The organism is Streptomyces sp. PKA51 (assembly GCF_057552455.1).
The window spans coordinates 396140-597678 of sequence record NZ_BAAJPZ010000002.1 but is presented as its reverse complement, the minus strand read 5'-3'; the positions used below and the strand labels follow the sequence as shown (position 1 = coordinate 597678).

At 73.7% G+C, this 201539-nt stretch carries 179 protein-coding genes, 1 tRNA gene and 2 pseudogenes (1 of these 182 cut by a window edge); 113 read left to right on the top strand and 69 right to left on the bottom strand.

Going from position 1 to position 201539, the window contains the following annotated elements; translation table 11 throughout:
- The 5 genes and pseudogenes from AC27L3_RS05055 to AC27L3_RS05035 all read right to left on the bottom strand — a co-directional run.
- Positions 1-600: pseudogene (locus AC27L3_RS05055) on the bottom strand (hypothetical protein); the annotation flags it as partial.
- A gap of 142 nt (positions 601-742) precedes the next feature.
- A complete protein-coding gene (locus AC27L3_RS05050; protein WP_487232789.1) occupies positions 743-1831 on the bottom strand; it encodes a hypothetical protein in 1089 nt (362 codons plus the stop codon).
- A gap of 14 nt (positions 1832-1845) precedes the next feature.
- Entirely contained in the window at positions 1846-2490 is a 645-nt protein-coding gene (locus tag AC27L3_RS05045; RefSeq protein WP_487232788.1) for an RICIN domain-containing protein, read from the bottom strand.
- Between the two features lie 32 nt (positions 2491-2522).
- Positions 2523-3074 carry an RICIN domain-containing protein gene (locus AC27L3_RS05040; RefSeq protein ID WP_487232787.1) on the bottom strand — a complete coding sequence of 184 codons (552 nt, stop codon included), beginning with the start codon at positions 3072-3074 and terminating at the stop codon, positions 2523-2525.
- Between the two features lie 53 nt (positions 3075-3127).
- Positions 3128-4708: an AbfB domain-containing protein gene (locus AC27L3_RS05035; RefSeq protein ID WP_487232786.1), complete on the bottom strand. Its 1581-nt coding sequence runs from the start codon at positions 4706-4708 to the stop codon at positions 3128-3130.
- Positions 4709-4997: 289 nt separating this feature from the next.
- On the opposite strand from AC27L3_RS05035, the gene AC27L3_RS05030 reads away from it, so the two are divergent.
- The 7 genes from AC27L3_RS05030 (at position 4998) to AC27L3_RS05000 (ending at position 11188) form a co-directional block, all read left to right on the top strand.
- Complete coding sequence (locus tag AC27L3_RS05030; RefSeq protein WP_487232785.1) at positions 4998-5822, top strand: SDR family NAD(P)-dependent oxidoreductase; 825 nt, start codon at positions 4998-5000, stop codon at positions 5820-5822.
- 157 nt (positions 5823-5979) lie between these two features.
- Positions 5980-6462, top strand: a complete 483-nt coding sequence (locus AC27L3_RS05025) for a hypothetical protein (protein WP_487232784.1) — start codon at positions 5980-5982, stop codon at positions 6460-6462.
- 70 nt (positions 6463-6532) lie between these two features.
- Positions 6533-7054: a hypothetical protein gene (locus AC27L3_RS05020; protein WP_487232783.1), complete on the top strand. Its 522-nt coding sequence runs from the start codon at positions 6533-6535 to the stop codon at positions 7052-7054.
- Positions 7051-8247 carry an MAB_1171c family putative transporter gene (locus AC27L3_RS05015; RefSeq protein WP_487232782.1) on the top strand — a complete coding sequence of 399 codons (1197 nt, stop codon included), beginning with the start codon at positions 7051-7053 and terminating at the stop codon, positions 8245-8247. Before AC27L3_RS05020 ends, AC27L3_RS05015 begins: the two co-directional genes overlap by 4 nt.
- Before the next feature lie 166 nt (positions 8248-8413).
- Positions 8414-9436 carry a helix-turn-helix transcriptional regulator gene (locus AC27L3_RS05010; RefSeq protein ID WP_487232781.1) on the top strand — a complete coding sequence of 341 codons (1023 nt, stop codon included), beginning with the start codon at positions 8414-8416 and terminating at the stop codon, positions 9434-9436.
- 52 nt (positions 9437-9488) lie between these two features.
- Positions 9489-10085, top strand: coding sequence for a cupin domain-containing protein (locus AC27L3_RS05005; RefSeq protein ID WP_487232780.1), 597 nt, complete (start codon positions 9489-9491; stop codon positions 10083-10085).
- A gap of 155 nt (positions 10086-10240) precedes the next feature.
- Positions 10241-11188 (top strand): DMT family transporter, encoded by a 948-nt coding sequence (locus AC27L3_RS05000; protein ID WP_487232779.1) that lies wholly within the window; start codon positions 10241-10243, stop codon positions 11186-11188.
- Between the two features lie 51 nt (positions 11189-11239).
- On the opposite strand, the gene AC27L3_RS04995 is transcribed toward AC27L3_RS05000, so the two are convergent.
- From AC27L3_RS04995 to AC27L3_RS04975, 5 genes are all read right to left on the bottom strand, one after another.
- Entirely contained in the window at positions 11240-11380 is a 141-nt protein-coding gene (locus tag AC27L3_RS04995; RefSeq protein WP_487232778.1) for a (2Fe-2S)-binding protein, read from the bottom strand.
- A 1-nt stretch (position 11381) separates the two neighbouring features.
- Positions 11382-13136 (bottom strand): AMP-binding protein, encoded by a 1755-nt coding sequence (locus AC27L3_RS04990; protein WP_487232814.1) that lies wholly within the window; start codon positions 13134-13136, stop codon positions 11382-11384.
- A gap of 42 nt (positions 13137-13178) precedes the next feature.
- Positions 13179-15176 (bottom strand): FAD/NAD(P)-binding protein, encoded by a 1998-nt coding sequence (locus tag AC27L3_RS04985; RefSeq protein WP_487232777.1) that lies wholly within the window; start codon positions 15174-15176, stop codon positions 13179-13181.
- A 105-nt stretch (positions 15177-15281) separates the two neighbouring features.
- Positions 15282-16565: a methylaspartate mutase gene (locus tag AC27L3_RS04980; RefSeq protein WP_487232776.1), complete on the bottom strand. Its 1284-nt coding sequence runs from the start codon at positions 16563-16565 to the stop codon at positions 15282-15284.
- Positions 16562-17056: a cobalamin-dependent protein gene (locus tag AC27L3_RS04975; protein ID WP_487232775.1), complete on the bottom strand. Its 495-nt coding sequence runs from the start codon at positions 17054-17056 to the stop codon at positions 16562-16564. The genes AC27L3_RS04980 and AC27L3_RS04975 overlap by 4 nt, the downstream gene beginning before the upstream one ends.
- Positions 17057-17312: 256 nt before the next feature.
- On the opposite strand from AC27L3_RS04975, the gene AC27L3_RS04970 reads away from it, so the two are divergent.
- The 13 genes from AC27L3_RS04970 to AC27L3_RS04910 all read left to right on the top strand — a co-directional run bounded on the left by AC27L3_RS04970 (position 17313) and on the right by AC27L3_RS04910 (position 32229).
- Complete coding sequence (locus tag AC27L3_RS04970; protein WP_487232774.1) at positions 17313-18449, top strand: hypothetical protein; 1137 nt, start codon at positions 17313-17315, stop codon at positions 18447-18449.
- A gap of 138 nt (positions 18450-18587) precedes the next feature.
- On the top strand, positions 18588-19619 hold the full coding sequence (locus tag AC27L3_RS04965) for a pyridoxal-phosphate dependent enzyme (protein ID WP_487232773.1): 1032 nt from the start codon (positions 18588-18590) through the stop codon (positions 19617-19619).
- Entirely contained in the window at positions 19616-20857 is a 1242-nt protein-coding gene (locus AC27L3_RS04960) for an ATP-grasp domain-containing protein (protein ID WP_487232772.1), read from the top strand. Before AC27L3_RS04965 ends, AC27L3_RS04960 begins: the two co-directional genes overlap by 4 nt.
- Positions 20850-22100 (top strand): ATP-grasp domain-containing protein, encoded by a 1251-nt coding sequence (locus tag AC27L3_RS04955; protein WP_487232771.1) that lies wholly within the window; start codon positions 20850-20852, stop codon positions 22098-22100. Before AC27L3_RS04960 ends, AC27L3_RS04955 begins: the two co-directional genes overlap by 8 nt.
- The gene (locus AC27L3_RS04950) at positions 22078-23313 is read left to right on the top strand and encodes an MFS transporter (protein ID WP_487232770.1); all 1236 of its coding nucleotides are present in this window, start codon (positions 22078-22080) and stop codon (positions 23311-23313) included. The genes AC27L3_RS04955 and AC27L3_RS04950 overlap by 23 nt, the downstream gene beginning before the upstream one ends.
- On the top strand, positions 23310-24725 hold the full coding sequence (locus tag AC27L3_RS04945; RefSeq protein ID WP_487232769.1) for a diaminobutyrate--2-oxoglutarate transaminase family protein: 1416 nt from the start codon (positions 23310-23312) through the stop codon (positions 24723-24725). The genes AC27L3_RS04950 and AC27L3_RS04945 overlap by 4 nt, the downstream gene beginning before the upstream one ends.
- Positions 24726-24734: 9 nt before the next feature.
- The gene (locus tag AC27L3_RS04940) at positions 24735-25961 is read left to right on the top strand and encodes an MFS transporter (protein WP_487232768.1); all 1227 of its coding nucleotides are present in this window, start codon (positions 24735-24737) and stop codon (positions 25959-25961) included.
- 62 nt (positions 25962-26023) lie between these two features.
- Positions 26024-26719 (top strand): HAD family hydrolase, encoded by a 696-nt coding sequence (locus AC27L3_RS04935; protein WP_487232767.1) that lies wholly within the window; start codon positions 26024-26026, stop codon positions 26717-26719.
- Between the two features lie 58 nt (positions 26720-26777).
- Positions 26778-27821 (top strand): aspartate-semialdehyde dehydrogenase, encoded by a 1044-nt coding sequence (locus AC27L3_RS04930; protein ID WP_487232766.1) that lies wholly within the window; start codon positions 26778-26780, stop codon positions 27819-27821.
- Positions 27818-28945, top strand: coding sequence for an amino acid kinase family protein (locus AC27L3_RS04925; RefSeq protein WP_487232765.1), 1128 nt, complete (start codon positions 27818-27820; stop codon positions 28943-28945). The genes AC27L3_RS04930 and AC27L3_RS04925 overlap by 4 nt, the downstream gene beginning before the upstream one ends.
- Positions 28942-29961 (top strand): TauD/TfdA family dioxygenase, encoded by a 1020-nt coding sequence (locus tag AC27L3_RS04920; RefSeq protein WP_487232764.1) that lies wholly within the window; start codon positions 28942-28944, stop codon positions 29959-29961. Before AC27L3_RS04925 ends, AC27L3_RS04920 begins: the two co-directional genes overlap by 4 nt.
- Positions 29962-30019: 58 nt before the next feature.
- The gene (locus tag AC27L3_RS04915) at positions 30020-31201 is read left to right on the top strand and encodes an ATP-grasp domain-containing protein (RefSeq protein WP_487232763.1); all 1182 of its coding nucleotides are present in this window, start codon (positions 30020-30022) and stop codon (positions 31199-31201) included.
- Positions 31198-32229, top strand: a complete 1032-nt coding sequence (locus tag AC27L3_RS04910; RefSeq protein ID WP_487232762.1) for an ATP-grasp domain-containing protein — start codon at positions 31198-31200, stop codon at positions 32227-32229. The genes AC27L3_RS04915 and AC27L3_RS04910 overlap by 4 nt, the downstream gene beginning before the upstream one ends.
- Positions 32230-32268: 39 nt before the next feature.
- On the opposite strand, the gene lysA is transcribed toward AC27L3_RS04910, so the two are convergent.
- Both lysA and AC27L3_RS04900 read right to left on the bottom strand, forming a co-directional pair.
- Positions 32269-33624, bottom strand: a complete 1356-nt coding sequence (gene lysA / locus AC27L3_RS04905; RefSeq protein ID WP_487232761.1) for a diaminopimelate decarboxylase — start codon at positions 33622-33624, stop codon at positions 32269-32271.
- A 291-nt stretch (positions 33625-33915) separates the two neighbouring features.
- Positions 33916-34320, bottom strand: coding sequence for an SAV_915 family protein (locus tag AC27L3_RS04900; protein ID WP_487232760.1), 405 nt, complete (start codon positions 34318-34320; stop codon positions 33916-33918).
- A 265-nt stretch (positions 34321-34585) separates the two neighbouring features.
- On the opposite strand from AC27L3_RS04900, the gene AC27L3_RS04895 reads away from it, so the two are divergent.
- The 3 genes from AC27L3_RS04895 to AC27L3_RS04885 all read left to right on the top strand — a co-directional run bounded on the left by AC27L3_RS04895 (position 34586) and on the right by AC27L3_RS04885 (position 39738).
- A complete protein-coding gene (locus AC27L3_RS04895; protein WP_487232813.1) occupies positions 34586-36283 on the top strand; it encodes an AMP-binding protein in 1698 nt (565 codons plus the stop codon).
- Complete coding sequence (locus tag AC27L3_RS04890; protein WP_487232759.1) at positions 36280-37926, top strand: AMP-binding protein; 1647 nt, start codon at positions 36280-36282, stop codon at positions 37924-37926. Before AC27L3_RS04895 ends, AC27L3_RS04890 begins: the two co-directional genes overlap by 4 nt.
- Positions 37927-38322: 396 nt before the next feature.
- The gene (locus AC27L3_RS04885) at positions 38323-39738 is read left to right on the top strand and encodes an SGNH/GDSL hydrolase family protein (RefSeq protein WP_487232758.1); all 1416 of its coding nucleotides are present in this window, start codon (positions 38323-38325) and stop codon (positions 39736-39738) included.
- Between the two features lie 102 nt (positions 39739-39840).
- Here AC27L3_RS04885 and AC27L3_RS04880 read toward each other — a convergent pair whose 3' ends face one another.
- From AC27L3_RS04880 to AC27L3_RS04855, 6 genes are all read right to left on the bottom strand, one after another.
- A complete protein-coding gene (locus AC27L3_RS04880) occupies positions 39841-40710 on the bottom strand; it encodes a hypothetical protein (protein ID WP_487232757.1) in 870 nt (289 codons plus the stop codon).
- A 10-nt stretch (positions 40711-40720) separates the two neighbouring features.
- The gene (locus AC27L3_RS04875) at positions 40721-41284 is read right to left on the bottom strand and encodes a papain-like cysteine protease family protein (RefSeq protein WP_487232756.1); all 564 of its coding nucleotides are present in this window, start codon (positions 41282-41284) and stop codon (positions 40721-40723) included.
- A 963-nt stretch (positions 41285-42247) separates the two neighbouring features.
- Positions 42248-43015 carry a hypothetical protein gene (locus AC27L3_RS04870; protein ID WP_487232755.1) on the bottom strand — a complete coding sequence of 256 codons (768 nt, stop codon included), beginning with the start codon at positions 43013-43015 and terminating at the stop codon, positions 42248-42250.
- A 182-nt stretch (positions 43016-43197) separates the two neighbouring features.
- Positions 43198-44925 carry a glyoxylate carboligase gene (gene gcl / locus AC27L3_RS04865; RefSeq protein WP_487232754.1) on the bottom strand — a complete coding sequence of 576 codons (1728 nt, stop codon included), beginning with the start codon at positions 44923-44925 and terminating at the stop codon, positions 43198-43200.
- Complete coding sequence (locus tag AC27L3_RS04860) at positions 44922-45830, bottom strand: 2-hydroxy-3-oxopropionate reductase (RefSeq protein WP_487232753.1); 909 nt, start codon at positions 45828-45830, stop codon at positions 44922-44924. The genes gcl and AC27L3_RS04860 overlap by 4 nt, the downstream gene beginning before the upstream one ends.
- A 173-nt stretch (positions 45831-46003) precedes the next feature.
- The gene (locus AC27L3_RS04855; protein WP_487232752.1) at positions 46004-46801 is read right to left on the bottom strand and encodes a TIM barrel protein; all 798 of its coding nucleotides are present in this window, start codon (positions 46799-46801) and stop codon (positions 46004-46006) included.
- 103 nt (positions 46802-46904) lie between these two features.
- Here AC27L3_RS04855 and AC27L3_RS04850 point away from each other — a divergent pair, with 103 nt between their 5' ends.
- From AC27L3_RS04850 to AC27L3_RS04820, 7 genes are all read left to right on the top strand, one after another.
- The gene (locus AC27L3_RS04850) at positions 46905-47165 is read left to right on the top strand and encodes a hypothetical protein (RefSeq protein WP_487232751.1); all 261 of its coding nucleotides are present in this window, start codon (positions 46905-46907) and stop codon (positions 47163-47165) included.
- Positions 47166-47221: 56 nt separating this feature from the next.
- Entirely contained in the window at positions 47222-47524 is a 303-nt protein-coding gene (locus tag AC27L3_RS04845; protein ID WP_487232812.1) for a helix-turn-helix domain-containing protein, read from the top strand.
- Positions 47525-47624: 100 nt separating this feature from the next.
- The gene (uraD, locus tag AC27L3_RS04840; protein WP_487232750.1) at positions 47625-48158 is read left to right on the top strand and encodes a 2-oxo-4-hydroxy-4-carboxy-5-ureidoimidazoline decarboxylase; all 534 of its coding nucleotides are present in this window, start codon (positions 47625-47627) and stop codon (positions 48156-48158) included.
- Positions 48155-48493, top strand: a complete 339-nt coding sequence (gene uraH, locus AC27L3_RS04835; RefSeq protein WP_487232749.1) for a hydroxyisourate hydrolase — start codon at positions 48155-48157, stop codon at positions 48491-48493. Before uraD ends, uraH begins: the two co-directional genes overlap by 4 nt.
- A gap of 4 nt (positions 48494-48497) precedes the next feature.
- A complete protein-coding gene (gene pucL / locus AC27L3_RS04830) occupies positions 48498-49400 on the top strand; it encodes a factor-independent urate hydroxylase (protein WP_487232748.1) in 903 nt (300 codons plus the stop codon).
- 37 nt (positions 49401-49437) lie between these two features.
- Positions 49438-50832 carry an 8-oxoguanine deaminase gene (locus AC27L3_RS04825; RefSeq protein WP_487232747.1) on the top strand — a complete coding sequence of 465 codons (1395 nt, stop codon included), beginning with the start codon at positions 49438-49440 and terminating at the stop codon, positions 50830-50832.
- Positions 50833-50997: 165 nt separating this feature from the next.
- Entirely contained in the window at positions 50998-52524 is a 1527-nt protein-coding gene (locus AC27L3_RS04820) for a YfcC family protein (protein WP_487232746.1), read from the top strand.
- Positions 52525-52539: 15 nt separating this feature from the next.
- Here AC27L3_RS04820 and aceB read toward each other — a convergent pair whose 3' ends face one another.
- Together aceB and AC27L3_RS04810 are read right to left on the bottom strand one after the other, a co-directional pair.
- Entirely contained in the window at positions 52540-54135 is a 1596-nt protein-coding gene (aceB, locus tag AC27L3_RS04815) for a malate synthase A (RefSeq protein WP_487232745.1), read from the bottom strand.
- Positions 54136-54237: 102 nt separating this feature from the next.
- Positions 54238-54888, bottom strand: a complete 651-nt coding sequence (locus tag AC27L3_RS04810; protein WP_487232744.1) for a nucleotidyltransferase family protein — start codon at positions 54886-54888, stop codon at positions 54238-54240.
- 161 nt (positions 54889-55049) lie between these two features.
- Here AC27L3_RS04810 and AC27L3_RS04805 point away from each other — a divergent pair, with 161 nt between their 5' ends.
- Positions 55050-55445, top strand: coding sequence for a DUF5955 family protein (locus AC27L3_RS04805; RefSeq protein WP_487232743.1), 396 nt, complete (start codon positions 55050-55052; stop codon positions 55443-55445).
- Between the two features lie 35 nt (positions 55446-55480).
- Here the strand turns inward: AC27L3_RS04805 and AC27L3_RS04800 are convergent, their stop codons facing one another.
- Positions 55481-56263, bottom strand: a complete 783-nt coding sequence (locus AC27L3_RS04800) for an IclR family transcriptional regulator (RefSeq protein ID WP_487232742.1) — start codon at positions 56261-56263, stop codon at positions 55481-55483.
- A gap of 157 nt (positions 56264-56420) precedes the next feature.
- Between AC27L3_RS04800 and allB the strand changes: the two genes are divergently transcribed.
- Positions 56421-57788 (top strand): allantoinase AllB, encoded by a 1368-nt coding sequence (allB, locus tag AC27L3_RS04795; RefSeq protein WP_487232741.1) that lies wholly within the window; start codon positions 56421-56423, stop codon positions 57786-57788.
- Positions 57785-58879: an allantoicase gene (gene alc / locus AC27L3_RS04790; RefSeq protein ID WP_487232740.1), complete on the top strand. Its 1095-nt coding sequence runs from the start codon at positions 57785-57787 to the stop codon at positions 58877-58879. Before allB ends, alc begins: the two co-directional genes overlap by 4 nt.
- A gap of 204 nt (positions 58880-59083) precedes the next feature.
- Here the strand turns inward: alc and AC27L3_RS04785 are convergent, their stop codons facing one another.
- The 4 genes from AC27L3_RS04785 to AC27L3_RS04770 all read right to left on the bottom strand — a co-directional run bounded on the left by AC27L3_RS04785 (position 59084) and on the right by AC27L3_RS04770 (position 60850).
- On the bottom strand, positions 59084-59314 hold the full coding sequence (locus AC27L3_RS04785; RefSeq protein ID WP_487232739.1) for a hypothetical protein: 231 nt from the start codon (positions 59312-59314) through the stop codon (positions 59084-59086).
- A gap of 83 nt (positions 59315-59397) precedes the next feature.
- Positions 59398-60066: a TenA family protein gene (locus tag AC27L3_RS04780; protein WP_487232738.1), complete on the bottom strand. Its 669-nt coding sequence runs from the start codon at positions 60064-60066 to the stop codon at positions 59398-59400.
- A gap of 20 nt (positions 60067-60086) precedes the next feature.
- Positions 60087-60212 (bottom strand): DUF6126 family protein, encoded by a 126-nt coding sequence (locus tag AC27L3_RS04775; protein WP_344437179.1) that lies wholly within the window; start codon positions 60210-60212, stop codon positions 60087-60089.
- On the bottom strand, positions 60209-60850 hold the full coding sequence (locus AC27L3_RS04770; RefSeq protein WP_487232737.1) for a helix-turn-helix domain-containing protein: 642 nt from the start codon (positions 60848-60850) through the stop codon (positions 60209-60211). Before AC27L3_RS04770 ends, AC27L3_RS04775 begins: the two co-directional genes overlap by 4 nt.
- 143 nt (positions 60851-60993) lie before the next feature.
- Between AC27L3_RS04770 and AC27L3_RS04765 the strand changes: the two genes are divergently transcribed.
- The 14 genes and pseudogenes from AC27L3_RS04765 (at position 60994) to AC27L3_RS04700 (ending at position 73348) form a co-directional block, all read left to right on the top strand.
- Positions 60994-61401 carry a guanyl-specific ribonuclease gene (locus AC27L3_RS04765; RefSeq protein ID WP_487232736.1) on the top strand — a complete coding sequence of 136 codons (408 nt, stop codon included), beginning with the start codon at positions 60994-60996 and terminating at the stop codon, positions 61399-61401.
- An 89-nt stretch (positions 61402-61490) separates the two neighbouring features.
- Positions 61491-62045 carry a TetR/AcrR family transcriptional regulator gene (locus AC27L3_RS04760; protein ID WP_487232735.1) on the top strand — a complete coding sequence of 185 codons (555 nt, stop codon included), beginning with the start codon at positions 61491-61493 and terminating at the stop codon, positions 62043-62045.
- Positions 62046-62109: 64 nt separating this feature from the next.
- Positions 62110-62691, top strand: coding sequence for a DUF4865 family protein (locus AC27L3_RS04755; RefSeq protein WP_487232734.1), 582 nt, complete (start codon positions 62110-62112; stop codon positions 62689-62691).
- A gap of 82 nt (positions 62692-62773) precedes the next feature.
- Positions 62774-63988, top strand: coding sequence for a cytochrome P450 family protein (locus AC27L3_RS04750; RefSeq protein WP_487232733.1), 1215 nt, complete (start codon positions 62774-62776; stop codon positions 63986-63988).
- A gap of 284 nt (positions 63989-64272) precedes the next feature.
- Positions 64273-65022 (top strand): GntR family transcriptional regulator, encoded by a 750-nt coding sequence (locus tag AC27L3_RS04745; protein ID WP_487232732.1) that lies wholly within the window; start codon positions 64273-64275, stop codon positions 65020-65022.
- A gap of 233 nt (positions 65023-65255) precedes the next feature.
- On the top strand, positions 65256-66266 hold the full coding sequence (locus AC27L3_RS04740; RefSeq protein WP_487232731.1) for a sugar ABC transporter substrate-binding protein: 1011 nt from the start codon (positions 65256-65258) through the stop codon (positions 66264-66266).
- Positions 66263-67303, top strand: coding sequence for an ABC transporter permease (locus tag AC27L3_RS04735; RefSeq protein WP_487232730.1), 1041 nt, complete (start codon positions 66263-66265; stop codon positions 67301-67303). The genes AC27L3_RS04740 and AC27L3_RS04735 overlap by 4 nt, the downstream gene beginning before the upstream one ends.
- Positions 67300-68094: pseudogene (locus tag AC27L3_RS04730) on the top strand (ATP-binding cassette domain-containing protein); the annotation flags it as partial. The gene AC27L3_RS04735 and the pseudogene AC27L3_RS04730, both read left to right, overlap by 4 nt.
- Positions 68095-68351: 257 nt before the next feature.
- Positions 68352-69473 (top strand): ROK family glucokinase, encoded by a 1122-nt coding sequence (locus AC27L3_RS04725; RefSeq protein WP_487232729.1) that lies wholly within the window; start codon positions 68352-68354, stop codon positions 69471-69473.
- A 5-nt stretch (positions 69474-69478) separates the two neighbouring features.
- Complete coding sequence (locus AC27L3_RS04720) at positions 69479-70015, top strand: hypothetical protein (protein WP_487232728.1); 537 nt, start codon at positions 69479-69481, stop codon at positions 70013-70015.
- 83 nt (positions 70016-70098) lie between these two features.
- Positions 70099-71361, top strand: a complete 1263-nt coding sequence (locus AC27L3_RS04715) for an alpha/beta fold hydrolase (protein ID WP_487232727.1) — start codon at positions 70099-70101, stop codon at positions 71359-71361.
- Positions 71358-71849 carry a carboxymuconolactone decarboxylase family protein gene (locus AC27L3_RS04710; RefSeq protein WP_487232726.1) on the top strand — a complete coding sequence of 164 codons (492 nt, stop codon included), beginning with the start codon at positions 71358-71360 and terminating at the stop codon, positions 71847-71849. The genes AC27L3_RS04715 and AC27L3_RS04710 overlap by 4 nt, the downstream gene beginning before the upstream one ends.
- A gap of 19 nt (positions 71850-71868) precedes the next feature.
- Entirely contained in the window at positions 71869-72513 is a 645-nt protein-coding gene (locus tag AC27L3_RS04705) for an MBL fold metallo-hydrolase (protein ID WP_487232811.1), read from the top strand.
- A 55-nt stretch (positions 72514-72568) separates the two neighbouring features.
- Positions 72569-73348: an exodeoxyribonuclease III gene (locus AC27L3_RS04700; RefSeq protein WP_487232725.1), complete on the top strand. Its 780-nt coding sequence runs from the start codon at positions 72569-72571 to the stop codon at positions 73346-73348.
- Between the two features lie 25 nt (positions 73349-73373).
- Here AC27L3_RS04700 and AC27L3_RS04695 read toward each other — a convergent pair whose 3' ends face one another.
- A complete protein-coding gene (locus AC27L3_RS04695; protein WP_487232724.1) occupies positions 73374-75200 on the bottom strand; it encodes an SGNH/GDSL hydrolase family protein in 1827 nt (608 codons plus the stop codon).
- A gap of 150 nt (positions 75201-75350) precedes the next feature.
- Here AC27L3_RS04695 and AC27L3_RS04690 point away from each other — a divergent pair, with 150 nt between their 5' ends.
- The gene (locus AC27L3_RS04690) at positions 75351-75791 is read left to right on the top strand and encodes a DUF6278 family protein (RefSeq protein ID WP_487232723.1); all 441 of its coding nucleotides are present in this window, start codon (positions 75351-75353) and stop codon (positions 75789-75791) included.
- Between the two features lie 52 nt (positions 75792-75843).
- Here the strand turns inward: AC27L3_RS04690 and AC27L3_RS04685 are convergent, their stop codons facing one another.
- On the bottom strand, positions 75844-76599 hold the full coding sequence (locus AC27L3_RS04685) for a GntR family transcriptional regulator (RefSeq protein ID WP_487232722.1): 756 nt from the start codon (positions 76597-76599) through the stop codon (positions 75844-75846).
- 208 nt (positions 76600-76807) lie between these two features.
- On the opposite strand from AC27L3_RS04685, the gene AC27L3_RS04680 reads away from it, so the two are divergent.
- The 5 genes from AC27L3_RS04680 (at position 76808) to AC27L3_RS04660 (ending at position 81814) form a co-directional block, all read left to right on the top strand.
- Positions 76808-77551, top strand: a complete 744-nt coding sequence (locus AC27L3_RS04680) for an amino acid ABC transporter ATP-binding protein (protein ID WP_487232721.1) — start codon at positions 76808-76810, stop codon at positions 77549-77551.
- Between the two features lie 17 nt (positions 77552-77568).
- Positions 77569-78498 (top strand): glutamate ABC transporter substrate-binding protein, encoded by a 930-nt coding sequence (locus AC27L3_RS04675; protein WP_487232720.1) that lies wholly within the window; start codon positions 77569-77571, stop codon positions 78496-78498.
- Positions 78499-78509: 11 nt separating this feature from the next.
- Positions 78510-79154 carry an amino acid ABC transporter permease gene (locus tag AC27L3_RS04670; RefSeq protein WP_487232719.1) on the top strand — a complete coding sequence of 215 codons (645 nt, stop codon included), beginning with the start codon at positions 78510-78512 and terminating at the stop codon, positions 79152-79154.
- Positions 79151-80017 carry an amino acid ABC transporter permease gene (locus AC27L3_RS04665; RefSeq protein ID WP_487232718.1) on the top strand — a complete coding sequence of 289 codons (867 nt, stop codon included), beginning with the start codon at positions 79151-79153 and terminating at the stop codon, positions 80015-80017. Before AC27L3_RS04670 ends, AC27L3_RS04665 begins: the two co-directional genes overlap by 4 nt.
- Positions 80018-80236: 219 nt before the next feature.
- Positions 80237-81814, top strand: coding sequence for a hypothetical protein (locus tag AC27L3_RS04660; protein WP_487232717.1), 1578 nt, complete (start codon positions 80237-80239; stop codon positions 81812-81814).
- 24 nt (positions 81815-81838) lie between these two features.
- Here AC27L3_RS04660 and AC27L3_RS04655 read toward each other — a convergent pair whose 3' ends face one another.
- Together AC27L3_RS04655 and AC27L3_RS04650 are read right to left on the bottom strand one after the other, a co-directional pair.
- Positions 81839-83029, bottom strand: coding sequence for a globin domain-containing protein (locus AC27L3_RS04655; RefSeq protein ID WP_487232716.1), 1191 nt, complete (start codon positions 83027-83029; stop codon positions 81839-81841).
- 94 nt (positions 83030-83123) lie between these two features.
- Positions 83124-83579, bottom strand: a complete 456-nt coding sequence (locus tag AC27L3_RS04650) for an RrF2 family transcriptional regulator (RefSeq protein WP_487232715.1) — start codon at positions 83577-83579, stop codon at positions 83124-83126.
- A gap of 232 nt (positions 83580-83811) precedes the next feature.
- Between AC27L3_RS04650 and AC27L3_RS04645 the strand changes: the two genes are divergently transcribed.
- From AC27L3_RS04645 to AC27L3_RS04615, 7 genes are all read left to right on the top strand, one after another.
- The gene (locus AC27L3_RS04645; protein ID WP_487232714.1) at positions 83812-84669 is read left to right on the top strand and encodes an SGNH/GDSL hydrolase family protein; all 858 of its coding nucleotides are present in this window, start codon (positions 83812-83814) and stop codon (positions 84667-84669) included.
- A 90-nt stretch (positions 84670-84759) separates the two neighbouring features.
- Entirely contained in the window at positions 84760-86613 is a 1854-nt protein-coding gene (ggt, locus tag AC27L3_RS04640) for a gamma-glutamyltransferase (RefSeq protein WP_487232713.1), read from the top strand.
- 196 nt (positions 86614-86809) lie between these two features.
- Positions 86810-87919: a ligand-gated ion channel gene (locus tag AC27L3_RS04635; RefSeq protein WP_487232712.1), complete on the top strand. Its 1110-nt coding sequence runs from the start codon at positions 86810-86812 to the stop codon at positions 87917-87919.
- Between the two features lie 139 nt (positions 87920-88058).
- Positions 88059-88901 carry a nitrilase-related carbon-nitrogen hydrolase gene (locus AC27L3_RS04630; RefSeq protein ID WP_487232711.1) on the top strand — a complete coding sequence of 281 codons (843 nt, stop codon included), beginning with the start codon at positions 88059-88061 and terminating at the stop codon, positions 88899-88901.
- A gap of 41 nt (positions 88902-88942) precedes the next feature.
- On the top strand, positions 88943-90217 hold the full coding sequence (locus tag AC27L3_RS04625) for an aspartate aminotransferase family protein (RefSeq protein ID WP_487232810.1): 1275 nt from the start codon (positions 88943-88945) through the stop codon (positions 90215-90217).
- Positions 90214-91614 (top strand): dihydropyrimidinase, encoded by a 1401-nt coding sequence (hydA, locus tag AC27L3_RS04620; RefSeq protein WP_487232710.1) that lies wholly within the window; start codon positions 90214-90216, stop codon positions 91612-91614. The genes AC27L3_RS04625 and hydA overlap by 4 nt, the downstream gene beginning before the upstream one ends.
- Positions 91615-91628: 14 nt before the next feature.
- Positions 91629-92627 carry a TIGR03842 family LLM class F420-dependent oxidoreductase gene (locus AC27L3_RS04615; RefSeq protein WP_487232709.1) on the top strand — a complete coding sequence of 333 codons (999 nt, stop codon included), beginning with the start codon at positions 91629-91631 and terminating at the stop codon, positions 92625-92627.
- 6 nt (positions 92628-92633) lie between these two features.
- On the opposite strand, the gene lplAB is transcribed toward AC27L3_RS04615, so the two are convergent.
- The gene (gene lplAB / locus AC27L3_RS04610; protein WP_487232708.1) at positions 92634-93689 is read right to left on the bottom strand and encodes a lipoate-protein ligase LplAB; all 1056 of its coding nucleotides are present in this window, start codon (positions 93687-93689) and stop codon (positions 92634-92636) included.
- A gap of 261 nt (positions 93690-93950) precedes the next feature.
- Positions 93951-94325, bottom strand: a complete 375-nt coding sequence (locus AC27L3_RS04605; protein ID WP_487232707.1) for a hypothetical protein — start codon at positions 94323-94325, stop codon at positions 93951-93953.
- 113 nt (positions 94326-94438) lie between these two features.
- On the opposite strand from AC27L3_RS04605, the gene AC27L3_RS04600 reads away from it, so the two are divergent.
- From AC27L3_RS04600 to AC27L3_RS04590, 3 genes are all read left to right on the top strand, one after another.
- Positions 94439-96289 (top strand): gamma-glutamyltransferase family protein, encoded by a 1851-nt coding sequence (locus tag AC27L3_RS04600; RefSeq protein WP_487232706.1) that lies wholly within the window; start codon positions 94439-94441, stop codon positions 96287-96289.
- A 104-nt stretch (positions 96290-96393) separates the two neighbouring features.
- Positions 96394-97221, top strand: coding sequence for an inositol monophosphatase family protein (locus tag AC27L3_RS04595; RefSeq protein ID WP_487232705.1), 828 nt, complete (start codon positions 96394-96396; stop codon positions 97219-97221).
- Positions 97222-97266: 45 nt separating this feature from the next.
- Positions 97267-98685 carry a phytoene desaturase family protein gene (locus AC27L3_RS04590; RefSeq protein WP_487232704.1) on the top strand — a complete coding sequence of 473 codons (1419 nt, stop codon included), beginning with the start codon at positions 97267-97269 and terminating at the stop codon, positions 98683-98685.
- A gap of 7 nt (positions 98686-98692) precedes the next feature.
- Here AC27L3_RS04590 and AC27L3_RS04585 read toward each other — a convergent pair whose 3' ends face one another.
- Both AC27L3_RS04585 and AC27L3_RS04580 read right to left on the bottom strand, forming a co-directional pair.
- Positions 98693-99424, bottom strand: a complete 732-nt coding sequence (locus AC27L3_RS04585; protein ID WP_487232703.1) for an SIR2 family NAD-dependent protein deacylase — start codon at positions 99422-99424, stop codon at positions 98693-98695.
- Between the two features lie 64 nt (positions 99425-99488).
- Entirely contained in the window at positions 99489-101177 is a 1689-nt protein-coding gene (locus AC27L3_RS04580) for a BCCT family transporter (RefSeq protein ID WP_487232702.1), read from the bottom strand.
- Between the two features lie 166 nt (positions 101178-101343).
- Here AC27L3_RS04580 and AC27L3_RS04575 point away from each other — a divergent pair, with 166 nt between their 5' ends.
- The gene (locus AC27L3_RS04575; RefSeq protein ID WP_487232701.1) at positions 101344-101730 is read left to right on the top strand and encodes a hypothetical protein; all 387 of its coding nucleotides are present in this window, start codon (positions 101344-101346) and stop codon (positions 101728-101730) included.
- A gap of 221 nt (positions 101731-101951) precedes the next feature.
- Positions 101952-102320 (top strand): nuclear transport factor 2 family protein, encoded by a 369-nt coding sequence (locus AC27L3_RS04570; protein WP_487232700.1) that lies wholly within the window; start codon positions 101952-101954, stop codon positions 102318-102320.
- On the opposite strand, the gene AC27L3_RS04565 is transcribed toward AC27L3_RS04570, so the two are convergent.
- A complete protein-coding gene (locus tag AC27L3_RS04565; protein ID WP_487232699.1) occupies positions 102253-103125 on the bottom strand; it encodes a helix-turn-helix domain-containing protein in 873 nt (290 codons plus the stop codon). The two genes, AC27L3_RS04570 and AC27L3_RS04565, sit on opposite strands and share 68 nt — an antisense overlap.
- Before the next feature lie 32 nt (positions 103126-103157).
- Positions 103158-103514 (bottom strand): SH3 domain-containing protein, encoded by a 357-nt coding sequence (locus tag AC27L3_RS04560; RefSeq protein WP_344439720.1) that lies wholly within the window; start codon positions 103512-103514, stop codon positions 103158-103160.
- A 44-nt stretch (positions 103515-103558) separates the two neighbouring features.
- Here AC27L3_RS04560 and uppS point away from each other — a divergent pair, with 44 nt between their 5' ends.
- The 4 genes from uppS to AC27L3_RS04540 are packed head-to-tail and all read left to right on the top strand — an operon-like array spanning position 103559 to position 107817.
- Positions 103559-104578: a polyprenyl diphosphate synthase gene (gene uppS, locus AC27L3_RS04555; protein WP_487232698.1), complete on the top strand. Its 1020-nt coding sequence runs from the start codon at positions 103559-103561 to the stop codon at positions 104576-104578.
- An 11-nt stretch (positions 104579-104589) separates the two neighbouring features.
- Positions 104590-105627, top strand: coding sequence for a terpene synthase family protein (locus AC27L3_RS04550; protein ID WP_487232697.1), 1038 nt, complete (start codon positions 104590-104592; stop codon positions 105625-105627).
- 34 nt (positions 105628-105661) lie between these two features.
- Positions 105662-106657 (top strand): Rieske 2Fe-2S domain-containing protein, encoded by a 996-nt coding sequence (locus tag AC27L3_RS04545; RefSeq protein ID WP_487232696.1) that lies wholly within the window; start codon positions 105662-105664, stop codon positions 106655-106657.
- A 41-nt stretch (positions 106658-106698) separates the two neighbouring features.
- Complete coding sequence (locus AC27L3_RS04540; protein WP_487232695.1) at positions 106699-107817, top strand: glycerate kinase; 1119 nt, start codon at positions 106699-106701, stop codon at positions 107815-107817.
- A 79-nt stretch (positions 107818-107896) separates the two neighbouring features.
- Here the strand turns inward: AC27L3_RS04540 and pssA are convergent, their stop codons facing one another.
- The 9 genes from pssA to AC27L3_RS04495 all read right to left on the bottom strand — a co-directional run bounded on the left by pssA (position 107897) and on the right by AC27L3_RS04495 (position 118905).
- Complete coding sequence (gene pssA, locus AC27L3_RS04535) at positions 107897-108754, bottom strand: CDP-diacylglycerol--serine O-phosphatidyltransferase (RefSeq protein ID WP_487232694.1); 858 nt, start codon at positions 108752-108754, stop codon at positions 107897-107899.
- Positions 108741-109397 carry a phosphatidylserine decarboxylase gene (locus AC27L3_RS04530; protein WP_487232693.1) on the bottom strand — a complete coding sequence of 219 codons (657 nt, stop codon included), beginning with the start codon at positions 109395-109397 and terminating at the stop codon, positions 108741-108743. The genes pssA and AC27L3_RS04530 overlap by 14 nt, the downstream gene beginning before the upstream one ends.
- A gap of 180 nt (positions 109398-109577) precedes the next feature.
- Positions 109578-110783: an acyl-CoA dehydrogenase family protein gene (locus tag AC27L3_RS04525; protein ID WP_365966457.1), complete on the bottom strand. Its 1206-nt coding sequence runs from the start codon at positions 110781-110783 to the stop codon at positions 109578-109580.
- A gap of 1 nt (position 110784) precedes the next feature.
- Positions 110785-111354, bottom strand: coding sequence for a MaoC family dehydratase (locus AC27L3_RS04520; RefSeq protein ID WP_487232809.1), 570 nt, complete (start codon positions 111352-111354; stop codon positions 110785-110787).
- Positions 111355-111359: 5 nt separating this feature from the next.
- Entirely contained in the window at positions 111360-112334 is a 975-nt protein-coding gene (locus tag AC27L3_RS04515; RefSeq protein ID WP_487232808.1) for an HpcH/HpaI aldolase/citrate lyase family protein, read from the bottom strand.
- A 47-nt stretch (positions 112335-112381) separates the two neighbouring features.
- Positions 112382-114394, bottom strand: coding sequence for a protein meaA (locus AC27L3_RS04510; RefSeq protein WP_487232692.1), 2013 nt, complete (start codon positions 114392-114394; stop codon positions 112382-112384).
- 11 nt (positions 114395-114405) lie between these two features.
- Positions 114406-115743 (bottom strand): crotonyl-CoA carboxylase/reductase, encoded by a 1338-nt coding sequence (gene ccrA / locus AC27L3_RS04505; protein ID WP_487232691.1) that lies wholly within the window; start codon positions 115741-115743, stop codon positions 114406-114408.
- A 369-nt stretch (positions 115744-116112) separates the two neighbouring features.
- Positions 116113-116970 carry a TetR family transcriptional regulator gene (locus AC27L3_RS04500; protein WP_487232690.1) on the bottom strand — a complete coding sequence of 286 codons (858 nt, stop codon included), beginning with the start codon at positions 116968-116970 and terminating at the stop codon, positions 116113-116115.
- A 123-nt stretch (positions 116971-117093) separates the two neighbouring features.
- Complete coding sequence (locus AC27L3_RS04495; RefSeq protein WP_487232689.1) at positions 117094-118905, bottom strand: 3-hydroxyacyl-CoA dehydrogenase family protein; 1812 nt, start codon at positions 118903-118905, stop codon at positions 117094-117096.
- A 338-nt stretch (positions 118906-119243) separates the two neighbouring features.
- Here AC27L3_RS04495 and AC27L3_RS04490 point away from each other — a divergent pair, with 338 nt between their 5' ends.
- The 10 genes from AC27L3_RS04490 to AC27L3_RS04445 all read left to right on the top strand — a co-directional run bounded on the left by AC27L3_RS04490 (position 119244) and on the right by AC27L3_RS04445 (position 132996).
- Positions 119244-119855 carry a HEAT repeat domain-containing protein gene (locus AC27L3_RS04490; protein WP_487232688.1) on the top strand — a complete coding sequence of 204 codons (612 nt, stop codon included), beginning with the start codon at positions 119244-119246 and terminating at the stop codon, positions 119853-119855.
- Positions 119856-119930: 75 nt separating this feature from the next.
- Entirely contained in the window at positions 119931-120389 is a 459-nt protein-coding gene (locus AC27L3_RS04485; RefSeq protein WP_487232687.1) for an SRPBCC family protein, read from the top strand.
- A gap of 251 nt (positions 120390-120640) precedes the next feature.
- The gene (locus AC27L3_RS04480; protein ID WP_487232686.1) at positions 120641-123028 is read left to right on the top strand and encodes an MFS transporter; all 2388 of its coding nucleotides are present in this window, start codon (positions 120641-120643) and stop codon (positions 123026-123028) included.
- Between the two features lie 345 nt (positions 123029-123373).
- Positions 123374-125734, top strand: a complete 2361-nt coding sequence (locus tag AC27L3_RS04475) for a SpoIIE family protein phosphatase (RefSeq protein ID WP_487232685.1) — start codon at positions 123374-123376, stop codon at positions 125732-125734.
- Positions 125731-126450, top strand: a complete 720-nt coding sequence (locus AC27L3_RS04470; protein ID WP_487232684.1) for a methyltransferase domain-containing protein — start codon at positions 125731-125733, stop codon at positions 126448-126450. Before AC27L3_RS04475 ends, AC27L3_RS04470 begins: the two co-directional genes overlap by 4 nt.
- Positions 126451-126503: 53 nt before the next feature.
- Entirely contained in the window at positions 126504-127337 is an 834-nt protein-coding gene (locus tag AC27L3_RS04465; protein WP_487232683.1) for a M55 family metallopeptidase, read from the top strand.
- The gene (locus tag AC27L3_RS04460; RefSeq protein ID WP_487232682.1) at positions 127330-128811 is read left to right on the top strand and encodes a M20/M25/M40 family metallo-hydrolase; all 1482 of its coding nucleotides are present in this window, start codon (positions 127330-127332) and stop codon (positions 128809-128811) included. Before AC27L3_RS04465 ends, AC27L3_RS04460 begins: the two co-directional genes overlap by 8 nt.
- A 58-nt stretch (positions 128812-128869) precedes the next feature.
- Positions 128870-130867, top strand: a complete 1998-nt coding sequence (locus AC27L3_RS04455; RefSeq protein WP_487232681.1) for a S9 family peptidase — start codon at positions 128870-128872, stop codon at positions 130865-130867.
- 29 nt (positions 130868-130896) lie between these two features.
- On the top strand, positions 130897-131430 hold the full coding sequence (locus AC27L3_RS04450; protein WP_487232680.1) for a GNAT family N-acetyltransferase: 534 nt from the start codon (positions 130897-130899) through the stop codon (positions 131428-131430).
- A 291-nt stretch (positions 131431-131721) separates the two neighbouring features.
- Complete coding sequence (locus AC27L3_RS04445; protein ID WP_487232679.1) at positions 131722-132996, top strand: RCC1 domain-containing protein; 1275 nt, start codon at positions 131722-131724, stop codon at positions 132994-132996.
- Between the two features lie 18 nt (positions 132997-133014).
- Here the strand turns inward: AC27L3_RS04445 and AC27L3_RS04440 are convergent, their stop codons facing one another.
- On the bottom strand, positions 133015-134031 hold the full coding sequence (locus AC27L3_RS04440; RefSeq protein WP_487232678.1) for an MBL fold metallo-hydrolase: 1017 nt from the start codon (positions 134029-134031) through the stop codon (positions 133015-133017).
- 87 nt (positions 134032-134118) lie between these two features.
- Positions 134119-135327 carry an aminotransferase class I/II-fold pyridoxal phosphate-dependent enzyme gene (locus AC27L3_RS04435; protein ID WP_487232677.1) on the bottom strand — a complete coding sequence of 403 codons (1209 nt, stop codon included), beginning with the start codon at positions 135325-135327 and terminating at the stop codon, positions 134119-134121.
- Between the two features lie 232 nt (positions 135328-135559).
- On the opposite strand from AC27L3_RS04435, the gene AC27L3_RS04430 reads away from it, so the two are divergent.
- Positions 135560-136372, top strand: a complete 813-nt coding sequence (locus AC27L3_RS04430; RefSeq protein ID WP_487232676.1) for a class I SAM-dependent methyltransferase — start codon at positions 135560-135562, stop codon at positions 136370-136372.
- Positions 136373-136405: 33 nt separating this feature from the next.
- A complete protein-coding gene (locus AC27L3_RS04425) occupies positions 136406-136756 on the top strand; it encodes a VOC family protein (protein ID WP_365966477.1) in 351 nt (116 codons plus the stop codon).
- A 43-nt stretch (positions 136757-136799) separates the two neighbouring features.
- Here the strand turns inward: AC27L3_RS04425 and AC27L3_RS04420 are convergent, their stop codons facing one another.
- From AC27L3_RS04420 to AC27L3_RS04410, 3 genes are read right to left on the bottom strand one after another with little or no spacing between them, the layout of a single operon-like run.
- Complete coding sequence (locus tag AC27L3_RS04420; RefSeq protein ID WP_487232675.1) at positions 136800-138695, bottom strand: DUF5107 domain-containing protein; 1896 nt, start codon at positions 138693-138695, stop codon at positions 136800-136802.
- A 25-nt stretch (positions 138696-138720) separates the two neighbouring features.
- Positions 138721-140139, bottom strand: coding sequence for a CoA transferase (locus tag AC27L3_RS04415; RefSeq protein ID WP_487232674.1), 1419 nt, complete (start codon positions 140137-140139; stop codon positions 138721-138723).
- A complete protein-coding gene (locus AC27L3_RS04410) occupies positions 140136-141533 on the bottom strand; it encodes a hypothetical protein (protein WP_487232673.1) in 1398 nt (465 codons plus the stop codon). Before AC27L3_RS04410 ends, AC27L3_RS04415 begins: the two co-directional genes overlap by 4 nt.
- Before the next feature lie 171 nt (positions 141534-141704).
- On the opposite strand from AC27L3_RS04410, the gene AC27L3_RS04405 reads away from it, so the two are divergent.
- The 3 genes from AC27L3_RS04405 (at position 141705) to AC27L3_RS04395 (ending at position 144450) form a co-directional block, all read left to right on the top strand.
- Complete coding sequence (locus AC27L3_RS04405; RefSeq protein ID WP_487232672.1) at positions 141705-142550, top strand: HAD-IIA family hydrolase; 846 nt, start codon at positions 141705-141707, stop codon at positions 142548-142550.
- A 49-nt stretch (positions 142551-142599) separates the two neighbouring features.
- Entirely contained in the window at positions 142600-142839 is a 240-nt protein-coding gene (locus AC27L3_RS04400; RefSeq protein WP_487232671.1) for a hypothetical protein, read from the top strand.
- Between the two features lie 192 nt (positions 142840-143031).
- A complete protein-coding gene (locus tag AC27L3_RS04395) occupies positions 143032-144450 on the top strand; it encodes an amino acid permease (protein ID WP_487232670.1) in 1419 nt (472 codons plus the stop codon).
- Here AC27L3_RS04395 and AC27L3_RS04390 read toward each other — a convergent pair.
- Both AC27L3_RS04390 and AC27L3_RS04385 read right to left on the bottom strand, forming a co-directional pair.
- A complete protein-coding gene (locus AC27L3_RS04390) occupies positions 144440-145201 on the bottom strand; it encodes an SDR family NAD(P)-dependent oxidoreductase (RefSeq protein ID WP_487232669.1) in 762 nt (253 codons plus the stop codon). The genes AC27L3_RS04395 and AC27L3_RS04390 overlap by 11 nt on opposite strands.
- A 79-nt stretch (positions 145202-145280) precedes the next feature.
- Positions 145281-145862 carry a TetR/AcrR family transcriptional regulator gene (locus AC27L3_RS04385; RefSeq protein ID WP_487232668.1) on the bottom strand — a complete coding sequence of 194 codons (582 nt, stop codon included), beginning with the start codon at positions 145860-145862 and terminating at the stop codon, positions 145281-145283.
- A 163-nt stretch (positions 145863-146025) separates the two neighbouring features.
- On the opposite strand from AC27L3_RS04385, the gene AC27L3_RS04380 reads away from it, so the two are divergent.
- Positions 146026-148359, top strand: coding sequence for a collagenase (locus AC27L3_RS04380; protein ID WP_487232667.1), 2334 nt, complete (start codon positions 146026-146028; stop codon positions 148357-148359).
- 88 nt (positions 148360-148447) lie between these two features.
- Here AC27L3_RS04380 and AC27L3_RS04375 read toward each other — a convergent pair whose 3' ends face one another.
- The gene (locus AC27L3_RS04375; protein ID WP_487232666.1) at positions 148448-150226 is read right to left on the bottom strand and encodes a hydroxysqualene dehydroxylase; all 1779 of its coding nucleotides are present in this window, start codon (positions 150224-150226) and stop codon (positions 148448-148450) included.
- A gap of 184 nt (positions 150227-150410) precedes the next feature.
- Between AC27L3_RS04375 and AC27L3_RS04370 the strand changes: the two genes are divergently transcribed.
- A complete protein-coding gene (locus AC27L3_RS04370; protein ID WP_487232665.1) occupies positions 150411-150716 on the top strand; it encodes a 4a-hydroxytetrahydrobiopterin dehydratase in 306 nt (101 codons plus the stop codon).
- Between the two features lie 88 nt (positions 150717-150804).
- On the opposite strand, the gene AC27L3_RS04365 is transcribed toward AC27L3_RS04370, so the two are convergent.
- The 3 genes from AC27L3_RS04365 to AC27L3_RS04355 all read right to left on the bottom strand — a co-directional run bounded on the left by AC27L3_RS04365 (position 150805) and on the right by AC27L3_RS04355 (position 154606).
- Positions 150805-151647 carry an aldo/keto reductase gene (locus AC27L3_RS04365; RefSeq protein WP_487232664.1) on the bottom strand — a complete coding sequence of 281 codons (843 nt, stop codon included), beginning with the start codon at positions 151645-151647 and terminating at the stop codon, positions 150805-150807.
- Positions 151648-151741: 94 nt separating this feature from the next.
- Positions 151742-153565, bottom strand: a complete 1824-nt coding sequence (locus tag AC27L3_RS04360) for an AMP-dependent synthetase/ligase (protein ID WP_487232663.1) — start codon at positions 153563-153565, stop codon at positions 151742-151744.
- A 168-nt stretch (positions 153566-153733) separates the two neighbouring features.
- Positions 153734-154606 carry a LysR family transcriptional regulator gene (locus AC27L3_RS04355; RefSeq protein ID WP_487232662.1) on the bottom strand — a complete coding sequence of 291 codons (873 nt, stop codon included), beginning with the start codon at positions 154604-154606 and terminating at the stop codon, positions 153734-153736.
- A gap of 314 nt (positions 154607-154920) precedes the next feature.
- On the opposite strand from AC27L3_RS04355, the gene AC27L3_RS04350 reads away from it, so the two are divergent.
- On the top strand, positions 154921-156024 hold the full coding sequence (locus AC27L3_RS04350) for a bile acid:sodium symporter family protein (protein WP_487232661.1): 1104 nt from the start codon (positions 154921-154923) through the stop codon (positions 156022-156024).
- Between the two features lie 25 nt (positions 156025-156049).
- Here AC27L3_RS04350 and AC27L3_RS04345 read toward each other — a convergent pair whose 3' ends face one another.
- Positions 156050-156982 (bottom strand): quinone oxidoreductase family protein, encoded by a 933-nt coding sequence (locus tag AC27L3_RS04345; RefSeq protein WP_487232660.1) that lies wholly within the window; start codon positions 156980-156982, stop codon positions 156050-156052.
- A gap of 124 nt (positions 156983-157106) precedes the next feature.
- Here AC27L3_RS04345 and AC27L3_RS04340 point away from each other — a divergent pair, with 124 nt between their 5' ends.
- Both AC27L3_RS04340 and AC27L3_RS04335 read left to right on the top strand, forming a co-directional pair.
- Positions 157107-157595 (top strand): MarR family winged helix-turn-helix transcriptional regulator, encoded by a 489-nt coding sequence (locus AC27L3_RS04340; protein WP_487232659.1) that lies wholly within the window; start codon positions 157107-157109, stop codon positions 157593-157595.
- Between the two features lie 274 nt (positions 157596-157869).
- Positions 157870-160290, top strand: coding sequence for a GTPase-associated protein 1-related protein (locus AC27L3_RS04335; protein ID WP_487232658.1), 2421 nt, complete (start codon positions 157870-157872; stop codon positions 160288-160290).
- Between the two features lie 148 nt (positions 160291-160438).
- Here the strand turns inward: AC27L3_RS04335 and fdhD are convergent, their stop codons facing one another.
- Complete coding sequence (gene fdhD / locus AC27L3_RS04330; protein ID WP_487232657.1) at positions 160439-161290, bottom strand: formate dehydrogenase accessory sulfurtransferase FdhD; 852 nt, start codon at positions 161288-161290, stop codon at positions 160439-160441.
- A gap of 205 nt (positions 161291-161495) precedes the next feature.
- Here fdhD and AC27L3_RS04325 point away from each other — a divergent pair.
- Positions 161496-161583: transfer RNA gene (locus tag AC27L3_RS04325), tRNA-Leu, on the top strand.
- Between the two features lie 46 nt (positions 161584-161629).
- On the opposite strand, the gene AC27L3_RS04320 is transcribed toward AC27L3_RS04325, so the two are convergent.
- Entirely contained in the window at positions 161630-161896 is a 267-nt protein-coding gene (locus AC27L3_RS04320) for a GlsB/YeaQ/YmgE family stress response membrane protein (RefSeq protein ID WP_487232656.1), read from the bottom strand.
- Positions 161897-162051: 155 nt separating this feature from the next.
- On the opposite strand from AC27L3_RS04320, the gene gvpO reads away from it, so the two are divergent.
- From gvpO to AC27L3_RS04265, 11 genes are all read left to right on the top strand, one after another.
- Positions 162052-162354: a gas vesicle protein GvpO gene (gene gvpO / locus AC27L3_RS04315; RefSeq protein ID WP_487232655.1), complete on the top strand. Its 303-nt coding sequence runs from the start codon at positions 162052-162054 to the stop codon at positions 162352-162354.
- A 42-nt stretch (positions 162355-162396) separates the two neighbouring features.
- Positions 162397-162852: a gas vesicle structural protein GvpA gene (locus AC27L3_RS04310; protein WP_487232807.1), complete on the top strand. Its 456-nt coding sequence runs from the start codon at positions 162397-162399 to the stop codon at positions 162850-162852.
- Positions 162853-162855: 3 nt separating this feature from the next.
- Positions 162856-163569, top strand: a complete 714-nt coding sequence (locus AC27L3_RS04305; protein ID WP_487232654.1) for a GvpL/GvpF family gas vesicle protein — start codon at positions 162856-162858, stop codon at positions 163567-163569.
- A 22-nt stretch (positions 163570-163591) separates the two neighbouring features.
- On the top strand, positions 163592-163840 hold the full coding sequence (locus AC27L3_RS04300; protein WP_487232653.1) for a gas vesicle protein GvpG: 249 nt from the start codon (positions 163592-163594) through the stop codon (positions 163838-163840).
- Positions 163841-163890: 50 nt separating this feature from the next.
- Positions 163891-164451, top strand: coding sequence for an ABC transporter substrate-binding protein (locus AC27L3_RS04295; protein ID WP_487232652.1), 561 nt, complete (start codon positions 163891-163893; stop codon positions 164449-164451).
- Positions 164444-165571 (top strand): SRPBCC family protein, encoded by a 1128-nt coding sequence (locus AC27L3_RS04290; protein ID WP_487232651.1) that lies wholly within the window; start codon positions 164444-164446, stop codon positions 165569-165571. The genes AC27L3_RS04295 and AC27L3_RS04290 overlap by 8 nt, the downstream gene beginning before the upstream one ends.
- 40 nt (positions 165572-165611) lie before the next feature.
- Positions 165612-166070, top strand: coding sequence for a gas vesicle protein (locus AC27L3_RS04285; protein ID WP_487232650.1), 459 nt, complete (start codon positions 165612-165614; stop codon positions 166068-166070).
- Between the two features lie 20 nt (positions 166071-166090).
- Positions 166091-166894, top strand: a complete 804-nt coding sequence (locus tag AC27L3_RS04280; RefSeq protein WP_487232649.1) for a GvpL/GvpF family gas vesicle protein — start codon at positions 166091-166093, stop codon at positions 166892-166894.
- Positions 166891-167145, top strand: a complete 255-nt coding sequence (locus AC27L3_RS04275; RefSeq protein ID WP_487232648.1) for a gas vesicle protein — start codon at positions 166891-166893, stop codon at positions 167143-167145. The genes AC27L3_RS04280 and AC27L3_RS04275 overlap by 4 nt, the downstream gene beginning before the upstream one ends.
- Complete coding sequence (locus AC27L3_RS04270) at positions 167132-167533, top strand: gas vesicle protein K (protein ID WP_487232647.1); 402 nt, start codon at positions 167132-167134, stop codon at positions 167531-167533. The genes AC27L3_RS04275 and AC27L3_RS04270 overlap by 14 nt, the downstream gene beginning before the upstream one ends.
- 146 nt (positions 167534-167679) lie before the next feature.
- Positions 167680-169263, top strand: coding sequence for an FAD-dependent monooxygenase (locus AC27L3_RS04265; RefSeq protein ID WP_487232646.1), 1584 nt, complete (start codon positions 167680-167682; stop codon positions 169261-169263).
- Between the two features lie 3 nt (positions 169264-169266).
- On the opposite strand, the gene AC27L3_RS04260 is transcribed toward AC27L3_RS04265, so the two are convergent.
- From AC27L3_RS04260 to AC27L3_RS04250, 3 genes are read right to left on the bottom strand one after another with little or no spacing between them, the layout of a single operon-like run.
- A complete protein-coding gene (locus AC27L3_RS04260) occupies positions 169267-170487 on the bottom strand; it encodes a cytochrome P450 (RefSeq protein WP_487232645.1) in 1221 nt (406 codons plus the stop codon).
- Positions 170484-173762, bottom strand: coding sequence for a ferritin-like domain-containing protein (locus AC27L3_RS04255; protein WP_487232644.1), 3279 nt, complete (start codon positions 173760-173762; stop codon positions 170484-170486). Before AC27L3_RS04255 ends, AC27L3_RS04260 begins: the two co-directional genes overlap by 4 nt.
- Positions 173762-175318 (bottom strand): flavin monoamine oxidase family protein, encoded by a 1557-nt coding sequence (locus AC27L3_RS04250; RefSeq protein ID WP_487232643.1) that lies wholly within the window; start codon positions 175316-175318, stop codon positions 173762-173764. Before AC27L3_RS04250 ends, AC27L3_RS04255 begins: the two co-directional genes overlap by 1 nt.
- 435 nt (positions 175319-175753) lie before the next feature.
- Between AC27L3_RS04250 and AC27L3_RS04245 the strand changes: the two genes are divergently transcribed.
- Both AC27L3_RS04245 and AC27L3_RS04240 read left to right on the top strand, forming a co-directional pair.
- The gene (locus AC27L3_RS04245) at positions 175754-176707 is read left to right on the top strand and encodes a DMT family transporter (RefSeq protein ID WP_487232642.1); all 954 of its coding nucleotides are present in this window, start codon (positions 175754-175756) and stop codon (positions 176705-176707) included.
- 81 nt (positions 176708-176788) lie between these two features.
- On the top strand, positions 176789-177289 hold the full coding sequence (locus tag AC27L3_RS04240) for an inorganic diphosphatase (protein ID WP_365966502.1): 501 nt from the start codon (positions 176789-176791) through the stop codon (positions 177287-177289).
- Between the two features lie 44 nt (positions 177290-177333).
- On the opposite strand, the gene AC27L3_RS04235 is transcribed toward AC27L3_RS04240, so the two are convergent.
- The 3 genes from AC27L3_RS04235 to AC27L3_RS04225 form a co-directional block, all read right to left on the bottom strand.
- Complete coding sequence (locus AC27L3_RS04235; RefSeq protein WP_487232641.1) at positions 177334-178758, bottom strand: M1 family metallopeptidase; 1425 nt, start codon at positions 178756-178758, stop codon at positions 177334-177336.
- Positions 178755-182807 (bottom strand): Pls/PosA family non-ribosomal peptide synthetase, encoded by a 4053-nt coding sequence (locus AC27L3_RS04230; protein WP_487232640.1) that lies wholly within the window; start codon positions 182805-182807, stop codon positions 178755-178757. The genes AC27L3_RS04235 and AC27L3_RS04230 overlap by 4 nt, the downstream gene beginning before the upstream one ends.
- Before the next feature lie 299 nt (positions 182808-183106).
- Positions 183107-184744 carry an ABC-F family ATP-binding cassette domain-containing protein gene (locus AC27L3_RS04225; protein WP_487232639.1) on the bottom strand — a complete coding sequence of 546 codons (1638 nt, stop codon included), beginning with the start codon at positions 184742-184744 and terminating at the stop codon, positions 183107-183109.
- Positions 184745-185039: 295 nt separating this feature from the next.
- Between AC27L3_RS04225 and AC27L3_RS04220 the strand changes: the two genes are divergently transcribed.
- The 7 genes from AC27L3_RS04220 (at position 185040) to AC27L3_RS04190 (ending at position 193429) form a co-directional block, all read left to right on the top strand.
- The gene (locus tag AC27L3_RS04220; RefSeq protein WP_487232638.1) at positions 185040-186011 is read left to right on the top strand and encodes an FAD-dependent oxidoreductase; all 972 of its coding nucleotides are present in this window, start codon (positions 185040-185042) and stop codon (positions 186009-186011) included.
- A 70-nt stretch (positions 186012-186081) separates the two neighbouring features.
- Positions 186082-187017 carry a dihydrodipicolinate synthase family protein gene (locus tag AC27L3_RS04215; protein WP_487232637.1) on the top strand — a complete coding sequence of 312 codons (936 nt, stop codon included), beginning with the start codon at positions 186082-186084 and terminating at the stop codon, positions 187015-187017.
- A gap of 108 nt (positions 187018-187125) precedes the next feature.
- On the top strand, positions 187126-187506 hold the full coding sequence (locus tag AC27L3_RS04210; protein ID WP_487232636.1) for an MmcQ/YjbR family DNA-binding protein: 381 nt from the start codon (positions 187126-187128) through the stop codon (positions 187504-187506).
- 94 nt (positions 187507-187600) lie between these two features.
- On the top strand, positions 187601-188761 hold the full coding sequence (locus tag AC27L3_RS04205; RefSeq protein WP_487232635.1) for a CaiB/BaiF CoA transferase family protein: 1161 nt from the start codon (positions 187601-187603) through the stop codon (positions 188759-188761).
- Positions 188751-189893: an acyl-CoA dehydrogenase family protein gene (locus AC27L3_RS04200; RefSeq protein WP_487232634.1), complete on the top strand. Its 1143-nt coding sequence runs from the start codon at positions 188751-188753 to the stop codon at positions 189891-189893. Before AC27L3_RS04205 ends, AC27L3_RS04200 begins: the two co-directional genes overlap by 11 nt.
- A gap of 85 nt (positions 189894-189978) precedes the next feature.
- The gene (locus AC27L3_RS04195; protein ID WP_487232633.1) at positions 189979-191193 is read left to right on the top strand and encodes an acetyl-CoA C-acetyltransferase; all 1215 of its coding nucleotides are present in this window, start codon (positions 189979-189981) and stop codon (positions 191191-191193) included.
- Positions 191194-191257: 64 nt separating this feature from the next.
- Complete coding sequence (locus AC27L3_RS04190) at positions 191258-193429, top strand: 3-hydroxyacyl-CoA dehydrogenase NAD-binding domain-containing protein (protein WP_487232632.1); 2172 nt, start codon at positions 191258-191260, stop codon at positions 193427-193429.
- Between the two features lie 33 nt (positions 193430-193462).
- On the opposite strand, the gene AC27L3_RS04185 is transcribed toward AC27L3_RS04190, so the two are convergent.
- A complete protein-coding gene (locus tag AC27L3_RS04185) occupies positions 193463-194215 on the bottom strand; it encodes a MerR family transcriptional regulator (RefSeq protein ID WP_487232631.1) in 753 nt (250 codons plus the stop codon).
- Positions 194216-194351: 136 nt separating this feature from the next.
- Positions 194352-195875 (bottom strand): M1 family metallopeptidase, encoded by a 1524-nt coding sequence (locus AC27L3_RS04180; RefSeq protein ID WP_487232630.1) that lies wholly within the window; start codon positions 195873-195875, stop codon positions 194352-194354.
- Between the two features lie 186 nt (positions 195876-196061).
- Between AC27L3_RS04180 and AC27L3_RS04175 the strand changes: the two genes are divergently transcribed.
- Positions 196062-198047, top strand: coding sequence for a Xaa-Pro dipeptidyl-peptidase (locus AC27L3_RS04175; protein WP_487232629.1), 1986 nt, complete (start codon positions 196062-196064; stop codon positions 198045-198047).
- Positions 198048-198089: 42 nt separating this feature from the next.
- On the opposite strand, the gene nfi is transcribed toward AC27L3_RS04175, so the two are convergent.
- Positions 198090-198800 carry a deoxyribonuclease V gene (gene nfi / locus AC27L3_RS04170; protein WP_487232628.1) on the bottom strand — a complete coding sequence of 237 codons (711 nt, stop codon included), beginning with the start codon at positions 198798-198800 and terminating at the stop codon, positions 198090-198092.
- Between the two features lie 72 nt (positions 198801-198872).
- On the opposite strand from nfi, the gene AC27L3_RS04165 reads away from it, so the two are divergent.
- Complete coding sequence (locus AC27L3_RS04165; RefSeq protein ID WP_487232627.1) at positions 198873-199172, top strand: YciI family protein; 300 nt, start codon at positions 198873-198875, stop codon at positions 199170-199172.
- 13 nt (positions 199173-199185) lie between these two features.
- Here the strand turns inward: AC27L3_RS04165 and AC27L3_RS04160 are convergent, their stop codons facing one another.
- Positions 199186-200307 carry a WD40/YVTN/BNR-like repeat-containing protein gene (locus tag AC27L3_RS04160; protein WP_487232626.1) on the bottom strand — a complete coding sequence of 374 codons (1122 nt, stop codon included), beginning with the start codon at positions 200305-200307 and terminating at the stop codon, positions 199186-199188.
- A gap of 420 nt (positions 200308-200727) precedes the next feature.
- Here AC27L3_RS04160 and ssgD point away from each other — a divergent pair, with 420 nt between their 5' ends.
- The gene (gene ssgD / locus AC27L3_RS04155; protein WP_487232625.1) at positions 200728-201141 is read left to right on the top strand and encodes a spore wall synthesis regulator SsgD; all 414 of its coding nucleotides are present in this window, start codon (positions 200728-200730) and stop codon (positions 201139-201141) included.
- A 58-nt stretch (positions 201142-201199) separates the two neighbouring features.
- Here the strand turns inward: ssgD and AC27L3_RS04150 are convergent, their stop codons facing one another.
- Positions 201200-201539, bottom strand: the end of a protein-coding gene (locus tag AC27L3_RS04150; RefSeq protein WP_487232624.1) for a Tex family protein. It continues 2042 nt past the right edge of the window; the window shows 340 of its 2382 coding nt (coding positions 2043-2382); the start codon falls outside the window, past its right edge; its stop codon occupies positions 201200-201202.

The window sequence follows — 201539 nt, the reverse complement described above, 5'->3', positions numbered from 1 at the left end:
GGAGTTGGCGAGCATCTCGACGCGCTTGCGCAGCTCTGCTGCGCGGTCCTTGGCGTTCTGCTCGTTCTTCTTGTCCTGCGCGCGGGCGATGTCCGCGCCGTAGGCCAGGAAGTCGGCCCGGGCCTTGGCGTCGGACTTCAGCACGCGCTCGACCTCGGCGTTGAACACCGGGCCGCCGGTGCCGCGCATCGCCTCGATCTTCTTGCGGTTCTCGACATCGACGCCGTCGCGCTTGTCCTTGGCGCGCTGGCGGGCCTCGGCCTCGCCGTGCTCCAGGAACGCCTTGATCGCACCCGGGTCGGAGCTTTCCAGCGCCGCCTTGGCGGCCGCGCGGACTTCCTCCTCCTCGTCGAACTCCGCGAAGTCCTCCACCAGCTGCCGGTCGCGGTCCGCACTGAGCTTGTCCAGCTCGGACTTGGGCGCGGCGGCCGGCGTACCGCCCGGCTTCGGCAGGGCGGCGGCCAGTTTGTCCAGTGCCGCCAGCGACTTGGCGTACGTGGCCTGTTCGGCGCGGGCGTTCGTGGCGGCGGTGGCCTGGCCGGTCGCACCGCCCAGGATCGCCAGCGCGAGCGCCGCGGACACCGTCCGCGACGCCGTCACGGCCCAACGGCCGCGTGGTCTTCCGGCCCCCGGCCGGAATCTACCCATCACGGGATGAATCCCCCTTGATTGACGAAAAATAAAAACAGAGGTGCCCGGCCGGCGGGTCGGGCCGGCCGGGCACCGAGCGCGATCGGGCCGGTCAGCCCTTCACGCGGTTCTCCGCCTCCTGTGCGAGGTCGGCCATGTCCTGCCAGAAACCGGCGGCCTTGGCCGCCTCGGCCTGCTCCAGCGACCAGGAGCTCTGGTGGGCCTCGGCCGGTTTGCCCATGTTCTTCCACAGGGCGTCCGCGGATTCCTGGGCCGCGGCGGCGATGGCGCGCCAGTTCTCCGCCTGCGCGGCGGCGGCCGCCTGCTCGGCCAGCCAGGCCGCGCGCGCGGCACCGGCGTGATCGGCCACCGCCTTCCACGCCGCCTCGGCCTCCGCCCGCGCCTTCGCCGCGTCCGCCGCGCCCTTGACGGCCTCCTCGGCGGCCGCCGCCTTCGCCATCAACTGCGACAGCACGGCATGGCGGAGCACGTCCGCGTCGGCCACCCGCGACCGGTACGCCTCAAGGTCCAGCGTCCCGCCCGTGGCCCAGCCGTAGCCGAAGAACTCGGCCACGTCCGCATCCGTGGCACCGGGCCGCAGCGCCCACTGCGCCGCCACCCGCACCTGCTCGCCCGGATCGTGCTCGGCCACCGACCCGACGAACGCCCGGTCCTTGGCACCGACCTCGGCCCGGTGGGCGGCATCCGCCGCGCGGGCGGCCCGGTCGCGCTGCTGCGCCTCGGCGTACCCGCTCTTGACGAACGCCGCCTGGTCGGCGGACGTGCCCTTCAGCGCACGCTCGGCCGCCGCCCGCACCTCGGGGGAGAACTCCTTGGTGTGCGTGGCCACCACCCGCTCGCAGAACGCCCGGTTGCGCGCCCGGACCTCGCGCGCCCGCTGCTTGGCGGCGTCGAAACCGCCGCCGGGGGCCAGCCACTGCGCGATGGCCGCGTCCCCGCCGGAGTTGCGCAGCGCGTTCCACGCCGAGACGCGCACCTCCGCGGCCGGGTGGTACTTCGCGTAGTACAGGACGCGGGCCCGTGCGTCCTCCGCCGCCGCGGTCCTCATCTGCGCGGGCCCGTCGACGGCCGGCTGACCGGCGGCAACGGTGGCGGACACCGACGGTCCGGCCCACGCCGGAGCCACCCCGGCCACGGCGCCGCCGCTCGCCAGCAGCACGACCGTCACGGCCTGTGCCACGCGCCGGCGACGGTTCACTGCGGGCCTCTGACGTTGGCCGGCGTGATCTTCCAGAGCTGGGCCGGGGTCTGGTTGCAGCTCCACGACTGCGCCATGGCGCCGTCGGCCTTGCTCGCTTCGGGGATGTCCAGGCAGCGGTCCTCGGCGTGGGTGGGCCGCAGCTGGAAGAGCTTCTTGACCGGGTCGACGAGGACGACCTGCCAGCGCATCTGCTTGGCGCCGTCGATGCACTTCCACTGCTGGGCGTCGGCGCCCAGCTGGGTGCCGCTGTTCTCGATCTCCAGGCACTTGCCGCTGGCCGCGGAGCGCAGCTGGTAGGAGGAGCCGGCGGTGGGGACCATGCGCCAGTCCTGGGGCCTGCCCTCCGTGCACGCGGCCTGGGTGGCCTTGACGCCGTCCGCCGTCTTGCCGTCCTCGATGGTCAGGCACTTGCCGCTGTGGGCGGCCTGCAGGCGCACGACCGTCTCCGGCATGGCCGCGCGGTTCTTGGCCTCCTGGGCGCCGGCGGCGGCCGCCTGGGTGGCGTTGTACGCGGCCTCGGCCGCCTTCTTGGCGGCGTCCGAGGGGTCGTCGGTGTCCGCGTGGGCGCTCAGGGCGCCGCCGCTCAGGACGACGATGCTCGCGCCGAGGGCCAGCGCGGCCCGGGTGATCCGTGCCATGGTGTGTCTCGTTTCCTCTCGACTCTTTGAGCTCAGCCCTTGACCGGCTGGATGCGCCACTGCTGGGCGGTGGTGCCGTTGCAGTTCCACTGCTGGGTGACGGCACCGTCGTCCTTGCTGGCGCTCTTGACGTCCAGGCAGCGCGCGTCGGCGTGGTCCGGGTGCAGTTCGTACAGGTCCTTGGTCACGTCGGCCAGGACGAGACGCCAGCGCTGGTGCGGGGCGTTCACGCACCACCACTGCTGGGCCTTGGCGCCGGTGTTGACGCTGCCGTTCTCGACCTCCAGGCACTTGCCGCTGTGCTTGGCGCGCAGCTCGAAGGTGGCGGAGGGGCCGGGCACCAGCTCGAAGAGCTGGTTGTCCAGGCCGTCGGCGCACTTGGCCTGCACGGCGTCGGCGCCGTTGCGCAGGCTGCCGCCCGCGATGGTCAGGCACTTGCCGCTGTGGGCGGCCTGCAGCTGCACGACCGAGGGGCCGCTCGCGGCGGTGGCGGGGGCCTCGTCGGCGTGGGCGGCGCTCACGCCGCCGGCGAGGGCGGCCACGCTCGCGCCGATGGCCAGCGCGACCCGGGTGATCCGAGACATGGGTGTTCCGTTCTTCTCAGGAGATCTCATGGGGGGTTGCGGAGCCGGAGGGATCAGGGCGCGAGGGGAGCGGAGATCTTCCAGGTGGCTTCCTGGGCGAAGTCCTTCTCGGCGTCGTAGCGGTTCTTGCCGCCCTTGCCGGAGGCCGCGTACAGGTCGCCCCAGGAGCTGCGCAGGAAGCGGCCCTTCTGGGAGGCCGACTCGAAGGACGTGCCGGCGCCGGCCAGGCCCTTGCGGGGGCACCAGGTGGCGTCCTTGCGGAAGGCGGCGCCGGTGTCGTCGGCCATCAGGCGCACGCGCAGGTCCTTCTGCGCCAGGTAGTAGCCGGGCTTGCGGACGGACTCGAAGGAGTAGCAGCCGGGCTGGGCGTTGAGGGAGGGCACCACGACCCAGGTGGCGTCCTCGCGGTCGGCCTGCCTGCCCTTGGGGTCGACCGGGGCCAGGAAGACCTCGCCGCCGTCGGGGGAGGACTGGCGGACGTGGAAGCCGGCGGGCTTGCCGCTCGCGGGGGTCAGCGACTGGCGCTTGGCGCGGTACTGGACCTCGTCCTTGAGGAAGGCCGCCACGGCCTCGTCGGTGCCGGCCAGCGCCTTCTTGGCCTGGGCCACCAGCCACGGGTTCATGCCGGTCTTCTCCGCGGCGGCCTGGATCGCCAGGGCGCGGCGCCGGTCGACCTCGGCGATCTTCTTGCGGCGGGCCTCGTCGTCGCGCTTGTAGGCCTGCTCGGCGCCGGTGTGGATGAACTCCTTCCAGGCGGCCGGGTCCGGGCTCAGGACGGCCTTCTGGGCCGCGGCGTACAGCTCGCTGCCCTGGGCGTCGGCCGGCACGCTGCGCAGCAGCTCGCGGATGAAGTTGTCGTCGCTCAGGCTCAGGACGGCGTCGGAGGGCGTCAGGCCGAAGAGCGCCGCGGCGTTCCTGCGGGCGGCCAGCTCCGCACGGCGCTGCGCCTCCTCGCGGTTCTTCTGCTCCAGCTCCTTGAGCTCGTTGGCCACGTCGCGCTGGTGGGCCTCGCGGGCGCCGTTGGCGATGAACGCCTGCCAGGCGGCGGCGTCGCCGGCCAGGGCGGCCGCGGCGGCGGCGCGCACCTCGGGGCCGGCGGCCTCGTGCTTCATGACGGCGCGGACGAAGTTGTCGTCGCTGAGCGCCAGCAGGTCCGGGGTGCTCGGTATGCCCACGGCTATCAGCGCCTGGGACTTGGCGAGGCGGGCGGCGCGGTCGGCGTCGGCCCGGTCCTTCTCCCGCTGCTTGTCGACGGCGTACGCCTCGTGGATGCCGGTGGTGATGAACCGCACCTGGTCCTCGGTGCTGCCGAGCATGGCCTCCTCGGCGGCCAGGCGCACGGCCTCCAGGGTCTCGCCGGCGTCGCGGGCCTTCTGCCACAGGGCGTGGATGAAGTCCTCGTCGCTGAGCAGCAGTACGTCCGGGGTGGGGTCGAGGCGGACGACAGCGGCCGCGTCGACGCGCTGCGTGTCCGTGGTCCCGATGCCGGCGGCGCTGCTGACCGCGTCGGCGGGCGCGGCCAGGGCGGCCTGCGGTGCGGCCACCGCGGTGACGGCGGCGAGGGCGGTGGTGGTCACGAGGCCGTGCGTGAGGATCCGCCGCAGGCGGGCGGACGTGGTGTGTCTGAAGTCCATGCTGGTTCGACTGACCCTTTTCATCGCGATAAGCCCCCCGTAAGTAAAGGGCTGGTGAAGGCGAAGTCTTGAAGAGTCACCGGATGGTAGTCAAACCGGAAGTGATGGATATGATCAGCATAGCTATGACTTGCAACAACCGTGCCGACTCCGTGCGTTGCAGGAACAATGGCCTCTGTGCGCCCATTGCCGGAATTGCTCATTCCGCTTTTTGCCGGGCCGCCGGTAAAGGCCACGGGTAAGGTGCTCAGCGCACCGTGCGCCGTCCGCCTGGGAAGGGATGAACACCATGGCCGAGCAGAAGACTTACCTCGTCACCGGCGGAGGCACCGGCATCGGCGCGGCCACCGCGCGCGCCCTGAGGGCGGCCGGCCACGACGTGGTCGTCAGCGGGCGGCGACCGGAGCCGCTGGAGCGCCTCGCGAAGGAGACGGGCGCGCTGGCCCACCCGGCCGACACCGGCGACCCCGCGGACGTCACCGCCCTGGTGGAGGCGGCGGTGGAGGCGTACGGGCGGCTCGACGGGCTCGTCCTGAACGCCGGCACCGGGCGGCCCGGGAAGGTGGGGGAGCTGCCCGTCGAGGACTGGGAGGCGGTGCTGCGCACCAACCTCACCGGCCCGTTCCTGCTCCTGCGCGCCGCGCTCCCGCACCTCGTGGCCACCCGCGGCGCGGTCGTCGCCGTCGCCTCCGTCGCCGCCCTGCGCAACGGCATCGGCAACCCCGCCTACGCCACGTCCAAGGCGGGCCTGCTGCAGCTGTGCCGCTCGGTCGCCGTCGACTACGGCCCCCAGGGGCTGCGGGCCAACGTGGTGTGCCCCAGCTGGGTGCGCACCGACATGGCCGACGGGCGCATGAGGCGTTTTGCCGACGACGCGGACCTCGGCGCGGGCGAGGACGGCGTCGAGGCCGCCTACGCCCAGGCCACCCGGCTGATCCCCACCGGCCGCCCCGGCGAGCCCGGCGAGGTGGCCGAGGCCGTCGCATGGCTGCTCTCGCCCGCCGCCTCGTTCGTCAACGGCGCGGTGCTCACCGTGGACGGCGGCGTCACGGCCGTCGACCCCGGCACGGTCGGCTTCGGCTTCCACATCGCACCGCGTACGTCCTCGCACTGACCGGGGCGGCCATGGCGCCGTGGCGCGTGTTCGCGCACGGTGTTCAAGTGCGGCTTGTCAACGTTGGCGGTTGGCTGTACTGCTAGAGGCGCCGTCCTCGTCCACGCCAGCGGAGGGCGCGCGGCGCCAGTCCGATGAACGAGGAGCGCAGAGGAACATGACGAGAGGCCAGTCCCGTCGCCCGGGGGCCGCCACCGAACGGAAGATCGACGAGCGGCTCACCGCCCTCATCGCCACCGTCTACCCGGACGAGCGCAAGCGGCCCGGGTACGCCAAACTCGCCGAGGAAATACGGGAGACGACCGGGCGGCCCATTTCTGGTACGTACCTGTGGGAGCTGGCCACGGGCAAGAAGTCGAATGTGACGCTCGATCACCTCGACGCGCTCGCCGAGTTCTTCGGGGTGCCCACCGAGTATTTCCTGAATGACGGCGTGGCGGATAGGGTCAACTCCCAGCTGGCGTTGGCCTCGGCCCTCGGAGACGCCCAGGTGCGCAACCTGGCGCTGCGCGCGCAGGGGCTCTCGCCGGCCAGCCTGGACGCCCTGCTGGCGATGGTGGACGACGTCCGGCGGATGCAGGACCTGCCGCGGATCGGCGACGAGGGGCGCGAGGCCCCGCGGACCGCCGCGCAGGACTGAACCGCCCATCCGCCGGCGCGGGTGCCCACGGGCGCTCCAGCGGACGTGACACAGCACGGGGGAACAGTCGATGCCGGCCAGGTATGTCAAACTTCGCCGCCGGTGCGAGGCGATGCTGGACGAGCTGGACCCGCCCCGCCCGTTCTCGCTGGACGAGCTCCGCCGCGCCCTGGTGCGCCGGCGCGGGCGCCCCTTGCACTTACACCCGCTGCCGTTGCAGGCGGCGGCGTCGGGAGCCTGCGGCCTGTGGCTGGCCACCGATACCGACGACCACATCTTCTACGAGCAGCGCACCACGCGCGCGCACCAGGAGCACATCGTGCTCCACGAGATCGGGCACATGCTCTTCGACCACCGGTCCCTGCGCTCGGACGGCTTCGGGGGCTTGACCGCCCTGCTGCCGGATCTCAGCCCGCACCTGATCCGGCGCCTCCTCGGTCGCACCGACTACACCACGCGCGAGGAGCAGGAGGCGGAGATGTTCGCGAGCGTGCTGCGGACCTGGCAGGGCCGCCACGATGCGCCGAAGCCGGGCGGGGCCGGGTCGCCGGCCGGGCCGGAGGCGGCGCTGGGAGTCGGAACGGTCCTGTGATCGCCGAGCTGACCGCCCTCGGCCGCCGGCTCGAGATCGCGGCGGCCGTCGTCCTGTGGATCGCCGTGGTGCTGCGCGCCCCCTCGTCGATCCGTCGGCCCCGGCAGCGCGGTTTGTGGCTGGCGGTGGCCACCGCGGCCACGGCCATGACGCTCAGCCTCGTGCCGGGGCCCGTGCTGCGCCGCGCCTTCGGTTCCGCCGAGGTCCTGGGGCTGGCCACCAACCTCTTCGGGGTCGTCTCCGCCGGCGCCGTCCTGGACTTTGTCATGGTCGCGACCGGCAGGGGGCGAAGACGCCGGTGCGCCCTGTACCTGGCCACCGCCGGGGTGATCGCCGTGCTGGTCGTGCTCGACCGGACCGGCGGCGCGCACGGGCTGCACGCCATCCACCGCGTGGGCCTGTGCCACCCGCGGCCGGCGTACTGGCTGCTGCTGATCGGCACCCACCTGACGGCGGACGCGGCCTGCACGTGGGTGTGCTGCCACTACGCCCGCCGCAGCGCCAGCCGCCCGGCCCGCCGCGGCCTGTGGCTCTTCGGCCTGGGCACCGCCTTCTCCGGGCTGTACTGGTCGGGCCAGTTGCTGCGGGTGACCCTGCCGGTGCCGGGCATCGGCATGCTGCTGCCGTACTGCATGGTCCTGCACGGACTGCTGCGGGCGGGGGCGGTCCTGGTGCCGGTGGTCACCTCGGTGACCGGAGCCTGGGAAAACGTTGTCACGGTCTGGCGGCTTTGGCCGCTGTGGCGCGATGTGACCGATCTCGCGCCCCATGTCGTCCTCGTCCGGCGGCGCTCACGGCTGAGCGAACTCCTGCGCCCCCAGGGGTCCTTCTCGCTGTTGCAGTACCGCAAGGTGATCGAGATCCGCGACGCCCTGCTCGTCCTGAGCTCCCACAGCAGGCCCGAGGTGCCCGGCCTGGCGCAGGAGTACCTGCATACGGTGCGCGCGCTCGACGATCGCGGCGCCGCCCTCCTCGCCTGCCTGGTGCGCCAGGCGCGCCGTGCCGTCCTGGACGGGCTGCCGCCGGGGCAGGAGCCGTCCGCCGTCGGCGACTTCCGCACCGCCGACCTGTGCGAGGAGACCTCCTTCCTGGTCGAGGTGGCAACGGCGTACACCTCTCCCGCGGTGCGCGGCTTCGACGCCTGGCTCGGGCGCCGGGGTGATGCGCTCGCCGCGCCCCGTCCGCCCGGATAAACGGATGCCCGCAGGCCGGGCGTCCGCCAGGATGGACAGTCGCCCCCATGGAAGGATGCATTCATCCGCCATCGTTGACGGATGCATCAACTGCGTGCGATATTAAGGACGATTGGCCAGTATAAGTGACGACTGGCTTCTCGCCCAGCCGCACAAAGGGGGATTGATGCAGGCGGATCTCAAGAACCGGCACGCCGACCCGTTAAGGGAGACGGAAGACATCGAGGAGCTCTACGAACTGGCCATACGCCGGCAGTTTTTGTGCCTGAGCCGCGCGGCCGAGGAACTGGACTGGCCGGAGGCCCGGGTGGCCCGGGCGGTGCGGGTGCTGGTGGAGGGGCAGTTGCTGCGGCCCCTGGCGAGCGGGCGCAGCGTCTTCGTCCCCGTCGCCCCGCGCACGGCCGCCTCCCGCCGGCTGGCCCCGCTGCACTCGCAGATCGCGCGCATGGAACGGGAGTCGGAGGAGATCCGCGCGGAACTGGCCGTCTTCCAGGAACTGCACGAACAGGTGCTGCGCGAGGCCCGGGTGGCGGAGCCGTTCCAGATGGTGGCCGGCGAGGACGCCATCGCGGCGGAGATCGCGGCGGCCGCCGAGGAGTGCCGCTCCGAGGCCCTCATCGCCCGGCCCGGGGGCGGCCGCAGCGCCGCCGACGTCCTGCAGATCGCCTGGGAGCCGCCCGAGGCCGAGCTCGCCCGCCGGGTGCGCACCCGGGCGCTGTACCAGCACGCCACCCGCTTCGACACGCCCACCAGGAAGCACGTCGAGCGCATCGCGGCGGCCGGGGGAGAGGTGCGCACCCTCGGCGACTCCTTCGAGCACCTGCTGATCTTCGACCGTGACGTGGCCGTCATCCCGGCCGACGGCGACCGCGGCACCGCCCTCGTCGTCCGCCAGCCCGCCGTCGTCGGCTATCTGGCGGGCGTCTTCGAGCGGGCCTGGCTGGCCGCCCGGCCCTTCGAGAGCCACAATCGCGCGGCGGACGTGAGCGAACTCATCTCCGGTGTGCGGATGTCCATCATCCAGCTCCTGGCCGAGGGCGAGACCGACGAGGCGATCGCCCGCCGCATCGGCGTCAGCGTGCGCACCTGCCGCAGCCACGTCGCCAAGATCTACGAGGAGCTGGGCGCGCGCAGCCGCTGCCAGCTGGGTGTGCTCATCGCCCAGTCCGGCCTCCTCGGGCCGGGGTGAGCCCGGGTGCGGGCCGGTCGGCCGGTGGGCGGCAGCCTCTAGGATGCCGGGTATGACTGACCCGTCCCCCGCCACGCCCGCCGCCCTCCCGCGGGACCCGGAACTGGGCTTCCCGCCTCCCGGTGAGGTGCTGCACCGACTGCGCACGCACAAGGGGATGTCGCTGCGGCAAGTGGCCGCGGAGTGCGGGCTGTCGGTGTCCTTCCTCGCGGCGCTGGAGCGGGGCGAGACCGACATCGCCCTGGAGCGCCTGGGCCGGCTGGCCAAGGTCTTCGACCACGACGTCGGCTCCTTCCTCGGCTTCTCCCGGGGCCGGGCCACCCCCTCGCTGTTCCCCCGGGAGAAGCAGGAGGTGCTCCACCGTGCGCCGGGTGTGCTCTACCGGGTCCTGCGCTCGCCGGAGCTCGGCTACCAGGTCGTCACCGGCGACTTCGAGCCCCGCAGCGGCCTGACGGAGGACCTCCAGCACGAGGGCTCCGACCTGGTGACGGTAACCCGCGGCGTCATCGTCGCGCGGTACAACGGCGTGGACCACGTGCTGCGCGCCGGGGACTGCGCCCAGTGGTCGGCCGGCCATCCGCACAGCTTCCGCAACGACACCGACGAGCCGGCCCAGTTGGTCTGCATCCTCTTCTCCAGCCTCTACTGAGCGGCCCGCTGCCGCAGCCCTTCCCGCTTCCTGTTTTCTTCCCAACAGCCCCACGGACCACGGTCCGTGGGGCTGTTCGGCTTTCGGGACGACATTGAGGTTGAGCGATATTCTGCTCTACAGTGCTTTTTATCGAACAGGAGGGAGTGTCAGCGGTGTCCATCCCGAACCCGCCCGTGCACAGTTCCGAGCGCCCCACGGCCCCCGCGGCGGCCGTCCCGGCCCCGGCCGCGTCCGGCGGGCGTGCCGCCGACCTCACCGCCCGCGCGGCCCTGGTGGTGGTGTGGAGTTCGGGCTTCATCTCGGGCAAGCTCGGGCTGCGGCACGCGGCGCCCTACACCTTCGCGGCGTTACGTTTCGCCATCGCCGGCCTGGTGCTCCTGGCCATCGCGCTCGCCCGGCGCGACCGACTGCCGCGCGGGCGGCGGCTGCTGCACCTGTGCGTGGCGGGCGCCCTCGTCCAGGCGGTGCAGTTCTCCAGCATCTACGTGGGCATGGACCTCGGCGTGCCCTCCGGCCTCGCGGCCCTGATCATCGCGCTGTACCCGCTGACCGCCTCGTTGCTGGCCGTGCCGGTGCTGGGCGAGCGCGTGACGGCCGGCCAGTACCTCGGGCTCGTCCTCGGCCTGGGCGGGGTGGCCCTCGCCGTCGCCGAGGGCATCCACGTGAGCGGCGGCTACCTGCTGGGCCTGGGCTTCCTCGTCCTGGGCCTGCTGGGCATCTCCGTCGGCACCGTCTACCAGAAGCGCTTCTGCGGCCGGATGGAACCGGTGAGCGGCAACGCCGTGCAGCTGCTGGCCGCCTCGCTGGTCGCGCTCGTCCCGGCGCTCGCGTACGAGGGCTGGGACGTGGACTTCACCGCCGGCTACGCGCCCGTGCTGCTGTGGAGCGCGCTGATCAACTCCATCGTCGGCGTCGGCCTGCTCTACCACCTGCTGCAGCGGCACGGCACGAGCCAGGTCAGCAGCCTGTTCTACCTCGTGCCGATGAGCACCGCCGTCCTGGGCGCCCTCGTGCTCGGGCAGCACCTCGGCCCGCTCACCCTCGGCGGGCTCGTCCTGGCCACCGCCGGCACGCTGCTGGCCAACCGTGTCCGCCGCTGAACGGCGCGGGGGCCGGGCCACCGGCCCGGCCCCCGCCCCGCGCGGCACGGCTCAGCAGGCCGGGCGGCGCTCGAAGTGGTCGGCGATCAGATCCTCGATGTCGTCGGCGCAGTCACCGCAGCCGGTGTTGGCCTCCGTGGCCTCGCGCACCGACGGCAGGTCGTGGGCGCCGCCCTCGATGGCCTCGATCACCTCACGCTCCGTCACCCGCAGACACGTGCACAGCAGCGGGCTCGGCTCCTCGGTGTACCTCTCCATCGCTCTCCTCCTCCCAGGTGCCGGGCAGCCGGTGGACCATGCCGGGCACCTCGGCCCGTTCCCGCAGCTCGGCGCGGCGGATCTTGCCCGAGGGCGTCAGCGGCAGCCGGTCGGTGAACTCCAGCAGCCGCACCCACTTCTCGCGGGGCAGCTCCTCGACGACCCGGCGGAAGACGGCCTCGGCGCAGGCCGCGTCCGCGGCGTGGCCGCGGGCGGGCACCACGTACGCCTTCGGCTCCCACAGACCCACCGGGTGCGGGACGGCCACCACCGCGGCGTCGGCGACCAGCGGGCTGCGCAGCAGGGCGCGTTCGAGCTCCAGTGGCGAGATGCGGTGGTCGAAGGACTTGAACATGTCGTCGGTGCGGCTGAGGTAGCCGAAGCTGCCGTCCTCGTGCCGCACCACCAGGTCGCCCGTGTGGTAGACGCCGCCCTCGAAGGCGCGGGCCGTGCGCTGCGCATCGCCCGCGTAGCCCGTCATCATGCCGGCGGGGCGCGGGTCCAGGCGCACGCACAGCTCACCCGGGGTGCCGTCGGGCACCTCGCGTCCGCTCTCCTTGTCGATCAGCACCAGGTCGTAACCGGGCAGCGCCCAGCCCATCCGGCCCGGCGTGATCCTGCGCCCCGGGGGATTGCCGATCTGGGCGGTGGTCTCGGTCTGGCCGAAGCCGTCGCGCACCGGCATGCCCCAGGCGTCGTGGACGGCGTGGAAGAGGGCCGGCTCCAGCGACTCGCCGACGGCCGACGCCTCCCGCAGATGCGCCGGCCGCTCGCCCAGGCCCTGCTGGACCATGCCGCGCCAGACGGTCGGCGGGGCGCACAGCGTGGTGATCTCATGGGTGCGCAGCGCGTCGAGGACCGTGGCCGGCCCGGGCCGCGGGTCGGCGAGGACGACGATCGTGGCCTCGGCGTTCCACGGCACGAAGAACGAGCTCCAGGCGTGCTTGGCCCAGCCGGGCGCGGAGACGTTCAGGTGCAGGTCGCCCGGGCGCACACCGTTCCAGTACATGCCCGACAGGTGGCCGACCGGGTAGCTGAGGTGGGTGTGCTCGACCATCTTCGGCCGCGAGGTGGTGCCCGAGGTGAAGTAGCGGAACAGCGGGTCGCCGGAGAGGGTGACGCCCTCCGGCGTGAACTCCTCGGGTGCGGTGTACGAGGCGGCGAACGGCAGCCAGCCGGGCCGGTCGTCGCCCACCGCGATGCGCGTGCAGTCGCCGGCGATGCCCGCGAAGCGCTCCACCAGGGAGGAGGCGGCCACCACGTGCCGGATGCCGGCCCGCTCCACCCGGTCGGCCAGGTCGGCCGGCGTGGTCGTGGTGTACGTGGGGACGACGACGGCCCCCAGCTTGATGGCCGCGAGCATCACCTCCCACAGCTCGACGCGGTTGTCCAGCAGGAGCAGCAGCGGGTCGGCGCGGCGCACGCCCAGCGCCTGCAGCCAGCACGCCACCTGGTCCGAGCGGCGCGCCATGGCGTCGAAGGAGTGGTCGGTGACGCCGGCGGGACCCAGGACCCGCAGGGCGGGGCGGTCGTTGCCGCGGGCGATCACGTCGAACCAGTCCAGCGCCCAGTTGAAGCGCTCCGGCCGGGGCCAGCGGAAGAGCCGCCGGGCCGTATCGAGGTCGTCGCGGTGGTCGAGCAGGACGTCGCGTGCCTGCCGGAAGGCGCGCGTGGCCTCGCTTTCGTGCAGTGTCATTGCCGGTGGTGCCTTTCGTGGTGGGAAGGGTGGGGGCTAGCCGTGCGCACGGGACTCGGGCCCGGCGAGGGCGGCCTGCGCGGCGACGAGCGACTGGTGGCTGCGGGGGACGTCCCCGGCGGCGAGCGGGGCCAGCACGTCGCGGGCGACGGTGTCGGCCACCTTCATGAAGTCGGTGGCCACCCCCGGGCGGCCGTTGCCGATCTGGGTGAACCAGCGCACGTGCTCGGTCGGGATGCCCAGGGCGTACAGGCCGGGGTGCACGCGCCCCTCGGCGTCGCGGACCCGGAAGGAGCCCTCGACGACGTCGATGCCCCCGGTGGCGAACCGCGTGCCGGACGGCTCGTCGGTGTTCACGAACTCGCGGACGACGCCCTCGGCGAGCAGCTGGCGCGTCAGCGGCGAGGTGTCACGAGGCAGGGACGGGGTGGGGATGCGGGCGTCGATCAGCACCTCGGCCGTCCGCTCCGAGCCCGCCACCTGCGGCGATCCGACGACGAAGCGGCCGGCGGCGGCGTCGGTGGTGAATTGGGTGCCGGGCCCGGCGACCTCCACGACGCCCGCCTCCATCAGCGCCATCAGCTGCTCGGTGCGGATCATGGGCGGCCCGGCGGAGAGCAGGGCGTTGACGGGCACGTAGTCGCGCAGGAACGCATCGCGGTGCGAGTGCGGCAGCAGTCCGCCGTAGTCGATGGCCCAGCGGACGATCCCGCGCAGGTCCCGCAGGGCGTCCAGGGCGGCCTTCAGCGGACCGTCCACGGTGCCCAGCGCCGCCTCCGCCACGTCGCGCCGCAGCACACCGAAGAGGCGCTCGCGCCACTGCAGCGGGCTCTCGAACGACTCGCCCTCGAAGGGGCGGGCCAGGGCCCACAGGTCCAGCGGGGGAACGTCGTCGAGGCCGGCCTCCTTGAGCAGGACGGAGGTGTCCTCGTCCGCGTGCAGCATCCGCGCGTGCGCGCGGGCGAACTCCTGCGCCGCCTCCTCGCCGGAGCGCATCCGCACGTACGTCGTGCGGTAGACGTGCTCCACCTCCTTCAGCAGCAGCGGCAGCAGGTCCTCGGCGAAGTCCAGCAGCGCGCTGCCCGTCGCCTCGCGCCGCCGGGCCCGGGCGGCCGCGACGGCCTCCTTCGTCAGGAACAACGCCGGGTGCACATGGCCGGGATCCTTCTGGCTGCGGCCGCGCGCCGGGATGGGCAGGCCGCTGCGGGAGCCGGCGACGATGCGGGGTTCCCGCCCGCCGGGCACGTACCGCAGCCGGCCGTCCTCCCCGCGCGTGAAGGCGCCGCCGCGCCCGACGGTCAGCGAGAGCACGACGTCGTAGAAGGACAGCCCCAGCCCGCGCACTGCCACGGTGGCCCCGGCGGGAACGGCGGAGGCGAGGTCCATGTCGGCGGCCGAGTCGCCGGCGATGTAGGCGAGGCCCGGGTGCTCGGCGGCGAAGGCGTGCATGGTCCGGTCGAAGTCGTCGGGCTCGTTGCGGGGGTGCCCGGTGGCGAGCACGACCTTGTGCGCCGTGAGGGTGCGGGAGTCCTCCAGGGTCACCCGGTACGCGCCCGGCGCTGCCGGACGCACGGCGGTGACCCGGCCCTGCACGGAGAACAGGCGCACGTGCGCGGGGAGTTCCTCGGCGATGGTGCGGTGGACGAAGCGCAGGTAGCGCCCGTAGTCGAGGCGGGAGGCGAAGTCGTCCGGGTCGGGGGCCGGGCGCTCGGCGGCATCCGGCGCGTACGTGCCGAGCCACTGGCCGAGCGAGGGCCCGGCGCCGGGACGCGGACGGCCGCCGTCGGGCTCGCCGGAGAACATGGTGACCTGCCCGATGACGGTGTTCATCGTGTACCAGGGGTCCTGGTCGGTGCGCCACACCCGGCCGGCCCCGACCTCCACGGCGTCGACGGCGTAGATGTGGACCGGATGCGGTGCGGTGCCGGCGTCGCGCAGCAGGACGGCGAGGCGCTCCAGGACGGAGACGCCCCGCGGCCCGGTGCCGACGACGACGACGGTGTAGGGGACGGGCGGCTGTGCGTGGCTGTTCACTGCGACTCTCCTAGTGCCCGGTGGGGTGCGGTGCGCGCCGCACGGGGCGGAAGGGGTGGGGGAACGAGAGGCTGGGGGAACGGGGGCGAGGGCGCGGCGCGGGCGTCAGACCCGGGCGAGGGCGGCGTGGTCGAAGGCCGACTGCACGTGCGAGAGCATCCCGAGGAGGTCGTCCGCCCGCAGCCGCGAGGTGCCCGGCGGCGCCTGGGCGCGGATCGGCATGGACCCCACCGAGAACCAGCGCAGCCGGCCGTCGCCGTCGATCCAGCTGCGCGAGCGCTGGGCGTTGTCGGCGTGCAGGCAGTACGGCACGTCCAGATAGCCGCGGGCGAACGCGGCGACCAGCGCCCGCCCCACGTCCGCATCCAGCTCCAGGACGGCCTCCACCAGGGCCCGGGCCTCCTCGTACACCCCGTCGTCGGCCACGGCGGCGGGCCGCGGGCCGTACGCGGCCGCCGCCCGGGCCGCCTCCGTCAGCGCCAGGACGTTGTCCTCGACGGTGGGGATGCGGTGGGCCTCCGCCGGGGTCTTGACGATCAGGCGGTCCACCCCGGTGTGCGCGGCCAGGGCGGCACTGTGCCGCAGCAGGGCCAGCGCACCGGCCTCGGTGCGGGGGAAGACGCCCATGTACGTGTACAGGACCAGGTGCCAGCGCGAGCGCGTGAGCATCTCCCCGGCCAGCCGGCGCAGCGCGGCGATCGCCGCCGCGTCCTGGCCGAAGTGGGTCTGCTGGGCGTAGCTGAGGGAGATGTCGCGCAGCCCGTGCTGTTCGAAGAACAGCCCTTCGAGCACGGTCATCGCCACCAGCAGGCCCGGTGGGCACAGCTGGCCCAGCAGGCAGCCGCCGAAGCTCTCCAGGTGGGCGGTGGGCGAGCGGGCCGCGAGCATCTCGCAGCACCGCGCCCACGCCCGCACCGAATGCGCCAGCGGCGTACGGCTGTAGGGCAGGCAGTACGAGACGGGGCCGCCCTCGGTGGCGTCGAGCCCGGCGTCGAGCAGCGCGGCGAAGATGTCCAGCGGCAGCGACGAGCCGTGCCGGACCTGCAGCGCGAAGTGCCGCCCGCCGCCCAGGCCCGCGGTCATCTCCCGCGTGGCCGCGGCGCCGTGGGCGACGAGCGGATAGCCGTTGAGGCTCTCCCCGCCGGCCAGGGCCCGGCGCGCGGAGGCGTGGTCGCCGACCCTGGTGTAGCTGTCCAGGGTGATCGTGCCGACGGTGCGCACCGGCACGTCCCGCACGGCCTCCAGCCCGCGCCGCATGGCCGGCCGGGTGGTGAAGCCCATGCGCGGCTGGACCACCAGCTCGCCCGCCGCCCGGGCCGCCGCGACCGCCGCCCCGAAGGACGGCACGGCCGGCACGAAGCCGCCGGACGCCGCGGGGGCCGCGCTCACGCCACGCCCGCCAGGGCCGGCACCGCCGGCAGCAGCAGGGCACCGTGCGGGTCGAGGTACGCGCGGAAGTCCTCGATGGCGTCGTCGCCCTCGAAGACGGCGGTGAAGCCGGCCGCCAGCAGCTCGGGCCCGTACCGGCCGGCGCCCGCGCCCTCGGTGCCGAGCTTGCCGCCGATGACGACGGGCAGCGCCGCGAGGTCCGGCTCGCGCCGCAACCGGCCGATCAGGCGCCGCCCGTCGAGGAAGCCGTGGCCGTTGACGCTGCTGATGACCACCAGGTCCGGGCGCAGCCGGCGGCACTCGCCCAGCAGGAGGTCATCCGGCACGCAGGCGCCGGCGTTGTGCACGTCGTGGCCCATCTCCTCCAGCAGCAGCTGGAGATAGACCAGATTCCAGGTGTGGGAATCGGAGGAAACGCTGGAGACGAGGACTCGCAGCCCCTGGCGGGGCACGGTGAATTCCCGGTCGGATATGACCGCAGGAGAGGACATGGAGGTTGACTCCCGTGGAAGGAAGGGGGGTCGGCGACGCCGTGCGCGCACGGCCTTGTGGCCGTGGGGCGTTCATGCGGACGCCGCCCGTGAAGATCCCGTGGTCCGGCATCGTGAGAATAAGCCCCGGCCCCCGCGGCTCCGCTCCTTCAGCAAGCTGCAATGCAGCTTCATGACCGTGATCCGCACTGGATACGGCAACTTCGGGCGGCCCAGAATCATGCCGACCCCCCGACCGAACAGGGAGCTTTGGGCGATGAGTTCGACAGAAGCAGCAACCGGCATGAAGCCGTTCGAGGCGGACGAGAACGGCATGCGTCCGGTGGAGGTCCACTGCCACGGCTTCGGCGACGTGGACTTCTCCGACTTCACCCGCGTGGACCTGGCCCGCCTCGACAAGTGGTGTGCCGGGGAGGGCGTGCTCGCGCTGCCCACCATGTACCTGCACCGCGACCGGCTCGCGGAGTTCGAGCAGTTCATGCGCCGCTATGCGCAGATGCGGGCCGACGGCCTGCTGCCGCACGTACCCGGCGTGGCCCTGGAGGGCCCGCTGCTCTCCCACCGCGGCGGCACCCCGACCTCCACCGTGTGGGCACCCAGCCGCCAGGAGTGGGAGCGCCTGGCCGCCCTCGGCGACCACGGCCTGGTCTACACCGTGGTCTCTCCCGACGCCTACTCCCCGGAGTCCGTCCTGCAGGACGACCCCAACCTGCGCACCAGCGACTTCTCCTGGATCGTGCCGACCCTGCTGGCCCACGGCGTGCGCCCGGCCCTCGGCCACTTCACCCGCGACAACCCGCAGCGCAGCGCGGACACCGTGGACGCCATCGTGGAGACCGCCTACCAGTCGGAGTGGAACGGCACCGGTGTGCGCGTGACCACCGACCACCTCTTCAACGACATGCCGCTGAACATCCGGCACGCCTTCCGCACCGAGCGGGCCCGCCGCGAGCGCGACCGCATCATCGAGTCGTACGACGTGCCCAACTGGACGCTGGACAACATCAGCGAGATCGCCGGCCCCGTGCCCGGCGCCATCATCAAGCAGGCCGTCAACTGCCGCATCGCCGCCTGCATCAACTTCGACGGCGAGCACGTGGACCTGGCCCTGGCCACCCGCGCCGTCCAGCTCATGGGCCCGCGCAACGCCATGATCATGACCGACCGGTGCGACTCCGCCCGCCTCGGCGGCCGGCCGCTGCACCACACCGGCGACAACGGCCTGTGGTACGAGGAGAACGGCGTCGTGGCGGCCGGCTCCCAGCCGCTCGCCCGGCACATCGCCAACGCCAAGGCCAACGGCCTGTCCGACCAGGACATCCAGTACCTCATCACCCGCACCGCGCACCGCACCTTCGGCATCGCCGCGGACGCGATGGTGGCGGCGGCCTGACGACCGCCCTTCCCCCCGACGGCGCGGCCGGCGTACCCCCGGCGCCGGCCGCGTCCCCCCGCACGCCGGGAAACCGGTGGTACGGCCTCGGCGCAAAACCCCCGGGAAATCCCCGGAAACCCCCTGGAGGATGGGGCCTTGTTCGATCACATCGCGGACGCGATGAAGCAGCCGGATGTGGTCCGGCTGGACCGTGACACTTATGTCCTGCGCTTCGAGATGATGAAGCTGTATTCCGCTCTCGAAGCCGTCCGCCATCTTCTGGCGACCGGAGTCGTCAAACCGGGCGATACGCTCATGGACAGTTCGAGCGGCACCTACGGCTATTCCCTGGCACTGGCCTGCCACAAATACGGAATGAAATGCCGGATCGTCTGCTCGACGAAGGTCGACGACAATGTCCGGCGGCAGTTCGAGATGCTGGGCGCCGAGGTCGATCAGGTCCGGGTGCCGCCCGGTCCGCTGGTCGACAAGATGGACCAGGGCGCCCGGCTGGCCCGGGTGGCCGAGATCCTCGAGACCGAACCCGGCGTCCACTGGATGCGGCAGTACCACGACTCCGTGCACTACCTGGGCTACCGCGAGTGCGCCCAGTTCCTGAACAAGGAGTTCGGCGGCGAGCCCTTCACCCTGGTCGCCGGCGTGGGCACCGGCGCCGCCTCCGGCGGCCTGACCACCGCCCTGCGGGAACTCAACGGCGACGTCCGGCTGGTGGGCGTCGAACCCTTCGAGAGCGTCACCTTCGGCAGCGACCCCGTCGAGGACCCCGTCGCCAGCATCTCCGGCATCGGCAGCCCCATCGTCATGGGCAACGTGCGCCACGAACTGTTCGACCGGGTGCACTGGGTGGGCTTCGACGCCGCCGTGAGCGCCACCGTCGAACTCTTCAGCCGGCACGGCGTCTACGCCGGGCTCTCCTCGGGCTGCAACTTCCTCGCCGCCCGCTGGGAGGCGGCCCGGGAGACCGGGCGCCCCTGCGTCTTCCTCGCCGCCGACACCGGGCACCGCTACGCCGAGAACGTCTACGCCCGCCCCGGGGCGCTCGACCACGGCGTCCTCGACCTGGCCCCCCGGTGCATCGACTCCCTCGACCAGCTGGCCCTGCCCTGGTCGGTCATGGACTGGGACCGCCGGCCCTTCCACCACCACCTCAAGGAGCACGCCCAGTGAACACGCCCTCGGGACGGAACATCATCGCCCTGGAGTGGCTGCAGTTCGGCCTCGGGCGCCTCGTGGCCGCGGCCGCCGAGGAGGGCCTGACCGTCCACCTGCTGACCTGCGACCGGCCGGAGTACCTGCACGAGCTGTCCCTCGTGCGCAGCCCCCACCTGGTCGTCCACGACGTCAATACCCACGACGTGGGCGAGGTCGTCGCGGCCGTCCGCCGCATCGGCGACGTGGCGGGCCTGGTCAGCACCACCGACACCTGGAGCCTGGTCGCCCTCGCCGTGCGCGAGGAGCTCGGCCTGGCAGGCCAGGACCCCGCCGGCGTGCGCCTGGTGCGCGACAAGGCCCGGCTGCGCCGCCGGCTGTACGAGCACGGGCTCTCCCGCGCCGACGCCTCCCCCCTGGCCCCGGACGACGACGCCCGCGCGGTCGCCGCCCGCGTCGGCCTGCCCCTGGTCCTCAAGGACAGCGCCGGCACCGGCAGCAAGCACGTGTGGCTGGCCCGCACCTTCGAGGAGCTGACGTCCGCGCTGGAGCAGATGAGGCGCTCCTCGCTGCGCGGCCGGCCGACCGCCGAGCCGTACTTCCTCGGGCCGCTGTACAGCATCGAGACCCTCACCTGGGAGGGCCGCACCCGGGTGCTGGGCGTCAGCAGCCGCATCCTGTCCGCGCCCCCCGTGGTGCGCGAGGAGGCCCTCGCCTTCCCCGTCGCCCTGCCGCCCGCCCTCGCCGAGGACGCCGCGGCATGGATCGAGCAGGTCCTCAAGGCCGTCGGCTACACCGAGGGCTTCGCCCACACCGAGTTCATCCTGACCGACGACGGCTTCGAGGTCGTCGAGATCAACCCCCGTCTCGGCGGGGGCCTGCTCGGCGAGCAGATGTGCCGCACCCTCGGCGCCAACATCTACGGGGCCTTCGTCGACCTCGCCCTGCGCCGGCGCCCCGCCCTGCTGGACGCCCCGCTCACCCCGCGCCACGGAACCGCCCACGCCCGCGTGTACGCCCCCTGCACGGGCCTGTTCACCGCCTGCGAGGGCGAGGAGCTGCTCGACGGCCACCCGGGCGACCCCGCCCTGTACCCCGCCCTGCCGCCCGGCACGGTCGTACAGGCCACCTCCCACCAGGACGGCTGCGTCGCCGTGGTCTTCGCCCACGGCGCCACCTCCGAACTGGCCCTGCAGAACGTCCTGTCGGCCGCGGCCGAGATCACCGTCCGGATGGAGGGGGAGTGCCGTGACTGACCGCGCCCCGCACCTGCTCGTCCTCAGCGGCTGGGCCGGAGTCGTCGAGACCGCCCTGTCACTGGGCTTCGACGTCAGCTTCATCGGCAACACCGCCGACTTCTCCGCGCGCGACATGGAGGTCCTCGACCGCTGCCGGTTCGTCGCCCCCATCCCCGCCGAACAGGTCGTCGCCTGCCTGAGCGCCGCCCGCCGCTTCGATGCAGACCACCGGCTGGACGCCACCGTCTCCTTCGGCGAGTTCGGCCTGGAGAGCTGCGCCGTGATCGCCCACGCCCTCGGCATCCCCGGCCTGCCGCTCGAATCCGTGGCCGTCACCCGCTACAAGGACCGGATGCGCGAGATCCTCGCCGACCACCCCGAGCTCGCCCTCGGCTGGGCCCGGGTCGCCGGCGCCGGGGACCTGGAGAAGTTCCACGCCCGCCACGGCCTGCCGCTGATCGTCAAGCCCGTCGCCGGGTCCGGCAGCGTCGGGGTGCGCCAGGTCACCACCCCCGACGAGCTGAGCGCCCTGCTGGAGGACTCCGCCTTCTGGCTCAAGGGCCCCTACATCGCCGAGGAGTTCATCGAGGGCGACGAGCTCTTCAGCGTGGAGACCGTCACCCTCGGCGGACGGCACGCGGTCGCGGGCGTGTCGCTGTGCCGCCTGGCGGCGCACCCCAACCCCGCGATCACCGAGGTCTGCGTACCGCCGCCCGCCCCCCACGACCGGCACGTACCGGCCCTCGCCCGCACGGTGGTGTCCTTCCTCGACGTCATCGGGCACACCTGGGGCCTGACGCACACCGAGCTCAAGATCGCCCGCGACGGCCGACCGGTGATCATCGAGTCCCAGACCCGCATGGGCGGCTACCGCCTGTTCAAGATGGTCGAGCACGCCGGCGGCGTCGACGAGATCGCCACCGCCCTGCGCAGCCTGCTGCCGGGCGGCCGGGACGTCACCTCCCCCCACCTGCCGCCCACCCACGCGATCGGCATGGTCGTCTCGCTGATCCCGCCCGCCAAGCGCATCCGCCGCACCGCCGACCCCGAACTCCTGCGCGCCATCGACGGCGTGGACGACTTCGAGATCGACATCCGGCCCGGCGAGGTGCCGCTGCCCGTCGCCGCCAACACCAAGCGGCCCGGCCTGATCTGGCTGCACGTGCCCGACGAGGCCGCCGCGGAGGCGACCAAGCAGGAGATCTCCCGCACCTACTGGGTCGAGTTCGAGGACGGAGATGTCTGGCACCCGTCGTTCTGAGCTGTGGGCGCAGCTGACGGGCCTGCCCGTCACCCTGCGCTTCCTGCTCGCCACCTCGTTCTTCATGCCGCTCGCCAGCTTCATGGTGCTGCCCTTCCTGGCGATCCTGCTGCACGAGCGCATGGGCATGGCCATGGGCACCGTCGGCCTGCTGCTGGGCGTGACCTCCTTCCTGCAGTTCGCCGGGGCGCTCGGCGGCGGCCTCGTCGCCGAGCGCATCGGACTGAAGACCACCATGGTCACCGGGCTCGCCGTCCGCACCAGCGGGTTCGCCCTGTTCGCGGTCGGCCTGTCGGTGCCGCGGCTCGCCGTCGTCGCCGTCCTGCTCACCGCCGTGGGCGACGCGCTGTACTCGCCGGCGAACAAGGCGTTCGTCGTGGGCGAGGTGCCCGAGGAGCACCGGCCCGTCCTGCTGTCGCTGAACAACTCGGCACTGAGCACGGGCATGGCGCTGGGCACCCTGATCTCCGGAGTGCTCATCGCCACCTGGCCGTTGCTGGTGTTCACGGTGGTCACGGCGATGTTCGCCACGCTGACGCTGCTGCACGCGGTGCTGCTGCCGCGCGCGTCGGCCGCCCGGCCCACCGCGGGCGGCTCACGCGCCGACTGGGCACGGGCCTTCCTCACCCCGCCCGCCCTGGTGGCCTTCGTGACCGCCTACGTCTTCTGGTTCTTCCAGAACTACCTCGGCGTCTTCGTCACCGCCGGGCACCCGGCCTTCGTCTACAGCCTGGCCCTCGTCGTCAACAGCGCCCTGGTCATCCTCGGCCAGCCGCCGGCGGCCCGCTGGATCGGCCGGGTGCGCTACCCGGTGGCCGTCGCCGTCGCCTTCCCCGCGTTCACGCTCGGCCTGCTGGCCTTCGCGCAACCGGGAGTGCCCTTCGTCATCGCCGGCACCGTGCTGATGAGCATCGGCGAGGGCGTGATCTTCCTGAAGAACGAGCTGGAGGCCCTGGCGGCCGTCCCCGGCCGGCCGGTGCTCGCCGTCGGCAGCCAGCGCCTGGCGCTCGGCCTCGGCTCCTTCACCAGCGGCATCGCCGGCGGCCAGCTGTACGCCGCCGCCCAGTCCGGCGGCGCCGCCGAGGACTTCTGGCTCTACGCCGCCGTGCAGGGCCTGCTCGCCGCGGGCCTCGTCGTCCTCCTCACCGCCCGGCCCGCCCGCCGGGACCGCACCCCCGTCCCCGCCCACTCGTCCGAGGGAAGTGGATCGTGACCCAGACCGCCGACGTCCCCGTGCCCGCAGCCCCGCTCCACAAGGAACCCTTCGTCAGCGGGGAACTGCCCGGCCCCCGCAGCGCGCAGCTGCTCGAACGGCAGAGCCGGCGCGAGTCCAACGCCCGCAGCTACCCCCGCCGGCTGCCGATCGCGATCCGGCGGGCGAGCGGCAGCTTCGTCGAGGACCTCGACGGCAACGTCTTCCTCGACTTCCTCAGCGGCGCGGGCGTGCTCTCGCTCGGCCACAACCCGCCCGAGCCCCTGGCCGCGGCCCATCGCCAGCTGGACGAGCTGGTCCACGGCCTGGACTTCCCCACCCCGGTCAAGGACGAGTTCACCGACCTGACCCTCGGGATGCTGCCCGACGCCATGCGCGACCGCACAAAGATCCACTTCTGCGGGCCGACGGGCGCCAACGCCGTCGAGGCCGCGCTGAAGCTGTGCCGCACGGCCACCGGCCGGGAGGAGATCATCGCCTTCCAGGGCGGCTTCCACGGCAGCACCCTGGCCACCCTGTCCCTGACCGGGCTCGTCGAGCAGAAGGCACCGGTGCGCGGCCGCATGCCCGGCGTGCACTTCTTCCCCTACCCCCACTGCCACGACTGCCCCCTGGGACTCGAGCGCGACACGTGCGCCGTCAACTGCGCCACCTACCTGGAGCGGGCACTGACCGACCCCAACGGCGGCATCCCGCTGCCGGCGGCCGTCATCCTCGAACTCGTCCAGGGCGAGGGCGGCGTCATCCCCGCCGACCCGGTCTTCGTCCGCCGCCTGCGCGAGCTCACCCGCGCCCTGGACATCCCGCTCGTCGTCGACGAGGTGCAGACCGGATGCGGCCGCACCGGCACCTGGTTCGCCTTCGAGCAGTACGGCATCGAGCCCGACGTCGTCGTCGCCTCCAAGGCCCTCAGCGGCCTGGGCCTGCCCGCCGCGGTCATCCTCTACGACGAGCGGCTCGACACCTGGGCCCCCGGCGCGCACACCGGCACCTTCCGCGGCAACCAGGTCGCCTTCGCCGCCGGCGTCGCCGCCATCAAGACCGTGCGGCGCGACGGCGTCCTGGCCAACGTCCGCGACCGCGCCGAACAGCTCACCCGGCACCTGGAGGACCTGCGCGGCCTGACCGACCGCGTCGCCGACGTCCGCGGCCTCGGCCTGATGCTCGGCGTCGAGCTCGCCGACCCGGTCACCGGCCGGCCCGCCTCCGCCCTGGCCGGACGCGTCCAGCGCGAGGCCCTGCAGCGCGGACTGATCGTCGAACTCGGCGGTCGCGACGACGGGGTGGTGCGCATGCTGCCGCCCCTGAACTGCACGGCCGAAGAGGTCGAGACCGCCGGCCGCATCCTGCGCGAGGCCCTCGCGGCCGCCCTGGCCGCCCCGCTCGCCCACGCCGCCCCCACCAGCCACTGAAGGCCCCTCATGGACCAGCTCATGGACACCGGCCGGCCCGCGCCGGCCGCCGCCGACCTGCCCGTGACCCGGCTGCGCTGGGCGATCAGCCTCTTCTTCGCCCTCGACGGCTTCGTCTTCGCCGGCTGGGTCGTGCGCATCCCCGCCATCAAGCAGCAGACCGACGCCTCCGCCGGGGCGCTCGGACTGGCCCTGCTCGGCGTGTCGGTGGGCTCGGTGACCACGATGCTGTTCACCGGACGGCTGTGCCGCCGCTACGGCAACCACCCCGTCACGGTGGTCACCGCGGCCCTGCTGTCGCTGTCGGTCGCCCTGCCCCCGCTCGCCGGCTCCGCGCTCGCCCTCGGGCTGGTGCTGCTGGTCTTCGGCGCCGCGTACGGTGGGCTCAACGTCGCCTTCAACGCGGCCGCCGTCGACCTGGCCGAGGCCGTCCGGCGCCCGATCCTGCCCTCCTTCCACGCCGCCTTCAGCGCGGGCGGCCTGGCCGGCGCCGGCCTCGGCGGGCTGCTCGCCCCCCACCTCGGCCCCCGGCCGCACCTGTTGCTGCTGACGCTGATCGGCCTGCTCGTCACCGCCCTCGCCGGCCGCGTCCTGCTGCGCTCGCCCGCACCGCCCCCCGGCGGCGCCGCGGCCCGCGCCGCGCAGGGCGGGCAGGGCGGCGCGGGGACACCGGCGGGCCGGATGCGGCTGTTCCTCACCGTCTACGGCCTGATCACCCTGTGCACGGCCTACGGTGAAGGCGCCCTCGCCGACTGGGGCTCGCTCCACCTCGCCGAGGACCTGCACACCGGGCCCGGCGTCGCGGCGGCCGGCTACGCCTTCTTCGCCCTGCTGATGACCTTCGCCCGGGCCACGGGCACCCGGCTCCTCGAACGCCTCGGCGGCACCCCCGTCCTGGTCGCCGGCGGCCTGCTGGCCGCGGTGGGCATGCTCACCGCGGCCCTGGCCCCCCAGCCGTGGCTGGTGTTCGCCGGCTACGGGCTCACCGGACTCGGCCTCGCCAACGTCTTCCCCGTCGCCGTCGGCAGCGCCGGCGCCCTCGGCGGCTCCCACGGCGTCGCGGTGGCCTCCACCCTCGGCTACACCGGCATCCTCCTCGGCCCGCCCTCGATCGGCTTCCTCACCGAGGCGTTCGGCCTGCCCCGGGCCATGACGACCATCGCCGCCCTCGCCGCCCTCGCCGCGCTGCTCGGCCACCTGCTGGAACGCGCCCGGCGCCACCGCGCACCGGCCTGAGGGACGGCCCCCGCCCACCGCGCACCCGCGCCGCACCACCTGCCACGACCGAAGGAGGCCCCATGGCCGTCAAAGGATGCATGTTCGACTTCTCCAGCACGCTCTTCCACCTGGAGGACGCCGAGACCTGGCTCGGCGCGGTCGCCGCGGACTTCGGGCTCGGCATCGGCGAGGACGACGTGCGCAGGTGGGCGGCGCGGCTGCGGGAGTTCGGCGCCGTGCCCGGTGGCCCGGCCCCCACCGCCGCCGGCCCCGAACTGATGCGGCTGTGGGAGGAACGGGACCTCGACGTCGTCCGGCACCGGGCCGCGTACACCGGTCTGCTGCGCGCGGCCGGCCTGCCCTGGCCCGAGCTCGTCGAGCCCCTCTACGAGCGCCACATGACCCCGCCCGCCTGGCAGCCCTACCCCGACACCCTGGAGGTGCTGCGCACGCTGCACGAGCGCGGCGTGCCCGTCGCCGTGGTCAGCAACATCGGCTACGACCTGCGGCCGATCCTGCGCCACCACGGGATGGAGCAGTACGTCGACGCCTTCGTGCTCTCCTTCGAGCACGAGATCCAAAAGCCCGACCCGCGGCTGTTCCGCATCGCCTGCGACCTCCTCGGCCTGGCCGCGCCCGACGTCGCCATGGTCGGCGACGACCGCGTCGCCGACGCCGGGGCCGCCGCCCTCGGCTCGCCCGTCCACTTCGTGGACCCCCTGCCCGTCGCCGAGCGGCCCGGCGCCCTGCGCGCGGTGCTCGCCCAGCTGCTGTGAACGGCGCCGGGCCGCCGGCCCGGCCGAATTTCGGAACGGACGGAAAGACACCACCGCCATGCCCCTGACCACCGACGCCCCAGCCCCCCGCATCGCCCTGGTCGGCGCCACCGGCGCCGTCGGCACCACGCTCATCCGCCTCATCGAGGAGCGCGGCTTCGCCTACCGTGACGTACGCCTGGTCGCCTCACCGCGCTCGGCCGGCCGCGAACTGAGTGTCGACGGCCGCCCCTACCGCGTGGAGGCCCTGGACACCTTCGACTTCTCCACCGTCGACCTCGCCTTCTTCTCCGCCGGCAGCTCCGTCAGCCGCGCGTGGGTGCCCGGCGCCGTCGCCCAGGGCGCGCTCGTCGTCGACAACACCAACGCCTTCCGGATGGATCCGGCCACCCCGCTGGTCGTCCCGCAGGTCAACGCCCACGAGCTCGACCGGCGCCCGGACAGCGGCATCGTCGCCAACCCCAACTGCTCCACCATCCCGCTCGTGCGGCTCCTGCGGCCGGTCGCCGACCGGTGGGGCATCCGGCAGGTCGTGGTGAGCACCTACCAGGCCGCCTCCGGGCGCGGCCACTCCGGCATCGCCGAGCTGCAGGAGGCCAGCCGCGTCACGCTCGCGGACCCCGCCGCCCCGGCACCGGCCGAGGAGTTCACCCCCACCCTCGCCTTCAACGTGATCCCCTTCATCGACGAGCTGCTGGAGAGCGGGTTCACGCTGGAGGAGCAGAAGATGCTCCAGGAATCCCGCAAGATCCTCGGCCTGCCCCACCTGGACGTGACCACCACCTGCGTGCGCGTCCCCGTCGTCAACGGCCACTCCGAGGCCGCCTGGGTGGAGTGCAACGACGTCGTCGACCGCGACGAGCTCGTCCGCCTGCTGGCCGCCGAGCCCGAGGTCACCGTCCACGACGCGACCACGCCCGGCGCCTTCCCCACGCCGCGCACCGCCGGCGAGCCCGACCACGTCCACGTCGGCCGCGTCCGCGTCGCCCCGCACAACCCGCGCGGCTTCTGGATGTGGGTCGTGGCGGACAACCTGCGCATCGGCGCCGCCCTGAACGCCATCCAGATCGCCGAGGCCCTCACCGAGCGGGGCGTGCTGTGAGCGCCGCGGACCCCTCCCGCACGCCCGCCGTGCTGAAGTTCGGCGGCTCCAGCTTCCCCCGCCCCGCCGCCTACGGCGAGCTGGCGAAGGAACTGGCCGCCCGCGTCGAGGCCGAGGGCCGGCCGCTGGCCGTCGTGGTCAGCGCCATGCCGGGCGAGACGGAACTGCTGCGCGCACGGCTGCACGAGGCCGACCCCCGGCCCACCGGCGACCGCGTCGCCGGTCTGCTCACCCTCGCCGACACCGTCAGCGCCCACCTGCTGGCCGCCGCCCTGAACGCGGCCGGCCGCTCCGCCACCGTCCTGGCCGGGCACGAGAACGGGTTCACCACCGATGAGACGTTCATGTGGGCCCGACTGCAGCACATCGACCCGCAACCGCTGCGGCGGGCCGCCGCGGCGCACGACGTGGTCGTCGTCCCCGGCGGGCAGGCCGCCGACGGGCGCGGCCGGCCCACGTGGCTGGGCAAGAACAGCTCCGACCTGTCCGCGGTCGCCGTGGCCGTCGCGCTGGGCGCCACCCACTGCGAGATCCACTCCGACGTCGAGGGCATCCACACCAGCGACCCGAACCAGGTCACCGGCACCCGCCTGCTGCAGCACGTCTCCTACCGGGACGCCGCCGAGATGTCCCGGCACGGCGCCAAGGTCCTGCACCGGCGGGCCGTGCGCCTGGCCGAACAGCACGGCGTCACCATCGTCTGCCGCCACAACACGCCACCCTTCGCACGCGGCACCGTCATCGGTGCGGGAGGGGCCGGGGCCGACGCCGTCGTCCTCAACCTGCGCTCCCTCGTCCTGGCCTACCCCGACGCGACGGCCGCGGACCGGGCGTTCGACGCCTTCCGCGCCGACGGCGTCGACGCCCTCCGGCTCGCGGACGGCCCCCGGGTCGCCGTCATCGGCGGCTACGTGGACCAGGAGGAGGCCCAGCGCCGCCACGGCCTGACCCCCGGGCGCGTCGCCGGCATCCCCGTCACGCAGATCCGCGGCGGCCGGGCCACCGTCCACGTCGCCGCGGACGAGGACGCGGCCGCGGCGCTCGCGCGCCGGCTCCACGCCGAACTCCCCCCGCCCACCACCGATTCCCCGGACCTCCCCCTCCCCGCAGGAGCACGCCCATGACCGTCCACGTCCCCGCGGCCGCCGCGGAAGCCACCCTCATCGAGATCGCCCTGCCCGACGACGTGCGCGACGGCCTGGGCGCGGCCCTGGCCGCCGAGGGCGAGCCGACCGCGGACATCGACCGGGCCATGACCCGCTACCTGCAGGTCTTCGCCCAGCTGCCCACCGCCGTCCTCCAGAGCATCCTCGACTTCGGCCGGCACTGCGACACCCCGGGCGTCGGCTACCTGCGCAACCTGCCCGTCGACGCGCACCTGCCCGCCACCCCGGCGGACGGCCGCCCCAGCCGCGAGAAGACCACCTTCGTCGCCGAGGGCGTGCTGCTGGGTCTGAGCGGCCTGCTCGGCGAGCCCGTCGGCTTCGCCACCGAGAAGGACGGACAACTGGTGCACGACGTCGTGCCGGTCCCGGGCGGCGCCATGACGCAGACCAACCAGGGCTCCTCCGTCTTCCTCAACTTCCACAACGACATCGTCCACGACGACGGCGGCCGCTACGACCTGGCCAGCCCCGACTTCCTCGTGCTCAGCTGCCTGCGGGCCGACCACGAGGGGGTGGCCGGCACGTACTACGCCGACGCCCGCGACATCTGCCGCGCCGTCGACGCGCAGACCCTGGAGATCCTGCGCAGCCCGCTGTTCCGCATGAACGCCCCCGGCAGCTACGTCCGTGACGTCGCCGGCGGCGTCGACGTGCTCTCCGACCCCGTCCCGATGATCAGCGGCCCGGACGCCTTCCCCGAGGTGTCCGCCGCGGCCAACGGCGTCCACCCGATGACGCCGGAGGCCCATGCGGCGCTCGACCGCCTGCAGGCGGCCTGCCGCCAGGTCGCCCACGAGGTCTTCCTGCGGCCCGGCCAGGCGCTGCTGATCAACAACCGCAAGGGCCTGCACGCCCGTTCGCGGTTCACCGCCCGCTACGACGGCCGGGACCGCTGGCTGCAGCGCACCTACGTGCGCCGCAACCAGTGGGACATCCGCCACCGGGCCGTTCCCGGCAGCCGCCGGCTCCACTGAGCCGCGCCCGCACCCCCCGACGAAGCCCCTCGCACGCCACAGGAAGAGGCCGACTCCCATGACCAACGTCGCCGTGATCAACTACGGCCCCCGGCTCGACTACCCCGCCATGTTCCCCGACGCGAAGGACCGGCTCCACGTCTTCAGCCACCACGAGCTGAAGAACACCGAGGGCCTGGCCCACTACGAGTACGTCGAGAACTGCGAGGCCGTGCCGTACCCGGAGCTGATGATCCGCCGCCTGGCGCGCGAGAAGCCCTTCACGCACATCATCACGGACAACGAGTACGACCTGGAGCGGGTGGCCCGCATGCGCGAGGACCTCGGCATCCCCGGCCAGTCGTCCGCCAGCGCGCTGTCCTTCCGCGACAAGTCGGTCATGAAGCGCGTCGCCGGGCGCACGGTGCCCACCGCCCGCTTCGCCCGGCTGGAGGTCTTCACCGACCTCACCGACTTCATCGACGTGACCGGCTACCCGGTGGTCGTCAAGCCCGTCAAGCAGGGCGGCTCGCGCGACATCTGCGTCCTGCGCGGCGACGACGACCTCGTCGCCTTCAGCCGCCGCCCCTGGCGCGAGGACCTCATGGCCGAGGAGTTCGTCGAGGGGCCGATGTACCACGTGGACGCCGTCCTCGGCCCCGGCTACCGCTTCGTGGCCTCCTCCCGCTACCTGCGCAGCTGCCTCGGCGTCTTCTCCGGCGAGAACAACGGCTCCGTGCAGCTGCGGCCGGACGATCCGTTCGCCAAGCGCCTGGAGGAGTACCTCGACCGGGTCCTGGAGGCGTTCGAGGTGCCCGAGGCCAGCGCCTACCACCTGGAGGTCTTCCACACCCCCGGGGACGAACTGGTCTTCTGCGAGATCGCCGCGCGCGTCGGCGGCGACCGCATCCCCGTCCTGACCCGCGCCACCTACGGCGTGGACCTGCACACCGCCGCCCTGCGCCTGTCGAGCGGCCTGCCCGCCGACCCCCCGACCACGGCCGCGCCCGCCGAGGTGCACGGCTCGGTGTCGATCCTCCCGCAGGGCCGCCCGGTGCGCCTGCCCGGCCGGCCGCCGTTCGACTGGGTGCACCACTACGAGGTCAACGAACAGATCGCGCCCGACGCGGTCACCCTCCACAGCGCCTCGTACCTGTGCTTCGTCACCGTCCGCGGCCGCGACGCCGCCGAGGTGGAGGAGCGGCTCCTGCAGGCCGAGACCTGGCTGATGGAGCACCTGGAAGACCTGCCGAGCGCATGACCACGAGAAAGGCGACCCCCATGGCCTACCGGATCCTCGTCCTGGTGTCCGAGGCGTACAAGTTCAAGCTGGACAACCACTCGATCATCCCCAGTGCCCTGTACCGCGAGGGCCACGACGTCCACATCGGTGACATCGACACCCTCTGCCTGCACGACGGCGTCGTCGTCTGCGACCGCATGCGCGTCTCGCAGGAGTTCGTCGCCGGCGGAGCATTCCCGCAACTGAGCGAGTCCTACGCCTCCGCCGAGGACTTCGACCTCGTATGGGTGCTGGCGGGCACCCACCCCGAGGCCCTCACCGACTACTTCCAGCTGCTGTGGCTGCTCAACCAGCGCGTGCCCTTCGTCAACGACGCCACCGCCCTCTTCTACCTCAACTCGAAGATCAACCTCGGTGCTCTGGTGCCCCGGGAGAACCTGCCGGAGTCGTATGTCTCCAACGACTACGACTTCCTCAACGAGCTCGTCGAGGCCGACCCCGACCGCTCCTGGGTCACCAAGCCCACCAACGGCGGCTGCGGGCAGAACGTCTACGTCGTCAACGAGCGCGACCGCAACCGCTCGGCCATGCTGGCGTCCGCCACCGGCAACGTCACCTCCCGCTACATCAGCTACGGCCGCGACATCATCGGCATGGCCAAGCGGTACACCGCCATCCAGGAGTACATCCCCAACGTCCGCGAGAACGAGAAGCGGGTGATCCTCGCGGGCGACACCCCGGTCACCGGCTTCCTGCGCTTCCACCGGGAGAACGACAACCGCGCCAACGCCACCGTCGGCGCCCGCTTCGAGCGGCTGACCCTCACCGAGGAGGAGGACGCCTTCCTGCGCCGTCTCGGCAAGCGGATGATGGACCACGGCATCTTCTACGTCGGCATCGACCTGGCCTACCCCTATGTGATCGAGGTCAACATGGAGAACCCCGGCGGCCTGAACTACCACCGGCGCGCCACCGGCGAGGACCTGTCCTCCGAGGCCGTCAACGCCGTCCTGGCCTCCCTGCGGGCGGCGGGCAAGATCTCCTGACCGGCACCGGGCCGGCCGCCTTTCCGGCCGGCCCGGCCCTCACTCCCCGACGTCGCGGCTGCGCAGGTCGGCCGCGGTCTCGCGGCGGACGAGCAGCCGGGCACGGCCGTCCGCGACCGCGACGACCGGCGGCCGGCCGACGAGGTTGTACGCCGAGGCCATCGACACCTGGTACGCGCCGGACGCCGGCACCGCGAGCACGTCGCCGGGGCGTACGTCCCGCGGCAGCTGCACGTCCTCGGCCAGCACGTCGCCGGCCTCGCAGTGCCGGCCGACCACGGTCACCGGGCGCGTGGGCTGTGCCGAGGCGCGGCCCACCAGCCGTACGGTGTAGCGCACTCCGTACAGCGCCGGGCGCGGGTTGTCGCTCATGCCGCCGTCGACGGCGACGAAGGTGTGCGCGCCGGTGTGCTTGACGGCGACGACGCGGTACAGCGCCACCCCGGCGGGCCCGGCGATCCAGCGCCCGGGCTCCACCGTCAGCCGGGGCACCGGCAGATCGGCGTGGGCGCAGCGCAGCGCCAGCTCGGCGGTGACGCGGGCGGCGTAGGCGGCCGGGTCCAGGGCGCTGTCGCCCTCGCGGTAGGCGATGCCGAAGCCGCCGCCGAGATCGAGCTCGGGGAAGGTGACGCCGTGGTGGTCGCGGATGCGGGCGAGGAGGTCGACCAGGCGCCGCACGGCGCCGGCATAGGGGTCGACCGAGGTGATCTGGGAGCCGAGATGGCAGTGCAGTCCGGCCAGTTCCAGCCGCGGTTGGCCCAGGATCCGCCCCACCGCCTCCTCCGCCTCGCCGCCCGCGACCGGCAGCCCGAACTTCTGCCCCTCCACCCCCGTGCGGACCGCCGCGTGCGCGCCCGCGGCAATGCCGGGCACCACCCGCAGCAGCACGCGCTGGCGCGCCCCGGCCGGGACCAGCGCGGCCAGCCGGGCCACCTCGCCGGCGCTGTCGAGGACGATGCGCCCCACGCCCAGCCGCAGCGCGGCGCGCAGGTCGGCCCGGCTCTTGGCGTTGCCGTGCAGGACGATCCGCTCGGCGGGGAAGCCGGTGTGGGCGGCGAGGTCCAGCTCGCCGGCCGAGCACACGTCGAGCGAGAGGCCCTCCTCCTCGACCCAGCGGATCATGGCGCGGGACAGGAACGCCTTGCCGGCGTACGCGATGTCCGCGTCCGGCAGCGCCGCCCGCCAGGCCCGGGCCCTGGCCCGCACCTCCGCCTCGTCGATCACGTAGACCGGGGTGCCGAAGCGGTCGGCGAGCTCGGCCAGGCCGACGCCGCCGACGGCCGGATCGCCGGGGGAGGGGACGGTGGTGGAGGCGGGCCACACCGGCGCGGGCACCCCGGGCAGGGGCGGCAACGACGGCAGGGCGGCGGGCGACAGAGGCAGGGACAGGGTCACGTCAAGGACTCCAGGGGCAGGAAGAACGAACGGCGAGCACCCGCGGCACGGGGGGCCTTCGGCCCGTAGGGGCGCGGGGGCTTCGGGGCATGTCCGGCGGCCCTTCGGCACGTGGCCACCACGGCGCCCCAAAGGGGCGCGGGGAACTGCGCGATCGGCCCGCGGCGGCCCGCAGCTGACACACCGCCCCGAGGCCCGGGCGATCCGCGGGCGCGTCGTGGCTGGTCGCGCAGTTCCCCGCGCCCCTACGGGGCGCCGTGGTGGCGCGCCGCACGATCCGCCGGGCACGGCCTACGCGGGCAGCGCCGGCAGGGAGGGCGCGGTGTCCTCCGGCGGCAGCGGCCGCACCGGGGGAGCGCTCAGTTGCGGGTCCACCGAGACCTCACGGACGCCCAGCGGCGCGGCCAGCGCCCGGACGGCCGGCAGGGACAGGCGCACGGTGGCCACGCCGGGACCCAGACAGTCCGACAGCCGTCGCCTGCTGCTGAAGGCGACGGCTGTCCGGGTGCCGAGCGGAGTGCGGAAGACGCGGAGGGCGAAGCCCCAGGGGCAGGGCCTGACGGGCACGTACAGGGGCTTCGCCGGGCCGGGATGGCAGGGTTCCCCGTCCTCGCCGGCGCGGCCGGCGGGGCTCTGCGGGGTGGGGGTGCCGGCGGCCGCGGCGACGGCGGCGGCCTCGGCCGGGGTACGGCTCACATGCATGACGTTCCTCGGGAGAACAGTCGGAAGGTCGGTCGGTTCGTCGGTCACGGTATGCCCGTTCCCGGCGGGGTCGTACGCCGCTTTGACAGCACATTGACCCTGCCCGGCCGTCCCTTGACGCGTTGCTGACACCGCCCGCGTTCCCCGCCCGGGAAGGAAACCACTCCCCCCGGGTCTGGTCCGCGGGCGATCACCGGCGCACGATGCTGGAGTGCGGGCCCGACAGGGTGCCCGGCGACAGGGAGGACATGTGACGGCAATGAACGCGACCGGCGCCCCCGGCCCGGCGGATGCACCGGACCGGGCCGGGTTCCGGGCGGCGCGGGACTTCCTGCTCGCCCACCGCGAGGAGTGGGCGGCGGCCTACGAGGGCTTCGCCTGGCCCCGGCCCGCGCACTTCAACTGGGCCCTGGACTGGTTCGATGCGATCGCCCGCGGCAACGACCGCACGGCGCTGTGGATCGTGGAGGAGGACGGCGGCGAGGAGCGCATCTCCTTCGACGCGCTGCGCCGCCGCTCCGACCGCGTCGCCGGCCGGCTGCGCGCCCACGGCGTACGGGCCGGCGACCGCGTCGTGGTGATGCTCGGCAACCAGGCCGAGCTGTGGGAGACGGCGCTGGCGGCGATGAAGCTGCGTGCCGTCGTCATCCCCGCCACCCCGCTGCTGGGCCCGGCCGACCTGGCTGACCGCATCGGGCGCGGCGGCGCCCGGCACGTGATCGTCCGCGCGCAGGACACCGCCAAGTTCGCCGGCCTGGCCGGTGACTTCACCCGTATCGCCGTCGGGGGAGCGCCCGAGGGCTGGATCTCCTACGAGGAGCCGGCCGGGGACGAGGAGGGCTTCACCCCCGACGGGCCCACCCGGGCCGACGACCCCCTGCTGCTGTATTTCACCTCCGGCACCACGGCCAGCCCCAAGCTCGTCGAGCACACCCACACCTCGTACCCCATCGGCCACTTGGCCACCATGTACTGGATCGGGCTGCGCCCCGGCGACGTCCACCTCAACATCTCCTCGCCCGGCTGGGCCAAGCACGCCTGGTCCAGCCTCTTCGCGCCCTGGAACGCCGAGGCCACCGTCTTCGTCCACAACTACACCCGCTTCGACGCCGCCCGCCTCATGGCGGAGATGGACCGCTGCGGCGTGACGAGCTTCTGCGCCCCGCCCACCGTGTGGCGCATGCTCATCCAGGCGGACCTGAGCGCCCTGCGCACCCCGCCGCGCGAGGCCGTGGCCGCGGGGGAGCCGCTCAACCCCGAGGTCGTCGAGGCCGTCCGGCGCGGCTGGGGGCTGACCGTCCGCGACGGTTTCGGGCAGACCGAGACGTGCGTGCAGATCGCCAACCCGCCCGGGCAGCGGCTCAAGCCCGGTTCCATGGGCCGCCCGAGCCCCGGCTACCGGGTCGTCCTGCTGGATCCGCACACCGGGCGGCCGGCCGACGAGGGGGAGATCGCCCTCGACCTGAGCGAGCGGCCGGTGGGCCTGATGACCGGCTACGCCGGCGACCCGGAGCGCACCGCCGAGGTCATGGCGGACGGCTACTACCGCACGGGCGACATCGGCGCCCGGGACGACGACGGCTACATCGTTTTTGTCGGGCGCCGGGACGACGTCTTCAAGTCCAGCGACTACAAGATCAGCCCCTTCGAGCTGGAGAGCGCCCTGCTGGAGCACGAGGCCGTGGCCGAGGCCGCCGTCGTGCCCGCCCCCGACCCGCTGCGGCTGTCGGTGCCCAAGGCGTACGTCGTCCTGGCCGAGGGCTGGGAGCCGGGGCCGGAGGCGGCCAAGGTCCTCTTCGCCCACTCGCGGGCCGTGCTCGCGCCGTACAAGCGCGTGCGCCGCCTGGAGTTCGCCGACCTGCCCAAGACCGTCTCCGGCAAGATCCGCCGCATCGAGCTGCGCGAGCGCACCGCACGCGGCGAGGGAACCGAGTACCGCGAGGAGGACCACCGGTGAGCAGCACCGTGCCCGCGCACACGGCGGGCCCCACCGACAGCCCGCTCCTGGAGGAGACCATCGGGGCGAACCTCGCCCGCGCCGTCGCCCGCTTCGGCGACCGGGACGCGCTCGTCGACGTCCGCGGCGGGCGCCGCTGGACGTACGCCGAGTTCGGCCGGGCCGTGGAGGAGGTCGCCCTCGGGCTGCTCGCCAAGGGGGTGGCCAAGGGCGAGCGGGTCGGCATCTGGGCCGTCAACTGCCCCGAATGGGTGCTGATCCAGTACGCCACCGCCCGCATCGGCGCCGTCATGGTCAACGTCAACCCGGCCTACCGCGTGCACGAGCTGGGGTATGTGCTGCGGCAGGCGGGCGTCAGTGTGCTCGTCGCCTCGACCGCGTACAAGACGAGCGACTACCGGCACATGGCCGCGCAGGTGCGCGGCGACTGCCCTGCCCTGCGCGACGTCGTCTTCATCGGCGATCCCGGGTGGGACGAGCTGATGGACCTCGGCCGCGGCACCGACCCCGCTCTGCTCGCCGCCCGCGAGGCCGAGTTGAGCTGCCACGACGCGGTCAACATCCAGTACACCTCGGGCACCACCGGCTTCCCCAAGGGCGCCACCCTCTCGCACCGCAACATCCTCAACAACGGCTACCTGGTGGGGGAGGGCCTCGGCTACGGAGAGGAGGACCGCATTGCTCTACCCGTGCCCTTCTACCACTGCTTCGGCATGGTCATGGGCAATCTCGCGGCCACCTCGCACGGCGCCTGCATCGTCATCCCGGCACCCGTCTTCGACCCCACCGCCACCCTGCACGCGGTCGAACGCGAGCGCTGCACCTCGCTGTACGGGGTGCCGACGATGTTCATCGCCGAGCTGGGCCTGCCGGACTTCGCCACCTACGACCTGTCCTCCCTGCGCACGGGCATCATGGCCGGCTCGCCCTGCCCGTCGGAGGTGATGAAGCGGGTGGTCGCCGAGATGCACATGGCCGAGGTCGCCATCTGCTACGGCATGACGGAGACCTCCCCGGTCTCCACCCAGACCCGGCGCGACGACGACCTCGAACGCCGCACCGGCACGGTGGGGCTCGTCCTGCCGCACACCGAGGTGAAGATCGTCGACCCGGGGACGGGCGCCACGGTGGGCCGGGGCGAGCCGGGCGAGCTGTGCACCCGCGGCCACGGGGTGATGCTCGGCTACTGGAACGACCCCGATCGCACGGCCGAGGTCGTCGACGCCGAGCGCTGGATGCACACCGGCGACCTCGCCGAGATGGACGAGGACGGCTATGTGCGCATCGTGGGCCGCATCAAGGACATGATCATCAGGGGTGGGGAGAACGTCTACCCGCGCGAGATCGAGGAGTTCCTGCACACCCACCCGAAGATCGCCGACGTGCAGGTCGTCGGGGTCCCCGACGCGAAGTACGGCGAGGAGATCATGGCCTGCGTCGTCCTGCGGGACCCGGCCGACCCCCTCACCCGCGAGGAGCTCGCCGCCTACTGCGACGGCCGGCTCGCGCACTACAAGGTGCCGGGCCACCTGAGGGTGATGGACGCCTTCCCCATGACCGTCAGCGGCAAGGTGCGCAAGGTCGAGCTGCGGGAACAGGGCGCGGCCCTGCTGGCCGGGCCGAGCCCGGGCGCGGGCGGCTAGGACGTTTCCTTCGGTCATCCGATCGTTGGCGTGAGCGCGTGCATGCCGACGACCGCCAGGGCCAGGGCGGCGTTGGTGTCAGTGCCCACGACAGTCCCCCTCCTCATCGTGCGACGCCCGCACCGCGCATCTCCTCCCACCCGGCCGTGGACCCGGTGCCGTCCTTCGGCCCCGGGCCCAGGGCCGCCGCAGTCGCACAAGGTGGCGAGTGGAGCAGTTCTCGATCCGTGCCAGGTGGCCCGACCGACGCCACTGGTTGAAAGCCGCGACCGCGGGACCGCACCACCGCCGGCGGCGATGCGAGGCAGCTGGAGGTGGGAGACGGTCGCGAGTGCCGGGAAGGAGTGCTGGACACACTCGACCAGAGCCGGGTGCGGCTACCGAGAGGATGTGCCGATGGGTTTCTCGCTGCGAAAGGCACCGATGGTGCTCGGCTGCGCACTGGTCCTGATGGTGGTGGCCACGGCAGCCGTGTGGCTGAGCATCCGCATCACCCCCTTGCAGTCGGTGTCTGTGGCCGGACAGACCGTCCAGGTGGGCGCCGCACCGCCGGACGGTGACCTGTCCGGGCCGGGCGAGCTCGAGCTGTTCGGGCAGAAGCTGGCCACAAGGCCACATTTCGACGGGCCCATCCGGCCGCGCCTGAAGCTCACCCACATCACTGTCGACGCCGAAGTGACCAAGCTCCTGCGGTCCGGACAGGGACAGGCCGAGCTGTCCCGCGCGGGCGGGAAACTGGTGTCGGGCTGGTGGCGCTACGCCCTGTGGGAGACCGCCGTGTCCGCAGGCGTCGTATTGGTCGTCATCGCCGCGGCGACGGGCCTCCGGCGCACGCCACCCCACCGTACGGCCGTGCTGCTGGGCAGCGGCCTGGTCATGGTGATCGCGCTGAACGGCATCGGCTTCTCCTTGCTCGCCGCCGGCACGCCCCGCGTCCTGCACGAGGTGCGGACGCTGGAAGACCTCGTCGGCAGGGCACCGCTCACCCCCGTCCAGCCGGCCTCCGGGCCGGCACTGTCCGGTGTGCGGGCGGTGGTCCTGGGCGACTCGACGGCGGCCGGTTCCGGCAACAGGCCGCTCCAGGACGGCGACGCCCTGGACCGGGCCTGCGACCGCAGCCGTGATGCGTTCGCCAGGAAGCTGGCCGATGTGAACGACTGGGACGTCCTCAACCTGGCCTGCTCCGGCGCCACCGTACGAGACGGCGTCCTCGGCCCGCAGAAGCTCACCGAGCAGACGGCCCAGCCCCAGCTCGCGGTCGCCCAGCGGGCCGCCCACGCCTCGGTGGTCGCCCTCAGCATCGGTGCCAACGACGTGCGCTGGCAGGACCTGGTCCGGCTGTGCGCCGCGGCCCCGGCCTGTGACGACCGGGCGACCAACGCCTACTTCCGCGACCGGCTCGCCCACTTCGCACTCGACTACCAGGAACTGCTGAGGCAGCTCGCCGCCCTGCCGCAGCGCCCCAGGGTCCTGGTCAACGAGTACTACGAACCCTTCGGTCGTACGGTCGACTGCCTGACGAAGGAAGGTCTGACCACGCAGAAGGCACAGGTCCTGCGGTCCCGGCTGGCCGAGCTCAACGCCGTACTGCGGCAGGGGGCCCTCGCTTCCGGGTTCACCGCGGTTCGAGCGGACTTCAGTGGCCACGAGCTGTGCAGCAGGGATCCTTTCGTCCAGGGGCCGACGGACCGGGCGCCGCTCCACCCCACCGCGGCCGGCGAGCTGGCCATCGCTCTGGCGGACCAGCAGGCCCTGAGCCGCCCCCGGGCGGCGGCGCCCGCCTCCCCGGGCACGCCGGACGCGCAGCAGTGACCAGTGCGAGGGAACGGGTTCGCCCCGGGCCCGGCGAGTGGCCGGGGCCCGGGGCGAGGGGGGAGGGGGGAGGGGGGAGGGGGCCTTACTGCGCCGGTACGGTCACTGGGACCCGGCGCGCCTGCGGCGCATGACGAGGGTGCCGCCGGCGAGGGCGAGCGCGGCGCCCGAACCGCCGACGATCAGTGGAGTCGTCGACGCCTGCCGCCCGGGCGGGTGCCCCGGACCGTAACCGCTGGAGAAGCCCTTGGTGTCGTACTCCGAGCCGGGCTGCTTGTCGGCGTAGCGCGTCTTGACCAGGTTCTGGTAGTCGGCGAGCGACACCGACGTCTGGCCGCCGAGGCCCTGCCGGGCCTGGTCGTTGAGCGGCTCGACGGTCGTGAGCTTGAGCTGGTACCAGCCGCGGATCTGCGGCTCGGTGAACACCAGCGTGCCCACGGTGGCCTTGCTCGCCTGGACGGCGTCGTCGTCGCCGTCGCGCACCGCGGCCAGGTGCCAGCCGCCGCCCGGGGTGGGCGCGAGCAACACCGTGGCGTTGCGCCCGTTGACGGGGGCGTTCAACGCGGACACGAGGTGGGTGAGCTTGACGGCCTCGGTGGCGACCGGCCGTGCCGTGCCGGCGACGAAGGCCGGCGTGATCTCGTTCAGCGCCACCGGGTCCTTGATGGTGAACGCCGGCAGGCCCTCGCAGGGATCGGCCTTCTCGGGGATCGGGTTCACCGTCGCGGTTCCGCCGCCCGCGGGCAGCGGGGCGCTGAGGAACCGGCAGACGCTGTTGCGCACCGCAGTCGACTTCACCGCGTCGAGGGCGGCCTGGTAGTCGGGGATGTCCGCCGGGAGCGGGTCCTTGGCCTGGGCCGGACCGACGGCGCACAGCAGCGCGGACGCGCCGAGTGCGAGGACGATGGACAGACGGGAGAGCCGGGAGACGGCCCGCTCGCTGGACGCTCTTGTGCCCCTGATGTAGCGCATGTCGCCTGCCTTAGCGGGAGATGCCGATGCGGGAGTGGGTCCACTTGAACGAGCTGTTGCTGACGTAGTCGTTGTAGTTCCACCACGTGTACGTGGCGGTGTCCGGCCACGGGTCACCGACGGCGATGGTGTTGTTCGACGTGTCGAAGCCGTAGACGACGTTCATGTGGCCGCCGCCGGACGTCCAGCCGATGCGGGCAGCGACCGGGCGGGCCGCCTTGACGTCGGTGTAGACCTGGTTGAACGTGGCCGCGCTGGCCAGGCCCGAGCCGGGGTGGGTCATGCCGAGGCTGCTCCAGCCCCGGGCCATGTCGTCGAGCGTCGCCGGCTGGTTGTTGCAGCCGTAGTACGGCTGTGCCCTGGTGCAGAAGTCCGTCTGCGTGGAGCCGTAGCCCTGGAACTTGGCGATCGTCAGCCCGGAGGCGACCCAGCACCACTGGGTCTTCTCCTGCTTCAGCATGCTGATGTTGTCGTAGCCCGCTTCGGCGTGTGCCGTGCCTCCCGCGGCCGCCAGCAACCCCGACACCGCCAGCGTCACCGCCGATGCCGTGGTCGCGAACCTGATTCTGCCCATATGCCTGCCTTCCCGTGTGATGGGTGCGACGAGTACGGGACTGATCCGGCCTCCCGGCAGGCGCCGGGTTCTCCCTTCCGGAGGGAGCCCGGTGCCCGCCAGGGCCAGCGACATGAGAGCACGCATGTGCCCGCGACATACGAGGAGTGAATAGGAACCTAGCTCAAGTGGGTGATTCGCCCGATAAGCATCCTGCGTGGGCTTTTTCGCGAAACGGAACCCGGTGACGCGGCCCCGCAAACGCCCCCGATCCGCGGGCCGGGAGGTGTCGGGAGCGCGGTTGCGTCCGGTCGGCCCTGGTGAATGCCATGATGAAATCACCGGATCCCGGGCGCGGCACCGGAGCCGAAAGTGATGGGAGCGAACACGCGGGTCTCGAAAGGGAAGAGAAGGCCCCCGGGAAAAGCGTGCGCCTCTCGAACAGCCGACACACCGCGCAACGCATCCGGACACGGGGGTACCTTCAAGGGCACCGGGTCACCAGCCGCCACAGCCGCTCGGGAACCGCCGATGGTGGCTCGGTCAGCGGCGCGCCGGTCCGGCGGATCGGCAGCGCCCGTAGGGCGCGGGGAACTGCGCGGCTGGCCACGACACGCCCGCAGACGGGGTGCCACCGCGAGGTCCGGGAGAAGCCCGGCGCCCCCTGCGGGGCGCCGGCGCACGTGGGCCGGGGGCGGTGGGGCGGCCCTTCGCGGGCCTTTCCCACCACCCCCGGTTCCCCCGTCGAACTCTTCCTCGTTCCCCCCGTTGTCCCCCGTTCCCTCCTGCGTTTCCCCCGTTGTTCCCCCGTGCTCCCCCGTTGGACGGGCCCGCGGTCCCCCGTGGCTCGCGGGCCCTGTGTTCAGTCTCCGCCTCGATCCGCTCAACTGGCCATGGGAGGAGGGCAGTTCAGAGCAAGAATTGAGGTTTCACGCAGCGTGCGGGACCCGGTGGTGCCCACGGTGCGCCATGGGGATGCGCGCCTCAGGGGCGGCCCGTGCGCAGCAGGTCGTCCGCCCAGTCGTTCAGGGCCTGCGGAGCACCGGTGAGGTCCATCACGAACAGCGGAAGGTGCAGGTCGTCCGCCCGGCACCGGGCGTCCCGGGCGTAGCCGGCGAGCGAGAAGCAGATGCCGGTCACGTCCTCCATGAGGCTGCGCAGCCACAGGCACTCCACGTCACGCAGCGTGGTGGGCAGGGTCGTGGGGTCGATCCGGGCGATCACCCGCGAGCCGCGGAGGTTCACTCCGGAGGCGGTGGGGGCCGCGCGGACGCCGGGTCGGCGCACGTCCGTGTAGCCGAGCCAGCGCAGGTAGCGCTCGGCCGACATGACCGCGTCGCGCTCGGTGCGGATGGGCACCGGGCGGAACGGCCCGGCGGCCCGCGGTCGCTGCCGCTCCCGGCCGGCCGCGGACCGGGGCGCGCGCTGCTCGGCGGCTCCGCGCTCCGTCGCGTCCGCCTGCGCCGCGCCCGGCTCGGTGGCGTCCCCGCGGGGCGGTACGACGGGCAGGCGGACCACGGTGCCGCAGGCGCAGCCCAGTTCCGGCCGGGGCCACTGGCCCTGCCGGTCGCACGCGGGGCAGCGCACCGCGACCCAGGAGTCGCGCCAGCTGCGGTGGGCCAGTAATTCCGGCGTCGCGTCGGCCGGCACGGGCAGGGTCAGCGGTGCTCCACAGGCGCAGGGGAAGGTCGGTGGGGTGAAGGAGTGCTCCCGGTGGCACGTGGGGCAGTGCACCGGCACGCTCTTGGCCATCTTCGGCTCCAGCGAAGGGTCCTAGGGGAAGTGGGGATCCCCATCGTCCACGATGCGGGGGCGGCCGGGGAGCGAATCGGCAAGGCAGGGCGGCTCATGTGCTCCGGACGGCGGCGCCGGGCGCGACCGGTCTTGTGTCGTGCGCCGCCGCCCGGAGGTTTACGGGGCCGCAGGGGCTCATGTCACGGAAGTGGTTCGAACTCCCGCACGGAATCGATGTTCGGGCCGTGCGGGGTGTTCGCCTCCCGGTCGATCATGATTTCGACGAGGACGGGCCGCGAGGTCGCCACTGCCTCCTTGCGGGCCCACTCGACGGCCGGCCGGATCTCCTCGGGCGTCTCCACCCGGCGGCCGGCGCAGCCGTACGCGGCCATCAGCGCCACGTTGTCGGTGCCCCGCTCGTCGTAGTGCACGTCGACCTGATAGTTCATGCCGTAACCGACGGACGCCTGCCGGATCAGCCCCAGGTACTCGTTGTTGAGCATGATCAGGACGAACGGGATGTCGTACTGGGCCGCCACCGCCAGCTCCTCCACCGTGTACTGGAAGCCGTAGTCGCCGACGATCCCCACCACCTCCGTCGCGCCCCGCCCCATGCCGCGCAGCGCCGTCTTCACCCCGATGGCCGCCGGCACCTCCCAGCCCAGCGGGCCGGCCTGCCCGCACACCTGGTAGTGCCGTGGGCGGTGGGCCCTTTGATGCTGGCCGCCCCAGATCTGGTACAGGCCGATGGCGGTCACGAAGTAGGTGTCCTCGCCGAACGCCTCGTTGATCTCCTTGTAGACGCGCGGCGCCTTCACGGGCACGCCGGTGAAGTCCTCCCGGCGGGTCAGGGTTCCCTTGAGATGCCGGCACCGCTCCCGCCACGCCCCCCAGCGTGCCGGCGCCCGTACGCCCCGGCGCCCGACCGCCTCCAGCAGCGCGGCGAGGAAGAGCCGGGCGTCCGAGACGATGCCGAGGTCCGGCTCGACCACCCGGCCCAGCTGGCCGGGGTCGACGTCCACGTGCACGAACGCGCGCCGTCCGCGGTAGACCGCGAGGTCGTCACCGGTGTGCCGGTCGCCGAAACGGGCCCCCACCGCCAGCACGAAGTCCGACTCCAGGAAGGAGGCGTTGGCATAGCGCTGCGACGTCTGGATGCCGGTGGTGCCCATGTTCAACTCGTGGTCGTCCTCGATGACGCCCTTGCCCATCAACGTCACCTGAAGCGGCACCCGCAGACGCTCCACCAGCGCCCGCAACTCCGCCGCCGCCTCGGCCAGCACCACCCCGCCGCCCGCCAGCACCAGCGGCCGCTCGGCCGCCAGCAGCATCTCCAGCGCCGCCTCGACCCTCGGCGGGTGCGGGGCCGCCGTCCGCAGGGGCAGCGGGGCGTCCAGCCCCGCGTCGTAGCGGATCTCCCGCCGCGCCACGTCCAGCGGAATGTCGACCAGGACGGGCCCGGGGCGCCCCTCCCGCGCGATACGGAACGCCTCCCGGAAGGCCCACGGGATCTGCGCCGCCTCCTTGACCTGCACGGCCCACTTGGTCACCGGCCGCACCACCGCCGTGATGTCCACCGCCTGGAACGCCTCCTGGTGCAGCTTGCCGGAGACCGCCTGGCCGGTGACGCACACCATCGGAACGGAGTCCGCGAAGGCCGTGTACAGCCCGGTCACCAGGTTGGTGGCACCGGGCCCGGACGTCGCCAGCGCGACCCCGACCCGGCCGTTCGTACGCGCCCAGCCGTCGGCCATGTGGGCGGCCCCCGCCTCGTGACGCACGATCAGATGCGCGATCCGCCCGTCCACCTCCAGGGCCTTGTACAGCGGCAGGATCCCCGCCCCCGGGCAGCCGAAGACGACGTCGACACCCTCGTCGCGCAGGATGTGCACGGCGGCCGCCATCGCCGGGACGATCGGCACGCTCATGCCGCCTCCCCCTTCGGCGTGAGGCCGGAGAGCCGCTCCACGCCCCGCAACAGGGCGGAATGGTCGAGCCCCCCGTCGCCCTGCGCCCGCGCCGCCGCCACCAGCGCCGCCACCAGACCCCCCAGCGGCAGCGCCGCACCCACCTCGCGGGCGGCCGCCAGGACGATGCCCATGTCCTTGTGATGCAGGTCGATCCGGAACCCCGGCGGATAGGTGCGCGAGAGGAAGTTCTCCCGCTTGCGGGACAGAACGGCGGAGGCGGCCAGGCCGCCGCCCAGCACGTCCAGGGCCGCGGCGAGGTCCACCCCCGACTTCTCCAGCAGCACCACGGCCTCCGCACACGCCTGCAAGGTGGCGGCCACGACGAGCTGATTGGCGGCCTTGACGGTCTGACCGGTGCCGTGGGGGCCGCAGTGGGTGACCGTCGTGCCGAGGGTGCGCAGCAGCGGCAGGGCCGCGGCGAAGTCCCCCGCCTCGCCGCCGGCCATCACCGACAGCGTCCCCTCGACGGCCCCCGCCTCCCCGCCCGACACGGGCGCGTCCAGGACGCGTACGCCGCGTGGGCCGGCGGCGCGGGCGAGGGCCACGGCGGTGCCGGGGGAGACGGTCGACATGTCGATGAGCAGCGTGTCGCCGCGGGTGTGCTCCAGGACGCCGCCGTCCCCGAGGACGACGGCCCGCACCTCGGCGTCGGCGGGCAGCATCGTGACCACCACCTCCGCCCCGGCGACGGCCTCCGCCACGGAGGCGGCGGGAACGCCGCCGCGGGCGGCGAGACGGTCGAGCTTGTGCGGTTCGAGGGTGTGGCCGGTGACGCGGTAACCGGCGGCGAGCAGATTCTCGGCCATGGGGGAGCCCATGACGCCGAGTCCTATCCAGGCGACGGAGGGCAGTGCGGGGGCCATGCGGTGTCCTTTCGGCGGGTTGGGGGCCCGTCAGGGGCGCGGGGCAGTGCCGATCTGCGGCTGCTGCCGCGTGGGCGCGACGGGCCACCGACGGCCCGCATCTGCGGGGTGCGTCGTGGCTTGTCGCGCAGTTCCCCGCGCCCCTACGGGGCGCCGTGGTACGGCCAGGGCGGTCAACGCAGCCACGTGAAGCGGTGCGGCGGAGCCGCCCGGTACTCCAGGCCGATCCACCCGCCGTACCCCGCCTTCGCCAGCCGCGCGAAGATGTCGGGGAAGTCCAGCGAGCCGGTCCCCGGCGCCCCGCGCCCCGGCGCGTCCGCGATCTGGACGTGGCCGGCGCGCGCCCCGTGGCGGGCGATGGCCTCGGCGAGGTCCTCGCCCTCCACCGCCAGGTGGTACAGGTCGAGGAGCAGGCGCGCGTTGTCCAGGCCGGTCGCGGCGTTCACGGTGTCGGCGAGCCGGGCGGCCCGCGCCGAGGACGTGAGGGGGTAGTGCGGTGATTCGGTCGCGTTGAGGGCTTCGACGAGCAGCACCGCCCCGGCGTCGGCCGCGGCCCGCGCGGCGAGCGCGAGGTTTTCCAGGGCGAGTTCGTCCTGGTGACGCGGGTCGGCCCCCTCGATCCGATTGCCGTACAGGGCGTTGAGGGCCCGGCATCCCAGGGCGCCGGCGAAGGCGGCGGCGACGGCGGTGTTGGCGCGGAAGCGTGCGGATTCCTCGCCGGGTACGGAGGCGGCGCCCCGGTCGGGGCCGGGCAGGCGGCCCGCGTAGAAGTTGAGCGCGACCAGCTGCGTACCGGCGTTCTTCAACGCCGCGGCCAGCGAGTCGAGTTCGTCGCGGTCCGGTACGGGCGTGCCGGGCCAGGGCCACCACATCTCCACGGCCGTGAAGCCGGCGGCCGCGGCGGCCGCGGGGCGTTCGAGCAGGGGGAGTTCGGTGAAGAGCATCGAGAGGTTCACCGCGAAGCGGTCCATCGGAAGCCGCCTCCTTCCGTATAGCGGAAAGTGATTTCCGAATCCACGAGGCGTGTCCTGCAGGCTGCCGCCGCCCCGCCGCCCTGTCAAGTACCGTGAACCCGTGCGACTGAGACTGGAGTTCACCACCGAGCCCTTCGATCTCGACGAACCCCCGCCGCACGCCGTCGCCGCCCGCGACGCCGTGCAGCGCGCCGCGCTGGACGCGGTCGAGATCGGCCCGTTCGGCAACACCGTCGAGGGCGGCGCCGAGGGCGTCCTCGGGGCGTTGGACACGCTGCTGCGCGAGGCCCTGCAGGCCGGTGCCACGCGGGTGTCGCTGCAGGTCAACGTCCTCAACGGGGAAGAGGCGGGCGACCGTTGAGCGAGCATCCCTTCCGGTCGGCCCTGCGCCCCCTCGTCGACGCGCTGGGCGGGGACATGCTGGCGCCGGAGGAGGCCGGTGAGGACGACGTGGTGCTCTCCTGGGAGGGTCGCGAGGTCGTCGCGGTGCGGTTGCCGCACCTGTCGGCCTCGCTCGGCGGGATACTCGCCGAGCTGGAGCGCCGGCACGGCGGGCCGCTGGCGGAGCTGGACCGTGCCACCAAGCAGGTGGTCGTGCGGAACCTGGAGGCGCGCGGCGCCTTCGCGCTGCGGCACGGGGTGGAGACCGTGGCCGCCGCGCTCGGGGTGAGCCGCTTCACCATCTACAACTACCTCAACCGCCAACGGGCGGCCGAATGACCGGGGTTTATTCAACAAACTGTTGACGCAGTCCCCCGGAGGGCGTTAGCTGTCCGCACGCTCGTCCGATGCGCCACGGAGATCTGCGGAGGTCTGCACCGTGACTGCGAGTTCGCCGCCGGGCCTGGCCCGGTTCAACGCGGCCGGGCAGGACGCCGCCCGCGCCGCCCTGCACGAGATCTGCACCAGCACCGCCTGGGCCGACGACGTCCTCGCCGGCCGCCCGTACCGCGACGCCGAGGAGCTGCTGGCCGCCAGCGACGCGGCCGTCGCCCGCCTCGGCGAGGCCGCGCTGGCCGAGGCCATGGCCGGGCACCCGCCGATCGGCCGGCCCCGGCCCGGCGATGCCGTCTCCGCACGGGAACAGCGCGGCATGGCGGACGCCCCCGCCGCCCTGCGGGCCGAGATGACCGAGCTCAACCTCGCCTATCAGGAGCGTTTCGGGCACGTCTTCCTGATCTGCGCCACCGGCCTGACGGCCGAGCAGTTGCGCGACGCGCTGCGCCGGCGCCTGGGCAACACCGCCGAGCGCGAGCGGGAGGTCGTGCGCGGCGAGCTGGCCGGCATCAACCGCCTCAGACTGGCCCGCCTGGCCGTGCAATCGCCCGCCGCGGAAGGGACGGTAGGACCATGACCGGGCATCCGGCGGCGACCGTCTCCACCCACGTCCTGGACACGGCCGCGGGCCGCCCGGCCGCCGGTCTCGGGGTGGAGCTGAGCGCCCTGTGCGCCGGCCGCTGGACCCCGGCCGGATCCGCCACGACCGACGCGGACGGGCGCTGCACGGGCCTGGCGCCCCTGCCGCCCGGCGCCACCGCCGCCCGGCTGCGCTTCGACGTGGCGGCCCGCCGCGCGGGCGGGGCCTTCTTCCCCGAGGTGACGGTGACCTTCGCCGTCGCGCCGGGCGAGCACCACCACGTACCCCTGCTGCTCAGCCCGTTCGGGTACTCCGTCTACCGAGGGAGCTAGCACCGTGATCCTGGGCCAGAACCAGTACGGCAAGGCCGAGACCCGCGTCGTGCGCATCACCCGCGACGGCCCCACCCACCACATCAAGGACCTCACCGTCTCGGTCGCCCTCTCCGGGGACATGGCCGACGTCCACCTGTCGGGGTCCAACGCCAACGTCCTGACCACCGACACCACCAAGAACACCGTCTTCGCCTTCGCCAAGGAGCACGGCATCACCTCCGCCGAGCAGTTCGGCATCCGGCTGGCCCGGCACTTCGTCACCCACCACGACCCCATCACCAGAGCGCGCATCCGCATCGAGGAGCACGCCTGGGGCCGCATCCCCACCCCCGGCCCGAAACACCACTCCTTCGTGCGCGGCCACCAGGAGACGCGCACGGCCCAGGTCACCCACGACGGCGACGGCTGGGAGGTGCTGACGGGCCTGAAGCACCTGACCGTCCTGAACTCCACCGACTCCGAGTTCACCGGCTACGCCAAGGACCGCTACACCACCCTGCCCGAGACCCGGGACCGCGTCCTGGCCACCGAGGTGCACGCGGTCTGGCGGCATGCCGCCGCGCCCGGCGACGCGGAACCGGACCCCGCCACCCCCTGGGACGGCTCCTACGAGCGGATCCGCGAGCACCTCCTGCTGGCCTTCGCCGCCACCTACTCGCTCTCCCTGCAGCAGACGCTCTACCGGATGGGGGAGCGCGTGCTGCAGGAGTGCCCCGGCATCGACGAGATCCGGCTGTCCCTGCCCAACAAGCACCACTTCCTCGTCGACCTCGAACCCTTCGGCCTGAAGAACGACAACGAGGTCTACTACGCCGCCGACCGGCCCTACGGGCTCATCGAGGCCACCGTCCTGCGCGACGGCGCCCGGCCGCGCATACCGGTCGACCTGACCAACCTCCCCTAGCCTGACCCCCGACCTGCGAGCACGAGGACGTCAGCCCATGACACCCCCCGCCCCCACGCGGCGCCCCACGGGCCGCATCGTCATCGAGAACTGCGCCGTCGCCACCGTCGACGCCGACGACACCGAGCACGCCGTCGGGCACGTCGTCGTGGCCGGCAACCGGATCGAGTCCGTCGGCCCCGGCCCGGCCCCCGGCCACCTGGCCGACGTCGTCCGCCGCGTGGACGGCACCGGCCACCTGGCCACCCCCGGCCTGGTCAACACCCACCACCACTTCTACCAGTGGCTCACGCGCGGCCTCGCCCAGGACGCCGCCCTCTTCGACTGGCTCGCCGCCCTCTACCCCGTCTGGGCCCGCATCGACGAGCCCATGGTGTACGAGGCCGCGCGCGGCTCGCTGGCCATGATGATGCGCGGCGGGGTGACGACGACCACCGACCACCACTACGTCTTCCCCCGCGGCTGCGGTGACCTCCTCGGCGCCGAGATCCGCGCCGCGCGCGAGCTCGGCGTGCGCTTCAGCCCCACCCGCGGCTCGATGGACCTCGGGGCCTCCGCCGGCGGCCTGCCCCCCGACTTCGCCGTCGAGAGCACCGAGCAGGCCCTGATCGCCACCGAGGAGGCCATCGACACCCACCACGACCCCTCCTTCGACTCGATGCTGCGCATCGGCGTCGCCCCCTGCTCCCCCTTCTCCGTCACCACCGAGCTGCTGCGCGAATCCGCGGCCCTCGCCCGCCGCAAGGGCGTGCGCCTGCACACCCACGGCTCGGAGACCGTGCAGGAGGAGGAGTTCTGCAAGGAACGCTTCGGCATGGGGCCCACCGACTACTTCGAGTCCACCGGCTGGCTGGGCGAGGACGTCTGGATGGCCCACTGCGTCCACATGAACGACGCCGACATCGCCGCCTTCGCCCGCACCGGCACCGGCGTGGCCCACTGCCCCTCCTCCAACGCCCGCCTCGCCGCCGGCATCGCCCGCGTGCCCGCCCTGCTGGGCGCCGGAGTGCCCGTCGGCCTCGGCGTCGACGGCACCGCCTCCAACGAGTCCGGGGAACTGCACACCGAGCTGCGCAACGCCCTGCTCGTCCACCGCCTCGCCGGCGACGAGCACGCCCTGACGGTGCGCCGGGCGCTGCGCCTGGGCACCCACGGCGGCGCCCGGGTGCTCGGACGGGCGGCCGAGACCGGCTCGCTGGAGGCGGGCAAGCTCGCCGACGTGGTGCTGTGGAAGCTGGACGGGCTCGGGCACTCCACCATCGCCGACCCCGTCGCCGCACTCGTCCTCGGCCCGCCCGCGCCGGTGGCCCTCTCCCTGATCGACGGCAGGGTGGTCGTCGAGGACGGGCACCTGGTGACCGCCGACGAGGACGCCGTCGCCCGCCGCGCGCGCGACGAGGCCCGGCGCCTGGCCCGCCTGGCCGCCGGCTGACCGGGCCGGGCGGAGCCACCACGAGCCGCCGAGGGGGACGGCCCTCGGCCGGCGGGACCGGGGCGCGGCACCGCCGTGCCCCGGTCCTCGCGTGGCGGCTAGGGCGAAACCCTCCATTACGGGACAATCGGGACGATCGTCCGCCCGTGCCGAAGGGGTCCCGCCGTGGAGGAGCAACCAGAGGAGGGGAAGGGAGAGAGGGAGGGGGAGAAGCGCGGATTCGTCTTCCCCAGCGCCCTGACCGTCCTCGCGGCCGTCACGGTCCTGGTGTGGATCGTCGCCTTCTTCGTCCCCTCCGGCTCCTACGACCGCGGCCCCGACGGCAACCCCGTCCACGGGACGTACCACCACGAGGCCGCCCCCGGCGGCTTCGGTCACCGCCTCGGCCAGCTCTTCCTCGCCCCGGTCAACGGGCTCTACGGTGTGCGGGACCTCAAGACCGGCGAGGTCGCCCCCGACGGGGTGGGCGTGCTGTACGGCAGCGCCGCGGTGTTCCTGTTCGTCCTCGCCATCGGCGCCTTCATCACCGTCGTCTTCGCCACCGGCGCCCTCGACCGCGGCATCGAACGGCTCGCCCACCGGCTGCGGCACCGCGGCGGCCTGCTCATCGCCGCCGTCATGACCGTCTTCTCCCTGCTGGGCACCGTCGAGGGCTTCGCGGAGGAGACGCTCGGCTTCTACGGACTGCTGGTCCCGCTGATGCTGGCACTCGGCTACGACCGCATGGTCGCCACCGGCACCATCATCCTCGGGGCGGGCGTCGGCGTCCTCGCCTCCACCGTCAACCCCTTCGCCACCGGGGTCGCCTCCTCGGCGGCGGGCGTCTCCCTCGGCGACGGCATCGGTTTGCGGTTCGCGATGTGGCTCGTCCTGACCGCCGTGACCATCGCCTACGTCCTCCGCTACGCCCACCGGGTGCGCACCGACCCGCAGCGCTCGCTCGTCGGCTTCCTCGCAGGCGACCACGAACTCGCCGCCCAGGCCGAGGAGCCGCCGGAGCTGACGGGACTGCACAAGGGCGTGCTCGTCCTGGTGACCCTCGTCTTCGCCTTCATGATCTTCTCGGTGATCCCCTGGGCGAGCGCCCTGACGGGCCGGGCCGACGCCACCCCCTACGGCTGGGAACTCGACTGGTCCTTCGGTCAGCTGGCGGCGCTCTTCATCGTCGCCGCCGTGCTCGTGGGCGTGGTCGCGCGCCTGGGCGAACAACGCCTGAGCGCGACCATCGTCCAGGGCGTCGCCGACTTCGTCTCGCCGGCCCTGGTGATCGTGCTGGCCCGCGGCATCACCGTGCTGATGACGAACGCCAAGATCATCGACACGGTGCTGCACTCCGTCGAGAGCGCGGTCAGCGGCGCGCCGGAGGCCCTCTTCGGCGTCATGGTCTACGTGGTCAACCTGCCGCTGGCCTTCCTCATCCCCTCCACGTCGGGCCACGCCACCCTGGCCATGCCGATCCTGGCCCCGCTGGCCCAGTTCGCGGGCGTCTCCCGGGCGGTGGTCGTCACAGCCTGGCAGGCGGCGAGCGGCTGGATGAACCTGTGGGTGCCCACCACCGCGGTGGTGGTGGGCGGGGTGGCCCTGGCCAAGGTGGGCTACGACAAGTACTTGCGGTTCGTGTGGCCGCTGCTGCTCATCCTGGCGGTGTTGATCTGCGGCTTCGTGGCCCTGGGCGCGGTGGCGGAGGCGTAGTGCCCGCGGCGGTCCTCAGTCCAGCCGTTCGTACGCCGGCAGCGTGAGGAAGTCGACGTACTCCTCGCTCAGGGCCACCTCCAGCAGGAGGTCGTGGGCCTCCTGCCAGGCGCCGCCCTTGCCCGCGTCCGCGAGTTCCTCGGCGGCGACCTTGCGCACGAGCGCGTCCGTCACCTTCTCGCCGGTGTCGAGCACGACGCCCGCGCGGACCCACTGCCACAGCTGCGAGCGGGAGATCTCGGCCGTGGCGACGTCCTCCATGAGGTTGAAGACGGCCACCGCCCCGGTGCCTCGCAGCCACGCCTCGATGTAGCGCAGGGCGACCTGGACGGCGTTGCGCAGTCCGGCCGCGGTCGGCCGGGCGTCGAGGCCGCCCACGGCGAGCAGGTCGCCGGCGCCGACGCGGACGTCCTCGCGCAGGCGGTGCTTCTGGTGGGGGCGCTCGCCCAGGGCGGCGTCGAAGGCGGCGCGGGCGACCGGCACCAGGTCGGGGTGGGCGACCCAGGAGCCGTCGAAGCCGTCACCGGCCTCGCGTTCCTTGTCGGCCCGCACCTTCTCCAGTGCGACGGCGTTGACCTCGGGGTCCTTGCGCGAGGGGATGAAGGCGGCCATGCCCCCGATGGCGTGGGCGCCGCGCCTGTGGCAGGTGCGCACGAGCAGGTCGGTGTAGGCGCGCATGAACGGCGCGGTCATGGTGACGGCGTTGCGGTCGGGCAGGACGAAGTCCTCGCCGGCGTCACGGAAGTTCTTGATGAGGGAGAAGAGGTAGTCCCAGCGGCCGGCGTTGAGCCCGGAGGCGTGCTCGCGCAGCTCGTGGAGGATCTCCTCCATCTCGAAGGCGGCGGTGATCGTCTCGATCAGGACGGTGGCGCGGATGCTGCCGCGCGGGATGCCGAGGTACTCCTGGGCGAAGAGGAAGACGTCGTTCCAGAGCCGGGCCTCGTGGTGCGACTCGGTCTTCGGCAGGTAGAAGTACGGCCCCTTGCCCGCAGCGAGCAGATGACGGGCGTTGTGGAAGAAGTACAGGCCGAAGTCGACGAGGGCGCCGGGAACGGCCCGGCCGTCGGCGGTCAGGTGGCGCTCGTCCAGGTGCCAGCCGCGGGGGCGGGCGACGACGGTCGCGAGCTCGTCGTCCGGCCGCAGGGCGTACGTCCTGCCCCCGGGGGTGGTGAAGTCGATGCGCCGCCGGTGGGCGTCGAGGAGGTTCAGCTGACCGCTGATGACGTTGTGCCAGGTGGGGGCGGAGGCGTCCTCGAAGTCGGCGAGCCAGATACGGGCGCCGGAGTTGAGGGCGTTGACGGTCATCCTGCGGTCGTCGGCGGGGCCGGTGATCTCCACGCGCCGGTCCTCGAGGGCCGGCGGGGCGGGGGCCACGCGCCAGTGCGGATCCTCGCGGATGCCGGCGGTGCCGGGCAGGAAGTCCAGCCGCCCGGTGCGGGCGATCTCCGCCCGGCGTTCGGCGCGGCGGGCGAGCAGCTCGTCGCGGCGCGGGGTGAAGCGGTGGTGCAGGGCGGCGAGGAAGGCGAGGGCCTCGTCGGTCAGCACCTCCTCCTGCCGTGCCACGTGCGGGGCGCGGGTGACTGCCAGCGGGGACGGCGCTGGTGCGGGCATGGGGCGCTCACTCCTTGAGGGTCTCCGGCGGTGCTCTGCGACCGGTGCAACCTCCCACCGGTGCAACGGATCTGTGGAGAATAGATTTCTCATTGTGGAAGTTCAATGGCGCATCGGGCCGTTCGGGCCGCTGTGGCCACCGGTGCGGTCCAGGAGGGCGAGATCGGCCGGGGTGTCCACGTCGTCCGGCGCCGCGACGTCCCCGCACTCCACGAGCCGTACGGCGGCGGCGTGCCGGTGCAGGTACGCCCGCGCCCCGCGGTCCCCCTCGGCGGCCGCCGCCACGCCCGGCCAGTGCGCGCGCCCGAACAGCACGGGGTGCCCGCGCCCGCCGTCGTACGCGGCCGCCACCAGGCTCGCTCCCGCATGGTGGGCGGCCAGGACGCGGGCCACCGCGGCGGGGCCGACGTACGGCTGGTCGACGAGCGTCACCAGCGCCGCGCCGGCGTCCGTCGCCGCCAGGGCCGCGAGGCCGGCGCGCAGGGAGGTGCCCATGCCGCGCGCCCAGTCGGGGTTGTCGATGCAGCGGGTCGCCCCCGGTGCGGGGGCGAGGCGATCCCGTACCTCGTCCGCGCCGGCGCCCAGCACCACCAGCACCGGGGAGCAGCCGCCGGCGTGCAGGACCCGGACCGCGTGGTCCACCAGGAGCCCGTCGCCGTACGGCAGCAGCGCCTTGGGGCGGCCGCCGAGCCGGCGGCCGCCGCCCGCGGCCAGCAGGAGCCCCGCGACCACGGGAACGTGGGGCGTCGTCATGGCTCCTGCATACCGCACACACGGCCGGATGTGCGCTGTACGTCAGTTCGTCACCCGCACGCGAACGCGCAGCCTCAATTTCGCTGTGCGTGTGGCGCGGCGGACGGAAAGTGGCGTTAACTGATCCGGCGGGCGGGCGAGCGCACGGGAGGGGGACAGTCGTGGCGGAAGGCGCCGTAGTGGTGGACGCGCAACGGGCGGGCCGGACCGGCGGGGAGCCGGATCCGAGGGTGGACCAGCTGGGCGCCGCGGTGTCCCGGATGCGCCGGGAACTCGCGGGCCACCCCGCCGCCCTGCCCGACCGGGACGTCGCCGAGGACGAACTCGCCGCCCTGGACGCGATGGTGCGCACCGGCGACCCCGACGTCTCCCGGTTGCGCCGCTCGCTGCTGCTGGTGGCGGGGGCCGTCGGATCCGTCAGCGCGCTCGCGCCGGCGCTGGGCGAGGTGCGGGCCGCGGTCGAGCGCTTCGGCTCCGCCGCGCCGCAGGAGGGCGCGGCGGACGAGGCGGGGCCGGCCGCGGGCGTCGAGGTGCCCAGGCCGCGCGAGGGGGAGTAGGCGCGCGGCCGGGATCCGGCCGGCCGCTCGCGCCGTCAGGCGCCGGAACCGGCCAGCGCGGCCGACAGTTCCGCGGCCGCCTGCCGCAGCAGCGGCACGATCCGGTCCGTCGCCGCCTCGGTGACCCGGCCCGAGGGGCCGGAGATGGAGATGGCCGCGGAGGTGGGCGAGTCCGGCACCGGCACGGCCAGGCAGCGCACGCCGATCTCCTGCTCGTTGTCGTCGACGGCGAAGCCGTCCTCGCGCACCCGGGCGAGCTCCTCAAGGAAGGTCTCCGGGGTGGTGATGGTCCGCTCGGTGGCCGCCGGCATGCCGGTGCGGGCCAGCAGGGCGCGTACCTCCGCGTCCGGGGACTGGGCCAGCAGCGCCTTGCCCACGCCCGTGGTGTGCGGCAGGACCCGGCGCCCCACCTCGGTGAACATGCGCACCGAGTGCCGAGAGGGCACCTGGGCGACGTAGACGACCTCGTCGCCGTCGAGCAGGGCCATGTTCGCCGTCTCGCCGGTCTCGTCCACCAGCCGGGCCAGGTGCGGACGGGCCCAGGTGCCCAGCAGCCGGGAGGAGCTCTCGCCGAGCCGGATCAGCCGGGGGCCGAGCGCATAGCGCCGGTTGGGCTGCTGCCGGACGTATCCGCAGGCCACCAGCGTGCGCATCAGCCGGTGGATGGTCGGCAGCGGCAGGCCGCTGCTCGCGGACAGCTCGCTCAGCCCGACCACGCCACCGGCGTCGGCCATCCGCTCGAGCAGGTCGAAGGCTCGCTCGAGGGACTGGACTCCACCGCTGCTGGCTGCGGTTCGGGGCTCGGCGGACGGGGGCACGGCGCTCCTTGAAGGGGGAAGGGGGGCAGAAGCCTACCGGCCGTCCGGGGTACCGCCGACCGGTTTCTGGGTTGTGAAATATAGCTTCCGTGTCCCGGAAAAGCCTTGACGGGGTGGGAGGGGCCCTGGAGACTGCGGGCGAGCGGCGTGCAACGAAATGTTGAACCCCTTCCCCCGGCTTGTCGAGAGGCGGACCGTGGAGCTCCTACTGCGATCGACCCGCGTGGTGACGCCGGACGGCACCGGCCCCGCCGCCGTCGCCGTCACCGGCGGCCGGATCGAGGCCGTCCTGCCGTACGCGACCCCGCCCGGCGGCGCCACCCGCACCGAGGACTTCGGGGACGACGTGCTGCTGCCCGGGCTCGTCGACACCCATGTGCACGTGAACGACCCCGGGCGCAGCGAGTGGGAGGGCTTCCCCACCGCCACCCGGGCCGCCGCCGCGGGCGGCATCACCACGCTGGTCGACATGCCCCTCAACAGCCTGCCGCCCACCACCACCGTGGCCCACCTGCGGCGCAAGCAGGCGGCCGCGCGCGGCCGGGTGCACGTGGACGTCGGCTTCTGGGGCGGGGCGCTGCCCGGCAACCGCGGTGACCTGCGGCCCCTGCACGACGCCGGCGTCCTCGGCTTCAAGTCCTTCCTCTCCCCGTCGGGCGTACCGGAGTTCCCGCACCTGGCGCCCGGCGACCTCGACGCCGTCGCCGCCGAGATCGCCGGCTTCGGCGGGCTGCTGATCGTGCACGCCGAGGACCCCGGCCGCCTGGCCGGTGCCCCGCAGCCCGACGGCCCCCGGTACGCCGACTTCCTCGCCTCCCGGCCGCACGACGCCGAACGCGACGCCGTCACCGCGCTGGTGACGACCGTCCGGCGGCACGGCACGCGCGTGCACGTGCTGCACGTCTCCTCGGCCCGGGTGCTGCCCGTGCTGGCCGGGGCGCGGGCGGCGGGCCTGCCCGTAAGCGCCGAGACCTGCCCGCACTTTCTCACCCTCACCGCCGAGGAAGTCCCCGACGGTGCCACGGAATTCAAGTGCTGCCCGCCCATCCGCGAGGCCGCCAACCGCGACGAGTTGTGGAGCGGGCTGGCCGCGGGCACGCTCGACTGCGTCGTCTCCGACCACTCGCCGTGCACCGCCGACCTCAAGGTGCCCGACTTCGCCCGCGCCTGGGGCGGCATCTCCTCCCTGCAACTGGGCCTGCCCGCCGTATGGACCGAGGCCCGGCGCCGCGGGCACGGCCCCGGTGACGTCGCCCGCTGGATGGCCACCGCCCCCGCCGCCCTCGCCGGCCTGCCCACCAAGGGAGCCATCGCCCCGGGCCGCGACGCGGACTTCGCCGTCCTCGCCCCCGACGAGACCTTCACCGTCGAGGCGGCCGGGCTCCACCACCGCAACCCCGTCACCGCCTACGCGGGGCGCACGCTGTACGGGGTGGTGCGCTCCACCTGGCTGCGCGGCCGCCGGATCGCCGACCACGGCACCCCCCTGACCGAACCCACCGGCCGACTCCTGGAGCGTGCATGAGCAGCGCACCGCGCCACCTCCCGACGTTCACCGGCAACGCCCGCCCGTACGCCGGCGGCGACCCCTACGCCGACTACCGCGGCGCCGACGCCGACTTCGGCTTCACCCACCTGCCCGACCTCGCCGACCGGCGGCTCGGGGCGTCCGTCGTCGCCGCCAACGACGAGTTCTTCGCCGACCGCGAGAACCTGCTCGTGCCCGGCCCCGCACGGTTCGACCCCACCGCGTACGGGCCCAAGGGCAAGGTGATGGACGGCTGGGAGACCCGCCGCCGGCGCGGTGCGTCCGCCACCGCCGTGCACCCCGCGGACGACGACCACGACTGGGCGCTCGTCCGGCTCGGCGTGCCCGGCACGGTCCACGGCGTCGTCGTCGACACGGCCCACTTCCGCGGCAACCACCCGCAGGCGGTCGCCCTGGAGGGCACCGACCTGCCGGGCACGCCGGGCGTCGCCGACCTCCTCGCCGACGACGTGCCGTGGACGGAGCTGGTGCCCCGCACACCCGTCGGCGGGCACGCGGCCCACGGCTTCCCGCTCGGCGGGCGGCAGCGCTTCACCCACCTGCGCCTGAAGCAGTACCCCGACGGCGGCATCGCCCGGCTGCGGGTGCACGGCGAACCGCAACCCGACCCTGCCTGGCTCGCGGCCCTGGGCACCTTCGACCTCGCCGCCCTGGAGAACGGCGGCATGGTGGAGGACGCGTCCGACCGCTTCTTCTCAGACCCGGTCGGCACCCTCCTCCCCGGCCGCTCCCGCACGATGGGCGAGGGCTGGGAGACCCGCCGCCGCCGCGACGGCGGACACGACTGGGTGCGCTACAAGCTGACGGGGCGTGCGCGGATACGGGCGGTGGAGATCGACACGGGCTGTTACAAGGGCAACGCGGCGGGCTGGGCCGACCTGTCGGTCCTCGACGCCGCCACCGGCGCGACCTGGCGGCAGATCGTGCCCCGCACGCGGCTGGAGCCCGACGCGGTGCACAGGATCGTGCCGGAGGGCGCCCCGGTGGGCACGCACGTCCGCCTGGACATCCACCCGGACGGCGGCATCGCACGCCTACGAGTGCACGGCTCCCTGACGCAGACCTGAGCCACGGCGCCCCGTAGGGGGCGCGGCGCTTCGCCCGGACCCCGGGGTGGTGCGTCGACTGCGGCCCGTCGGTGGCCGATCGCGCAGTTCCCCGCGCCCCTTACGGGGCGCGGTGACTGGTGCAGTGCCCCGTAAGGGGCGCGGGGAACTGCGCGACAAGCCACGACGCACCCGCAGGGCGCTGCACGATCCGCCCGGCAGGGCCTAGTGGCAGATGGGCCGGCGCGCGCCGTCCCTCATCTCGAAGACGGGGGAGGCGCACCCCGCGGGACACGGCGGCGGGAACGCGGCGGCGTTGACCTTGCGCTCCGGCGGGTGGTTGCACACCGAGCAGTACCAGCAGGGCGGCTGCCCCGGCGTCATGTCCCACCACAGGGGATTGTGGCACCGATTGCACCGCACCGGTGCGGGCTGGCTGTACGGCTCTGGCGACATGGCCGCCATCGTGGCGCGGCGCGGCGCGCGGTGTCCGGGCTTCGCCGATCCTGCACCCGCCCGTGTGGTGCGGGCGCACGAGGTCAGGGCGGCGCCTCCAGCGTGCGCCAGAACAGCGCCTCGTACTCCTGCAGCAGCCGCCCGTAGCGGTGCGCCCGCTCCTGCGAGAGGTGCCCGTCGACCAGCCCCGTGCCCACGGCGGCGAGGGCCCGTTCGGCCGCCTCGGGGTCGGGCGTGCCGAAGAGGTCGAAGAAGCCGCACGCCTCGTCGTCGAAGCCGTAGTGCTCCCGCAGGGAGAGGGCCACGGTGGCGCAGTAGTCGCCCCAGGCGGCGAAGTTGGCGGTGAGTGCGAGGGCGGCGTCCACGGGTTCGGCGTTCAGGGCGAGCCAGGCCACGTACGCCGGGTACGCCTGGCAGCCGGCCCGTGGCGTGTGGGCCCGTACGGCTGCCTCGTCCAGGCCGCACGCGCGGGCGAGCGGGGCGAGGCGGGCGTGGGCCGCGTCCTCGCCGTGCACGAGGTGGTCGAAGAAGGCGACGACGGCCGGTTCGCCCAGCGAGGTGGCCCGCCGGGCGAGGTGCTCGAAGCTGCGGCGGTCGGCGGGGACGACGTGGTGCTGTTCGAGCGCGAGGGCGGCCACGGCCGCCAGGGGCGCCCGGCCCGCGGCGATCCGGGCGACCAGGGGGTTGTCCTGCGCTCGGGGCGCGAGGGCGCGGACGGCTTCGTCGACGACTTCCCGGGCGGTACGGGCCATGGCACCCAGCGTAGCGATGCCTATACGGCGCCGCCCAGGTAGAACAGCAGGAACATGAAGGCGGCGATGAAGTGGACGGCGACGAGGTAGATGAAGACCCGGACCGTCATGCCCATGGGGGCGCGGTCCTCCTCGTGGAAGCTCATGGCAGTGCCCTCCGGTCGGATGCGGTCTCGCCCAGGCACAGCCCGGCGACGCCGCTCTGCATCAACGTGTGCACGAACAACAGGTCCGCCCCGCCGGGCGAGTCGGCGGCGATGCGGTGGGGGGTCAGCGAGTCGAAGTGGGCGGCGTCGCCCACCTCCAGCAGGTGTGTGGCATCGCCGAGGACCAGCCGCAGCCGGCCGCGGGTGACGTGGAGCCACTCCTCGCCGGGGTGGACCCGCACCAGTTCCTCCTGGCCGCCGCCGTGGTACGGCACGTGCAGCCGCAGCGCCTGCATGGCGCGCCCCGAGCCGCCGGCCCGCCAGTAGGTCCAGCCGCCGGCCTCCTGGGGTGCCATGCGGTCGGCGCGTACGATCGGATCGGACGCGGTGGTGACCTCGCCCAGCAGGTCGGAGACGGTGGTGCCGTAGGCGCGGGCCAGGGAGAGCAGCACCGGCAGCGACGGTGTGCGCTGCCCGGTCTCCAGCCGGGAGAGGTGGGCGGGGGACAGGCCCACCCGGGCGGCGGCCCCCTCCAGGGTCAGGCCGCTGCGCCGGCGCAGGTCGCGCAGGTGCGGGGCGACGAAGGGCAGGACGTGCCCGGTGCCGGGTTCGCCGGGCGAGGCGAGTGGTGGCGACATGCCTCCGGTATAGCCACCAAGTTGTCCGGGGGGCAAAATCTTTGCCTCTGAGGCAAACATTCCGCCGGTGTCCGGTGAACGTCAAGGTAATTTTCCGGACATCTTCTTGACGTGGCATGTGCACGACGGGAGATGCTGTGCCCATGTCAACCCCCCATCGTTTTGCGCGCCTCGGCGCCGTTGCCGCCCTCGCCGCCACCCTGCTGACCGCCACCCCCGCCCTTGCCGCGCCCGCCCAGGTCACCCGGGTCGCCGCCGCGAGCAGCGTCGGGGACGTCTGCTACTCCGAGCTGCCCTCGCAGGCCCACGACACCCTGCGCCTGATCGACAACGGCGGCCCGTTCCCGTACCCCAAGGACGGTGTCGTCTTCTCCAACCGTGAGGGCGTCCTGCCGCACCAGAACAGCGGCTACTACCACGAGTACACCGTCATCACCCCGGGCTCCCGCGACCGCGGCGCCCGCCGCATCGTCACCGGTCGCGGTGCGCACGAGGACTACTACACCGGCGACCACTACGAGACCTTCGACCTGGTCGACTTCGGCTGCTGAGGCCGCGCGGCCGTCGCCCCGCCGCCGCCCGCGCAGGGCGGCGGCTTCTTTGCGGGGCAACTGTACCTACTGGTATGTACAATGCGATCATGAGTACCTCGGAACGCCTCATCGAGAGCACCCGCGAGCTGCTGTGGGAGCGCGGGTACGTCGGCACGAGCCCCAAGGCCATCCAGCAGCGCGCCGGCGCCGGCCAGGGCAGCATGTACCACCACTTCTCCGGCAAGCCCGACCTCGCCCTGGCCGCCATCCGGCGCACCGCCGACGAGATGCGCGCCGCCGCCGAGGCGCGGCTGGGCGGGCCGGGCACGGCCCTGGAGCGCATCACCGCCTACCTGCGGCGCGAGCGCGACGTGCTCAAGGGCTGCCCGATCGGACGCCTCACCCAGGACCCCGACGTCATGGCCGATCCCGTGCTGCGCGCCCCCCTCGACGAGATGTTCGCCTGGGCGCGCGAGCGGATCGCCGAGGTGCTGGCGCAGGGGCGGGACGCGGGGGAGTTCCCCGCCGCGCTCGATCCGCAGGCCACCGCGTCGACCGTGATGGCGGTGCTCCAGGGCGGCTACGTCCTCGCCCGGGCCGCGGGCTCCCCCGAGCCGTTCACCCGCGCGGTGGACGGTGTGCTCGGCCTGCTGTCCGCGTAGGCCACGGCCTGAACGTCCGGCCACCGCACGAGAACACCGCACGAGACCCAGGAGAACGCCTCCCGTGTACGCCATGCAGTACGAGATCTCCCTGCCCGCCGACTACGACATGGGCACCATCCGCCACCGCGTCGCCACCAGCGCCCACATGCTCGACGACCGGGACGGCCTGGGGCTGAAGGCCTACCTCTTCCGCGAGCGCGGCACCGACGGGTCCCCGGTCAACCAGTACGCCCCCTTCTACCTGTGGCACGACACCGGCGCCATGAGCGACTTCCTGGTCGGCGGGGGCGGATTCCAGCGCATCGTCGCCAGCTTCGGCCGCCCCGCCGTGCGGCACTGGACCGGCGTGGCCTGCGCGGGCGGCCCGGCGCGCGGCGCCGTCCCGAAGGCCGCCTCGCGGCAGCTCACGCCCCTGCCGGCCGACGCCGACCCCGCGGAGGCGGTCGCCGAGGCGGTGGCGGGCCTGGCCGAACTGGCCCGTACGGCGGGGGTCCACACCGCCGCCGTCGGCGTCGATCCCCGTGACTGGCAGCTGCTGCGGTTCGTGCTGTGGGAGGAGGCCGTGCCCGACGGCGAGGCCGGCGAGCGCTACCGGGTGCTGCACCTGTCCGATCCCCACCTGAAGGAGATCACCGACCGCTGACGCCTGCTCAACTCCCCCTACCGGCGCGTAAGGTGAACCATGAACGGATGTTCGTGCGAACAAGGACGCGCAGGGGGATGGCATGGTGACGACATTGCTGCAGGAGCGGGACGGCGTCGTCGATCTGGCGGCGATGGGCGCGGCGTTCGCCCGCGACCCCTACCCCGTGTACGCCGCGCTGCGCGAGCGCGGCCCCGTGCACCGGGTGCGGATGCCGGAGGGGCCGGTGTGCTGGCTGGTCGTCGGCTACGACGAGGTGCGCACCACCCTCAACGACCCCCGGCTCTCCAAGCGGTGGGACAACCGCTCGGCCGGCCTGGGCATCGAGATGGTGGCGGCCGGCCCGCACATGCTCGGCTCCGACCAGCCGGACCACACCCGGCTGCGCAAGCTGGTCGCCAAGGAGTTCACCCCGCGCCGGGTGGAGGCGATGGCGCCCCGCGTGCAGGAGATGACCGACGAGCTCCTCGACGCGATGCTCGCCTCCCCGGACCGCCGCGCCGACCTGGTCGACGCGCTGTCCTTCCCGCTGCCCATGGGCGTCATCTGCGAGCTGCTGGGCGTGCCGGACCTCGACCGCGAGGCGTTCCGCGTCTGGACCTCCACGGCCGTGGGCTCGGCGCCGCCGGCCGAGAAGGCCGCCTCCGCCCGGGAGGTCGCCGCCTACCTCGCCCGGCTGGTCGCCGCCAAACAGGCCCGGCCGGGGGAGGACCTGCTGAGCGCGCTGATCCGCACCACGGCCGAGGACGGTGACCGGCTCTCCTCCGAGGAACTCATCGGCATGGCCTGGATCCTGCTGGTCGCCGGTCACGAGACGACGGTCAACCTGCTGACCAACGGCGTGTTCGCCCTGCTCACCCACCCCGAGCAGCTGGCGGCCCTGCGGGCCGACGCCGGGCTGTACGAGAACGCGGTCGAGGAGATGCTGCGCTACGACGGGCCGGTGGAGACCTCCACGTACCGCTTCACCACCGAGCCCGTCGAGATCGCCGGCACCGTCGTGCCCGGCGGCGGCGAGCTGGTGCTCGTCGCGCTCGCCGACGCCGACCGCGACCCGGCCCGCTTCCCCGGCCCCGGCGACTTCGACATACGCCGCGACGCGCGCGGGCACGTGGCCTTCGGGCACGGCATCCACTACTGCCTGGGCGCGCCACTGGCCCGCCTGGAGGCCCGGATCGCCCTGCGTTCGCTGCTGGAGCGCTGCCCGGACCTCGCCCTGGACTGCCATCCGGACGCGCTGACCTGGCGCGAGGGCCTGCTGATGCGCGGCCCCCTGCACCTGCCGATCCGCTTCTAGCGGCGCGTCCGGCCGGACACCACGGCGCCCCGTAGGGGCGCGGGGCAGTGCCGATCTGCGGCTGCCGCCGCGTGGGCGCGACCAGCCACCCACGGCCCGCAGCCGAATGCGCCGCCCCCGGGGTCCGGGTGAAGCACGGTTGCCTCTGCGGCATTCCCTCTGCGGGCGCGTCGTGGCCGATCGCGCAGTTCCCCGCGCCCCACGGGACGCCGCGGTGGTCGGGATGTCCGGACATCCTGACCTCACGACTTCCCGTCATCAGGTCCTGGGGCTACGCTCCCTCCGTGGCGAAGCAGCATCCCCTCCGGTTCACCCTCGACCGCGGCAGCCCGGTCCCCCTGTACTTCCAGCTCTCCCAGCAGCTGGAGGCCGCCATCGAGCGCGGCGAGCTCGCGCCCGGGAGCCTGCTCGGCAACGAGATCGAGCTCGCCGGGCGGCTGGGCCTGTCGCGGCCCACCGTCCGGCAGGCCATCCAGTCGCTCGTCGACAAGGGCCTGCTGGTGCGCCGCCGCGGTGTGGGCACCCAGGTCGTGCACAGCCAGGTCAAGCGCCCTCTGGAGCTCAGCAGCCTCTACGACGACCTGGAGGAGGCCGGCCAGAGGCCCGCCACGCAGGTCCTGCGCCACACCCTCGAACCCGCCGGCGCCCGTGTCGCCTCCGCCCTCGGGGTCGCCGAGGGCACCGAGGTGGTGCTGATCGAGCGGCTGCGGCTGGCCCACGGCGAGCCGATGGCCCACCTGCGCAACCACCTGCCCGCCGGGCTGCTCGACCTGGACGACGAGAGCCTCGCCGCGACCGGCCTGTACCGCCTGATGCGCGGCGCCGGCATCACCTTGCACAGCGCCCGGCAGACCGTCGGCGCCCGGGCGGCCACCGCCGACGAGGGCGCGCTGCTGGCCGAGCCCGCCGGGGCGCCGCTGCTGACCATGGAGCGCACCACCTTCGACGACACCGGGCGGGCCGTGGAGTTCGGCTCGCACCTGTACCGTGCCTCGCGCTACGCCTTCGACTTCCAGCTGCTGGCCCGTTCCTGAGCGGCCCGGCCGCGCTGCCGGTCCACGTTGTCAGTCAGTAAGAATGTTCTGACAAAGTATTGACGCCGTGTGGCCTGCGCCACTACAACTCCACGGACAGGAAGCGGCCCGCACGCCGCCGCCGACGCCCCGGCCGACAGCGGTGACGGATGGTGACGGATACTTGGGCGGTTGGGTCCATGGAACGAGGGACCCGGCCGCACCGTGACAGACAGTGAGAAGGGCAAGTCCTCGTGGCAAGGGTTCGGACAGGCGTACGCGCGGTGAGTGCCGTGCTGGCAGCGGTGCTCGGCGCCACTCTGACGGGGTGCAGCAGTACGGGCGGCAAGCGCGCCGAGGAGCGGGCGGCCAAGGCGGCCCAGGGCCGCGCGGCGGTCGACACTCCCCGGTGGACCTTCGCGATGGTCACCCACTCGGGCGATGGCGACACGTTCTGGGACATCGTGCAGAACGGTGCCAAGCAGGCGGCGGCCAAGGACAACATCAAGTTCCTCTACGCCCATGACGTCGAGGGCAACAAGCAGGCGCAGAGCGTGCAGGCCATGATCGACCAGAAGGTCGACGGGCTGATCGTCACCCTTGCCAAGCCCGACGCCATGAAGGACGTCGTCGCCAAGGCGGAGAAGGCCGGCATCCCGGTGATCACGGTGAACTCGGGCTCCGACAAGTCCAAGGAGTTCGGCGCCCTGACCCACATCGGCCAGGACGAGGTCATCGCCGGCGAGGCCGTCGGCGAGCAGCTCAACCAGCGCGGGAAGAAGAAGGCCGTGTGCGTCCTGCACGAGCAGGGCAACGTCGGCCACGAGCAGCGCTGCGAGGGTGTGAAGAAGTCCTTCAAGGGCCAGGTGGACAACCTCTACGTCGAGGGCACCAACATGCCCGCCGTCCAGTCCTCGCTGGAGGCCAAGCTGCAGTCCGACAAGGACGTCGACGCCGTGGTCACCCTGGGCGCCCCCTTCGCGCCGACCGCGGTCAAGGCGGCCCAGCAGGCCGGCAGCAAGGCCGAGGTCGACACCTTCGACCTCAACGCCAAGGTCGCCGCCGGCCTGCAGGACGGCTCCCTCGGCTTCGCCGTCGACCAGGACCCGTACCTCCAGGGCTACCAGGCCGTCGACCTGCTGTGGCTGTACAAGTACAACCGCGACATGCTCGGCGGCGGCCGCCCGGTCCTGACCGGCCCGCAGATCGTCACCAAGGACGACGCGAAGACCCTGGCCGAGTACACGAAGCGGGGCACCCGATGACGACAGCCACCACCACCGAGGCGGACGAACGCCTGATGGCCCGGGGCTGGACGCGCCGCCTGATCGGCCGCCCGGAGCTGGGCGCGGTCGTGGGCGCGGCGGCGGTCTTCGCCTTCTTCTCGTTCGCAGCCGAAACGTTTCTCAAGGCCTCCAGCCTCTCCACCGTCCTGTACGCGTCCTCGACGATCGGGATCATGGCGGTGCCCGTCGCGCTGCTGATGATCGGCGGCGAGTTCGACCTGTCGGCCGGTGTCATGGTCACCAGCTCGGCCCTGGTCTCGTCGATGTTCAGCTACCAGATGACGGCCAACGTCTGGGTCGGCGTCGGGGTCTCGCTGCTGGTCACCCTGGCCATCGGCTTCTTCAACGGCTTCATGCTCACCCGCACCAAGCTGCCCAGCTTCATCATCACGCTGGGCACCTTCCTGATGCTCACGGGCCTGAACCTGGGCTTCACCAAGCTCGTCAGCGGCACGGTCTCCACCAAGACCATCGGCGACATGGAGGGCTTCCCCTCCGCCCGCGCCGTCTTCGCCTCCCACTTCACGATCGCCGGCGTCGACCTGCAGGTCACCGTCCTGTGGTGGCTCGGCCTGGTGGCCCTCGCCACCTGGATCCTGCTGCGCACCCGCGCCGGCAACTGGATCTTCGCGGTCGGCGGCGGCGCCGACGCCGCGCGTGCGGTCGGCGTCCCCGTCAACCGCACCAAGATCGGCCTGTACATGGCCGTGGCCTTCTGCGCCTGGATCTCCGGCCAGCACCTGCTGATGTCGTACGACGTCGTGCAGTCCGGCGAGGGCGTGGGCAACGAGTTCCTCTACATCATCGCGGCCGTCATCGGCGGCTGCCTGATGACCGGCGGCTACGGCTCGGCCATCGGCTCCGCGGTCGGTGCGTTCATCTTCGGCATGACCAGCAAGGGCATCGTGTACGCGCAGTGGAACCCCGACTGGTTCAAGTTCTTCCTGGGCGCGATGCTGCTCCTGGCGACCCTGCTCAACGCGTGGGTCCGCAAGCGCGCGGAGGCGAGCAAATGACGGCGCTGATCAAGCTGACCGACGTCAGCAAGTACTACGGCAACGTCCGCGCGCTCGAAGGCGTCTCCCTGGAGGTCCACCCCGGCGAGATCACCTGCGTCCTGGGCGACAACGGCGCCGGCAAGTCGACCCTCATCAAGATCATCGCGGGTCTGCACCGGCACGACGCCGGCACCTTCGAGATCGAGGGCGAGCCGGCCGCCCTCGCCTCCCCCCGCGAGGCCCTCGACCGCGGCATCGCCACCGTCTACCAGGACCTCGCCGTCGTCCCCCTGATGCCGGTCTGGCGCAACTTCTTCCTCGGCTCCGAGCCCGTCAAGGGCGCCGGCCCCTTCAAGCGCCTGGACGTGCGCACCATGCGCGAGACGACCCGGGCCGAGCTGCTGCGCATGGGCATCGACCTGCGCGACGTCGACCAGCCCATCGGCACCCTCTCCGGCGGCGAGCGGCAGTGCGTGGCCATCGCCCGCGCCGTGTACTTCGGCGCCAAGGTGCTCGTCCTGGACGAGCCGACCGCCGCGCTCGGCGTCAAGCAGTCCGGCGTCGTCCTGAAGTACGTGGCCGCCGCCCGCGACGCCGGCCTCGGCGTGGTCCTCATCACGCACAACCCCCACCACGCCTACCTCGTCGGCGACCGCTTCGTGCTGCTCAAGCGCGGCGCCATGGCCGGCAGCCACACCAAGGCGGAGATCGCCCTCGACGAGCTCACCCGGCAGATGGCCGGCGGCAGCGAGCTGGAACAGCTCAGCCACGAGCTGGAGCGGGCCCCCGTGCCCGACGTCATCGGCGGCAAGCGCTACGACGCCGCGGAGAAGGCGCCGGCAAAGGCGCCGGAGAAGGCGGGAGAAAAGGCCGAGAAGAAGGCCGAGAAGGCCGAGAAAGACGCCTGAAGCACGCCTTCCGCAGCGGGGGTGACCTCCCGGCCACGGGCCCCGAGGTCACCCCCGCTGTTTGGCGGCGCACCTCGCCGGTGAGGCACAATCGGCCAGGACCGGCGAAAAGACCGAGGCCACGGCCTCACGAGAGCATTCCAGGGGCGACAGTCGCGATGAGCATGTACCGGGAGCGGGTCCACCGGGGCACCGGCAGAGCGACCGTGCTCCGCACGGTCGGCACGCGCGAGCGGCGCTCGCACCTCACCGCCCCCCGCGTCCCCACCGTCGGCATCGACATCGGCGGCACCAAGGTCATGGCCGGAGTCGTCGACGCCGACGGCAACATCCTCGAGAAGCTGCGCACCGAGACCCCGGACAAGTCCAAGAGCCCCAAGGTCGTCGAGGACACCATCGTCGAACTCGTCCTCGACCTCTCCGACCGCCACGACGTGCACGCCGTGGGCATCGGCGCCGCCGGCTGGGTCGACGCCGACCGCAACTGTGTCCTGTTCGCTCCCCACCTGTCCTGGCGCAACGAGCCCCTGCGCGACCGCATCGCCGGTCGGCTCGCCGTGCCCGTCATGGTCGACAACGACGCCAACACCGCCGCCTGGGCCGAATGGCGCTTCGGCGCCGGCCGGGGCGAGGACCACCTCGTCATGATCACCCTCGGCACCGGCATCGGCGGCGCCATCCTGGAGGACGGCCAGGTCAAGCGCGGCAAGTTCGGCGTCGCCGGCGAGTTCGGCCACATGCAGGTCGTCCCCGGCGGCCACCGCTGCCCCTGCGGCAACCGCGGCTGCTGGGAGCAGTACTCCTCCGGCAACGCCCTCGTGCGCGAAGCCCGCGAGCTGGCCGCAGCCGAGTCCCCCGTCGCCTACGGGATCATCGACCGCGTCGGCGGGCACATCCCCGACATCACCGGCCCCCTGATCACCGAGCTCGCCCGCGAGGGCGACGCCATGTGCGTCGAGCTCCTGCAGGACATCGGCCAGTGGCTCGGCGTCGGCATCGCCAACCTCGCCGCCGCCCTCGACCCCTCCTGCTTCGTCATCGGCGGCGGCGTCAGCGCCGCCGACGACCTGCTCATCGGCCCCGCCCGCGACGCCTTCCGCCGCCACCTCACCGGCCGCGGCTACCGGCCCGAGGCCCGCATCGTCAAGGCCCAGCTCGGCCCCGAGGCGGGCATGGTCGGCGCCGCCGACCTCGCCCGCCTCGTCGCCCGCCGCTTCCGCCGCGCCAACCGGCGCCGCGCCGAGCGCTACGAGCGCTATTCGCGGGCGGGCCGGGGGTGAGCGCCGTGCAGCACAGCGAGCAGCCCGTCCCCTGGCGCGGACCGCGCTGGGTCAAACCCGTCGTCGTCTTCTTGCTGATCGCCATCCCGGCCGGCTACCTCTACATCTCCGCGATGCAGAGCCGCAGTGGCAGCCAGTCCAAGCGGCAGGAGGCCGCGGCCACCGGCCTGGAGCCGGGCTGGCCCTCCCGCCTGCAGCGCCGCATCTACGGGATGACCGTGCCGCCCTACGCCCAGCACGTGGCCTCCTTCGAGACCAACTCGTGGAAGGCCAGCTCGCTGTACCTGCGCTTCACCACCACGCGCAGCGCCTTCGACACCTGGCTCCGGCAGATCGGCACCGACGCCTCCGCCCTGCGCGACGGCGAGGTACCCCTCGACGAGGACGAGGCCGCCGTCGTCGGCTGGAAGTTCACCGGCGACCACCACTGGCAGGGCGCCGTGCGCAATCAGGACAAGCCCAAGCCCAACTTCGAGATCGTCGCCAACATGGACGACCCCGAGCGACCCCGCGTCTACGTCGTCTCCACCACCACGCCCTGATCCGCGGAGCGCCCGATGCCGGCCCTCGGCTGCCGGCAAGCCCTGCCCGTGGGGCCGCAGGCGGGATGTGGGAGCGTGAACGGGTGAGTGAGAGTACGCCGAACACCCTGCAATACCGCTCCGACGGGCCGGACGACGCCCCGGTCCTGGTCCTGGGCCCGGCTCTCGGTACGACATGGCACATGTGGGACCGCCAGGCCCCGGAGCTGTCCCGCCGCTGGCGCGTCGTCCGCTTCGACCTGCCCGGCCACGGCGGCGCCCCCGCCGAACCCGCCGCCACCGTCGGCGACCTCACCGACCGGCTGCTCGCCACCCTCGACGCCCTCGGCGTCGACCGCTTCTCCTACGCCGGCGCCTGCCTGTCCGGCGCCATCGGCACCGACCTCGCCCTGCGCCACCCGCACCGGCTGCACGCCCTGGCCCTGGCCGGTTCCGCCGCCTGCTTCGAGGCGGCCCCCGAGGCCGGCCTGCGCGCCGCCGCCGTCCGCGACGGCGGACTCGAACCCGTCGCCCGCCGGGTGCCCGGCCTGTGGTTCACTCCCGTCTTCGGCGGCGCCCAGCCGGCCATCGTCGACTGGGCCGTGCAGATGGTGCGCACGACCGACCCCATCAGCTTCGCCGCCGCCTGCGACGCGCTCGCCGCGTACGACGTGCGCGACGCACTCGCCCGCATCACGGTGCCCACCCTGGTCGTCGTCGGCGACCAGGACCCCGTCACCCCGACCGCCGAGGCCCGCACCCTGGTCGCCGGCATCCCCGACGCCCGCCTGGCCGTCGTCCCGGCGGCCCGCCACCTCGCCCCGGTCGAACAACCGGTCGCGGTGACGGACCTGCTGACCCGCCACCTCTCCGCGCAGCGGCGTACGCCGCCGGGTGCTCCGCCTGCGGGCCCGAAGGCCGGTTCCGGGCCCGCCCCGGCGGGCTTCGGGCCGGCGCCCGTCGTCGCCCCCGGCCCGCAACCGGCTTCGGTCGCCCCGGATCCGCAGCCCCACCCGGCGGCCGCCGGTGCTCCGGGCTCCGTGCCGTCGCCCGTCTTCGGCCCGGTCCCGGGCCCCGCGGCACCGGCCGTCCCGGCCCCGGAGGCCGCCGGTTTCCCGGGAGCCGCAGCCCGCTTGGGCGGCCGGCCGGGACCGGACGACGCGGGCCGTGCGGCCGCCGTCCCGCAGGAGGCCGGCGCGTTTGCGGAGGGCTCCGCACGGGGCGCAGGCCCCGGCGCGACCTTCCGGCTCGGTCCGCCGGTGGGCGGGGAGCGTCCACCGCAGGGCGCAGGTCCGGCCGTCGGCCCGGAGCCGGGGGTGTGCCGCAGCGGGCGAGCGACTCCCCGAGGGATCGCGGCCCGGGGATGACGATCCCGCTCGGACCGCCGGTGAGCGGCGCCCGGCAGGCCGGTGACGCGGCCCCCGGTGCGGACCGTGCCGTGCGCCCGGAGCCGGATCGCGCGGCGCAGCCGCCGCAGGGCGGCCCCGCCGGGCCCGCGCAGGCCGCATCCGGCGGCCTCGGCGCCCTCCCGGCCGCGGCGCCGGTGGATGCGCCCGGCGCCCGCCCCTTCGGGGCGGCGTACGAGGAGTTCGCCGAGCGGTTCGCTCGGGGCGGGCCGTGGGCGCGGCCCGGGTTGGACCGGCGGACGCGGTACCTCGTCACGCTCACCGCGCTCGCCGTGGGCGGGCACACCGGGGAGCTGGCGGCGTATGCGCGGGCGGCGCTGCGGGCCGGGGTGTCGGCCGAGGAGATCGAGGAAACGTTGCTGCAGGCCGCGCCCTACTGCGGCCTGCCCGCCGTCGGTGCGGCGTTCGACGCCGTGGGCCGCGTCATGGCCGAGGAGGCCGGCGCGTAGCAGGATGGACGTCATGACGATCAAGCTGACCAAGTACAGTCACGCCTGCATCCGCCTGGAGAAGGGCGGCCGCACCCTGGTCATCGACCCGGGTGCCTTCACCGAGGAGGACGCGGCCGTGGGCGCGGACGCCGTCCTCGTCACCCACGAGCACCTCGACCACTTCGACGCCGGCCGGCTGCGCGCGGCCCTGGAGGCGAACCCCGCCGCCGAGCTGTGGACGCTGCGCAGCGTCGCCGAGCAGGTCTCGGCGGCGTTCCCGGGCCGGGTGCACACGGTGGGCGAGGGCGACGCCTTCACGGCCGCCGGTTTCGACATCCAGGTGCACGGCCAACTGCACGCCGTGATCCACCCGGACATCCCGCGGGTCACCAACGTCGGGTACCTCGTCGACGGCTCCGTCTTCCACCCCGGGGACGCGCTGACGGTTCCGGGGCAGCCGGTGGACACGCTGATGGTCCCGGTCATGGCCCCCTGGAACAAGGTCTCCGAGGTCATCGACTACATCCGCGAGGTGAAGCCGCGCCGGGCGTACGACATCCACGACGCGCTGCTGACGGATCTGGCCCGGCCGGTGTACGACCGGATGCTGGGCGCGGACGGGCCGGGCGTCGCGGGGGCCGAGCACGCGCGGCTGGCGCCGGGCCACAGCGTCGAGCTCTGACCCGGCCCGCGGGCGGGCCCGCCCCGTTGTCGGTGCCTCCCGTTAGGGTGGCCGCATGCGCATCGCCACCTGGAACGTGAACTCGATCACCGCCCGTCTGCCGCGGCTGCTGGCCTGGCTGGAGAGCAGCGGTACGGACGTGTTGTGCATCCAGGAGACCAAGTGCAGCGCCGAGCAGTTCCCGGAGCAGGAGCTGCGCGAGCTCGGTTACGAGTCCGCGGTCCACGCGGACGGCCGGTGGAACGGTGTGGCGCTGGTCTCCCGGGTCGGCCTGGAGAACGTGGTGCGCGGCCTGCCCGGCGGTCCGGAGTACGACGGCGCGCAGGAGCCGCGGGCGGTCTCCGCGGACTGCGGCGGCGTGCGCCTGTGGTCGGTGTACGTGCCCAACGGCCGTGAGGTCGGCCACGCGCACTACAGCTACAAGCTCCACTGGCTGGAGACGCTGCGCGACGTGGTCGCCACGGACGCGGCGGGGGAGCGGCCGTTCGCGGTGCTGGGCGACTTCAACATCGCCCCGACCGACGAGGACGTCTACGACCGGTCCGTCTTCGAGGGCTCCACGCACGTGACGGCGGCCGAGCGCGCCGCGCTGGGCGCCCTGCGGGACGCGGGCCTGAGCGACGTCGTCCCGCGCCCGCTGAAGTACGACCACCCGTACACGTACTGGGACTACCGCCAGCTGTGCTTCCCGAAGAACCGGGGCATGCGCATCGACCTCGTCTACGGCAACGCGTCCTTCGCCGCCGCGGCGAAGGACGCGTACGTCGACCGCGAGGAGCGCAAGGGCAAGGGCGCCTCCGACCACGCGCCCGTCGTCGTCGACCTGGACCTCTGAAGGCACCGCACCGCCTGACCTGACGTCAGGTCAGCTCGCGCAGGTCGATGGAGTCGACGAACGCCCGCATCCCCGCGTTCCCGGGATGGAGGTGGTCGCCCCCGTCGTAGCGCGGCAGCATCCGTTCGGGGTGCTCCGGGTCGCGCACCGCCGCGTCGAAGTCCAGCACCCCGTCGTAGGGCCCGTTCCCGGCCCGTGCGGCCGCGCGGAGGTGCCGGTTGACGGCGGTGCGCCGGTCCTCGGCCTCGGCGGTGCAGTCCCAGAAGCCGCCGCAGGGCGCGATGGTGGCCACCAGGACCCGCAGGCCGCGTGCATGGGCGCGGGCCGCGAGGGACCGCAGCTCGTCGATGATCTCCTCCGCGGTGGTGTCGCCGCGCACGTCGTTGACGCCCTCGAAGACGATGACGGTCCGGGCCCCGGTCTGCGCGAGCACGTCCCGCTCCAGCCGGTGTCCGGCGCTGACGCCGCTTTTGACGGTGCTGACGCCGTCCCCGGGGTAGCGGTCGGTCACCACGCGGTTGCCGGAGATGCCCTGGTTGAGCACCCCGTAGGCCGGTACGGCGCGCTGGTCGCGCAGTCGCCGCGCCAGGAGATCGGGCCAGCGCCCGTTGGCGCCGGGCGTGGAGCGCTCGCCGTCGGTGATCGAGTCGCCCAGGGTCACGATCGAGCCCGCTCCGCCGGCGACGTCCACGCCGGTCAGCAGGGGCCAGCCGTCGAGCGGTCGGTCGAACGCCGCGGCCCCGCGGTCGGCCGTGCGGTCGCCGCGGGCGTCGGCGGTGAGGTACGAGACCTGGTTGCTGTAGCTGTGCACGGGCAGCGTCCGCACCGTGCCGGGCAGGTGGATGCTCACCAGCAGGTTGCTGTCGGGCGGCACCCGGAAGCCCACCGGGTCGCTGAACTGCTGGGCCCCGGCGGGGATGTCCGCACCCGCCCGGCCGCCGAAGGTCAGCGGCACCGGCGGCCGCGCCGCCGCCGCGCCCCGCTCCTGGAGCGCGATGCTGGCGTGCCCGATGCGCACCGGCTGCCGGGCGAAGGTGTTCTCCAGCCGGATCCGGGCGCGCGGGCCGCCCACGCTGCTGTGCACGATGAGCCGCAGGGTGCGGTCCGTCCACGGGCCGACGGCGGAGTACCCGGACGTGGAGGTCGCCCAGCTGCCGGTCCACCCGTTCGAGGGAGTGCGCAGCGCCAGGGAGAAGACGTGCAGGCCGGGCGCTTCGGGCAGTTCGACGGAGGCGACCTCGCGGCCGCGCACGACCGGCACCGTCACCGCGTACAGCCGCACGGTCCCGGCGCGGGCGCCGTCGGCGGTGTTGCGGTGCGGCAGGGCGAGCGCCTTGGTGGCGAGCGGCCCGTGCCGCCAGTCGGGTGCGGCGAGGGCGTAGCGGCCGGTCGAGCCGTCGCGGTAGACGACCGTGCCGGTGCCGCTCGCCCGCTCGCCCGTACCGGCGACGAGGAAGGTCAGGGCCTCGCCGCGCCCGGTGAGGCGCACCCGCTGCCCGTCGGCGCGCACGTTGTCGGGCCGGCCGGGGGCGGTGGCGGGCCAGCGCAGGACCGTCCGGTCCAGGACGAGGGTGCGGCCGGGCGTCCAGCCGGCGGCGCGCAGGTCCTGGGCGGAGAGCGAGCCGCCGGAGCCGTCGAGGTCGGCCGCCTCCGGCCGGTCGTCGTCGCTGATGCCCCGGTTGTCGAAGAGCCGCTCCAGCGGCAGCGGGGCCGCCGCCCCCGCGGGGGCGGCCGGCGCGGGCGCGGCGGCCAGGGCGAGCGCGCAGGCCGCGCCCGCCGCCACCGCCCCGGTGAGCAGCGCCCGTCTGCGCCGCCCGGGGCGGTGTGTGGTGGGCGTCGGTGTCCGGAGCATGTGCGTCCTGCCTCCCAGCGTTCCCCGCGCGTGCACGTGGCGGGATGAAGCTAGGGAGACGCCAGGGGAACGTCAAGGAAGCCACGCGGTCACGCCGGGCGTCGCCGAGTCGGTGGTGGGGGCACCCGTGCCGGTGGGATCCTGTCCGGTATGAACATTCCCTTCCTGGACGGCTGGCGCAGGCGGCACGGCGCGCCGGGCGACGCGCCGCTGCCCGAGCACGCCGAGCGGGACCCGCAGGGCCTGGCGCAGCTGCTCTCGGAGTGCGAACTGCTGCGTGCCCACGCGCAGTCGGCCGGGGTGGTGCTCGACGACTCGCCGGCGTCCCTGGAGGGGCTGGACCAGCTGCAGCCGCGCTGGCGCGACGACGCGGAGCTGGTGCCCTGGCTCGGCAACGACGCCGGCCTGTACCTGGGCACGGTGGTGGTGCGCACGGTCGAAGGCGCCGGCTGGTCGATCCGCGCCGACGGGCAGCCCGTCGTACGGCTCGCCAACGGCCTGGAGGCGGACGTCGTCGAGGCCGGCCGCGCCTGGGCGCAGGACGGCGCGCCGGAGCTGTCGCAGATGTACGCCGAGCTCGCCGAGCGGTGAGCCCCGGCCGTGGGGGCGGGGTGACGCCCCCACGAGGCCGGTCCACGGCGCGTCAGCTGGTGAACGGGATGGTGTACTCCAGCCGCCAGCGGTCGGCGCGCACGACGATGTCGGAGGTCTCCACGGCCCGGTTGTCGCCGTCGAAGTGCGTGCGTTCGACGACGGTGACGCACTGGCCCGCGGCGCAGCCCAGGGCCTCGGCCTCGGGCGTGGTGGCCGGCCGGGAGCCGACGAGCTCCCGGGCGCGCACCACCCGGATGCCGATGGCGGCGAGGCGGCCGCGCACCCCGCGCCGGGCGTAGGGGCCGCGCTCGGGCAGGACGACGTCGGTGCCGCCGGTGATGGACAGCGGCTCCCAGCTGGTGGCGAGCTGCACGGGGTGCCGGTTGGCCAGGTACTCGTAGTGGGTGCACAGCACCGTCTCGCCCGGGGCGATGCCCAGCCGCTCGGCGATGGGCGCCGGCGCCGGCGTCTCGCTGGAGGAGGCCTCCCAGGTGAGCGCGGCGCCGTAGCCGCGCAGGCCGCGCACCTCGGCGGCGAAGGGGGAGTCCACGGCGCCGGTGGAGCGCAGCAGCGCGCCCAGCGGCGCCCGGTCGGTGACGAACACCCCCCGCCCGAACTGCCCTTCGGCGTAGCCGGCGGCCTTCAGCACCCGCACCGCCCGGTCCACCGTCTGGTCGCTCGCGCCGTAGGTGCGTTTGAGCTCGGAGCGGGAGGGAATGCGGTCACCCACCTTCAGCCCGCCCTCGTCGATCCTTCGGCGCAGGTCGTCCGCGATGCGCAGATATACGGGCCTGCTGTCGCCCATGCGGGCTCCCTTCCCCCTCGAAGTCCCCCGGCCGGAGCACACAGGCTAGGTACCCAGGCTCGGTCTGTGTACCTAGGGCAAATGGCGGTCCCTCCGCCCCCGATCCGGGTCGATCCCGCGGCGCCGCGCGTGTCAGCGGGCGCCTGCCCGGGCGTACGACGGTTACGGTGCGGCGACCGCGAGGTCCCGAGCGAGCGGGGAGGCCGCAATGGCCGGCGAGCCATTGATCGAACTGCGCGACGTCAACAAGTACTACGGCAACCTGCACGTGCTGCAGGACATCGATCTGACCGTCGGCCGCGGCGAGGTGGTCGTCGTCATCGGCCCCTCCGGCTCGGGCAAGTCGACGCTGTGCCGCACGATCAACCGCCTGGAGTCGGTGGACTCCGGCACCGTCACCATCGACGGCAAGCCCCTGCCGGAGGAGGGCAGGGAGCTCGCCCGGCTGCGCGCGGACGTCGGCATGGTCTTCCAGTCCTTCAACCTCTTCGCACACCGGACGGTCCTCGCCAACGTCTCCCTCGCCCCGATCAAGGTGCGCGGGCGCGGCCGCGAGGAGGCCGACCGGCGCTCGCGCGAACTGCTCGAACGCGTCGGCCTGCTCGCCCACGCCGAGAAGTACCCGGCGCAGCTCTCCGGCGGCCAGCAGCAGCGCGTGGCCATCGCCCGGGCCCTGGCCATGGAGCCCAAGGCACTGCTCTTCGACGAGCCGACCTCCGCCCTGGACCCCGAGATGATCAACGAGGTGCTGGAGGTCATGCAGCAACTGGCCCGCGAGGGCATGACGATGGTCGTCGTCACGCACGAGATGGGCTTCGCCCGCTCGGCCGCCAACCGCGTCGTCTTCATGGCGGATGGCCGCATCGTCGAGGACCGCCCGCCGGAGGACTTCTTCACCGCACCGAGCAGCGAGCGGGCCAGGGACTTCCTCTCCAAGATCCTCAAGCACTGAGGCGGTGAGGAAAGCCCATGCCACGCCCCGGCCATCGCCACCTGCCCACCCTGGCCCTCGCCGCCCTCCTCGCCCTCGCCGCCCTGACCGCCGCGGGCTGCGGCAAGGAGGGCAGCCCGCCCGTCAAGGGCCCGAAACCCGAGCAGCTGCCCGTCTACACCGTCGCCACCGGCTTCACCCTGCCGGACTCCGCCACCTGGCGGCGCGCCCGCAGCCGCGGCCACCTCGTCGTGGGCGCCAAGGAGGACCAGCCGTACATGGGCGAGAAGGACCCCGCCACCGGCGCCTACTCCGGCTTCGACATCGAGATCGCCCGCATGATGGCCGCCTCCCTCGGCTTCGACCCGAAGACGATCTCCTTCCGCACCATCGCCTCCGCCAACCGCGAGACGGCCCTGCAGAACGGCCAGATCGACTACTACGTGGGCACCTACACCATCAACGCCCTGCGCAAGAAGCAGGTCGGCTTCGCCGGGCCCTACTACACCGCCGGCCAGTCACTGCTGGTCCGCAGGGACGAGACGGACATCGACGGCCCCGGCGACCTCGCCGGCAAGCGCGTCTGCTCGGCCGCCGGCTCCACCCCGCTGCAGCGCATCGAGCGCGACTACCCCAAGGCCCACGCCGTCGCCTACGACACGTACTCCATCTGCGTCGACAACCTCCTCAGCTTCCAGGTGGACGCCGTCACCACCGACGACACCATCCTCATGGGCTATGCGGCCAAGGCGCCCGACGAGCTGAAGCTGGCCGGCCGGCCCTTCTCCACCGAGCCGTACGGCATCGGGGTGCCCCGCGGCGACACCGCGCTGCGCCTGGCCCTGGACGACGCCGTCGTCGCGCACGAGCGCAACGGCGACTGGAAGAAGGCCTACGACGCCACCCTCGGGCTGTCCGGAGTGCCCGCACCGCAGCCGCCCGCCGTCGACCGCTACCCGGCGGGCTGAGGGGAGCACCGTTGAACGTCCTCACCGACAACCTCGCCCTCTACGGCCGCGGCCTGCTGGGCACCGTCGAACTGACCGTCTACGCCTCGCTGCTCGCGCTCGCCCTCGGCTGCATCATGGCCTCCTTCCGCGTCGCCCCCGTCGCGCCCCTGCGCGCCTTCGGCACCGCCTGGGTGGCCGTCCTGCGCAACACCCCGCTCACCCTGCTGTTCTTCGCCGTCATGCTGGGGCTGCCGCGCTTCGGGCTCGTCCTGCCCTTCCAGCTCTTCGCCGTCCTCGCCCTGGGCTGCTACACCTCGGCCTTCATCTGCGAAGTGCTGCGCTCGGGCATCAACACCGTGCCCACCGGGCAGGGCGAGGCCGCCCGCAGCCTGGGCATGACCTTCGGCCAGACCCTCGCCCTGGTCGTCCTGCCCCAGGCCTTCCGCACCGTCATCCCGCCGATCGGCTCGACGCTCATCGCGCTCGCGAAGAACTCCGCCATCGCCGGGGCGTTCAGCGTCACCGAGCTGCTCGGCACGTACAAACCTCTCAGCGAGCTCGGCTACAGCGTCGTGTGGTCGTTCGTCTGGATCGCCGTCGGCTACCTGATCGTCACCCTCACCATCAGCGCGCTGTTCAACGTGCTGGAGAAGCGCTGGGGAGTGCCCCGATGACCGCCTCCACCGCCCTGTACGACGTCCCCGGACCGCACGCCCGGCGCCGCCACCGCCTCTACGGCACCCTGGCCTCGGCCGCCATCGCCCTGCTGCTGGCCTGGGTGGTGTACCTGCTGTTCGACACCGGGCAGTTCACGGCCGCCAAGTGGCAGCCGTTCCTCTACAAGGGCATCCAGGAGATGCTTCTGGAGGGCCTGGCCAACACCCTGCGGGCGTTCGGCTTCGCCGCGGTGCTCTCCCTCGCCCTCGGCGGGCTGCTGGCCTGCGGGCGGCTGTCGGAGCACCGGGTGCTGCGCTGGGCCGCCACCGTCGTGGTCGAGTTCTTCCGGGCGATGCCGCTGCTGGTGATGATCTTCTTCATCTTCGTGGCCCTCAAGGTCCAGCCGCTGCCCGCCCTCGTCGCCGGGCTGACCCTCTACAACGGCTCGGTCCTCGCCGAGGTCTTCCGCACCGGCGTGGGCGCCGTCGACCGCGGGCAGCGCGAGGCGGCGTACTCGCTCGGCATGCGCAAGACGCAGGTGATGACCTACGTCCTGGTGCCCCAGGCACTGCGCGCGATGCTGCCGACCATCATCAGCCAGCTCGTGGTGGCCCTGAAGGACACCTCCCTGGGCTTCCTCATCACCTACGAGGAGTTCCTCCACGCCGGCAAGCTGATCGCCGGGAACCTCGACTACGACCTGCCCTTCATCCCCGTGGTGATGATCATCTCGCCGATCTACATCGGGATGTGCATGCTGCTCTCGCGCCTGGCCACCTGGGCGGCCGCACGCCAGCGGCGCAGCGTCAAGACGGAGGCGGTGGAGGTGGCCCCGCCCGAACCGGGCACCCTCATGCCGGGCGCGGGGGCGCACCCCTAGGGTCTGTCCGGCGGATCTCCGTCGCGGGGCGCCGTGGGGGCGCCTGGCGAAGGTCCGCCGGGCACGCCCCGGGGCGCAGCGGGCCGATACGGGCGTGGTGCGGACGCGCTCGTCATATCTTCGAGAAAACGCCCGGTATTCCACCTTGCCCCGGGCCTACGATGACCGTAGGCAGGATGCGGAACCGCGGTGGGGCCGCCTCCCGCCGACGGGGGAGCCATGACCACGCCATGGACCGATCACCTGCAACTGGAAACCTTCGTCAAGCAGTTCGAGCTGGCCGACCGGCTGGGGCACGACGCCTTCGGTGAGTACGCCGCCGTGGCCGACGAGCTCGACGAGCTCTACCTCACCCAGGCCCAGCAGTTCCTCCAGGAGCTGGACCCCGACGGCGCCGCCGAGCGCTTCGCCGAGGTCGTCCGCCTGAACGAGACCCTCCTCGCCCGCGCCGACCGCGAGCTCGCCCGCCCCGAGCGCGTCGCCCCGGACTACCGCACCGACCTCATCGCCTGGCGCACCGAGGCCGCCGACCTGGCCGTCTACGCCCAGGGCGAGGCCCTGCTGGCCCAGGCCATGCAGCGCCGCCTGTCCGGCGACCTGCGCGGGGCCGTCGACCTGTACGAGCAGGCCCAGGAGCAGTTCGGCCAGCTGGCCGAGGAGTCGGAGGCCCGCGGCGAGCTCGGCGAGCTCAAGGCCCTGCTGTCCGGCACCGACGCCGGCTTCTGCCAGGGCGTGCTCGCCATGGGCGCCGGCGCCTACCAGCAGGCGCGCGAGATCTTCCGCCAAGTGCGCGCCACCTACCAGGAGATCCGGCGGGAGCTCGCCGACGACGTCCCGGACGTCGGCGGCGGCCCGCCCGGTGCGGGCACCCCGGCCGGCCAGGTGGCCTGGGAGGTGGAGGCCCAGCTGGCGTACGCCGACATGATGTTCCAGCTGGCCAGCTTCTTCGACCACGTGCGCTCCGGCCACCCCGACCGCGCCGAGGAGTGCATCTGCGAGGCGGTCGGGTTGTACGAGGAGTGGATGAACCTCGTCATCGCCCAGGGCTGCGCCCCGCTCCAGCGGCGGGTGATGCTCATGGAGCTGTCCAACCTGCGGGGCTGGCAGGGCTGGGTGCGCGCCGACGTCGCCCGCGAGCGGCGCGACTGGCAGCGCTGCCGCGAGCACCTGACGCGCGCCGAACAGGCGTGGTCCGCCTGCGCCGACCTCAGCGCACGGCTGTCGGTGACCGGGCGTGCCTCGCTGCCGTTCGAGATGTCCAACATCGAGATGCTGCTGGAGACCAGCCGGCGGCGCTACCAGCGCGAGCGCGAACTGTGGCAGGAGATCGAGCGCCTGACCGTCCAGCTGCGTGCCCAGGGGCGGGTGGAGGTCCACTCGCACGGAGGGTACGGAGGGCAGGGCGGCCGCGGCGGCACGGGAGGGAGCCTCGACATGAGCGAGAACCAGGAGCACCACTACTCCACCTACAACTTCCCCGGCGCCAACGTGGGCGCGGCCGGGGACGGGGCGCGGGCCGAGAGGTTCCAGCAGTTCACCGGGCTGCGCCCGGGCGACTTCCGGCACCTCGCCGAGGAGCTGGAGGACCTCGCGGTCACCATGGGCGGGGCGGCCGCCGACGAGACCCAGCGCGCCGCGGTACGCGCCGTGCGCGCCGCCGCCGAGGGCGCCCGCGCCCAGGACGAGGGCGCGGTGCGCCGGCACCTGCGCGCGGCGGGGGCGTGGGCGCTGGACATGGCGGCGCGGCTCGGCGTGAGCGCCGCGGAGGCCGCCGTGCGCGGCGCGCTCGGCGGCTGAGCGCGCCGTCGCCGCGCGGTCCGGTCAGTCCTCGGCGCCCTGCCACAGGTCGGGGCCGAAGACCTCGTAGTGGACGGCGGACGCGGGCACGCCCGCCGCCAGCAGCTGCGCCCGGGCGCTGCGCAGGAAGGGCAGCGGGCCGCACAGGTAGGCCGTGGTGCCCTCGGGGACGGTGATGCGGGAGAGGTCGGCCAGGCCCGTACGGTCGGCGGGGTGCGGGCCCTCCGGGTGCTCGTACCAGACGTGGGACTCCGCGTCGGGCAGCTTGTCGACGAACTGCTCCAGTTCGGCCCGGAAGGCGTGCGTGGATTCGCTGCGGTCGGCGTGCACGACGATCACGCGGCGCCGCGAGCCGGTGGCGGCCAGGTGGTCGAGCATCCCGATCATCGGCGTGCAGCCGATGCCGGCCGACGCCAGCAGGACGGGGGAGTCGTCGTCGGCCAGGGTCACGTCGCCGAAGGGGACGCTCACCACCAGCTCGTCGCCCACCTCGACGGCCGCGTGCAGGTGGCCGGAGACCTCGCCGGCGGGGTCTCCGGCCACGCGCTTGACGGAGAACTGCAGGGCGTCCTGCGGGAATCCGGAGATGCTGTACTGGCGTATCTGCCGTGCCCCGTCGGGGAGGGTGACGCGGACGGAGACGTACTGCCCCGGACGGGCCGCGGGCACCGGGCGGTCGTCGAGGGGCCGCACCACGAAGGTGGTCACGTCGGCCGTCTCGGTGTGCCGGGCGACGACGCGGCAGGGCAGCCACACGTCGCCGGCGGCCCGTCCGGCCTCCTCGTACAGCCGGGTCTCCAGCGCGATGAGGGCGTGTGCCATCAGCCAGTACACCTCGTCCCAGGCGACCGCGACCTCCTCGGTGACGGCCTCGCCCAGGACCTCGACGATGGCGGCGAAGAGGTGGTGGTGGACGACCTTGTACTGCTCGGCGGTGATGCCCAGCGACGCGTGCTTGTGCGCGATGCGCGAGAGCAGCGCGTCGGGACGCTCGTCGGGGTGCTCCACCAGCGCGGTGGCGAAGCCGGCCACGGCTCCGGCGAGGGCCTGCTGCTGACTGCCGACGGCCTGGTTGCCCCGGTTGAACAGGTCGCGCCGCAGCTCGGGGTGCGCGGCGAACAGGCCGGTGTAGAAGCGCGAGGTGATCTCGCCGAGGGCGCCCGCGACCGCGGGCAGCGTGGCACGGACGGTGCCGGCCGACTCCGGGGACAGCATGGAGGCTCCTTTGACGCCGTTGAAATGGTATTCAAGAGTCGTATTTAAGGGTGCGTGCAACTCCCGCCCCGGGGAGGGTGTTTCAGAAGGTGTGTCAGGAAGTTTTTCCGCGGGCGGGGCCCGCGCCCAGGCTCAGCAGGACCGGTCCGGTCGGCGGTCCCGTCAGCTCCTCGACCGTGATCGGGTCGAGGGCCGCGAAGAACGCCTCCTGCGCCGCCCGCAGGGCGCCGCGCAGCCGGCACGCCCCGCGCAGGGGGCAGGGGGGCTCGTCCTCGCAGCCGACGACGTCCCCGGTGCCTTCCAGCTCCCGCACCAGCCGCCCCACCGAGCCCAGCCGCCCGGCGGTGGTCAGGCTCAGGCCGCCGCCGCGGCCCCGGCGGGCCTCGACGACGCCCAGGTGCTGCAGCCGGCTGACGACCTTGGCCGCATGGGTGTACGGCACGTCGATCGCTGCCGCCACCTCGCGGGTGGTCGGCGCTTCGTCGTCCCGGACCACGGCCAGGCGCATGGCGATGCGCAGGGCGATGTCGGTGCTCTTGGTCAGTCGCACGCTCACGATTCTAGCTAATTGGCATTCCGCAGTCGTATTAAGGGGGTGATGGGTCGAGGGTGCAGGGAAGTGGGGTGCCCACCCCGTACCGGTCGGTAGTCGGATTGACAGGCGGTAACCGTGCGGGGAGTCTGAACCCCCGCATGATCGATTCGATCATCAACCATGCATGATTCCCTCACCTTTGGAGTAATTTGTGGCACAGCGCGAACGCAGTGCGCGAAACGGGAGAGTGCTGGCAGCACTCGGTGCGGCGACGGCCCTGACGGCGGTGGCGACCGGCCCCGCGACGGCGGCCGACGCCACCGAGTACGCCGGTGGCGCGCGCTACGTCGCCCTCGGCGACTCCTACACCTCAGGCCCCGGCATCCCTCGGCAGAGCGGCGGCGACTGCGCCCGCTCCAGCGTCAACTACCCCTCCCTGACGGCCGCCGCCCTGAAGGTCTCCGCCTTCAAGGACGTCAGCTGCAGCGGCGCGACGACCGACGACATGTGGCGCACCCAGGGGGAGAACGCCCCCCAGCTCGACGCCCTCGGCAAGCGGACCCGCCTGGTCACCGTGGGCATCGGCGGCAACGACATCGGCTTCGGCACGATCATCGGCACCTGCGCCCAGCTGTCGGCGAGCGACCCCGCCGGAGCGCCCTGCAAGAAGCAGTACACCGCGCCCGACGGTGGCGACCTGCTCGCCCAGCGCATCAACGACGCCGCCCCCAGGATCGCCCGGGTGCTGCAAGCCGTGCACCAGCGCGCCCCCTACGCCGACGTCGTCCTCGTCGGCTACCCGTCGATCATGCCCGACAGCGGCACGTCCTGCTTCCCGGCCGTGCCCATCGCCGCCGGCGACGCCCCCTACCTGCGCGACACCGAGCAGCGCCTGAACGCCATGCTCCAGGAGCAGGCCCGCGCGGCGCACGTCCACTACGCCGACACCTACGGCCCCACCGTCGGCCACGACGTGTGCACCCCGGCCGCGGACCGCTGGATCGAGGGCGCGAACCCCGAGAGCCCCGCCGCCCCCTTCCACCCCAACGCCAAGGGTGAACAGGCCATGGCCGGTGCGGTGCTGAAGGAGCTGCGCGGCCACTGAGCCGATTGTCTGTCGGCGGACGGGCCGGGCCGGTAGGCTCCGGGGCCCGTCCGCCCCACCGGGCGCGATGCCGACGAAACGGAGGCAGAGATGGCAGATCCGGCCCTGGCAAGACCGGCCGCCCGCCGGCCCGGAGTCCTTCTCCGGCGCCGGAGACTGCCGGTCCTCGTCGCGACCGTCGCACTGATCGCCGGCGCGGCCGCACCGGCCGCCGCGGGCACCGCCCCGGCGCCCGTCCGTACGCCCGCCAAGACCCCCGTCGCCGTCGGCTACGGCGGCGCGGTGGCCAGCGTGGACCCCGACGCCTCCGCTGCCGGCATCGACGTGCTGCGCAAGGGCGGCAACGCCGTCGACGCGGCCGTCGCCACCGCCGCCGCCCTCGGGGTGACCGAGCCGTACTCGGCCGGCATCGGCGGGGGCGGCTACTTCGTCCACTACGACGCCCGCACCCACCAGGTCGCCACCATCGACGGCCGCGAGCGCGCCCCGCTGAGTGCCACCGACAAGCTGTTCCTGGACGACGGCCGGCCCCTGCCGTTCGCCGACGCGGTCACCAGCGGCCTGAGCGTCGGCGCCCCGGGCACGCCCGCCACCTGGCAGGCCGCCCTGCGCAGCTGGGGCAGCCGCCCGCTCGCCCAACTCCTCGAACCGGCAAAGCGCCTGGCCCGCGACGGCTTCACCGTCGACGCCACCTTCGCCCGGCAGACCGCCGACAACCAGGACCGCTTCAAGGACTTCCCCGACACGGCCCGGATCTTCCTGCCCGGCGGCCGGCCCCCGGCCGTCGGCTCGACCCTGCGCAACCCCGACCTCGCCCGCACCTACCAGGAGCTGCAGCAGGAGGGCGTGGACGCGTTCTACGAGGGCGCCATCGGTCGCGACCTCGTCCGCACCGTGCGCAAGCCCCCCGTCGCCCCCGGCTCCGCGCGCGTCGCCCGCCCCGGCGACCTGACCGAGAAGGACCTGCGCTCCTACGCCGTCGAGCGGCGCAGCCCCACCCGGGCCTCCTACCGCGGCCTGGACGTCTACGGCATGCCGCCCTCCTCCTCCGGCGGCACCACCGTCGCCGAGGCGCTGAACATCCTGGAGAACGACGACCTCCAGGACGTCGACCAGGCCACCTACCTGCACCGCTACCTCGAAGCCAGCCGGATCGCCTTCGCCGACCGCAACCGGTGGGTGGGCGACCCCGCCTTCGAGGACGTCCCGGTGCGGGGCCTGACCTCCCAGCGGTTCGCCGACGCGCGCGCCTGCCTCATCCGCGACGACGCCGTGCTCACCAGCCCGCTCGCCCCCGGCGACCCCCGCCGGCCGGACGCGGGCTGCACCACCCGCGGCACGGCCGCGCCCACGCCGTACGAGGGGGAGAACACCACCCACCTGACGACGGCCGACAAATGGGGCAACGTCGTCTCCTACACCCTCACCCTGGAGCAGACCGGCGGCAGCGGCATCACCGTGCCCGGGCGCGGCTTCCTCCTCAACAACGAGCTGACGGACTTCTCCTTCACCCCCGTCAGCCCCGGCACCCACGACCCCAACCTGCCCGGGCCCGGCAAGCGGCCCCGCTCGTCGATGGCACCCACGATCGTCCTGGACGACGGCAGGCCGGCCTTCGCCCTCGGCTCACCGGGCGGCGCCACGATCATCACCACCGTGCTGCAGACCCTGCTCAACCACGTCGACCGCGGCATGCCGCTCGTCGACGCCATCGCCGCGCCGCGCGCCAGCCAGCGCAACGCGGCACGCACCGAGCTGGAACCCGGACTGTGGAACAGCCCGCTGCGCGGCCTGCTGGAGGCCAAGGGACACGCCTTCCAGCAGAACCCGGAGATCGGCGCGGCCACCGGCGTCCAGCGGCTGCCGGACGGCCGCTGGCTCGCCGCCGCCGAGCGCACCCGTCGCGGGGGCGGCTCGGCGATGGTGGTGCGACCGGCCGGCTGACCGGCGGGCACGCGAGGGTCCATCCCCCACACGGGCGAACCGGCCGGCGGTACCGGTTCCTCCGCTGCGGTCCGGGAGAGACGACAGGCATATGGCTGCCGTCTCACCCGGACCGACCCGCCGGAAGGGCCCCGGGCGCCCGGGCAGGGCGCCGGCGGCCACGGCGATCGCACCAGCCGTGCCGACTGTGTCGGCTGTGTCGACGGTGCTGGCAGTGCTGGGCGTGCTGGCCGTGTGCGCGATGTGGCTCGCGACCGGTGGCCACCCCGCACACGCGGCCTCGCGCCGCGCCGGCACCGTACGTCCACCGGCCGTGCGCTCGGACGCCGTTCGCTCGGGTGTCGTGCGTGCGCCTGCCGTTCGCTCGGGTGCCGTTCGCTCGGGCCTCGTGCGCTGCTCCCTCGGGGCCTACCTCAGTGACCTGTACGACCTGGACGCCGTCAAGAACCGGTTCTCCGCGCGGCTGTGGCTGTGGTCGGAGTGCGCCGACAAAGACCAGGACCCTTTGCCCACCGCGTCCTTCACCAACGCCGACGACCCCAAGAAGAGCGACCCCGTCCTGTCCACCCGGGCGGGCCGCGCCAGGGACCTGATCCGCATCGAGGGCTCCTTCCGGCAGATGTGGGACGAGCGGGCCTTCCCCTTCGACAAGCACCGCCTCCGGATGCTGGTCACCGCCGGGGACGACGCGCGGCACTTCGCGTTCACCGTGGGCGACGGCTCGGCGTACAACCCCGCCATCGCCCCGCCCGGCTGGCGGGTCACGGGCTTCCGGGTGGTCGCCGCCCCGTACCGCTATCCCACGGGCTTCGGCGAGTTCGGCAACGCGCCGGATGGTGGCAGCACCTTCAGCCGCGTGCGCGTCGAGGTCGACGTCGTGCGCACGGATCCCACCGTCTTCTGGAAGCTGACCGGACCGCTCTACCTCGTCCTGCTCATGGCCACGGCCACCTTCCTGCTGCCGTCGCACAGCAGTGAGCTGGGCATGGCCGAGCGGCTGGACGCGCTGCAGAGCCGCCTGGGCGTGCTCGGCGGCGGGCTGCTGGTCGTGATGCTCAACATGCAGCAGGTCAGCACGGTGGTCACCAGCACGGACGGGCTCACGCTCGTCGACGGCCTGCACCTGCTCACCCTCGCCTACCTGCTGGTCGCCGTGATCGCAACGGTGCTCTCCTGGCGGTGGACGGTGCACGGCGGCGACCCGGCCGTGGCCGAGCGGTTCCACTGCCGCGGCGCACTGGCGGCGTTCGTCGTCTACGTCCTGACGGCCGGGGCGATGGTGGGGTACGTGGCCCTCGCCGGTTGACGGGCCGGGCCGGGGAGGTTTTCCACAGGTTCTGCGACGGTCTTGCCACGCGCTGTGACGAGTCCTACGGTCGCATGCACACGCGGATCTTCGCTTGCCGTGTGTCCGTCCGGCTGACGCCCCGGCTGAGGAGCTGCTTGTGACCGACGTTCTCCGCGCAGCACTGGTTCAGGCGACCTGGACCGGCGACACCGAGTCGATGCTCGCCAAACACGAGGAGCACGCCCGCGCCGCCGCGGCGCAGGGTGCCAAGGTGATCGGCTTCCAGGAGGTCTTCAACGCGCCGTACTTCTGCCAGGTGCAGGAGAGCGAGCACTTCCGCTGGGCCGAGCCGGTGCCCGACGGCCCCACCGTCCGCCGGATGCAGGACCTCGCCCGCGAGACGGGCATGGTGATCGTCGTGCCGGTCTTCGAGGTCGAGCAGCCGCACGTGTTCTACAACACCGCCGCCGTCATCGACGCCGACGGCAGCTACCTCGGCAAGTACCGCAAGCACCACATCCCCCAGCTCAAGGGGTTCTGGGAGAAGTACTACTTCCGCCCCGGCAACCTCGGGTGGCCCGTCTTCGACACGGCCGTCGGCCGCATCGGGGTCTACATCTGCTACGACCGCCACTTCCCCGAGGGCTGGCGGGCCCTGGGCCTGGCCGGCGCCCAGCTCGTCTACAACCCCTCCGCCACCTCGCGCGGCCTGTCCGCCCACCTGTGGCGGCTGGAGCAGCCGGCCGCGGCCGTCGCCAACGAGTACTTCGTGGCCGCCATCAACCGCGTCGGCCGCGAGGAGTACGGGGACGACGACTTCTACGGCACGTCCTACTTCGTCGACCCGCGCGGGCAGTTCGTCGGCGACGTGGCCAGCGACAGCAAGGAGGAGCTGGTCGTGCGCGACCTCGACCTCGGCCTGATCGACGAGGTCCGCCGGCAGTGGGCCTTCTATCAGGACCGCCGCCCCGACGCCTACGAAGGGCTGGTGCAGCCGTGACGCAATCCGTCGCCTCGCTCCACGACCGGCACCGGGCCGTCATGCCGCAGTGGCTCGCCCTGTACTACGACGAGCCGCTCGAGATCACCCATGGCGAGGGCCGCCATGTCTGGGACGCCCACGGCCGGCGCTACCTGGACTTCTTCGGCGGCATCCTGACCACCATGACCGCCCACGCCCTGCCCGAGGTCACCAAGGCCGTTGCCGAACAGGCCGGGCGCATCCTGCACACCTCCACCCTCTACCTCGACCGGCACATGGTCGAGCTGGCCGAGCGCATCGCCGCCCTGTCCGGCATCCCCGACGCCCGGGTCTTCTTCACCGCCTCCGGCACCGAGGCGAACGACGCCGCCCTGCTCCTGGCCACCACCCACCGGCGCTCCAACCAGATCCTGGCCATGCGCAACGGCTACCACGGCCGCTCCTTCTCCACCGTCGCCATCACCGGCAACAGCGCCTGGTCGCCCACCAGCCTCTCGCCGCTGCAGACGCTCTACGTCCACGGCGGCGTGCGCAGCCGCGGCCCCTACGCGCACCTGAGCGACGCCGACTTCATCGACGCCTGCGTCGCGGACCTGAAGGACGTCCTCGGGCAGGCGCACGGCACCGTCGCCGCGCTCGTCGCCGAACCCGTCCAGGGCGTCGGCGGGTTCACCGCCCCGCCCGACGGGCTGTACGCCGCCTTCCGCGAGGTGCTGGCCGAGCGGGGCATCCTGTGGATCAGCGACGAGGTGCAGACCGGCTGGGGCCGCACCGGGGACCACTTCTGGGGCTGGCAGGCCCACGGCGAGAGCGGCCCGCCCGACCTGCTCACCTTCGCCAAGGGCATCGGCAACGGCATGTCCGTCGGCGGCGTCGTCGCCCGTGCCGAGGTCATGAACTGCCTGGGCGCCAACTCCATCTCCACCTTCGGCGGCAGCCCCGTCACCATGGCGGCCGGCCTCGCCAACCTCACCTACCTGCTGGAGCACGACCTCCAGGGCAACGCCCGCCGCGTCGGCGGCCTGCTGATCGAGCGGCTGCGCGCCCTGACCGCCGGCCTGCCCCTCGTCCGGGAGGTGCGCGGCCGCGGCCTGATGATCGGCATCGAGCTCGCCGGGCCGGACGGCGCCCCCGCGGCCGAGGCCGCCTCCCTCGCCCTCGAACACGCCCGGGAGCTGGGCCTGCTCGTCGGCCGGGGCGGGCGCGAGGCTGGCGTCCTGCGCATCGCGCCGCCCCTGACGCTCACCGTCGCCGAGGCCGAGGAGGGCGCGACGGCCCTCGGCGAGGCCCTGCGCCGCACTCAGCAGGACCTCGACGGGAAGGCCGGATCATGACGCGTACCGTCATCCGCGGCGGGCTCGTCATCACCGCCGCCGAGGAGAGCAGCGCCGACGTCCTCGTCGAGGACGGCCGCATCGCCGCCCTGGCGGCCTCCGGCAGCGCCTGCGCCGAGAGCTGGACGGCCGAGCGCACCATCGACGCCACCGGCAAGTACGTCGTGCCGGGTGGCGTCGACGCCCACACCCACTTCGACCTCCCCTTCGGCGGCACCGCCTCGTCCGACACCTTCGCCACCGGCACCCGCGCCGCCGCCTGGGGCGGCACCACCACCGTCGTCGACTTCGCCGTGCAGCAGCGCGGCGGGGCCCTGCGCGAGGGGCTCGACACCTGGCACGCCAAGGCCGAGGGCCAGTGCGCGATCGACTACGCGTTCCACATGATCCTCTCCGACGTCAACGAGGCCACCCTCAAGGAGATGGACCACCTCGTCTCCGAAGGCTGCACCTCGTTCAAGCTGTTCATGGCCTACCCGGGGGTCTTCTACAGCGACGACGGGCAGATCCTGCGCGCCATGCAACGGGCCGCGGCCAACGGCGGGTTGATCATGATGCACGCCGAGAACGGCATCGCCATCGACGTCCTCGTCGAACAGGCCCTGGCCGCCGGCCGCACCGACCCCCGCTACCACGGCGAGGTGCGCAGGGCCCTGCTGGAGGCCGAGGCCACCCACCGGGCCGTCGCCCTGGCCCGCGTCGCCGGCAGCCCCCTGTACGTCGTGCACGTCTCGGCCCAGGAGGCCGTCGCCGAGCTGGCCCGGGCCCGCGCCCTGGACCTGCCCGTCTTCGGCGAGACCTGCCCGCAGTACTTGTTCCTCTCCTCCGACCGGCTCGCCGAGCCCGGCTTCGAGGGGGCCAAGTACGTCTGCTCCACCCCGCTGCGGCCCGAGGAGCACCAGGCGGCGCTGTGGCGGGCCCTGCGCACCGACGACCTGCAGGTGGTCTCCACCGACCACTGCCCGTTCTGCTTCAGCGGGCAGAAAGAGCTCGGCCGCGGCGACTTCTCGAAGATCCCCAACGGCCTGCCCGGCGTCGAACACCGGATGGACCTCCTCCACCAGGCCGTCGTCGAGGGCCGCATCACGCGCCGCCGCTGGATCGAGCTCGCCTGCGCCGCCCCCGCCCGCATGTTCGGCCTCGCCCCCCGCAAGGGCACCCTCGCCCCCGGCGCCGACGCCGACGTCGTGGTCTACGACCCGCACGCCCGCCAGACGCTCTCCGCCGCCACGCACCACATGAACGTCGACTACTCGGTCTACGAGGGCAAACAGATCACCGGGCGGGTGGAGACCGTCCTCTCCCGCGGCGAGGTCGTCCTCGACCGCGGCACGTTCACCGGCCGTGCCGGGCACGGGCGTTACCTGCCCCGCACCACCTGCCAGTACGTCATGTAAGGAGCACACCGCACGTGGACTTCGGCCTCGTCCTGCAGACCGACCCGCCCGCCACCGCCGTCGTGGAGCTCATGCGCCGCGCCGAACGCGCCGGTTTCACGCACGGCTGGACGTTCGACTCGGCCGTGCTGTGGCAGGAGCCCTTCGTCATCCACAGCCGCATCCTGGAGCACACCGAGCGCCTGATCGTCGGCCCGATGGTGACCAACCCCTCCACCCGCACCCCGGAGGTCACCGCCTCCACCTTCGCCACCCTCAACGACATGTACGGCAATCGCACCGTGTGCGGCATCGGCCGCGGCGACTCCGCCATGCGCGTCGCCGGCCGCCGCCCCAACACCCTTGCCGTGCTCAGCACCTCCATGCGCATCATCCGCGACCTCGCCGAGGGGCGGGAGACCGACGTCGGCGGCAGCACCCTGCGCATCCCCTGGGTGCGCGACGGCAGGCTCCCCGTCTGGATGGCCGCCTACGGGCCCAAGGCGCTGGCCCTGGCCGGCCGGGAGGCCGACGGCTTCATCCTCCAGCTCGCCGACCCCTGTCTGACCGAGTGGATGATCAAGGCCGTGCGCACGGCCGCGGCGGACGCCGGCCGCGACCCGGACTCCCTGACCATCTGCGTCGCCGCCCCCGCCTACATCGGCGACGACCTCGCCCACGCGCGCGAGCAGTGCCGCTGGTTCGGCGGCATGGTCGGCAACCACGTCGCCGACCTCGTCGCCCGCTACGGCGAGCACTCGGCAGCGGTGCCCGAAGCGCTCACGGCGTACGTCAAGCAACGCCAGGGCTACGACTACAGCCACCACGGCCGCGCCGGAAACCCGTCGACGGACTTCGTCCCGGACGAGATCGTGGACCGCTTCTGCCTGCTGGGCCCGGCCGAGACCCACATCGAACGCCTGAGCGCACTACGGGAGCTGGGGGTGGACCAGTTCGCGGTGTACGCGATGCACGATGCGAAGGAGGCAACGATCGACGCCTACGGCGAACGGGTCCTGCCGGCGCTGCGGTGAGCCTGCCTACGGCACGCGCGCCGTCCACTCTTCGGAGGCGAACTTCGTCGCCGCGAGCTCCTCGGCGCGCGCCATCTCCTCGGCCGTCACCGCCCCCGCGGTCAACCCGTACCGTGCCCGGAACGTCCCCACCATCCGCTCGATCACCGCTTCCCGCGACAGCCCCGTCTGCCGCCGCAGCGGATCCACCCGCTTCTTCGCGCTCTTCGTGCCCTTGTCCGACAGCTTTTCGCGCCCGATGCGCAGCACGTCGAGCATCTTGTCCGCGTCGATGTCGTAAGCCATCGTCACGTGGTGCAGCACCGCGCCGCCGCCCGCGACCATCCGCTTCTGCGCCGCGCCCGCGATCTTCCCGGCGTCCGTGGCGATGTCGTTGAGCGGCTGGTACCAGGCCTTGACGCCCATGTCGCCGAGAGCCGCCAGGACCCAGTCGTCGAGGTACGCGTAGCTGTCGGTGAAGGACAGGCCCTGCACGAGGGCCTCGGGCACGGACAGCGAGTAGGTGATGGTCGACCCGGGCTCGATGAACATGGCCCCGCCACCGGAAATGCGGCGCACCACCGTCATGCCGTGCCGGGCCGCGCCCTCGGGGTCGACCTCGTTGCGCAGGGACTGGAAGCTGCCGATGACGACGGCCGGTGCGCCCCACTCCCACACCCGCAGCGTCGGCGGCCGCCGTCCCGCGGCGACCTCCGCGGTGATGACCTCGTCGAGGGCCATGTGCAGGGCGGGGGACTGGGGGCCGTCGTGGATGAGCTGCCAGTCGTAGTCGTGCCAGTCGGTGGCGTTGGCCAGCGCCCGCCGGACGGCGACGCCGACGGCCTCGGAGGTGAGGCCGAACATCACGGTGCCCTCGGGGAGCGCCGCGTCGATGCGGGTGCCGAGCTCCTGCGCGGACAGGTCGGCGTCGGCCCCTTCCAGCGCGCGGTTGATGTCGAACAGCGCCTCGTCGGGTTCGAGGAAGAAGTCCCCGGCCACCCGGACGTCGCGGAGGGCACCGTCGCGGACCTCGACGTCCACGACGACCAGCTTGCCGCCCGGCACCTTGTACTCCCCGTGCACTGCGCACCCTCCTCAAACATGCCGCTGAGCCGGCCCCAGTGGCGGATACAGCCACGGTACGTGCCGAGGACGCCTGACGGTGCGGCTGGAGGTGCTGTCGGCGCCGACCGCCGCCCTGCGGGCGATGGCCGATCCCGGGGAGGGCGGTGAATCCTTGGCCCCGGCGGACCGGGTGCACCACCGCGAGCAGTGGCGGGGAGCAGCCGCACCAGCAGAAAAGCACCAGCAGAAAAGCGGCATTCCCGTCCGGCCGCACGTGGCTCAGCGTTCGCGGAACCCGCCGAGGAAGCGGCGGAAGACGCCGCCCTCCCGGGGCAGCGGGGCGGACGGCGGTGGGGCCGTGGGCCGCTCGCGGGCGATCGGCTGGTCGTAGTCGGCCCGGACGATCGCATCGACGGTCCGGTCGACGTCGAAGTCCCCCGAACCCTCGATGCACGGCACGAAGCCGACCAGGACGCCGTCCCGCATGACTTGTGCTTCCAGGCCGGCCGTGTCGTCGGTGTCCCAAATCGCCTCACGGCCGTCATGCAGGACCACGCGCACGCCGATCCGGTAGACGCCCTCGCGGGCCAGGTGGGCATCCGTGCCCCGCTGCCGCAGCGCGTCCACGACGCGAAGCGCTCGCTTCTCGTCCATGCGGCCACGATACGCCGAGGGCCCGCGCAGAGCTGCTCGAGCGACGCTGCCGCGACCCGCCTCCGGCGGGAGGCGGTCTTGCCGTCGGTCGGCCCTTCTGCCTTGGTGGACTCATGTTCACCACGCGTCCGACGCTGCAGGGCACCTTCGGCATGGTGTCCTCCACCCACTGGCTGGCCTCGCAGTCCGCGATGGCGGTGCTGGAGAGCGGTGGCAATGCCTTCGATGCCGCCGTGGCCGCCGGTTTCGTGCTGCACGTCGTCGAGCCGCACCTCAATGGGCCGGCCGGTGAGGTGGTGGCGGTGCTGGCGCCTGCCGGTGGGCCCGTGCAGGTGCTGTGCGGGCAGGGGCCCGCCCCTGCCGGGGCGAGCGCGGCCCACTACGTCTCGCTCGGTCTGGACCGCGTGCCCGGCACCGGTCCGCTCGCCGCGGCCGTGCCCGGTGCGTTCGACGCCTGGATGCTGCTGCTGCGCGACCACGGCACCAAGTCGCTTGCCGAGGTGCTGGAGTACGCCATCGGCTACGCCGAGCGCGGTCACGCCCCGGTCGAGGGGGTCGGCGCGGCGGTGGGCGCGGTGCAGCGGCTGCTGACCGGGGAGCCGGAGTGGGCGGCCTCCGCGGCCCTGTACCTGCCTGGCGGGAGCCCGCCGCGCCCCGGCGCGCTGCTGCGCAACCCCCGGCTGGCGGCCACCTGGCGCCGCCTGGTCATCGAGGCGGAGGGCGCGGCGCGGGCCGGGGCGGCCGCGGGCGGGGGCCGGGAGGCGCGCATAGAGGCGGCCCGCCGCATCTGGCGGGAGGGTTTCGTCGCCGAGGCCCTGCTGCGCACCGCCGCCCGTCCCACGCTGGACACCAGCGGCGAGCGGCACACGGGCACGCTCACCGGCGAGGACCTCGCCCGCTACCGCGCCGCCTTCGAGGAACCCGTCACCCACGACTGGCACGGCTGGACGCTGTGCAAGGCCGGCCCCTGGTCCCAGGGCCCGGTCCTGACCCAGCAGCTCGCCCTGCTGCCGGGCCCCGGCGAACTGGACCCCGGCGAGCCGGGCTCCGGCGCATCGGACCCCCGTACATCCGAGTACGTCCACCTGCTGATCGAGGCGAGCAAGCTGGCCATGGCCGACCGCGAGGCGTGGTACGGCGACGCCACCGGCGACGTGCCGCTCGCCACGCTGCTCTCCGGTGGCTACAACGCCCGCCGCCGCGCGCTGATCGGCGAGCGTGCCTCGTACGTCCTGCGCCCGGGCAGCCCCGGCGGGCGCGTCCCGCGCATCGCCCGCCATGAGGTGAGCGAGGGGCCCGTCCCCGATGCGGCACCGGCCCTGGGAGCGGGGGAGCCCGTCGTCGCCACGGACGGCGCCACCCGCGGCGACACCTGTCACCTCGACATCGTCGACCGCTGGGGCAACATGATCGCGGCCACGCCCAGCGGCGGCTGGCTGCAGTCCAATCCCGTCGTCCCCGAGCTGGGCTTCCCCCTGGGCACCCGCCTGCAGATGACCTGGCTGGAGGCCGGGCTGCCGAACTCCCTGACCCCGGGCCGCCGCCCCCGCACCACCCTCAGCCCCTCCCTGGCCCTGCGCGGCGGGGAGCCCGTCCTGGCCTTCGGCACCCCGGGCGGCGACTGCCAGGACCAGTGGCAGCTGCACTTCTTCCTCGCCCTCGCGCTGCGCCCGCCGGTGCGCGGCGGCCCGGATCTGCAGGGCGCGATCGACGCCCCGAACTGGCACCAGGAAGCCTTCCCCGGCTCCTTCCACCCGCGCACGGCCCGGCCCGGCGCCGTCACCGTCGAGTCCCGGCTGGGCGGGGCCGTGATCGAGGCCCTGCGGGAGCGGGGCCACCGGGTGACCGTCGGCGGGCCCTGGTCGGAGGGCCGGTTGTGCGCGGTGGCCCGCGATCCGGGGACGGGCGTGCTCTTCGCCGCCGCCAACCCCCGGGGCATGCAGGGCTACGCCACCGGGCGCTGAGCGCGGCTCCCGCAGGCCCGGGCGTTCACCGGCGTTTCACGGTGCGGCTGCCGGGGCGCCATCGCTTGTCGGCGGGGCGTGGTTCGATTGTTCGTATGGTTCACATGGTCGACACGTTCCTCGCAGGTGATCTGAGCGACGTCGAGGAGGTCATCCGCAAAGCGGCCGCCACCGAGATCGTGCCCCGCTTCCGGCAGCTGGGGGCCGACGAGATCATCGAGAAGAACGGTCCGCACGATCTGGTCACCGTCGCCGACCGGCTCGCCGAGGAACAGCTGACCCACGCCCTGACCGCTCTGCTGCCCGGTTCCGTCGTGGTCGGCGAGGAGGCCGTGCACGCCGACCCGACCGTGCTGACCTCCCTCGGCGGCGAGGCGCCGGTGTGGATCGTCGACCCCGTCGACGGCACCCGCCAGTTCGTCCACGGCGACCCCGGCTTCGCCACCCTGGTCTGCCTGGCCCACCGCGGCGAGCTGCTCGCCTCCTGGACGTACGCGCCCGCGCTCGACCGGCTCGCCGTCGCCCGGCGCGGCGGGGGCGCGCTGCTGGACGGCGTGCCGCTGCACTGCGGCTCGCCCGAGCCCGGGAGCGCGCTGCGGGTGGCCACCTCGCACTTCGACTTCACCACCGACGAGGAGAAGCGCGTCCTGGCCACACTGCACACCGAGGGTGTCGCCCCGCGGCCGTGCGGCTCGGCGGGCCTGGAGTATCTGCACATCGCCCAGGGATCGTTGGATTCGATCGCCTTCTCCTGGGAAAATCCTTGGGATCACGCCGCGGGCCTGCTGCTGGTCGCCGAGGCCGGCGGGGCGAGCGGCACGGTGGCGGGCGAGCCGTTCCGCATCACCGGGGGCAACGCCCTGCCGTTCAGTGCCGCGCGGGACGAGGAGACCCTGCGGCATATCCTGGGGCTGCTGGCGTCCGCCGGCTGACACGGCCTCAGCCGGGGCCCGTGCACGACGAGGGGAGTCGGCGAAGTGGCCACCATGCTCGACGCGGTCGTAGTGGGCGCCGGTCCCAACGGGCTGACCGCCGCGGTCGAACTGGCCCGCCGGGGCCTGTCCGTGGAGGTCTTCGAGGCCGCCGACGCCGTCGGCGGCGGCGCCCGCACCGAGGAGCTGACCCTGCCGGGCTTCCGGCACGACCCCTGCTCGGCCGTGCACCCCCTGGGGGTGCGCTCGCCGGCGTTCACCGCCATGCCGCTGGAGCGGCACGGGCTGGAATGGGTCCACCCCGACCTGCCGATGGCCCATCCGTTCGACGACGGCACGGCCGCCGTGCTCTCCCGCTCCATCGGTGAGACCGCTGCCTCGTTCGGACCGCGGGACGCCGGCGCCTACCGCAGGCTGCTCGCGCCCTTCCGCGGCCACTGGGACACCCTCGCCGCCGACTTCCTGCGCCCCCAGTGGGACGGCCTGCCCCGCGACCCGGTCACCTACGCCCGCTTCGGCATGGTCGCGGCCCAGTCCGCGGCCCTGCTGGCGAAGACCCGCTTCCGCGACGAGAAGGCCCGTGGCCTGCTCGCCGGTCTGGCCGCCCACGGCATCGCCCCGCTCACGGGCTTCGGCAGCGGCGGCATGGCCCTGATGTTCGCGCTCGCGGCCCACGAGTGCGGCTGGCCGGTGCCGCGCGGCGGCTCCCAGTCGATCGCCGACGCCCTGGCCTCGTACCTGCGCGAGCTCGGCGGCGTGGTGCACACCGGCTTCGAGGTCAAGCACCTCGACGACCTGCCGCCCGCCCGCGCCTTCGTCTTCGACACCTCCCCGACCGCCCTCGCCCGGATCGCCGGGCTGGGCCGGGCGTACGAGGGCTTCCGCTACGGCCCCAGCGTCTTCAAGATCGACTACGCGCTGTCCGAGCCGGTGCCCTGGACCGCCGAGCCCGCCCGCCGCGCCGGCACCGTGCACATCGGCCCGACCTACGGGGAGATCCGCGAGGCCCTGCGCGCCGCCATCGAGGGGGACGACCCCGCCGTCCCCTTCCTCATCACCGCCCAGCCCACCGTCGCCGACCCCACCCGGGCCCCCGAGGGCCGGCACACCTTCTGGGTGTACGGACACGTGCCCAACGGCTGGGAGGGCGACGCCACCGAGGTGATCGAGCGCCAGATCGAGCGCTTCGCGCCGGGCTTCACCGATGTGGTGCTGGCCCGGGCGACCGCCGGCCCCCCGTCGCTCGCCGCCCGCAACGCCAACTACGTCGGCGGCGACATCGCCATCGGATCGGTGGCCGGGCTGCGACTGCTCGTCCGGCCCAAGCTCGCCCGCGTCCCGTACGCCACCTCCCACCCGGCGGTCTACCTCTGCTCCTCCGCGACCCCGCCGGGCCCGGGCGTGCACGGCATGTCGGGCCACCACGCCGCACGCGCCGTGTGGCGGCGGCTGAGCGCCGCCTGAGCCTTCCTCAGGCAGCGGCCAGCCGCTCCAGCAGGGCGGGCAGCGCCGTGCCGATGGGCTCGCGCACGACCTCGTCCGCCCGCTCGTCGTACGGCGTCGGATCGGCGTTGACGACGATCAGCCGGGCCCCGTGGTCGGCCGCCACCCCGGCCAGGGCCGCGGCCGGATGCACGGTCAGGCTGGTGCCGACGGCGACGAGGACGGTGCACGCCTTGGCCACGGCCACCGCCTCGCCGAGCACCGCCGGGTCCAAGTGCTCCCCGAACATCACCGTCGCCGACTTCAGGATGCCGCCGCACTGCGTACAGGCCGGATCCGGATCACCGGCGGCCACGCGCTCCAGCGCCTCCTGCATGGAGGAGCGCGCGTGGCAGCGGGTGCACACCACCGCCCGGGCGGTGCCGTGCAACTCCAGGACCTTGCGCTCGGGCATGCCGGCCATCTGGTGCAGCCCGTCCACGTTCTGGGTGATCACGCGCACGGGCACCCCGGAGCGCTCCAGGCGCACCACGGCCTCGTGCGCGGCGTTCGGCCGCGCCTTCAGGGTGGGGGCGTCGGCGCGCATCCGCCAGGAACGGCGGCGGATCTCCGGGTCGGACATGTAGTACGTGTACGTGACGAGCTTCTCGGCCTCCGGGTCGCGTCGCCACAGGCCGTTCGGCCCACGGTAGTCGGGGATGCCGGAGTCGGTGGAGATCCCCGCCCCGCTGAGGATCGCCACGAGGGGCTTTGCGGTCATGCCCGCGAGCGTACGGGCGCCGCGGCACCGGGGCATCCGACTTTCGCCGCCGGGCGGCGAGGCGTCAGCGCGGGCCCTCGTCCCCGCGCTCGCGGGCGCTCTCGGCGACCCGGCGCAGCCGGTGGTGGCGCACCGGCCCCTGCTCCGTCATCGCGTCGCCGACCATCGTGCGCAGCGCGTCCCGCAGCCCGTGCAGGGCGTGGTGCCGGGCGGGCCCCGCGCCGGGGTCCTCCCGCAGCTCCGACAGCAGCGCCCCGCACAGGGCCAGCATCACCAGCACGAACGGCAGCGCCACGAGGATCGTCGCCGACTGCAGCGACGTCAGCCCGCCGGCCACCAGCAGCACCGCCGCGACCGCGGCCATCAGCACCCCCCACACCACCACCAGCCAGGTGCGCGGGTGCAGGGCGCCCCGGCTGGTCAGCGAGCCCATCACCAGCGAGGCCGAGTCCGCGCTGGTGATGAAGTACGTCATGACCAGCGCCATCGCGATCCAGGAGGTGAGCGTGGCCAGCGGCAGCGTGTCCAGCAGCGCGAACAGCGACGCCTCCGCACCCTCCTTGACCGTGCCGGCCATGTCGGCCGTCCCCGTCATGTCCAGCCGCAGCGCGCTGCCGCCCATCACGCAGAACCACACCACCGTCGCCCCGCTGGGCACCAGCAGCACGCCCACGAGGAACTCCCGGATCGTGCGGCCCCGGGAGATCCGGGCGATGAACGTGCCCACGAAGGGCGCCCAGGACAGCCACCAGGCCCAGTAGAAGACCGTCCACGCCCCGAGCCATGCCGAGTCGGTGAAGGCGCCGGTGCGCGTGGCCATCGTGACCAGGTCGGAGAGGTAGCCGCCGGTGGCGGAGGGGATGGCGTTGAGGACGAAGACGGTCGGACCGAGCAGGAAGACGAAGACCATCAGGCACGCGGCCAGCGCGATGTTCAGCGTGCTCAGCCACTTGACGCCCTTGTGCAGCCCGGAGAAGGCCGAGAGCACGAACGCGGCCGACAGCGCGGCGATGATGACCAGTTCCAGCGCCGTGGAGTCCTTCGCCCCGGTGGTGATGTTCAGCCCCTTGGCGACCTGCAGCGCGCCCAGGCCGAGGCTGGTCGCCGTGCCGAAGACGGTGGCGAAGACGGCCAGCAGGTCGATCACCCGGCCCGGCCAGCCGGCCGCCCGCTCCGCGCCGAGCAGCGGCACGAAGGCCGAACTGAGCCGGTTGCCGCGGCCCTTGCGGAAGCCGGCGTAGGCCAGGGCGAGCCCGGACATCCCGTAGATCGCCCACGGGTGCAGCGTCCAGTGGAAGAACGCGTACTCCAGTGCCGTCCGGGCGGCCGAGGGCGAACCGGCCGAGACGCCGCTGCCCGGGGGAGGGGTGACGAAGTGCTGCAGCGGCTCGCCGACCCCGTAGAACATCAGACCGATGCCCATGCCCGCGCTGAACATCATCGCGATCCAGGCCAGGTTGCCGAACTCCGGCTGGTCGCCGTCCGCCCCGAGCCTGATCCGCCCGAACCGGCTCACCGCGATCACCACGCACAGGACGAGGAAGACGTCGGCCGCGGTGACGAAGAGCCAGGCGAAGTTCGACAGCACCCAGCCCAGCGCCGCCGTCGACACCCGCTCGAACGAGTGCTTCCCCAGCGCCGCCCACCCCACCACCGCCAGCACCGCGGCCCCGCCGATGAGGACCAGGGGCGGGTCGGGGGCCTCGTCCTCGGGCGCGCGGGAGCCGGTGACCTCGGGGCTCTGGGTGCTCATGGCGCCCCACTATGCCCGGGATGGTGGGGAATGACCGCCCTGGCACGCCGCGCGGGGCCGTGGTGGGGCGCACCGGTCGGTGTCCTTATGCTGCTCGCATGACGGAAATTCTGGAAATGACGGCTGCGCGCAGAGCGTGCGCCGCGGCGGGAACGGGGTGAGGGCGATGTCCGCGGGCAGGAGCAAGGGCGTGGCCTGGCTGTTCGCCGTCTCCATCGCCGTCCTGACCGTGAGCGTCGTCGTCGACTGGGCGCGCGGCGAGGGGCTCGACTGGGCCGTCGCGGCCCTGCTGCTGATGCTCGGGCCGTACGCGGTGGACGACCTGCTGCGCACGCACGGCAGACAGCGGGCGGCCGGCCGGGCCCGTACCGTCTCCCACTGGATGGTGCTGCCCGCCGGGATCGTCCTGTGGGCGGGCCTGATCGTCGGCTGGTCCCGGGGCGAGGGCACCCCCTGGTTCCCGTTCGCGGCCGCGGTGCTGATCCCGCTGGGCGCCGCGGCGACGGCGCGCGCGGCCGTCCTGCGCAAGCGCCGCACGGCGTCGGCGTCCTGAGGCCCGGCTCCCGAGGCCCGGTGCCAAGGCCCGGTCGCGGGGCCCGGTCCCGAGGCCCGGTCGCGGGGCCCGGTCCCCAGGCCGGCGAAGGTCATTACCTCTGCGGTAATCGCCCCGTACGGGCGTTCCCGGCAAGGTGAGGGCAGTGCTTCCCCGGACCCGCGCACTCGGGTCCGGGGAAGCCGGCAGATCCGTCACCGAACCCGTGGGGAGCCACCGTCATGTCGCAGTACGAGACCGCCGTCGCCCGCTACTTCGCTGCCTGGAACGCCGTCGGGCCCGTCGCCCTGAAGCAGGCCGTCGCCGACGCGTGGAGCGAGGACGGGGCGTACACCGACCCGCTCGCCGACGTCAGCGGGCACGAGGGGATCGCCGGCCTCGTCGCCGCGGTCCACGAGCAGTTCCCGGGGCACGAGTTCCGGCTCACCGGAGACGTCGACGGGCACCACGGCATCGCGCGCTTCTCCTGGGAGCTGGTCTCGGTGGCCGACGGGTCGGCACCCGTCGCCGGGTCGGACGTCGTCACCCTCGCCGAGGACGGTCGTCTGCGCACGGTGCTGGGCTTCCTGGACCGGGTGCCGGCCGTGTGAGGTCCTGCAGGAATGCGGCCGTCCCCGGGTCGGCGGGCAGGAACGCCTCGAGCGCCAGCTCGGAGACGGTCACGTCCATGGGCGTGTTGAACGTCGCGATGGTCGAGACGAACGACAGCTCACGGCCCGCGTGCTCGATCACCATCGGCAGCGCGAACGACGGCCGACCCGTCTCCCCGGCGCCCGTGGGCGTCCCGCCGCGCCCGGCTACGGGGTACGCGCTGACCTCGTCGTAGAGCTCACGCAGCGCTGCCGAACGCAGCAGGGCGAGCTGACGCTCCATCTGGTGGAGCAAGTGGCCCCGCCACTCGGGCAGGTTGACGATGCGCGGGGCCAGGCCCTCGGGGTGCAGGGCCAGGCGCATGGCGTTCAGCGGGGGCGCGAGCAGGTGCGGCGCCACGCCCTCCAGCAGCATCGCGACGCCGCTGTTGGCGGCGACCACCTGGTACGTGCCGTCCACGACCAGGGCCGGGAACGGCTCGTATCCGCGCAGCAGCCGCTCCAGCCCCTCGCGCACGCCCGCCAGGGCCGGGTCGTCCAGCGGCCGCTCGGGATAGTGCGGGGCGTAACCGGCCGCCACCAGCAGGGCGTTGCGCTCGCGCACCGGCACCTCCAGGCGGTCGGCGAGCCGCAGCACCATCTCCCGGCTCGGCGTGGAGCGGCCGGTCTCGATGAAACTGATGTGCCGCGCCGAGGAGTCGGCGCGCAGCGCGAGTTCCAGCTGGCTGATCCGCCGCCGGTCGCGCCATTCGCGCAGCAGCGAGCCCACGGTGGGGGTGGTGGGGGCGTACGGGACAGTCGTCATGCCCCGACCGTAACCGCACGCCCCCGGTCACATCAGTGACCGCAGAAGGGCGGGATGATGTTCTTGTGGGCCACCCAGCCGCGGGTGCCCTTGCCGAGGCCGCCCTTGCTCTTCTCCTTCAGCTGGACGTAGTCCCAGCCGCCGGACGAGCGCAGGATGCGGATCGGGTCGCCGAAGTACAGCTGGCCGATGACCCCGCCCGAGGTGCTCGCCTTGGTGCGCAGCCGGGTGCCGTCGGTGTAGATCATGGCGTTGTCCTCGTGGCACGCCGAGGCGGCCCGCACGGCCTGCGGGGCGGCGGCGGGGCCGGCCGCCTGCGCGGGGGCGGCCACGGCGGCCGCGGTGCCGATGAGGGCGGCGGTGGTGAGCGCGAGGGATATGCGTCGCACGGTTCCTCCGAGGGTGGTTCTTCGCCGCGGCGTCTGCCGCGGCGATGATCAGCTTAGGAGGCGTGGATCGACCACCCGTCGGCGATCTTGTCACGTCCCTGTCACAACCTCCCGGTCACCGGGCCGCCCTGCGCCCATTCCCCGGGGGCGTGTGCGGCGCGTGTGCGCCGCGGCGACGATGCGCTGCCACGGCGCCGGCCGGGGCGCGACGTCCGTACAACCATGCGCCCTGCGCCTGCGCCCTGGCCCCCTGTTCATGTGATGTCAGGATGAAAAGGGAAATAAGTCATCGCCGAGTTCGCGGGGGGCAGCACACCATGAGGCCCGTTACTCCCTCCCCAGCAGCCTCTCCCACGGCTCCGGCGCACCCCGTTCGCACCCGGGCTCCACGGCACCTGGCCGTCATCCTCGACGGCAATCGGCGCTGGGCGGAGAGCCGTGGCGTTCCCCTGGCCGAGGCCTACCGGGTGGGGGCCCGGCGGGTCCGTGAGCTGCTGCGGTGGTGCGACGACTCCGCCATCCCGTTCGTCACGGTGTGGGGACTCTCCCGCGACAACCTCCTGCGGCCGCCCGAAGTGGTGGAGGAGATCGTGTGCGCGATCGTCGACGGGCTGCGGGAGGTCGCGGCGGAGGGTCGCTGGCCCGTGAAGGTCATCGGGGACCTGGCCGATCTGCCGCACAAGGAACAGGCGGAAGCCCTGCAAGGGGTGGTGCACGACACCGTCGGCGCCCCCGGCAGCCTGCTCACCGTCGCCGTCGCCTACGACGGCCGGCGCGACCTCGTCGCTGCGGCTCAAGAGCTCGTCGGTCGCTATGCCGACGGCACGCTGACCGGTGAGCTGACCGAAGAGCGTCTGGCGTCGTTCCTCGCCACCGCCGGACAGCCCGACATCGACCTGCTGATCCGTACGTCGGGCGAGAACCGGCTGTCGGGGTTCATGCCCTGGCAGGCGGCCTGTGCCGAGCTGTACTTCACACCGGTGTGCTGGCCGGATTTCGACAGGCACCACTTCGCTGAGGCACTCGCCGCCTACGCCGCCCGGGAACGAAGGCGCGGGCTGTGAGGAGGCCGGCCATGACCGAACCCCTGTTCCGCCGCGAAGCACTCGGTGAAGGCCGGGAGGCGGTGCCACGCATCCCCGTCTACAGCGCCCCCTTCCCGGTCCTCCTCAATCCGCACCACCAGTACGCGGAACGGGCCGCCGTCGCCTGGGCCCACCGCCACGGGCTGGGGCGCACTCCGGCAGCGCTGCAGCGCCTGACGGACATGGGATGCGGCATGTTCTCGGGGCTGTACTGCCCTCGCACCGACCGCGAGGGAGCGGTCGTCATGGCCAAGTGGATCGTCTGGCTCTTCCTCTGGGACGACACCTTCGACGACGGGCCCCTCGGCCACGACCCCGCAGCCCTGCGGAAAGCCGTCGCACCGCTGGACCGCGCTCTGGCAGACGATCCACCCGATCCGCGGGACCCTGCCCTCACCCACCCGCTTGCCCGTGCCCTCGCGGACCTGTGGCGGAGCATCCACGACCGGGCGGGCGACGTGATGCGCCGGCGGTTTCCCGAGTCGGTCCACATTTATCTGCAGGCCATGGCCGAGGAGACGGCCAACCGGGCCGCGGGTGTCGTGCCGAACCTGGACTCCTACCTCCGGCTGCGCCGTTCCAACGGCGCGACACGCTCCTCCATCGACCTGCTCGAGTCACTCCAGGGCGTGGAGATCCCGGACGGGTTGCGCCATGGCCTGTATGGGGAACTACGGGCCTTCGCCAGCGAGCTGTGGCTCTGGTCCAACGACACCTTCACCGTCCGCAAGGACCTGCACTATCGCAACCCCCACAACCTGGTCCTCGTCCTGCGCGCGGCCCGCCGGCTGTCGTTGCAGCAGGCCACGGACGAGGCAGCTGCCATGGTCGAGCAGCGGCTGCGGGACTTCGTCGCCGTCGCCGAGCGCCTGCGACGGCTCGTCGATCTCCCCCACGACCCGCACTCCACCGCCCGCCAGCAGGTCCTGCGTGCCGTGCAGGTGCTCGAGGACGCGATATCCGGCTATTTCCGCTGGCAGGAGACCACCCTGCGCTACCGGCGCACCTCCGGCTTCCTGACGCCGTGAACACCTTTTCGTGGGAACACAGGAGGGATGGCTCATGGACCCGTACAAGTCGCCCTACCCGGCGCAGCCGGTGGACGCACACAGCCCGGCCGCGATTCCCTTTCCCGTGGGATGGTTCTGTGTGGGTTTCTCCGGAGAGTGGCGGCCGGGAAGCGTTCGTACCCGCCGCCTGATGGACGGTGACATCGTCGTCTACCGCACCCGTTCCGGCGTCCTCAGGGTCGTACGGCCGTACTGCCCGCATCTCGGCGCGCATCTCGGTGCCGGAGGCACCGTCGACGGCGAGCTGCTGGTGTGCCCCTTTCACCGGTTCGCCTTCTCGCCGGACGGGACGTGCGTCCGCACTCCGTATGGGAAGCCGCCGAAAGCCACCCTTGGGCTGCTGCCCACGCGCGAGAAGTACGGCATGGTCTGGGTATGGGGCTCGCCCGGGGGAGCGCCCTCCTGGGAACTGCCCGAATTCCCCTCCTTCACCCGCCCCACGGCGTTCAGCGCGACCCATTTCGCGGGCCATGCGCAGGAGGTCCTGGAGAACTTCATCGACTACGGACACGTCACCGAACTCCACCGGCTCGCCTTCATGCACGTGGTCCGCGAACCCGAGGGTGAAGGACACAGGTACTCCATGACCTACCGGTTCGGCCGGAACCTGCTCTTCTTTCGTCCCAGCCAGGAGGCGACGTTCCACTTCATCGGCCTGGGCGGTGTGCTGGTGCTGTTCCACGTGGCGCAGTTGCGGATCCGGGCCGCCCAATGGCTGCTGGTCACCCCGACGGGCCCCGGACGGCTGTGCTTGCGCACGGCGGCACGCGTCGTCACCGAACCGGTGGTGCCCGGCGGGGGCGTGGCGGTGCGCCGCCTCGTCGACCATGTCCTGAGCTCGGGCATGAACCGGTGGACACGCCACGACGTGGGGGCCGACCTGCCCATCTGGAACCACAAGACCTACCTCCCCCACCCCCGCCTGAACGACGGCGACGGCCCCATCGGCGCCTACCGGCACTGGGCCCGGCAGTTCTACCCCGAGTAGGGTCGCCGCGGCGCGACGGGCCTACTCGGGAGGCGGAGACAATGACGGAAGCCAGACGCGTACTGGTCGCTCCGGACAAGTTCAAGGGGTCGCTCGCGGCCGTCGAGGTCGCCCGGCACGTGGCCGCCGGGCTGCGGCGGGCCGCGCCCGGCACCGAGGTCACCGAGCTGCCGGTCGCCGACGGCGGCGACGGGACCGTGGCCGCGGCCGTGGCGGCCGGTTACGAGCGGCGCGAGGTCGCGGTCACCGGGCCGCTGGGGGAGCGGCGCACGGCCGCGTACGCCCTCGGCGGCGACGGTACGACCGTCGTCGAGATGGCCGAGGCCTCGGGGCTGCGGCTGCTGCCCCCGGGGCGCCTCGCGCCGCTGACGGCCACCACCTACGGCACCGGCGAACTGGTGCGGGCCGCGCTCGACGCGGGGGCGCGCACCGTCGTGCTGGGCGTGGGCGGCAGTGCCACCACCGACGGCGGGGCGGGCATGCTGGCGGCGCTCGGGGCGCGGCTCCTGGACGGCGGGGGGCGGCCGCTCGGGCCGGGCGGCGGCCCGCTGGCCGGGCTCGTCGAGGCCGATCTGTCGGGGCTCGACGCCCGGCTGGCCCGTACGCGCCTGGTGCTGGCGAGCGACGTCGACAACCCGCTGACCGGGCCGCGCGGCGCCGCGGCCGTCTACGGGCCCCAGAAGGGGGCGGGCGCGGCGGAGGTCGCCACGCTGGACGCGGCGCTGGCGCACTACGCGCAGGTGCTGGACGGCGGCCGGTGCGCGGACGCGCCCGGTGCGGGGGCGGCGGGGGGCGTGGGGTACGCCGCGCTGGCGGCGCTGGGGGCGGTCTTCCGGCCCGGGATCGAGGTCGTGCTCGACGTGGTCGGCTTCGGTGCGGCCCTCGCGGAGGCGGACCTCGTCATTACGGGAGAGGGCTCCCTGGACGCGCAGACGCTGCACGGCAAGGCGCCGGCGGGGGTCGCCCGGGCGGCGCGCGGGGTGCCCGTGGTGGCCGTCTGCGGTCGGCTGGAGCTGGCCCCGGAGGCCCTCGCCGGGGCCGGCATCGCGCGGGCGTACGCGCTGAGCGACCTGGAGCCCGATCCGCAGCGGTGCATGGCCCTCGCCGGGCCGCTGCTGGAGGATCTCGCCGCGTCCATCGCGCACGACCACCTCGGCTGAGGCCGCAGCCCGGCGCCAAGGGAAACGGCGTGGGGCCCGGGCTTGCGCCCGGGCCCCACGCCGTTGTCCGAAACCGTGCCTACTGCGGTTGCGCCTGCGCTTCGCGCGCCTCGCGGCGGTTGTCGCGGAAGGTGTTCACCCGTCGGGCCGTCGCGAAGAGGGGGATCACCGCGCCCAGGACGACCTGCAGGGCGCAGCCCGTCTGCAGGAGCAGCTCGCCGCCGGGGGCGTCGAACGCCCACGCCGCCAGCAGGCCCATGCTGAGCACGATCCAGCTGAGCATGGCCACCGCCAGGGGCCCGCGCGGCTTGGGGTACTCGACGCGGCTGACCATCAGCCACGCCACGCCCATGATCGCCAGCAGGGTCGGCACGAACGGCAGCTCCAGCAGCACGATCGAGACGACGGTCAGCGCCCCGAAGGGGCTGGGCATGCCCTGGAAGATGCCGTCCCGCATCGGTACGCAGGAGAACCGCGCCAGCCGCAGGACGACCGCCAGCAGCACCACGATCGCGGCGACCGCCGAGACCCGCTGCATGGCGTCGTCGGCGACCATGCCCCAGACGACGACGAAGTACGCCGGGGCGAGGCCGAAGCTGATCAGGTCGGAGAGGTTGTCCAGCTCCGCGCCCATCGCCGAGCTGCGCAGCTTGCGTGCGACGAGCCCGTCGAAGAGGTCGAACACGGAGGCGAGCAGCATCAGTATCACGGCGGTGGCGGCGCTGTGCCGGGCCATGCCGCCGTCCTCGTTGCCCGTGAGGTGGGGGATGAGGACGCCGGTGGTGGTGAAGTACACCGCCATGAAGCCGCAGATCGCGTTGCCGAGCGTGAGGGTGTCCGCTATTGACAGGCGCGTCGACAGCGGCATGTCGTCCGCGTCCTCGGCCTCCGCCTCGGGGACCCAGGCGGCCTGGGTGTCCGGATCAATCACGGTCAAGACGTGTCACCCCTGCCGTGGTGGGCTGGCCGACCTCGACCGCGACCTCGACGCCCTCGGGGAGGTAGATGTCGACGCGCGAGCCGAAGCGGATGAGGCCGATCCGGTCACCCTGCTCCACCTTGGTCTCCGCCGGCACGTAGGGCACGATGCGGCGGGCGACGGCGCCGGCGATCTGGATCATCTCGATGTCACCGAGCTCGGTGTCGAAGTGCCAGACGACGCGCTCGTTGTTCTCGCTCTCCTTGTTGAACGCCGGCACGAACCCGCCCGGGATGTGCTCGACCGACGTCACCGTGCCGGCCATGGGCGCGCGGTTGACGTGGACGTTCAGCGGGCTCATGAAGATCGCGACGCGGGTGCGTCCGTCCTTCCACGGCATGATGCTCTGCACCACGCCGTCGGCCGGGGAGATGACCCGGCCCTGGGCGATCTCGCGCTCGGGATCGCGGAAGAACCACAGCATGCCCGCCGCGAGTGCGGTGGTGGGCACGGCCAGCGCGGCCCAGCGGCCGGAGCGGCGGGCCTTGGCGAGGCTGACCGCCGCGGTGGCGACGGTGGGGAGGAGCCACGGCGATGCTCCGCGCGCGAGGCGTACGCCGAGGAGGCTGTCGCGATGTGCAGAGGAAGAGCTGTGGGGCATGGGTGACCTTCGTAGCGGAGGGTGCCGCGTAACGATCGGGGGACGGCGGCTTTCCGGGGATGCTATCGGGTGCGGGCGGTAACTGGCTAAGCGCCAGGGCCAGTCACTGGCCGGACGTCGATCACAGGGTGTGATCTTCTTCTCTGCAACCGCACCTTCAAACATCCCCAAAACGGGCAATTATCCCTGTATCCGGTACTCCTCGAGCAGTCGCCGGCCGATGATCATTTTCTGGATCTCGGCCGTACCTTCACCGATCAGGAGCATCGGGGCCTCGCGGTAGAGCCGCTCGATCTCGTACTCCTTGGAGAATCCGTAGCCGCCGTGGATGCGGAACGCATCCTCGACGACCTCCTTGCAGTACTCCGAGGCCAGGTATTTGGCCATTCCCGCCTCGAGGTCGTTGCGCTGGCCCGAGTCCTTCTTCCGGGCCGCATTCACCATCATCGCATGGGCCGCTTCGACCTTTGTTCCCATTTCGGCCAGTTTGAACTGGATGGCCTGGTGTTGCGCAATGGGTTTTCCGAAGGTCCGGCGCTGCTGCGCATAGGCCACACCCAGCTCGAATGCACGCTGCGCGACACCGCAACCACGGGCCGCGACGTTGACGCGGCCCACTTCGACGCCGTCCATCATGTGGTAGAAGCCACGTCCCGTCGTCCCGCCGAGGACCCGGTCGGCCGGCAGCCGCAGCCCGTCCATGATCAGCTCGGTGGTGTCGACGCCCTTGTAGCCCATCTTCTCGATCTTGCCGGGGATGGTCAGCCCCGGCCGGACCTGGCCGAAGCCGGGCTCCTTCTCGATCAGGAAGGTGGTCATGGACTTGTGCGGGGCGGTGCCTTCCGGGTGCCCCTCGTCCGTGCGGCACAGCACGGCCACCAGCGTCGAGGAGCCGCCGTTGGTCAGCCACATCTTCTGGCCGGTCAGGACGTACTCGTCGCCCTCGCGCACCGCCTTGGACGTGATCGCCGACACGTCCGAGCCCAGGCCCGGCTCCGACATCGAGAACGCGCCGCGCACCTCGCCGGTCGCCATGCGGGGCAGGAAGTGCTCCCGCTGCTCCTGCGTGCCGTGCTGCTTGAGCATGTAGGCGACGATGAAGTGGGTGTTGATGATCCCCGACACGCTCATCCAGCCGCGGGCGATCTCCTCCACGCACAGCGCGTACGTGAGCAGGGACTCGCCGAGCCCCCCGTACTCCTCCGGGATCATCAGCCCGAACAGGCCGAGGTCCTTCAGACCCTCGACGATCCGCGTGGGGTACTCGTCCCGGTGCTCCAGCTCGGTGGCGACCGGAATGATCTCCTTGTCGACGAAGTCACGAACGGTCGCGAGGATCTCCCGCTGGACGTCCGTCAGCCCCTCGGTCTGCGCCAGCCGGCCCATCTCACTTCTCCCCGGTGATCGGTTCGGAATTGACACTGCCGCCCCGCAGGGGCGTCGTTTGGGGCTGGTGGTGGGAGACGGGTGGGCGGCCGGGCTGCTCCCCGCCGCGCTCCTCGATGTACGTGGCGGTGGGCACCATCACCTTGCGCCGGAAGACGCACACGAGGGTGCCGTCCTGCTTGTAGCCGCGGGTCTCCACGTGCACGATCCCGCGGTCGCTCTTGGACTTCGACGGCGTCTTGTCCAGCACCGTCGTCTCGCCGTAGAGGGTGTCGCCGTGGAACGTCGGTGCGACGTGCCGGAGCGACTCGACCTCCAGGTTGGCGATCGCCTTGCCGGAGACGTCCGGCACGGACATGCCCAGCAGCAACGAATAGATGTAGTTGCCGACCACCACGTTCCGGCCGAAATCGGTGGTCTTCTCCGCGTAATTGCCGTCCATGTGCAACGGGTGGTGGTTCATGGTCAGCAGGCAGAAGAGGTGGTCGTCGTATTCGGTGACCGTCTTTCCGGGCCAGTGCTTGTAGACGTCGCCGACCGTGAACTCTTCGTAGGTCCGTCCGAACTGCATCGCGCTCACGCCTCCGGGATCTCGAACCGCGAGGTGCGCGCCATGCCGGCCGCCCGCCCCTTGCCTGCGATGACCAGGGCCATCTTCCGGCTGGCCTCGTCGATCATCTCGTCGCCGAGCATCGCCGAGCCCTTCTTGCCGCCCGCCTCGGAGGTGTAGTAGTCGTACGCGTCCAGGATCAGCTCGGCGTGGTCGTAGTCCTCCTGGGAGGGCGAGAAGACCTCGTTGGCCGCCTCGACCTGGCCCGGGTGCAGCACCCACTTGCCGTCGAAGCCCAGGGCCGCGGCCCGGCCGGCGACCTCCTTGTAGCCGTCGACGTTGCGGATCTGCAGGTAGGGGCCGTCGATGGCCTGCAGGTCGTGGGCGCGGGCGGCCATCAGGATGCGCATGAGGATGTAGTGGTAGGCGTCCGCCGGGTAGCCGGGCGGCTGCTCGCCCACCACGAGCGTCTTCATGTTGATGGAGGCCATGAAGTCGGCCGGACCGAAGATGATCGTCTCCAGCCGGGGCGAGGCCGCGGCGATCGCGTCCACGTTGACCAGGCCCTTGGCGTTCTCGATCTGCGCCTCGATGCCGATGCGCCCGACCTCGAAGCCCATCGTCTTCTCGATCTGCGTCAGCAGCAGGTCCAGGGCGACGATCTGCTGGGCGTCCTGCACCTTGGGCAGCATGATGCAGTCCAGGTTCGGCCCCGCGCCCTCGACGACCGTGATCACGTCACGGTACGTCCAGTGGGTGGTCCAGTCGTTGACCCGCACCACCCGGGTCTTGCCCGTCCAGTCGCCCTTGTTCAGCGCGTCGACGACCGTGTGCCGGGCGCCCTCCTTCGCCAGCGGCGCGCAGGCGTCCTCCAGGTCCAGGAAGACCTGGTCCGCGGGCAGCCCCTGGGCCTTCTCCAGGAACCGGGGGTTGCTGCCGGGGACGGCGAGGCAGGAGCGACGCGGGCGGAGGCGATTAACAGGTGCATGCGCGGAGCGCATTCCGGCTGGGGTGGTGGCGGGTGACGGGAGGGCGGGGGTGTTGCCGGTCATGCGGTGACCTCCAGGGGGTCGAGCTTGTTCGCAGTGCGGATCTCGTCGACGATACGGCCGATGATCTCCGTGATTCCGAAGTCCTTCGGGGTGAAGACCGCCGCGACACCGGCCGCCTTCAGGGCGGTGGCGTCGGCGGAGGGGATGATGCCACCGACGATCACGGGCACCTCCGCCGCCCCCGCCCGGCGCAGCCGCGCCAGCACGTCGGGCACCAGCTCGGCGTGCGAGCCGGAGAGGATGGACAGCCCCACGCAGTGCACGTCCTCGGCGACCGCCGCCGAGACGATCTGCTCCGGGGTGAGCCGGATGCCCTGGTAGACCACCTCGAAGCCGGCGTCGCGGGCCCGTACGGCGATCTGCTCGGCACCGTTGGAGTGCCCGTCCAGGCCCGGCTTGCCGACCAGCAGCCGCAGCTTGCCGGTGCCCAGGTCCTCGGCGGTGCGGCGCACCTTCTCGCGGACGGCCGCGAGCGGCGTGCCGGGCTCGGCGGCCACGGCCACCGGGGCGCCGCCCACGCCCGTGGGCGCGCGGAACTCGCCGAAGACGTCGCGCAGCGCCCAGGCCCACTCGCCGGTCGTCACGCCCGCCCGGGCGCACTCCAGCGTCGCGGGCATCAGGTTCTGCGTCCCGGCCGCGGCCTTCTTCAGCGCCGAGAGCGCCTCCTGCGCGCGGACCTCGTCGCGGTTGTCGCGCCAGCGGTGCAGGGCCGCCACCACGCGGGCCTCGTTGGCCGGGTCCACGGTCATGATGGCCGCATCGAGGTCGGCGGTGAGCGGATTGGGCTCGGTGCCCTCGAAGCAGTTGACACCGACGATCTTCTCCTCGCCCGACTCGATGCGGGCCCGCCGCTCGGCGTGCGAGGAGACCAGCTGCGCCTTGAGATAGCCGGACTCCACGGCGGCCATCGCCCCGCCCATGGCCTGGATCCGCTCGATCTCGGCCAGGCAGTCGGCCACCAGGGCCTCCACCTTGGCCTCGATCACGTGCGAGCCGGCGAAGATGTCGTCGTACTCCAGCAGGTCGCTCTCGTGTGCCAGCACCTGCTGGATGCGCAGCGACCACTGCTGGTCCCAGGGGCGAGGCAGGCCGAGGGCCTCGTTCCAGGCGGGCAGCTGGACGGCGCGGGCGCGGGCGTCCTTGGAGAGGGTGACCGCCAGCATCTCCAGCACGATGCGCTGGACGTTGTTCTCCGGCTGCGCCTCGGTCAGCCCGAGGGAGTTGACCTGCACGCCGTAGCGGAAGCGGCGCTGCTTGGGGTCCTCGATGCCGTAGCGCTCGCGGGTGACGCGCTCCCAGATGCGGCCGAAGGCGCGCATCTTGCACATCTCCTCGATGAAGCGGACGCCGGCGTTGACGAAGAAGGAGATGCGGGCCACCACCTCGCCGAAGCGCTCGGGCGGCACCTGCCCGGAGTCCCGTACGGCGTCCAGGACGGCGATCGCCGTGGACATCGCGTAGGAGATCTCCTGGACCGGAGTGGCCCCCGCTTCCTGCAGGTGGTAGCTGCAGATATTGATCGGGTTCCACTTCGGGATGGTGTTCACCGTGTAGGCGATCATGTCGGTGGTCAGCCGCAGGGAGGGACCCGGCGGGAAGACGTGCGTCCCGCGCGAGAGGTACTCCTTGACGATGTCGTTCTGCGTCGTCCCCTGCAGCGTGGAGACGTCGGCGCCCTGCTCCTCGGCGACCACCTGGTACAGCGCCAGCAGCCACATGGCGGTGGCGTTGATGGTCATGGAGGTGTTCATCCGCTCCAGCGGGATGTCCTGGAACAGCCGCCGCATGTCGCCCAGATGCCCGACGGGGACCCCGACCCGCCCGACCTCACCGCGGGCCAGGACGTGATCGGGGTCGTAACCGGTCTGCGTCGGCAGGTCGAAGGCGACCGACAGGCCGGTCTGGCCCTTGGCGAGATTACGCCGGTACAGCTCGTTGGACGCCTCGGCGGTGGAGTGCCCGGCGTACGTCCGCATGAGCCACGGACGATCCTTCTGACGTTCAGTCATGTAAACGTCTCTCAGACGTTCCGGAAGCGGTTGATGGCCTCGATGTGGCGCGCGCGCATCTCCTCGTCGCGCACGCCCATGCCCTCCTCGGGCGCCAAGCACAGCACGCCGACCTTGCCCTGGTGGAGGTTGCGGTGGACGTCGTAGGCCGCCTGGCCCGTCTCGGCCAGCGCGTAGGTCTTCGACAGCGTCGGGTGGATCTTCCCCTTGGCGATCAGGCGGTTGGCCTCCCATGCCTCGCGGTAGTTGGCGAAGTGCGAACCGATGATCCGCTTCAGTGACATCCACAGGTAGCGGTTGTCGTACTGGTGCATGTAGCCGGAGGTCGAGGCGCAGGTGGTGATGGTGCCGCCCTTGCGGGTGACGTAGACGCTCGCGCCGAAGGTCTCGCGGCCGGGGTGCTCGAAGACGATGTCGATGTCCTCGCCGCCGGTCAGTTCGCGGATGCGCTTGCCGAAGCGCTTCCACTCCTTGGGGTCCTGGGTGTGCTCGTCCTTCCAGAAGCGGTAGCCCTCGGCACTGCGGTCGATGATCGCCTCGGCGCCCATCCGCCGGCAGATCTCCGCCTTCTGCTCGCTGGAGACCACACAGATGGGGGTGGCGCCGCCGGCCAGCGCGAACTGCGTGGCGTACGAGCCCAGTCCACCGCTCGCGCCCCAGATCAGCACGTTGTCGCCCTGCTTCATGCCGGCGCCGTTGCGGGAGACCAGCTGGCGGTAGGCGGTGGAGTTGACCAGGCCGGGGGCCGCGGCCTCCTCCCAGCTCAGGTGCCCGGGCTTGGGCATGAGCTGGTTGGACTTCACCAGCGCGATCTCGGCCAGGCCACCGAAGTTGGTCTCGAAGCCCCAGATGCGCTGCTCCGGGTCGAGCATGGTGTCGTTGTGGCCGTCCGCGGACTCCAGTTCGACGGACAGGCAGTGTGCGACCACCTCGTCGCCGGGCTTCCAGGCGTTGACGCCGGGGCCGGTGCGCAGGACAACGCCCGCGAGGTCGGAGCCGATGACGTGGTACGGCAGGTCGTGGCGCTTGCCCAGCGGCGAGAGCTTGCCGTAGCGCTCCAGGAAGGCGAAGGTCGGCAGGGGCTCGAAGATCGAGGTCCAGACCGAGTTGTAGTTCACCGAGCTGGCCATGACGGCCACCAGGGCCTCGCCCGGCCCGAGTTCGGGCAGGGGCACGTCCTCGACGTGCAGGGACTTGCGCGGGTCCTTCTCGCGGGTGGGCAGGCCGGCGAACATCTCGGCCTCGTCCTTGTGCACGGTCACCGCGCGGTACGACTCGGGCAGGGGGAGCGCGGCGAAGTCCTCGGCGCTGGTGTCGGGCGCGACGATGGCGTCCAGTATCTGGTTCACGGATGGCCTCCGGCGAAGCACGTCGGGTGCGAACGGGCTTGAGGGAACGTCGGGGGTGATGCGTCGGGTGGAACACGAGGCGGTGCCGTCGGTCCGGCGGGGTGGTGCGGGGGCCGCGCCGGTGGGCGCGGGTGCGGTGCCTGGTGACGCAGGCGTCCGGGCGCGCAAGGTGCTTGCGGGGACAGCCGGCACGCGACGATCGTGTCTGCGCGCCGGCCGCCCGGACACCGACAAGGTATGGCACCGCGTGCCACGCGACAAGACACTGCGTGCCAACAATTTCTCTCAGATGTCATCCGGAGGGCACGCATGAGCAAGAAAGGCCGCCCATGAGGGCGGCCTTTGGCGGGAAATGTCCAGGTTTCTGCGCTACTTCTTCCTGAGCGCCTTCTCGATGGTGCGCATGACCTCCTCCAGCGGGGCGTCCGTGCGCGCCACCGCCACCAGCACCTCGCCCTCGCTGCGCGCGGACGCCACCGGCGTCTCCTCGGCGGCGCGACCCGCCCCGATGCCGGCGCCGAACGTCTCGCGCACGATGGCGAAGGCGTGGTCGAGCTGGGCCTCCAGGTCGCCCTCGGCGCCGCTGCGCAGCCAGCGGCGCAGGACGTGGTTGTGCGCCGTGACCACCGCGGAGGCGGCCACCTCGGCCAGCAGGGGGTCGTCGTCGCCCACGTGGTGGGCGGTCTCGTCGAAGTGACCCAGCAGGTAGCGGGTGAACAGTCGCTCGTAGCGGGCCACCGAGGCGATCTCGCGCTCGCGCAGCGCCGGCACCTCACGGGTCAGGCGGTAGCGCTCGACGGAGACGGCCGGGGAGGCCGCGTACATCCGCATGACCTCCTTGATGCCCCGGCACACGGTGTCCAGCGGGTTCTCGTGCGGGGGCGCGGCGTCCAGCACCGCGGCCGCCCGCACCAGCGTGTCGTCGTGGTCGGGGAAGATCGCCTCTTCCTTGGAGCGGAAGTGGCGGAAGAACGTCCGGCGGGCGACCCCGGCGGTGGCCGCGATCTCGTCGACGGTCGTCCCCTCGTAGCCCTTGGTCGCGAACAACTCCATGGCGGCGGCCGCCAGTTTGCGGCGCATGCCGAGCCGCTGGGCGGCGGCTCGGCGGGAGCCGGCGCTCGCGGCGCCGGGCTCCGGGCGCTCCTTGGCCGCCTTCGGGCCCTCGGCTCCGGGCGGCTCGGTGGCGGCCCCGCGACGGGCGGGGGCGGACTTGGCGGGCTGGGACATGTGGGGAACGTAACACGCGTCCGTGTGGGTGTGCCGGGGCGGACCTCCCCCGGCTGCCGCCGGGAGGGGCCCGCCGGGCCCCAGCAGTCCGCCCCACCCCGCCCCCTGGCCGGGCACGGCCGGTCAGGCCTTCGCGTACTCGCGGAAACCGCGCCCGGTCTTGCGCCCCAGGCACCCGGCCGCCACCAGGTGCTCCAGCAGCGGCGCCGGCGCCAGGCCCGGCTCGCGGAACTCCCGGTGCAGCACCTTCTCGATGGCCAGCGACACGTCCAGGCCCACCACGTCCAGCAGCTCGAAGGGGCCCATCGGGTAGCCCCCGCCGAGCTTCATCGCCGCGTCGATGTCGTCGAGCGAGGCGTAGTGCTCCTGCACCATCTTCACCGCGTTGTTCAGGTAGGGGAACAGCAGGGCGTTGACGATGAACCCGGCCCGGTCCCCGCAGTCCACCGGGTGCTTGCGCACCGTCGCGCACACCGCGCGGGCCGTGGCGTGCACATCCGGGGCCGTGAGCACCGTGCGCACCACCTCCACCAGCTTCATCGCCGGTGCCGGGTTGAAGAAGTGCATCCCGATGACGTCCTGCGGGCGGGAGGTGGCGCGGGCGCATGCGATCACGGGCAGCGAGGAGGTGGTGGTGGCCAGCACCGCACCGGGCCTGCAGATCTTGTCCAGGTCGGCGAACAGCCGGCGCTTGACCCCCAGGTCCTCGGCGACCGCCTCGACGGCCAGGTCGACCCCGGCCAGGGCCTCCAGCGAACCGGCCGGCGTGACCGCGGCGAGCGCCGACTCCCGCTGCTGCGCCGTCAGCCGGCCCCGGGCCACCGAGCGGTCCAGGGATTTTGCGATCCGGCCCTTGGCCGCCTCCGCCTTCTCGAGCGAGCGCGCGGCGAGCACGACCGCGTACCCGGCCTTGGCGAACACCTCGGCCATCCCGGCCGCCATCGTGCCCGACCCCACCACGCCCACCGAGCGCACCTCGCGGCCGCCCGTCGCCGCGGCGGCCGCATCGGGGGTCAGGGCGTCCGGCACGACGACCGGGGAGCCGGGTGCCTCGTACGTGTAGAAGCCGCGCCCCGCCTTGCGGCCGGTCAGCCCGGCCGCTGCCAGCTGGCCCAGCACCGGTGCGGGGGCGTGCAGCCGGTCGCCGGAGGCGGCGTACATCGCCTCCAGCACCGTACGGGCGGTGTCGACGCCGATCATGTCCAGCAGGGCGAGCGGGCCCATCGGCAGGCCGCAGCCCAGCCGCATCGCCGCGTCGATGTCCTCGCGGGTGGCGTAGCGCGACTCGTACATGGCCGCGGCCTGGTTGAGGTAGCCGAAGAGCAGGCCGTCGGCGACGAACCCCGGCCGGTCGCCCGCGGCCACCGGCTCCTTGCCCAGCTCGTGGGCCAGGTCGGTGACCGCGGCGACGGCCGCGGGATCGGTCAGCACGCAGGAGACGACCTCCACCAGCTTCATCGCCGGCGCAGGGTTGAAGAAGTGCAGGCCGAGCACCCGTTCGGGGTGCGCGGAGTCGGCCGCCAGCCGGGTGACCGACAGGGCATTGGTGCCGGTCGCCAGGACGGCGTCCGGGCGCACGACGGCGTCGAGGGCGGTGAACACCTCGTGCTTGAGCGCGTAGTCCTCCGGCACGACCTCGATCACCAGATCGGCCGGGGCGGCCGCGGCCAGGTCGCCGGAGGTGCGGAAGCGGGCGAGGGCGGCCCGGCGCTCGGCCTCGGTGATCCGGCCGCGCTCCACCGCGCGGGCGGTGGCGGCCTCCAGCGCCGCACCGGCCCGCAGGGCGGCCGCGTCGCTGATGTCGATGCCGATGACGTCACGTCCGGCCAGGACGAGCACCTCGGCGATGCCGGTGCCCATGGTGCCGAGGCCGATCACGGCGACGGTCTGCAGGCGGGGCCGGGAGGACGGGTCAGAGGTGGACGAACGGTCCATCGCGGAACTCCAGTGGGTGTTCCCCGTGCACGAGGGGAAGGACGGCGGTGGGCGGGCCGCGCACAGCGCGGCGGGCTCGCTAAGCAGGTCCCTGCCGCCGGGGCGCGCCAAGGGGCGCCCGGGGGGCGGGAATCGTGCGACCGGCGGGCCCTGTCCCGGGGCCGTGCCGTACTCGAGAATGCCGAACCGACGTCAATGCTGCGGTGGCTGCGTCACCAGGCCACCGGAGCGGGAATGCTGCTCCGGCCGGGAGATTAACCGACGGGTAACCAAGAGCGCCAGGGGTCGTGCGCGCGACTTACGATGTGGCCCAGGCCACTCGGGGAGGAGAGCGGGACATGGAAGAGGAATTCCGCGCGCTGCTGAAGCGGGTCCGGGCCGAACTGGTCTCCCCGGCCGAGTTCGCGGCGTACGAAAAGCTGCTCGCGCTCGTGCGCTCCGACAGCCGCGCGGCGCGCGACGAGCTCGCCGAGGTCCTCGTCGCACCCGAACGCCCGCTGTGGGCCCGCGAGATCGCCGCCTTCGCCCTCGGCAGCAAGGGCGACCGGCGGGCCTTCGAGACCCTCGTCCTCCTCCTCAACTACCGCGAGCCCGTACGGTGCGCCACCGCCGCCCACGTCCTGGCCCGCCTGCGCGACCCCCGCACCGCCAAGGCCGCGGCCGCACTCGCCACCAACCCGCTGCGCACCGCCTACGCGGTCTACCCCGTACGGCTGCTGACCGAGCTGCGGGCGCCGGAATCCGTCCCCGCCCTGCTGGCCACGCTGGAGCGATTGCTGGCGGCGCGCGACCACGTGTGGCCCGTGGCACGGGCGTGCGTGGAGGGACTGGGGATCCTCGGCGACCGCCGCGCCGAGGCGACGCTGGTGGCGGCGCGCGAACACGAGAAGCTGCGCCCCGCGGCGATCGCGGCCCTGGCCCGGCTCGGCCGCCGGGGTGTGACTCCCTGACGCCCGCGGGCGGTCCGGCGCTCCCGTATGGTCGGGCCTGCACGCAGCACCACTCATCGTCCGGGAGGACCACCCATGGGCCAGGTCGAGGCCACCACGGAGCGCATCGTCGCCGCAGGCGCGGAGGACGTCTTCGACGCGCTCGCGGACTACAGCGGCACCCGCCCCAAGCTGCTGCCCGAGCACTTCAGCGAGTACGAGGTGCGCGAGGGCGGCGACGGAAAGGGCACCGTCGTGCACTGGAAGCTCCAGGCCACCAGCAAGCGCGTGCGCGACTGCCTGATGGACGTCGACGAGCCCACCGACGGACAGCTCGTGGAGAAGGACCGCAACTCCTCCATGGTCACGACCTGGACCGTCACCCCCGCCGGCGAGGGCCGCTCCAGGGTCGTGGTCACCACCACCTGGACGGGCGCCGGCGGCATCGGCGGCTTCTTCGAGCGGACCTTCGCGCCCAAGGGCCTGGGCCGCATCTACGACGCGATGCTCGGCCGGCTCGCCGCCGAGGTGGAGGGCAGGCCCGGCCTCGACTGATTCCCCGGGGACAACGCTTCCCCGGGGTGACCACGCTTCCCCGGTGATGCCGCGTCCCCGGTGAAACGCGGGGCCGGCCGGGCTCACCGGTTCGGGTGGTTTTCCTGGTGCGGTCCTGCTGTGCCCAAACCGCCTCCCACCGGCAAAAAGTGCCGTGCCCGGCGCTCCCGCACAAATCGTCGCGCTTGCTGGCCGTTGTCGCGTAATGCGAGAAATGGGCGGCAGCGCAGGCGCGACGAGGGGAGCACTACGTGGGCGGGTCCACCTTCGAGACCACCTTGGAGAAGAGCGACGGCACGCTCGCCCTGCCCCCGGCCCCGCCCGCCCCGGCCCCGCCACCCGCCCGGGACGCGACACGGGTGGGGCCGGCGTTCGCCGCCCTGCTGCTCGCCCTGCTGCTCGCGGCCCTCGACCAGACGGTCGTGGCGAGCACCCTGCCGAGGATCGCGGTGGAGCTGCAGGGGCCGCAGCGGGCCTCCTGGGCCGTCACCGCCTACCTGTTGACGTCCACCACCGCCCTGCCGCTGTTCGGCAGGCTCGGCGACCTGCGCGGCCGCAAGGCCGCCCTCGTCCTCGCGCTGGTCGTCTTCGTCACCGGCTCGGCCCTGGCCGGCTGGTCCCGCACGATGGATCAGTTCGTCGCCTTCCGCGCCCTGCAGGGGCTCGGCGCGGCCGGCATCCTCACCGGCGTCCAGGCCGCCGTCGCCGACCTCGTGCCCGCGCGCCGGCGCGGCCGCCACCTCGGCGTGATCAGCGCCGCCTACGGGCTCGCGGCCGTCGCCGGGCCCCTGCTCGGCGGGATCGTCGCCGACCGCGCCTCCTGGCGCTGGTGCTTCCACCTGAACGTCCCGCTGGGCCTGCTGGCCCTCGCCGTCGTGGCCGGCAGCCTGCGGCTGCCCGCGCCGGCGCGCCGGGCCCGGTTCGACGTGCTGGGCACCGTGCTGCTCGCGGCCTGCTCGGGCTGCGTGGTGCTGCTGACCGCCTGGGGCGGCACCGAGTACGCCTGGACCTCCCGCACCGTCCTGGGGCTGGGCGCGGGGGCCGTCGGCACGGCCCTGCTGCTCGCCGTCGTCGAGCACTTCGCCGCAGAACCGATCATCCCACCGCACTTCCTGCGGGACTCCGTCTTCGTCGTCACCGCGCTCCTCGGCGCCGTCTGCGGCCTCGCCCTCTTCGGCGCCGCCGGCTACCTGCCCACGTTCCTGCAGATGGCCGACGGCGTGGACGCCGCCCAGTCCGGACTGCTCATGCTGCCCATGATGGGCGGGATCACCGTCGCCTCGCTGGTGAGTGGTCACCTCGTCAGCCGAACGGGCCACTACAAACTCCTGCCCGTCCTCGGCGGCGCCCTCTCGGCCGAGGGCATGTACCTGCTCTCCCACCTCGACGCCACCACCGGCCGGCTCGTGCACAGCGTCTGGATGGCCATCCTCGGCGTCGGCATCGGCCTGACCCTGCCCGTCCTCGTCCTCGCCGTGCAGAACTCCGCCCGGCCCGCCGACACCGGCGCCGTCACCGGCGCCCACCACCTCTTCCGGCAGCTCGGCACCTCGATCGGCGCCGCCGTCCTCGCCGCCCTCTTCGCCCGCCGCCTGGGCTCCGCCCTGGCCGCCGAACTCCCGCCCGGTACGGGGCTGCCGGCACCCGGCGCCGTCACCGCCCAGCTCGTCCGCGCCCTGCCCGCACCGCTGCACGACGCCTACGTCCGGGCCTACGCCCAGGCCGTGCCCCACGTGCTCCTCGTCCTCGTACCGGTGCTCGTCGGCGGTTTCCTGCTCGCCTTCCTGCTGAAAGAGAAACCACTGGTGTCCTACAACGCCCCCGGCGCCGCCATCCCCTCCGCACGCCCCGCACCGCCGGCCGACCCGGTGCCCCTCGTCGCGGGCATCCCCGTGACCGGCTCCGTCCAGCACCACGACGGCACCACCGTGCCGCGCGCCGCCCTGACCCTCATCGACGTCCAGGGCCGGCAGATCGGCCGCGGCGCCAGCGGCGAGGACGGCCGGTACGCCCTGAGCACGCCCGGCACCGGCTCGTACGTCCTGATCGCCGCGGCCGGCGGCCACCAGCCGCAGGCCGTCACCGTCACCGTGGGGGAGCGGCCCGTCGAGCTCGACGTCGTCCTCGGCGGCGCCGGCCGCCTCGCCGGCACCGTGCGCACCGCCGACGGCACGCCCGTGCGCGAGGCCCTGGTCACCCTGACCAACGTGCACGGCGAAGTCGTCGCCTCCACGCGCACCGGCCCCGACGGCGCCTACGTGATCGACGAACTCGTCGCGGGCGAGTACACCCTCGCCTCCAGCGCCCCCGCGTTCCGGCCCGCGGCCCTGCAGGTGACCGTCCAGTCCGCGCGCGAGACCCGCCAGGACGTCGAACTCGCCGGCGGCGCGGTGCTGCGCGGCACCGTCCGCGCCGGCGGCGGCCGGCCCGTCGAGGACGCGCGCGTGACGCTGCTGGACGCCGCCGGCAATGTCGTCGACTCCGCCATCACCGGCGCCGACGGCACGTTCCGCTTCGTCGACCTGTCCGCCGGCGAGTACACCGTCGTGGCCGCCGGCTACCCGCCCGTGGCCACGGTCCTGCAGGTCGCCGGCGGCGGCCGCACGGAAAGGGACCTCCAGCTGGGTCATGCGGATTAGGCCGTGGGCGGCGGATTTTCGGCGCCCCGTCAGGGTCATGGGCGGTGTCGATCTGCGGCTGCCGCCGCGTGGGCGCGACCGGCCGGCGACGGCCCGCAGTCGACACGCCACCCGGCGGCCGGCTGCGGGCGCGTCGTGGCTTGTCGCGCAGTTCCCCGCGCCCCTTACGGGGCGCCGTGGTGGCGCGTGACGAGAAATCCGCCGGACAGGGCACAGGCCGCGCCCCCTACCGGGCACCGTGGCAAGGGTGTTTGGCGCAAGGTCGCCCCCTCGCGCCCCCACGGGCCCTACCGTGGTGACAGGGGGCGCAGATCTTGGCGTACGCGTACGAAGGAGCAACCGCCCATGGACGGTGGCACGTCGGAGCCCGGCGACGGTCGGCACACGGCCGCCCTGGGGCGCCTGCCGCTCGCAGTGGTCGTGGTCGGCCCCACCGGAGCGGTCACGCACTGGAGTTCGGGCGCCCGCCGCCTCTTCGGGCCCACCCGGGAGGAGGCCGTCGGCGCCCTTGCCGTCGACCTGATGCCCATATGCGGCGCCCTGCAGGGCGTCCCCGGCTACCCCAGCGCCGGCCGCGCCCGCTGCAAGGTGCCCGGCAACGGCCCGCTCGACGTGCTGTGGTGGGCCTACCCCCTGATCGGGCCCGGCCCCGAGCGGCTGCTCGTGCTGGCCGCCGACGCCGCGCGGGCGGAGGGCGGCGGACAGGACGTCGAACACTCCGTGGTCGCCGCCCCCGGCTTCGCCCCGCACACCGGCTTCCCCGACGCCGAGGAGCTCGCCGCCCGGCTGCCCGACATCCTGCCCAACATGGGCCCGGCCACGGGCGCCCGCATCGTCTCCCAGGTGCTGGAACTGGGCTACCCGGTGCTGGAGTTCAGCCGGCGCCGCAGGGTGCCGGTGACCCCCGACTGGGGTGTGCCGCGCCACGCCGGGCGGCGCGCCCGACCGCCCGTACCGGCGCAGCGCCCGGCCGAAGAGCCGCTCGCGGCCGCGGCCGGCGTCGAGGACGACATCGCGGCCGACCTCGAACACGCCGCGGTGCGCGAGCGGCTGGAGTTCCTCAACGAGGTCAGTGGTTCCATCGGCAGCTCCCTGGACCTCGAGCGCACCATCCGCGAGGTCACCAGCGCGGCCGTGCCCCGCTTCGCCGACTTCGCCGGCACCCATCTGCGCGCCGCCGTCCTGGCCGGCGAGGGCTTCCCCGACGGCCCGCCCGACGCCACCACCGTCTGGCACCGCGTCTGGGTCGAGCACAACGACGAGCCCGGCCGCTGGGACGACACCGTGCCCGTGGGCGAGGCCATCTCCTTCCCCGAGCACACGCCGTTCTTCCGGTGCATGGTCACCGGCGAGCCGGTGCTCATCCCGCGGATCGACGAGGAGCTCTCCGCCCGCATCTCCGGCCAGTTCGAAAAGCGCGACCTGCGGCCGTTGATCGGCGGCCGCTCCCTGCTCGTCGTGCCCCTGAAGGCACGCAACGTGGTGCTGGGCTTCATGGTGCTGCTGCGCCGCCCGGGGCGCGAACCCTTCGGCGACATGGACCGCACCACCGGAGCCGAACTGGCCGCCCGCGCCGGGCTCGTCCTCGACAACGCCCGGATGTACACCCACCAGGAGGACGTCGCCGACACCCTGCAGGACAGCATGCTCCCGCAGGTCGCCCCGCGCACGCCCGGCTGCGACACGGCCACCCGCTACCTGCCGGGCACCCGGCCCGGCCGCGTCGGCGGCGACTGGTTCGACACCGTCAAGCTCCCCGGCTCCCGCACCGCACTGGTCGTCGGCGACGTGATGGGCCACGGCCTGCACTCGGCCGCGATGATGGGCCAGCTGCGCACGGCCGTGCAGACCATGGCCACCCTGGGCCTGGCACCCGAACAGCTCCTGCGCAACCTCGACGACCTCGCCCAGCGGCTCGGCGAGCACTACCTGGCCACGTGTCTGTACGCCGTCTACGACCCCATCCGCTCGGAGCTGACCCTCGCCAACGCCGGGCACATCCCGCCCGTCCTGGTCCGGGCCGAGGACGGCCGCAGCCGGCTGCTGGAGCTGCCCACCGGCGCGCCCATCGGCGTGGGCGGGGTGCCCTTCGAAGCGGTGACCGTGCGCGTCGCGCCCGGGGACCGGCTGGTGCTGTGCACCGACGGCCTCGTCGAGGTGCGCGGCCAGGACATCGGCGCCGGCCTGGCCGTGCTGTGCGAGTCCGCCGCCCACCCGGCCGCCTCCATGGACGACGCCTGCGACGCCATCGTCCGTGCCCTCAACACCCGCGAGGGGCGCAAGGACGACGTGGCCCTGCTCATGGCCCGCCTCAACGGCATCCCGCCCGAGCAGGTCGCCGAGTGGGAGATCGAACCCCGGGCCGCCGAGGCCGCCCGGGCCCGGCACCTGGTGGGCGAGCAGCTGGCCCGCTGGGGCCTGTCCGCGGCGGCCCCGACCGCACAGGTGCTCGTCGGCGAGATCGTCGCCAACGCCGTGCGCCATGCACGCACCTGGCGCATCGGCGTCCGCCTGGTGCGCACGGACGTGCTGCTGTGCGAGGTCACCGACGACGACCACACCCTGCCGGTGCTGCTGAGCACCGAGGCGGACGAGGAATACGGGCGCGGTCTGCGGGTAGTGAGCGCACTGGCGCGGGAATGGGGCGCCAGTCACACGGGACGGGGGAAGACGGTGTGGTTCGAGCAGACTCTGGTGCAGCCATGAGCGTGACGGAGCGTTACCGCAGCGCCTGGGAAGGCTATTGGGGCACTGCCCCCGAGGCGCCCGGCGAGGTCATCTGGGACTCCGACCCGGCCCTGGCCGCCGAGCCCCATCTCACCCTCCTGCTGCCCTATGCCGACCCGGCCCTGCCCGTGGTCGACCTCGGCTGCGGCAACGGCACCCGCACCCGGCACCTGGCCGGGCACTTCCCGCGCGCCGTCGGCGTCGACCTCTCCCGCGCGGCGGTCGAGCGCGCCCGGCGCGCCGACCCCGAGGGCCTGGCGGAGTACGAGCAGCTCGACCTGGTCGACGCGGCGGCGGTGCGCAGCCTGCACGAGCGACTGGGCGACTGCAACGTCTACATGCGCGCCGTGATCCACCAGAGCGACGCCGCCGACCGCGGCCCGGTCGCCGCGGCCGTGGCGCGGCTGGCGGGGGAGCGCGGCCGGGCCTTCGTCGTGGAGCTCAAGCCCGCCGCCGGCACGGTGCTGGCCGAGCTCGCGCAGGCGCCCGGCGGGCCGCCCGAGGGGCTCCGGCGCGTCCTGGAGCACGGGCTGCGGCCCGCCGAGGCGGCCGACGGAGAGGTGGCCGGACTGCTGACCGGCGCCGGGCTGAAGATCCTCGCCGAGGGCGACACGGAACTGACCATGACCGCCTGCCACCCGGACGGCCGCAGGGTCCGGCTGCCGGCCCGGTGGTTCGTTGCGACGGGGCGCTGAAGGTTATCCACAGCCCTGGTCCGCATCTGCCCGGGCGCGTAACGTGACGGGACATGAAGATCCTGATCTCCGCGGACATGGAGGGTGCCACCGGCGTCACCTGGCCCGGTGACGTGCTGCCCGGTGCGGCGCAGTGGGAGCGGTGCCGCCACCTGTTCACCTCCGACGTGAACGCGGCGATCGCCGGGTTCTTCGACGGCGGTGCCGATGCCGTCCTCGTCAACGAAGCGCACTGGAGCATGCGCAATCTGCTGCTGGAGCAGCTGGACGAGCGAGCGGAAATGCTCACCGGCAAGCACAAGACGCTCAGCATGGTCGAGGGGGTGCAGCACGGAGACGTCGACGGCATCGCGTTCGTGGGCTACCACGCGGCGGCCGGCGCCGAGGGCGTGCTGGCGCACACCTACCTGGCCAACTCGATCACCGGCGTCCGGGTGAACGGCAGGCGGGCCAGCGAGGGCCTGCTCAACTCTCTGGTCGCCGCCGAATACGGTGTGCCGGTGGTGCTGGTGACCGGTGACGACCGGACGTGCGAGGACGCCAAGGGATATGCGCCCGAGGCCCGTTCGGTCGCCGTGAAGGACTACGTCTCCCGGTACGCGGCCGTCTGCCGCCCGCCGGCCCGCACGGCGGCGGACATCCGGTCCGCCGCCCAGGCCGCCGCCGTGCTCGCGGCTCGGCACGAGCCGGTGCACGGCGGGCCGTTCACCGTCGAGGTGGAGTTCGACGCCGAGCACCTCGCCGGGGCGGCCACGGCCGTGCCCGGCGTCGGCCAGACCGGTGAACGGCTGGTGGCCTACACCCTGCCCACCATGTACGAGGCAATCCGCTGCTTCAAGGCGGTCACGACCGTCGTCTCGGCGGCGGTGGAGGAGCAGTATGGCTGAAACGACCCACGGGGGGAACGGGGGAGCGAGCAGACCCGAGGAGCGGATCGGTGACCGGATCGGCGACCGGATCGACGAGCGTGCGCTGGCCGAGGCGGTGCGCTTCACCTCGGACCTGATCCGCATCGACACCGCCAACCGCGGAGGCGGCGACTGCCGGGAGCGCCCGGCCGCCGAGTACGTCGCCGAGCAGCTCGCCGACGCCGGCCTGGAGCCGCTGCTGCTGGAGAAGGAGCCCGGGCGCACCAACGTCGTCGCCCGCATCCCCGGCACCGATCCGGGTGCCGAGGCGATCCTGGTCCACGGCCACCTGGACGTCGTCCCGGCCGAGCCCGCCGACTGGAGCGTGCACCCCTTCTCCGGCGAGGTGCGCGACGGTGTGGTGTGGGGGCGCGGTGCCATAGACATGAAGGGCATGGACGCCATGATCCTGGCGGTCGTCCGGGCCTGGGCCCGGGCGGGCGTGCGCCCCCCGCGGGACGTGGTGATCGCCTACACCGCCGACGAGGAGGACACCTCCCTGCCCGGCGCGGCCTTCCTCGCCGCCGAGCACGCCGGGCTCTTCGAGGGCTGCACGGTCGGCATCAGCGAGTCCGGCGGCTACACCTTCCATGCCGACGGGGGCCTTCGGCTGTACCCCGTGGCGGCGGGGGAGCGCGGCTCGGCCTGGGTCCGGCTGACCGCCCAGGGCACCGCCGGGCACGGCTCGAAGGTCAACCGGCGCAACGCCGTGGTCCGTCTGGCCGCGGCCGTCACCCGGATCGGGGAGTACAAGTGGCCCGTGCGCCTCACCCCCACCGTCCGTGCGGCGCTGCGGGAGATCGCCGCCGTCCACGGCATCGAGGCCAATCCCGACGCGCCGGGCTTCGACGCCGACGAGCTGCTCGCCAAGCTCGGTACGGCGGCCGCTCTGGTGGCGGCCACCGTGCGCAACAGCGCCAACCCCACCATGCTGAACGCCGGTTACAAGATCAACGTCATCCCGGGGCTGGCCGTCGGCCACGTCGACGGCCGTACCGTGCCCGGTGGCGAGGCGGAGTTCGAGCGGATCATGGAGGAGCTCACCGGGCCCGACGTCGACTGGGAGTACCACCACCGGGAGATCTCCCTGCAGGCCCCCGTCGACGCCCCGGTCTTCGCCCGGATGCGCGCCGCGCTCGAACGCTTCGACCCCGACGCCCGCGTGGTGCCGTTCTGCATGTCCGGCGGCACGGACGCCAAGCACTTCTCCCGCCTGGGCATCACCGGCTACGGCTTCTCGCCCGTCAGGCTCCCGGCCGGCTACGACTACCAGGCGCTCTTCCACGGAGTCGACGAACGGGTGCCCGTCGATGCGCTGCACTTCGGCGTGCGGGTGCTCGACCACTTCTTGATGGATCGCAGCTTGACGGATCGCAGCTTGACGGACCGCGGCCTGACGGACCGCAGCCTGCTCGGGCGCACCCCGGCCGGGCCCCTTGCCGACCCGTACTGATCCCCGACCGACCCCCACCGATCCCCACTGACCCCCTTCACGAGGAGGCGTAGCAATCATGGTGTCCACGGCGCCCTACGGAGCCTGGCAGTCACCCATCGACGCCGCGCTCGTCGCGGCGCACGAGGGAGCCCCGGAGCACGTGGGCACGATCGGCGACGAGGTGTGGTGGGTCGCACCGCGCCCGGCCGAGAACGGCCGCAAGACCCTGGTGCGCCGCCTCACCGACGGAGCGGAGGCGCCGGCACTGCCCGCGCCCTGGAACGTGCGCAACCGCCTGACGGAGTACGGCGGCCGGCCCTGGACGGGCGTCGCCCGGGCGACCGGGGGCCCGCTGCTGGTCTTCACCGAGTTCTCGGACCAGCGGCTGTACGTCTGGGAGCCGGACGACCCGGCCGGCGGCGCGCCCCGGCCCCTGACCCCCGTCTCGGCCGTCGGCGGCGGGCTGCGCTGGGCCGACCCGCTGCTGCTGCCCGAGCGCGGCGAAGTGTGGTGCGTGCTGGAGGAGTTCACCGGCGAGGGCCCGCAGGACGTGCGCCGGGTCATCGCCGCCGTCCCGCTCGACGGCTCCGCCGCCGAGGACCGCGCCGCCGTACGGGAGCTCACCGACGACCGGCACCGCTTCGTCACCGGCCCCCGGCTCTCCCCGGACGGCCGGCGCGCGGCCTGGACGGCCTGGGACCACCCGCGCATGCCCTGGGAGGGCACCGAGCTGAAGGTCGCCGATGTCACCGGGCCCGGCGACATCGCCCGCTTCGACGCCGTGCGCACCGTGGCGGGCGGCGAGCGGGAGTCCGTCGCCCAGGTGGAGTGGGCCCCGGACGGCAGCCTGCTCGCCGTCACCGACCGCACCGGCTGGTGGAACCTGCACCGCGTCGACGTGGACACCGGCCGGGCCGTCAATCTCTGTCGCCGCGAGGAGGAGTTCGCCGGCGCCCCCTGGGTGCCGGGGCAGCGCTGGTTCGCCCCCCTGCCCGGCGGCACGGTCGCCGTCGTCCACGGCCGCGGCGCCCAGCGCCTGGGCATACTCGACCCCGAGACCGGTGAAGTGGTGGACGCCGCCGGTCCGTGGACGGAGTGGCGCTCCACCCTGGCCGTCAGCGGCACCCGGGTCGTCGGGGTGGCCGCCAGCCCCCGCACCGCCTACGAGGTCGTCGAGCTGGACACCCGCACCGGCAGGGCCCGGGCGATCGGCGCCCGGCACACCGACGCGGTGGACCCCGCCTACTACCCCGAGCCGCTCATCCGCACCTTCACCGGGCCCGACGGCCGCGAGGTGCACGCCCACATCTACCCGCCGCACAGCCCCGACCACACCGCACCCGCCGACGAGCTGCCCCCCTTCGTGGTGTGGGCGCACGGCGGCCCCACCGGGCGCTCGCCGCTCGTGCTCGACCTGGAGATCGCCTACTTCACCTCCCGGGGCATAGGCGTGGCCCAGGTCAACTACGGCGGCTCCACGGGCTACGGCCGCGCCTACCGCGACCGGCTGCGCGAGCGGTGGGGCGTGGTGGACGTCGAGGACTGCGCCGCCGTCGCCGAGACGCTGGCCGAGGAGGGCACCGCCGACCGCGCCCGGCTCGCCATCCGCGGCGGCAGCGCCGGCGGCTGGACGAGCGCCGCCTCCCTCGCCACCACCTCCACCTACGCCTGCGCCACCATCGCCTATCCCGTGCTCGACCTGCCGACCTGGGCCGACGGCGGCACCCACGACCTGGAGTCGCACTACCTGGAGTATCTGATCGGCCCGCGCGCCGAGGTGCCCGACCGCTACCGCGACCGCTCCCCGCTCACCCGCGCCGACCGCGTCACCGCCGCCTTCCTGCTGCTGCAGGGCCTCGAGGACGCGGTCTGCCCGCCCGAGCAGAGCGAGCGGTTCGTCGAGGCGATGGCCGGGCGCGGCGTGCCGTTCGCCTACCTCACCTTCGAGGGCGAGGGCCACGGCTTCCGCAAGGCCGCCAGCGTCGTGCGCTCCCTGGAGGCCGAGCTCTCCCTGTACGCCCAGACCTTCGGCATCGACGTCCCCGGCATACCCGTGCTGGAGTTGGCCAAGTAGCCGGCGGGGGATATGGGCAGGCTCTGCCCATGACGACGACCGTTGTGCTCCGGACGCCCCGACTGACGCTGCGCCGCTGGCGCGAGGACGATCTCGGCCCGATGGCGGCCATCAACGCCGACCCGGAGGTGATGCGCTGGATCGGCGACGGATCGGTCCGCGACCGGGCCCGCACCCGGGCCGGCATCGACGCCAGCGAGCGGGAGTGGGAGGAGCGCGGGGTCGGCCTGTTCGCCGTCGAGTGCCGGGAGTCGGGGCAGTTCGTGGGCTTCGCCGGGCTGTCCGTGCCGTCCTTCCTGCCGGAGATCCTGCCGGCCGTGGAGCTCGGCTGGCGCCTGGCCCGGCCCTTCTGGGGCCGGGGGCTGGCCACGGAGGCGTCCCGCGTCGTGCTGGACTTCGCGCTGCGCGACCGCGGCCTGGCGCGGATCGTGGGCGTGCACGCCACCGGCAACCACGCCTCCGAGCGCGTCCTGGGCAAGCTCGGCATGCGGCGCGAGCGGCGCACGATCCACCCGCGGTACGGGGTGCCGCTGTGCGTCCACGTTCTGGAGGCGTGCCCGTAGCCGTGGGCTGGGCGTGTTCCCCGTCTGGGGGTGCGAGGCAGTGCCGCCGCCTGCGGGCGCGTTGTGGCTTGTCGCGCAGTTCCCCGCGCCCCTTACGGGGCGCCGTGGTGCGGCGCGGCGCCACGTCTGCGGGCGCGTCGTGGCTTGGCGGGCGGGGGTCCGCGGCCCTGTTGGGGGACGGGGCTCACACGTTCGGCCGTACCGCACGTGCTCGCGGGCGGCCGAGCGAAGAGCGTGGACGGGGGCGGTGTACGCGCCGTGCCGCCCCCGCCCCGCGCCGAAGGAGCCGCCGTGTCCGACGTGTCGCCCCCGCCGCCCGCCACGTCCGCCGGGGCCGGCCACCCCGGCGGCCGGCTGCTGGCCGCGGGCCTGGGCCACGAGGGGCAGGTGCCGGGCATCCTGATGGCGGCCGAGGGCGAGCGCGTCGTCGCCGTCGCCGCGGGCGACCGCCACAGCCTGGCGCTGACCGAGGACGGCCGGCTGCTCGCCGCGGGGCTCGACGACCACGCCCAGGTGACCGGGATCTTCGCCGCCGCCCGTGGGCTGCGCCTGGCGGCCGTGGCCGCCGGCGGCTCGCACAGCCTGGCCGTGACCGCCGACGGCCGGCTGCTGGCCGCCGGCGACGACCGCAACCACCAGGTCACCGGCATCCGCGAGGCGGCCCGTGGGAGGAAGGTCACCGGGGCCGACTGCGGTGCGGTGCACCTCCTCGCCGTGACCGAGGAGGGCGAGCTGCTGGCCGCGGGCCACGACGGGGACGGACAGGTCGCCGGCATCCGCGCGGCCGCCCGCGGCCACCGCGTCGTCGCGGCCGCCGCCGGCGACTTCCACAGCCTGGCGGTCACCGAGGACGGGCTGCTCCTGGGCAGCGGCCGCGACGACGACCAGCAGGTCTCCGGCCTGCTGGCGGCCGCCGAGGGCCTCAAGGTCGTCGCCGTGGCCGCAGCCGCCCTGCAGAGTCTGGCGGTCACCGAGGACGGCCGGATCCTTGCCGCCGGTCACGACGCCCACCACCAGGTCTCGGGCATCCTGCGCGCGGCCCAGGGGCAGCGCGTGGCCGCCGTGGCCGCGGGCCACCTGCACAGCCTCGCCCTGACCTCCGCCGGACAGCTCGTGGGCGCGGGCAAGGACGGCGACCGGCAGGTCTCGGGCATCCTGGCCGCGGCCGCCGGGCAGCGCGTCGCGGCCGTCGCCGCGGGCGGCCGGCACAGCCTGGCCGTCGTCGCCGGCGACGGCCCCGCCGGGCGCACGGCCCGCGCGGACTTCCGCACCCGCGAGGGCGGCCCCGAGCGGGCCCTGAGCCTGCGGCTGCGGGACCCGCGGGGCGGTCCGGACGTCGTGCTGACCTCCCATCAGCCCGCCGTGGACTTCGCCGTCCACGAGGGCGAGGACGTGCAGCTGGTGGTCCGGCACGGGGAGGAGCTGGTGGGCCGGGGCACGGTGCGCTTCACCTACGACGAGGCCACCCTCACCACCGGCATCGACACGCGGGCCAGCCGCTTCCCCTCGTACCTGACCTGCACCGGCCATGGCGCCAACCGGTTCACGTTCCTGTGGAGCCGCTGACGCAGGCGCCGTACGGGCTCACACCCCGGTCAGCACCCGTGAGGCGCCCACCGGCAGGTCCCACAGGTCCTTGCGGGGCCGGCCCGTCGCCTCCCATGCCGCGCGCACCCTCCGCAGCGGCTCCAGCGGCGGTTCGGCCGACAGCAGGAACGTCGACCAGTGCATCGGGGCCATCACCCGGGCCCCCAGGTCGGTGCAGGCGCGCACGGCTTCCTCCGGGTCGGTGTGCACCGGCCCCAGCATCCAGCGCGGGTCATAGGCGCCGATCGGCAGCAGCGCGACATCGATGTCCGCGTAGACCTCGCCGATCCGTTCGAACCAGAAGCCGTAGCCCGTGTCGCCCGCGAAGTACACCCGCGGGCCCCCCGGTGCGGTGATCACCCAGCCGCCCCACAGCGACCGGCAGGTGTCGGTCAGCGTCCGCTTGCTCCAGTGGTGGGCCGGTACGAAGTCGAAGCGCACCGGGCCGCGCGGCCCGGGCAGTTCCACCGCCTCCCACCAGTCGAGCTCGGTGACGCGGGCGAAGCGGCGCCGGCGCGCCCAGCGGGCCAGGCCGGCGGGCAGCAGCAGGTGGGTGTCGCGGGGCAGCCGCCGCAGGGTGGGCAGGTCGAGGTGGTCGTAGTGGTTGTGGCTGATGACGACGGCGTCGACGTGCGGCAGGTCCTCCCAGCGCACCCCCACCGGCGTCACGCGCGGCGGCGTCCCCAGGATCCGGCGGGACCAGACCGGGTCGGTCAGCACGGTCAGCCCGCCGATGCGCAGCACCCAGCTGGCGTGCCCCGCCCAGGTCAGGGCGAGGGAGTCGGCGTCCACGGCGGGCAGCGGGCCCGGTTCCAGGGGCAGCAGGGCCAGTTCGTGCAGGGAGGCGGCGCTCGGGCGCAGCCGGCCCTCGCGGGCGAGCCGCGCGAGGGCGCGCACGCCCGGCAGCGGGGCGGTCAGGCGGTCGGCGAACGACCGGGGCCAGGAGCGGATCTCACCGAGAGGACGCGGCTCCGCGAGGGGACGCTCGGTCTGTTCGGTCATCTGGGGCTCCATTCGTGGGGAACCGGAACCTTGGCGCGGGGCTCGCGGCGCGCCGGGCGCGCGCCCCGCGCCGTGGCACGCTCACCGGTCGACGGTAGATCAGGTGCGGGCGAGTTCACTGAACGCCGATCCAAAAGCGGACAACGCCTCCGCGACATCCGGCTCGGCCAGCGGGTCGGGGGCCGCCAGGGCGTGCCGCCGCCGCTCGTCGTCGGGGCCGAGCAGCGGCACGGTGGACAGCCGCACCCGCAGCGCGTCGGGGGCGTCGCCGAACCGGTGGCCGCCCGGCACCGGCCGGCCGAGCACCTCGCCCAGGTGCGCCTCCAGCTCGACGGAGTCGGTGATGCCGCGGGCGGCCAGGGCACCGCGCAGTTCGCCGAGGTCGGCGTAGAGATGGGGGCCGGTCTGCGGCGGCCGGCACAGCACGCCCGCCGCGTCCAGCCGTTCGCGCACCGCGGCGCCCAGTGCCGCGTACAGCCGCGCGGCCGCCGCGCTGCGGGCGCGCACCGGGCCGGGCTCGGTCAGCGCCCAGCGCGCGGCGGCCGCCAGGGGCGGCGGCAGCTCGGCGCCGATCGCCTGCAGCACCGTGCCGGCCCGCGCCAGCAGGCCCGGGCCGGTGCCGCCGGCGGGGAAGCGGGCCACCGCGGCCGGCCAGGCGGTGGGCAGCACCGGCCCGGCCAGGCCGGTGAGCACGACGACCCGGTCGGGGTACATCTCGGCGGGCCCGACGTGGACGGTGGCGTGCGCGTCGTGCAGGGCGGCGTGCCAGGTCTCGTCGCTGACGACGGTCAGCTCCTCGGCGGCCGCGGCCTCGCACACCTCGTGCACGAGCTCCGGCGGGGCGACGGTGCCGGTGGTCTCGTCGGCGACCGACAGCACCAGGAAGCGGGGCCGCCCGCCCTCGGTGCGGATCCGGCTCACCGTCTCCAGCAGGGCGAAGGGGTCGGGCACCCCACCGCATTCGGCCGGTACCTGCACGTGGTAGGCCAACCGCCCGGCCAGCCGGGCGACCGGCGCGTACCAGGCGGCGCACGGCCGGGTCAGCAGCACCTCGCCGCCCGCCGAGGCCAGCAGGGCCAGCAGCAGCGGCGCGGCTCCCGGGGCGGCGAGCACCTGTGCGGGGTCGGTGGGCAGCCCCCGGCGGGCCCAGTGGCCGCAGGCGGCCTCGCGCAGCTGCGGGCCGCCGCCGACGGGTTCGGGATCGCCGTGCGCGGCCGCCCCGGCGAGCTGCCCGGCCAGCTCCGGCAGGACGGGCAGTCCGCGCTCGGGGGCCGGCAGGCCGGTCAGTGCCGGGAAGCGCTGCTGCATCCGTCCGCACACCTCCGCGCCGCGCCCGGCGCCTCGATGGGTCCTCTGACCCACCTTCGCAGATCATGGCGCGAGGACGGTGGCCGACACGGGCGGCAGGACGACGAGCCGTCCCCGGGGGCCGCATCCCGGAGTCGTCCCACATCCCAAGACCTCCCTCTCGCCATGCGAGAAAGCGGCGTACGGTGAATCCGGCACCGCGTCCGACCCGGGCGACCCGAGGGAGGTCACCATGCACTACATCCACGGCCACCACGAATCCGTCCTGCGCTCCCACAGCCGGCGCACGGCCGCCGACTCCGCGGCCTATCTGCTGCCCGAACTGCGCCCGCACCACCGCGTGCTGGACATCGGCTGCGGGCCCGGCAGCATCACGGCCGACCTCGCCGCGCTCGTCCCGCAGGGCCACGTCACCGGGCTGGACGCCGCGGCGGACATCCTGCCCACCGCCCGCGCGGCCGCCCGCGAACGCGGCCTGGACAACGTGGACTTCACCACCGGAGACGTCCGCGCCCTCGGCTTCCCCGACGGCGCCTTCGACGTCGTCCACGCCCACCAGGTGCTCCAGTACCTCGACGACCCCGTCGGCGCGCTGCGCGAGATGCGCCGGGTGTGCCGCCCCGGCGGCGTCATAGCCGTCCGCGACGTGGTCTACACGGCCATGACCTGGTATCCGCGCGTGCCCGGCCTGGACGACTGGCAGCGGCTGTACGTGGAGGTCGCCCGGGCCGGCGGCGGGGAGCCGGACGCCGGAAGCCGCCTGTACTCCTGGGCCCGGCAGGCGGGCCTGACCGGCGTCAGGGCCACCGCCGGCGCGTGGTGCTACACCGGCGCGGAGCAACGGCGGTGGTGGAGCGGCCTGTGGGCGGACCGCACCCTCGCCTCCCCCTTCGCCCGGCACGCCGTCGAGGGCGGCTGGGCGGACGAGGCGCGGCTCGCGGCGATCGCCGGGGCGTGGCACGAGTGGGGGCGGCACGAGGACGCGTGGTTCGCCGTCCTCAACGGCGAACTGCTGTGCAGGATTGGCTCGTCCGTTCCCCGGTGACCGGGCCCGCCACCGCCAACTAGCCTTGTTTTCATGAACATTCTGGGGACCTCGCTACGGGTGTGTGTCGGCGACCTGGAAGCGGCGATTGCGGTGTACGAACGGCTGACCGGCGCCGAGGCCATGCGCTTCCGGCGCGGCGGCGTGTCCGTGGCCGCCGTCGGCTGCTTCTTCCTGATGAGCGGGCCGGAGGCGGAGCTGTCGGTGCTGCGCGCCATCAAGGCGACCATCGCCGTCACCGACGTGGACGAGGCACTGGCGGACCTGCAGGCCGTGGGGGCGGACATCGTCGCGGGCCCGGTGCGCACCCCCATCGGACGCAACCTGGTGGCCCGTCACCCCGACGGGTCCGTCTTCGAGTACGTGGACCGCAAGGAAGGCTGATCCCCCGTCCGGCCGCCGTCCGCCCCCGCCCCGCACGAACGGCTCAGGGGCGGGGCCGGGCGGCGGGCGTACCCTCCCCCTCGGCGAGGTCCGCGATCTCCGCCTCCGCCAGGACGGCCCGCGCCCCCTCCTCGTCCCCGCGGGCCCGCAGGATCCGCGCCTCCAGCAGCCGGAAGCGGCCGTGTCGGCGGGCCGCCGGCGGCAGCCCCGCCAGGACGGCGGCCGCCTCGTCCACCTGCCGCGCATCCAGCAGTGCCGTGATCGCCTCCCGCGCCAGCGCCACCCGGGCCGCCCGCGACGCGCGGCCCTCCCGCGCCGCCGCGACCGCCGCCGCGACCGCCGCCGCGTACCGCTGCGCGGCCCGCTGCGGGTGGCCGCTCAGCGCGTCCGCGGCGGCCAGGCAGCGCAGCGCCGGCCAGCCGGCGCCCAGCCGCTCGGCCGTCTCCCAGCTGCGGGCCGCCTGCGAGCGGTCGCCCGCGTGCCACTGCGCCACGCCCAGGTGGTACGCCGCGGCCGGCCCCGGTTCCGTGGTCTCCAGCATCTCCCGCCACGGCCGTGACACCAGGGACGGCCCGGGCTCGGGCCCCTCCTGCGTCAGCGTGCCGGTCCGCAGCAGGGCGAGCCAGGGCTGCTGCTCGGCGCCCAGGGTCGTGGCGGGGAAGGGCGTGCCCGGCAGCTCCAGGCGGCCCCGCTCGACCTCCAGGGCGCCCCAGCCCGATCCGGTCGCCAGCGTCTCCTTCGGCTCGTGGTCGGCGTACGGGCGCCAGGCGGCGTACGCGGCGTCCACCGCCTCGCGCGGCAGCGCGGCCTCCAGTCGCCCGGCGACCTGCGCGCGCGCCGCCGCCCAGTCGGCTCCGTGGACGGCGGCCGGGTCGGCGGCCAGCGGCCCGTACGCCTCCAGCCAGGCGAACTCCCCGCCGGCCTCCAGCGGAACGTGCTCCAGCTGCGTCGGGGCCAGGCCCGCCTGGATCTCGGCGTAGCCGCCCGTGCCGGGCTCGGTGAGCCACTCCTGCCAGCGCCGCCCGGGCTCGTCCGTGCCCCACACGAACAGCTTGCGGCCCCCGAGCAGGCGCGTGGAGGTCTGCACCAGTCCGTGCCCGTCCGCGTCGAGCGCCGCGATCCAGGGGCGCTCGTCCGGGGCGAGGTCGTAGAAGTAGTCGCCGTGGCGCTCGCACCGCAGCGGATACGAGCCGTGCGCGCCGTCCGGCACCGGCACGCGCCGCAGCGCCCGCTCCGGCCCGAAGGACCAGGCGGCGTCGGCGGGCGCCAGCACACGGGTGCCCGGGCCCTCGGGGACGGCGGTGTTGGACCACCAGTACACGGGCGCCGGGTGGTGGTGGGGATTGCGCACGCGCACCCCCACGTACAGGAAGTCCGACCCCTGCGGCAGCCACAGGTCCACCTGGAAGGGCAGGTCGCGCAGCCGTTCCCACTCCCACAGGCGCAGCATCTCGCCGCCGTCGGGAGCCGGTACGCGCGCGGCGTGCAGCGGCGCCACCGACAGGGTGCCGTGCCCGGTGGCGCCGATGTTCCACTCGATGCCGCCGGAGAACCAGGCGCCGTTGAGGGCGAAACCGGCCGGCTGGAGGACGGGGTTGGCGTACACCAGCGAGCGGCCCGTGGGCTTGTGCACCAGGGAGTGCACCCGCCCGCCGAGACCGGGCAGGACCGTGGCGCGCAGCCGGTCGTTCTCGACCACGATCGCCTCCAGGTCGGTGGGCACCCGCTCGCGCGTGTAGCCGTCGCGGCGGCGCACCGGCAGCAGGGAGCGCAGCGGCGCGTAGGCCATCCGCCGGGCCATCGCCGCCGGCAGGTCCGGCGGCAGGCCGGGGCCGGGGCGGTGGACGTCGGCGGGGGCCGCCAGCGGCGGCAGCGGGTCCTCCGGGCCCAGCGGTGCCGCGGGCAGGGTCAGGACGGTGCGACGGATGGTCGTTGTCACGGCTCTGTCCGATCCTCTCGCCGGCTCACAGCCACGCGGGGGTGTCCGCGCCCAGCCGGCCCGGTCGCCGGCCCCAGTCCCGGGGACTGCCGTCGAAGGCCACCGCGGGCCGCGCGTGCCGCATCCGGCCGAGCGGCCCCTCGCCCTCGACGAGGTGCGCGACGTCGTCGTGGTCGCCCTCCGGCTCGCCCTCGTCGGCGACGACGCCGTGGCACAGCCAGGCCGCCGTCTGCGCCAGGGCGAGGCGGGCCAGGCGGGTGCCGCCGGTGGCGTGCTGCTCGGTGACGGCCCGCAGCACGGCCGCCGCCAGCAGGTACCCGGTGCCGTGGTCGAGGGCCTGGGCGGGCAGCGCGCCGGGCGGCGCCTGTGCGTCCGTCCCCGGCGCCGCCTCGGTGACCGCGATGCCGCAGGCCGCCTGGACGAGGCTGTCGAAGCCGCGCCGGGTGCCCCAGGGACCGTACGCGCCCCAGGCGCTGAGCTGCCCCACGACCAGGCCGGGCCGCCGCTCGGCGAGGGCCTCGGCACTGAGCCCGTGGCGGTCCAGGGCGCCCGGCCGGTAGCCGGTGACGACGACGTCGGCCGTGGCGAGGAGGTCCTCGAAGGCGGCCCGGTCGGCGGGCCGGGCCAGGTCCAGGGCGACCGAGCGCTTGCCCAGCCCGGTGTCGTCGTGCAGCTCCTGGCTCTCCGGCAGCCACGGCGCGTCCACGCGCAGCACGTCCGCGCCGAGCAGGGCCAGGGTGCGGGTGGCGACGGGACCGGCCAGGACGCGGGTCAGGTCCAGCACGCGAAGCCCCGCGGCGGGCAGGCCGTCCGGCGCCGCGTGCGGCCGGCGCGGGGGCCCGTCGGCGATCCGCTCCACGGCGAGCAGCGGCCGGCGGGCCACCTCGGCGCCCTGCGGGTGCGCGGCCCACTGGGCGGGGGTGCGCACGGCCACGGCCAGCCCGCCCGCCGCGTCGATCAGCTCCTCCGCCTCCGCCGCCGTACGGCCCGCCAGTGCGGCGGCGACGCGCCCGGCCGTGGCGGCATCCTCCGCGGGCCCCCGGTCGGGCACGCCGAGCGCGGCCAGCAGGCGCGCGCGGTGGTGCGCGTAGTTGCCGTGGGTGCGCAGCCAGCCGTCGGTGGTGCGCCAGAACCGCGACAGGGGAGCGAAGTTCGTGGGTGCCCGACCCTCGACGCGGACCAGCCGCTCGCTGGTGAAGGCGGCCGCCACGGCGCCGTCGTCCACGTGCACCGCTGCCACCGGGCCCCCGCCGCGGCGGGCGGCCTGCAGCTCGGCCGCGGCCAGTGCGGCGCAGGTCACGGTCGCCCGGGCCAGCTCGCGCGCGGGCAGCCGGGCCGGGAGCACGCCCTCGGCGCCCCCGTACGCGACGGCGTCCAGTAGCGCGGGATCGCCCCCGAGCAACTCCCAGGCGTGGGCGGCGGTTTCGGACAACCTCTTGATCATCCCCCGAGTGTGGCACTGAGTGCCACCTGCTGGGAAGAGGGCCTCACGGACAGCATGGGGCCGGCGACCACGGCCCGCAAGACGCCCGGCGGCGCCGTGGCCAGCCCGTCGGCCAGCCGTTCCTCGTGCAGGAGTACGGCGGTGATCTGGTCGCTGTAGCGCTCCACCGACTCCCGTTTGAAGCCCAGCAGCGGCCAGCCCCAGACCGCGGCCAGGTACACGCCCTCGCGCACCAGGTACGGGTCGGCCGGGTGCGTGCACTCCACCAGCGGCTCGACCACCGAGCGGTTGGTGGCGCAGCCGCCGACGAGGTCGACGACGACGGTGCCGGGCCGCAGCACGCCGCCCAGGTCGGCCTCGGTGATCACATAGCCGGTCCGCCGCCGGTCGGCGGGCTCGGCCCCGTTGATCACCAGGTCGCTGGCGTGCAGATGGCGGCAGACGTCCGGTCGTGCGGTGGTCCGCTTGGTGAGGATCTCGATGCGGGCCACGCCGTGCCGGGCGCACTCGTCCAGGGCGCCGAAGGCGACGTTGCCGTAGCCGAGCACGGCGGTGCGGATGCGGGCCGGGGTGCCCAGGGCCGGGTTCTGCCGCAGCGCGAGGGCGATCCCGAAGCGGGCGCCCGCCCGCCCCGTCTCGTGCAGGCACTCGATCCTGCGCCTGCCGTACGCCTGCAGGCGGTGGCGTGCACGGTCGCGGTCGACCTCCTCCACGGACAACCGCGCGGCCATGTCGTCGAGTTCGGCGAATCCCACGCCGACCGTGTCCGGCGCGGGTGGCGGGGGAGCGCGCAGGATCCGCAGGGAGCGCGGCCGCATCCGGGCGGCGTACTGCAGGGCGCCGAAGGCGTGGGGGGAGTGCCCGGTGAAGGCGATCGAGAGCCGGGAGGGATCGGCCACGGGCAGTTGCGAGAACCACCGGCGCGCGGCCAGCCGGCTGCGCAGGAATTCGTCGGAGACGAACTCGGGGCACTCCCGCACGAGTTCCATCGCGATGAGGTTCACGCCCCGCTCCCCGGCGATCGTCGCGCGCTGCGGAAGGGAGCGCACATGGGCCATGCACAACAGGCTCGAACCGGGGTCCATGCGCGCCAGGTCGTGGTGCGCGGGTCCCTTGAGTTTGACGACGAGGTCCTTTCCCGGATACAGCGCCTCCCGGGATTCGATACGCGCGCCCACCGCGGCGTAGGCGGCGTCCGGATAACCGGTGCCGGCGCCCGCACCGCGCTCCACGCTCACCCGGCACCCGTGCGCGACCAGCGCCGCGACGCCGCCGGGGGTGAGCGCGACCCTGTCCTCCGAACCGTCGGGGTTCTCCGGCGATTCGTGTTCCGCCGCGATTCCTATGGACCGGAACGGCCGGTGCATCCGCGCCGTGTCGAAGCCTGCTCTCATCTCCGGGCACCTTCCGTGCGTACAGGCGCGCGGCCTGCGATCAGCGGATCAGCGGACGACCGGAGGCGGCCGATAATTCATCATGGCAGCATTGGTGACATTGCGCTTATCGGTGCGGAATTGCCGGGAAATGGCCCGTCGCGGGGCTTTGCCGACGAGCGGGAGGAAGCCGTGGACTTTCCCGTCCGGGCACTGCTGATCGACATCAACGGCACGGTCTTCGACCACGGGATCGCCGTCGAGGGCGCCCCCGAGGCCGTCGACCGATTGCGCGACGAGGGATATACGCTGCGTTTCCTGACCAATACGGAGTCCAGGACGGTCGAGGACACCCTGGAGAGCCTTTCCCGCTGCGGTCTGCACGTCGAGCCGGCGGAGCTCTTCACCCCCGTGGTGGCCGCCCGTACGCTCCTGGCCGACCACCCCGGCCCGCGGGTGCTCGCGCTGATGTCGGCGGAGCTGCAGGCCACCTTCGCCCCGCTGGAGAGCGGTACCGGCAGGCATACGCACGTCGTCGTCGGCGACTGTCAGCAGGTGCTCGACTACCCGCTGCTCAACCGCGCCTTCCGGGCGGTCAGGGCCGGGGCCCAGCTCATCGCGCTCCAGCGCGGAGCGCTCTACCGGACCCCCGACGGCCAGGAGTTCCTCGACACCGGGGCGATCGTGGCGGCCCTGGAGTACGGCACCGGCCGCACCGCCCGGCTGCTGGGCAAGCCCTCGGGCGAGTACTTCGGGCTGGCCGCCGCCTCCACGGGCTTCGACCCCCGGCACACGGCCGTGATCGGCGACGACGCCACGACGGACGCCGCCGGCGGCCGGGCCATCGGGGCCACCACGATCCAGGTCCGCACCGGGAAGTACGCGGGGCAGGCCGCCGAGGGGACGGCCGGGCGGGCGGCGCACACCGTCGACTCCATCGCCGACGTCCCGGCGCTGCTGCACGCCCTGCACCGGGACGGTTTCACCCGTTCGGGTGCTCTGCGGCAGGCGCCGGGCGCGGTGCCGCCGGAGGTCTAGGCTGAGGGGTGCAGGCAGCGATCATGTGGCGCGAGGCTGGTCGGTCCCCTTGAGCGAATGCGAAGACCTTCCCGAGGAGGAGTCCGAGGGCAGGACGTGCCAGTGGTGTCACGGCTCCGGCTACGTGAGCCGGGCCCTGGCGCGCACCCCGGGCCCCGACCCCTTCGCCGGGCCCGCGGAGACGGTGCACCGCGCGGGGCAGTGTCGGCACTGCCGGGGGACCGGCGCGTACGACTCCGCCCTCGACCCGACGCTCGACCGGGAAAGCGGCCGGGACGATTCCGCTTGATCGTCGCGAGGTGGACGAATCACGGTCCCGGGGCCTTCTTTCCGCACCTTTTTCGGTCACGTGGCGCTAATCACGGGACAAAAATCATTGATTTTGCGCCGCACCCTGTGCCATTCACTATGTGGACTCGCACCCACATGTGCGACGCACGAGACCGGCGACCTGCCCGCAGGACGAGAGGCGCACCACCCCATGCACGACACCGACGGCCGTTCCGGCCGCCGTTTCGGACTTCCCACGGCCACCGCGCTGGTCATGGGCAACATCATCGGCGGCGGCATCTTCCTGCTGCCCGCTTCCGTCGCGCCCTTCGGCACGGTGAGCCTGCTGGCCTTCGGCGTGCTCACCGTCGGCGCGATCGCCCTCGCCCTGGTCTTCGGACGCCTGGCCGAGCGCCATCCGCACACCGGCGGCCCGTACGTCTACGCCCGCGAGGCGTTCGGCGACTTCGCCGGCTTCCTGTCGGCGTGGTCGTACTGGACGATGACGTGGGTGTCCAACGCCGCCCTCGCCGTCGCCGGTGTCGGCTACTTCCACGTGCTCACCGGCAGCAACCCGTCCAAGGGCGCCGACCTCGTCGTGGCGCTGCTCATGCTGTGGCTGCCGGCGCTGGCGAACCTGGCCGGCACGCGCTGGGTGGGCGTGGTGCAGATGGTCTCCACGGTGCTGAAGTTCCTGCCGCTGCTGTTCGTCGCCGTCATCGGCATCTTCTTCTTCGACCCGTCCAACCTGGGCTCCTTCACCGAGGGCGGCCACAGCTGGACCGGCGGCCTGTCGGCCTCCGCCGCCATCCTGCTCTACAGCTACGTGGGCGTGGAGTCGGCGGCCATGAGCGCCGGCGAGGTCCGCGACCCGGAGCGCAACGTGGGCCGGGCCAGCGTGCTCGGCACCATCGGCGCCGCCCTGGTCTACCTGCTGGGCACGCTGGCCGTCTTCGGCACGGTCGCCCACGACAAGCTGGTGAAGTCCACGGCGCCCTTCTCCGACGCCGTCGACGCGATGTTCGGCGGCCACTGGGGCGGCACCCTGATCGCCTTCGCGGCCGTGATCTCGATCGTGGGCGCCCTCAACGGCTGGACGCTCATGAGCGCCCAGTCGCCGTACGCGGCGGCCAAGGACGGGCTGTTCCCGGCGTCCTTCGCCAAGAAGAAGCGCGGCGTGCCCACGGTGGGCGTGCTCGCCGCGGCGGTGCTGGCCACGCTGCTGACCCTGATCAACTACACCACCGGGGTGGGCGGCGTCTTCGAGATCCTCGTGCTCGTCACGACCTTCTCGGCCACCGTCCCCTACCTGCTGTCCACCGCCGCGCAGGTGTACTTCCTGCTCACCGGCGCCCGGGAGAAGGTCCACGCGGGCCGGATGACCCGCGACATGGCCCTCGCGCTCGGCGGCTTCGGCTTCTCCTTCTGGCTGGTGGCCGGCGCCGGCTACGCGGCGGTCTACCAGGGCACGCTGTTCCTCTTCGCCGGCATCCTCGTCTACGTCTGGCTGGCCGCCCGCCGCAAGGCGGCCACGGCGGGGGAGCAGGCCGCGGCGGAGTCCGTCGAGGCGCCCGCCGAGGTGCCCGCCGCCGAGCGTGCCGCCGAGGCCGCGGAGCCCGTCAGGCCGTGACGCCGCCGTCCAGGACGAGGTCGGCGCCGACCGTGTAGCCGGCCTCGTCCGAGGCCAGGTGGAGCACGGCGGCGGCGACCTCCTCCGGCGTACCGGCCCGGCCGGCCGGCACCGCGCCGCGCATGCGCTCGGCCTTCTCCCCGGCCGACTCGCCGGGCCGGGTGGACATGGGGGTCTCGATCGGGCCCGGGCTGACGGCGTTGATCCGCACGCCGTCGCCGATGTGGTCGCGTGCGGCGCTGCGGGTGAGCGCACAGACGGCGGCCTTGCTGGTGGCGTACGCCGCCAGGCCGGGCGCGCGCAGGTGGGCGCCGAGGTTGGACGAGATGTTGACCACCGCTCCGCCGCCGTGCTCCCGCATGTAGCCGATCTCGTGCTTCATCGACAGCCACAGGCCCGTGAGGTTGGTGGCCAGGGCGGCCTCCCAGTCCTTCTCCTCGATGTCGGCGGTCTTCGCGAACGGGGGCAGCATGCCGACGTTGTTCACGGCGACGTCCAGGCTTCCGTACCGTTCGACCGTCCGCTCCACCAGGGCGCGGACGTCCTCGGAGCGGGTCACGTCGGCGGTCACCGCGCTCGCCTCGCCGCCCGCGGCGCGGATGCCGGCGACCGTCTCCGCCAAGGGTTCGGCCCTGCGGCCCGCGACCACCACCCGGGCGCCCTCGCGGGCGAAGGCCACGGCGATCGCCCGGCCGATGCCGGTGCCGCCGCCGGTGACCAGGACGGTGCTGCCGGTGAAACGCGCGGTCATGTCAGTGCTCCTCGGAAGTTTCCAGAACGATCGGTCTTGAAAGAGGGTGTGCGGAAGCCGCCGCATGCACCGGTTCGCTTCAGCGCAGCAGGGTGAGGATCTGCTCCGCCGCGTCGCGCAGCAGGCCGGGCCGGGAGCCGGTCTTGCCGGCCACCCGCAGGCCCTGGAGAAAGACCAGCAGCATCCGGGCGAGCGCCGCGGGATCGCAGTCCTGCGCGAGCTCGCCCTGCGCACGGGCCCGGGTCAGCGCGGAGGTCAGGAGCCCCTCCACGACGTCCCAGCTCGCCTCGACCAGGCGGGCCGCCGCCGGGTCGTGCGGGCCGAGCTCGACCGCCGTGTTCGTCACGAAGCAGCCCCGCCGCCCGATCTCGTGGCCGGCCTCGGCGGCGAAGCGGCGGACCAGCGCCCGTACGGCGGGCAGTGCCGGGCCGGGCCGCGAGAGCTCCTCGGTCAGCCGGGGGTCCTGCTGCTCGCCGTAGCGCTGGAGCGCCTTGAGGTAGAGCGCGTGCTTGCTGCCGAACGTCGCGTACAGGCTCGCCCGCGCGATGCCCAGGTGCGCCACCAGGTCGGCCATCGACGTCGCCTCGTAGCCCCGCTGCCAGAACAGCTCCAGGGCCGACTGCAGGGCGGCGTCCGGGTCGAACTCCTTGGTCCTTGCCACACCGGGATGCTAGGTGTTTCGAGAACGATCGGTCAAGAATTAACGGCCGGTCAAGAAACGGCAACCCACTGCGCAATGGGTTGTCAGTGAAATATCACATTACTATGTTACGCCGCACACCCAGCCGTACCTGACGCCACATCAACCCCACCGAGGAGTACAGGTGTCTGCGTTACGCACTGCGCGCAAGGGGCTGCTCGCCGCCGTCACGGCGGCCTGCCTCGCCCTGCCGACGGCCCAGACCGGCCACGCCGCCCCGGCGGCGCCCGCCGCCCGCACCGCACCGGCCCCTGCCGCCCCGTCCGTCCACGACCCTCACGACGACGTCGACCGGCTCGCCGCGCCACCCCGGGAGCAGTCCAGACCCCCCGTGCCCGGCGGCGGCAGGATCACCCCCGGGCACCTGCCCGGCGACACCGCCCCCGGCACCCCCGGCCGGCCGCACGGCACCGCCCTGGCCGGCGGCGTCCCCTGCACGCTCGACGGCCTCACCGGCCTGACCCCCCAGCAGCTGGCGGACTTCCTCACCGACCCCGCCGTCACCGCCGACGGCTGCCTGCGCGGCCTGATCTGGACCTGGGACGCCCGGCTCGCACCCGTCATGTCCCGGCCCCACGTCCAGGCCGTCGCCGCCCGCATCGCCGCACTCGCCCCCCGCCACGACGGCACCGACAACGGCCACCTGGTGGAGCTGTTCACCTACCTCCACGCCGCCGTCTACCACGACTTCTCCCGCACCGAGATCGACCTGACCGACCCCGCGACCGTCGAGTCCCTGCGCGCGGCCGTCGCCGCCTTCGCCGCCGCGCCCCACGCCTTCGACCCCACCCGCCCCAACGCCGACACCTTGCGCGAGGCCCTGAACACCGCCAGCTCCGGCGGGCTGCGCCAGCACCAGCTCGCCCTGGTGCGCAAGGTGCTGGGCACGCTCGCACCCGGCACCGCCACCGCCACCGACCCAGCCTGGGGCAACGCCGCCCTGGCCGCCCTCACCGTCAACTACCTCGGCGTCTACCCCGGCAACAACGACACCGCCTTCCGGCAGGCCGTCGCCGCCGACGCCGGCTACCGGGCCGCCTTCCGCGCCTTCGCCGGCTACCGCCACCTGAAGGACACGCCCAACGCGTGGGCCGCACGCGACGCCATGGGCGAGTACGGGCGCTTCGGCCAGATCGACGCCCTGCGCACCGCGATCGTCACCGAGCTGGGCGGCAGCCTGCTCGGCACCACCGGCACCACCTTCGGCGAGCTCAGCGCTCCCTGGCTGAGCGTCGCCTCCTGGCTGAACTTCTACCAGGCCTGCGCCCCGTACAACGTCTGCAAGCCGCAGATCGAGACCCGGCTCTTCCCGCGCACCTACACCTACGACAAGGGAGGCATCGAGGTGCGCACCGCCCTCGACGCCGCCACCGTCGACCAGCTCTACTACGCGAGCAAGCAGGTCAAGAGCCAGTTCTTCCGGGTGCTGGGCACCGACCGGCCGCTGGCCGGCGACCCCAACGGCACCCTGCACATCCACCTGTACGCCTCGCGCGCCGACTACGAGGTCTTCCACCCCTTCCTGACCGGCATGGGCACCAACAACGGCGGCGTCTACATCGAACAGGGCGCCACCTTCTACACCTACCAGCGCCGCGTTCCGCAGGACTCCCGGCTCACCCTCGAAGAGCTCTTCCGCCACGAGTACACCCACTACCTCAACGGCCGCTGGGCCGTGCCCGGCTTCTTCGGCGAGGGCCCCTGGTACACCGGTGACCTGACCACCGCCATGGACGAGGGCACCGCCGAATTCTTCGACGGCTCCACCCGCGACGAGGGCATCAAGGTCCGCAAGTCCCTCGTCCAGGGCATCATCAACGACACCGCCGGCGGCAAGCCGCGCATGACCGTCGACAAGCTGCTGCACGCCACCTACGACGGCGACGGCTTCCGCTTCTACGACTACGCCGGCACCTTCTTCGAATTTCTCTGGCGCGAACACCCCTCGCTCCTGCGCGAGATGTACGGCTACGAGCGCGCCGACGACCCCAAGGGCTTCGACGCCTGGCGCACCCGCACGGGCCGGGACGCCGCCCTGCAGAAGGGGTACGACGCCTTCCTCGACGAGCAGATCCGCCACGTCGCCGACCTGTACGTCCCTTCCACCACCCACGAGCCCGTCGACCGGCTCACCTACGCCGACCCGGCCGGCGTGCGCTCGGCCTTCGCCGCCGCCACCTTCATGACCCCCTCCGCCTGCACCTCCAACGGTGACACGGGCCACCCGCGCTTCACCTGCACCGGCCGCGTCACCGCCAACCTCAGCGACTCCACCAGCCCCGACCACGTCTTCGAGGACATGTCCGACACCGTCGACTCCTTCATCCTCGACCGCGCGGCGCCCGCCGCCGACAACTTCGCCGACATGAACTGCGCCTTCGGCACCGTCGGCATCTGGTCCGACGGCAAGGCCGGCACGGCCGACTTCACGTGCGAGGGCCCGCTGCGCACGGGCTGACGCGCACCGGCAGCCACCGGCAGCCGCCGGCCCGCGGACGCGTCACGCGTCCGCGGGCCGGCGGCGCGTCCCTGACGGGGCGCACGGGCTAGCCCAGGTCGAAGACGTTGGCCAGGCCCAGGCGGTGGCGGAACTCGTCCTGCCGCTTGAGCCCCTCGAACTCCGGCGGCCGGTACGGCGGGATCACCTCGCACCGCTCCGCGCCCGACCCCTCCTCGTCCAGCAGTGCGTTGACCGCCGCCCGGGCCGCGGCGTTGGCGCCCTCCATGGTGGCCAGGTCGATGTCGACGGCCACGTAGTCGCCGGCCAGGAAGAGATTGGGGATCGCGGTGCGGGCCGCGGGACGGTCGTACCAGGTGCCCGTCGGGTGGATCAGCAACTGCTCGTCGTTGCTCGCCCGGTTCCCGTCGAGCTCGACCGCCGGGTCCAGGAACCACGAGTGCAGCTTCGCGTCGCTGAGCACCGTACGGCCGGTGTCGTTCAGCCCCGCCTTCATCTGCGCCCACACCTCGCGGGCGACCTCCTCACGGGTGCACTGCTTGGCCGTCTTGCCGTACAGGATGCCGGGCCGGTCCCATTCCGAGACGTCCACCGAGAGGCAGTCGGCCACGGTGCCGTCCCCGTAGTCGCGGCGGAAGTCGCGCCCGGACCAGTACTGGGCCTGGCCGACGGCCGTGATCGACCACGGCGAGTCGATGTGGTTGATGTGACCGTGAATGATCGGAGTCGGCTCGGTCAGGTAGAACTGGATCCCCGTCATCCAGTCCGTCTGCAGCCGGTCGCAGCGGGCCAGGGCCGGATCGGCGGCCCGTACCTGCGCGGTCCAGGTCCTGCGGGCGTGCTCGACCGGCATGGCCGAGACGAAGTGGTCCGCCGTGACCACCCGGCGCGCCCCGGTCGCGTCCTCCAGCACGGCCTCGGCGATCCGGCCGCCGGCCGGGCGCAGCTCGCGCACGGCCCAGCCGGTGCGGAACTCGACCCCCAGCGTGCGCAGATGGCTCACCCACGGATCGATCCACGCCTCGTTGGTCGGCGCGTTCAGCACCCGGTCCGGCTCGCCGTCGGCACCGCGGCCCAAGGCGGTGCACAGGAACGCCTCCACACAGGTGGAGACGGTCTTCGTGCTGGCCACCTCGGCCTTGGTCGCGACGATGTTGCGTGTGATGCCGATGGCCAGCAGCTGCCGGTAGTTCGCCGACATCCGGCCGGCGCTGGTGAAGTCGAACCAGGGCACGCGCTCCCACTCCTGCGTCCGTCGGCGCTCGCTGCTGGTGAACCAGACGAGTAATCGCCCCGCGAAGTAGGCGATCTCGTGGGGCGGCAGCCCGGCGAAGGTCTCCAGCAGCGCCGTCAGCATGCGCAGGAACGCGTCCGGGGTCAGGACGGGCGGAGGTTTGCCGATGCTGCGGAACGGCAGGCGGATGTCCTCGTGGCCGATGCGGGCGAGCATCACCTCGGTGGACGGGACGAGGTTGTCGTGGCAGCCGTTCTCGTTGCCCGGGAAGGGGATGCGGCGCAGGGTGTCGGGCAGGTTGCGGTAGAAGCCGGGGATGAAGCGGAAGCCGTGCTCGCCGGGCAGCGGCTTGCGGCCGCCGCGGGCGCTGCCGGGCACGTCCATGCTGCGGGCCTTGCCGCCGAGCGCCGCCTTGCGCTCGTAGACCGTCACCGCGAAGCCGCGCTCGGCCAGTTCGTGGGCGGCCGTCAGGCCCGCCACCCCGCCGCCGAGCACGGCGACGCTGCGCCGGGCGGCCCGCCGCCGCCCGGCGCCGGACGGGCGGGGCACGGCCTGGGCCGCGCCGCCGAGCGCGGCCGTCGCGGCGAGGGCCGTGGCCCCGCCGATGAACCCCCTGCGCGTGCCTGCCGCCATGCCCAGCCCCCTACCGCCGGTAACCCGTCAGGTCCGGCGCGGAGCATAGGGGCGCCCCATGCACCCCGGAAGAGCGGTCGCGGCGCATGCGTGTCCCTCGGCGCACATTGGCGGGAAACCGCTGCCGTCCCGTGGGACGCTTGCCTCACCGGTCCCACACCCACGAGTCGCCAAGGAGTGCGCGATGTCAGTCGAACCGCTCTCGCAGAAGGACGTGGAGGAACGGCTCCAGGAGCTGCCGGGCTGGTCGCTGGACGGCGACCGGATCGCGCGCCGCTACTCCTTCGACGGGCACTTCCAGGCCGCGGCCATGGTGGTGCACATCGCCCAGATCCAGGAGGAGCTGAACCACCACTCCGACCTGACCCTCGGCTACAACACCGTCGCGCTGGCGGTGAACACGCACAGCGTCGGCGGCAAGGTCACCGGCCTGGACGTGGAGCTGGCCCGCCGCATCGAGGCGGTCGCCGACGCGCACGGGGCACGCTGACGCCGGCTCCCGGGTCGGCGCGGTGCCGTCCCGGGAGCCGTCGGGTCATCGGATCCCGCCGGGACATCGGTCCCGTCGGGTCGGGAGGTCAGTTCCAGTCGAACTCGTCCGGGTTCGGGCCCAGGCGGGTGCCGTTGTCGAGGCCGGCGATCGCCGCCATGTCCTCGTCGTCCAGCACGAAGCCGAAGACGTCGACGTTCTCGCGGATGCGCGACGGCGTCACCGACTTGGGGATGACGACGTTGCCCAGCTGCAGGTGCCAGCGCAGGACGACCTGGGCCGGGGACTTGCCGTGCTTGGCGCCGATCCGGGCGAGGACGGGCTCCTCCAGCAGGCCGCGGCCCTGGCCCAGCGGGGACCACGCCTCGGTGGCGATGCCGTGCCGCGCGTGCAGGGCGCGCAGCTCGGCCTGCGGGAAGTTCGGGTGCAGCTCGATCTGGTTGACCGCCGGGACCAGGTCGGTCTCGGCCAGCACCCGCTCGAGGTTGGCCGGCTGGAAGTTGGACACGCCCACGGCGCGGGCGCGGCCGCTGCCGGCGATCTCGGCGAAGGTGCGCCAGATCGTCAGGTAGTCGTCGCGCATGGCGCGGGGCCAGTGGATGAGGTAGAGGTCCACGTAGTCCAGGCCGAGGCGGGCGAGGGAGGCGTCGAACTCGCGCAGGACGCTCTCGCGCGTCCAGGTCTCCTTCGCGCTGTTCCACAGCTTGGTGGTGACGAAGAGCTCGTCCCGGGCGATGCCCGAGGCGGCGAGGGCCTTGCCCGTACCCTCCTCGTTCTCGTACACGGCGGCCGTGTCGATGCTGCGGTAGCCGGCTTCGAGGGCGGTGGCCACCGCGGCGGTGGCCTCCTCGTCGGAGACCTGCCACACGCCGAAGCCGAGCTGAGGCATCTCGACGCCGTTGTTGAGGGTGATGCTGGGGACCTTGCTCACGAGCAGTCGTCCTTACGTACGTATGGAAGTACTTACTCCACGGGTCAACCCGTGGTCCGGTGGATGCATTCCCGGGGCACAGCTGTCGCATGCGTCACTTTGTGTACAAGGCATCTATGTCGGCCGCGTACGCCCGCTCTATCGCCCTGCGTCTGAGCTTGCGCGTGGGGGTGAGCAGCCCCTGCTCCTCGCCGAACGGGGTGGCCAGGATGCGGAAGGCACGGATGGACTCGGCCTGCGAGACCAGGGTGTTGGCCGCCACCACGGCCCGCCGGATCTCGGCCTCCAGCTCCGGATCCTTCACCAGCTCGGCCGCTGCGGGAGCCGTCCGGTGAAGCATCGCCAGCCAGTGCGCGACCCCCTCCGCGTCGAGCGTGACCAGCGCCGCCACGAACGGCCGGTCGTTGCCCACCACCAGGCACTGCCCCACCAGCGGATGGGCGCGCACCCGCTCCTCCAGGAGCAGGGGCGAGACGCTCTTGCCGCCCGAGGTCACCAGGATCTCCTTCTTCCGCCCGGTGATCGTCAGATAGCCGTGCGCGTCGAGACGGCCGATGTCGCCGGTGGCCAGCCAGCCGTCGCGCAGCACGGCCGCCGTCGCGCGCCGGTCGCCCAGATAGCCCGCGAACACCTGCCCGCCGCGCAGCCACACCTCCCCGTCGTCCGCAATGTGCACGCTCGTGCCGGGCACCGGCAGGCCCACCGTGCCGAACCGGGGACGCTCCGGAGGATTGGCCACCGCCGCCCCACTGGTCTCCGTCAGGCCGTACCCCTCCAGCACGGTGACGCCCGCGCCCGCGAAGAACAGCCCCAGGCGCCGCTCCATCGCCGAGCCGCCCGACATCGCGTACCGCACCCGCCCGCCGAGCGCCTCCCGGATCCGGGCGTAGACCAGCCGGTCGAAGACCTGGTGCTGCACCCGCAGGGCGGTGCCCGGCCCCGGTCCCGTGCCGAAGGACTTCCCCTCCGTCGCCTCGGCATAGCGCACGGCGACATCGGCGGCCTTCTCGAACGGCCGGCCACGACCCTCCCGCTCGGCCTCCCGCCGCGCCGCCGCGTACAACCCCTCGAAGACGTAGGGCACCGCCGCCAGGAACGTCGGGCGGAACGCCCTGAGGTCCGGCAGCAGCGCGGCCGCCGACAGCTGCGGCTGGTGGCCGAGCCGGATCCGCCCCCGGACCGCCGCCACCTGCACCATGCGGCCGAAGACGTGCGCCAGCGGCAGGAACAGCAAGGTGGCCGGCTCCTCGCCCGGCCGGCCCCGGAAGACCGGCTCGTAGCGGCGGACGATGGTGTCGGTCTCGGCCATGAGGTTGGCGTGGGTGAGCACACAGCCGCGCGGGCGGCCGGTCGTGCCGGAGGTGTAGATGACCGTCGCCGGCGAGTCGGGCGTGACCGCCATGCGGTGCCGGTGCACGACCTCGTCGGCGATGCCCGCCCCCGCGGCGGTCAGCTCGCCGAGCGCGCCCGCGTCCAGCTGCCACAGCCGGGCCAGGCACGGCAGCCGGTCGACGACCGAACCGATGGTCATCGCGTGGTCCTCGTGCTCGACGACGCACGCGGTCACCCGGGCGTCGTGCAGCATCCGGTAGACCTGCTCCGCCGAGGACGTGGGGTACATCGGCACGGGCTGGGCGCCGATCGTCCACAGCGCGAAGTCGAACAGCGTCCACTCGTAACGGGTACGGGACATGATGGCCACCCGGTCGCCGAACCGGACGCCCTGGGCGAGCAGACCCTTGGCCAGCGCCAGCACCTCGTCGCGGAAGGCGCCCGCGGTCACGTCGTGCCAGACGCCGTCCGCGCTGCGGCCGAGCGCCACCCGGTCCGGGTCCGCCGCGGCATGCTCGAAGACGACGTCCGCCAGCCCTCCGACGTGGGGCGCCGTCACCAGGGAAGGGACGGTGAACTCGCGCAACCTCTCGCTCCTCGGGACGCTCGCACAGCGCCGTGACCGTACCCGTTCCCGTCCCGGCCAGAACCCTTTCCGGCGGACCGTCTCGGCACGGAGCCCGCCGGGAGGGGATCTGCACGAAATCTCTTCGGAATCCTCCACATGTGTTCACTGGGGTGTGTGCGCTGGTGCTCATGGGGAGTGAAGGCGGTCGCCGGCCGCCAGAATCGCGTCCGCGAGCGCCTCCGCGCTGCCGCGCACCGCGGCGTCGCGCCCGGTGCCGGCCCCGTGCAGCAGGACGACGTCGACGGGACCGAGGTCCGGCAGACCCGCACGGGAGGGCACCGGGGCCAGACCGGGCGGGATCATGCCCTGCGCGTGGGCCATCACGCCCAGCCCGGCGCGGGCGGCGGCCACCAGCCCGTTGAGGCTGCCGCTGGTGCAGGCCACCCGCCAGGCCCGGCCGTGCCGCCCGAGCACCTCCAGGGCCCGGGCGCGAGTGATCGCCGGCGGCGGGAAGACGACCAGCGGCAGGGGGCGGCGGGGATCGGGACGCAGCCCCTGCGCGCCGATCCACACCAGCCGGTCCCGCCACACCAGGCGGCCGTGCGGCTCGCCCGGGTCGCGCTTGGCCAGCACCAGGTCCAGCCGGCCGGCCGCGAGCCGCTTGAGCAGGATCCCGGAGAGCCCGACCGTCAACTCCAGGTCGACGTCCGGGTGCTCGCGGCGGAACGCCTCCAGCACCTCCGGCAGGCGGGTGAGCACGAAGTCCTCCGAGGCGCCGAACCGCAGCCGGCCGTGCAGCCGCGTACCGGAGAACCACTGCGCGGCCTTCTCGTGCGCCTCCAGGATCGTCCGGGCGAAGCCCAGCATCGCCTCGCCGTCCTCGGTGAGGGCCACGCCGTGCGTGTCGCGGGAGAACAGCTGCCGCCCGGCCGCCTCCTCCAGCCGGCGGATCTGCTGACTGACCGTCGACTGACGCACCCCCAGACGGCGTGCGGCCTGCGTGAAACTCAGGGTCCGGGCCACCGCCAGGAAGGCCCGCAGCTGTACGGGATCGAACATGCTCCGTGAGCCTAGGCCGTGCCCGGCGGATCTTCGTCGCAGGGCGGTGTCGGTCTGCGGCTGCCGCCGCGCGGGCGCGACAAGCCACGACGCGCCTGCAGACAGGGCGCCGTGCCGCGCCCCGGCCCGGGGGTGGCGCGTCGACTGCGGGCCGTCGGTGGCTGATCGCGCAGTTCCCCGCGCCCCTACGGGGCGCTGCACGATCCGTCGGACACGCCCCCGCCGCCCGGGCCCGCGGATATCGCGTTCGGTGATAACAGTAAGTGCGGTGAACAGGGTTCCCGATGGGCTGGCCGAGAGGAAAAGCTGAGCCCATGCCCGCTCTCCCGTCCTTGCCCGCCGCGCTGCGCCGCCTGCCGCTGGATCCCTACATAGCCGCCCTGCTCGGCACCGTGCTGCTCGCGGCGCTCCTGCCCGCCCGCGGAGCAGCCGCGACAGCTGTCGACGGCATCTCGACCGGAGCCGTGGGCCTGCTGTTCTTCCTCTACGGCGCACGGCTGTCCACCCGCGAGGCCGTGGCGGGACTGCGCCACTGGCGTCTGCACCTGACGGTCCTCGCCTGCACCTTCGCCGTCTTCCCCCTTCTCGGACTCGCCGCCCGCGGGCTGGTGCCCCATGTGCTCACCCCCGGGCTGTACACCGGACTGCTCTTCCTGTGCCTGGTGCCGTCCACGGTGCAGTCCTCCATCGCCTTCACCTCCGTGGCCCGCGGCAATGTGCCCGCCGCGATCTGTGCCGGTACCTACTCCACCCTGGTGGGCATCGTGCTCACCCCGCTGCTGGCGGCCCTGCTGCTGGGCCGCAGCGGCGGTGGTATCTCGGCGGACTCGCTGCTGTCCGTGGTGCTGCGGCTGCTCGTGCCCTTCGTGGCCGGCCAGCTCGCCCGCCGGTGGCTCGCCGGACCGCTCGGCCGGCACCGGTCCGCGCTGGGCCTGGTGGACCGGGGCTCGATCCTGCTCGTGGTCTACGCCGCGTTCAGTGCCGGTATGACGCGCGGCGTCTGGCACCAGGTGACGCCATGGCAGCTTTGCGCCCTGGTGGCCGTCGAGGGTGCCCTGCTGGCGCTCATGCTCACCCTCACCACCCACGGCGCACGCCGGCTCGGCTTCTCGCGGGGCGACCGCATCGCCCTGACCTTCGCCGGCTCCAAGAAGAGCCTCGCCGGCGGGCTGCCGATGGCCACCGTGCTGTTCGGGGCGCAGGCGAGCCTGGCCGTGCTGCCCCTGATGCTCTTCCACCAGATGCAGCTGATGGTCGGCGCCGTGCTCGCCAAGCACTTCGCCCGCCAACAGGAGCGGCTGGAGCGACGGGAGGCGTTGAACGAGCCGGAGCCGGAGCCGGAGCCGGAGCCGGAGCCGGAGCCGGAGCCGGAGCGGGACACGTCTGCCGCGGCCGACCTGGTCCAGCGGAAGCCATAGCGCGGCACCGCTCCCGGTGTGGTGCTCACACCGGGCGCAGGACCACCTTGCCCCGGTTGGCGCGGCCCTCGACGATCTCGTGGGCCTTCGCCGCGTGCTCCAGCGGCAGCTCCACGTGCACCCGGGGACGTATGCGGCCGGAGGCGAACAGCTCCCACAACTCCTGCCGCCATCGCTCCATCACCTGCGGCCGGTTCCGGGCGATCAGGGCCATCTGGAAGCCGATCACCGACTTGGCCCCCACCAGCAGGTCGTACGCCTCGACCGTGCCGCCGCCCGAGCTGTAGGCCACCAGGCGCCCGCCCGGAGCCAGGGCGGCGACCGCCGGCTTGAGGAGCTCCCCGCCGACCGCGTCGAGCACGATGTCGACGGGTTCGCCCCACGACTCCTGTTCGTAGGTGACGACCTCGTCGGCACCGAGCGAGCGGACGAAGTCCGCCTTGGCGGCGCTGCCCACCGCGGCCACCACCCGCCCGGCACCGTGGGCCCGGGCGAGCTGCACGGCCAGGTGTCCGGCCCCGCTCGCCGCCGCCGTCACCAGCACCGACTCACCGGGCTGCGGCCGGGCCGCCGCCAGGGCGCCGCGCGCCACCAGCCCGCCCCGCACCAGCCCGATCGCGTCCACCGCGCTCGCGCCCGCCGGCACCGGCGAGGCCATGGAGGTGTGCAGGAGGGAGCAGTCGGCGTAGGCGTCCCCGAAGCACAGCCCCGTGACCCGCTCGCCCACCGTGAAGCCCGTGACGTCCGGCCCCACGGCGACGATCTCACCGGCCACTTCGCCGCCCAGGCTGCCGGGGAGCGGCAGCCCGCCCGCGCGCACCTTGCGGACCATCGGCAGCGTGACGCCGATCGCCTCGGTGCGCACCAGCAGCTCGCCGGGCCCGGGCCGGGGCACCTCGGTCTCCTCTAGCCGCAGCACCTCGGGCCCACCGTTCTCGTAATACCGCACACGACGCATGAGCGACGCACCCCCCATGGCAGATATACCGGACGGACACCATTCGTTGGGAACCCCAACGTTGGCAACCCCCACGATACTCGGCTTCATTGGGAAGTCCAATGGTTTCCGTTAGGCTCGTGCCATGGCAGACAAGGCTTCCCCCGCAGGAGTGACGGCCGCGCCGCCCGCGACCGGGCCGGCCGCCCTCGCGCGGCTGCGCACCCTCCCCAGCTGGCTGCTCAACCGCGCCTCCGCCCGCGGCCGCCGGCTCGTCACCGACGCGCTCGCCGAGGACGGGATGCGCATGCAGCACCACGCCGTGCTCTCCGCCGTCGCCGACCTCGGCCCCGTCGCCCAGGCCGAGCTCGGCCGCACCACGGGCTTCGACCCCAAGGACATGGTCGGCATCCTCAACGACCTCCAAGCGCAGGAGCTGATCACCCGCAGCCCCGACCCCGCCGACCGGCGCAAGAACGCCATCACCCTCACCCCCGCCGGCCGCGACCGCCTCGCCCGCCTCGCCGAGCTCGGCGAGCAGGCCAACGAGGCCCTCCTCGCCGGCCTCACCCCCGCCGAGCGCGAGCTCTTCCTCGCGCTCCTCGCCCGCGTGGCCGGCCAGGACGAGCGCTGAAGGCGGGGGAGCCGCAGGCGGCAGTCCCCCGAAAGCCCGGACGGCGGTCCGCCGGATCTGGTGGGATGTCACCCGCAAGTGGGGCGGCGGAGGGGAGCCGCGGACGCGGCGGCGTGGCGGCGACCCGACGGCGCCCGCTGCCCTTACACAGGGCTCAAGCGGCGCAAACCGGCGGCGTGGACGCCCGGTGCGGTACGGCACGGCACCGGCGGGGCAGGCAGACGAGGACGAGGCGGACAAGCCACCAGTGGACCAGGGCGGAACGGGGTGTCGCGTGAACCTGCAGCAACTGCACTACACCTCGACCGCCACCACGAGCCCGGACGGATCCGGGTTCCGCTTCACCGCCGCCAGCCCCGAACTGCCCATCACCCTGCTCGGCGAGGCGGAGCAGCTCATCGGCTACGAGCCCCCGGCCGACGCCCCCGAGTGCCCCTCCTCCGAGGAACTGGCCGCCTTTCCCGTGGCGTTCAGCCACAACCGCCTCTCCGACGGCAGCCGGCTGCTGTGCCGCACCGTGCGCACCGGGCCCGGGCGCGTCGGCCGCCACGGCAACTTCCACGCCCACGCCGTACGGCTGCCCGAGGGCGGCGGACTGCCCGGCGGGCTGCTGCCCATCGAGGCATGGGAGTCGCCCTCCTGGTCCGACCGGACGCCCGACGGCGGGGTGCCCGAACCGCTCACCGCCGTCGTCCCCGCCCGGCTCATCGACAAGAAGGGCCTGCTGGACTTCGTCCGGGCCCGTGCCGAGCGCCTCGAGCCCTTCCTGACGGACGTCCGCACCCTCTTCCGCACCCCCGACGCCCAGCAGATCCTCGTGGTCGAGCGCGACAGCGCCGCCATCGCGCACTGGGTCGCCGTCGCCAGCGCCGTGCTGCCGCGCGACCTTGCCGACCGGCTCACCTTCACCACCTACACCCGCCACCCCATGCTGGCCCGGCAGCAGATCGTCGGCATCTTCCCCGACGCCCGCTTCGAGTTCGTCTCCGCCGCCGCCCAGCACCGCTACCGCGTCCACGACTGCACCGGCGGCCCCTCCAGCCCCGCCCGCGCCGAACGCGACCTGTGGGCCGCCGTCGCCGCCCGCATCTGGCTCGCCGGTCGCCCCGCCCTGTTCGCCGAGGCCACCCGCCCCACCGCCGCCCCCGCCTTCGGCACCGGCCGCGGCGCCGCCGACGAGGCCGACCGGCTCGCCGCCCTCGCCGCCCGCGAGGGCATCCCCCTCGACTCGAACGGCCGTACGGCCGCCGCGCGGTGGGCCCGCACCCACAAGCCCGGCGACAGCCTCGACACCACCGTGCGCACCCGGCTGCTGGCTACCGTCGCCGCCGGCGGCACCGAGCGCACCCCCGAGGAATGGACCGTCCTGGCCTCGCTCGCCGACGAACTGTGCGCACCCGGCGCCCGCACGGCCGTCGCCCCCCTCAAGCGCGACCTGCGCGCCGAGCTCCAACGCGCCGCCGAAACCTCCGACACGCCCCTTGTCCGCTTCCTGACCCTGCTGCGCCTGGCCGAGGCCCTGCGCGTCGACCACAGCCCGGTCATGCCCGTGCTCACCGCCCGCCTGACCACCGCCCTGCTCAATGAGGCGTCCCCCGACCACAAGGTCGTCCGCGCGGCCATCGACGCCCACCCGCGGCTGCGCACCGCCGTGCTCGACTCCCTCGACCACACCGCCGCCACCGACGACCCGCGCCCCATCGCCCGCCTGCTCGCCGCGGAGCTGCCCGGCGCCGACCTCGCCGGCCGGCCCCACCTGAGCATGGCCGCCGCCATGGCCGCGGCCCTCCCGCCCTCCGCGGGACCCGCCGGAGCCGACGCAGGGCACGGCGCCGGCGAGGATCCGGAGGAGGACCGCCCCGCCTTCCTGCACGTGCTGATGAAGACCGCCGGCCCCGACCACCAGGACGCCCCCTCCGTCCTGCGCACGGCCTTCCGCCTGGTGTGGGGCGACGCGCCGCTGACCACCGCCGAGGCCGACGCCCTTCTCGACGGCATCCCGCCCGGCGCCCACCACGCGGCCGGCCTGGAGGAGCCCTTCATGCGGGCCGCCCTCACCAGCGCCCCCCAGGACCCGGTCGCCCCCCTCCTCGCCGGGAAGCTGCTGCGCGGCGCCCTCGCCGGCGGCGCCGAACTCGACCCCCGCCGCCGCGCCGCCCTGCTCCTGCTGGAACAGGCCGGTGCCCTCGCCCGCGGCGAGGCCGTGCCCGGCTGCACCGCCCGCGTGGTCGCCCTGCGCCGCCAGGCCCGGCCGCTGGAGGCGGGCATCGACGAGCGGCTGTGCGACGCTCTCGCCCGGCACCTGCTGTCCATGGACCCGCCCCCGGCCCCCACCGAACTGCCCGACCTCGTCCACTCCGAGGACGAGCACCTTCTCGCCGCGTACGCCGACGAAGCCCGCGGCGAACGGGTACGCGAGCTGCTGCACCGCACCCCCACCTACGCCGCCGTGTGCTTCGTCGCCTGGCACACCGCGCCCGACATCAGCCCGGTGTGGGACGAGATCCGCAGCGAGCTGCTGGCGGGTGTGCTGCGGCCCGAGGTGCGCCGGATGTCGACCGAGGAGATCGAGGAGATCCGCCGCTGCCTGCGGCAGGTCGGCGGCCAGTGGGCCGAGATCTTCCACGAGTGGGACCGCTTCGGCGTGCTCGGCCGCATCGGCGGCCGCTGGCGCGCACGGGGCTCGCGCCTCTAGGGCGTGTCCGGCGGATCGTGCAGCGCCCTGCGGCTGCCGCCGCGCCCCGGCGCGACACGGCACCCCGCCTGCGGGCGCGTCGTGGCTTGTCGCGCAGTTCCCCGCGCCTCTATGGGGCACCGTCGGCTGGTGCAGCGCCCCGCGCCCCCTACGACGCGCCGCCCTCCTTCAGCACCACGCGTTCCGCGCCGGCGTAGACGTTCATCGACGCGCCGCGCAGGAAGCCGATCAGCGTCATCCCGCTCTCCACGGCCAGGTCGACGGCCAGCGACGACGGCGCCGAGACCGCCGCCAGCACCGGGATGCCGGCCATCACGGCCTTTTGCACCAGCTCGAAGGAGGCGCGCCCGGAGACCAGCAGCACGCTGCCCGCCAGCGGTAGCAGCCCCTCGCGCAGGGCGTGCCCCACGAGTTTGTCGACGGCGTTGTGCCGGCCCACGTCCTCGCGGACGTCCAGCAGCTCCCCGGCCGCGGTGAACAGGGCCGCCGCGTGCAGGCCGCCGGTGCGGTCGAAGACGCGCTGCGCCGCGCGCAGCCGGTCCGGCAGTTCGGCCAGCAGCGAGGGCTCCAGCCGCAGCGGTCCGCCGGGGCCGTCCGCAACCGGCCAGCGGGCCGTGGTGCGCACCGCCTCCAGGCTCGCCTTCCCGCACAGCCCGCAGGAGGACGTCGTGTAGACGTTGCGCTCCAGCGTGACGTCCGGCAGGGGCACGCCGGGTGCGAGCCGGACGTCCACCACGTTGTAGGTGTTGCCGCCGTCGGCCGTGGCCCCCGCGCAGTAGACGATGTTCGCCAGCTCCTCGGCGCTGCCGAGGACGCCCTCGCTCACGAGGAAGCCCGCGGCCAGGTCGAAGTCGTCGCCGGGCGTGCGCATGGTGACGGCCAGCGGCCTGCCGCCCACCCGGATCTCCAGCGGCTCCTCGGCCACGAGCGTGTCCGCCCGCGCCCCGGCGACCCCCTCGCGCACGCGGACGACGCGGCGGCGTGCGGTGACCCGACCCATCCAGAACCAACCCCTCACATGACAGTGCCCGCCCGCACGCTCTCATGCCCGCGCCCCACCGAGGACGCCCCCCTTGGCCCGCCCGCCCCCACTTGTCCGCCATTGCCCCGTATGCGGCGGCGAAAGCCCTGGTCAAAGGCGCTCCGAAACCTTGATAGAGTTATCCATGTCGCCGCGGGGAACACCCCGCAGAGACAGACACCTTGTCCGGGTGGCGGAATGGCAGACGCGCTAGCTTGAGGTGCTAGTGCCCTTTATCGGGCGTGGGGGTTCAAGTCCCCCCTCGGACACCACAGAAGGACCCCGGCTCTGCCGGGGTCCTTCCGGTTTTCCGGGGCTTCAGTGGTGACGGGCCTTCGTCCGGTCCACGGCTGCCACTCCGATGGCCGCGAGGGCGATCTGGATCAGCCACTCGATCCAGTCGATGCCACCCGTGACCGAGACGTGCAGGGCTCGTGCGATGGCCGTGCCGGCCAGGGCCGCTGCGATGCCGATGACAATCATCAGCCAGATGGGGACGTGCTGGCGTCCCGGAAGGACGAGTCGGCCGAGCAGGCCGATGACGAATCCGATCACCAGCGCGCTGAGAATGCCCGAGATCTCCATGGGGGACTCACTTCCGCGGAGGGGCCGAGCGGATCATCCGCCACTCGCTCGTTTATGCTAGCTCTTTTTGTTCGCATAAACCCCCTTCCTCGGTAAACGGGATGGATGGGATAATCGGGAGTGCATATCCGGGAAGACGGCGACCATGAACGACCATGAACGACCGTGAGCACAGGGACCCGGCAGACCGCGTGTCCGCCGTGGAGGCCCTGCACAGCGCGGCCGAGCAGCTGACGGAGCTCCTCGGCCGGCGCCCGGAGTCGGTCTCCGCGCTGAAGCCCACCGAAGAGGGCTGGGAGGCCCGGGTCGAGGTCGTGGAAGTGGAGCGCGTTCCCGAGACGACCAGCGTGATGGCCAGCTATCAGGTCGTCCTGGATCCGGCCGGCCGGCTGCTGGCCTACGAGCGCGGGCAGCGTTACACGCGTGCGCAGACGGACAGGGACGGTCGCGAGCGCTAGCCCCGGCCCGCCCCTTCCACACGAAGGGAAGAGATCGTGACTCTGACTCCGCAGGGCGGTGCACTGCCGACCGGGGGCGGCGGACGGTCCGGAAACCTCTACGACGTGCTGGATCTGGTCCTCGACCGCGGTCTGGTGATCGACGTCTTCGCCCGCGTGTCGCTCGTGGGCATCGAACTGCTGAAGGTGGACGCCCGGATCGTGGTGGCCAGCGTCGACACCTACCTCCGCTTCGCCGAGGCCTGCAACCGGCTCGATCTGGAATCCGGCCAGAAGGCCCCGGCCAAGCTCCCCGAGATGGTGCAGGGCGTCGTCGAGGGCGGTGCCCGCAGCAAGAGCAAAGGGGCCCTGACCGGGGCAGTAGAGGCCATCACGGACTCGCTGCACAAGGGGGACGACCGGGAGGAGGAAGAGGAGCCCGAGCCCTCCGCCCGCGAGTCCCGCCACAAGGAGGCCTCGCACAGGCCCCGCCGCTCCTCGCGGCCGAGGGAGGAATGAGCCATGCCGGTGTACGTCTACGCCATCACCACGGCCGCCCATCCCCTGCGCCTGGAGGACGTCGGCGGTGTCGGGGAACCGCCCGAGCGGTTGTACGCGATCGGTGACGATGCGCTGCGTGCAGTGGTCAGCCGTGCGCCCGAGGACCTGACGGCGGCCCGGCGGGACCTGGCGGCCCACCACGCCGTCCAGGAACGGCTGTGGGCCGAGGGCAGCACCCTCCCCATGAGCTTCGGTTTCGTCGCGCCCGACGAGGACGCCGTACGGGCCGTCCTGCGCGAGAGGGCGCAGCAGTTCACCGCGGCCCTGGAGGAGCTGTCCGGCCGCGTGGAGTTCAACGTCAAGGGCCTCGGGAACGAGGAGGCGTTGCTCCGCGAGGTGCTCGCCTCCTCCGAGCGTGCCCGCGGCCTGAACGAGGCGACGCGCGACGGCGGCGGTACGTACGAGGACCGGCTGGCGCTCGGGCAGCTCGTGGCCGAGGAGGTCCAGGCCCGGCAGGAGGCCCTGGCGGCGGAGGTCGTCGGGGCGCTGCGCCCGCTCGGGTGCCGCGAACAGCTCTCGCCGCCCTCCGGCCAGTACTTCCTCAACGCCTCGTTCCTCGTCGACGAGGACAAGGCGGAGGAGTTCTCCCGGACGGGTGAGCAACTGGCCGAGCGGTGCGCGGACGTGGCCGAGCTCCGCGTGCGCGGACCGCTGCCGCCGTACAGCTTCGCCTGAACGGGCGTGGGAGGAGCAATTCGTGGGACTGCTGACCGGGCTGCTGACCCTGCCGATCGCTCCCGTGCGGGGCGTCCGGTGGGTCGCGGACAAGATCCGCCTCGCGGCGGAGCAGGAACTCGACGACCCCGCCGCGGTCCAGGAGGAGCTCGCCGCGCTCGAGCGGGCCCGCAACGAGGGGCGCATCGGAGAGGAGGAGTTCGCACAGCGGGAGGACGCGTTGCTGGCGGAGCTGATGGCGGCCCGGCAGCGACCCGGCTACGGCGGCTGACGGTGCCGCTGCCTGCGGCTCCTTCCCCGTCGGAACAAGAGAAGGCGGAGATGATGAACAACGCCAAGATCGGGGCGGCCGTCCTCGGGGGCTATGTACTGGGCCGCACCAAGAAGGCCAAACTGGCCATAGGACTCGGCTCGCTGCTGGCCGGCTCGCGGCTCAGGCCCGGTGAGCTCGGCAAGACCCTTGCCCAGTCCCCCTTCCTGGGCAACGTCAGCGAGCAGGTGCGCAAGGAGCTGCTGTCCGCCGGCAGGTCGGCGGCGACGACCGTGCTGTCGGCCAAGGCCGAGCACCTGGCCGACTCCCTGCACGAGCGGACCACCGGTCTGCGCGAGAAGGGCGAACAGGTCACCGGCAGGAGCTCCGAGAAGAGCACCGGCAGGAGCGGTGGCAGGGAAAGGGCCGCCGACGAGGGGGAGCGGGCATCGGGACACAGGACGCGGGCACGAGCCGGCCAGGACAAGGCGGCCGCCTCCTCGCACCGGACGTCGCGGTCGGGCAGTGCGTCCCGCACCCGCGAGACGCACGAGGAGCAGACGCACGGCAAGGCGGACTCCGGCCGTTCCACCGGCGGCGCGCACAGGACGCGAGGAGGTCGTGATGGCTGAGCGCGGGGCGACGGGCCGCGGTGCGGCCGGCGGCGCGGGACTGCGCGAGCGCGTGCAGGCCAATCCGGGCGCCAACCGTCTGGTGGAGGAGGCCGAGGCCTACGTCCAGGCACGGGTCGAGCAAGTAATGGACGACATGGTGCACCGCCTGGAGGATGCGGCGACCCGCATCGGCGAGGCGCACCTGGGCCCGCACGAACTGCTCGGCGTCCTGGGAGACGGTGGCCGGCGGCTGAAGGCCGGTGCCTCCCCGAGCGCGGCGGTGCTCGGTGCGGCCGCCTCGCACGCCAAGGACGCGCTGGTGGGAAAGGTCAAGGATCTCTCCGGCAAGCGGCAGGAGCGCAAGCGCTCGGGCGCGCCGGCCGGTACCAAGAGCCTGATGATCGTCGAGGACGTGGAGGTCGGCGTACCGCTGCGGGAGGCGTACGACCAGTGGACGCAGTTCCAGGACTTCGGCAGGTTCGCCAAGGGTGTCGTGAACGTGGAGAAGGAGGACGACAGTACGTCGCAGTGGCAGGTGAAGATCGCCAAGGCGACCCGGCACTGGCAGGGCAAGGTCACCGAGATGGTGCCGGACGAGCGCATCGCCTGGACGTCCGAAGCGGCCAAGGGCACGACCAAGGGCGTGGTCACCTTCCACCCGCTGGGCGAGAACCTCACCAAGGTGCTGCTGGTGATGGAGTACTTCCCCCACGGGCTGGTGGAGAAGACCGGTGCATTGATGCGGGCCCAGGGCCGTCGCGCCCGGCTGGACCTGAAGCTCTACCGGGCCTTCCTGACCATGCGCGGTGAGGCCACGGGTGGCTGGCGGGGTGAGATCCGCGACGGCGAAGTGGTCCGCGAGCCCGAGGAGGACGAGAAGGGGGGCGGACGCGAAGCCGAGGAGCGCGGCGACGAGCAGGACGAGCGCTACGACGACGAGTCCGCGCAACCCTACGAGGACGAGGACGAGGACGCGTACGAGGAGGAGGCCGAGGAGGAGGACGACAAGGGCCGCTCCCGGGAACCCTACGGGGACGGCGAGGACGAGTACGAGTACGAGGACGAGTACGAGGGGGACGAGGGCGCCTACGAGGAGGAGGCCGAGGAGGAGCCGCAGCGCCGCCGCTCCGGGCGATGACCTCGCCCGGGGGCCCTAGGCGAAGGAGGTCGATGCCACCGTGACCGAGCCCGTTCCCTCTTCCGGTGGCCCGACGAGCCCGTTCTACCCGTACGGGCAGCAGGGCAGCAGTGCCAACCTCGCCGACATTCTCGAACGCGTGCTGGACAAGGGCATCGTCATCGTCGGGGACATCAAGATAAATCTCCTCGACATCGAACTGCTCACCATCAAACTGCGCCTGCTGGTGGCCTCCGTGGACAAGGCGAAGGAAATCGGCATCGACTGGTGGGAGCACGACCCCGCCCTGTCGTCGCGCGCGGACGAACGGCGTGAGCTCGAGGAGCAGAACGAGCGCCTGCGGGCGGAGGTCAGGACGCTCAGGCAACGTGCCGCCAGGCCGCCCCGCCCGCCGGAGCGCCTCCGCGGCGGGGAGCGACGCCCCGCCGACGAGCCGGCGCGCGGTGTCGAGCCGGCCCGTGGCAGGCGGCGGTCCCGTGACGACGAGGACCACGGCTGAGGGGCCCGGAGGGAGGAGCAATGGCCGGCACGCTCAGCTACGCCTACGCCGTGGTGGCGTTCGACCCGTCCCTGGAACGCACCGCCCTGGCCGGGCTGCGTGGCGTGGCCGACGGCCCGGTCGCGCTGGTGCGTGCCGGTGACCTGGCGGCGGCCGTCAGCCCGGTGCCCGAGAGCGACTTCTCGCAGTCCGCGCTGCGGGCGCACCTGGAGGACCTCGACTGGCTGGAGCGCACGGCACGGGCCCACCACCTGGTCGTCGAGACCCTCGCCGCCCGCACGACCGTCCTGCCGCTGCGGTTGGCCACGGTCTACCTCGACGACGCACGCGTCGCGCAGATGCTGAGCGACGGGCGGCACGCGTTCGCCGGGCTGCTCGACCGGCTCGACGGGCACGCGGAGTGGGGCGTCAAGGTGTATGTGGAGGCGCCCGCCGGCGCGGCCGCCCCGCAGGCCGCCGCCGGATCGCCGGAGGCGCCCGACCCGGGCCGTGCCTACCTGCGTCAGCGTCGCCACCAGCACCAGGAGCGCCGGGACGCCTGGCGTGCGGCGCAGGAGGTCGTGCGCCGCATCGATGCCGTGGCCGGGGGCCTGGCCGCCGAACGGGCCCGGCACCGGCCGCAGGAGGGCCGCCTGGCGGGCACCCGGGGGGAGAACGTCGCCAACGACGCGTATCTCGTCCCGCTCGGGCGGGCGGAGGAGTTTCGCCGCCGGGTCGGCGAGGCCGCCGTGGGCGCCCCCGGTGTCCGGGTGGAGATCACCGGGCCCTGGGCCCCGTACTCCTTCGCCGGGCCGGGCGCGCCACAGGAGGCGGTCCCCCCATGACCCCGTACGCGGACGAGGACCGGCCCGTGGCGCAGCAGCAGGTGGCCCTGATCGACCTGTTGGACCGGCTGCTCAGCGGTGGGGTCGTGCTGACCGGGGACCTCGTCCTGTCGATCGCCGACATCGACCTGGTGCGCATCTCGCTGCGGGCCGTGGTGGTGGCCGTCCGCGAGCAGGCCGAGGAGCAGTGGGCTCCGCTGCTGCCGGGCGGTGGATCCGCGCAGGGCGGTGAGGACCGTGCCGGGCCGTGACGAGCACGCCGCACCCGGACCCGATCGCCGGCAGGAGGTCGCCCGGGCGGCGTCGCGTGCCCTGTCGATGATTCCGGCCCGCCCCGACGAACTCCCGCCGCTGCGCGCCGGCGGTCGCAGCGCCGCCGAGCGCCTGCACACCGACCCCGACACGGTGGAGAGGGACCTGGTCCGCCTCGTGCTGACGATCGTCGAACTCCTGCGCCAGCTGATGGAGCGGCAGGCGCTCCGCCGCGTCGACGAGGGCGGCCTGAGTGACGACCAGGAGGAGCGGCTCGGACTCACCTTGAAGATCCTCAACGATCGCATGGAGGAGCTGTGCGACCAGTACGGGCTGACGGCGCAGGACCTCAACATCGATCTCGGCCCCCTCGGCACGCTGCTGTGACGGGCGTGGCCGCCGTCCCTGCGCGCCCCCACCAGACCTCCCCACCAAACCTCCGCACGAAGCCCGCAAGGCCCCCTGGTGCGCCCCATTGATCCCTCCCTCTCCCATCCCGGACGATAAGGGCTGACAGAGGGGGAGAGCGGCCTATGGGCGACTTCTGCAGGGATGTCGTGGTGATCGGGGCCGGGCCGGCCGGGCTGGCGATGGCCGTGGGGTTGCGGCAGTACGGGCTCGGGGTGGTGGTCGTCGAGAAGGAGCCCGGCACCAAGCGGGAGGTGCGGGCCAGTGTGGTGTGGCAGCGGGCGCTGGAGGTGCTGCGCGACTTCGGCTGTGCGGAGCGGTTCCTGGAGCGGGGGCTGCAGTTGCGGCAGGCCGAGATGTACGTGCGCGGGCGCTGCGTGGGGCGGCATCCGACGACGGCGGCCGGGACGGCCTTCCCGCGGCCGCTGAGCATCGAGCAGATCGCCATGGAGTCGCTGCTGGCCGAGCGGCTGGCGGAGCTGGGCACCGCGGTGCGGTGGTCGACCGAGGCGCTGGGCGTGCGGGTGGGCGGCGAGGGAGCCGAGGTCGACGTGCGCGGGCCCGGTGGCCGGAGGGAGACGATCGCCTGCCGCTGGGTGATCGGCTGCGAGGGGGCGCACAGTCTGGTCCGCAAGACGCTGGGCATCGGTTTCGAGGGGGAGCGGCGCACCGATCTGCAGGCCGTGCAGGTCAATGCGCAGGCGGAGTGGAAGTACGTCTGCGCGCCGGACACCACCTATTTCTTCCTGGAGCACCGCACCTGTCTGATCGCCTCGCCGCGGCCGGGCGGCGGGTACCGCTTCTTCTGCTTCCGCGACGATCCCGAGCCGCAGCAGGAGGGTCCGCCCGGGCTGGAGGAGATGCGTGCGCTGATCGCCCGGGCCACGCACGATCCGGACGTACGGCTGGTGCCCACCGCGCCGCCGTGGTTCAACCGGGCGCGGTTCCACGACCGTCTGGCCGCCTCGCTGCGGCAGGGGCCGGCCCTGCTCGTGGGGGACAGCGCCCACCTGTGGGCGCCGGTGGGCGGGCGCGGGCTCAACACCGGGCTCCGGGGCGCGCACAACCTGGTGTGGAAGCTGGCCGCCGTGCACCACGGCTGGGCACTCGACGCCCTGCTGGACACCTACTCCGCCGAACAACGCGCCGTCGCCCGTGATGTGATGCGCCAGATGCGGCGGAATCTGCTGGAGCTGCCGCCCTCCCGCCTCACCCTGGCCGGCATGCGGCTGCTGGGGCCCGTCCTGCTGGCCAGCGAGGGCTTCAACCGGCGCGGTCAGGCCCTGCTCAGCGAGCTGCCCCGCACCCACCGCCGCAGTGCGCTGTCCACGGACGCCGCGCGGTACGCCGGGCGCCGCGGGCTGCGCGCGGGCGATCGCGTACCGGACGTACCGGTCAGCGCCGGCGGCCGGCAGCGCCGGCTGCACGACATGCTCTCGTACGACCGGTGGGCGCTGCTGGTCGACGGCTCCGCCGAGGGCACGGCCGACGCCGCGGCGCTGCGCCGGTCGGCCGGCCGGTACGCGCTGCCGGTGGACGTGACCGCGGTCCGGGCCGGCCGTGGTCACGGCAGTGTGCTCGCGCCCGGCACGATGCTGCTGGTGCGGCCCGACGGGCACATCGGGCTGCGGGCCGCGGCCGCCGACCGGGCGGCCCTGGACGCCTACCTGCAGCGGTGGTTCGTGCCGAAGGCCGGCGCCGGGCAGTAGGGGTCAGGCTTGGCGCACCAGGAGCCGCTCCGGGCCGTGGAAGACGAGGTCGTGGGCGTAGACCACGGCCTCGGGGCCGGGGGCGACGGTGAGGCCGGGGCCGATCCGCAGCAGCTCCTCCAGGCCGATCTCCGCCTCGGCCCGGGCCAGGGGCGCGCCCACGCAGTAGTGCAGGCCCATGCCGAAACCGCAGTGCCGGCGGGTGTCGCGGTGGAGGTCGAGCCGGTCGGGGTCGGCGAAGCGGGCGGCGTCCCGGTTGGCCGAACCGACGACCAGGGCCACCTTCTGCCCTTCCCCGATCCGCCGTCCGCCGATCTCGTCGTCCGCCACCGCCCACCGGTTGACGATCTGCACGGGCGAGTCGTAGCGCACGAGTTCCTCCACGGCCTGCGGCAGCAGGTGCGGGTCCGCCCGCAGCGCGGCGAGCTGGCCGGGGTGGGCGAGCAGGGCGACCAGCCCTTTGGCCAGCAGGTTGGTGGTGGTCTCGTGACCTGCGGTCAGGAGATGGATGCAGGTGCCCACCAGGGCGTCGTCGCCCAGCGGCAGGTGTTCCTCCGCGCGGAGCATCGCGGCGATGAGGTCGTCCGCGTGGGGGTGGGCCCCGGCGCGGCGCCCGGCGAGTTCGGCGCGGAAGTAGGCCGCGAGCTCGCGCGCGGCCGCGTCCGCCACCGCGTACCCGTCCGCCCGGCGGGCCACCCGGGAGCTGGTGGCCTGTTGCAGGTCCAGCGCCTGCGCCCGGAACCAGGGGCGGTCCTGCGCCGGTACGCCGAGGAGCTCGCCGATGACGAGGATGGGCAGGGGAGCGGCGAAGGTCTCCACCAGGTCGGCCTGTCCGTCCGCGGACATCCGCCGGGAGAGGTCGGCGGCGAGGTCGGTGGCGAGCCGGCGTATGCGAGGGCGCAGGGACTCGACGATGCGCGGGGTGAAGCTCCTGGCCACCAGCGCACGCACCCGTGTGTGCTGCGGCGGGTCCATGAAGACCATCCAGTTGCCGACCACGCGCCGCAGGTGCGCGTACCGGGCGGGCAGCCGGGCCGGCAGCGCGCCGCGCCCGTAGGAGCGGCTGGTGAGCACCCGCGCCACGTCGTCGTGGCGGAAGAGGTACCAGGTGTCCCCGGCCCGGTGCACCGGATCCTGCTCCCGGTAGGGGCGGTAGCGGGCGTACGGGTCGCGCAGGTCCACGTCCTGCGTGCGGAAGGCGGGCAGCCCGCCGTCGGCGCTCATGATCCGTTCCCCCCGAAGAAGTCGGCGTAGAAGGCCGCCATGTCGGCGACCTGCCGCGGCACCGGCTCGCAGGCGCGGGCCGCCGCGGCGAGATGCCCGAAGCGCAGGGCGAGCGCGCGGCGGGCGACGTCCGGGCGGGGCACGGGGGCGGGCACCGCGTCCAGCTCGAAGGTGGGGCCGGCGGTGCGGCCGCGGCGGCCGGACTCCAGGGTGACCAGCAGTTCGGCGAGCGGCCGCATCATGCCCGTCATGACGTCGATGGAGGCGTTCATCAGCTTCGAGCGGCGCAGGCTGCCGTCCGGGCTCTGGCCGAAGTGCTGCGCCATGAGCTGCAGCATCAGGTGGTACGAGCGGTTGAACAGCCGGGCCACCGCCCGGGCCTGGGGTGCGGTGATCGCCTCCTTGGCGCCGCCTCCGGGGCCGAGGGTGGGGTTGCGCAGCACCGGATAGGCGGGGTTCCAGGGCAGCAGGTGGCCGTGCGGGCCGGGGACGCGCTCGGCGGTGAGCGCCTCGCCCATCCGCAGGAAGCTGCGGAAGTGCGAGGTGTCCGAGGGGGCGGTGATCCCCAGGACGCCGCCCTCGCCCTGCTCGGTGATCACGTCGACGGCGAACAGGGCGCTGGCGAGGTCGTCGACCTCCAGCTGATAGTCCGGGTGGACGCTGTTGACCGACTCGCGCAGGAACAGGTGGTGTTCCCCGCCTCCGCGGCCCTTCTCCACCAGGAACAGCTCCGGGACGCGCTGCAGGCCCTCCCTGATGCCCGCGTACAGCTCGCTGATGGAGCTCCAGGTGAAGCCGATCGGCGGCGGCGCCGGCCGGGAGCCTTGTGCCTGCCGCACCTCGGGCACCAGCCCGGCGGGCTGCTCGATGGCGATGTAGCGCTGCACACTGGCGGCGCCGAGCCCTTCCAGCGCGAAGTCCAGCGGTACCGGCAGTTCGTCGTTCAGAGTGCCGAAGTCGATCAGTGGGATGTGGAAGGGCTCACCGGTGGCCGCCAGGATGTTGGTGACCAGCAGGAAGTGGATCATCTCCTCGCGGGCCACCTCCAGCAGCGTGCCCCGCATCCCGTCGTCCAGATGTGCTCCCCCCTGTCCGCAGGCGAGCTCCAGCTGTCGTGGCGTCCACGCGCCTCGGCGTACGTATTCCAGGCCCGCCCCGTGGGTGGGCAGGGAGAAAGCGGCGTACAAGTACTGGAGGGTGACTGCGAGTTCCAGTGTGGCGGCCTGCCGCAGGGCGCGGCACAGCTCCCCGCGGGTGCTGATCGCCACGCCGGTGCCCACCACGGCCGGGACGGTCAGGGGCGGGCGCTGGCGGGTCTGGAGGTTGCGCAGATAGGCCAGCATCAGCCGCGCCTTGGGGTCGGACAGGTCGCGCGTGGGCGGCATGTAGTACGTGCGGGGCTTGTTGCGCGGATCGCACATCTGCCAGGCCAGCTCGGCGTACGTCTCCACCTTGCACCGGTCGGCGAGGCTGAAGACCTCCGAGCGCATGAAGGTGGACAGCTGCTCGTAGGGCGCGAACACCTCCCGGTGCAGCAGCGCGAAGTCCACCTGCTCGCGCGGCACGTCGTCCAGGTACCAGTCGTCGGGCAGGACGCGCACGGCCAGCCAGCCGGCGCCCGCCCAGTACCCGAGCGCGTCCTCGTCGTCGTACGCCGCCCAGGCCGAGCCGGGCGCCTCGGAATCGACCGGCGGGCCGTCGCCGGGACCGGTGCCCAGCAGCACGCGGCAGGCGCCCGCCCGCTCGCCGCGCAGGACCAGCAACCCGTATCCGGCCTCGTCGGTGGTGAGCGTGCACGCGGGCGCGTAGTCGTCCTTGCCCGTGCCCACCCCGAGCAGGACGGCGTCGCCGCACCGCGCCCGCGGGGCACCGGCGAGGCGATCGGCCGGCAGCGCCCGCGGGTTGTAGTACTGCCGTACGTGGACGGTCCCCGCACCGGCGGGGCGGCCGCGCACGAACGCGCGCACCGGCACCTCCACGGCGTGGTCCTGCTCGCGCGCCGTGTCGCGGTGGTGGAGGACCACCAGTGCCTCGTCGCTTTGGACGTTCACCTCCCGCTCGGCCAGCAGCACCCGCTGTTCGCAGCCGGGCGGGCAGCCGAGCAGGAGCAGCGGCTCGTCGTCCGCCTCCGGGCAGGCCGCGGCCGGCACGGTGACGATGCCGGACGTCGCCTCGCCGCCGTACGAGCCGGCCGGCAGGCGGGCGAGGAGCCGGCCGGAGCGGGCGGTGCGCAGCTCCAGGTCGCCTGCGTCGAGCGGGGGCCCGAGCCGGTGCAGCGGTCCGGGGCCGGCGTGCGGGGCGCGGGAGGTGTGCGGCACGGCGGTGACCATGTTGAACACGGCGCGGTCGGCGGCCGTCTGCACGGTCATGTGGTGCAGCGGGCCGTGCCCCGCGCCGGCCGGGGCCAGCAGCCGGCCGGCGGGGTAGCTGCGCAGCTCGCCGGCGTACCAGGGGGCGATCGTGCCGCGTACGCGGAAGACGCAGGGGGTGTCGGGCGCGGTCGGCGAGGCCATGGCGTCCAGGGCGAACTGCACCACCAGGCCGTCGGCGCCGCCGTGCACCGCTTCCCGCAGTGCGCGCACGGCGGGCGAGAGGTCCGCGGCCGGCAGCCAGCCGCCGCCGTCCGCGGTGCTCTCGCAGGCGACCACGAACTGGTGCACCGCGCTGTAGCGCAGCTGACGGGCCAGGGCGTGCTCGCCGATGTCGAGGATGCGGCGGAAGCCGACCCAGCGCGGCGGCTGGATGCCCTCGACGGTCCCGGAGAGCATGTACCCCTCGTCGTGCGAGCGCCCCAGGCGGCCGAAGCCGAACCGGCCGACCATGAGGGCCGTCGTCCAGTGCGAGGCGGGGTCGAGGTCGAAGACGCGGGCGCGGTTGACGGTGGTGTGCAGATAGGGGTTGTAGTGGCCCCAGACGTCGACGCAGCGGCCGACGACCGGGTCGGTGGTGTCCGGAGGGTCGCCGGGCCCGGCGTGGGGGCCCTCGACCGCGACGACGCGGGCGTCCGTCAGGAAGTGCCCGTTGCCGTCGAAGTTCCAGCCCTTGGCGGCGCTGAACTCCCCGTCGGGGCGCAGCCGGCCCGCGCTGTCGAAGCGCGGACCGCGCTGCTGCAGGTAGTCGTGGTACTCGCGGGCGGGCCGCTCCGCCGGGAAGGGGCCCTCGTCGGTCAGCGCCCGGCCCGAGGCCAGGTCGAACAGCCCGCAGCGCGGGCCGGTGGGCAGCTTGGCGGTGGCGGTGCCGGCGAAGTGCAGCCGGGGCAGGTCGAAGACGCTCATCACAGCGCTCCCGCGGGTCGGGGCCGGCCGGGGGCCGGCACGGCCGGGCGGCGGCGGGCGGGCTCGAAGCGGACGAGCTCCTCGACGGCCCGCAGCGCCGACTCGATCCCGCCCTCGATCCAGGCGGGTGCCGTCGAGCAGTGCTCGCCCGCGAAGAACAGCCGGCCCACGGGCCGTGCGGCGCGCAGGCGTTCGCTCTCGCTCTCGGCGGCGTTCCTGCCCCAGCGCGTGGTGCAGCCCACGCTGCCGCGGTCGCTGCCCCAGGCCATGCTGACGGCGTCCAGCACCATGCCGGGGGAGGTCAGCTCCGGGTGCATGGCGCCGAGCTCGTCCAGCACCAGCCGGTGGCGCCGGCGCGCCGGCATCCGGCCCAGGCGCCGGGCCTCGTCGCCGATCGTGTAGCTGGCCAGCAGGGCCGCGCCGCGGCCGGGCATGCCCTCGACGGGCGGATAGTACGTCTGGCGGATGCGGCCGCCCGCGAAGGAGGCCCCGCCCTGGATGCCGGACTCCCGCCAGAAGGGCGTGCGGCACAGGAAGGCCACCTTGGTGGCCGGGCAGTACTGCACCTCGCGCAGGACGGCCAGCTTGTCCGCGTCCAGGCCGCGCAGCCGCATGCGGCGCAGGACGGGGAAGGGCACGGTGCACACGGCGAAGTCGGAGCGCCGGACGCCGGTGCGGCCGGCCGCCCGGACGCGGACGGCCACGTGGTCCTCGTGCACCTCCAGACCGGTGACCCGGTGCTCGCGCAGGATGGGGCCGCGCAGCTGCCGGGCCAGCCGGGCCGGCAGCCGGTCCATGCCGCCGCGCAGCCGCAGCAGGCCGGGGGCGGTCTCGGCGAGGATGTCGTCGAGGAAGCTGTTCAGCCGCAGGCTGCAGCCGGCACGCAGGCCCGGGTGGGCGGCGAAGAGACCCTGCAGGTCGACGCGTTCGCCGGCCGGGCCGCGCAGGTGGCGGGCGAGGTCCACGCCGGCCAGCAAATCCAGCAGCTGCCGGCGCAGGTCCTCGCGCAGATCGGTGCGCAGGTCCGGGGGCGCGGTGGCGTCGACGATGGCCGTGAGCCAGGCCCCGACTACGAGCACGGATTCGTCGTACCGCCGTTCGCCGAAAAGGAGTTCGGAATTATTGCCGGGGCAGTGCCGGGCGAGTTCCCGGCGGAAGTTCTCCAGCAGTGGTGCGGAGGCGTTGCGGATGCGCAGGAAACCGCCGGGAGTGCGGAGATAGGCGTTCTCCTCCGACATCAGGGTGCTGAACGCGCGCAGTTCGCCGCCCAGCTGCATCCGCTGGATGTATTCCAGTGTGCGGTGGTGGTGGGCGGGAATGCGCATGGCGCCCAGTTCGACGGACGGTGCGTCCGGGCCGGGACCGAACCGGTGGGTGCGGATGCGGCCGCCGATGCGTGCGCCGCACTCCAGGACCTCGACGGTGTAGCCGAGTCGTTCGAGTTCGTAGGCGGTGACGAGGCCGGATATGCCGGCCCCTATGACGGTGACGCGACGGCCCTGGTGTTCGAATTTTTCGAATGGGTGGGCAGCGTGAAACGAGACGTCGCCGGGCATTGCGGTCCCCCCGTGAATGTTACCGTTCCCCCGTTTGAGCCCTCATAGAGATTTCACAACAGTGGGCCCGCTGCAATGGTATTTCAGGTCGCACACCATCAGACCGGGGTTTTTCCGGGCGCGTCGACGAATGTCTAGACGAAGTACGCCGAAAATAAGGCCCCGATGTGTGCGGGCGGCCCACGGACCGTGCGCCGCCGTCGTCCGCGGAGCCGCACCGCCGTCACACGACACCCGGTGATCCCTCGCGCACTGCGCCCGTACTCCGATGGGAGTACCGAAAAGCCCGTACTCAAGTACGACGACGAAAGCGGCCGATGAAGGCAAGGTGGAACGCATGGAACACCAGGAGACGGCCGGCCCCCGGCGGGCGGGCCGCGAGGACGACACCGGCGGGAGGGACCGCGCGGCCGCGGCCGGCCGCGGAGGGCGGTCGTGAGCGCCCTCCTGGTCGCCGTGCTGCTCAGCCTGGTCTCCGCCGTCTGCTACGCCGGGGCGGCCATTGTCCAGGAGCGCGTGGCCGCCCGCGCGCCCCGCGGCGGGACCTGGGCGGCGCTGCGCCGGGCCGGGTGGTGGGGCGCGGCCGCCCTCACCGGCCTGGGCGCCGCCCTGCACGTCGTCGCGCTCGCCTGCGGACCGCTGAGCCTGGTGCAGCCGCTGGGCGCCCTGACGATCGTCTTCGCGCTGCCCATGGCCGCCCTGCTGGTGCACCGCCCCGTCGGCGCCGCCGGCTGGCGCGGCGCCCTGCTGGCCACGGCCGGGCTCGCGGGCCTGCTGAGCCTGACCGGCCCGCCGCACACCGACTCCCTGCCGGCCGCCCAGCGGCCCCTGCTCGCCGGCGCGGCCCTGGCGGCCACGGCCGTCCTGGCCCTCGCCGCGCGCTGGGCCCGCCGGCCGGTGGTGCGCGCCGTCGTGCTGGCCGGCGCGGCGGGCGCCGCGTTCGGCATGGCCTCGGTCTTCACCAAGGCCGTCGCCGAGGACTTCGCCGCCCGCGGCGCGGACCCGGCCGCCCTCGCCCCGGGCCTGGCCGTCACCGCGCTGCTGGCCTGCACCGGCATGCTGCTGTCCCAGTCCTCCTACCGGGGCGCCGGACTGGCCGCCCCGCTGGCCACCGTCACCGTCGTCAACCCCGTGGTCGCCGCGGTCGTCGGCCTGGCCGCCTGCGGCGAGGAGTTCCGCCTCGGGGTGCCCGGCGCCGTCCTCGCCGCGCTGGCCGGCGCCGCCGCCGCGGCGGGCGTGGTCCTGCTGACGCTGCACGACGCCGGCCGGCGGGCTCCGCAGCCGGGCCGCGTGCCCGCGGCGGCCGCGCCGCCCGCGCCCGCGGTGCCGGGCGCACGGCGGCACGAGCGCCTCCTGGTCTCCGCCCGTTCCGGGCGTCCCGGGCTCTGAGCCGCGGGCTCGTAGGCACCGTGGCGCCCGGCGCGCACCGCGCGTCACCATGGTGCTCCGGCCGAACCCCCGGAGGAGCCCGTGGACTTCGACGTCGTCGTGGAGATCCCGCAAGGCAGCCGCAACAAGTACGAGATGGATCACGACTCCGGACGCATCCGGCTCGACCGGATGCTGTTCACCTCGACCCGCTACCCGGCCGACTACGGCTACATCGACGGCACACTCGGCGCCGACGGGGAGCCCCTGGACGCGCTCGTCCTGGCCGGCGACCCCACCTTCCCCGGCATCGTCATCCGCTGCCGCGCCATCGGCATGTTCCGGATGCGCGACGAACAGGGCGAGGACGACAAGGTCCTGTGCGTGCCCGCGGCCGACCCGCGCCACGAGCACGTGCGCGACCTGCGGCACCTGCCGGAGTTCGACCGGCTGGAGATCCAGCACTTCTTCGAGGTGTACAAGGAGCTCGAACCCGGCAAGGTCGGCGAGACCGCCTGCTGGGCCGGCCGCGACGCCGCGGAGGCGGAGATCACCGCCTCCCGGGCCCGCGCCCGTGCGGCGGGCAAGGAGACCGAATGGTGAGCCGGTAAGGCCCGCGCTCCATTGAACGCGGGCCTTACACACCGTCACCCGTCGTCGTCCGGCAGCGCCGGGAGCCGCTTGTCGTACAACCAGGGAAGCAGGACGGTGTCCACCCGGTGGCCGGCGGTGCGCCCGGCGTGGGCCAGGAACGCGTCGGTGTCCGCGTTGCCGCCGCGGTGGGCCGCATGCCAGCCGCGCAGCACCGCGAAGAAGGTCTCGTCGCCCAGGTCCAGCCGCAGCGCGTGCAGGGCGCACGCCCCGCGCACGTACACGCGGTCGTCGAAGAGGCGGCGGCTGCCCGGGTCGGCGATGCGCAGGTTCTGCCGGCGCCCGGCCAGCTCCTGCCACGCCTGCCGCGCCAGCGTGTCCGCGTCGTCCTCGCCCAGGTGCTCCGACCACAGCCACTCGGCGTACGTGGCGAAACCCTCGTTGAGCCAGATGTGCCGCCAGTCGGCCAGCCCTACGCTGTTGCCGAACCACTGGTGGGCGATCTCGTGCGCGACGAGCGTCTCCGAGCCCCGCCGCCCGTCGATGTGGTTGCGGCCGAAGACGGACAGCGTCTGGTTCTCCACCGGGGCGCCCAGCTCGGCGTCGACCACCACGGCCCCGTACGACTCGAAGGGGTACGGACCGAAGAGGCGGGCGAAGTGCTCCAGCATCCGCGGCTGGCGCGCCAGGTCGTACCGGGCGTGCTCCGCCAGGTGCGGGGGATAGGCGTTGTGCAGCGTCCCCGCCACCTCGTGCTGCTGCGTGTCGTGCGTGAACCGGCCGGTGTAGACGGCGGCCAGGTATGTCGCCATGGGGCCCGGGTGGTGGTACGTCCAGCGCACCGAACCGCCGTCCTCGCGGCGCTCGCGCAGCGTGCCGTTGGCCAGCGCGTGGTGACCGCGGGGCACGGTCACGGCGACGGTGTAGGCGGCCTTGTCGTCCGGGCGGTCGTTGCACGGGAACCAGGAGGGCGCACCCAGCGGCTGGGAGGCGACGAGCGTGCCCCCGTGCTCGTCGCCGGTGCGGTCCCAGCCGATGGAGCCGAACGGGCTGGACAGCGGCGCCGGCCGGCCGCCGTAGCGCACCTCGACCTCCAGCGGCCGGCCCGGCGCGAGCGGACGCGGCGCGGTGAGCACCACCTTGCCGCCCTCGCGCCGGACCGCCACCGGCCGTCCGTCCAGCTGCGCGCCGTGCACCGCCAGCCGCGCCAGGTCCAGTTCGATGCGGCGGGTGTGCTCGCGGGCGACCGCGTGGATACGGGCCCGCCCCTCCAGCCACGCCCGCCCCGGGTCGTAGGCGAGCGACAGGTCGTAGGCGAGGGTGCGGTGTCCGTACGACCCGTGGCGCGGGAAGTAGCGCGCGCCGTCCGGCGTGCGCCGGCTGTCACCGGCGCACAGGGCCGCGGCCGCACCCACCGGCAGCGCCGCCGCGGCCGCCAGCAGGCCGCGGCGGCTGCAGCGGGGCCGCTCCGCAGGGCTCACGCCGCCGCTCCCGCCACGGGGTTGCCCGCCCACCGGGTGCCGGCCGGCAGGCTCTCGCCGCGCATGACCAGGGAGGAGGAGCCGACGGAGACGTGCGCGCCGACCGTGGCGCCGGGCAGGACGATGCCGTGCGGCCCGAGCGAGGCGCCCTCGGCCAGGCGCACGCCGTCCAGCTGCATGATCCGGTCGTGGAAGAGGTGGGTCTGCAGGATGCACCCGCGGTTGACGGTGGCCCCGTCGCCGAGATGCACCAGATCGGTCTCCGGCAGCCAGTACGTCTCGCACCACACCCCGCGGCCGATGCGCGCCCCCAGGCTGCGCAGCCACCAGTTGAGGACGGGCGTGCCCAGGAACGGCCCCGCGAACCAGGGCACCGCCAGGGATTCCACGAACGTGTCGTACAGCTCGTTGCGCCAGACGAAAGAGCTCCACAGCGGGTGCTCGCCGGCCCGGAACCGGCCCACCAGCAGCCACTTGGCGGCCGTCGCCGTCAGCGCGGCGGCCACGCCCGCGGCCAGCAGCAGCGGCACCGCCACCAGCGCGGCCAGCTGCAGACCGCCGGCGTCCAGGGCGTCCTGCTCGGCCACCAGCACCGCCTCGGCGAGCGCCAGAGCGCACATCAGCGGCAGCACGCGGCACAGTTCGACCGCGGCGCGCGTCAGGACCAGCCGCCGGGGCGGCTCGAAGGTGCGCTGCGCGTCGGGCGTCGCGGCCACCCGCGGCAGCGGCATGGCGGGCCGGCCCAGCCAGGAGCTGCCCGGCTCGCTGCGCTCGGGGGCGTCGGAGAGCACGCCGACCAGCGCGTGGTCGGGCACCTCCCGGCCGGGGCCGACGATGCCGGAGTTGCCGACGAAGGCCCGGCGGCCGATGCGCACCGCTCCCAGCCGCATCCGGCCGCCCCGCAGTTCGAACGGCGCGACGAGGGTGTCGTCGGCGAGGAACGCCCCGTCCTCGACGGTCAGCAGCGACGGCAGCGGCAGCACGGTGGAGATCTCCGCGCGCCGCCCGATCCGCGCCCCGAGCAGGCGCAGCCACACGGGCGTGGCCAGGGACGCGTACAGCGGGAAGAGACCGGAGCGGCTGCCGTCGAGCAGGCGCGTCACCAGCCACACCCGCCAGGCGACCCCGCCGTCGGCGGGGTGGTCGCCGGCGGTGATGCCCCGGCCCAGCACGCGGACCACCAGGGCCAGCAGCAGGATCCAGCAGACGGTGGTGACGAACGTGAACGGCGGCACGGCGGCCAGCAGCCACAGCGCGGCCTCGGTCAGCGTGGCGCAGCCCTTGACGAGGTAGTACGCGCCCACCAGCGCGGGCAGCGAGGCGAGCAGCGGCAGCAGCGGCACGCCGCCGAGCGCCAGGGCGTACGCCGCGTCCCACCGCCGCGAGCGCCGCGGCCGCGGCGCGTCGCCGGCCGGGCCGGCGGCCGCCACGGGGTGCGTGCCGGCAACCGGGCGGGAGGCCGGGGCGGCGCCGCGCGCGTGCGCCTGCGGCGCGTCGTACGCGGCCGGCGGCTCGACGGGATACCACTCGGCGGCACCGGCCGCACGGGGCGCGGGCACCGCTCCGGGGCGTCCGGTGCCCGGCGCGGTATCGGCCGGGCCGTCGGGGCGGGCGGGGGAGCCGGCGTAGCGGTGGCCGGGCGCAGCCGTGCCGTCCAGGCAGCCGCCCGCGGCGAGTTCGGCGCCGGCACCGAGCTCGGCCCCCGGCATCAGCATGCTGCGGTGGCCCACCCGGGCGCCCGCGCCGATGCGCACGGCACCGATGTGCAGGAGGTCGCCGTCGAGCCACCAGCCCGCCAGGTCGGCCTCCGGCTCGACGGCGCAGCCGTCGCCGAACGCGGCCAGGCCGGTGACCGGCGGCATGGCGTGCAGCGCCACGTCACGGCCCGTCGCGCACCCCAGGGCCCGGGCGTACCAGGCCGCCCAGGGCGTGCCGAGCAGCGCGGGGACGCCGAAGGAGGCCACGGCCCGTTCGGCGGTCCACAGCCGCAGGTGCGTGCGGCCGCCGCGCGGGTAGGTGCCCGGCGCGATGCCCCGGGTGAGCAGGCGGGCCGCGCCCGCGCCGAGGAGGAAGCGCGAGGGCGCGCTGAAGAGCACCAGCCACCCGGCGAGCACCAGCCACCAGGACGTGTGCGGGGCCCACGCCTCGGGGGTCAGCAGTCCGAGCACGTTGTCGGCGGCGGCCAGGCCCACCAGCCCGCGCAGGCCGGCGACGCCGAACAGCGCGCACTGCACGAGGATCTGGACCGCGCCCGCGCGCCGGCGCACCGGGCGCACGCGGTGCCGGACGGCCTCGCGCGGGGCGAGGGTGTCGAGGTGGGCGGCCATGTCCCGCAGCACGGGGTGGCGGTAGAGGTCGGCGACGGAGACGCCGGGGTGGTGCTCGCGCAGGGCGGAGGCCAGCCGGGCGGCGGCCAGGCTGGTGCCGCCGAGGGAGACGAAGTCCGAGCCGGCGCCGGGCCGGATGCCGAGGAGTTCCTCCCACAGGTCCGCGAGCCGGGCGGCGGTGCCGTGCAGGCTCTCGCCCGCGTCGTCGCCGGCGGCGTCGGGCAGCGGCCACGGCAGGGCGTCGCGGTCGACCTTGCCGGAGGTGCGGGTGGGCAGCTCGGGCACCTCGGCCAGCACCGGTACGAGGGCGGCGGGCAGGCGCTCGGCCAGCAGGGCTCTGGCGCGGTCCCGGTCCCAGCCCGGCCCGGCCACCACGTAGCCGGCCAGCAGCCGGCTGCCGGCCGGGGTGGTGCGCACCGCGGCGGCGGCGCCCTGCACGCCGGGCAGGGCGCCCAGCGCGGCGTCGATCTCGCCGAGTTCGACGCGCCGGCCGCCGATCTTGATCTGGTCGTCGGCGCGCCCGGCGAAGACCAGGCCCTCGGCGGCGGCCCGCACCAGGTCGCCGGTGCGGTAGGCGCGAGGGCTGCCGAGGGCGGCGCTGGGCCGGAAGCGGTCGGCGTCCTTGACCGGGTCGAGGTAGCGGGCCACGCCGGCGCCGGCGATGACGAGCTCGCCCTGCTCGCCGAGCGCGACGGGCTCGCCGGCCTCGTCCACGACGGCCAGCTGCCAGCCGTCCAGGGGCAGGCCGATGCGCACCGGCTCGCCCGGGTGCAGCCGGGCGGCGCAGGCGACGACGGTGGTCTCGGTGGGGCCGTAGGTGTTCCACATCTCCCGCCCGGGCACGGCGAAGCGCTCGACGAGCGAGGCCGGGCAGGCCTCGCCGCCGACGATCAGCAGCCGGACCCGGTCCAGGCACTCCACCGGCCACAGGGCGGCGAGCGTGGGGACGGTGGAGACGACGGTGATGTCGTGCTCGACGAGCCAGGGCCCCAGTTCGTGGCCGGCGCGCACCAGGGAGCGCGGGGCGGGCACCAGGCAGGCACCGTGCCGCCAGGCCAGCCACATCTCCTCGCAGGAGGCGTCGAAGGCGACGGACAGCCCGGCCAGGACGCGGTCGCCGGGGCCGAGCGGGCAGTCCTTGAGGAAGAGGGCCGCCTCGGCGTCGGCGAACGCGGCCGCGCTGCGGTGGCTGACGGCGACGCCCTTGGGCGCGCCGGTGGAACCGGAGGTGAAGATGATCCACGCATCGTCCCCGGTCGCCGGCGGGCGCGGCGCGCCGGACGGCGCCACGACACCGGGGGCCATCGCCCCGTCGGCCCCGAGGACGGCGCAGACGCCGGCCTCGCGGAAGACGGTCGCGGCCCGCTCGTCGGGGTCGTCCGCGTCGACGGGCACATAGGCGGCGCCGCAGCGCAGGACGGCGAGCACCGCCACGTACAGCTCCGCGGTGCCCGACGGGATGCGGACGCCGATCCGGTCGCCGGGCCCGGCACCGGCCGCGCGCAGCCGCTCGGCCCGGACCGTGACCAGGGCGGCGAGCTCGCGGTAGGTGAACCGCTGGGCGCCGGTGTCCAGGGCCAGCGCCTGCGGGTGTGCGGCGACGGTGGCGTCGAACACGTCGAGGAGGGTGCGCTCCGCCGGCGGCGGGGCACCGCGGTACAGCGCCCGCGCCCCGGAGGGGGCGGGCGCCGCGGGCGGGGAGCCCGGAAGGGTGGGTGGCATCGGTGCGCCTCTATTCGGCCTCTTGTCAGGGACGCCTCGGCGACGTCCGCACCCACAGACGGCGCAGACCCCGGACCGGTTCGGGGACCGGTATTCAACGTTCCGTAAATCGAACAGACCGCTGGTAACCCCACTAGCTCTTCAAAAATGCTGCCGCTACGGGCTCGTCACCACCGAATCCATGGTCGATCGGCCCGTCCGGCATGACCTTTCCTTGGGTAACTCTTGGTCATCGGCTGGGGGTCTTTTCGGACAGCGATCACACAGGCGGCCCACGGCATCCGCCGCCCGGCCGCCGCCTACCGCTCGTGCACCTGCCCGTCCGCGACCTCCAGGCGGCGGGTGGTGTGCACCGCCTGCAGCATCCGGCGGTCGTGGGTGACCAGCAGCAAGGTGCCCTGGTACGAGGCCAGCGCCGACTCCAGCTGCTCGATCGCCGGCAGGTCGAGGTGGTTCGTCGGCTCGTCCAGGACCAGCAGGTTCACCCCGCGGGCCTGCAGCAGCGCCAGAGCGGCGCGCGTGCGCTCGCCGGGCGAGAGCGTGGCGGCCGGCCGCAGCACGTGCGCGGCCTTCAGCCCGAACTTGGCCAGCAGCGTGCGCACGTCCGCCGGCTCCAGCTCCGCGGCCGCCGCGCCGAAGGCGTCCAGCAGCGTCTCGGGCCCGAAGAACAGGCCACGGGCCTGGTCCACCTCGCCCACGACCACCCCCGGCCCCAGCGCCGCGCTGCCCTCCTCCAGCGGCAGCCGGCCCAGCAGGGCCGCGAGCAGCGTGGACTTGCCCGAGCCGTTCGCCCCGGTGACGGCGATGCGGTCCGCCCAGTCGATCTGCAGGTCGACCGGACCGAAGGCGAAGGCCCCTCGACGGGCCCTCGCGCCGCGCAGGGTCGCCACCACCGCACCCGAGCGGGGCGCCGCGGCGATCTCCATGCGCAGCTCCCACTCCTTGCGCGGCTCCTCGACCACGTCCAGCCGCTCGATCAGGCGCTCGGTCTGGCGGGCCTTGGCGGCCTGCTTCTCGGTCGCCTCCGCCCGGAACTTGCGGCCGATCTTGTCGTTGTCCGTCGCCTTGCGGCGGGCGTTGCGCACGCCCTTGTCCATCCAGTTGCGCTGCGTACGGGCCCGCGCCTCCAGCGTCGCGCGCGTGTCGGCGTACTCCTCGTACGCCTCGCGGGCGTGCCGGCGGGCGGTCTCGCGCTCCTCCAGATAGGCCGCGTAGCCGCCGCCGTAGAGGTTCACCTGCTGCTGGGCCAGATCCAGCTCCAGCACCTTGTCGACCGTGCGCGCCAGGAACTCGCGGTCGTGACTGACCAGCACCGTGCCCGCACGCAGCCCGGTGACGAACTTCTCCAGCATCTCCAGGCCCTGCAGGTCGAGGTCGTTGGTGGGCTCGTCCAGCAGGAAGACGTCGTAGCGGCTCAGCAGCAGCGAGGCCAGGCCCGCCCGGGCCGCCTGGCCGCCCGACAGGGCGGTCATGGGCCGGTCCAGGCCGACCGCCAGCCCGAGCGAGCCGACGACCTCCTCGGCGCGCTCGTCGAGATCGGCGCCGCCGAGCCCGAGCCAGCGCTCCAGGGCCACGGCGTACGCGTCGTCGGCGCCCGGCGCGCCGGCGACCAGGGCCTCGGTGGCGGCGTCCAGCGCGGCCTGCGCCGCGGCGACGCCGGTGCGGCGGGCGAGGAAGGCGCGCACCGTCTCGCCCTCGCGCCGCTCAGGCTCCTGCGGCAGGTGGCCCACGGTCGCCGTGGCCGGGCTCAGCCGCAGCGTGCCCTCCTCCGGCGCTGCCAGGCCCGCGAGCAGGCGCAGAAGGGTGGACTTGCCGGCGCCGTTCGCCCCGACGAGGCCGATGACCTCCCCGGGCGCGACCACGAGGTCCAGGCCGGAGAAGAGCGTACGGTCGCCGTGGCCGGCGGCGAGATCCTTGGCTACGAGAGTGGCACTCATGAGGCCACCGACTCTAACCGCTCGCGCACGGAGCCCCGTGGGCAGGCGCGGGGCAGCGCCGCTCTGCGGCCGCCGCCGGACGGGCGCGATCGGCCGCCGACGGCGCGCAGCCGGCGCACCCCCCGGGATCCGCGGGCGTGCGGCTTGTCGTGCAGCTTTCCGCGCTCCTGACGGGCGTGACGGGCGCCGTATTGCCGGCGGTAACCTCACCCGGCGCGCCGCGCGGGGCGGGAGCTTCCGCGGGGTATTGCCACAACCCGCCCGGGGCACGGGAGTTGGCCGGTACCGTCGGCGCATGGCAAGCGATGTGATCGTGGCCGGCGCCGGGGTCGCCGGGCTGACCACCGCCGTCGTCCTGGCCGAGCGGGGCCACCGGGTGCGGGTGCGGACGCGCTCGCCCACGGCCGAGAGCACCTCGGCCGTCGCCGGCGGCCTGTGGTGGCCCTACCGCATAGCCCCCGAGGACCGGGCCGGCGCCTGGGCGCTGCGCTCCCTGGCGGTCATGACCGAGCTGGCCCGGCACCCGCAGGAGACCGGCGTGCGCCTCGTCACCGGCACCCACGCCGGGCCGGCCCCGCACGAGCTCGGGCCGTGGGCCCGCCGCGTGCCCGGCCTGCGCGCCGCCACCGCCGACGAGCTGCCGCCCGGGCACGGCGGAGGCGTACGCGCCCGCCTGCCCCTGCTGGACATGCCCGCCCACCTGCACCACCTGCACCACCGGCTGGCCGCCGCGGGCGGCCGGGTCGCCCTGCGCCCCGTCCCCTCGCTCGCCCGGGCGGCCGCCGAGGCCGACGCCGTCGTCAACTGCACCGGCCTGGGCGCCCGGCGGCTCGTCCCCGACCCCGCGGTCCACCCGGTGCGCGGACAACTGGTCGTCGTCGAGAACCCCGGCATCGACGAATGGTTCACCGCCGCCGACGCCGGAAAGGCCGACATGGCCTACCTCTTCCCGCAGCCCTACGGGCTCGTCCTCGGCGGCACCGCCCAGGAGCACGTGTGGGACCGCACCCCCTCGCCCTGCACCGCCCACGCCATCATCGCCCGCTGCGCACGGCTCTTCCCCGCGGTGGGGCGCGCCCGGGTGCTCGCCCACCGGGTGGGCCTGCGCCCCGCCCGCCCGGCCGTACGGCTGGAGGCCGAACGGCTGCCGGACGGCGGGGTGGTGGTGCACAACTACGGGCACGGCGGCGCCGGCGTCACCGTCGCCTGGGGATGCGCCCACGAGGCCGCGGAGTTGGTGGAGGGGGCGGATCCGGTGCGGCCTTGACAGCGCCGGCGGCCCGGCGGGAGATTCGGCCGGGAGATTCGGTGCGAAGAAGCCTGGAAGGCGGACCGCGATGCGCCTGCCCGTGCCCCTGCGGGGCGTCGTCCCCCCGCTGTGCACCCCGCTGACCGGCACCGGGGAGGTCGACGCGCGCTCTCTCGCCGCGCTCGTCGAGCACCTGCTGGGCGCGGGGGTCCACGCCGTCTTCGCCCTGGGCACCAGCGGCGAGGCGGCCCAGCTGACCGACCGCCGGCGCACGGCGGCACTGCGCACGGTCGTCGAGGCCGCCGCGGGCCGGGTGCCGGTGCTCGCCGGAGTGATCGACACAAGCACGGAGCGGGTCATCGACCGTGCCCGAGCCGCCGCGGCGGCGGGCGCCGACGCGCTCGTGGCCACCGCCCCGTTCTTCACCGGCACGCACCCGGTGGAGGTCGCCGCGCACTTCCGGCGCATCCGGCAGGCGGTCGACCTGCCGCTGTTCGCCTACGACAACCCCGGCACCGTGCACACCCGCCTGCCGGCCGGGACCCTGCTCGACCTCGCGGCCGAGGGCACCCTGGCCGGTCTCAAGGACACCACCGGCGACCTCGGCGGGCTGCGCCGCCTGCTGCTCGGCCTGCGGGACCGCGGGCTGCAGGACGCCTTCACCGTGCTGACCGGCTCCGAGCTCACCGTGGACGCGGCCCTGCTGGCCGGCGCCCACGGCGTCGTGCCGGGCCTGGGCAACGTCGACCCGGCCGGCTACGTACGGCTGTACGCGCACGCCTGCGCCGGGCGGTGGTCCGAGGCGGCGGCCGAACAGGACCGGCTGGCGGGGCTGTTCGCGCTCGTCGAGGCCGCCGGCACGGACGGGGCGAGCCGGACGTCGGCGGCGCTCGGCGGCTACAAGGCGGCCCTGCACGCGCTCGGTGTGATCGACTGCCCGGCGACGTCGGCCCCGTTGCAACCCCTGCCCGAGGAGGCGGTGGCCCGCGTGCGGAAGCTCCTGACGGAGGCCGGCCTGACGTGACCGAGGGCCGCCTTCGGCCGCGTTGTCGGTGCCCCGGGCTAGCGTGGACGCACACGCACGGGCACATGCGTGCGTACCGCCCGCACGATCAGGACCGCCGGAGGCACCATGGCCGCGAAACCCGCACCCCTCGCCGCGCGCGAGCGCATCCGTTCCTTCGCCCTGTCCCTGCCGGGTGCCGTGGAGGAGTTCCCCTGGGGCGACAGCGCGGTGGTCAAGGTCAACAAGAAGATCTTCGCCTTCCTCGGCTCCCCGGACGACGCGCAGAGCCCCGGCATCTCGGTCAAGCTCACGGACGAGGCGGCCCACGCCCATGCCCTGACCGTGCCGGGCGCCGCACCCACGGCCTACGGACTGGGGCGTTCCGGTTGGGTGTCGGTGCCGCTGGACACCGGGGAGGTGGCCGTGGAGGTGTGCTGCGACTGGGTCGAGGAGAGCTACCGCACCATCGCGCCCAAGCGGCTCGTCGCCCAACTCGACGCGGGATGACCGTCGTCCGGCCCCTTGTGGTCGGTGCGACCGGTTCCTAACATCACGGGTGTCACAGCGGTTGTGTCACAGGACGTCGGACGCGGGGGGCCGCATGGTGCAGACGGATCGGGGTCCCACCGGCGGCCCGCTGGCCGGGGTGCGCGTGCTGGAGCTCGCCGGCATCGGGCCCGGCCCGTTCGCCGCGATGCTGCTCGGCGACCTCGGGGCCGACGTCGTACGCGTCGACCGCCCCGGCGGCCAGGGGCTCGGCGTCGACCCGGCGTACGACGTCACCAACCGCAACAAGCGCTCGGTCCTGGTCGACCTGAAGGCGCCCGAGGGCCCCGGAGCGGTCCTCGGCCTCGCCGCCCGCGCCGACATCCTTCTCGAGGGCCTGCGCCCCGGCGTCGCCGAACGCCTGGGCGTGGGCCCCGAGGCCGCCCTCGCCCGCAACCCCGCCCTGGTCTACGGGCGGATGACCGGCTGGGGCCAGGACGGCCCCCTGGCCCACGCGGCCGGCCACGACATCGGCTACATCGCCGTCACCGGCGCCCTCGCCCTCACCGGCCCCGCCGAGGGCCCGCCGTACGCCCCGGCCAACCTCCTGGGCGACTACGCCGGCGGCTCCCTCTACCTCGTCGTCGGTGTGCTCGCCGCCCTGCACCACGCCCGCGCCACCGGCCGCGGCCAGGTCGTGGACGCCGCCATCGTCGACGGCACCGCCCATCTGACGGCCATGCTCCACGGCATGCTCGCCGCCGGCGGCTGGCAGGACCGGCGCGCGGCCAACCTCCTCGACGGCGGCGCCCCCTTCTACGGCACGTACGAGACGGCGGACGGCGGATACATGGCGGTGGGGGCGCTGGAGCCGCGCTTCTACGGCACGTTCGTACGGCTGCTGGGCCTGCCGCAGGCGGTGGCCGATCGTGGGGACCCCGGCCGCTGGCAGGAGGTGCGCGCCGCGGTCGCCGACCGCTTCCGGCAGCGCACCCGCGCCGCGTGGACGGCCGTCTTCGAGGGCACGGACGCGTGCGTGGCGCCCGTGCTGACCCTGGGCGAGGCACCCCACCACCCGCACCTGGCCGCGCGCGGCACCTTCACCGAGGACGGCGGCATCACCCAGCCCGCCCCCGCGCCCCGCTTCTCGGCCACCCCCGCCGCCGTGCGCCGCCCACCGGCCCGCCCCGGCGCGGACACCGCCGACGTCGCCCGCGACTGGAACGTGCCCGGCCTCGTACCGCCCGATGAGGGGGAGACCACCGATGAAGCGTGACCTGTACACCGCCGACCACGAAGCCTTCCGGGAGACCGTCCGCACCTTCCTGGCCAAGGAGGTCCTGCCCCATCACGAGCGGTGGGAGAAGGACGGCATCGTCCCCCGGGAGGTCTGGCGGGCCGCGGGCCGCCAGGGCCTGCTCGGCCCGGCCGTGCCCGAGGAGTACGGCGGTGGGGGTGTCGCCGACTTCCGCTACGGCGCCGTGATCGCCGAGGAGTTCGCCCGGGCCGGGGCCTCGGGCCTGGCCATCGGGCTGCACAACGACATCGTCGGCCCGTACCTGACCTCACTCGCCACGGAGGAGCAGAAGCGGCGCTGGCTGCCGGGCTTCTGCACGGGTGCGACGATCACCGCCGTCGCCATGACCGAACCGGGCGCCGGCTCCGACCTCCAGGGCCTGCGCACCACCGCCGAGGACCGCGGCGACCACTGGGTGCTCAACGGCTCCAAGACCTTCATCTCCAACGGCATCCTCGCCGACCTCGTGGTCGTGGTGGCCCGCACGACCCCGGAGGGCGGTGCCAAGGGGCTGAGCCTGCTGGTGGTGGAGCGCGACATGCCCGGCTTCGCACGGGGCCGCAACCTCGACAAGATCGGGCAGAAGGCGCAGGACACGGCCGAGCTGTTCTTCGAGGGCGTCCGCGTCCCCAAGGAGAACCTGCTGGGCGAGCTCCACGGCGGCTTCGGCCATCTGATGGCCAATCTCCCCCAGGAGCGGCTGAGCATCGCGGTCGCCGCCGTCGCCGCGGCCGAGCACCTGCTGGAGGTCACCACCCGTTACGTCAAGGAGCGCGAGGCGTTCGGGCGGCCGCTGGCCCGTCTGCAGCACGTCCGCTTCGAGATCGCCGAGATGGCCACCGAGTGCGCGGTCACCCGCACCTTCGTGGACCGCTGCATCGCCGAGCACGTCGGCGGCGGGCTCGACGCCGTCCACGCCGCGATGGCCAAGTGGTGGGCGACCGAGCTGCAAAAGCGCGTCGCCGACCGCTGTCTGCAACTGCACGGCGGATACGGCTACATGAGTGAGTACCCGGTCGCCAAGGCGTTCACCGACGGTCGCATCCAGACCATCTACGGCGGCACCACCGAGATCATGAAGGAGATCATCGGCCGCTCCCTGCTCTCCTGACCGCCCGTTCCCCACCCGGTCCCGAAAGCCGCCCGCAAGTCGCCCCGCAAGCCGCCCCGAAAGCCGCCCCGAAAGGGAAACGACCTTGAGCACCGAAGCGTACGTGTACGACGCCATCCGCACCCCGCGCGGGCGCGGCAAGGCGAACGGCGCGCTGCACGGCACCAAACCCATCGACCTGGTCACCGGCCTGATCCGGGAGCTGCTGCGGCGGCTGCCCGGCCTGGATCCCGCGGCCGTCGACGACATCGTGCTCGGCGTCGTGAGCCCCGTCGGCGACCAGGGCTCCGACATCGCCCGCATCGCCGCCCTCGCCGCGGGGCTGCCCGAGACCGTCGCCGGCGTCCAGGAGAACCGCTTCTGTGCCTCCGGGCTGGAGGCCGTCAACCTGGCGGCCGCCAAGGTGCGCTCCGGCTGGGAGGACCTCGTCCTGGCCGGCGGGGTGGAGTCGATGTCCCGGGTGCCGATCGCCTCCGACGGCGGGGCCTGGTTCAACGACCCGATGACCAACCTGGAGGTCAACTTCGTCCCCCAGGGCATCGGCGCCGACCTCATCGCCACGCTGGGCGGCTACACACGCCGCGACGTGGACGCCTTCGCCGCCCGCTCCCAGGAGCTGGCGGCCGCGGCCTGGAAGGAGGGCCGGTTCGCCGGGTCCGTGGTGCCGGTGCGCGACCGCAGCGGCCTGCTCGTCCTGGACCACGACGAGCACATGCGGCCGGGCACGACGGTCGAGACCCTCGCCGGACTCAAGCCCTCCTTCGCCGCCATCGGCGAGCAGGGCGGCTTCGACGCCGTGGCGCTGCAGCAGTACCACTGGGTCGAGAAGATCGACCACGTGCACCACGCCGGCAACTCCTCGGGCATCGTCGACGGCGCGTCGCTGGTGGCCATCGGCAACCGCGAGGTGGGGGAGCGGTACGGCCTGCGGCCCAGGGCCCGCATCGTCTCGGCCGCCGTCTCCGGCTCCGAGCCCACCATCATGCTCACCGGGCCCGCCCCGGCCTCCCGCAAGGCGCTGGCCAAGGCCGGTCTGACCATCGACGACATGGATCTGGTCGAGGTCAACGAGGCGTTCGCGGCCGTCGTGCTGCGGTTCGTCGACGAGATGGGCATCGGGCTGGAGAAGGTCAACGTGAACGGTGGGGCGATTGCGATGGGGCATCCCCTGGGAGCCACGGGCGCGATGCTGCTGGGGACGGTCGTGGACGAGCTGGAGCGGCGGGACGGTCGCCACGGGCTGATCACCCTGTGCGTGGGCGGCGGCATGGGCGTCGCGACGGTGGTGGAGCGGGTGTAGGGCGGCACGTCGTCACCGGTCTGCGCATCCGCCCCCGACACGTTCCTTGAGGAGAGCCCCCGACATGAGCACCCCCACCGCCATCCGCTACGAGCGCGGCGACGACGGCGTCGTCACCCTCGTCCTGGACGACCCCGCCCAGTCCGCCAACACCATGAACGACGCCTTCAGGACGTCGCTGACCGCCGTCGCCGACCGGCTGGAGGCGGAGAAGGAGACCCTGCGCGGCGTCGTCGTCACCTCCGCCAAGAAGACCTTCTTCGCCGGCGGCGACCTGCGCGACCTCATCGCCGCGACCCCCGCCGACGCCCAGCGGGTCTTCGACGCCGGCATGGGCATCAAGCGGGACCTGCGCCGCATCGAGACCCTCGGCGTGCCCGTCGTCGCCGCGATCAACGGCGCGGCCCTCGGCGGCGGTTACGAGATCGCCCTCGCCTGCCACCACCGCATCGCCCTCGACGCCCCCGGATCGAGGATCGGGCTGCCGGAGGTCACCCTCGGGCTGCTCCCGGGCGGCGGCGGGGTGACCCGTACCGTCCGGCTGCTGGGCGTCGCCGACGCGCTGCTGAAGGTGCTGCTGCAGGGCACGCAGTACACGCCGCGCCGGGCCCTGGAGGCCGGGCTGGTGCACGAGGTGGCCACCGACGCCGAGGACCTGCTCGCCCGCGCCCGGGCCTACATCGCGGAGCACCCCACCGCGCGGCAGCCCTGGGACGAGGACGGCTACCGCATCCCCGGCGGCACCCCGGCGAGCCCCCGCTTCGCCGCCGCCCTGCCGGCCTTCCCGGCCACCTTGCGCAAGCAGACCGCCGGAGCCCCCTACCCCGCCCCCCGCAACATCCTGGCCGCGGCCGTCGAGGGCTCCCAGGTCGGCTTCGAGGCGGCGCAGGTCATCGAGGCCCGCTACTTCACGGAGCTGGTGATCGGGCAGACCTCGAAGAACATGATCCAGGCGTTCTTCTTCGACCTCCAGGCCGTCAACTCCGGCCGCAGCCGCCCCGCCGACGTCCCCGCGCGCACGGTGCGCAAGGTCGCCGTCCTCGGCGCCGGCATGATGGGCGCCGGCATCGCCTACGCCTGCGCCCGCGCCGGCATGGAGGTCGTCCTCAAGGACGTCTCGCCCGAGAACGCCGCCAAGGGCAAGGCGTACTCGGCGGGCCTGCTCGGCAAGGCGCTGGCCAAGGGGCGCACGACCGAGGCCGAGCGCGACGCGCTGCTCGCGCGCATCACCCCGACCGCCGACGTCGCCGACCTCGCGGGCTGCGACGCGGTCATCGAGGCCGTCTTCGAGGACCAGCAGCTCAAGCACGCGGTCTTCCAGGAGGTCCAGCACGTCGTCGCGCCCGATGCCCTGCTGTGCTCCAACACCTCCACCCTGCCCATCACCGGCCTGGCCCACGGGGTGGAGCGGCAGGAGGACTTCATCGGCCTGCACTTCTTCTCGCCCGTCGACAAGATGCCGCTGGTGGAGATCATCAAGGGGGAGCGGACGGGCGAGGAGGCGGTGGCGCGCGCCTTCGACCTGGTCCGGCAGCTGCGCAAGACCCCGATCGTGGTGGGCGACGCGCGCGGCTTCTTCACCTCCCGTGTCATCGGCCGGTTCCTCAACGAGGGCGTGGCGATGATCGGCGAGGGCGTGCCCGCCGCCTCCGTCGAGCAGGCGGCCGCCCAGGCCGGCTATCCGGCCAAGGTGCTCTCGCTGATGGACGAGCTCACGCTCACCCTGCCCCGCCGGATCCGCGACGAGGCCCGGCGCGCCACCGAGGAGGCCGGCGGCACGTGGACCCCGCACCCGGCCGACGCCGTCGTCGACCGCATGGTGGAGGAGTTCGGGCGCACGGGCCGCAGCGGGGGAGCGGGCTTCTACGACTACGCCGACGGCCGGCGCACGGGCCTGTGGCCGGGGCTGGCCGAGCACTTCGAGACGGCGGAGGGCCGCCGGCTGCCCTTCGCCGACCTGCAGGAGCGCATGCTCTTCGCCGAGGCCCTCGACACCGTGCGCTGTCTGGAGGAGGGCGTGCTCACCTCGGTGGCGGACGCCAACATCGGCTCGATCCTCGGCATCGGCTTCCCCGGCTGGACCGGCGGCGCCCTGCAGTACATCAACGGCTACGAGGGCGGGCTGCCCGGCTTCCTGGCCCGCGCGCAGCAGCTCCAGGAGGCGTACGGCGAGCGGTTCGCGCCCCCCGAGCTGCTGGTGACCAAGGCGGAGAAGGGCGAGGTCTTCACGGACTGAGGACGGCACGCCCGGCCCGTACGGGGGCGGCGCTCAGCCCCCGTACGTGGCCCGCAGCTCGTCCTTGAGCGCCCGCTGGAAGGCGGTGACCAGGGCCTGGACCACCAGCGGCTGCAGATGCGCCGACAGCGAGCGCATCGTCTCCACCCGCTCGGGGTCGGACTCGCCGCGCTCGTAGGGCTCCCACACCTCGTCGTGGAACAGCCGCGTCAGCTCGCGGGCCGTGGCGCGGGCGTGTTCGAGGAGCACCGCCCGGGCCGCGCGTATGGTCTCCAACCCCACCGGCACGTCCAGCAACTGCACGCCCAGCCCCAGCAGCGCCGGATCGACGCGGAAGGCGTCCCCGCCGGGGACGCGCTCCAGCACGTTCATGGCCGCGAGCCGGTCGATGTCGGCGTCGGTGAGCGACCGCCCGGCCCGCCGCTCCAGCTTCTCGCGCGTGGTCTCCGCCGCCTCGTCGGGCGTCCAGGAGGCCACCAGCGCGCGGTGGATGGCCAGGTCGTGGGCGCTGAGATCGTCGGGCAGCCGGCTCAGGTAGCGCTCGATGGCGGCCAGGGTCAGCCCCTGGTGCTGCAGCTCCTCGATCAGCGCCAGCCGGGACAGGTGCACGAAGCCGTACCGGCCGACGCGCCGCGGCCCGATCTCGGGCGGCGGCAGCAACCCCCGCGCGCTGTAGAAGCGCACCGTGCGCACGGTCACCCCGGCACGGGCCGCCAATTCGTCGACGGTCAGGTGGGATTCGGCGGCATCCTGCGGCGCGGCGGTGCCCTCGGTGTCCACGGCCATCGGCGGTGCCTCGCTTCCTCGTCGTGCCGTTCGGTCCCACAGTATTGCTGTGTCACCAGCGCTGTGAAAGCCCGCCCGCCGGCACGGGACAGGGCCCGCCGCCTGGTGGCGACGGGCCCCGCAGTGATGCGGTGTATCAGTGGCGGTGGCTGTCGAGCGCCTGCTGGATCTTCTTCCAGGACTTCGGCTCCGCCGGCTTCGCGGCCTTGCCCGCCGCCAGGGACCGGCCGCTGGCGGCCGGCTTGCCGATGCCGTACTCGGCCGCGACGGCCGCGCTCGGCTTGGAGTCGGTGAACAGCCAGACGTCGAACAGCTTCTGCAGCGGCTTGCCGGAGACCTTCTCGGCGTGCTTCACGAAGTCCTGCACGGAGCCGTTGCCGAACGTGCGGTCCGCCTGCCAGCCCTTGAGGATCTTGAAGAAGGCCGTGTCGCCGACCTTGTTCCGCAGGGCCTGCAGCGCGATCGCGCCGCGCTGGTAGACCGCGCCGTGGAACTGGTTGTCCGGGCCCGGATCGCCCGGCTTGACCTTCCAGAACGGGTTGTCCGCGGGGACGCTGGTGTAGGCGTAGTCGGCGAGCTCCCGGGTCGTGCCCTCGCCCTCCTTGGCCGACCACAGCCACTGGGCGTACGTGGCGAAGCCCTCGTTCACCCAGATGTCGCGCCAGTTCTTCACCGAGACGTTGTCGCCGAACCACTGGTGGGCCAGCTCGTGGACGACCACCGAGACGTTGGCGCCGTTCGAGAAGCTGGACGGGCTGTAGTACGGCCGGGTCTGGGTCTCCAGCGCGTAGCCCGTCTTGACGTTGGGGACGTACCCGCCGATGGCGTTGAAGGGGTACGGCCCGAAGACCGAGGACTCCCAGTCGATGACCTCGGAGGTGCGCTCGATGCTCGCCTTGGCCGAATCGTAGTTGTCGCCCAGGTCCTTGCTGTAGGCGTTGAGGACCGGCAGGCCGCTTGCCGTCTTGTCGGTGACGATGTCGAACTTGCCGATCGCGAGCGTGGTGAGGTAGCTCGCCTGCGGCTTGGTGGCACGCCAGTTGTAGCGCGTCCAGCCGAGCTTGGAGGACTGCGACTTCAGCTCGCCGTTGCTGACGGTCTGCAGACCGTCGGGCACCGCGACGGAGATGTCGTAGGTGGCCTTGTCCCGCGGGTGGTCGTTGCTCGGGAACCACCAGGCGGCCGACTCCGGCTCGTTGGCGACCACGGCCCCGTCCGGCGTGCGCTGCCAGGCCGAGTAGCCGCCGACCTTCACCTGCGAGGGGATGTCGCTGTAGCGGACCACCACGGTGATCTGCTTGCCCTCCGGCAGCGGCGCGGCCGGAGTGATCTCCAGCTCGTGGTCGCCCGTCTTGGTGAACGCGCTCGGGCGGCCGTTGACGAGGACCTCGCTGACCTTCAGCGTGAAGTCCAGGTTGAAGCGGGACAGCGCCTGCGTCGTGGTGGCCGTCAGGGTGGCGGTGCCGTCCAGCCGGTCCGTCGCCGGCTGGTACTTCAGGCGCAGGTCGTAGTGGGAGACGTCGTAACCGCCGTTCCCGGAGGTCGGGTAGTAGGAGTCCCCGGCACCCGGAGCACCCGGCGTGGCGTCGGCAGCCGAGGCCGGGACCGCCAGCAGCATCAGGGCCGCGGCCGCACTGGGAACGATGAGTCTGTGACGCACGAGTCACTCCAACTCGTAGGGGGCGAAAGATCACTCGAAGCCTATGTACTCATCGCCGATATGGGTATGTCCATGCCGCGTACCGACATCTGATCGACACGCGGCGGACACGCGAGGGGTACCGGCCACCTCGCGATGCCTGCAGCACCTCTTCTGCACCGCAGTTGACCGCGCTACCTTCCGCCCGTGCCGATACGTGCGAACAATTCCCCCGCCCTTCGCGCCCGTTCCTCCGTGCGCACCTCGCTGACCACGGTCCTGCTCACCGTGCTGGCCGTCCTGCTGCCGGCCGCCGCGGCCCAGGCGGCGCCCACCGCCGGACCACCGGACGAGAGCAGACCCGTCTACGCCTACGACCGTGCCGTGCGCGAGACCGTGTGGGTGGACACCGGGCTCGACGGTGACGGCGACGGCCGCACCGACCGGGTCGCCGCCGACGTCATCCGGCCCCGCGAGCCCGCCGAGGCCGGCGACAAGGTGCCCGTCATCATGGACGCCAGCCCCTACTACGCCTGCTGCGGGCGCGGCAACGAGAGCCAGAAGAAGACCTACGACGCCCAGGGCCGGCCCGTGCAGTTCCCGCTGTACTACGACAACTACTTCGTGCCGCGCGGCTACGCCGTCGTCCTGGTCGACCTCGCCGGAACCAACCGCTCCGACGGTTGCACGGACGTCGGCGGCCGCCTCGACGTGCAGTCCGCGAAATCCGTGGTCGACTGGTTGAACGGCCGGGCCCGCGGCTACGCCTCCCGCACGTCGGCCACCGCCCTGACGGCCGACTGGGCCACCGGCGACGTGGGAATGATCGGCAAGAGCTACGACGGCACGATCGCCAACGGCGTCGCCGCCACCGGCGTCGAGGGCCTGCGCACCATCGTGCCCATCGGCGGCATCAGCTCCTGGTACGACTACTACTTCGCCAAGGGAGCCGCGCTCTTCGGCAGTGGCCCCGACGGCCTCGCCGCCCTCGTCGAGAGCCCGCAGGCACGCTCCCGCTGCCGGGCCGTGCAGGACGAACTCGTCCGCGGGGCCCCGCGCAACGGCGACTGGACCGCGCTGTGGACCGAACGCGACTACGTCAAGGACGCCGGCAACGTCCGCGCCAGCGTCTTCGCCGTCCACGGCATGCAGGATCTCAACGTGCGCACCAAACACCTCGGCCAGTGGTGGGGCGCGCTGGCCGCCCACGGCGTCGAACGCAAGGTGTGGCTGTCGCAGACCGGGCACGTCGACCCCTTCGACTTCCGCCGCGACGCCTGGGTGAGCACCCTGCACCGCTGGTTCGACCACTACCTCCTCGGCTACGACAACGGCATCGAGCGCGAACCGGCCGCCGACATCGAGCGCGCCCCCGACCGGTGGACGACCGACACCGCCTGGCCGCCCGCCGGCACCCTCGGCACCACCCTGCGCCCCGCACCCGGCACCCGGCCGGGCGTGGGCACCCTCGGCCTCGTGCCCGCCCCGGCCGGCGCCACCGAGACCTTCACCGACGACCCCGCCCTCGGCGAGAGCGACTGGGCCGCGCACCTCGACGAGACCACCGCGGCGAAGACGGGCTTCGTCACCGGACCGCTCGCCCGCGACCTGCGGCTGTCGGGCTCCTCGACGGTCCGGCTGACGGTCACCCCGTCCACGTCATCGGCCCACCTGTCGGCCGTGCTCGTCGACATGGGCCCCGCGACCATCCGTGACTACGCCGACGCCGGCGAGGGCATCACCACCCTGCCCGACCGCACCTGCTGGGGCAGCGGCACCACCGGCGACACCGGCTGCTTCCGCAAGACCGCGGCACGCACCGCCCAGGTGGGCCACACCGTCGTCAGTCGCGGCTGGGCCGACCTCGACCACTGGGCGAGCAAGCGCCACGGCCGGCCGGTGACCCCCGGCCGTCCCTACGACATCACCCTGGACCTGGCCGCCACCGACCACGTCGTGCCCGCGGGGCACCGGCTCGCCCTGATCGTCGCCGGCACCGACGCCGGCCTGGTCGAGCCCGCCTCCACCACCCCGCACCTCACCGTCGACCTGGCCCGCTCCTCGGCCACCCTGCCGATCGTCGGCGGCTACGCGGCCTTCGCCCGCGCCACCCGCGGCCCCGCCGGGCCGCAGGCGCCCACGGGCGACCTGCTGCCCGGCCTGCGCCCGGCAACCCCGCCGCACCTGCCCTGAGCCCGTACCGCCCTGGGCCGCGGCCGCCGGCCGTTCGGGGTCTCAGCCGGCCGCGCGGCGCAGGGCCGCCCGGCACAGGCCGTCCGCCGCGCGCGTGGTCTCCGGCAGGCGGTAACGGGGCGCCAGCCGCAGCGTGTGCTCGCACGCGCGATCCAGCGTCACCCGGTGGCCGACGGAGACGAAGACGGGCTTGACGTCCGCCTGCGTGCGCAGCGCCCGGCCCACCTCGTCCATGCCGTCCAGCAGGGGCGCGACGTCCCCGCGGCGCGGGCCGGGCGGCTCGTGGCGGAAGACGAACGGGTTCTTCGCCACGCCGATGGTGGGCAGGCCCGTCAGCACGCCCAGGTGGCTGGCCAGCCCGAAGCGGCGGGGATGGGCGATGCCGTAGCCGTCGCAGACCACGAGGTCGGGCTCGGCGCTCAGCCGCCCGAGGGCTTCGAGGACGGTGGGCACCTCACGGAACGCCAGCAGGCCCGGCACGTACGGGAAGGAGACGCGGCCGACGGCCGTCGCCTCCTCCAGGACCTGGAGGGTGCGGGCGTCCAGCAGGACGGCGGCGGCCGCGACCAGGTCGCGTTCGTCGTCGTAGGCCACGTCCACGCCGGCGACCACCAGCGGGGCGCCGGGCGGCGGTCCCGGCTCGTCCAGGACCACCCGCCCGCGCAGCTCGTTCTGGACGGCGGTCGCCTCGGCCTCCGTCGAGGGCCAGTCCTCGGGCAGCGGGTACGGGGTGTTCGCCGGTGCGTTGCTCATGATCCGTCCACGCTACGGGACGGGCGTGGCGCGGTGTCGGGCGGGGCGGAGCCGGGGCGTAGCCTGTCGATCATGTTCGTACTTGAACTGACCTACATCGCGCCCATCGAGCGCATCGACGCCGCCCTGCCCGAGCACGTCGCCTGGTTGGAGGCGCACTACGCCTCCGGGGTGTTCATCGCCTCCGGCCGCAAGGTGCCCCGCGACGGCGGCATCATCCTGGCGCTGGGCGACGACCGCGCCAAGATCGAGGAGATCACGCGCAGCGACCCCTTCACGGTGGCGGGCGTGTGCGAGTACACCATCACCGAGTTCATTCCGACCAAGACCGCGCCGGCGCTGGAGGTCTACCGCCAGGAACTGCCCTCCTGAAGCCCGCCGCGGCTCACCGCCCCCGGCGCGGTACGAGGAGGGCGGCCCGCCCCTTCTCGCCGGCCGCCCAGCAGCCGCCCGGGACGCAGTCGACGGTGTCGTACGAGCCGGTGTCGAAGCCGCGCCAGGTGCGCCCGCCGTCCGTGGTGACATCGCTGCCGGCCGGGCCGACGGCCACGGCGGCGGTGCGGCTGCCGGGCAGCCAGGCCACCCCCGAGCGGTAGCCGGCCGGGGGCCGCTGCGCGCTCGTCCAGCTCGCCCCGCGGTCGCCGGTGACGGCGGCCGCGCGCGGCGAGGGCTGCCCCGGGCGGTAGTCCCCGCCGACGGCCAGCCCGTGGGTGCGGTCGCGGAAGGCCAGGGCGAAGACGCCGCGGGCCGCGTCGCCCGCCGGCAGCGGCGCCTCGGTGGCCCGCCAGGTACGGCCCCGGTCCGCGGAGTGCAGCACCCGGGAAGCGGCTCCGCCGCCGGTGGCGATCCAGGCGTCGCGCGGGCCCGAGCTCACCACGCACTGGCCACTGGCGGCGAAGGCCGCCTCGCCGGGCAGCGCGGCGGGCATGCCCTGCGCCGGCTGCGCCCGCCAGCTGCGGCCGCCGTCCCGCGTGGCCAGGACGCGGAACCTGCCGTCCACCGGGTCGCCGAGCGCGATGCCGTGGCGGTGGTCGAAGAAGGTCAGGCAGTCGTAGAAGGCCCGGGGGTCGGGGTTACGGAAGGACTCCTTCCAGGTCGCGCCGGCGTCGTCCGTGCGCAAAATGCGCGACGCCTCGCCCTCGCCGATCGCCAGGACCACCGCGTGCCGCGCGTCGAAGGCCGTCACATCACGGAACTCCAGCGCCCCGGCACCGGGCGGCGAAACGTTGCGCCAGGTGCGGCCGCCGTCCCGGGTGAGCAGGACCGTGCCCTTGCTGCCGGCCAGCCACGCGGTGCTGCGGCTCACCGCCGCGAGGCCGCGGAAGCGGGCGTCGCTGCCGGTGGGCCGCTCCTGCCAGGCCGGGTCGGCGGCGTCCGGGGCGGCAGGCGTGGCGGCGGGTGCGGTGGCCGCGCCCGCCGGCGTGTTCCCCGCGAGGAGGAGCGCCGCTCCCAGGATTGTGGCCGCGGCCGCGCGTACGGCTCGTATGGACTTCCCCATCCGTCTCATGGGCGGGGAGGCTAACGGAGGACGGACGAGCCCGGCAGGCCATGCGAAAGTCTCTCCGGGGCGCCGTCGGGGGCCGCCGCGGCCACCGGACTTTCATCCTTTCGGCCATGAGCCGGTGGCAGCTCGGGCGATCCGCGGGGCCTGTCCCGGCCCCTGACGTGGCGGACATGACCGAGATGCCCCCGACGCCCCGCTCCCGGCAGTGGCCGGGAAATGCTCATGGACCTACCACTCCGTGGCGATTGACGGAACTGACAGGTAAATGTCTTGCCTCTCAAGGTCCGTGACGCAACTCACGGAGGAATCCGGTGCACGACCACGATCGTTCACTCGTCTCACCATGCGGGGAAGAGGGAAGCCCCAGAAATCCCAGCGGCACGGGAAGCGCACCACCAGGGAAACCACGCAAGGGAGCTGGCGTTGTCCACTGTCATCGAACAGGCTGTCCAGGCACGGATCATCGCATCGGCCCCGCCGTCCCGGACGGTTCCCGCGCGGCTGTGCTACGAGCGTTCCGACCCCTTCGCGGTGCGCGTCGCCTTCCCGCCGGCGGCCTCCCTCGACGGCGCCGAGGTCCAGTGGACCTTCGCCCGCGACCTGCTGGCCCGCGGCCTGCTGAGGTCGGCGGGCGGCGGTGACGTACGGGTGTGGCCGTGCGGCCCGCACCGCACGGTGCTGGAGTTCCACGCGCCGGAGGGCGTGGCCATGGTCCAGATAGACACCCCGGAGCTGCGCTCCTTCCTCGCCCACACCTACGCCCAGGTGCCGGCGGGCGGCGAGGCCGGCCACCTGGACGTGGAGGGCGACCTCGCCGATCTGCTGCGGGAGGCCTGACCGCAGCAGGCCGGGTGCGCGAGAGGGTCCCCGGGGCCGTGGCCCCGGGGAGGCGTTGCTACAGCAGGCCGGCGCGGCGCAGGGCGTCCGCCATGGCGCCGCTCGCCGGCGGCTTCGCGGCGCTCTTCGGCTCGGGCCGGCGCTGCCGCGGCGCCCGCCGCTCGGAGCGCTCACCGCGCTCCGCACGCTCGCCGCGCTCACCGCGCTCCCGGCGGTCGGGCCGCTCGCCGCGCTCGCCCCGCTCGCGCGTCGCCTCGTCGTCCAGCCGGAGGGTCAGGGAGATGCGCTTGCGCGGAATGTCGACGTCCAGCACCTTCACCCGCACGATGTCGCCGGGCTTGACGACGTCCCGCGGGTCCTTCACGAACGTCTTGGACATCGCCGAGACGTGCACGAGC

Bases quoted from the DNA above. Each gene is read 5' to 3' on its own strand.
- AC27L3_RS05045 (WP_487232788.1), bottom strand. From the start codon at position 2,490: ATGGCACGGATCACCCGGGCCGCGCTGGCCCTCGGCGCGAGCATCGTC.
- AC27L3_RS05040 (WP_487232787.1), bottom strand. From the start codon at position 3,074: ATGTCTCGGATCACCCGGGTCGCGCTGGCCATCGGCGCGAGCGTGGCC.
- AC27L3_RS05035 (WP_487232786.1), bottom strand. From the start codon at position 4,708: ATGGACTTCAGACACACCACGTCCGCCCGCCTGCGGCGGATCCTCACG.
- AC27L3_RS05030 (WP_487232785.1), top strand. From the start codon at position 4,998: ATGGCCGAGCAGAAGACTTACCTCGTCACCGGCGGAGGCACCGGCATC.
- AC27L3_RS05025 (WP_487232784.1), top strand. From the start codon at position 5,980: ATGACGAGAGGCCAGTCCCGTCGCCCGGGGGCCGCCACCGAACGGAAG.
- AC27L3_RS05020 (WP_487232783.1), top strand. From the start codon at position 6,533: ATGCCGGCCAGGTATGTCAAACTTCGCCGCCGGTGCGAGGCGATGCTG.
- AC27L3_RS05010 (WP_487232781.1), top strand. From the start codon at position 8,414: ATGCAGGCGGATCTCAAGAACCGGCACGCCGACCCGTTAAGGGAGACG.
- AC27L3_RS05005 (WP_487232780.1), top strand. From the start codon at position 9,489: ATGACTGACCCGTCCCCCGCCACGCCCGCCGCCCTCCCGCGGGACCCG.
- AC27L3_RS04975 (WP_487232775.1), bottom strand. From the start codon at position 17,056: ATGTCCTCTCCTGCGGTCATATCCGACCGGGAATTCACCGTGCCCCGC.
- AC27L3_RS04970 (WP_487232774.1), top strand. From the start codon at position 17,313: ATGAGTTCGACAGAAGCAGCAACCGGCATGAAGCCGTTCGAGGCGGAC.
- AC27L3_RS04950 (WP_487232770.1), top strand. From the start codon at position 22,078: ATGTCTGGCACCCGTCGTTCTGAGCTGTGGGCGCAGCTGACGGGCCTG.
- AC27L3_RS04940 (WP_487232768.1), top strand. From the start codon at position 24,735: ATGGACCAGCTCATGGACACCGGCCGGCCCGCGCCGGCCGCCGCCGAC.
- AC27L3_RS04935 (WP_487232767.1), top strand. From the start codon at position 26,024: ATGGCCGTCAAAGGATGCATGTTCGACTTCTCCAGCACGCTCTTCCAC.
- AC27L3_RS04930 (WP_487232766.1), top strand. From the start codon at position 26,778: ATGCCCCTGACCACCGACGCCCCAGCCCCCCGCATCGCCCTGGTCGGC.
- AC27L3_RS04920 (WP_487232764.1), top strand. From the start codon at position 28,942: ATGACCGTCCACGTCCCCGCGGCCGCCGCGGAAGCCACCCTCATCGAG.
- AC27L3_RS04915 (WP_487232763.1), top strand. From the start codon at position 30,020: ATGACCAACGTCGCCGTGATCAACTACGGCCCCCGGCTCGACTACCCC.
- AC27L3_RS04910 (WP_487232762.1), top strand. From the start codon at position 31,198: ATGACCACGAGAAAGGCGACCCCCATGGCCTACCGGATCCTCGTCCTG.
- AC27L3_RS04895 (WP_487232813.1), top strand. From the start codon at position 34,586: ATGAACGCGACCGGCGCCCCCGGCCCGGCGGATGCACCGGACCGGGCC.
- AC27L3_RS04885 (WP_487232758.1), top strand. From the start codon at position 38,323: ATGGGTTTCTCGCTGCGAAAGGCACCGATGGTGCTCGGCTGCGCACTG.
- AC27L3_RS04880 (WP_487232757.1), bottom strand. From the start codon at position 40,710: ATGCGCTACATCAGGGGCACAAGAGCGTCCAGCGAGCGGGCCGTCTCC.
- AC27L3_RS04875 (WP_487232756.1), bottom strand. From the start codon at position 41,284: ATGGGCAGAATCAGGTTCGCGACCACGGCATCGGCGGTGACGCTGGCG.
- AC27L3_RS04870 (WP_487232755.1), bottom strand. From the start codon at position 43,015: ATGGCCAAGAGCGTGCCGGTGCACTGCCCCACGTGCCACCGGGAGCAC.
- gcl (WP_487232754.1), bottom strand. From the start codon at position 44,925: ATGAGCGTGCCGATCGTCCCGGCGATGGCGGCCGCCGTGCACATCCTG.
- AC27L3_RS04860 (WP_487232753.1), bottom strand. From the start codon at position 45,830: ATGGCCCCCGCACTGCCCTCCGTCGCCTGGATAGGACTCGGCGTCATG.
- AC27L3_RS04855 (WP_487232752.1), bottom strand. From the start codon at position 46,801: ATGGACCGCTTCGCGGTGAACCTCTCGATGCTCTTCACCGAACTCCCC.
- AC27L3_RS04845 (WP_487232812.1), top strand. From the start codon at position 47,222: ATGCTGGCGCCGGAGGAGGCCGGTGAGGACGACGTGGTGCTCTCCTGG.
- uraH (WP_487232749.1), top strand. From the start codon at position 48,155: ATGACCGGGCATCCGGCGGCGACCGTCTCCACCCACGTCCTGGACACG.
- AC27L3_RS04825 (WP_487232747.1), top strand. From the start codon at position 49,438: ATGACACCCCCCGCCCCCACGCGGCGCCCCACGGGCCGCATCGTCATC.
- aceB (WP_487232745.1), bottom strand. From the start codon at position 54,135: ATGCCCGCACCAGCGCCGTCCCCGCTGGCAGTCACCCGCGCCCCGCAC.
- AC27L3_RS04810 (WP_487232744.1), bottom strand. From the start codon at position 54,888: ATGACGACGCCCCACGTTCCCGTGGTCGCGGGGCTCCTGCTGGCCGCG.
- allB (WP_487232741.1), top strand. From the start codon at position 56,421: ATGTTGAACCCCTTCCCCCGGCTTGTCGAGAGGCGGACCGTGGAGCTC.
- alc (WP_487232740.1), top strand. From the start codon at position 57,785: ATGAGCAGCGCACCGCGCCACCTCCCGACGTTCACCGGCAACGCCCGC.
- AC27L3_RS04785 (WP_487232739.1), bottom strand. From the start codon at position 59,314: ATGTCGCCAGAGCCGTACAGCCAGCCCGCACCGGTGCGGTGCAATCGG.
- AC27L3_RS04780 (WP_487232738.1), bottom strand. From the start codon at position 60,066: ATGGCCCGTACCGCCCGGGAAGTCGTCGACGAAGCCGTCCGCGCCCTC.
- AC27L3_RS04775 (WP_344437179.1), bottom strand. From the start codon at position 60,212: ATGAGCTTCCACGAGGAGGACCGCGCCCCCATGGGCATGACGGTCCGG.
- AC27L3_RS04770 (WP_487232737.1), bottom strand. From the start codon at position 60,850: ATGTCGCCACCACTCGCCTCGCCCGGCGAACCCGGCACCGGGCACGTC.
- AC27L3_RS04765 (WP_487232736.1), top strand. From the start codon at position 60,994: ATGTCAACCCCCCATCGTTTTGCGCGCCTCGGCGCCGTTGCCGCCCTC.
- AC27L3_RS04760 (WP_487232735.1), top strand. From the start codon at position 61,491: ATGAGTACCTCGGAACGCCTCATCGAGAGCACCCGCGAGCTGCTGTGG.
- AC27L3_RS04750 (WP_487232733.1), top strand. From the start codon at position 62,774: ATGGTGACGACATTGCTGCAGGAGCGGGACGGCGTCGTCGATCTGGCG.
- AC27L3_RS04735 (WP_487232730.1), top strand. From the start codon at position 66,263: ATGACGACAGCCACCACCACCGAGGCGGACGAACGCCTGATGGCCCGG.
- AC27L3_RS04725 (WP_487232729.1), top strand. From the start codon at position 68,352: ATGAGCATGTACCGGGAGCGGGTCCACCGGGGCACCGGCAGAGCGACC.
- AC27L3_RS04710 (WP_487232726.1), top strand. From the start codon at position 71,358: ATGACGATCCCGCTCGGACCGCCGGTGAGCGGCGCCCGGCAGGCCGGT.
- AC27L3_RS04700 (WP_487232725.1), top strand. From the start codon at position 72,569: ATGCGCATCGCCACCTGGAACGTGAACTCGATCACCGCCCGTCTGCCG.
- AC27L3_RS04695 (WP_487232724.1), bottom strand. From the start codon at position 75,200: ATGCTCCGGACACCGACGCCCACCACACACCGCCCCGGGCGGCGCAGA.
- AC27L3_RS04690 (WP_487232723.1), top strand. From the start codon at position 75,351: ATGAACATTCCCTTCCTGGACGGCTGGCGCAGGCGGCACGGCGCGCCG.
- AC27L3_RS04685 (WP_487232722.1), bottom strand. From the start codon at position 76,599: ATGGGCGACAGCAGGCCCGTATATCTGCGCATCGCGGACGACCTGCGC.
- AC27L3_RS04680 (WP_487232721.1), top strand. From the start codon at position 76,808: ATGGCCGGCGAGCCATTGATCGAACTGCGCGACGTCAACAAGTACTAC.
- AC27L3_RS04675 (WP_487232720.1), top strand. From the start codon at position 77,569: ATGCCACGCCCCGGCCATCGCCACCTGCCCACCCTGGCCCTCGCCGCC.
- AC27L3_RS04665 (WP_487232718.1), top strand. From the start codon at position 79,151: ATGACCGCCTCCACCGCCCTGTACGACGTCCCCGGACCGCACGCCCGG.
- AC27L3_RS04660 (WP_487232717.1), top strand. From the start codon at position 80,237: ATGACCACGCCATGGACCGATCACCTGCAACTGGAAACCTTCGTCAAG.
- AC27L3_RS04655 (WP_487232716.1), bottom strand. From the start codon at position 83,029: ATGCTGTCCCCGGAGTCGGCCGGCACCGTCCGTGCCACGCTGCCCGCG.
- ggt (WP_487232713.1), top strand. From the start codon at position 84,760: ATGGCAGATCCGGCCCTGGCAAGACCGGCCGCCCGCCGGCCCGGAGTC.
- AC27L3_RS04625 (WP_487232810.1), top strand. From the start codon at position 88,943: ATGCCGCAGTGGCTCGCCCTGTACTACGACGAGCCGCTCGAGATCACC.
- hydA (WP_487232710.1), top strand. From the start codon at position 90,214: ATGACGCGTACCGTCATCCGCGGCGGGCTCGTCATCACCGCCGCCGAG.
- AC27L3_RS04605 (WP_487232707.1), bottom strand. From the start codon at position 94,325: ATGGACGAGAAGCGAGCGCTTCGCGTCGTGGACGCGCTGCGGCAGCGG.
- AC27L3_RS04600 (WP_487232706.1), top strand. From the start codon at position 94,439: ATGTTCACCACGCGTCCGACGCTGCAGGGCACCTTCGGCATGGTGTCC.
- AC27L3_RS04595 (WP_487232705.1), top strand. From the start codon at position 96,394: ATGGTCGACACGTTCCTCGCAGGTGATCTGAGCGACGTCGAGGAGGTC.
- AC27L3_RS04585 (WP_487232703.1), bottom strand. From the start codon at position 99,424: ATGACCGCAAAGCCCCTCGTGGCGATCCTCAGCGGGGCGGGGATCTCC.
- AC27L3_RS04580 (WP_487232702.1), bottom strand. From the start codon at position 101,177: ATGAGCACCCAGAGCCCCGAGGTCACCGGCTCCCGCGCGCCCGAGGAC.
- AC27L3_RS04575 (WP_487232701.1), top strand. From the start codon at position 101,344: ATGTCCGCGGGCAGGAGCAAGGGCGTGGCCTGGCTGTTCGCCGTCTCC.
- AC27L3_RS04570 (WP_487232700.1), top strand. From the start codon at position 101,952: ATGTCGCAGTACGAGACCGCCGTCGCCCGCTACTTCGCTGCCTGGAAC.
- AC27L3_RS04565 (WP_487232699.1), bottom strand. From the start codon at position 103,125: ATGACGACTGTCCCGTACGCCCCCACCACCCCCACCGTGGGCTCGCTG.
- uppS (WP_487232698.1), top strand. From the start codon at position 103,559: ATGATCAGCTTAGGAGGCGTGGATCGACCACCCGTCGGCGATCTTGTC.
- AC27L3_RS04550 (WP_487232697.1), top strand. From the start codon at position 104,590: ATGACCGAACCCCTGTTCCGCCGCGAAGCACTCGGTGAAGGCCGGGAG.
- AC27L3_RS04545 (WP_487232696.1), top strand. From the start codon at position 105,662: ATGGACCCGTACAAGTCGCCCTACCCGGCGCAGCCGGTGGACGCACAC.
- AC27L3_RS04540 (WP_487232695.1), top strand. From the start codon at position 106,699: ATGACGGAAGCCAGACGCGTACTGGTCGCTCCGGACAAGTTCAAGGGG.
- AC27L3_RS04530 (WP_487232693.1), bottom strand. From the start codon at position 109,397: ATGCCCCACAGCTCTTCCTCTGCACATCGCGACAGCCTCCTCGGCGTA.
- AC27L3_RS04525 (WP_365966457.1), bottom strand. From the start codon at position 110,783: ATGGGCCGGCTGGCGCAGACCGAGGGGCTGACGGACGTCCAGCGGGAG.
- AC27L3_RS04520 (WP_487232809.1), bottom strand. From the start codon at position 111,354: ATGCAGTTCGGACGGACCTACGAAGAGTTCACGGTCGGCGACGTCTAC.
- AC27L3_RS04515 (WP_487232808.1), bottom strand. From the start codon at position 112,334: ATGCGCTCCGCGCATGCACCTGTTAATCGCCTCCGCCCGCGTCGCTCC.
- AC27L3_RS04510 (WP_487232692.1), bottom strand. From the start codon at position 114,394: ATGACTGAACGTCAGAAGGATCGTCCGTGGCTCATGCGGACGTACGCC.
- AC27L3_RS04500 (WP_487232690.1), bottom strand. From the start codon at position 116,970: ATGTCCCAGCCCGCCAAGTCCGCCCCCGCCCGTCGCGGGGCCGCCACC.
- AC27L3_RS04495 (WP_487232689.1), bottom strand. From the start codon at position 118,905: ATGGACCGTTCGTCCACCTCTGACCCGTCCTCCCGGCCCCGCCTGCAG.
- AC27L3_RS04490 (WP_487232688.1), top strand. From the start codon at position 119,244: ATGGAAGAGGAATTCCGCGCGCTGCTGAAGCGGGTCCGGGCCGAACTG.
- AC27L3_RS04485 (WP_487232687.1), top strand. From the start codon at position 119,931: ATGGGCCAGGTCGAGGCCACCACGGAGCGCATCGTCGCCGCAGGCGCG.
- AC27L3_RS04475 (WP_487232685.1), top strand. From the start codon at position 123,374: ATGGACGGTGGCACGTCGGAGCCCGGCGACGGTCGGCACACGGCCGCC.
- AC27L3_RS04470 (WP_487232684.1), top strand. From the start codon at position 125,731: ATGAGCGTGACGGAGCGTTACCGCAGCGCCTGGGAAGGCTATTGGGGC.
- AC27L3_RS04465 (WP_487232683.1), top strand. From the start codon at position 126,504: ATGAAGATCCTGATCTCCGCGGACATGGAGGGTGCCACCGGCGTCACC.
- AC27L3_RS04460 (WP_487232682.1), top strand. From the start codon at position 127,330: ATGGCTGAAACGACCCACGGGGGGAACGGGGGAGCGAGCAGACCCGAG.
- AC27L3_RS04455 (WP_487232681.1), top strand. From the start codon at position 128,870: ATGGTGTCCACGGCGCCCTACGGAGCCTGGCAGTCACCCATCGACGCC.
- AC27L3_RS04450 (WP_487232680.1), top strand. From the start codon at position 130,897: ATGACGACGACCGTTGTGCTCCGGACGCCCCGACTGACGCTGCGCCGC.
- AC27L3_RS04440 (WP_487232678.1), bottom strand. From the start codon at position 134,031: ATGGAGCCCCAGATGACCGAACAGACCGAGCGTCCCCTCGCGGAGCCG.
- AC27L3_RS04435 (WP_487232677.1), bottom strand. From the start codon at position 135,327: ATGCAGCAGCGCTTCCCGGCACTGACCGGCCTGCCGGCCCCCGAGCGC.
- AC27L3_RS04430 (WP_487232676.1), top strand. From the start codon at position 135,560: ATGCACTACATCCACGGCCACCACGAATCCGTCCTGCGCTCCCACAGC.
- AC27L3_RS04425 (WP_365966477.1), top strand. From the start codon at position 136,406: ATGAACATTCTGGGGACCTCGCTACGGGTGTGTGTCGGCGACCTGGAA.
- AC27L3_RS04415 (WP_487232674.1), bottom strand. From the start codon at position 140,139: ATGATCAAGAGGTTGTCCGAAACCGCCGCCCACGCCTGGGAGTTGCTC.
- AC27L3_RS04410 (WP_487232673.1), bottom strand. From the start codon at position 141,533: ATGAGAGCAGGCTTCGACACGGCGCGGATGCACCGGCCGTTCCGGTCC.
- AC27L3_RS04395 (WP_487232670.1), top strand. From the start codon at position 143,032: ATGCACGACACCGACGGCCGTTCCGGCCGCCGTTTCGGACTTCCCACG.
- AC27L3_RS04390 (WP_487232669.1), bottom strand. From the start codon at position 145,201: ATGACCGCGCGTTTCACCGGCAGCACCGTCCTGGTCACCGGCGGCGGC.
- AC27L3_RS04375 (WP_487232666.1), bottom strand. From the start codon at position 150,226: ATGGCGGCAGGCACGCGCAGGGGGTTCATCGGCGGGGCCACGGCCCTC.
- AC27L3_RS04370 (WP_487232665.1), top strand. From the start codon at position 150,411: ATGTCAGTCGAACCGCTCTCGCAGAAGGACGTGGAGGAACGGCTCCAG.
- AC27L3_RS04355 (WP_487232662.1), bottom strand. From the start codon at position 154,606: ATGTTCGATCCCGTACAGCTGCGGGCCTTCCTGGCGGTGGCCCGGACC.
- AC27L3_RS04350 (WP_487232661.1), top strand. From the start codon at position 154,921: ATGCCCGCTCTCCCGTCCTTGCCCGCCGCGCTGCGCCGCCTGCCGCTG.
- AC27L3_RS04345 (WP_487232660.1), bottom strand. From the start codon at position 156,982: ATGCGTCGTGTGCGGTATTACGAGAACGGTGGGCCCGAGGTGCTGCGG.
- AC27L3_RS04340 (WP_487232659.1), top strand. From the start codon at position 157,107: ATGGCAGACAAGGCTTCCCCCGCAGGAGTGACGGCCGCGCCGCCCGCG.
- fdhD (WP_487232657.1), bottom strand. From the start codon at position 161,290: ATGGGTCGGGTCACCGCACGCCGCCGCGTCGTCCGCGTGCGCGAGGGG.
- AC27L3_RS04320 (WP_487232656.1), bottom strand. From the start codon at position 161,896: ATGGAGATCTCGGGCATTCTCAGCGCGCTGGTGATCGGATTCGTCATC.
- gvpO (WP_487232655.1), top strand. From the start codon at position 162,052: ATGAACGACCGTGAGCACAGGGACCCGGCAGACCGCGTGTCCGCCGTG.
- AC27L3_RS04305 (WP_487232654.1), top strand. From the start codon at position 162,856: ATGCCGGTGTACGTCTACGCCATCACCACGGCCGCCCATCCCCTGCGC.
- AC27L3_RS04295 (WP_487232652.1), top strand. From the start codon at position 163,891: ATGATGAACAACGCCAAGATCGGGGCGGCCGTCCTCGGGGGCTATGTA.
- AC27L3_RS04290 (WP_487232651.1), top strand. From the start codon at position 164,444: ATGGCTGAGCGCGGGGCGACGGGCCGCGGTGCGGCCGGCGGCGCGGGA.
- AC27L3_RS04280 (WP_487232649.1), top strand. From the start codon at position 166,091: ATGGCCGGCACGCTCAGCTACGCCTACGCCGTGGTGGCGTTCGACCCG.
- AC27L3_RS04275 (WP_487232648.1), top strand. From the start codon at position 166,891: ATGACCCCGTACGCGGACGAGGACCGGCCCGTGGCGCAGCAGCAGGTG.
- AC27L3_RS04265 (WP_487232646.1), top strand. From the start codon at position 167,680: ATGGGCGACTTCTGCAGGGATGTCGTGGTGATCGGGGCCGGGCCGGCC.
- AC27L3_RS04260 (WP_487232645.1), bottom strand. From the start codon at position 170,487: ATGAGCGCCGACGGCGGGCTGCCCGCCTTCCGCACGCAGGACGTGGAC.
- AC27L3_RS04255 (WP_487232644.1), bottom strand. From the start codon at position 173,762: ATGAGCGTCTTCGACCTGCCCCGGCTGCACTTCGCCGGCACCGCCACC.
- AC27L3_RS04250 (WP_487232643.1), bottom strand. From the start codon at position 175,318: ATGCCCGGCGACGTCTCGTTTCACGCTGCCCACCCATTCGAAAAATTC.
- AC27L3_RS04230 (WP_487232640.1), bottom strand. From the start codon at position 182,807: ATGCCACCCACCCTTCCGGGCTCCCCGCCCGCGGCGCCCGCCCCCTCC.
- AC27L3_RS04225 (WP_487232639.1), bottom strand. From the start codon at position 184,744: ATGAGTGCCACTCTCGTAGCCAAGGATCTCGCCGCCGGCCACGGCGAC.
- AC27L3_RS04220 (WP_487232638.1), top strand. From the start codon at position 185,040: ATGGCAAGCGATGTGATCGTGGCCGGCGCCGGGGTCGCCGGGCTGACC.
- AC27L3_RS04215 (WP_487232637.1), top strand. From the start codon at position 186,082: ATGCGCCTGCCCGTGCCCCTGCGGGGCGTCGTCCCCCCGCTGTGCACC.
- AC27L3_RS04210 (WP_487232636.1), top strand. From the start codon at position 187,126: ATGGCCGCGAAACCCGCACCCCTCGCCGCGCGCGAGCGCATCCGTTCC.
- AC27L3_RS04205 (WP_487232635.1), top strand. From the start codon at position 187,601: ATGGTGCAGACGGATCGGGGTCCCACCGGCGGCCCGCTGGCCGGGGTG.
- AC27L3_RS04200 (WP_487232634.1), top strand. From the start codon at position 188,751: ATGAAGCGTGACCTGTACACCGCCGACCACGAAGCCTTCCGGGAGACC.
- AC27L3_RS04190 (WP_487232632.1), top strand. From the start codon at position 191,258: ATGAGCACCCCCACCGCCATCCGCTACGAGCGCGGCGACGACGGCGTC.
- AC27L3_RS04185 (WP_487232631.1), bottom strand. From the start codon at position 194,215: ATGGCCGTGGACACCGAGGGCACCGCCGCGCCGCAGGATGCCGCCGAA.
- nfi (WP_487232628.1), bottom strand. From the start codon at position 198,800: ATGAGCAACGCACCGGCGAACACCCCGTACCCGCTGCCCGAGGACTGG.
- AC27L3_RS04165 (WP_487232627.1), top strand. From the start codon at position 198,873: ATGTTCGTACTTGAACTGACCTACATCGCGCCCATCGAGCGCATCGAC.
- AC27L3_RS04160 (WP_487232626.1), bottom strand. From the start codon at position 200,307: ATGAGACGGATGGGGAAGTCCATACGAGCCGTACGCGCGGCCGCGGCC.